Annotated in this window: 184 protein-coding genes (2 of these 184 cut by a window edge); 101 read left to right on the top strand and 83 right to left on the bottom strand. The window is 38.3% G+C overall.

What is annotated here, in order from left to right; translation table 11 throughout:
• From FFJ24_RS16025 to rlmF, 7 genes are all read left to right on the top strand, one after another.
• Positions 1-2354, top strand: the 3' portion of a protein-coding gene (locus FFJ24_RS16025) for a SusC/RagA family TonB-linked outer membrane protein (protein WP_138818164.1). The gene continues 955 nt to the left of window position 1, outside the view; only the last 2354 of its 3309 coding nucleotides appear in the window; its start codon lies off the left edge, out of view; its stop codon occupies positions 2352-2354.
• Positions 2355-2364: 10 nt separating this feature from the next.
• On the top strand, positions 2365-3753 hold the full coding sequence (locus FFJ24_RS16020) for a RagB/SusD family nutrient uptake outer membrane protein (RefSeq protein WP_138818163.1): 1389 nt from the start codon (positions 2365-2367) through the stop codon (positions 3751-3753).
• Between the two features lie 55 nt (positions 3754-3808).
• A complete protein-coding gene (locus FFJ24_RS16015; RefSeq protein ID WP_138818162.1) occupies positions 3809-4897 on the top strand; it encodes a cyanophycinase in 1089 nt (362 codons plus the stop codon).
• A 1-nt stretch (position 4898) separates the two neighbouring features.
• On the top strand, positions 4899-5924 hold the full coding sequence (locus FFJ24_RS16010; RefSeq protein ID WP_138818161.1) for an isoaspartyl peptidase/L-asparaginase family protein: 1026 nt from the start codon (positions 4899-4901) through the stop codon (positions 5922-5924).
• On the top strand, positions 5924-6766 hold the full coding sequence (locus FFJ24_RS16005; protein WP_138818160.1) for a cyanophycinase: 843 nt from the start codon (positions 5924-5926) through the stop codon (positions 6764-6766). Before FFJ24_RS16010 ends, FFJ24_RS16005 begins: the two co-directional genes overlap by 1 nt.
• A gap of 98 nt (positions 6767-6864) precedes the next feature.
• Positions 6865-8142 carry a C4-dicarboxylate transporter DctA gene (gene dctA / locus FFJ24_RS16000; protein WP_210419380.1) on the top strand — a complete coding sequence of 426 codons (1278 nt, stop codon included), beginning with the start codon at positions 6865-6867 and terminating at the stop codon, positions 8140-8142.
• A 289-nt stretch (positions 8143-8431) separates the two neighbouring features.
• Complete coding sequence (gene rlmF, locus FFJ24_RS15995; RefSeq protein WP_138818159.1) at positions 8432-9400, top strand: 23S rRNA (adenine(1618)-N(6))-methyltransferase RlmF; 969 nt, start codon at positions 8432-8434, stop codon at positions 9398-9400.
• Between the two features lie 340 nt (positions 9401-9740).
• On the opposite strand, the gene FFJ24_RS15990 is transcribed toward rlmF, so the two are convergent.
• Together FFJ24_RS15990 and FFJ24_RS15985 are read right to left on the bottom strand one after the other, a co-directional pair.
• Positions 9741-10430: a VIT family protein gene (locus FFJ24_RS15990; protein WP_138818158.1), complete on the bottom strand. Its 690-nt coding sequence runs from the start codon at positions 10428-10430 to the stop codon at positions 9741-9743.
• A 69-nt stretch (positions 10431-10499) separates the two neighbouring features.
• Positions 10500-10925: a cupin domain-containing protein gene (locus tag FFJ24_RS15985; protein WP_246862629.1), complete on the bottom strand. Its 426-nt coding sequence runs from the start codon at positions 10923-10925 to the stop codon at positions 10500-10502.
• Between the two features lie 820 nt (positions 10926-11745).
• Here FFJ24_RS15985 and sucD point away from each other — a divergent pair.
• From sucD to fabG, 15 genes are all read left to right on the top strand, one after another.
• Positions 11746-12618, top strand: a complete 873-nt coding sequence (sucD, locus tag FFJ24_RS15980; protein WP_090501663.1) for a succinate--CoA ligase subunit alpha — start codon at positions 11746-11748, stop codon at positions 12616-12618.
• Positions 12619-12962: 344 nt separating this feature from the next.
• Positions 12963-13466 carry a methionine-R-sulfoxide reductase gene (locus FFJ24_RS15975; RefSeq protein ID WP_138818156.1) on the top strand — a complete coding sequence of 168 codons (504 nt, stop codon included), beginning with the start codon at positions 12963-12965 and terminating at the stop codon, positions 13464-13466.
• A gap of 144 nt (positions 13467-13610) precedes the next feature.
• Positions 13611-13991, top strand: a complete 381-nt coding sequence (locus FFJ24_RS15970; RefSeq protein WP_138818155.1) for a septal ring lytic transglycosylase RlpA family protein — start codon at positions 13611-13613, stop codon at positions 13989-13991.
• A 453-nt stretch (positions 13992-14444) separates the two neighbouring features.
• The gene (locus FFJ24_RS15965) at positions 14445-15416 is read left to right on the top strand and encodes a ribonucleoside-diphosphate reductase small subunit (RefSeq protein WP_090501671.1); all 972 of its coding nucleotides are present in this window, start codon (positions 14445-14447) and stop codon (positions 15414-15416) included.
• A gap of 154 nt (positions 15417-15570) precedes the next feature.
• Positions 15571-17955: a ribonucleoside-diphosphate reductase subunit alpha gene (locus tag FFJ24_RS15960; RefSeq protein WP_138818154.1), complete on the top strand. Its 2385-nt coding sequence runs from the start codon at positions 15571-15573 to the stop codon at positions 17953-17955.
• Positions 17956-18102: 147 nt separating this feature from the next.
• Positions 18103-18324, top strand: coding sequence for a cysteine-rich CWC family protein (locus tag FFJ24_RS15955; protein ID WP_138818153.1), 222 nt, complete (start codon positions 18103-18105; stop codon positions 18322-18324).
• Between the two features lie 528 nt (positions 18325-18852).
• On the top strand, positions 18853-20820 hold the full coding sequence (locus tag FFJ24_RS15950; RefSeq protein WP_138818152.1) for an SPFH domain-containing protein: 1968 nt from the start codon (positions 18853-18855) through the stop codon (positions 20818-20820).
• Between the two features lie 232 nt (positions 20821-21052).
• Positions 21053-21433 (top strand): hypothetical protein, encoded by a 381-nt coding sequence (locus FFJ24_RS15945; protein ID WP_138818151.1) that lies wholly within the window; start codon positions 21053-21055, stop codon positions 21431-21433.
• Between the two features lie 75 nt (positions 21434-21508).
• Positions 21509-25873: a CusA/CzcA family heavy metal efflux RND transporter gene (locus tag FFJ24_RS15940; protein ID WP_138818150.1), complete on the top strand. Its 4365-nt coding sequence runs from the start codon at positions 21509-21511 to the stop codon at positions 25871-25873.
• A gap of 6 nt (positions 25874-25879) precedes the next feature.
• Positions 25880-27019 (top strand): efflux RND transporter periplasmic adaptor subunit, encoded by a 1140-nt coding sequence (locus FFJ24_RS15935; protein WP_138818149.1) that lies wholly within the window; start codon positions 25880-25882, stop codon positions 27017-27019.
• Positions 27020-27308: 289 nt separating this feature from the next.
• Positions 27309-28184, top strand: a complete 876-nt coding sequence (locus FFJ24_RS15930) for a carbon-nitrogen hydrolase (RefSeq protein WP_138818148.1) — start codon at positions 27309-27311, stop codon at positions 28182-28184.
• 187 nt (positions 28185-28371) lie between these two features.
• Entirely contained in the window at positions 28372-28725 is a 354-nt protein-coding gene (locus FFJ24_RS15925; protein ID WP_138818147.1) for a four helix bundle protein, read from the top strand.
• A 197-nt stretch (positions 28726-28922) separates the two neighbouring features.
• Complete coding sequence (locus FFJ24_RS15920; RefSeq protein WP_138818146.1) at positions 28923-29999, top strand: agmatine/peptidylarginine deiminase; 1077 nt, start codon at positions 28923-28925, stop codon at positions 29997-29999.
• Between the two features lie 9 nt (positions 30000-30008).
• Complete coding sequence (locus FFJ24_RS15915) at positions 30009-30377, top strand: VOC family protein (protein WP_138818145.1); 369 nt, start codon at positions 30009-30011, stop codon at positions 30375-30377.
• Positions 30378-30440: 63 nt separating this feature from the next.
• Positions 30441-31184, top strand: a complete 744-nt coding sequence (gene fabG, locus FFJ24_RS15910; RefSeq protein WP_138818144.1) for a 3-oxoacyl-[acyl-carrier-protein] reductase — start codon at positions 30441-30443, stop codon at positions 31182-31184.
• A gap of 112 nt (positions 31185-31296) precedes the next feature.
• Here the strand turns inward: fabG and FFJ24_RS15905 are convergent, their stop codons facing one another.
• Positions 31297-32031, bottom strand: coding sequence for a murein L,D-transpeptidase family protein (locus FFJ24_RS15905; protein ID WP_138818143.1), 735 nt, complete (start codon positions 32029-32031; stop codon positions 31297-31299).
• A gap of 203 nt (positions 32032-32234) precedes the next feature.
• Here FFJ24_RS15905 and FFJ24_RS15900 point away from each other — a divergent pair, with 203 nt between their 5' ends.
• Positions 32235-34319 (top strand): hypothetical protein, encoded by a 2085-nt coding sequence (locus FFJ24_RS15900; protein ID WP_138818142.1) that lies wholly within the window; start codon positions 32235-32237, stop codon positions 34317-34319.
• Positions 34320-34463: 144 nt separating this feature from the next.
• On the opposite strand, the gene FFJ24_RS15895 is transcribed toward FFJ24_RS15900, so the two are convergent.
• The 5 genes from FFJ24_RS15895 to FFJ24_RS15875 form a co-directional block, all read right to left on the bottom strand.
• Positions 34464-35078 (bottom strand): trimeric intracellular cation channel family protein, encoded by a 615-nt coding sequence (locus FFJ24_RS15895; protein ID WP_138818141.1) that lies wholly within the window; start codon positions 35076-35078, stop codon positions 34464-34466.
• A 151-nt stretch (positions 35079-35229) separates the two neighbouring features.
• Complete coding sequence (locus tag FFJ24_RS15890) at positions 35230-35529, bottom strand: septum formation initiator family protein (RefSeq protein ID WP_025145767.1); 300 nt, start codon at positions 35527-35529, stop codon at positions 35230-35232.
• A gap of 203 nt (positions 35530-35732) precedes the next feature.
• The gene (gene eno / locus FFJ24_RS15885; protein WP_025145766.1) at positions 35733-37028 is read right to left on the bottom strand and encodes a phosphopyruvate hydratase; all 1296 of its coding nucleotides are present in this window, start codon (positions 37026-37028) and stop codon (positions 35733-35735) included.
• 528 nt (positions 37029-37556) lie between these two features.
• Positions 37557-38441, bottom strand: coding sequence for a DUF2911 domain-containing protein (locus tag FFJ24_RS15880; protein ID WP_246862628.1), 885 nt, complete (start codon positions 38439-38441; stop codon positions 37557-37559).
• 36 nt (positions 38442-38477) lie between these two features.
• On the bottom strand, positions 38478-38987 hold the full coding sequence (locus FFJ24_RS15875) for a GNAT family N-acetyltransferase (protein ID WP_138818140.1): 510 nt from the start codon (positions 38985-38987) through the stop codon (positions 38478-38480).
• Positions 38988-39062: 75 nt separating this feature from the next.
• On the opposite strand from FFJ24_RS15875, the gene FFJ24_RS15870 reads away from it, so the two are divergent.
• Together FFJ24_RS15870 and FFJ24_RS15865 are read left to right on the top strand one after the other, a co-directional pair.
• The gene (locus FFJ24_RS15870) at positions 39063-39695 is read left to right on the top strand and encodes an ATP-binding cassette domain-containing protein (protein WP_138818139.1); all 633 of its coding nucleotides are present in this window, start codon (positions 39063-39065) and stop codon (positions 39693-39695) included.
• Positions 39695-40822, top strand: a complete 1128-nt coding sequence (locus FFJ24_RS15865; RefSeq protein ID WP_138818138.1) for a hypothetical protein — start codon at positions 39695-39697, stop codon at positions 40820-40822. The genes FFJ24_RS15870 and FFJ24_RS15865 overlap by 1 nt, the downstream gene beginning before the upstream one ends.
• A gap of 33 nt (positions 40823-40855) precedes the next feature.
• Here the strand turns inward: FFJ24_RS15865 and FFJ24_RS15860 are convergent, their stop codons facing one another.
• The 22 genes from FFJ24_RS15860 to FFJ24_RS15755 form a co-directional block, all read right to left on the bottom strand.
• Complete coding sequence (locus FFJ24_RS15860; RefSeq protein WP_210419379.1) at positions 40856-41107, bottom strand: type II toxin-antitoxin system VapC family toxin; 252 nt, start codon at positions 41105-41107, stop codon at positions 40856-40858.
• A gap of 183 nt (positions 41108-41290) precedes the next feature.
• Positions 41291-41470 (bottom strand): hypothetical protein, encoded by a 180-nt coding sequence (locus tag FFJ24_RS15855; protein WP_138818137.1) that lies wholly within the window; start codon positions 41468-41470, stop codon positions 41291-41293.
• A 91-nt stretch (positions 41471-41561) separates the two neighbouring features.
• On the bottom strand, positions 41562-41921 hold the full coding sequence (locus FFJ24_RS15850; RefSeq protein WP_138818136.1) for a hypothetical protein: 360 nt from the start codon (positions 41919-41921) through the stop codon (positions 41562-41564).
• A gap of 16 nt (positions 41922-41937) precedes the next feature.
• A complete protein-coding gene (gene dacB, locus FFJ24_RS15845) occupies positions 41938-43344 on the bottom strand; it encodes a D-alanyl-D-alanine carboxypeptidase/D-alanyl-D-alanine-endopeptidase (RefSeq protein WP_138818135.1) in 1407 nt (468 codons plus the stop codon).
• 21 nt (positions 43345-43365) lie between these two features.
• Positions 43366-44493, bottom strand: coding sequence for an ATP-binding protein (locus FFJ24_RS15840; protein WP_246862627.1), 1128 nt, complete (start codon positions 44491-44493; stop codon positions 43366-43368).
• A 139-nt stretch (positions 44494-44632) separates the two neighbouring features.
• Positions 44633-45235: a CDP-alcohol phosphatidyltransferase family protein gene (locus FFJ24_RS15835; RefSeq protein ID WP_138818134.1), complete on the bottom strand. Its 603-nt coding sequence runs from the start codon at positions 45233-45235 to the stop codon at positions 44633-44635.
• A 56-nt stretch (positions 45236-45291) separates the two neighbouring features.
• Positions 45292-46281 carry an aspartate-semialdehyde dehydrogenase gene (locus tag FFJ24_RS15830; protein WP_138818133.1) on the bottom strand — a complete coding sequence of 330 codons (990 nt, stop codon included), beginning with the start codon at positions 46279-46281 and terminating at the stop codon, positions 45292-45294.
• A gap of 570 nt (positions 46282-46851) precedes the next feature.
• Entirely contained in the window at positions 46852-47721 is an 870-nt protein-coding gene (locus FFJ24_RS15825) for a sugar phosphate isomerase/epimerase (protein ID WP_138818132.1), read from the bottom strand.
• An 11-nt stretch (positions 47722-47732) separates the two neighbouring features.
• Entirely contained in the window at positions 47733-48605 is an 873-nt protein-coding gene (locus FFJ24_RS15820; RefSeq protein WP_138818131.1) for a sugar phosphate isomerase/epimerase, read from the bottom strand.
• Between the two features lie 10 nt (positions 48606-48615).
• A complete protein-coding gene (locus FFJ24_RS15815; RefSeq protein ID WP_138818130.1) occupies positions 48616-49506 on the bottom strand; it encodes a hydroxypyruvate isomerase family protein in 891 nt (296 codons plus the stop codon).
• A gap of 1 nt (position 49507) precedes the next feature.
• A complete protein-coding gene (locus tag FFJ24_RS15810) occupies positions 49508-50746 on the bottom strand; it encodes a nucleoside permease (RefSeq protein ID WP_138818129.1) in 1239 nt (412 codons plus the stop codon).
• Positions 50747-50999: 253 nt separating this feature from the next.
• Positions 51000-51680 carry a DUF1080 domain-containing protein gene (locus FFJ24_RS15805; RefSeq protein WP_138818128.1) on the bottom strand — a complete coding sequence of 227 codons (681 nt, stop codon included), beginning with the start codon at positions 51678-51680 and terminating at the stop codon, positions 51000-51002.
• 51 nt (positions 51681-51731) lie between these two features.
• Positions 51732-53189, bottom strand: a complete 1458-nt coding sequence (locus tag FFJ24_RS15800) for a Gfo/Idh/MocA family protein (RefSeq protein ID WP_138818127.1) — start codon at positions 53187-53189, stop codon at positions 51732-51734.
• A gap of 30 nt (positions 53190-53219) precedes the next feature.
• Positions 53220-53606, bottom strand: a complete 387-nt coding sequence (locus tag FFJ24_RS15795; RefSeq protein ID WP_138818126.1) for a c-type cytochrome — start codon at positions 53604-53606, stop codon at positions 53220-53222.
• 93 nt (positions 53607-53699) lie between these two features.
• Positions 53700-54758, bottom strand: a complete 1059-nt coding sequence (locus tag FFJ24_RS15790; RefSeq protein WP_138818125.1) for a sugar phosphate isomerase/epimerase — start codon at positions 54756-54758, stop codon at positions 53700-53702.
• Positions 54759-54767: 9 nt separating this feature from the next.
• Complete coding sequence (locus FFJ24_RS15785) at positions 54768-55925, bottom strand: Gfo/Idh/MocA family protein (RefSeq protein ID WP_138818124.1); 1158 nt, start codon at positions 55923-55925, stop codon at positions 54768-54770.
• A gap of 85 nt (positions 55926-56010) precedes the next feature.
• A complete protein-coding gene (locus tag FFJ24_RS15780; RefSeq protein WP_210419378.1) occupies positions 56011-57711 on the bottom strand; it encodes a GMC oxidoreductase in 1701 nt (566 codons plus the stop codon).
• Positions 57712-57736: 25 nt separating this feature from the next.
• Positions 57737-58321, bottom strand: a complete 585-nt coding sequence (locus tag FFJ24_RS15775; protein ID WP_138818122.1) for a gluconate 2-dehydrogenase subunit 3 family protein — start codon at positions 58319-58321, stop codon at positions 57737-57739.
• Positions 58322-58600: 279 nt separating this feature from the next.
• Positions 58601-59506 carry a TIM barrel protein gene (locus FFJ24_RS15770; RefSeq protein ID WP_138818121.1) on the bottom strand — a complete coding sequence of 302 codons (906 nt, stop codon included), beginning with the start codon at positions 59504-59506 and terminating at the stop codon, positions 58601-58603.
• 48 nt (positions 59507-59554) lie between these two features.
• Positions 59555-62485, bottom strand: a complete 2931-nt coding sequence (locus FFJ24_RS15765; RefSeq protein WP_138818120.1) for a TonB-dependent receptor — start codon at positions 62483-62485, stop codon at positions 59555-59557.
• A 191-nt stretch (positions 62486-62676) separates the two neighbouring features.
• On the bottom strand, positions 62677-63696 hold the full coding sequence (locus FFJ24_RS15760) for a FecR family protein (RefSeq protein ID WP_138818119.1): 1020 nt from the start codon (positions 63694-63696) through the stop codon (positions 62677-62679).
• Between the two features lie 105 nt (positions 63697-63801).
• Positions 63802-64362: an RNA polymerase sigma-70 factor gene (locus FFJ24_RS15755; RefSeq protein ID WP_138818118.1), complete on the bottom strand. Its 561-nt coding sequence runs from the start codon at positions 64360-64362 to the stop codon at positions 63802-63804.
• A gap of 293 nt (positions 64363-64655) precedes the next feature.
• Here FFJ24_RS15755 and FFJ24_RS15750 point away from each other — a divergent pair, with 293 nt between their 5' ends.
• Positions 64656-65600 carry an NAD-dependent epimerase/dehydratase family protein gene (locus tag FFJ24_RS15750; RefSeq protein WP_138818117.1) on the top strand — a complete coding sequence of 315 codons (945 nt, stop codon included), beginning with the start codon at positions 64656-64658 and terminating at the stop codon, positions 65598-65600.
• Between the two features lie 74 nt (positions 65601-65674).
• The gene (locus FFJ24_RS15745) at positions 65675-66403 is read left to right on the top strand and encodes a YebC/PmpR family DNA-binding transcriptional regulator (RefSeq protein WP_025145740.1); all 729 of its coding nucleotides are present in this window, start codon (positions 65675-65677) and stop codon (positions 66401-66403) included.
• Between the two features lie 391 nt (positions 66404-66794).
• On the opposite strand, the gene FFJ24_RS15740 is transcribed toward FFJ24_RS15745, so the two are convergent.
• From FFJ24_RS15740 to FFJ24_RS15685, 12 genes are all read right to left on the bottom strand, one after another.
• Positions 66795-67574: a prolyl oligopeptidase family serine peptidase gene (locus tag FFJ24_RS15740; protein ID WP_138818116.1), complete on the bottom strand. Its 780-nt coding sequence runs from the start codon at positions 67572-67574 to the stop codon at positions 66795-66797.
• 151 nt (positions 67575-67725) lie between these two features.
• The gene (gene bglX, locus FFJ24_RS15735; protein ID WP_138818115.1) at positions 67726-70023 is read right to left on the bottom strand and encodes a beta-glucosidase BglX; all 2298 of its coding nucleotides are present in this window, start codon (positions 70021-70023) and stop codon (positions 67726-67728) included.
• Positions 70024-70170: 147 nt separating this feature from the next.
• A complete protein-coding gene (locus FFJ24_RS15730) occupies positions 70171-71925 on the bottom strand; it encodes a discoidin domain-containing protein (protein ID WP_246862626.1) in 1755 nt (584 codons plus the stop codon).
• Positions 71926-71938: 13 nt separating this feature from the next.
• Positions 71939-72340 carry a hypothetical protein gene (locus FFJ24_RS15725; protein WP_138818114.1) on the bottom strand — a complete coding sequence of 134 codons (402 nt, stop codon included), beginning with the start codon at positions 72338-72340 and terminating at the stop codon, positions 71939-71941.
• A gap of 58 nt (positions 72341-72398) precedes the next feature.
• The gene (locus FFJ24_RS15720) at positions 72399-73757 is read right to left on the bottom strand and encodes a glucoamylase family protein (RefSeq protein WP_138818113.1); all 1359 of its coding nucleotides are present in this window, start codon (positions 73755-73757) and stop codon (positions 72399-72401) included.
• 15 nt (positions 73758-73772) lie between these two features.
• A complete protein-coding gene (locus tag FFJ24_RS15715; RefSeq protein WP_138818112.1) occupies positions 73773-75437 on the bottom strand; it encodes a glucoamylase family protein in 1665 nt (554 codons plus the stop codon).
• Positions 75438-75513: 76 nt separating this feature from the next.
• Positions 75514-76338: a LamG domain-containing protein gene (locus tag FFJ24_RS15710; RefSeq protein ID WP_138818111.1), complete on the bottom strand. Its 825-nt coding sequence runs from the start codon at positions 76336-76338 to the stop codon at positions 75514-75516.
• Between the two features lie 23 nt (positions 76339-76361).
• A complete protein-coding gene (locus FFJ24_RS15705) occupies positions 76362-77846 on the bottom strand; it encodes a RagB/SusD family nutrient uptake outer membrane protein (protein ID WP_210419377.1) in 1485 nt (494 codons plus the stop codon).
• An 11-nt stretch (positions 77847-77857) separates the two neighbouring features.
• Entirely contained in the window at positions 77858-80872 is a 3015-nt protein-coding gene (locus FFJ24_RS15700; RefSeq protein WP_138818110.1) for a TonB-dependent receptor, read from the bottom strand.
• A gap of 363 nt (positions 80873-81235) precedes the next feature.
• Positions 81236-84115 carry a triple tyrosine motif-containing protein gene (locus tag FFJ24_RS15695; protein ID WP_138818109.1) on the bottom strand — a complete coding sequence of 960 codons (2880 nt, stop codon included), beginning with the start codon at positions 84113-84115 and terminating at the stop codon, positions 81236-81238.
• 231 nt (positions 84116-84346) lie between these two features.
• Entirely contained in the window at positions 84347-85282 is a 936-nt protein-coding gene (locus tag FFJ24_RS15690) for a rhodanese-related sulfurtransferase (protein WP_138818108.1), read from the bottom strand.
• A gap of 257 nt (positions 85283-85539) precedes the next feature.
• Positions 85540-87987: a DUF5686 and carboxypeptidase regulatory-like domain-containing protein gene (locus FFJ24_RS15685; protein WP_138818107.1), complete on the bottom strand. Its 2448-nt coding sequence runs from the start codon at positions 87985-87987 to the stop codon at positions 85540-85542.
• A 242-nt stretch (positions 87988-88229) separates the two neighbouring features.
• Here FFJ24_RS15685 and kbl point away from each other — a divergent pair, with 242 nt between their 5' ends.
• From kbl to FFJ24_RS15665, 4 genes are all read left to right on the top strand, one after another.
• Entirely contained in the window at positions 88230-89417 is a 1188-nt protein-coding gene (gene kbl, locus FFJ24_RS15680) for a glycine C-acetyltransferase (RefSeq protein ID WP_138818106.1), read from the top strand.
• A gap of 148 nt (positions 89418-89565) precedes the next feature.
• On the top strand, positions 89566-90606 hold the full coding sequence (gene pheS, locus FFJ24_RS15675; RefSeq protein WP_121283580.1) for a phenylalanine--tRNA ligase subunit alpha: 1041 nt from the start codon (positions 89566-89568) through the stop codon (positions 90604-90606).
• A complete protein-coding gene (locus FFJ24_RS15670) occupies positions 90606-91016 on the top strand; it encodes a hypothetical protein (RefSeq protein WP_138818105.1) in 411 nt (136 codons plus the stop codon). The genes pheS and FFJ24_RS15670 overlap by 1 nt, the downstream gene beginning before the upstream one ends.
• A gap of 1 nt (position 91017) precedes the next feature.
• Complete coding sequence (locus tag FFJ24_RS15665; protein ID WP_138818104.1) at positions 91018-91593, top strand: TetR/AcrR family transcriptional regulator; 576 nt, start codon at positions 91018-91020, stop codon at positions 91591-91593.
• Between the two features lie 90 nt (positions 91594-91683).
• Here FFJ24_RS15665 and FFJ24_RS15660 read toward each other — a convergent pair whose 3' ends face one another.
• The 5 genes from FFJ24_RS15660 to carA all read right to left on the bottom strand — a co-directional run bounded on the left by FFJ24_RS15660 (position 91684) and on the right by carA (position 96827).
• Positions 91684-92367 (bottom strand): hypothetical protein, encoded by a 684-nt coding sequence (locus tag FFJ24_RS15660; protein ID WP_138818103.1) that lies wholly within the window; start codon positions 92365-92367, stop codon positions 91684-91686.
• A 56-nt stretch (positions 92368-92423) separates the two neighbouring features.
• Positions 92424-93380: a Fic family protein gene (locus tag FFJ24_RS15655; RefSeq protein WP_138818102.1), complete on the bottom strand. Its 957-nt coding sequence runs from the start codon at positions 93378-93380 to the stop codon at positions 92424-92426.
• Positions 93381-93494: 114 nt separating this feature from the next.
• A complete protein-coding gene (locus FFJ24_RS15650) occupies positions 93495-94571 on the bottom strand; it encodes an ABC transporter permease (protein WP_138818101.1) in 1077 nt (358 codons plus the stop codon).
• Between the two features lie 177 nt (positions 94572-94748).
• A complete protein-coding gene (locus FFJ24_RS15645) occupies positions 94749-95510 on the bottom strand; it encodes an ABC transporter ATP-binding protein (protein ID WP_138818100.1) in 762 nt (253 codons plus the stop codon).
• 204 nt (positions 95511-95714) lie between these two features.
• Positions 95715-96827: a glutamine-hydrolyzing carbamoyl-phosphate synthase small subunit gene (carA, locus tag FFJ24_RS15640; RefSeq protein WP_138818099.1), complete on the bottom strand. Its 1113-nt coding sequence runs from the start codon at positions 96825-96827 to the stop codon at positions 95715-95717.
• A 318-nt stretch (positions 96828-97145) separates the two neighbouring features.
• Here carA and panB point away from each other — a divergent pair, with 318 nt between their 5' ends.
• The 3 genes from panB to FFJ24_RS15625 all read left to right on the top strand — a co-directional run bounded on the left by panB (position 97146) and on the right by FFJ24_RS15625 (position 99418).
• On the top strand, positions 97146-97961 hold the full coding sequence (panB, locus tag FFJ24_RS15635; RefSeq protein ID WP_138818098.1) for a 3-methyl-2-oxobutanoate hydroxymethyltransferase: 816 nt from the start codon (positions 97146-97148) through the stop codon (positions 97959-97961).
• A gap of 148 nt (positions 97962-98109) precedes the next feature.
• Positions 98110-98796, top strand: coding sequence for an RluA family pseudouridine synthase (locus tag FFJ24_RS15630; RefSeq protein ID WP_029274054.1), 687 nt, complete (start codon positions 98110-98112; stop codon positions 98794-98796).
• A 196-nt stretch (positions 98797-98992) separates the two neighbouring features.
• Complete coding sequence (locus FFJ24_RS15625) at positions 98993-99418, top strand: hypothetical protein (protein ID WP_138818097.1); 426 nt, start codon at positions 98993-98995, stop codon at positions 99416-99418.
• Positions 99419-99518: 100 nt separating this feature from the next.
• On the opposite strand, the gene FFJ24_RS15620 is transcribed toward FFJ24_RS15625, so the two are convergent.
• From FFJ24_RS15620 to FFJ24_RS15600, 5 genes are all read right to left on the bottom strand, one after another.
• The gene (locus FFJ24_RS15620) at positions 99519-99992 is read right to left on the bottom strand and encodes a hypothetical protein (protein WP_138818096.1); all 474 of its coding nucleotides are present in this window, start codon (positions 99990-99992) and stop codon (positions 99519-99521) included.
• Positions 99993-100371: 379 nt separating this feature from the next.
• A complete protein-coding gene (locus FFJ24_RS15615) occupies positions 100372-101676 on the bottom strand; it encodes a HAMP domain-containing sensor histidine kinase (protein ID WP_138818095.1) in 1305 nt (434 codons plus the stop codon).
• Positions 101677-101813: 137 nt separating this feature from the next.
• Entirely contained in the window at positions 101814-102491 is a 678-nt protein-coding gene (locus FFJ24_RS15610; RefSeq protein ID WP_138818094.1) for a response regulator transcription factor, read from the bottom strand.
• A gap of 58 nt (positions 102492-102549) precedes the next feature.
• Complete coding sequence (locus tag FFJ24_RS15605) at positions 102550-103740, bottom strand: aspartate aminotransferase family protein (RefSeq protein ID WP_168202491.1); 1191 nt, start codon at positions 103738-103740, stop codon at positions 102550-102552.
• Between the two features lie 17 nt (positions 103741-103757).
• Positions 103758-104480, bottom strand: a complete 723-nt coding sequence (locus FFJ24_RS15600) for a LytTR family DNA-binding domain-containing protein (RefSeq protein ID WP_168202490.1) — start codon at positions 104478-104480, stop codon at positions 103758-103760.
• A 232-nt stretch (positions 104481-104712) separates the two neighbouring features.
• Here FFJ24_RS15600 and FFJ24_RS15595 point away from each other — a divergent pair, with 232 nt between their 5' ends.
• The 4 genes from FFJ24_RS15595 to FFJ24_RS15580 all read left to right on the top strand — a co-directional run bounded on the left by FFJ24_RS15595 (position 104713) and on the right by FFJ24_RS15580 (position 109710).
• Positions 104713-104994, top strand: coding sequence for a hypothetical protein (locus FFJ24_RS15595; protein WP_138818092.1), 282 nt, complete (start codon positions 104713-104715; stop codon positions 104992-104994).
• Positions 104995-105092: 98 nt separating this feature from the next.
• Positions 105093-105845 (top strand): GLPGLI family protein, encoded by a 753-nt coding sequence (locus tag FFJ24_RS15590; RefSeq protein ID WP_138818091.1) that lies wholly within the window; start codon positions 105093-105095, stop codon positions 105843-105845.
• Positions 105846-106555: 710 nt separating this feature from the next.
• The gene (locus FFJ24_RS15585) at positions 106556-107068 is read left to right on the top strand and encodes a GLPGLI family protein (protein WP_371717074.1); all 513 of its coding nucleotides are present in this window, start codon (positions 106556-106558) and stop codon (positions 107066-107068) included.
• The gene (locus FFJ24_RS15580) at positions 107068-109710 is read left to right on the top strand and encodes a hypothetical protein (RefSeq protein WP_138818089.1); all 2643 of its coding nucleotides are present in this window, start codon (positions 107068-107070) and stop codon (positions 109708-109710) included. The genes FFJ24_RS15585 and FFJ24_RS15580 overlap by 1 nt, the downstream gene beginning before the upstream one ends.
• Before the next feature lie 52 nt (positions 109711-109762).
• Here the strand turns inward: FFJ24_RS15580 and FFJ24_RS15575 are convergent, their stop codons facing one another.
• From FFJ24_RS15575 to FFJ24_RS15535, 9 genes are all read right to left on the bottom strand, one after another.
• Positions 109763-110203, bottom strand: a complete 441-nt coding sequence (locus FFJ24_RS15575) for a hypothetical protein (RefSeq protein ID WP_138818088.1) — start codon at positions 110201-110203, stop codon at positions 109763-109765.
• A 7-nt stretch (positions 110204-110210) separates the two neighbouring features.
• A complete protein-coding gene (locus FFJ24_RS15570; RefSeq protein ID WP_138818087.1) occupies positions 110211-110867 on the bottom strand; it encodes a hypothetical protein in 657 nt (218 codons plus the stop codon).
• A 33-nt stretch (positions 110868-110900) separates the two neighbouring features.
• A complete protein-coding gene (locus FFJ24_RS15565; protein WP_132402533.1) occupies positions 110901-111461 on the bottom strand; it encodes an RNA polymerase sigma factor in 561 nt (186 codons plus the stop codon).
• A gap of 85 nt (positions 111462-111546) precedes the next feature.
• The gene (locus FFJ24_RS15560) at positions 111547-112503 is read right to left on the bottom strand and encodes a transketolase family protein (protein ID WP_029274068.1); all 957 of its coding nucleotides are present in this window, start codon (positions 112501-112503) and stop codon (positions 111547-111549) included.
• 128 nt (positions 112504-112631) lie between these two features.
• Positions 112632-113477: a transketolase gene (locus FFJ24_RS15555; RefSeq protein WP_138818086.1), complete on the bottom strand. Its 846-nt coding sequence runs from the start codon at positions 113475-113477 to the stop codon at positions 112632-112634.
• A gap of 57 nt (positions 113478-113534) precedes the next feature.
• Positions 113535-113999: a thioredoxin-dependent thiol peroxidase gene (gene bcp / locus FFJ24_RS15550; RefSeq protein ID WP_138818085.1), complete on the bottom strand. Its 465-nt coding sequence runs from the start codon at positions 113997-113999 to the stop codon at positions 113535-113537.
• Between the two features lie 165 nt (positions 114000-114164).
• Positions 114165-115898: a M23 family metallopeptidase gene (locus FFJ24_RS15545; protein ID WP_138818084.1), complete on the bottom strand. Its 1734-nt coding sequence runs from the start codon at positions 115896-115898 to the stop codon at positions 114165-114167.
• 3 nt (positions 115899-115901) lie between these two features.
• A complete protein-coding gene (locus FFJ24_RS15540; RefSeq protein ID WP_138818083.1) occupies positions 115902-116513 on the bottom strand; it encodes a fumarylacetoacetate hydrolase family protein in 612 nt (203 codons plus the stop codon).
• 75 nt (positions 116514-116588) lie between these two features.
• The gene (locus FFJ24_RS15535) at positions 116589-117119 is read right to left on the bottom strand and encodes a T9SS type A sorting domain-containing protein (protein ID WP_138818082.1); all 531 of its coding nucleotides are present in this window, start codon (positions 117117-117119) and stop codon (positions 116589-116591) included.
• Positions 117120-117299: 180 nt separating this feature from the next.
• On the opposite strand from FFJ24_RS15535, the gene FFJ24_RS15530 reads away from it, so the two are divergent.
• A complete protein-coding gene (locus FFJ24_RS15530) occupies positions 117300-119258 on the top strand; it encodes a KUP/HAK/KT family potassium transporter (RefSeq protein WP_138818081.1) in 1959 nt (652 codons plus the stop codon).
• 432 nt (positions 119259-119690) lie between these two features.
• Here FFJ24_RS15530 and FFJ24_RS15525 read toward each other — a convergent pair whose 3' ends face one another.
• From FFJ24_RS15525 to FFJ24_RS15515, 3 genes are all read right to left on the bottom strand, one after another.
• Positions 119691-120206, bottom strand: coding sequence for a transposase (locus FFJ24_RS15525; RefSeq protein ID WP_138818080.1), 516 nt, complete (start codon positions 120204-120206; stop codon positions 119691-119693).
• 139 nt (positions 120207-120345) lie between these two features.
• Positions 120346-120897, bottom strand: a complete 552-nt coding sequence (locus FFJ24_RS15520) for a hypothetical protein (protein ID WP_138818079.1) — start codon at positions 120895-120897, stop codon at positions 120346-120348.
• 16 nt (positions 120898-120913) lie between these two features.
• A complete protein-coding gene (locus FFJ24_RS15515; protein ID WP_138818078.1) occupies positions 120914-122863 on the bottom strand; it encodes an amino acid permease in 1950 nt (649 codons plus the stop codon).
• A gap of 292 nt (positions 122864-123155) precedes the next feature.
• Here FFJ24_RS15515 and FFJ24_RS15510 point away from each other — a divergent pair, with 292 nt between their 5' ends.
• Positions 123156-124373 carry an MFS transporter gene (locus FFJ24_RS15510; RefSeq protein ID WP_138818077.1) on the top strand — a complete coding sequence of 406 codons (1218 nt, stop codon included), beginning with the start codon at positions 123156-123158 and terminating at the stop codon, positions 124371-124373.
• 3 nt (positions 124374-124376) lie between these two features.
• On the opposite strand, the gene FFJ24_RS15505 is transcribed toward FFJ24_RS15510, so the two are convergent.
• The 4 genes from FFJ24_RS15505 to yihA all read right to left on the bottom strand — a co-directional run bounded on the left by FFJ24_RS15505 (position 124377) and on the right by yihA (position 131250).
• The gene (locus FFJ24_RS15505) at positions 124377-126803 is read right to left on the bottom strand and encodes an outer membrane beta-barrel family protein (protein ID WP_138818076.1); all 2427 of its coding nucleotides are present in this window, start codon (positions 126801-126803) and stop codon (positions 124377-124379) included.
• A 1056-nt stretch (positions 126804-127859) separates the two neighbouring features.
• Positions 127860-129563, bottom strand: a complete 1704-nt coding sequence (locus tag FFJ24_RS15500) for a M3 family oligoendopeptidase (RefSeq protein ID WP_138818075.1) — start codon at positions 129561-129563, stop codon at positions 127860-127862.
• A gap of 95 nt (positions 129564-129658) precedes the next feature.
• Positions 129659-130516, bottom strand: a complete 858-nt coding sequence (locus FFJ24_RS15495; protein ID WP_138818074.1) for a UbiA-like polyprenyltransferase — start codon at positions 130514-130516, stop codon at positions 129659-129661.
• A gap of 110 nt (positions 130517-130626) precedes the next feature.
• Entirely contained in the window at positions 130627-131250 is a 624-nt protein-coding gene (gene yihA, locus FFJ24_RS15490; protein ID WP_138818073.1) for a ribosome biogenesis GTP-binding protein YihA/YsxC, read from the bottom strand.
• Positions 131251-131507: 257 nt separating this feature from the next.
• Here yihA and ubiE point away from each other — a divergent pair, with 257 nt between their 5' ends.
• The 13 genes from ubiE to murI all read left to right on the top strand — a co-directional run bounded on the left by ubiE (position 131508) and on the right by murI (position 143690).
• Positions 131508-132239, top strand: a complete 732-nt coding sequence (gene ubiE / locus FFJ24_RS15485; RefSeq protein ID WP_210419376.1) for a bifunctional demethylmenaquinone methyltransferase/2-methoxy-6-polyprenyl-1,4-benzoquinol methylase UbiE — start codon at positions 131508-131510, stop codon at positions 132237-132239.
• Positions 132236-133033 (top strand): outer membrane beta-barrel protein, encoded by a 798-nt coding sequence (locus FFJ24_RS15480; RefSeq protein WP_138818072.1) that lies wholly within the window; start codon positions 132236-132238, stop codon positions 133031-133033. The genes ubiE and FFJ24_RS15480 overlap by 4 nt, the downstream gene beginning before the upstream one ends.
• Positions 133034-133121: 88 nt before the next feature.
• Positions 133122-133880 carry an SDR family oxidoreductase gene (locus FFJ24_RS15475; RefSeq protein ID WP_138818071.1) on the top strand — a complete coding sequence of 253 codons (759 nt, stop codon included), beginning with the start codon at positions 133122-133124 and terminating at the stop codon, positions 133878-133880.
• A gap of 128 nt (positions 133881-134008) precedes the next feature.
• On the top strand, positions 134009-134455 hold the full coding sequence (locus tag FFJ24_RS15470) for a GatB/YqeY domain-containing protein (RefSeq protein WP_138818070.1): 447 nt from the start codon (positions 134009-134011) through the stop codon (positions 134453-134455).
• Positions 134456-134637: 182 nt separating this feature from the next.
• Positions 134638-135402: an alpha/beta fold hydrolase gene (locus FFJ24_RS15465; protein ID WP_138818069.1), complete on the top strand. Its 765-nt coding sequence runs from the start codon at positions 134638-134640 to the stop codon at positions 135400-135402.
• The gene (locus FFJ24_RS15460) at positions 135403-136065 is read left to right on the top strand and encodes a CBS domain-containing protein (RefSeq protein ID WP_138818068.1); all 663 of its coding nucleotides are present in this window, start codon (positions 135403-135405) and stop codon (positions 136063-136065) included.
• A gap of 9 nt (positions 136066-136074) precedes the next feature.
• Positions 136075-136956, top strand: coding sequence for an NAD kinase (locus FFJ24_RS15455; RefSeq protein WP_138818067.1), 882 nt, complete (start codon positions 136075-136077; stop codon positions 136954-136956).
• A 2-nt stretch (positions 136957-136958) separates the two neighbouring features.
• Positions 136959-137771: a DUF6089 family protein gene (locus FFJ24_RS15450; RefSeq protein ID WP_138818066.1), complete on the top strand. Its 813-nt coding sequence runs from the start codon at positions 136959-136961 to the stop codon at positions 137769-137771.
• Between the two features lie 19 nt (positions 137772-137790).
• A complete protein-coding gene (locus FFJ24_RS15445; RefSeq protein ID WP_138818065.1) occupies positions 137791-138531 on the top strand; it encodes an isoprenyl transferase in 741 nt (246 codons plus the stop codon).
• 149 nt (positions 138532-138680) lie between these two features.
• Positions 138681-141224 carry an outer membrane protein assembly factor BamA gene (gene bamA, locus FFJ24_RS15440; protein WP_138818064.1) on the top strand — a complete coding sequence of 848 codons (2544 nt, stop codon included), beginning with the start codon at positions 138681-138683 and terminating at the stop codon, positions 141222-141224.
• 100 nt (positions 141225-141324) lie between these two features.
• Positions 141325-141855: an OmpH family outer membrane protein gene (locus FFJ24_RS15435; RefSeq protein ID WP_138818063.1), complete on the top strand. Its 531-nt coding sequence runs from the start codon at positions 141325-141327 to the stop codon at positions 141853-141855.
• Positions 141856-141917: 62 nt separating this feature from the next.
• A complete protein-coding gene (locus FFJ24_RS15430) occupies positions 141918-142496 on the top strand; it encodes an OmpH family outer membrane protein (RefSeq protein WP_138818062.1) in 579 nt (192 codons plus the stop codon).
• 378 nt (positions 142497-142874) lie between these two features.
• On the top strand, positions 142875-143690 hold the full coding sequence (murI, locus tag FFJ24_RS15425) for a glutamate racemase (RefSeq protein ID WP_138818061.1): 816 nt from the start codon (positions 142875-142877) through the stop codon (positions 143688-143690).
• A gap of 463 nt (positions 143691-144153) precedes the next feature.
• Here murI and FFJ24_RS15420 read toward each other — a convergent pair whose 3' ends face one another.
• From FFJ24_RS15420 to FFJ24_RS15405, 4 genes are read right to left on the bottom strand one after another with little or no spacing between them, the layout of a single operon-like run.
• On the bottom strand, positions 144154-145293 hold the full coding sequence (locus tag FFJ24_RS15420) for a cytochrome-c peroxidase (RefSeq protein WP_138818060.1): 1140 nt from the start codon (positions 145291-145293) through the stop codon (positions 144154-144156).
• A 3-nt stretch (positions 145294-145296) separates the two neighbouring features.
• A complete protein-coding gene (locus FFJ24_RS15415; protein WP_138818059.1) occupies positions 145297-146862 on the bottom strand; it encodes a DUF6850 family outer membrane beta-barrel protein in 1566 nt (521 codons plus the stop codon).
• A 48-nt stretch (positions 146863-146910) separates the two neighbouring features.
• The gene (locus tag FFJ24_RS15410; protein ID WP_138818058.1) at positions 146911-148236 is read right to left on the bottom strand and encodes a DUF4876 domain-containing protein; all 1326 of its coding nucleotides are present in this window, start codon (positions 148234-148236) and stop codon (positions 146911-146913) included.
• Between the two features lie 11 nt (positions 148237-148247).
• Positions 148248-151022, bottom strand: a complete 2775-nt coding sequence (locus FFJ24_RS15405; protein ID WP_138818057.1) for a TonB-dependent receptor domain-containing protein — start codon at positions 151020-151022, stop codon at positions 148248-148250.
• A 222-nt stretch (positions 151023-151244) separates the two neighbouring features.
• On the opposite strand from FFJ24_RS15405, the gene FFJ24_RS15400 reads away from it, so the two are divergent.
• Positions 151245-153146 (top strand): class II glutamine amidotransferase, encoded by a 1902-nt coding sequence (locus FFJ24_RS15400; protein ID WP_057932784.1) that lies wholly within the window; start codon positions 151245-151247, stop codon positions 153144-153146.
• A 500-nt stretch (positions 153147-153646) separates the two neighbouring features.
• Here FFJ24_RS15400 and FFJ24_RS15395 read toward each other — a convergent pair whose 3' ends face one another.
• Positions 153647-154273, bottom strand: coding sequence for a LysE family translocator (locus FFJ24_RS15395; RefSeq protein ID WP_138818056.1), 627 nt, complete (start codon positions 154271-154273; stop codon positions 153647-153649).
• A 143-nt stretch (positions 154274-154416) separates the two neighbouring features.
• Here FFJ24_RS15395 and FFJ24_RS15390 point away from each other — a divergent pair, with 143 nt between their 5' ends.
• From FFJ24_RS15390 to FFJ24_RS15360, 7 genes are all read left to right on the top strand, one after another.
• Complete coding sequence (locus tag FFJ24_RS15390; protein WP_138818055.1) at positions 154417-155853, top strand: MFS transporter; 1437 nt, start codon at positions 154417-154419, stop codon at positions 155851-155853.
• A 63-nt stretch (positions 155854-155916) separates the two neighbouring features.
• On the top strand, positions 155917-156375 hold the full coding sequence (locus tag FFJ24_RS15385; RefSeq protein ID WP_138818054.1) for a dCMP deaminase family protein: 459 nt from the start codon (positions 155917-155919) through the stop codon (positions 156373-156375).
• A 144-nt stretch (positions 156376-156519) separates the two neighbouring features.
• On the top strand, positions 156520-156756 hold the full coding sequence (locus tag FFJ24_RS15380) for a type II toxin-antitoxin system Phd/YefM family antitoxin (RefSeq protein WP_025145669.1): 237 nt from the start codon (positions 156520-156522) through the stop codon (positions 156754-156756).
• Positions 156753-157151 (top strand): type II toxin-antitoxin system VapC family toxin, encoded by a 399-nt coding sequence (locus FFJ24_RS15375; protein ID WP_138818053.1) that lies wholly within the window; start codon positions 156753-156755, stop codon positions 157149-157151. The genes FFJ24_RS15380 and FFJ24_RS15375 overlap by 4 nt, the downstream gene beginning before the upstream one ends.
• A 141-nt stretch (positions 157152-157292) precedes the next feature.
• Positions 157293-158822, top strand: coding sequence for a glutamine-hydrolyzing GMP synthase (guaA, locus tag FFJ24_RS15370; protein ID WP_138818052.1), 1530 nt, complete (start codon positions 157293-157295; stop codon positions 158820-158822).
• Between the two features lie 111 nt (positions 158823-158933).
• Positions 158934-160145 (top strand): amino acid ABC transporter substrate-binding protein, encoded by a 1212-nt coding sequence (locus FFJ24_RS15365; protein WP_138818051.1) that lies wholly within the window; start codon positions 158934-158936, stop codon positions 160143-160145.
• 30 nt (positions 160146-160175) lie between these two features.
• Entirely contained in the window at positions 160176-161345 is a 1170-nt protein-coding gene (locus FFJ24_RS15360) for an RsmB/NOP family class I SAM-dependent RNA methyltransferase (RefSeq protein ID WP_138818050.1), read from the top strand.
• Between the two features lie 425 nt (positions 161346-161770).
• Here FFJ24_RS15360 and FFJ24_RS15355 read toward each other — a convergent pair whose 3' ends face one another.
• The 4 genes from FFJ24_RS15355 to FFJ24_RS15340 all read right to left on the bottom strand — a co-directional run bounded on the left by FFJ24_RS15355 (position 161771) and on the right by FFJ24_RS15340 (position 167685).
• A complete protein-coding gene (locus FFJ24_RS15355; RefSeq protein ID WP_086549389.1) occupies positions 161771-162337 on the bottom strand; it encodes a MarC family protein in 567 nt (188 codons plus the stop codon).
• 79 nt (positions 162338-162416) lie between these two features.
• On the bottom strand, positions 162417-163766 hold the full coding sequence (locus FFJ24_RS15350) for a porin (RefSeq protein ID WP_246862625.1): 1350 nt from the start codon (positions 163764-163766) through the stop codon (positions 162417-162419).
• 81 nt (positions 163767-163847) lie between these two features.
• Positions 163848-165323 (bottom strand): amino acid permease, encoded by a 1476-nt coding sequence (locus FFJ24_RS15345; RefSeq protein WP_138818049.1) that lies wholly within the window; start codon positions 165321-165323, stop codon positions 163848-163850.
• A gap of 115 nt (positions 165324-165438) precedes the next feature.
• Positions 165439-167685, bottom strand: coding sequence for a sodium-translocating pyrophosphatase (locus FFJ24_RS15340; RefSeq protein WP_138818048.1), 2247 nt, complete (start codon positions 167683-167685; stop codon positions 165439-165441).
• A 297-nt stretch (positions 167686-167982) separates the two neighbouring features.
• Between FFJ24_RS15340 and FFJ24_RS15335 the strand changes: the two genes are divergently transcribed.
• From FFJ24_RS15335 to FFJ24_RS15270, 14 genes are all read left to right on the top strand, one after another.
• Positions 167983-169425: an APC family permease gene (locus FFJ24_RS15335; RefSeq protein WP_138818047.1), complete on the top strand. Its 1443-nt coding sequence runs from the start codon at positions 167983-167985 to the stop codon at positions 169423-169425.
• 1033 nt (positions 169426-170458) lie between these two features.
• A complete protein-coding gene (gene tssD, locus FFJ24_RS15330) occupies positions 170459-170854 on the top strand; it encodes a type VI secretion system tube protein TssD (protein WP_025141859.1) in 396 nt (131 codons plus the stop codon).
• Positions 170855-170954: 100 nt separating this feature from the next.
• Entirely contained in the window at positions 170955-171350 is a 396-nt protein-coding gene (tssD, locus tag FFJ24_RS15325) for a type VI secretion system tube protein TssD (RefSeq protein WP_025145659.1), read from the top strand.
• A gap of 252 nt (positions 171351-171602) precedes the next feature.
• Complete coding sequence (locus FFJ24_RS15320; protein WP_138818046.1) at positions 171603-172181, top strand: hypothetical protein; 579 nt, start codon at positions 171603-171605, stop codon at positions 172179-172181.
• A gap of 9 nt (positions 172182-172190) precedes the next feature.
• Positions 172191-172907, top strand: a complete 717-nt coding sequence (locus FFJ24_RS15315) for a hypothetical protein (RefSeq protein ID WP_138818045.1) — start codon at positions 172191-172193, stop codon at positions 172905-172907.
• A gap of 35 nt (positions 172908-172942) precedes the next feature.
• Positions 172943-174757 carry a type VI secretion system Vgr family protein gene (locus FFJ24_RS15310; RefSeq protein ID WP_138818044.1) on the top strand — a complete coding sequence of 605 codons (1815 nt, stop codon included), beginning with the start codon at positions 172943-172945 and terminating at the stop codon, positions 174755-174757.
• A gap of 3 nt (positions 174758-174760) precedes the next feature.
• The gene (locus tag FFJ24_RS15305; protein ID WP_138818043.1) at positions 174761-175699 is read left to right on the top strand and encodes a hypothetical protein; all 939 of its coding nucleotides are present in this window, start codon (positions 174761-174763) and stop codon (positions 175697-175699) included.
• Positions 175696-176826, top strand: a complete 1131-nt coding sequence (locus FFJ24_RS15300; protein WP_138818042.1) for a DUF4280 domain-containing protein — start codon at positions 175696-175698, stop codon at positions 176824-176826. Before FFJ24_RS15305 ends, FFJ24_RS15300 begins: the two co-directional genes overlap by 4 nt.
• Positions 176826-177404 (top strand): hypothetical protein, encoded by a 579-nt coding sequence (locus FFJ24_RS15295; protein WP_138818041.1) that lies wholly within the window; start codon positions 176826-176828, stop codon positions 177402-177404. The genes FFJ24_RS15300 and FFJ24_RS15295 overlap by 1 nt, the downstream gene beginning before the upstream one ends.
• A 16-nt stretch (positions 177405-177420) precedes the next feature.
• Positions 177421-177999 (top strand): hypothetical protein, encoded by a 579-nt coding sequence (locus FFJ24_RS15290; protein WP_138818040.1) that lies wholly within the window; start codon positions 177421-177423, stop codon positions 177997-177999.
• A 114-nt stretch (positions 178000-178113) separates the two neighbouring features.
• Complete coding sequence (locus FFJ24_RS15285) at positions 178114-179061, top strand: TIGR01212 family radical SAM protein (protein ID WP_138818039.1); 948 nt, start codon at positions 178114-178116, stop codon at positions 179059-179061.
• Positions 179062-179408: 347 nt separating this feature from the next.
• Positions 179409-180815 (top strand): ammonium transporter, encoded by a 1407-nt coding sequence (locus FFJ24_RS15280; protein ID WP_138818038.1) that lies wholly within the window; start codon positions 179409-179411, stop codon positions 180813-180815.
• Positions 180816-180851: 36 nt separating this feature from the next.
• Positions 180852-181880, top strand: a complete 1029-nt coding sequence (locus tag FFJ24_RS15275) for a porin (RefSeq protein ID WP_138818037.1) — start codon at positions 180852-180854, stop codon at positions 181878-181880.
• A 92-nt stretch (positions 181881-181972) separates the two neighbouring features.
• Positions 181973-182551 carry a DUF4468 domain-containing protein gene (locus FFJ24_RS15270; protein ID WP_138818036.1) on the top strand — a complete coding sequence of 193 codons (579 nt, stop codon included), beginning with the start codon at positions 181973-181975 and terminating at the stop codon, positions 182549-182551.
• A gap of 9 nt (positions 182552-182560) precedes the next feature.
• Here the strand turns inward: FFJ24_RS15270 and FFJ24_RS15265 are convergent, their stop codons facing one another.
• Both FFJ24_RS15265 and FFJ24_RS15260 read right to left on the bottom strand, forming a co-directional pair.
• Positions 182561-183028 (bottom strand): SRPBCC family protein, encoded by a 468-nt coding sequence (locus FFJ24_RS15265; protein ID WP_138818035.1) that lies wholly within the window; start codon positions 183026-183028, stop codon positions 182561-182563.
• Between the two features lie 479 nt (positions 183029-183507).
• Positions 183508-183981 (bottom strand): ribonuclease H-like YkuK family protein, encoded by a 474-nt coding sequence (locus FFJ24_RS15260; protein WP_138818034.1) that lies wholly within the window; start codon positions 183979-183981, stop codon positions 183508-183510.
• 213 nt (positions 183982-184194) lie between these two features.
• On the opposite strand from FFJ24_RS15260, the gene FFJ24_RS15255 reads away from it, so the two are divergent.
• The 7 genes from FFJ24_RS15255 (at position 184195) to FFJ24_RS15225 (ending at position 190731) form a co-directional block, all read left to right on the top strand.
• On the top strand, positions 184195-184413 hold the full coding sequence (locus FFJ24_RS15255; RefSeq protein ID WP_132402397.1) for a hypothetical protein: 219 nt from the start codon (positions 184195-184197) through the stop codon (positions 184411-184413).
• 50 nt (positions 184414-184463) lie between these two features.
• Positions 184464-185768, top strand: a complete 1305-nt coding sequence (locus FFJ24_RS15250; RefSeq protein WP_138818033.1) for a DEAD/DEAH box helicase — start codon at positions 184464-184466, stop codon at positions 185766-185768.
• A 113-nt stretch (positions 185769-185881) separates the two neighbouring features.
• On the top strand, positions 185882-186115 hold the full coding sequence (locus tag FFJ24_RS15245) for a DUF1456 family protein (protein WP_029274124.1): 234 nt from the start codon (positions 185882-185884) through the stop codon (positions 186113-186115).
• On the top strand, positions 186099-188789 hold the full coding sequence (locus FFJ24_RS15240; RefSeq protein ID WP_168202489.1) for an outer membrane beta-barrel protein: 2691 nt from the start codon (positions 186099-186101) through the stop codon (positions 188787-188789). Before FFJ24_RS15245 ends, FFJ24_RS15240 begins: the two co-directional genes overlap by 17 nt.
• A 57-nt stretch (positions 188790-188846) precedes the next feature.
• Complete coding sequence (locus tag FFJ24_RS15235) at positions 188847-189581, top strand: GDSL-type esterase/lipase family protein (RefSeq protein WP_138818031.1); 735 nt, start codon at positions 188847-188849, stop codon at positions 189579-189581.
• Positions 189582-189981: 400 nt separating this feature from the next.
• Complete coding sequence (locus FFJ24_RS15230; RefSeq protein ID WP_138818030.1) at positions 189982-190329, top strand: hypothetical protein; 348 nt, start codon at positions 189982-189984, stop codon at positions 190327-190329.
• 18 nt (positions 190330-190347) lie between these two features.
• On the top strand, positions 190348-190731 hold the full coding sequence (locus tag FFJ24_RS15225; protein ID WP_138818029.1) for a hypothetical protein: 384 nt from the start codon (positions 190348-190350) through the stop codon (positions 190729-190731).
• 147 nt (positions 190732-190878) lie between these two features.
• Here the strand turns inward: FFJ24_RS15225 and ettA are convergent, their stop codons facing one another.
• Entirely contained in the window at positions 190879-192558 is a 1680-nt protein-coding gene (gene ettA, locus FFJ24_RS15220) for an energy-dependent translational throttle protein EttA (RefSeq protein ID WP_138818028.1), read from the bottom strand.
• A 633-nt stretch (positions 192559-193191) separates the two neighbouring features.
• On the opposite strand from ettA, the gene FFJ24_RS15215 reads away from it, so the two are divergent.
• From FFJ24_RS15215 to FFJ24_RS15170, 10 genes are all read left to right on the top strand, one after another.
• Positions 193192-196437: a TonB-dependent receptor gene (locus FFJ24_RS15215; RefSeq protein WP_168202488.1), complete on the top strand. Its 3246-nt coding sequence runs from the start codon at positions 193192-193194 to the stop codon at positions 196435-196437.
• A gap of 20 nt (positions 196438-196457) precedes the next feature.
• Positions 196458-198443, top strand: a complete 1986-nt coding sequence (locus FFJ24_RS15210; RefSeq protein WP_246862624.1) for a RagB/SusD family nutrient uptake outer membrane protein — start codon at positions 196458-196460, stop codon at positions 198441-198443.
• 23 nt (positions 198444-198466) lie between these two features.
• Complete coding sequence (locus FFJ24_RS15205; protein WP_168202487.1) at positions 198467-199666, top strand: DUF5000 domain-containing lipoprotein; 1200 nt, start codon at positions 198467-198469, stop codon at positions 199664-199666.
• Between the two features lie 30 nt (positions 199667-199696).
• Entirely contained in the window at positions 199697-200908 is a 1212-nt protein-coding gene (locus FFJ24_RS15200; RefSeq protein WP_168202486.1) for a DUF4998 domain-containing protein, read from the top strand.
• Positions 200909-201043: 135 nt separating this feature from the next.
• Positions 201044-202282: a fibronectin type III domain-containing protein gene (locus tag FFJ24_RS15195; protein WP_138818025.1), complete on the top strand. Its 1239-nt coding sequence runs from the start codon at positions 201044-201046 to the stop codon at positions 202280-202282.
• Between the two features lie 203 nt (positions 202283-202485).
• On the top strand, positions 202486-202695 hold the full coding sequence (locus tag FFJ24_RS26795) for a LytTR family transcriptional regulator DNA-binding domain-containing protein (protein WP_138820717.1): 210 nt from the start codon (positions 202486-202488) through the stop codon (positions 202693-202695).
• A gap of 597 nt (positions 202696-203292) precedes the next feature.
• Positions 203293-203802 carry a hypothetical protein gene (locus tag FFJ24_RS15185; RefSeq protein WP_138818024.1) on the top strand — a complete coding sequence of 170 codons (510 nt, stop codon included), beginning with the start codon at positions 203293-203295 and terminating at the stop codon, positions 203800-203802.
• A gap of 92 nt (positions 203803-203894) precedes the next feature.
• Positions 203895-207050, top strand: coding sequence for a hypothetical protein (locus FFJ24_RS15180; RefSeq protein WP_138818023.1), 3156 nt, complete (start codon positions 203895-203897; stop codon positions 207048-207050).
• Entirely contained in the window at positions 207050-208909 is a 1860-nt protein-coding gene (locus tag FFJ24_RS15175) for a clostripain-related cysteine peptidase (protein ID WP_138818022.1), read from the top strand. The genes FFJ24_RS15180 and FFJ24_RS15175 overlap by 1 nt, the downstream gene beginning before the upstream one ends.
• Positions 208910-209012: 103 nt before the next feature.
• Positions 209013-209996: a class I SAM-dependent methyltransferase gene (locus FFJ24_RS15170; protein ID WP_138818021.1), complete on the top strand. Its 984-nt coding sequence runs from the start codon at positions 209013-209015 to the stop codon at positions 209994-209996.
• 78 nt (positions 209997-210074) lie between these two features.
• Here the strand turns inward: FFJ24_RS15170 and FFJ24_RS15165 are convergent, their stop codons facing one another.
• From FFJ24_RS15165 to FFJ24_RS15155, 3 genes are read right to left on the bottom strand one after another with little or no spacing between them, the layout of a single operon-like run.
• Positions 210075-211088: a phytanoyl-CoA dioxygenase family protein gene (locus FFJ24_RS15165; RefSeq protein WP_138818020.1), complete on the bottom strand. Its 1014-nt coding sequence runs from the start codon at positions 211086-211088 to the stop codon at positions 210075-210077.
• 2 nt (positions 211089-211090) lie between these two features.
• Positions 211091-212287 carry an aspartyl/asparaginyl beta-hydroxylase domain-containing protein gene (locus tag FFJ24_RS15160; protein WP_138818019.1) on the bottom strand — a complete coding sequence of 399 codons (1197 nt, stop codon included), beginning with the start codon at positions 212285-212287 and terminating at the stop codon, positions 211091-211093.
• Positions 212271-213974: a carbamoyltransferase C-terminal domain-containing protein gene (locus FFJ24_RS15155; protein ID WP_138818018.1), complete on the bottom strand. Its 1704-nt coding sequence runs from the start codon at positions 213972-213974 to the stop codon at positions 212271-212273. The genes FFJ24_RS15160 and FFJ24_RS15155 overlap by 17 nt, the downstream gene beginning before the upstream one ends.
• A 260-nt stretch (positions 213975-214234) precedes the next feature.
• Here FFJ24_RS15155 and FFJ24_RS15150 point away from each other — a divergent pair, with 260 nt between their 5' ends.
• From FFJ24_RS15150 to FFJ24_RS15110, 9 genes are all read left to right on the top strand, one after another.
• Entirely contained in the window at positions 214235-214891 is a 657-nt protein-coding gene (locus FFJ24_RS15150; protein ID WP_168202484.1) for a Fe2+-dependent dioxygenase, read from the top strand.
• 9 nt (positions 214892-214900) lie between these two features.
• Entirely contained in the window at positions 214901-216025 is a 1125-nt protein-coding gene (locus FFJ24_RS15145; RefSeq protein WP_138818016.1) for an ABC transporter substrate-binding protein, read from the top strand.
• On the top strand, positions 216025-216966 hold the full coding sequence (locus tag FFJ24_RS15140; protein ID WP_138818015.1) for a formyltransferase family protein: 942 nt from the start codon (positions 216025-216027) through the stop codon (positions 216964-216966). Before FFJ24_RS15145 ends, FFJ24_RS15140 begins: the two co-directional genes overlap by 1 nt.
• Positions 216967-216972: 6 nt before the next feature.
• Positions 216973-217581, top strand: coding sequence for a phage tail protein (locus tag FFJ24_RS15135; RefSeq protein WP_138818014.1), 609 nt, complete (start codon positions 216973-216975; stop codon positions 217579-217581).
• Positions 217582-217605: 24 nt separating this feature from the next.
• A complete protein-coding gene (locus FFJ24_RS15130) occupies positions 217606-218223 on the top strand; it encodes a phage tail protein (protein WP_138818013.1) in 618 nt (205 codons plus the stop codon).
• A gap of 31 nt (positions 218224-218254) precedes the next feature.
• Positions 218255-218875, top strand: coding sequence for a phage tail protein (locus tag FFJ24_RS15125; RefSeq protein WP_138818012.1), 621 nt, complete (start codon positions 218255-218257; stop codon positions 218873-218875).
• Positions 218876-218980: 105 nt separating this feature from the next.
• The gene (locus FFJ24_RS15120) at positions 218981-227461 is read left to right on the top strand and encodes an MBG domain-containing protein (protein WP_145315344.1); all 8481 of its coding nucleotides are present in this window, start codon (positions 218981-218983) and stop codon (positions 227459-227461) included.
• A gap of 14 nt (positions 227462-227475) precedes the next feature.
• Positions 227476-228336, top strand: coding sequence for a PorP/SprF family type IX secretion system membrane protein (locus FFJ24_RS15115; protein ID WP_138818010.1), 861 nt, complete (start codon positions 227476-227478; stop codon positions 228334-228336).
• 800 nt (positions 228337-229136) lie between these two features.
• On the top strand, positions 229137-230686 hold the 5' portion of the coding sequence (locus tag FFJ24_RS15110) for an ATP-dependent Clp protease ATP-binding subunit (protein ID WP_138818009.1). It continues 1003 nt past the right edge of the window; 1550 of the gene's 2553 nt are visible here — the first part of the coding sequence; its start codon is at positions 229137-229139; its stop codon lies beyond the right edge, outside the window.

Here is a 230686-nt window from a genome sequence, read left to right as displayed (position 1 = left end):
CTGTAAGCTATAATTCACAGTATGGTTTTTCTAATCTGAGCAGGCCAAACTTTGTAATGATGAATACCAGTGAGCGTTTACAGTTTGAAGAAGAAATTGGCTTAACAGGGGTGAACATTGGCCCGGGATGGACATATTCTCCGAAAAACCCATCTTACGCAGCAGGAACGGCAGCATCAAGAGGCCGCGCAGATTTTATTTTAGATAGTTTAAGGCAGATTAATACCGATTGGAGAGATATCTTTTTCAGAAAAGGTAAGTTTCAGGAACAACAGGTGAGTATTAGCGGTGGTAATGATAAACTGCGTTTTTATAACTCATTAAATTATTACAGCCAGGAAGGTGTCGCCGTAAATACAGGCCTTAACCGCTATGCACTCAGAAGTAATTTAGACTTTAATGATGATAAATTTAGTGGGGCCGTGAACGTATCATTAGGTTATTCTCAATCTACTTTTATTGATGGAGAAGGCGCTACTACGGCAGGCACACCAATGTCTGCAGTTTATTATGCATTGCCTTATGAGAAACCCTATGCCTTCGATGGTACGCTGGTGCATCCAGGTATTAGTAGTCTGCCTAAGTATAATATTTTGGATCAGCGTGAAGGAACCCTGGCCCTGGAACGTTTGCTAAATTCCAGTAATAAAACCGATCAGTTTAAAGCCATAGTTGGCGGTTCATTTGCTTATCAGATTTTACCATCATTAAAGGCAACTACCAGATTTGGTATCGATTATAGAAATTCATCAGATGAAAACTATGTTAATCCAAATTCTTATTACGGCTCTAGATCTGTTGCAAATACCCTGGGTGGAAAAGGCCGTTTAGATGAGATTAGCCGTAGAAATTTTGGCATAGTATCTACAAGTGGTTTAACCTTTGCTAAAACATTTGATAGTAAACACGATGTTGAATTTTCGGCATTGTACGAGTATATATACAATGACTATAAATCTTTCGGTTACAGAGGGTTTGGTATAGATGATCGCTTACCGGAAACACCTGCTGGCATAACCGTAAGCACGGTTTTCTTACCATCACTTTCCGGAAGTAAAACACGAAATGCCATGGCATCATTTATGGGCATTGGCCGTTATACCTACGATCGTAAATATACTTTAACCGGAAGCTACCGTTATGATGGTTCTACAACTGTTGTCGAAAAAAATAAATGGCATGGTTTCTATTCTGTAGGTGCCAATTGGAATGCTAAACAGGAAGATTATCTTAAAAATTTAGAAATTATCTCAGATCTGAGTGTTAGGGTAAGTTACGGAACTGCAGCAAGTCCATTTGGCGGCAATTTCGATTACCAGCAAGCCTACGGTAATACTACCTATGGCGGTAATGTTGGGATTAGGGCAACTGCCGCAGGTAATATAGATTACGACTGGGAGTACGTAAGTACATTTAATGCTGGTTTCGACCTGAGTTTGTTTAAAAGCAGCAGATTACGTTTGAGTGGCGATTTCTATAATAAAATTACCAGCAATATGTTCATCAATCAGCCTCCATCGGCCGTTGCAGGTTATGCAACTTTGCCTTTAAGTTCGGGTAAAATGAGAAACAGGGGTATCGAATTTGACGTTAGCGGAGATGTAATTAAAACCAAAGATTTTATATGGACAGTTGGCGCTAATGCAGGCTACAATAAAAACATGATTTTACGCGTGAGCGATGTAACTGATAATTTCCCTGATGGAGATTCGAGAATTATAAAAGTTGGATTGCCTTATGGAACTTATTTTGCGCCAGATTGGGCAGGTGTAAACCCGCAGACCGGAGAGGCTCAATATTATAACCTTGATGGCAGTATTACTACACTATACAATGCGAATACCCAAAGTACCACAAATTCTGGCAGCATGTACCCGACATTTACCGGTGGATTCAATACCTCATTAAGTTATAAAGGAATAACGGCTTCTGCGCTGTTTTCTTTTGTAAGCAATGTAATGCGTTGGAATAATGAAGATTTCTATAACGAAAACAGGACCTATCGTACCAGTAACCAATCGGTAAGGATGTTGTATAATCGTTGGCAAAACCCCGGCGATACCGGAGATGATGCCATTTTACAAAGATTTGATATCCCTAGAAATTTCACTTCGAAAGATATTCAGGATGCTTCTTATCTAAGATTAAGAAATGTAACTATTGGTTATACTTTACCTAAATCGATCTTGGAAAAAACTAAAATCATCAAAGGTGTTAAAGTATTTGTTCAGGGCCAGAATCTATTTACCTGGACCAGTTGGAGAGGTTTGGATCCTGAAAACAATGATGTTTTCGGACGTTTTCAATATCCAAATACCAGAACGTACACTGCAGGAATTAATGTTAACTTTTAATAAGTAAGTTATGATTAACAAAATATATACAAAATGCACTGTGTTATTGGCAGTAGTATTATTGGTAGCATCTTGTACCAAACTAGATTTTAAGCCAACAGATTTAATTTTACCTGAACAAGCATTCAGGAACATTACAGATGTTAATTTAGGAGTAATTGGCGCTTATGCACCAATTGATTATTCTACATTAAGCTATAGTTCAATCGTTTCTGACGAAGCCATATATCCGCAAGAAAATACAGTAGGAAACAGCGATGCATTCAGGTGGCTGTACAATGGGTCTAATGGTTCTGTTACCGGATTGTACTATACAAATTATACAGCTATTGATAGGGTTAACCGGGTTTTAGAAGCAATGGAAAAATTAACTTTTACGGGAACAGATATTGCTTTGGCCGATCGTTATAAAGGTGAGTTACTGGCGCTCCGGGCCTATTTGCATTTCGAATTGTTAAGGGCTTACGCATCTTCCTATCAAACAGGCGCCTTAGGGGTAACCTATATGCAAAAATCTGCTATCATTTATCCAGCCAGAGAAACTTTTGAGGCTGTAATTGCAAAAGCAAAAACAGATTTAATCGCAGCAAAAGCATTAATTCCGGCAACCTTTACCGATAAAACGAGGATTACGAAAACTGCAGTTTCGGCAATTCAGGCACGTGTTGCTTTGTACGAAAAAAACTGGGCTGATGCCATTACCTACTCAACTGAAGTAATTAATGCTTTACCTTTGGCTACCAAAGCACAGTTTCCTGGTATCTGGACCGATGCAAATGATGCTGAAGTAGTCTGGAAATTAAAACGGGTAACCGGTGATTCAAGAACCGGAGATTTCTTTTTCAGACAATCGGGTAGCTATGTTTTATATGCGCCTTCATTTAAATTAATTGCAACATTCGATCAGACAAATGACATCAGGTTTGTGCCTTACATTAAATTCGATAATACACGTACAGGCACAAAATCTAAATATCTGGTAAATAAATATATCGGTGGAACTTCATCTGCACCTGGTTTATCAGATGTAAAACAATTTAGAACCGGCGAAATGTACCTGATCAGGGCAGAAGCCAGGGCAGAAACTACAGGCGATGCGGCAGGAGATATTAATACCTTACGTGCAGCAAGAATTAATGGTTATGTTAATGCAGTATTTGCAGATAAAACGGCTTTAATTAGTGCTATTTATGATGAAAGATATAAAGAGTTAGCATTTGAAGGTCATCGTTTCTTTGATTTGAGACGTAGAAATATGGTAATCGAAAGAACTGCCGCCGATGTCGCCGCAACGCAAAGTGCACTCACTTTGTCTCCAACCCAGGCGCAATATGCATTGCCAATTCCTGCAACAGAAATATCTGTTAACAAAAATATTATCCAAAACCCTAAATACTAGGAAGTTTTTTTGCCGGGGGAACTTATTTCTCTCCCGGTATATTTAAATTTTTATTATGAAACAATCATTTCTTGTGCTTTTGATGGTTTTTTGCATCTCATCTATCGGCTGCGGTAAATCGGATGGTACAACAGCAATCGTTCCGGCAAATACTGGAGGGACAGTATCAAAGCCCAACAGGCCAGGTTCTATTGGTATAATTGGCGATAGTGCCAACGTTGTTAAACCAGTTACCGGAGGCATGGTACTAATGGGTGGTGGTGCAGATGTAGAAGCCGCATTTAAATGGATGATAGCAAGGAGTGGAGGAGGAGATGTGGTTATTCTCCGTTCCACAGGAACTGATGGCTATAATCCCTTTGTAAACGCGTTAGGAACTGTAAATTCTGTAGAAACATTATTAATCAATTCGAGGGAATTGGCTAATGATGATGGAGTTGCTTACATAATCCGCAACGCCGAAATGGTTTTTATTGCTGGTGGCGATCAGTCTGACTATATGAAATATTGGAAAGGAACTAAAACCGAGCTGGCTTTAAATTATCTGTTAAATGATAAAAAAGTACCCGTTGGTGGTACCAGTGCAGGTTGCGCCATTTTGGGTGGTTTTTATTACAGTGGCGAAACAGGCGGGGTAACCTCTGCCCAGGCGCTGGCAAATCCATACGATGCTAATGTTACTTTATACAATAACGATTTCCTGAAAGCGCCATACCTTCAAAATATAATTACCGATCAGCATTATTTAACGCGCGATCGGGAAGGAAGATCTGTTGTGTTTTTAGGCAGGATCAGCAAAGATTTTTCTGTACAGGCTAAATGTATCGCGGCAGACGAGCGGACAGCAGTTTGTATCGATGCAACTGGAAAAGCACAGGTTTTCGGCGATTATTCAGCCACCAGGCCATACAGTTATGCTTATTTCATTGTTCCGGATGCAGCTAAGCAACCAGAACAGTTCGAAACGAACAAGAAGGTAAATTGGAATAATGCAGAAAAAGCGGTTTCTGTTTATGAAATTCCTGCTTCGGTTAATGGTGGCGGAAACTTTAATGTTGCTAACTTTAAAGCAAACGAAGCCAGTGGTGGAAAATGGTACTGGTGGTGGATAGATAATGGTGTATTAAATAAAAAAGATCAATAAAATGAGAGCATTAAAATTAGTTGTGGTACTGATTATTTCAGTATTCGCATTAAATGTTGCTGCACAGCAGAAAAAATATGTAATGGTGATTCATGGTGGTGCAGGTACGATTCTGAAGAAAAACATGACACCAGAAAAAGAGGCGGCTTACGTGGCTGCCCTGACAAAGGCGCTAAATGCAGGTTATGCTGAAATTAAAGCAGGTAAATCAAGTTTAGATGCTGTCGAAGCCACCATCCACGTGCTCGAAAACGATCCGCATTTTAATGCGGGTAAAGGTGCTGTTTTTACCCATGATGGCAGAAATGAACTCGATGCAGCCATCATGGAAGGAAAAACCTTAATGGCTGGTGCAGTTGCTGGCGTTACCACAATCAAAAATCCGATTTCTGCTGCAAGGGCAGTGATGGAAAAATCGGAACATGTAATGATGTCTGGAGATGGAGCGGATAAATTTGCGAAAGAAGTAGGATTGGAAATCGTTGATCCTAAATACTTTTGGACAAAAGAACGTTGGGATGGTTTGCAGGAAGCCATTAAAGAAGATTCAACTAAAGCCGTTTTGGATCATGGTAGTAAAAAGTCTTCTCTTTTAGGGACAATTAATCACGATTACAAATTCGGAACAGTCGGTTGTGTGGCCTTAGATAAAGCCGGGAATCTGGCTGCAGGAACGTCAACAGGCGGGATGACCAATAAAAAATACGGACGCGTTGGCGATTCGCCAATTATCGGATCAGGAACCTATTGCAACAATGAAACAGCTGGTATTTCCTGTACAGGCTGGGGTGAGTTTTACATCCGTAATGTTGTGGCTAAAACCATTTCCGATTTAATGGAATACAAAAGTTTATCGGTTGCCGAAGCGTCTAAAATCGTATTGGATAAAGTAGGTAAAATGGGCGGAGACGGTGGTTTAATTGCGCTTGATAAAAAGGGCAACGTAGCCATGCCATTTAATACCGAAGGGATGTACAGAGGTACGGTAACTGCAGATGGAAAAATTGAAGTAAACATTTATAAATAATGAAGAAAATATTTTTAAGCTTGTTATTTGCCAGTTTTGCACTATTGGCAAATGCGCAAAATAATGCGGCTAAAGGTAACCTCTTTATTATTGGTGGTGGCAACCGTTCCGATGCATTAATGACGGAAATGCTGAACACCGCTGCTTTGAAAGCAAATGATTATATTGTTGTATTACCCATGGCGAGCGAAATTCCAGATGCTGGTTTTAATACCCTCGCTACCCAATTAAGAAAGCTTGATCAGAGATTGATCAGGAACTTCAATTTTAGCAAACACGATGTAAATGATAAAAAGTGGGTTGATTCTCTCGCTCGTGCAAAGTTGATTTATATTTTAGGAGGTGATCAGAACCGTTTCATGAAATCTGTACTGAATACCCCAGTTTATACCGCTATCCATAAAGCTTACCAGAGTGGTGCTACCATTGCCGGAACCAGTGCCGGTGCCGCTGTAATGAGCAAATATATGATTACGGGCCAACAGCTTTTGGATACGGTTTATAAAGAAACCTTTAATAAGCTGTGGGACAAAAATATCGAATTTTCCCCGGGAATGGGGTTATTGGAAAATACCATCATCGATCAGCATTTTCTAAAACGCAACCGTTACAACCGTTTAATCTCTGCCTTAGCTGCCCATCCGGATCTGATTTGCGTTGGTATTGATGAAAGTACCGCCATTATAGTTCATGGCAATAAGGCAACCGTTGCAGGCGAAAGTCAGGTAATCCGTTTGGCAAATCCGAAGGAACTTAAAAAGACGGATAAAGGTTTGTTAAAGTTTAAACAGGTCGATTTTGGCATTTTTACCGCCGGGGATGTAATCGACATTAAACCTTAAATTATCCACTCTGATAAATTGGAAGCGTGTTCTGAGCAGTCGGATCACGCTTTTTTATTTAAAAAATATCTTTATATTTCATTCTTCAAATCAAGTAGATGATTTTTATAAAGCGAATATTCTCCAATTTAACCTTTCAGGTTTTAGTGGCCATCATCATAGGGATTAGCGTGGGTACCTATTTTCCTGGTTTTGCGCCAACTGCTAAATTAATCAGTGAGGGTTTTATCAACCTGATTAGCATGTTAATTGCGCCAATTATATTCTTTACTATTGTTTTGGGAATCGCACACATGGGCGATATGAAAAAAGTAGGCAGGGTAGGTGGCAAAGCACTGTTGTATTTCGAAATTGTAAGCACAGTAGCCATTGCAATTGGTTTATTGGTCGCTAATGTTCTAAAGCCGGGTGCCGGAATGGTAGCTAAAGCGGGTGATGCCACAAAAATTACCCGTTATGCAGAACAGGCGAAGGATATGAACTGGGCCGAATTCTTCCTCCATATTATTCCACATAATGTGATTGCTGCTTTTGCAGAGGGTAACATTTTACAGATTTTGCTGTTTGCGATTCTTTTTGGTTATGGTCTGAATAAATTGGGCGAAGAGGGAACAAGCCTTTTAAACGCCTTCGATAAAATATCGAAAGTACTCTTTAAAATTATGAAAGTAATTATGCGTTTAGCGCCAATTGGGGCTTTTGGAGGGATGGCTTTCAGTATTGGTACGCATGGTTTGGAAAGTATAGTGGGCATGGCTAAACTAATGGGCTCAGTTTATTTAACCTGCATCCTGTTCATTTTTATTGTTTTAAATGGAATTTGTAAATACTATAAATTTAGTCTTTGGCAATACCTGAAGTATATCAGACAGGAAATTTTAATCGTGCTGGGTACTTCTTCTTCCGAATCAGCCCTGCCGAGCATGATGCAGAAAATGGAAGCCATCGGTTGCGATAAATCGGTTGTTGGTTTGGTTATTCCTACTGGCTATTCTTTTAATCTTGATGGAACGGCAATTTATCTGGCCATGGCAGTAATATTTCTTTGCCAGGTTTTTCATGTCGATTTATCCTTAGGTCAGCAGATTACGGTTTTAGGCGTGCTCATGGTTACTTCTAAAGGTGCCGCAGGCGTAACCGGAAGTGGTTTTATTGTATTGGTATCAACCCTTACTGCCTTAAAAATTATGCCTGTTGAACATATTTCCATATTAATTGGTGTAGACCGTTTTATGAGTGAAGCTAGGGCTATAACCAATGTAATTGGAAACGGAGTGGCCACCATCGTAATTGCTAAAAGTGAAAACCAGTTTGACCAGGAAAAATATTTGAAAGCGATTCAACCCATAACGATGGAAAAAGTAGAGGAAGGTTAGGCTGGAGTTGAGCGTTTGGCGTAAGGCGTTAAGGGAGTCGAAAGCAAATGGTTAGGTTGGAGTTATTCTCTCGAAGCGTCACCCTGAATTCAGGGTCTTAATAGCAAGAAAGATGCTGACCATGTAGTGGCTACAAGGCAATTTAAAATACTACTTCTGCTTGTAAAATAAATTCAGCATGACGAGCGCTCGATAAACCCTTCTACCCTCAACCTTCGTGCCTTCACCTTTTTTACCTATCTTTGCAGCAGAAACATGCACACAGCTTGTTTAATTAATCCATAGCACATTGGCTCAAGAAGAACAAAATAACCGCAAAGAAAAAAGCGAGTTACACCCACGCAACAAACACCGTTCGCGTTACAATTTCAAACAACTTATTGCAACTTCAAAAGAATTAAGACGTTTCGTTTTTAAAAACGAGCATAACGACGATTCGATCGATTTTGCTGATCAAAATGCTGTAAAAGCATTAAATAGGGCATTGCTGAAATACTTTTACGATATCCAGCAATGGGATATCCCTCTGGATTTTCTTTGTCCACCTATTCCGGGCAGGGCAGATTATATCCATTATATAGCTGATCTTTTGGGCTCGAGCAATAAAGGAAAAAATCCAAAAGGCGCTAAAATTAATGTACTTGATATTGGTGTAGGTGCCAACTGCATTTACCCGATCATTGGTCACCAAGAATATGGCTGGAACTTTGTAGGTTCAGAAATAGATCCGCTTTCGGTTGAATCGGCAAGACGCATTATCGAAGCCAACAAACCACTGCAAGGTGCGATAGAAATCCGTCAGCAATCATCAAAAATGGGTATTTTTAGAGGGATTGTGGGCAGAACAGAGCATTTTGATGCTGTTGTTTGTAATCCACCGTTCCATTCTTCTTTAAAAGAAGCTGAGCAAGGCACCCGCCAGAAATGGCGCAACCTGGGCGGAAACGAAAAAGAAGTAAAACATGTATTGAACTTTGGTGGAAACAAGGCCGAACTGTGGTGCCCGGGTGGAGAACGTGCCTTTGTAGAACAGATCATTATCCAGAGCGCGCAAATCAAAAATCAGGTTTTATGGTTCAGTTCACTGGTTTCTAAAAGTGCAAACCTAAAAAGTATTTACAATAATCTGGTTAAGGCAGATGCTTTTGAAGTACGTACCGTGCAAATGAGCCAGGGACAAAAAATAAGCCGTTTCGTAGCCTGGACTTTCCATGATGAAGCTGCACAGGCGGAGTGGGTTAAAGGATGGAAGGCCTAAGTTTGGAGTTTCCAGTTTGGAGTTTTTAGTTTTGAGCGCATAACCCAGGCAAATGATATAGTAATGCCGAGTGGATATTAATTCATTCGGCATTTTTGTTTAAAGTTGATTCGTTTGAACATTGGAATTTGGATATTGTTTATTATGATTAGAATCACTAGCTTATTTTTCGTTTAGTTAGTCGGATTTGCAATTCCGATTCGAGAGCTAAGGATTTATAATCCTTTAAGTTGTTTATAAAAGGCTGGTAATTAACTGCCGAAACTGTCAAGCTTTTTAAGAATGGGATTACTGAAACTATAGAACTGTTTACTGAAAATTGTAGACTGCCAACTGAAAACTAACTCGTCTTAGCCCCGAAAATATATCCAGCTAAAGCGGTTACCACCATTGCCACCGTTCCCCAGAAACAGATTCTAATTACTGCTTTAATTACATTTGATCCCCCTGCTTTAGCTGCAATTGTGCCAGATAAAGCTAAAAATACAATGGCGAAACCATATTGATAAAACACCATCGATTTTATCGGGGCAAAAAAAGCAACCAAAAAAGGTAAAATGCCGCCACTGATAAAAGATGCGCCAGATGCAAAAGCTGCCTGAAGCGGTTTTGGCTGCGTAATTTCGTTAATGCCTAGTTCATCTCTGGCATGCGCGGCCAAAGCATCTTTCCCGGTAAGCTGTACTGCTACCTGCATGGCTAAATCTTCATCCAATCCCTGGACCACATATATTTTCGCGAGCTCTTTAAGTTCCACTTCGGGCATGGTTTCGAGTTCCATTTTCTCCCGGGCCAGATCTGCTTTTTCAATATCGGCCTGAGAGCTTACCGAAACATATTCACCAGCAGCCATCGATAATGAGCCTGCCACTAAACCGGCCAAAGCCGCCAGTACAATGGGGCTTCTCGTATCACTCGCAGCAGCTATACCGATCACCAAACTGGTCGTAGAAATAATACCATCATTGGCGCCCAGTACAGCGGCCCTTAACCAGCCTGTTCTATTTGTATAATGCTTTTCTAGTTCCATTTTTGGTGATGTGTTATCTGTTTTTGTCAGGCTGAGCGGAGTCGAAGGACCCTTATTCTTCTAATATCATCATTTCTTTTCATAAACAATCAAAATGGTCAAGTCGTTGCCCGCATTGGGTGCAATGCCATGCGAGCTGCCCGGACGCGTTAAAATCGCATCGCCAGGCTTAACTGCAAAAATTTTTCCATTCATTTGCATGGTTCCGTTTCCGCTGATTACATAATAAATTTCATCTTCTTTTTGCAAATGGTAACCGATAGATGACCCCGGTTTTAAAGTTCGTTTTTTGAATACCGTTTTGAGGTTTTTAGCCTTATCGAAAAAATTGAAACCAATGGTTTTCCCTCCGCCATTGTGCGTGCCGGATTCTTCTTTCGCTACTTCGACATCGTTTTGGAGGATATATTTTGTAGTATCGCTATTTTGTGCAGATGCTTTAAACGAAATGAAGGTTGCAGTAACAACGATTACAACTAATATGGATTTTTTCATCTTGATATTATTTAGCTTTTTGCTTTAGTCTTTCCGCTTTGGTCTTTCAGCTTTAAAGGTAAATTTAAGTGTTTTCACCGGATGTTGCCAAAAGTGTATAACCTTTGTTATTAAACCTGGATCGCGGTTGTTTCTCCCGATTTTTACATCTGTATTCATCAGAAAGAACGGAGAGCGGTACTGAATCCCTCCAAAAGAACTGAAGTGTTCGTTTTCTAATCCTAATGTTGAGCTTTTGATTTGAAAACGAATGTTTCGTAGTGCTTAGGTCAGGTTCTGTCCCGCCATCCACTGTAGCTCCGATAGAAAAATCGGAGGCTGCCGTTCCTGTCGGGTTTATACCCAAGGGCTTGCTCCTGATATGGTGCCAGGAACGGCCAAACTTTGTTCCCTAAACCTGATCGCAGTGGTTCCAATTCTTCATTGGAGAGAACGGAGAGCGGGAGTGCAGCTCTCCAAAAGCGCTGAACTGCTCATTTCTTAATCCTTAATGTTGATATTTTAATTTGAAAACAAACATTCAGTTTTCTTGGCCTTGCAGTCCTGCCATCCGCTTTACTTTGTTGCACTACGTGTTCGCTGCTGCCAGTTTTATAACCGAATGGCTTGTTTTAAAAGCAGTAATTCTAAATTTGTTATTACGGTGGTTATTTCTCGCCTCGTGCTTTTAACTTTTTTCCGCTTTGGTCTTCCCACTTTGGTCTTTCTTCACTAAAGTAAAGAATCCTTACATTTTCCTGAAAAAACGGACTAAATAATATGGTTTTAGATTTGAATTCCAGTTCAATAATATTAGCTTTGCACAAAAAAATATTGATACATGAGCGTTTTAGTAAATAAAGATTCTAAGGTTATCGTTCAGGGTTTTACCGGAAACGAAGGAACTTACCATGCTGAGCAGATGCTGGCATACGGTACAAACGTAGTTGGTGGTGTAACACCTGGCAAAGGTGGGCAATTGCATTTAGAAAAGCCTGTTTTTAATACTGTTAAAGATGCCGTTGATCAAACGGGTGCAAATGTATCTATCATTTTTGTACCACCGGCTTTTGCTGCTGATGCAATTATGGAAGCTGCCGAAGGTGGCATTAAAGTTATTGTTTGTATTACCGAAGGTATCCCTACAAAGGATATGATTCAGGTTAAAGAATATATTGCTGACCGTGATGTTACGCTTATTGGCCCTAACTGTCCGGGTGTAATTACTGCTGATGAGGCTAAAATTGGTATCATGCCAGGTTTTATCTTCAAAAAAGGTCACGTTGGTGTGGTTTCTAAATCAGGAACTTTAACTTACGAAGCGGTAGACCAGGTGGTTAAAGCTGGTTTAGGTATCACTACAGCTATTGGTATCGGTGGTGACCCAATTATCGGAACACCAACTGTAGAAGCGGTAAAATTATTAATGAACGATCCTGAAACGCACGGTATCATCATGATTGGTGAAATTGGTGGTGGTATGGAAGCTGAAGCAGCCCGTTGGATCAAAGAACACGGTACTAAACCTGTTGTTGGTTTCATCGCTGGTCAAACTGCGCCTCCGGGACGTAGAATGGGCCACGCAGGTGCTATTGTTGGCGGTGCTGATGATACTGCAGCTGCTAAAATGAAAATCATGCGTGAGTGTGGTATCCGTGTAGTAGAAAGTCCTGCTGAAATCGGTGCTGCAATGGCAGAAGAATTAGCAAAATAAGATTTAAAAATCTTTTTATAGAAAAGCGTTTCGATTAATTTCGAGGCGCTTTTTGTTTTTAACGGCAAAATTCGCAAAGATTGGGTTTGACCACGAAGGCGCAAAGAGCACAAAGTAGGGGCTTTATTATTGTTTTTCGTTTCGTCATTCCTGCGCAGGCAGGAATCTTAATGCCTTTGGTTAAGCTTAACTTTGGGTTAAAGCCACTTCACTTTGTTTCCCACTCTTCTAGAAGCGAGACAGCACAAAGAGGATACTCATCAAACTTTGTCAGGGTGAAGTAAACAGTAATTAATTCTCTTAAACCATCAAACCAAAACAGAATCTATAGCGTATATTGAGATATGAAAACGATGTTAAATAAACTATTTTTGCTTTCTGCTGTTGTTTTAATAACAGGTCTTTCTGCTTGTGCACAAAAGCAAGATAAAGAAGCTGCAAAACAATCAAAGGAAACAGAACAAATCATACCAAAGAAGAAAATGAACTGGAATCCATTAACACCCGAAGAAGAAAGAGTAATCGTAAATAAAGGTACGGAATACCCTGGTACAGGTAAATACGAGCATACAACAGATAAAGGAACTTATACCTGTAAACGTTGTAATGCGGCCTTATACCGTTCGGAAAGTAAGTTTGATGCACATTGCGGATGGCCTGCTTTCGATGACGAAATTAAAGGCGCGGTAAAGCGTATTCCTGATGCAGATGGTTCGCGTACAGAAATAGTTTGCGCCAATTGCGGCGCGCATCTTGGTCACGTATTTTTAGGAGAAGGATTTACCAATAAAGACACCCGTCATTGTGTAAATTCCATCTCAATGAATTTTGTGCCGGATAAAAAATAAGGTGGATGTAGATGGGTTAGGTAGAGGCGTATGGCGACAAGCTGTACGCCTTTTTTAGTGCACAAAGCCGGGCTGTTTTTCCACAAATTATTGATTATAAACTAAATGCTTATATTTGCAGGCTCGATAAAGAAAATTTAGCCTATGAAGTATCTGTTGTTATTAAGTTTTTGTTTCCTGTTTTTACAAGGTAAAGCACAAAATTCTGATTCCTCAAACGAACCGGATAGCATCAAAAAAACAGTTCTCGCCACTTATTACCACAGAAAATTCGAAGGCCGCCGAACCACCAGTGGCGCTAAATACCGGTCAAAAAAACTAACGGCCGCCCATCGTACCCTGCCATTCGGTACCATGGTTACAGTAACCAATCCAGATAATGGAAAATCGGTTATAGTAAAGGTAAATGACCGTGGTCCTTTCTCTAAAAGATTAGCCATAGATTTATCTGAACGTGCTGCAAAACAGATTGGTATATACCGTAAAGGCATCGCTAAAGTAAGCCTCAGTTATACGGCTGAGTAATACTCCTTTTAGCTCTATTTTACCTTGGTTATACCCCTCAAATTTAAGTTATTAACACTCATTTTAGTTTGCTAAACCCTTGAAAAGAAACGATTAGGTTTTTTTTCGCTTGAAAATGATATTTGGCTGATCGTTTTTCCCCAGTAATTGGGTGGGGTGTTAACAACTTTGGTACACTAAAAAGGACCGGCGTATATATATTTGTTATAACAAAGTTCTTTAACTTCTTGCGTTTGGAAACAAATATAAAAGCTTAATTTTTAGTAGTTTATACATACAACATCCCGATTGTAATTTTAAATTTCCTTAACTAAAAATTCAGTTGTTCGCCAAGCAAAAGGGTTAGCACTTTCACAACAGCGTTTTGATAAAAGACATTACAATCATCATATAAAATTGATGGATGCGTGTCTTTGTCGGCTCTGTTAAAAATAGATTTAAAAACATCAGCGTATGGAACAGGAATTATTACTACAAGAAAACAAAGACAGATTTGTGCTTTTGCCGATCAAGTATCCGGCAATCTGGGAAATGTATAAAAAGACCGAAGCTAGTTTTTGGACAGCAGAAGAGATTGATCTTTCTGACGACCAGAAACACTGGGACAATTTAAATGATGGCGAAAGACATTTCATTTCGCATATCCTTGCTTTCTTTTCTGCTAGTGATGGTATTGTAAACGAAAACCTTGCCGTAAACTTCATGAGTGAGGTTCAATTGCCAGAAGCACGTTGTTTTTATGGTTTTCAGATTATGATGGAAAACATTCACGCCGAAACCTATGCTTTATTAATCGATACTTATATTAAAGATCCTGAAGAAAAAGACCGTTTGTTCCATGCGATTGATACCGTGCCTGCGGTAAAAAGAAAAGCAGAATGGGCTTTACGCTGGATTGAAAACGGAACTTTTGCCGAACGTTTAGTGGCTTTTGCTGCAGTTGAAGGTATTTTCTTCAGCGGAAGTTTCTGCTCTATCTTCTGGTTAAAAAAACGTGGCTTAATGCCTGGATTAACTTTCAGTAATGAGTTAATCTCAAGAGATGAAGGTTCTCACTGCGAGTTTGCATGCTTGTTATACAGCATGTTGAGCAATAAACTCAGCGAAGAACAAGTACATGGCATCATCAGCGATGCGGTTGAAATTGAAAAAGAATTTATTACCGATGCTCTGCCAGTTGCACTTATTGGTATGAATGCAAAATTAATGAGTCAATATATCGAGTTTGTGGCCGACAGGTGGTTACAGGAGCTGGGTTACAAAAAAATCTACAATGCAACCAATCCATTCGACTTTATGGAAATGATTTCATTACAGGGTAAAACTAATTTCTTCGAGAAACGTGTGGGCGATTATCAGAAAAGTGGTGTATTAACTGCTGCTGATAATAATAAACAGGCGTTTTCTTTAGACGAAGACTTCTAGGGTAGAGGGCTAAAAAGTAGAAGGCGGAAGGTTTTAATCTTGATACCTGATACTCACTACTTGATACTAATAAATAACAAAAAAATATAAAGCGGTCATTAAGTCTTGATACTTCATACTCGCTACTAAATATTAACTAAAAATCTCATAAAATATGTTCGTACTAAAAAGAGATGGCCGCAAAGAAGCGGTGCAATTTGACAAAATCACAGCGCGTATTCAAAAGTTGTGCTATAGTTTAAATTCAGACCTTGTAGACCCGATTGATGTGGCCAAAAAGGTAATCGAAGGCTTATATGATGGGGTTACTACATCAGAGCTGGATAACCTTGCTGCAGAAACTGCTGCCTCGTTAACGACAAAGCACCCTGATTATGCGCTGCTGGCATCGCGTATAGCGGTTTCGAACCTGCATAAAAATACCACTAAATCATTCTCGGGTACGATGAAAATGTTGTACGAATATTTCGACCCGAAAGCGCAGAAAGAGGCTCCTCTTATCGCTGATGATGTTTATGAGATCATAGAAAAAAACAAGGATATTTTAGATAGTTCTATTATTTACGACCGCGATTTTGGTTTCGACTATTTCGGTTTTAAAACTTTAGAAAAATCTTACCTTTTAAAAGTTAACGGTCAGATTGTAGAGCGCCCGCAACATTTGTTTATGCGCGTTTCTGTTGGTATCCATAAAGAAGATATCGAAAGCGCCATCAAAACTTATAACTTAATGAGCGAGCGTTGGTTTACACATGCTACACCAACTTTGTTCAATGCTGCTACACCAAAACCTCAAATGTCATCTTGTTTCTTGTTAACCATGCAGGATGATAGCATCGAAGGTATTTACGATACTTTAAAGCAAACCGCAAAAATTTCTCAAAGTGCTGGTGGTATTGGTTTAAGCATCCACAACATCCGCGCAACAGGTTCGTACATTGGTGGTACAAACGGTACAAGTAATGGTATCATCCCGATGTTACGTGTATTTAACGATACTGCCCGTTATGTAGATCAGGGTGGAGGTAAACGTAAAGGTGCTTTTGCCATCTATTTAGAGCCTTGGCATGCTGATGTTTTCGAATTCCTGGATCTTCGTAAAAACCACGGTAAAGAAGAAATGCGTGCCCGCGATTTGTTCTATGCCCTTTGGATTAACGATTTGTTTATGCAACGTGTTAAAGATAATGGCGACTGGACCTTATTCTGCCCACACGAAGCACCAGGCTTAGCAGATTGTTTCGGTAAGGAATTCGAAGATTTATATACTAAATATGAAGCTGAAAACCGTGGCCGTAAAACTATTAAAGCTCAGGAACTTTGGTTTGCCATCTTAGATTCGCAGATCGAAACCGGTACACCATACATGTTATTTAAAGATGCTGCAAACAGCAAATCTAACCAGCAGAATTTAGGAACCATTAAAAGTTCTAACCTGTGTACCGAAATTATCGAGTATACCTCTAAAGATGAAGTTGCCGTTTGTAACTTAGCTTCTTTGGCATTGCCTCGTTTCGTAATCAACGGTGCTTTCGATCACCAGAAATTATACGATGTAACTTATCAGGCTACTTTAAATCTGAATAAAATCATCGATCATAACTATTATCCTGTACAGGAAGCCGAAAATTCAAACATGCGTCACCGTCCGGTTGGTTTAGGTGTACAAGGTTTGGCTGATGCCTTTATCTTATTGCGTTTACCTTTCGAAAGTGATGAGGCTAAACGTTTAAATAAAGACATTTTCGAAACGATTTATTTTGCTTCAATGACGGCTTCGCATGATTTAGCTGTGAAAAATGGTCCTTACCAAACTTTTAAAGGTTCTCCGTTATCAAAAGGTAAATTCCAGTTCGATTTATGGAATGTAACACCAGATAGCGGCCGTTGGGATTGGGATGCGTTACGCAAAAAAGTAGTTAAAGATGGTGTGTACAACTCATTATTGGTTGCACCAATGCCAACTGCCTCTACTTCGCAGATTTTAGGTAATAACGAATGTTTCGAGCCATATACTTCAAACATTTATACCCGTCGTGTATTAAGTGGAGAGTTTGTCGTGGTAAACAAACACTTATTGAAAGATTTGGTTGCATTAGGTTTGTGGAACAACGACATGAAAAACCAAATCATATTGGCTAACGGTTCAATCCAGGCTATTGATACCATTCCTGATTACATCAAAGAATTATACAAAACCGTTTGGGAAATCAAAATGCGTAACATCATCGATATGGCAGCCGACCGTGGTGCTTATATCTGCCAATCGCAATCATTAAACTTGTTCGTAAACGCACCTAATACTTCAAAATTAACTTCGATGCATTTCTATGCATGGGAGAAAGGTTTAAAAACCGGTATGTATTACCTGCGTACACAAGCAGCTTCGCAAGCGGTTAAATTTACAGTAGAAAACCAGGGTGGTAAGGCAATTGAAGCGGTTATTCCTGCTCAAATGACACAAGATCAGGTGGCAGAAGAAATCGTTGACGGACCAGTTTGTTCAATGGAAGAAGGCTGTATCAGCTGCTCTGGATAAGGTAGAGGGTAGGAAGGCGGAAGGTTTAAGGCTTGCTTGCCGATTAAATATTCAAAATTAAGTAAGGTTTTGGGCAAACGCTCAAAACCTTATTTTTTGTTCTTACTTTTGCATCATAATAGGTTTCACCTTAAACCTTACCCCCTTATGCCTTCAACCTTGAAACATAGCAAGCACGAAATCATTCCTTGTGAGCGATGCAACAATGCTATAGAGTGCAAGGCAAATTCATATACCAAATGCCAGTGTAGCGTGGTGCAACTCAGCATTAACGAAGTACAGTACATCTCCGAACTTTATGATGGCTGCCTCTGCGCAAAATGCCTGTTCGAACTACAACTGGAATACAGAGAAGAAATAGGTATATAATCTTTCTTCCAAATTCTATGGTCTAAGTCCCTTGGTCTGTGTCGCACCGGCTAAAACCTGTCAATTTTTTATTGATTGAAGAAATCAGGCATTCATCCAATTGGGTTTAGTTAACCTGGGTTCCTGTCTTTCCTGGAAACACATTTATCTCAGCAGCTTTTTATATAAAATAACAAAAACTGATTTTTTGGTGTATCCCAATTCGGTCAATTGTATAGGTCCAAAAAAGGACATGTTTTTTACATTAATTGTAATATATACATTTAAAATTTCTGGTACCAGTTACATAAACCTAAATGGGTAGTTTTTGGCCTTTATAAGCGTTCAGTTAAGTTGTTCTGTAAAATGTCATCTGCAGATGATATTTTGCTTTTAATCGATCCTGAGTCATTTTTTAGGGCTTAAAATCAATAAAAAATAGTTTAAAAATAAGTGTTAAAAATAGTAACAAAGCATATCATTTGATATCTATATCGTGCTTGATAAATGGTTTATCAGGCTTTAAAAAAAAGAAAAATATAGAACATTATGGAAGCGCTCATTTCTAATTACTGGTGGGTTTTAGTGGCACTGTTGTGCATCGTTTTATACAAATATATTTTACGTTTCTTATTTGGGATGGTTATCGTACCTGAAGACAGGATCGGGTTGATTACCAAAAAATTCGTGCTCTTTGGATCTGCAAAAGAATTACCGGATGGAAGGATTATCGCCATTAAAGGCGAAGCGGGTTTTCAGGGTAAAACGCTGGCGCCCGGATTGTATTTCGGAATGTGGTTCTGGCAGTATAGTGTAACCATGGAACAATTTACCATCATCCCTGAAGGGAAAATCGGGCTGATAATGGCAAAAGATGGTTCGGAAATCCCAACAGGGAATATCCTCGGGCAAAAAGTAGAATCTGATAATTTTCAGGACGCCGTGAAATTCCTCGAAAATGGCGGTCAGAGAGGCCGGCAGACCTCTTATATCACTTCGGGTTCCTATCGTATCAATACCATGTTGTTTCAGGTTTCCGTTACTGATATGATCCGTATTCAGGAAAGTATGGTAGGTATTGTGACCACTTTAGATGGGCTGCCAATTGAGGCCAATCAGATCGCGGGTAAACTGGTAGAAGGACATAACAATTTTCAGGATTTTGATGCCTTTATTAAAATGGGCGGGAACCGTGGTTTGCAACCGCAGGTAATTCTGGCTGGTTCTTACAATTTAAACCCCTGGGCTATCCAGTTAGAAGAAATACCAATGACCGAAATTGCCATCGGTTATGTAGGTGTGGTGATTTCGTTTATTGGTAAAGAGGGTGATGATTTAACGGGTGTCGATTTCAAACATGGTAATATTGTTGCAAAAGGATCGAAAGGGGTTTGGTTAGAGCCGCTTGGTCCTGGTAAGTATCCGATTAACAAATACATTATGAAGGTAGAGCTGGTGCCGACAACCAACCTGGTGCTCAACTGGGCATCGGCACGTAGTGAGGCGCACAACCTGGATAAAAATCTGTCGACTATTACCGTACGTTCAAGAGATGGTTTCCCGTTTAATTTGGATGTTGCGCAGATTATCCATGTACCCACAACTGAGGCACCAAAAGTAATTGCCCGTTTTGGGAATATGGTGAATTTGGTTTCGCAGGTTTTAGAGCCTACTATTGGTAACTATTTCCGTAACTCAGCCCAGGGAAGCGACGTAATTGCTTTCCTGAGCACTCGTAAAGAACGTCAGGAATCGGCTAAAGAACATATCCGAAAAGTGCTTGATGAATATAATGTAAATGCGGTTGATACGCTGATTGGTGATATTGTTCCGCCAGAATCGTTAATGAAAACTTTAACCGACCGTAAAATTGCAGAAGAGCAAAAGGTGACTTACGAAACCCAAAAACAGGCACAGGAAACCCGTCAGGGGATGGAGAAAGAAACGGCCATCGCAGATATGCAGAAAGATATTGTGAAAGCTCAACAAAGTGTAGAGATTGCGGAACGTACCGCAAGTGCAACCGTGAAAAAATCGGAAGGTGATGCCGCTGGTGTAAAACTTGCTGTAGGAGCAGAGGCTGAGGCCACTAAAATGAGAGCGCATGCTGAGGCAGAAGCCACCAAAGCTAGAGCCCAAGCAGATTCAGAGGCGATTAAATTAAGGGCATCAGCAGAGGCTGAACAGATTTCGTTAACTGGTAGTGCAGAAGCAGGTAAAATCTTAGCCGTAGGTAAATCAACTGCCGAAGCTTACGAACTTGCTGTGAAAGCTTTGGGCGGTGAAAACTTTACCCGTTACAAAATTACTGAAGAGTTATCGAAAGGTAATGTGAAACTGATTCCTGATGTACTGATTGGCGGTAATGGTGGTAATCATGGAGGATCAGCGATGGATGGTCTGTTGGGCTTGAAACTGATGGAATTAATGGATCCTCAGGCACGTAAAGAAGTGGTAGCCGTTGCAGAAATTGTAGAAACAAAACCAAAACCTAAAAAGGATAATATTAATCCTTAAACTGTTTAAGTAATAGTAAGGGACTGGTGAAAACGGAGGTGTTGAAAATATAGACATACCTGTTTTATACACAGTAAGCGGATGAACAGATTTTAAAATGTTCATCCGCTTTCTTTTTTAAAGGGCTTTTTCGATATCCTCTTAAGTTAGCGCTTTTTTAGTGCTGGGTAAAGTAACAGATATAATAAACGCGAAGGTTTGAATTATTTTGATGCTTTACTATCTTTGCCGCGTGAATAAAGTTGTCCTTCTGCTACTTTTACCGGTACTCATTTTTAACACTTCCGTTCGTGAAGTTATAAAAGCGCCTCAACTTGTTCTTCACTTTTTGCAGCACCATCAGCTAAACGCCGAAATCAGTTTCATCGATTTTCTCGAAATGCATTATCTGGGCCAGGATTTAGATGACAATGATGATGAAGAAGATATGAAACTTCCCTTCAAAAAGATTGATGGTCACCATATTATTTCAGTAGGCGTTCCATCTGAAAAATTTATGTTACTGAAAGCAGTATGCTTAAATGTGTACACCAGAAAAACTTTCGATTACACAAATTGTTACAGCAATCCTGATTTCGGAAGCTTATTTCGCCCACCTATTTCAATAGCGTAAAATTTCTTTTTCAAATCTTTTCAGAACCATTTCTAATGGATTCTGAATATGTCTGTTATTTTAATTTAAGCTATTATGTTAAATAAAATTATTGGTTTTTCCATTCGGAATAAACTAATCATTGCTTTGTTCGTATGCTCACTTATTGGTTGGGGTGCTTACGAGGTTACAAAATTACCGATAGATGCACTTCCTGATATTACCGACAATCAGGTGCAGGTAATTACCGTTTCTCCATCTTTGGGTGCACCGGATATTGAGCGCCTAATTACGTTTCCCATTGAGCAAGCCTGTAGCAGTATCTCAGGGCTTAAGCAAATCCGGAGTTTTTCACGTTTCGGACTTTCCCTGGTTACCATTGTTTTTAATGAGGAAACCGATGTTTACTGGGCAAGGCAACAAATTGCCGAACGCTTACAGCAGGTACAGCAAGAAATTCCACAGGGTATTGGTTCTCCTGCAATGGCTCCTGTTTCCACTGGTCTGGGTGAAATATATCAATATGTAGTCCGGCCAAAAAAAGGCTATGAAGGAAAATTTAACGAACAGGAATTGCGTACCATTCAGGACTGGATTGTGAGAAGACAGCTTTTAGGCACTCCCGGAGTAGCCGAGGTATCAAGTTTTGGCGGCAGGTTAAAGCAATATGAAGTTGCTGTGAGGCAAGACCAGCTTAAAGCCTACGGAATTACCATTGCTGAAATATTCGATGCCCTCGAAAAAAACAATGAAAATACAGGTGGCGCATATATTGAAAAAGGACCAACTGTTTTATATATCCGAAGTGAGGGGTTAACAACCAATTTAGCCGATATCGAAAAGATTGTAGTGAAAACGCTTGATAACGGAATGCCTGTTTTAATGGGGCAGGTTGCCAGGGTTCAGTATGGTTCAGCAATACGTTATGGCGCCATGACCTACAATACGCAAGGCGAGGTGGCCGGTGCAGTTGTGATGATGCTAAAGGGTGAAAATTCTTCCGTTGTAGTAAAGCGTGTAAAAGATAAAATTGCAAAAATTCAAACAATGGTTCCTGATGGCGTTGTTATAGAACCCTTTCTCGATAGAACGAAAATGGTTGATAACGCTATCAGTACTGTAGAAACCAACTTACTGGAAGGTGCACTGATCGTAATTTTTGTACTTGTGTTTTTCTTAGGGAACCTTCGCGCAGGTTTAATTGTATCTTCAGTAATTCCACTATCAATGCTTTTCGCTATAATATTGATGAATAAGTTTGGGGTTGGTGGAAATCTGATGTCACTTGGGGCTATTGATTTCGGTTTAATTGTAGATGGTTCTGTAATTGTTGTAGAAGCAATTCTTCACCGCTTCTCGCATAGCAAGCACTTTAGGGCTATCGGTAAAATAGATCAAAACCAGATGGACAATGAAGTGGAAAAATCAACTGGATCGATGATTAAATCGGCGGTGTTTAGTCAGATTATTATTCTTATTGTTTATCTGCCAATTCTATCACTGGAAGGTATTGAAGGTAAGATGTTTAAGCCAATGGCCTGGACAATTGCTTTTGCCATTCTTGGAGCATTTCTCTTATCCATCACTTATGTTCCAATGATGTCGGCTTTATGCCTGAATAAAACCATCAGCCACAAGAAAAACTTAACCGATAAATTGATGGCATGGATAGAAAGAAAGTACCAGCCAACGCTGAGTAAAGTACTCCTTTTTCCTAAAACCATCTTAGCAGTTACGCTTTCATTATTCGCCATATCCATTTTTATTATGGGCACACTCGGCGGCGAATTTATTCCACAATTGGAGGAAGGGGATTTTGCAGTAGAAACCCGTTTACTTACGGGAAGTAACCTGAATAATACCATCGAAACTACTCAGAAAGCATCGAAAATTCTATTGGATAAGTTCCCTGAAGTACAAAAAATAGTAACCAAAATAGGTAGTGCTGAAGTGCCTACAGATCCCATGCCTTTTGAAGCAGGGGATATGATGGTGATTTTAAAACCTAAAAAGGAATGGACTTCTGCAGGATCATTTCCAGAGTTGAGTGCTAAAATGACCAAAGCAGTTGAAGTAATTCCCGGCATTACGGTAGGTTTTCAATTTCCGGTGCAAATGCGGTTTAACGAGCTGATGACCGGTGCAAGGCAAGATGTTGTTTGTAAAATATTTGGAGAAGATTTGGATTCGCTGGCTGGTTATGCAAAACGTTTAGGAGCTATAATTGGTACAGTTAAAGGTGCAATTAATGTTTACGAGGAACAAGTAACCGGAATGCCTCAGGTTGTAATCAAATACAACCGCGATGGAATGGCCAAATATGGCATAAATGTAGGCGATGTAAACCGGGTGGTTAATACCGCATTCGCAGGTCAGATAGCAGGTCAGGTTTATGAAGGAGAAAAACGTTTTGATATGGTAGTGCGCCTTGATGAAGCGGCAAGAAAAAATATTAACGATGTGGAAAATCTGATGGTTTTAACCAAGTCAGGCAACCAGGTACCTTTAAGTATGGTTGCAAATATCGAAGAAGTGGAGGGGGTTAACCAGATTCAAAGGGAAGATACTAAATGCAGGATAATAGTTGGTTTTAATGTTAAGGATAGAGATGTGCAGTCGATTGTAGAGGAATTGCAGCAAAAGGCAGGTGCAAAACTTAACTTATCTAAGGGTTATACCATTTCTTATGGCGGCTCTTTTGAAAACATGACGGCAGCAAAATCACGTTTGGCGATTGTAGTGCCAATTGCATTACTTCTAATTTTCTTACTCCTGTATTTTGCTTTCAGTTCTGTTAAACAAGGGCTTTTAATTTATACAGCCATTCCGCTTTCTGCAACAGGTGGCATATTTGCCTTATGGATCAGGGATCTGCCTTTTAGTATTTCTGCTGGTGTTGGTTTTATTGCCCTTTTTGGTGTGGCAGTATTAAACGGAATTTTACTTGTTTCAGAATTTAATCGGTTAAAAAAAGAGGGTTGGACGGATGTAAAACGAATTGTAATCCATGCAACAAAATCAAAACTTCGTGCTGTTTTAATGACAGCATTAGTTCCGTCGCTAGGTTTTATCCCAATGGCAATAAGTACTGGTGCAGGTGGGGCAGTTCAAAAGCCGCTTGCCACGGTAGTTATTGGTGGCTTATTAATTTCCACATTATTAACATTATTTGTTTTACCCATGTTATATATTTTATTTGAAAAAGGCTTCTCGTACTTCAAGCCAAAAAATAACTTAGCTGTCATTGCGATCATGGTACTTTTTGGAACTTTAAATGCCAGTGCTCAAAAGCCAATCGGTTTGAAAGCCGCATTGGATACTGCGGTTAAAAACAATATATCACTGCAGATTGCGAAAACCAACGTTCAATATTACCAGCAAATTACCAAAAGCAGTTTTGATGCACCAAAAACAGCAATCAGTTTCGACTATGGTAAATTCAACAGTCTGGAGAATGATAATAAATTTTCTGTAGTACAGACACTCGATTTCCCAACGGTATATGCAAGGCAATCTGCCACTCATAAAACAAGCCTGCGCATCAGTGAGATTGAAGTAGATGCCCGTCAACTAGATTTGAAAACCGAAGTAAAATCAGCATACTATAATCTGTTATTGATAAGAGAAAAACAGAAATTGTTACTTTGGGCCGATAGCGTTTATAGTGCATTTCTGGACAAATCGACACAGCGTTTTAAATCAGGTGATGTTGATCTACTTGAACTTCGTACCGCTGAAAATCAAAAGCAGCAAATTAGCAATCAGCTTGAACTACTGAGAACAGATGATATATTAATGCAAAACAGGTTTAAGTTCTTGTTAAATAGCAATGAGAACCTGCAGCCAAAGGCTGATAGCTTGCTTTACGCCTCTGAGCTTTTATTTAGTCAGGAACAAACTAACCATCCTTTGTTAAAATTGGGAGAAGAGCAATTGGTGTTGGCCAGACAACAAAAAGCACTCGAAAAAAGTAAATTGATGCCCTCTCTAAGTTTTGGCTACAATAACTCGAGTATTATTGGTTGGCAAACCAACAGTATTGGGACAGAGCAGTATTTTGATAGAAACAAAAGGTTCTCTTCGGTTAGTATTGGTGTTGGAATTCCAATTTTTTTCAGTGCACAAAATTCCCGTGTTAAAGCCAATAGTATCTTAATACAACAGCGTGAAAAAGAATTAGCGTTAACTAAAAAAACTCTAGATCATAACTTAACAAACGCCGTTGAACGTTATAACCGGCTTGAAAAACTTATTGGCTCTTACCAGAAAACCGCTTTAAGAAATGCTGGTGATATCATTAAAACAGCCTCTGATAAGCTTAACGCAGGAGAGATTGCATATCTGGATTGGGTGCTTCTGGTTAACCAATCTATACTACTCAAAGTAGAATATTATGATAAAGTGCAGCAATTTAACGAAGCTGCTTTTGAAATTGAACGTGTTACAGCCACAGATAAATAAGATAAAATGAAAATTCAAATATTAGCCGGATTAGTTTGCATGTCACTTTTGCTGGCTTGCAATGGTGCAGATGAAAAAGAAACTGTTCGGGCAGAGAAGCCCGCAACAACAAATACAGACGAGGTGCAGCTTACAGATGCACAAGCAAAAAATGCTGGAATTTTAATCGGTAAAATAGAGCAAAAGACTATGCATAGCATCATTAATGTAAATGGAGTGGTGGATGTGCCACCAGAAAACACCTATTCTGTCAGTGTGCCTATGGGAGGATATATTAAGAAAATGATTATTATGCCTGGAATGCTCGTTAAAAAAGGAGCCGTGTTAGCACTCGTTGAGGATCAACAATATATTCAACTCCAGCAAGATTATCTAACTTCTGGAAACAGATTGAAGTTTTTAGCAGCAGATTACACAAGGCAAAAAGGATTAAATCAAACAAAAGCAACAAGTGATAAAATCTTTCAGCAAATAGAGAGCGATTATAATAACCAAAAAGTTTTGGTAAAAGCGCTTGCGCAAAAACTGAGGTTAATCGGTGTTAATCCTGAAAATTTAAATGAAAATTCAATAACCCGTAATATCAAAATTTACGCTCCGATTAGTGGCTATGTTACAAAGGTTAATGTAAATACAGGTAAATTTGTTAATGCAACCGATATTTTATTTGAATTAATCAGCCCTGGAGAATTGCATGCAAACCTTACAGTATTTGAAAGGGATGCTGCCAGTTTAAAGACAGGACAGGAGGTGATCTGTAACACTACGGCAAATCCTGAAAAGAAATACATAGCGAAGATACATTTGATTACTCCTAATATTGAAGACGACCGAACCACTAGTGTTCACTGCGATATCCAAAATTCAGATAATAAGTTATTGCCTGGTACATTTCTAAACGCGGCAATTTCTATCGGAAAAGCAAAAGTTAATGTTTTATCAGAAGATGCTATTGTTAAATGGGAAAATAAATATTACATTTTTGAGGAAGTTGGCAATAAGTTATACAAAATGGTTCCCATAGAAATTGGGACAGCATTGAACGGATTTATAGAAATTAAAACCAATAAAAAGCTGGGGAATGTTGTAACAAAAAATGCTTATGCAATTTTAATGAAAATGAAAAACGGAGGAGAAGAAGGTTAATAATTTGGTGTAGTAATCAAATATTTAAATATGTTGCAAAGTGTTTCAGGATATAAAGGGAACACTTTGCAGCATTTTGTTGATTTTTGTAAGCTTTAATTTAAAACAAGCCCCTCACTTTAACCACAGGTAATGGAAGCTTATTAAAAATAACATTTACAATTTTATGCCGTTCTACTTTTAAACAAAATAGTAACTTTGCACCTAATTTTGAATGAATGAAATTTGAATGACTCAATGATGTGAAATTCACTCGTTTTATCATTCGCTCATCCAATAATTTTAAGAAATGAAGAAAGTAAAAGTTGGCTTAGTGCAAATGAGTTGTACTAAAGATAAGCAGGAAAATTTAGATAAAGCGATTGCTAAAGTAAAGGAAGCGGCTGCAAAAGGTGCGCAAATTGTGTGCTTGCAGGAGCTTTTTACTTCTTTATATTTCTGCGATGTTGAAGATTACGACAATTTTGACCTGGCTGAAGCTATTCCTGGTCCTTCTACGGATGCTTTGCAGGTGGTAGCCAAAGAATTGGGTGTGGTAATTATCGCTTCTTTGTTTGAAAAACGTGCTGAAGGTTTGTATCATAACACCACTGCTGTTTTAGATGCTGATGGCTCATATCTAGGTAAATACCGCAAAATGCATATTCCTGATGATCCTGCATTTTACGAAAAGTTCTACTTTACCCCAGGCGATTTAGGCTATAAGGTTTTCGAAACTAAGTTTGCTAAAATCGGTATCCTGATCTGTTGGGATCAATGGTATCCTGAAGCTTCTCGTATTACGGCCTTAATGGGTGCTGATATCATGTTCTATCCGACTGCCATTGGCTGGGCTACCGATCAGGATGAAGAAACCAATCAAGATCAATATAATGCTTGGCAGACCATTCAACGCTCACATGCAGTAGCAAACGGTGTGCCTGTGGTAAGCGTAAACCGTGTAGGCTTTGAACAAGATGGTGCCATGAAATTCTGGGGCGGAAGTTTCGCTACAAATGCACAGGGCAAATTGCTTTACTTAGGCTCGCACGATTTAGAGGAAACCGAAGTAGTTGAACTGGATTTATCAGAATCTGATTTCTTCCGTAAACATTGGCCTTTTTTAAGAGATAGAAGAATCGATTCTTATCAGCCGATTACAAAGAGGTATATTGATGGGGATTAAAAAAGTCGGGAGACCGAAGACGGAAGCCAAAGAGCATGCATGCCAAGATGGCTAGTTTGAAATCCATAAGCAAGTCTGGAAACGTAGATTATAAGTTTGGATTGCATTGTAAGAAATTGTAATTTGTTAGTATATTTCTAATAAATTATAACTTCAGACTTCAGACCTCCGACTTTCGGACTTAATTATGGCATTCAAATTTGAAAAACTCAAGGTTTGGCAAAAGGCTTTAGATTTAGCTGATGAAATCGATAAGATGATGAAAACTTTTCCAAAGGATGAAGTTTATGTTTTAACATCGCAAGTTAAGCGTGCTGCAGATTCTATTTCAATGAACATTGCTGAAGGGAGTACAGGTCAAAGTAACCCTGAATTTGGTAGATTTTTAAGATATTCTTTACGGTCTGATATCGAAGTCGTGAACTGTTTACACTTAGCAATAAGAAGAGGTTATATTACAGAGGAAATATTTCAGAAACATTATCAGTCTTGCGAAGAAATTTTGATCATGATTTCTGCTTTAATCAAATCGCTGAATTGAGTCGGAGGGCAGAAGACCGAAGTCCGGCGATACTGGCGATTTATGAATACACTAAATCATCTGGCCTCGGACGGCCACATTTCGAACTTTAAAAAACTAAAAGACAAAATCATCCGACCTCGGACATCCGACTTCGGACTTTATTAACACACTAAATCATCCGACTTCGGACACCCGACTTTCGGACTTTAAAAACTATGTCAAACTTTCCTCCTAAAAAAGATTTAAATATCAATCAATTCGATTATTCACCTAAACAACAAGGTTTTTCTTTCCCTGCCGAATGGGCAAAACATGAAGCAACCTGGTTAAGCTGGCCACATAAAGAGGCTTCGTGGCCAGATAAAATCGAAACCATTTATGAACCTTACTGTCAGTTTATTAAAGCTGTTGCTGAAGGCGAGAAAGTGCGTATCAATGTGAAAGACGAAGAAATGAAAGCTTTTGCTATTTCTGAATTAACAAAAGTAGAGGCCGATTTAAGTCAGGTTGAATTTTATTTCAATGAAACCAACGATGCCTGGTGCCGCGATCACGGTCCTGCATTTTTGCTAAAAGGAAATGAAAAGGCTGTTGTAGATTGGGGTTACAATGCCTGGGGTGGAAAATATCCTCCATTTGACCTGGATGATGTAATTCCGACAAAGATTGCCAAACATTTCAATCTCCCTTTATTTACGCCAGATATTGTAATGGAAGGTGGTTCGGTAGAGTTTAACGGCGCAGGTACGGTTTTAACCACCACAGCTTGTTTGTTGAATGAAAACCGCAATCCGCATTTAACAAAAGAGCAGATCGAAAAGTATTTGCTTGAATATTATGGTCAGGATCAGGTTTTATGGTTAGGCGATGGAATTGTAGGTGATGATACCGATGGACACATTGATGATATTACGCGTTTTGTGAACGAGGATACGGTTTTAACTGTTGTAGAAAGCAATCCGCTTGATGAAAATTATATCTTGCTACAAGAGAATCTGGAGACCTTAAAAGCGATGAAGCTGAAAGATGGCAGACCATTGAACATTGTTGAATTACCTATGCCATCACCGGTAATTCATGAAGATACCCGTTTACCTGCATCTTATGCGAACTTTTACATTGCTACTGCAGCGGTAATTGTGCCAATTTTTGATGATGTAAATGACCAGAAAGCTTTAGATATTATCCAGGGCTGTTTCCCTGATCGCAAAGTGATTGGAATCAACTCAGTCGATATTATTTGGGGATTGGGAAGTTTTCATTGTTTAAGTCAGCAGGAACCGGCGGTATAATTTATTGATATGAAACTGAGCAGAATAATTTTATTCGGTAATGATATTAGTGCCCTAAAGGTCTTTTATCAGTCCATTTTTAATTTTTCTTTAATAGAAGAAATTGAAAACGAGTGGCTGGTTTTCAACGCAGGAGTCATCGAAATTGCGTTTCATCGGATTGGGGAATCATTCCGAAATGAGGATTCTTTTCGTGCTGAAAGTAATGTGAAACTAGTTTTTAGTATTGAAGAAGATATTGAAGAGGTTCGAAAACGACTTATAGAAAGAGGTGCAAAAATGAAAGATATTAAATCTTTTGAAGGCATTGATTTTCTTTTTTGCGACGGGGAAGACATAGAGGGAAACATTTTTCAGCTTAGCCAGAAAAAAGCATAATCTTTTATTGCTTTAATTATAACTTTACAACATTAAAATATTTCAACTTTACAACATTTCATAATGAAATTATTAGAAGGAAAAACAGCCTTAGTTACAGGCGCATCTAAAGGAATTGGCCGTAAAATAGCGGAGAAATTTGCCGAGCAGGGCGCTAATGTAGCTTTTACCTATTTATCATCAGTAGAAAAAGGTGAGGCTTTAGAGCAGGAATTACAAAGCTTCGGAACAAAGGTTAAAGGTTACCGTTCTGATGCATCTAAATTTGCTGAAGCTGAACAATTGATCAATGATATCGTTGCTGAGTTTGGTACGATTGATATCGTAGTGAATAACGCTGGTATTACTAAAGATGGCTTATTGATGCGCATGAGCGAAAAAAACTGGGATGATGTGATTAATATCAACTTAAAATCAATCTTCAACATAACCAAGGCAGCTTCTAAAATAATGATGAAAGCCCGTAAAGGTGTTTTTATCAATATGGGTTCTATTGTGGGTACCACAGGTAACGCTGGTCAGGCAAATTATGCTGCTTCTAAAGCAGGAATCATCGGTTTTACCAAATCAATCGCCAAAGAATTAGGTTCGAGAAATATCCGTGCCAATGTTGTTGCACCAGGTTTTATCCGTACCGAAATGACGGATATTCTTGATCCGAAAGTAGTTGAAGGTTGGGAAAAAGATATTCCATTAAAACGTGCCGGCGAAACGGAAGATATTGCCAATGTTTGCGTGTTTTTAGCCTCTGATATGAGTGCTTACGTAACCGGACAAACATTGTCTGTTTGCGGCGGGATGCTTTAGAGAGGTTGAAGGCGTGAAGGTTTAAAGTGGAGGGTTTTCTTTCCAGTTTTATATAAATATAAAGAAGTCAAGTCTTAATGGCCATTGTGCTATGGAAACTTGACTTCTTTTGTTACTTTACTAGGTATCGTCCTTTAACCTCACTAACGTCCGGCTGGGTTTTATTCTTTTCAAAAGCTAAATATCCTGTTTGTAAAGATTTCCAGAAATTTGCCTGCGCAGGGAATTGAGCGACATATTTTTTCATGTTCCCATCGGTCATTTTGAAAGGATAGATGTTAACCGGAATCTTTTCCTGGCCCGCATTTCTGGCTTCAACCCCCAAAACATATACTTCTTTTATTTTTTCGTCTGTTAAAGGAATACAGCCTACCGTTACACAATTGCCATGGATGTAAATATCACTTCCGGGTTTTCTATCTTTTCCGGTTCTTGCATAATCAACTGTATTTGGATAGTTTACACCCAGTGATAGGTAGAAATTACTCATCGGGTTAAAAACATTGATGTAATAAAAACCTTCCGGCGTTTGACCGTCTCCTACAAATACTTTCGGACCAATGGTGCCAGAATGTGCACAAAAATCGTAAGTTCTGAATAAAGAATAGGTTTTAGCTGAATTATTCTTTAACCACACCTCAAGTTTGCCTTCCGTTTTATAAGCATTAATCACCATCGAGAATTTATCTCCATAACCACCAGCCTGAACAAATTTTTTCAGGGTTTCCCATTTTTCGCTGTACGCTTTTTCTACTCTTTCAAATTTGATTTGAGTGGCTTTAAAATTATTTTGGGCATTCACCATAAAGCTTAGAGATAGCAGAAATGTTAAATAGATTATTTTCATAAGGATTGATTTGGTTAAAACTAACGAATTTATCTTTTTTAACCGCAAAGGCCGCTGAGATTTCCTTATTACGATGGCGCAAAGGTCGCTAAGCTTAAAAAATGAAGGGTGCACATTATCTTTGCGATACTTTGCGTAAATTCTTTGCGCACTTTGCGGTTATAGCCTTGAAAATTTCCCTAAAATTACCATCTTTATGAATTATGAATGGTTTTTTTTCAGGTGCTTCTATTTTGTCTTTTCTGGGTTGCCTGGCTTGGGGCGTGCTGTATGCCTGGTTGCTTTATCGTGGTAACAAAAATCTGGATAAAAAACTTCAATATGGCTTAACAACATTGCGGATTGTAGTGGTTACCACCGTTGCATGGTTAATATTTGCTCCACTCATTAAAACCTTAAATTATACCTTAGATAAGCCTGTAATCATTATCGGACAGGATAATTCCCAATCTGTTGGTCAGGTTAAAGCAGCAGGTTTCGACCAAAAATTATACGAACAGAATCTTAAAGCTTTACAAGATAAACTATCAGACAAATACGAGGTGAAAACGCTTCACTTTGGTGATCAGGTTGCCGATGGTTTCGATTTTAAAAATCAGGGTAAATTAACCGATGCCTCCGCTTTTTTTCAAAAAGTTAGAGATGAATATACCAACAGAAATGTTGGTGCTGTAATTTTAGCCACTGATGGTATTTTTAACCATGGTGGAAATCCGCTTTACAGCATCGATCAGATCAATGCGCCGGTTTATACTATTGCCTTGGGAGATAGTGTCCCGAAGCGGGATGTACTAATTTCAAATGTGAATTACAATAACATCGCGTACCTGGATGACGATTTTACGATCGAAGTGCAGGTGCAGGCTTTTCAAAGCGATGGCGAAAATAGCTTTTTAACTGTTAGCCAGAATGGAGCAAAGCTTGAGCAGCAAAATATATCTATCAATAGCAATTCTTTTGTTAAAACGGTTCCTGTTAAGATTCATGCCGGTAAAATTGGTGTGCAGAAATATACTGTTCAATTGGGTGTTTTAAAAAATGAAATCACTAGCCGAAATAACGTTCAGACTTTTTATGTAGAGGTGATTGATGGCAGACAGAAAGTATTACTGGCTGCTGTTGCGCCACACCCCGATTTAGGGGTATTAAAAGAGGTTATATCGCTTAATAAACATTACGAAGCTAAACTTGCGCTGGCTGATGATTTAAACGCAACTGATCCATCCAAATTTGATTTAATTGTTTTGTATCAGTTGCCCGATGTTCAAAATATTTCATCAGTATTTTTAAAGAAGTTGGCCGGTTTGAAGAAGCCGGTCTGGTACATTTTGGGTGCTCAGAGCAATATTAATACTTTTAACCAGATCCAGAATCAGGTAAATCTGAGTTCAGCAAACGGTTCCATTCAGGAGGTATATGCTGATTTTGCCAATGGTTTTACCAGTTTTAATCTTACTGAAGAAGATAAAAAACAGTTTTCGGCTTTTGACCCTTTGCTTAGTCCGTTTGGAAGGTTAACCGTAAATACAGGCGCAATACCTGTTTTTAACCAGCGTATTGGCAAAGTAAGCACACAGCAGCCGTTACTGTTCTTCGCGAATGAGAATGGCTCAAAGGCCGGTTATTTGATGGGAGAGGGGCTTTGGAGATGGAAACTTTTAGAGGCTGAAAATGAAAGTAATCAATCGGTTTTAAACGACCTGATTTCAAAAACGGTTCAGTACTTATCTGTAAAAGATGATAAAAGAAGATTTAAGGTTTTTACCTCTAAATCGGCTTACGATGAAAATGAATCGATCCAGTTTAATGCTACACTTTATAATGATAGTTATCAACCTGTAAATGAGCCGGAAGTTAAACTTTTGGTAAAAAATGAGGCAGGCAAATTATTTAATTATATTTTTTCTAAAACGGAAAATGGCTATCAGTTAGATGCCGGAACCATGCCCGCTGGCAATTATTCTTACTTAGCAAATGCGGAACTGGGAGGAAAGAAATTCACAGCCTCGGGTAGTTTCTATGTAAACGCATTGATTGCAGAATACCAACAGACAACTGCCAACCACCAGCTTTTAAATACGATCTCTAAACAAAGCAATGGCAAGCTGTTTATGCCCGAAAATCTGCTTAAAATAGCGGATGAGATTGCCAAAAACGAAAATATTAAAACCATCAGCTATGAAGACCGGAAGTACGATGAACTCATCAATATAAAATGGTTATTTGGCTTAATGCTGATCTTATTGGGCACGGAGTGGTTTTTAAGGAAAAGGAACGGGGAATTGTAAATTTATAGTTAGATGTTACCATCTGACTGATAGATTGTTTTTTTCAAATAATTGATGATATTCAATTAATTCGAAACGTGTCAGGTGGTAACATCTGACACCACGAATAAACTCTCAATTCCAAACTGAAAACTCCCAACTGAATTAGTGCCATTCATCCCTATACACGAACTTCGGCATGTGCCATTCGAAACGGATGGAAAGTAATCGCAATGCTAATCCGATAACAGCAGCCGAAATGGTAGCTAACATTTCACTTCCATGAAAATGTTCTACACCGATATAAACAGCACCAGTTACAATCGCTGCACTCGCATAAATCTCTTTTCTAAAAAGGAATGGTACTTCATTGCAGAGTACGTCACGTAGTACACCGCCTGCACAACCAGTAATCATCCCGCTAAAGAGTACAATTAAATAAGGCAAATGGATTTGCTGCGCTACCTGACAACCAATGATCGTAAAGACCACTAAACCCAAAGCATCGAGGTAAAGAAAAAGCTTTTTGAGTTTAGTCATGATAGAGGCGATAAATGCCGCCAATAAAGCCGCTACCGCCGTAATCACTAAATATTCCGGATGTTCCACCCAGCTCATTGGGTAATGACCAAATAATACATTTCTAACCGTGCCGCCGCCCAGAGCTGTAACCCAGGCAATAATGCAAACACCTACCCAATCCATATCACGTCTGCCTGCAGAAAGTGCTGCCGTCATGGCTTCAGCTGTTATGGCGATAATGTAAAGAATGTGGAGCATTAGATAGGTTAACTGTTTAAATTGCTCAATCGGTTAATTGTTAAATGGTTAAACTGCAAATGGTCAATCAAAATTCTTTTGCTTTGGATCCAGAAACAAGTTCAGGAGAGCTAGACTAAGGGAAGAGAACTTAAACGCCAAACGCCCAGCGCTAATCCTTCTTCTCTTCCTGGATAATCACGAAAACATCTTCATTATCTTTTTTCATGAAATATTTTTCACGTGCAAATTTTTCAGCCGTATTCAGGTTGGTATTCAGTTCGTTAAGGTCTTTTTTTACCTGGGCGGTTTCTTTCTCGAAATATTCTTTTTCTTCCTGCAATTTATTGGCCTGACTGCGGTATTCGTACTGCGACATCATATCGTTTTTGTCGAAAAATAGCATCCACATCGCAAAAGCGACAGTAGCAAGGAAATATTTATTGCGGAAAAGATCTATTAAACGTTTCATAGTTGGAGATATGAGTATTGAGATATGTGATTTGAGATCATGCACATAACTCAGAACAAATATAGTATTAAAATAAAAACATCCGAAGATTTAAAATCTCCGGATGTTTCGCAAATAAGTTTTTCAACTTGTTAACACCTCTCTGCCTTACGGCATCTCTCCTTTAGGAGAGAAAAAGAAGTCCCCTTCAGGGGATTTAGGGGTTATTTCTTAGCATATTTGAATTTTGAACCTATGAAACGTGCGTTTTCACCTAATTCTTCTTCAATACGTAATAATTGATTGTATTTTGCAATCCTGTCAGAACGTGATGCAGAACCGGTTTTAATCTGTCCGCAGTTTAATGCAACAGCTAAATCAGCTATGGTCACATCTTCAGTTTCGCCAGAACGGTGACTCATTACCGAAGTATAACCACTGTTTTGTGCTAAAGTTACTGCATTGATGGTTTCAGTTAAAGAACCGATCTGATTTACTTTTACCAGGATGGAGTTAGCAGTAGCCTCGTCAATTCCACGTTGTAAACGCGTAACGTTGGTTACAAATAAATCATCACCAACTAATTGAACATGGTCGCCGATTTTATCGGTTAAGCTTTTCCAGCCAGTCCAGTCGTTTTCGTCCATACCATCTTCGATAGAGATAATTGGATATTTTGCAGAAAGATCAGCCAGATACTGTGCCTGCTCTTCACTAGAACGAATTACACCAGTAGCACCTTCAAATTTAGTATAGTCGTATTTACCATCTTTGTAGAACTCAGACGAAGCACAATCTAAAGCTAAACAGATTTGAGAACCAGGTTTGTAACCGGCAGTTTCGATTGCTTTTAATACCGTTTCTATTGCATCTTCAGTACCATCAAAAGTTGGTGCAAAACCACCTTCATCACCTACTGCAGTAGATAAACCTCTATCATGAAGAATTTTTTTCAAGCTATGGAAAACTTCAGTTCCCCAACGTAAAGCCTCAGAGAATGATGGAGCGCCAACCGGCATAATCATAAATTCCTGGAAAGCGATAGGCGCATCAGAGTGAGAACCTCCGTTAATGATGTTCATCATCGGAATTGGTAAAGTGTTTGCATTAACACCACCAATGTAACGGTATAATGGTTGACCAATTTCGTCAGCAGCAGCTTTAGCAGCAGCCAAAGAAACACCTAAAATAGCATTAGCACCTAAGTTACCTTTGTTTTCGGTACCATCAAGGTCTAACATAATTTTATCAATTGTATTTTGCTCAAAAACATCAATACCTCTTAATGCATCAGCAATTTTAGTATTTACATTTTCTACAGCTTTTAAAACACCTTTACCTAAATATGTAGATTTATCACCATCACGTAATTCAACAGCCTCATATTGTCCAGTAGATGCGCCGCTTGGTACAGCTGCACGGCCAAAAGCGCCTGCCTCTGTTACTACTTCTACTTCTACTGTTGGATTGCCTCTCGAATCGAGAATCTGTCTGGCATGGACATTAACGATTATGCTCATTTTTATTTAATTTTTTGTTGATTTTTTAACCTGCTTAGTGTACAAAGTACAATTACTAAGTGCAACACCAAAGTTAGTATAATTTTTAAATAAATAAAGCGTTTTAAGGGTTAATGTTACGATTGTGGTTTGAGTTAATCGATGGTTAATTTTAAGTTAATATTGGTTGAAACTCATGTTTAAGTTGGCATCTTAAGGTGCGTAAGAGCATTTATGTTAATTTGAAAAGCAGTTGGGGGAGTACTTCGGTTGGGGGTTGGTCCCGCTTTCATTACAAGTCCTCGCTGCGCTGTGGGCTTTCCATTACAATCGGGTTTAATTACTTAGGTTCGGTAATTTATAGGGAATTATTTCTAAAGATGCCGTCATCTCGACTGGGACGCAGTGGAATGGAGAGATCTATCTAGGCAGATTTTGCTTCGCAAAGCCTTCGGGTTCTCGGCTGCGTTGCACTCCGCTCGAAATGACGGCATCGAGGGGTTAGTTTCATCTATCGGTCGGTGTCTCACCGACCGAAATAGAATCTTTTTATTTTTTAGCTTCAGCCAGAAGTTCAGAATTGAGGCGTATATATTCATCTACCTTTTGAGCTGTTGCAGCGTCGATGCCTTGTTGTGCAGTAATTGCTGCAGCTGCTTTATCCCCCATTTTAAGTTGGATACGGCCTTTCCATAGTTTAAACCAAGGTGCTTTTGGGTCTGATTTTTCTGCTTCCGTCACCCATGCTAAAGCTTGTTTTAAATCTTTTCCATGTTGAAAATAATATTGTGCAGCGGCAAAATATGGTTTCTTTTCACCTTTCATCGCCTCAGCAATATTGGCCATTACTTTTTCATCAATAGAAGTTGTGATATTTATGCCATAAGCACTGTTCTCCCACATCATATTTAAAGTTGCCGAAGTTTCGCTAACAGCGGAGAATTGCATGGTTAAAGTTTCTACTTTATCCTTTAAAGCTATAGTTTTAACTTTTACACGAAGCACATCATCACTTTCCTTATATTCATAAGCTCCCCATTGATCGGCAATTTTGTTAAAAATAATGGTCCATTCGTTTTTACCCGGAATACTGAACAGGCCATATTCGCCAGCCGGTAAATCTTTGCCTTCAATTTTAACGGCCTCGGTAAATTTAATGCGTGTTGCAGCATTTGCTCCGTTGCGCCAAACTTTGCCCATGGGTTCCATTCCGCCAAAAATTTTTCGGCCTTTAACATTGGGGCGGGAGTAGCTTAACGTTATTTTGCCTAATCCAAAATCCTGAATGATGGTTTGGCCACTACTGGCTTGTGGAAATTTTACTTCCTGGGCACCTGCAAAATCTGCTGCACCCAAAAGTGCTACAAACAGCACGATTGATTTGATCGATAACTTCATTGCTTTGTTGTTTTTGGTTTGTGCGAATTTACGCAATAAGCTTTGGGTTTAACAAAAGTTTTAATGCAGCATTTAGATCAATTGATTTTTCCTGAAACCAAAAATCAGTTCGTCAAAATATGCTCCATTTTTAAAAATAGTACCCTTTAATTTCGCTTCGAAGATAAAACCTGATTTTTGTAAAACCCTTTGTGACGCCAGGTTGGTATGTGTTGTCCTTGCGAAAATTCTATCAATATCAAAGGTAGCGAAACCATATTGAAGCATTTCTTTTATGGCAAGCGGAATAATTCCTCTTCCCCAAAAGTCTTCAGCAATCCAATAACCCATTTCTGCACTTTTACTATAAATATCTGCGAGTTGATGCACACCTATCGATCCGATTACTTCGTCGTTTAACACAATGGCCTTGATCTGTAAAGGATCGTGACTTAAAGCCAGTTGAATAAAAGCCTTCCCATCTTTTTTTTCATAAGGAAATGGGAATTTATTGGTTAGGTATTTAGATATGTTGAAATTATTGGCGTGTTTAACCAGATTTTCGACGTCACTTGGTTGGTAAGGGCGTAAAATTAATTGCATTAGTTTAAAATTTTGTCGAGATGAGATAAGGCTGTAACTTTTTAATAAACATGAAGTCAGAAATGAAATATTTTTATGTTACACTTCAGTCAATTTGAAAAATCCTATTTCAATCATCTTGTTTTAAAGATAGATAATATTAAACTTCCTGGGGGCATTTTTTGGATAAAAGGGAGAAATGGTACAGGAAAAAGTACTTTTTTGAAAGCAATTGCAGGGATATTATCTTTTAAAGGCGAAATTGCAATAGGAACTGTTTATTTAAAAAATCATGGTGTAGCCTATAGAAAACTGGTCAATTTTGCTGCTGCGGAACCATTATTTCCTGAATTTTTAAGCGGGGTGGAGATGATTGCTCTTTTTGCAAAAGCGAAGGGTGCCGGAGCTGGTCAGGCGGAAATCCTGGTTACCGAAATGGAAATGCAGGGCTATATCAACAATCCGTTAGGATCCTATTCCAGTGGTATGCTCAAAAAACTTTCGCTGGTACTGGCTTTCCTTGGGAAACCAAAATTGATTTTGTTGGATGAACCTTTAAATACGATCGATGCCGAATCTCTTGAAGTATTATACCGTTGGATCAACGAAAAACATGAGAAAGACAAGATCAGTTTTCTTTTATCATCTCATCAACCTTTAGATGAGTTAAAATTACCCGGACTTAAACAGATTAATATCGTGGATAAAAAATTAACACTGAACTTTTAATGTTTCCACTTTCGAACATTGCCTTAAGAAAAATATTTGTTGATGGGTTTTACCGTACACATGCAGGTATGCTGGTATTCTTTTTCGTCATGTTGATCAGTTATTGTTTGTTCATCAATACTTTGGGTACAGTAATGCCTGATCAGATAGATTTTTGGCAGTTTTTCTTTACCATTAGTTTGGTGAGCAATCCGTTGATTATGGCTTTTTATCTGGTTGCAAGCGCATTATATGCCTATAAAGGCTTAAAATATGTGCTTAACCAGCTTCTTTTGCCTCAACATGAGTTTTTATATTACAGTTTTACCTCATCTTCCAAAAAACAACAAATTCTCAACTGGTATAGTGTGTTGGCTTATATATTTATCCCGGTTTGGTGTTATACTTTATATGCAATAGTTATTGGATTAATATTTGGTTATTATTTTATTTCTATTGGGATTTTGCTCTTTCAGCTGCTGTTGATTATCGCTGGTGCTTACATCATTCTAAAAGAAAGTAATCGTTTAATTGAAACCAATAAACCTACCTGGTTGATCCGGATTAGCAGAAAATGGAATAAACCTGTGTTTTTATTGTATAGCTTTCAGGTTTTTAACCGATCGAAACTGGCTTATTTATTAACCAAACTGCTTTCGTGGTTATTGATTTCTAGTGTTTTTATACTTTTCTCCGATATTAAAGATAATTCAAAGCTATTAATGCTCATTACTTCCTGTATTGTTGTGCCGCATATAGTACTTGTCTATCAGGAAAGGATTTTTAATGATCGGTATTTATCTTTTTTACCCAATTTTCCTTTTAGTAAGGCCAAGGTATTTTTTAGCTTCTGCTTAAACTATCTCATTTTATTATTACCCGAAATATGTTGGATGACTACCCGTTTTGGCTTGATAACATCACTCGAATTAGCTGCATTCGCTTTTTCCGCTATCCTCTTATTCAGAAGTTTGCTTTTACTGAATGGGATTCAGGTTAAAGGATTTTTGATAGGTGTTTTTTGTCTGTTTTTCCTTTTTTATGTGTGTATTATGTTTGGCCTAGGCTTAATGTTAATTCCGGTAAATATGGTTATGGCTTGGGTGATATTTAGGAGGAATTGTTTGAATGATCATGTTTTAAATTAATCGCCTTAACTTTGAGAGCATACAATATTCCAATTATGTCTCAATCAATTCAAGACCAGAAATTCTTTCAAAGTGCTTTTTATTAAGTGTGGCAATTTTTATTTTTCTGGCTAATGCTGTTGCTCCAATAAAAATGTCGGGGATTTCAATTAAATTATTTCTCTTTTTAAGTTCTTTTGTAATTTCTATGGCAATATCACTTGCTAATTTGTCGAAAGGAAGTATGGTTACCTGACCGAAAAAATCTTTCCAAAAATCGATCTCCTCTGCTTTTGCACCAATCATTAATCTCATATTCGGTAATAATAGAGACTGCAAAAAGATTATAAACTTTGGTTAACTGGTAGAATGTACTTTTCTCTTTTATTCGTTTTCGATAAAAATCAATTAAAATAGATGTATCCAAACAAACTATTTCGTTCTCCATGAATTGAAGTTTTTTCTTTGTGCCTGATGTTTTTTATACTGTTATTCACTCATTACAGGACCTTTGAGCAAAAAATCTTGAAAATCAGATAAGTCCTTCGATGCTTTTTGTTCAATAAACTCTTCGTTTAAAACTGATTTTAATTGTTTTATTTTTGCTGCAGGAAGTTTTTTTATTGCAGCTAACAATTGTTCATAGCCTATGTCGATTGTTATTTCCATATATCAAAAATACACAATTTTAAATTTAAAGCAAGGCAGTGATTTTTAGTTGTTTTAAATAAAAATCCTACCCTAATATTGAAATTGTTTCTTAAATATTCGAAAACAAAAAGTTTAACCTGGCAAGCTCTGTTTTGATCTGGTTCATGCCGATTAAACCACCTGACATACCACTCGACTGCTGAAAAACATTTACAGTAAGTTCATTTTCAGTATTTGGTAACATGGTTACACTAAATTTAAAATAGGTTGCAAATGCACCTAATAAAAGCCTTTTGGTTCGGCTTCCTTTCTCTAAAATTAAATTTCCATATTGATGGTCGAAGACTTTATAGCCTTGTTGTTCCATCAGATGGGTAATTTTGCCCGTCATTTCTTCTACCGAAACATCCTTGTATAAGTTAGATATCAGTCCATCAACAGTTTGAAGGTTTTTTACAAAAAGCGTCATAGTATTTAAATAAGGTTTATTTTAATTCATCTAATACTTTAAACAACTTTTTGTTGATACTGTTTCCGCTATAATTATTAATATTGATCACTACTACATATTTGTTACCGGCAGCATCGGTATGGTAACCTGCAAAGGCTGAAACATCGTTTATGGTTCCGCTTTTAATTTTCATGCCATTGTATTCTGGCAGGGCTTTATAATAATCAGGGAACCAGTTTTCTTTCTGAATTTGAAAAAGTATAGTTGCCATTGCAGAGGTTGTAATCCGGTCGCCTGGTGAGAGTCCGCTGCCGTCGATAATATTTAATGCTGTTCTATCAATGCCTTTATCAGCCCAAAAGTTAATCTCCGTTTGTGCACCTTTGCTTGTTGTACCCGCTTTGCCTGATTTTATCGCAATGGTTTTTAAAAGCGATTCGCCATATAAATTGATGCTTTTCTTTAAAAACCAATAGGTCATCTCGCTTAAACGAGGTGAACTGATGGTGCTTATTTTTTGTGTAACCGAAGGAATGACCTGATTGTTTAAAGTCATTAACCGGGCCGTTGTGGCCTGTTGACCGGTTGAAATCTCCAATCTCTTCAAAGTATCCTGTAAGCGGTAAGCGCAATCAAAAGCAGGATCGGGGAGGGCTACAGAAATGCCTGTTTTGGTAATGCCCATTCCCCAACTTCCGCGGAGGTAGGCAACATTACTGTAAGGAGGAAGAAAAGCATAACTTCTATCGCCCGTACCAGTTGCACCGGTTTTGAGTTCATTTACCAACTGCACATAGGGCGTAGCCGGAACAGTTTTTACAATTTTCACCTCATCCGCCGCGCTGCTCCCTGGTCTTAAATGGATATCGAACTGATTTTCCCGCCAGGCCAAACCCGAAGTACCAGCGCCATAATAATTGCCGATGTCCTGCCAAACCCAACCTTCAGGTGTGGTTTGTGTGCCAAAAATACGGTCATCACCAATTACTGAACCTTCAATTTTTTTTATGCCTGAGGCTTTTATGGCCGCCACCCATTGTGTTAAAACAGTATTTTCTTTGTTTTGATAACGCCACGAGCCCAAAGTAGGGTCGCCGCTACCGATAATGATGAGGTTTCCTTTTAAAGTTCCGTCTGTAGTAATGGTTCCGGTATAGGCCAGGGTAGTCTGAAACTGAAAATCTTTTCCTAAAATACTGAAAGCGGTAGCGGCGGTAATGGTTTTTAGTGTTGAAGCAGTGGGCAAACCAATCTGCTCGTTTTTAGCATAAAGTGTTTTGCCGGTATTGGCATCCAAAACGCAAAGAGATACCAGGGCATGTTTTGCCTGTTCGTCGTTTAATAGATTATTAAAAGCTTTTTCTAGGTTTTGGATTCTGTTTTGAGCATTTGCTGCGATTGTTAAACACAGCGATAGGGACAATATTTTGAAAAATTTCATTTTTTTTTGCTGGCGATTATTTTATACCAGGAAACTGGTATAGTTAGCTTTATTTATAACGTATGTTTCGTTGGTGGGGTATGCATCTAAAAATGTAGAAGGAAACTTTACTTTTTTATTCGCGTTCCATTTAATCTCTATGGCATTTATTTTTCCATCAACTTCTTCTATTAAATCAATTTCCTGTTGCTGAAAACTGCGCCAAAAATAATATCTGGCATGCTTTCTTTTATTATTACTGGCCTTTATGTATTCAGATATAATATAATTTTCAAACAACTGACCAGCATCCTGCCGTAAGCCGAGCATGCCGAAATTTTCGATTACCGCATTTCGGATTCCTGTATCATAGAAGTATATCTTTTTGCTCTTTTTAATTTCGTTCCGCAGGTTGCTGCTGTAAGCACCTAGTCTAAATACAACGAAACATTGTTCTAATAGATCGATGTAACGCTCAACAGTGAGTTTATCGGCCTCAATCATTTGTCCAAGTTCAGTATAAGAAACTTCGTTACCAATCTGTAGGGCCAATGCCTGTACCAGTTTTTCGAGTTGTAATGGTTTTCGGATACCCGTAAGGGATAAAATATCTTTAAAAAGATAACTGTTAGCTAAATTTAATAACAGCTCTTTTTCTTCCCCCGGATAATTGATGGCATCGGGATAAGTACCGTAAATTAATCTTTTTTCTAAAGCCTGTTCTTCAATAAGTACGTTCGTTTCGTCAACAAGTTCTGCAACTGAAAAAGGGAAGAGGTGATATTCAAATTTTCTTCCTGTTAACGATTCTTTGATGCCAATAGCCAGATCTAATGATGAAGAACCAGTAACCAATAACTGAACATCTGAAAAATTATCAACGATCAGTTTTAAGGTTAAGCCAATATTGGTAACGCGTTGTGCTTCGTCGATAAAAATGATTTTGTTAGCACCAATAATTGATTTCAGCCTTTCGATACTGATATCAGTTAAGGTGGTGCGTACGTTTGCCTCATCACAATTTAGAAAAACAAAAGGTAGCTCAGTCTTATTTACTAACTGCTTTAACATAGTAGTTTTACCCACTTGCCTTGCACCGGTAACAATAATGGCTTTTTGTTTAAAAAACTTCAATTCGATATGGTTTTGCAGATTTCTGATAATCATCATACAAATTTTGCTTCTCTCAAATATAACAAAATTTTAAATCTAATCACTAAATTATATATAATTTGGTGATTATGATCTCTTTTTTATATATAATTTAGTGATTACGATCGCTAAATTATATATCTTTAAATTTTTAACCTTAACCATTGAATAATTTATTGCGCTTAATTTCCTTTCCCTGCCTCAATCTCACTGCATGATAAACGGTGGGTACATCGTTCGTCCATTTTTTGAGGGTGAGAACAATTGCAAGTATTTCCAAGCGGGTGGCCATGCCGAGCCAAAAACAAATTTCAAAGAGCACGATCGATTCGTAATGCACCATAATTTCGACTAAAGTAGCAAATATTGTCAGCGTCCAGATTTTAGCGCCGATAGAATGGGTGGCAATTTCTTTTTTGAATTTGATATAGCTTAATGCATAGGTTGAAGCTTCGAAAGTACCAAGGACAATTAATTTGACAAGATTGGTTTTGAAGAAATCCGGACATTGAATATAAGTGGCAACTGCTACCGAAATAAAAAATACCTGATCGATACCAGAGTCCAGCCGCCTTAACTTTTCGGAAGAGATATTAAGCTTACGGGCGATGATCCCATCAAAAACATCGGTTAGCAAACCAATAGATAATAAGGTGATGGCTAAAAAAGAATAATGGCTAGCATGGAAAACACTTAACAGAATGATTCCAAAACCAATAAGCAATCTGGAATAAATTAAAGCAATTGGAAGTTGTTTCATTGTAGCGCATAAAAAAGCCCCGAATAAATCGAGGCTTTTCTTAAATTATTTATTGATTAAACCAATTCTTTCTGAATTAGATATTCGGCAATCTGAACAGCATTGGTTGCTGCACCTTTACGTAAGTTATCGGCAACAATCCAAAGGTTTAGTGCTTTGGGAGCTGATTCATCTCTACGGATACGGCCTACAAAGACCTCATCTTTTTCATGGGCATCTTTCGGCATAGGATATTTTAAGTTGGCCACATCATCCACAACGATTACGCCTGGTGCTTTTTCTAAAATGCTGCGCACTTCAGCTAAATCGAAATCATTTTCAAACTCGATATTTACCGACTCTGAGTGACCACCCATTACCGGGATACGAACCGTTGTCGCGGTAACTTTGATGCTATCGTCGCTCATAATTTTGTTCGTTTCCTTAACCATTTTCATCTCTTCTTTAGTATATCCGTTTTCAGTGAAAACATCAATATGAGGAAGAACGTTCAAGTCGATTTCATAAGGATAAGCTTTAGGACCATCAATGCCTTTACGCTCGTTCATTAATTGCTCAACCGCTTTAACACCAGTACCGGTAACCGATTGATAGGTAGAAACCACCACACGTTTTATTTTGTATTTATCGTGCAAAGGTTTTAAAACCACCACCATCTGGATGGTCGAACAGTTTGGGTTAGCGATAATTTTGTTATCGATAGAAAGTTCGTGTGCATTAACTTCCGGCACAATTAATTTAATTGCAGGATCCATTCTCCAGGCAGAAGAGTTATCGATAACAGTTGTTCCGGCCTCTTTAAAACGAGGTGCATGCTCTAATGAAGTGTTGCCACCCGCCGAAAACAAAGCGATATCTGGTTTCATACTGATTGCAGTATCCATGCTAACAATTGGGAACTTCTTACCCTTAAAAGTAATTTCCTTACCAACACTCTTTTCTGATGCTACGGGAATCAACTCTGTTAAAGGGAAATTTCTTTCCTCCAATACTTTTAACATGACAGTGCCAACCAATCCGGTTGCACCTACTACTGCTACTCTCATTTTAATTTTTTTTATATTATTAATTATTTGATATGAGCTCAAATATGCTAAAAATTAAGCTGATATCCCTATTGTTACCAATTAAATTTGCTTTTAATATTTGAAATTTTTGGTTTTCGATAGAAAATATGGTTGGAGAATAAAGTCTGAGCACAAACTTCCAAAGTTTCGCAGGGGGCGGGGCAGGGGGCAACTTCGGAAGTCAATGAATGTTTTTTTTGGAAAGCAGGTTCCATCGTTTATCGGTTACGAAAGTCCTGCTATCACTATAATCTTTTTAAACAACTATTGTCAATGCTGAGGTACGAAGCATCTGTTTCATCGGTTGCAGACAACAAGATTTATAGGTACTGCAATTAAAAAGTATTGCCGTTCTATCAGGTTTAGATAAACAGGGACAATTCTCCTAATGACAGTGAAATCTTTTAATGAGGTTTGGGTTGTTGAAGAAAGGAGAAGATTTTATTTACGAAGATAGATCTCTCCATTTCGCTACGCTTCAGTCGAGATGACTGACAAGCCAGTGTTAAACCCCACAGATTTTTTTAAAATCTGCGGGGTTTAATAAATTTAAATCAAACTGGCTTTGATATAATCGCAGCTTGTTTTGATCGAGCCAATTGGATCTGGTTGATAATTGGTTTCGTGCTCTACAAAGAAATGTTGCATGCCTGAAAGTTTTGCCTGGGCAAAAATGGTTTTAAAATCAATTGATCCCTTACCCACCTCGGTATTTAATTCAGGTTTGGCCTTGTCCATATCCTTCACGTGCCACATAGGGAAACGGCCGGGATATTTTTTAAATAATGCTAAAGGATCATTACCTGAGCGTACTACCCAGTATAAATCCAATTCAAAATTAACCAGGTTTTTATCGGTTTCAGTTAAGTAAACATCATAACCAGTAGTATCGCCCAAATTTTTAAACTCGAAATCGTGGTTATGATAAGCGAATTTTAATCCTGAAGCTTTAGCAATTTCTGCCACTTTGTTAAAATCGCTGGCGGTTTTTTTGAAACCATCAGAACCTTTACTCATATCAACATGTGCGCCGGCAATGGTGAAATATTTACCACCAATTGCAGCTGATGATTCGATATCTGCTTTTAATCTATCGGCATTTCCTGTTTTTACAAAATCATCCATGTGGTAATGACCACTTGGTGCTTTTAAACCATTGGCATCAAGTAAGGCTTTAAATTCTTTAGGCGTTAAGCCCCAAAATTTTCCATTGGCAAAACCATAGGTTTCAACTTCTTTGTATCCGGCCTTTGCTACTTTTTCGATAACGCCTTTTACATCTTTCGGCAACTCATCGCGCAGGGTGTATAATTGCAGGCCAACATTTTTACTTGCTTTATCAAAAGCAAATGATGGAATTAATAATGCCGCTCCGGCAGCTAATCCTGCCTGTTTTAAGAATGTCCTTCTTGAATTCATTACCTAAGATTTTAAATAATCTCCTTTTTAATATAAGCGCAGCTTGCTGCAACAGATTCCATTGGATTTGGTTTGTAATTGGTTTCGTGTTCTACAAAGAAATGTTTCATACCCGAAAGTTTTGCCTGGGCAAAAATAGGTTTGAAGTTGATAGAACCCGTTCCTACTTCAGCATTTAATGCCGGATTGGCTTTATCCATATCTTTAACGTGCCACATGGTAAAACGTCCTGGATTTTCTTTAAATAATTTAATCGGATCGTTACCAGAGCGTACTACCCAGTACAAATCAAGTTCGAAATCAACCAATTTTTTATCGGTTCCTTTCAAGAGGATTTCGTAACCGGTAGTATCACCTTGTTTTTCGAACTCGAAATTGTGGTTATGATAAGCTAATCTGATACCTGCTGCTTTCGTTAATTTTCCAGCTTCGTTAATCCTGGCTGCGATTTTTTTGTAATCGTCGGCATTTTTTCTGATACTTCCTTCCAACCAGGGAATGGTTACATATTCGCTGCCCAGTACTTTTGCTGCTGCAATTGCTGCTTTGAGTTCTGTGGTATTTCCATCAGCCAGATAAGTGCCCAAACCGTAATGGCCACTTGGTGCTTTTAAACCGTTAGCATCCAACAATGCTTTAAATTCTTTAGGCGTTAATCCCCAAAATTGATCTTTTATCGAAAAACCATAGGTTTCAACCTCTTTGAAGCCAGCTTTTGCCACCTTGGCAATGGTTCCTTTTACATCTTTAGGCAATTCATCCCTTAAAGAATATAATTGTAAGCCTACTGCTTTTTTATCGGCAGCAAAAGCGAACGATGGAGCCAAAAGTGCTGCCGCTGCAGCCATACTACTATTGAGTATAAAACTTCTTCTTGATATCATAGGTATATTTTTAAATGTCGCAAATTGAGATTGCCTTTTTTAAGGAGGCTATTTTATCAGCATTTTTGGGTATAAATTCTTGTGCAACGAAACCTTTAAAGCCGGTTTCGGCAATGGCTTTCATAATGGCAGGGTAATACAGTTCCTGTGTATCATCAATTTCGTTTCTGCCCGGAACACCGGCAGTGTGGTAATGTGCAATATACTGATGGTAATCTCTGATGTTCCTGATCACATCACCCTCATCAATCTGCATGTGGTAAATATCATATAACAACTTGAAGTTTTCAGATCCTAAGCGTTTGCAAAGCTCAGCTCCCCATGATGTTCTGTCGCATTGGTAATCTTTATGGTTAATTTTGCTGTTTAGCAACTCCATTACCAATACCACATTGTGCTTTTCGGCCAATGGAATTAACTGTTTTAATCCTTTAACGCAATTGTTCCAGCCTGTTTCATCATCTTTACCACGACGGTTTCCACTAAAGCAGATCAGATTTTTATAACCAGCTTCTGCAACAAGTGGAATCATTGCGGTATAATTCTGAATTAACTTTTCGTGGAATTTTTCGTCGTTAAAACCATCTACCAAATTAATTTCAGCACCATTACACATGGTTGATTCTAAACCATGTTTTTTTAAGGTAGGCCAATCTTGCGGACCCACCAAATCAATACCTTTAATACCTATTTTTTTTGCTTCAATGCAAAGTGTTTCTACATCAAAACTACTAAAACACCAGCGACATACAGCATGGTTGATATTTCCTTTTAGCCTTAGCGGCCGATCTGATTCTGGTTTCTCCATTGCTAGTGCTGAAAATCCTGAAGAAACACCAATTGCAGCAGTTCCTGCAATGATGTTCTTTAAAGCATTTCTTCTATTTACGTTTGAGCCCATGTTAAATTGCTTTAGCTTCTATTTCAGATTTAGTTTTATCATTGAACAACAGGGCGAATAATAAGAAAACGGCAGCTGCAATTCCTGCTGGAATAATCCAAACCATTTTCCAATCGGTTACCTCTCCGGTTTTATACATATCTGTAATTAAGCCCGCAACTTTAAAGCCGATCAACATACCAACGCCATAAGTTGCTAGGGTAATAATACCCTGCGCAGCACTTTTGAATTTTTCTCCAGCTTTTGAGTTGGTATAAATCTGACCAGAAACAAAAAAGAAATCGTAACAAACGCCATGTAGTGCAATTCCTATAATCAGCATAAAGCTTAAGTTGCCTGCATTGCCATAAGCAAACAGTACATAACGTACCGCCCATGCCAGCATACCAACTATAATTGTCTTCTTAAATCCGTACTTTGAAAAGAAAACAGGAATAGCCAATAAAAATAATGCTTCAGAAACCTGACCGATGGCCATTTTACCTGTTGGATTGGAAACTTTGATATCAGCCAGGAAAAGGCCTGCATTTTGATAATAAAAGGCTAATGGGATACAAATCAGGATCGAAGAAATAAAGAAAACAGCAAAATTTTTATCTTTTAATAATTTCAATGCGTCCAATCCTAAAATGTCACGTAATTTTATTTTTTCGTCTTTGGCAATCTTTGGAGGAGTTGCAGGTAAAGTAAAACTAAATAATCCCAACGCCAAAGAGGCAATGCCAGCCATTAAAAAGGTACTTTTCAATAATCCAGCTTGAATTCCTTCCGGAGAATCCCAGTGGAAAGCAAAACTGATTAATAAACCAGCGATGATCCAGCCGATTGTACCGAAGACCCTAATATTTGCGAATTCTTTTTCGGCATCTTTCATTTGGTTAAAAGAAACCGAATTTACCAGTGCAAGGGTAGGCATGAACAAAATCATGTAAGCTAAAACGTAAGGATAAAAAACACTTACATCTGGGGCACTATACATCTGGTACATTAAAATAGCACCAATAATATGTAAAACACCTAAAATTCGTTCAGCGTTAAAATATCTGTCGGCAATAAGGCCTATGATAAATGGAGCAATAATAGCGCCCCAGGATTGTGTTGAAAATACAGAACCAATTTCGGAATTGGTTGCCTTTAGGTTATTGTTTAAGAATGCCCCTAATGTTACAAACCATGCGCCCCAGATAAAAAATTCCAGGAACATCATGGCAGAAAGTTTAAAGCGAGTAGTGCTATTCATTTGGCTAGTAATTATGTAAAATGGTTAAGGTAAGAGGGATGATAGAAACGTATCCCCGTAACTCATCTACAATTTTATAATATTTTAACTGGATTGGCAGGAGGGATTTTGTAATTCACATTATACATTTTTCCCTCTTACATTTTCAATTTTTATAGTTCTTTTATGGAGATGTTTTATATCAACATCATCTGAATTTGTAAGAAGGATTTGTAATTCACATTATACATTTTCCCTCTTACATTTTCCATTTTTATAGTTCTTTTATAGAGATGTTTTTGTACCAAACTTCGTCTCCGTGATCTTGCAAGGCAATTCTGCCGGTTTTAAAGATTCCCCAGTTTTCCCATGTCGCAAATTTACTACCTGCAACAATTTTTTTCCAGTTATCATCCCAAAGGGTGGTTTTTACTACTTCAACACCATTTAAAATTAAGGTTAATTTACCCTTTTTGCTAATGATCTCTGCTTTGTTCCATTCGCCAACCGCTTTAACCGGTTCTGATGAACTTTTTACCAAGTCGTACAAATCGCCAGCACGGTGTTTCGTGATTTTTCCATCCGGGTGGCCATCGTTATCAATAACCTGCATTTCTAAACCTGTAGAATAGGTCGCATGGTATTTAGGTTCTTCGTGAACATAAAAAATCAGGCCACTATTTGCTTTCGGAGCTACTTTCCATTCATATTTTAAGTGGAAGTCGCCGTATTCTTTGTTTGTAACTAAATCGCCACCGCCATCAGCACCTTTTTTAACTAAATCTAAATGCAATGTACCATCCTGAACTTGCCAGGCACTACCAACTGTAGTTTTGTTGTAGGTATGCCAACCTGTTGTGGTTTTACCATCGAACAGTGGTTTAAAGCCTTTTTGTGCTTTTGATATTTGTGTAACTGCTAATATGATAAAAGCAGAAAGAAAGATTTTTTTCATTTTTTTTTAAATAAAACCTCGCAGGTTAAAAAACTGCGAGGTTTGTGATAGTTAAAGGGTTAAATTATTCCAGCCTTTACGGTATTCACGTTTTACAAACTGGTTGGCTTCATCAAAGTTGGTCACTTTCATATTATCATTATCCCATAACATTTTAGTGTACCTGCCTGGATAAGTAATCTTATCGTTTACCGTTTTCTGGATATCAAAACTTCTGATTGCCAGGTTTGCCATTAATAAAGCTTCCGTTAACGGACCAGCAATTTCAAAAGGCGAACTTACTTCCTGTTTGCCATAACCGGCAATTGCTGCTTCAACCCATTGTTTGTAGTGCCCATTTGCACCATCTGGTACGCGGGCATATTTTGGCGCAACTTTAATGTCTTTGTTTTTACTTAAAGGCAATAATTTTGGATTTGCACTATACGTCTCAGACATCATTTTACCTTTTGTTCCAATAAATAGGGTACCGTTACCACCATCTCCAAAAGTTTCGTTTGCTTCCAATTCTTCCGGGCGTTCTGGCTGGATACCACCATCCATCCAGTGTAAAGTAACATCGCCTTTAGTTTTATTCGTTTTAGGGAATTTTAAGGTAACATGACTTGATGGAGGACAGCTTTCTGGGAAATAACCGCGCTTAAATTCATCAACATAAACAGAACCTACACTTGCCTCAACTTCTTTAGCATATTTTAAATTTAATACACTAAAAGGAGCTTCAATTAGGTGACAACCCATATCGCCCAAAGCACCTGTTCCGTAATCCCACCAGCCACGCCAGTTAAATGGAACCAATTTATCAACAAAATCCTTTTCAGGAGCTGTTCCCAACCATAAATTCCAATCTAATTCTTTAGGGACTTCTGCTTTTTTGCTTGGCCAAGGAATGCCTTGAGGCCAAACCGGGCGGTTAGTCCAGGCATAAACTGTATGTACGTCGCCGATCAAACCAGCTTCGTACCATTCTTTCATCTGCCGTGGACCGTCGTTTGATGCACCTTGATTACCCATTTGTGTAACCACTTTATATTTTTTTGCAGCTGCGGTTAGAATACGCGCTTCATAAATATCGTGTGTTAAAGGTTTTTGAACGTAAACATGTTTGCCCAACTGCATGGCTGCTAAAGCCTGGATGGCATGGTTATGGTCTGGAGTAGAAACAGAGACAGCGTCGAAGTTTTTATGTTCTTTATCCAGCATCTCGCGCCAATCTTTATAGTATTTTGCTTTGGGGAAAGCTTTTACACTATTGGCTGCACGGCGATCGTCTACATCACATAGAAAGGCGATATCCGCTTTTCCACTTTTGTAGAACATATCTAAATCACTTTGACCTTTTCCGCCAACACCAATGCCGGCAACCAATAAGCGATCGCTCGGTGCTAAATAACCTGTTCCGCCTAAAACATGGCGTGGAACAATCATAAAGGCCGCGGCAGCAATTGCCGAAGTTTTAATAAAATCACGACGGTTACTCGTGTTTTTATTTTCTTGCTCTGTTTTCATATAGTAAATCGATTTGCTAACGGAATTCGACTATTTTTTCTTTAGAGATAAAATATACTTTACCATTAATTTTGCGTCATCTTTTTTAAGAGTAGCATGAGCGGTCATTGGCATATTGCCCCAAACTCCGGTTCCACCTTTAATAATCTTATCTGCTAACATATTGATGTTTTTATCTGTAGCCGGATATTTTTTTGCGATGTCTACGTAAGCAGGGCCAATAATTTTGTTGGTCTTGTTGTGGCAACCTAAACAATCTGATTTATTGATCAGTTTTTCTCCTGGATTTGATTGAAAAGTAGCATGGTTTGCTGTTGTTGCCGTTGCAACCACGGCTTTCTCTTTCGCTAAATCAGCTTTTGAAAACGACGCCATAAAAATGACTACAGCGCCTAAAATTAAAAATGTTTTTTTCATGTGTTGTGTGTTGTTTTTAATTGCATTCAAACTTGCATAAGCGTTAATATTTATTTGTTGTTGCTTATGCAGGTTTTCATGTTGTGTGTATTGTTATTCTTGTAATCCTAATATTCTTTTATTGAAAGCGCTATCACTACCTGATGCAGCAAAATCATCAAATGCTTTATCAGTTACGTTAATGATATTCTTTTTGATAAACTCTGCGCCTTCGCGGGCACCGTCTTGCTGGTTTTTGATACAGCATTCCCATTCCATAACGGCCCAACCTTTAAAATCATATTGGGCTAATTTACTAAAAATGGTTTTAAAATCAACTTGTCCGTCACCAGGTGAGCGGTAACGTCCGGCGCGGTTTGCCCAACTCTGGTATCCACCAAAAGTGCCTTGTTTGCCTGTAGGGTTAAATTCTGCATCTTTTACATGGAAGGCTTTGATGCGTTCGTGGTAAAAATCAATGTACTGAATGTAATCCAATTGTTGCAACACAAAGTGAGATGGGTCATACAATAAGCATGCCCGAGGGTGATTATTTACCGCAGCGAGGAACATTTCGTAAGTTTCGCCATCAAATAAATCTTCTCCAGGGTGTATTTCGTAGCAAACATCAACTCCGCACTGGTCAAATTCGTTCAAGATTGGCGTCCATCGTTTTGCCAATTCTGCAAAACCTTCCTCAACCAATCCAGCCGGACGTTGCGGCCAGGGGTGGAAATATTGCCACAATAATGAACCACTAAAAGTAGCATGCGCATTCAAACCCAGATTTTGTGATGCTTTTGCAGCATATTTCATCTGCTGCACTGCCCATTCTGTCCTGGCTTTTGGGTTTTTGTGTACTTCTTTTGGTGCAAAGGCATCAAACAAGTCATCATAAGCAGGGTGAACTGCCACCAATTGTCCTTGTAAGTGTGTAGAAAGCTCAGTAATTTCTAAACCGTAAGTTGCAATTTTGCCTTTTAATTCATCAGCATAGGTTTTGCTTTCTGCCGCTTGTTTAAGATCAATAAAGCGGGCATCGAGTGTTGGCATCTGGATACCTTTGAATCCTAAATCTGCTGCCCATTTGCAAATGTTATCAAGTGTATTAAATGGAGCTTCGTCGCTTATAAATTGTGCTAAAAATACTGCTGGTCCTTTTATCGTTGTCATGCCGGATTATTATATTTTATAGTCGAACCATTTTTGATCTGATTGGCTTGAAGCCACCACATTTTCGATAAATGCCATTCCTCTGATTCCGTCTGAAGTGCCAGGGAAATCGAGCATTTCTGCTGTAGGTTCCTCATTATTTAATTTTGCATTTACCGTAAGTGCAAAGTTTTTATAAATGTTGGCAAATGCTTCTAAATAACCTTCAGGATGACCGCCTGGTGTACGGGTATTGTGTTTTGCAAAACTACCCATATAGCCGTTACCTGTTCTGTAGATCTGGGCAGGAGCATTTAACCACCTTACAATTAGTGTATTTGGTTCCATCTGGTGCCATTCTAAACCACCTTTTTCGCCATAAACCCTGATTTTTAGTGCATTTTCTTCTCCGGCAGCAATTTGTGAGGCCACCAGTACGCCGTTAGCTCCATTATCGAACTTTAACAATACGTTACCGTCATCATCAATGGCTCTTCCAAGCACTACAATATTTAAATCAGCACAAATTTTAGTGATTTTTAGTCCCGAAATGTATTCGGCAAGGTGTGCTGCGTGTGTGCCAATATCGCCCATGCAACCGCTTTTCCCAGTTTTAGATGGGTCTGTACGCCAAGCCGCTTGTGCATTGCCTTCACGCTCAGAAAGTGTACTTAACCAGCCTTGAGGATATTCTACCACGATTTTACGGATAGCACCCAATTCGCCTTCGTTTACCATTTGCTTAGCCTGCTTAACCATCGGGTATCCTGAGTAAGTGTGTGTTAAACAAAGGGTTAGTCCGGTTTCTTCTACTTTAGCCTGCAGCTCTTTAGCTTCTTCTAATGTCAAGGTCATCGGTTTTTCAATCACGACGTTGAAACCCTTATCCAAGGCCATCATTGCAGGAGCAAAATGAGCAAAGTTTGGAGTAACAATGGTTACAAAATCGATTCTTTCGTCTGCTGGCAATTCACTTTCTTTGGTCAGCATTTCTTCGTAATTATTGTATATCCTGCTATCGGGAAGAAAAAGTATTTTTCCAGATTCATATCCAATTTCAGGATTTACACTTAAAGCTCCGGCAGATAATTCGATCAGGCCGTCCATATTGGCAGCCAAACGGTGTACGGCACCGATAAAGGCGTCTTTTCCGCCGCCTATCATGCCCATTCTTAATTTTCTTTTCATTTTTGAGGTATGGGGTATAGGGCTAAAGGTTTAGGGCATAGAGACACTGAGCCCTATACCTTAAACCTTTTTACCTTAAACCTTTCTAGATATTCTTTTTCTTTAGTTCTTTTACAGCATAATCTGCAGCGCGCGCAGTTAATGCCATAAATGTTAATGAAGGGTTTTGGCAAGCAATTGATGGCATGCACGATCCGTCAGTTACAAAAACATTGTTTACTTCGTGCATCTGGTTCCATTTATTCAGCACAGAAGTTTTTGGATCATTGCCCATTCTAGCGGTACCCATTTCGTGGATTGCCATACCTGGATAACAGCCTGCATCGTAGGTTTTAATGTTTTTGATACCTGCTTTTTCCAACATTTCTGCAGCATCGTTCATCATATCCACACGCATTTTTTTCTCATTTTCTTTATATTCGCAATCAATTGCCAATACGGGCTGCCCCCACTTATCTTTTTTGGTTTTATCAATGTAAACCTTGTTTTCATAGTAAGGTAACATTTCTCCGAAACCGCCTAATCCCATAGTCCATTTTCCTGGAGTGGTCATTTTTTGTTTCAGGTCAGCACCAAATGATAACTCTGCAACATCATTTTGCCAGTTGTTTCTGCTTGCGCCGCCCTGGTAACCGAATCCACGTAAGTAATCGCGTTTATCGTTACCGATGTTTTGATACCTTGGTACATAAATTCCATTTGCACGGCGGCCATAGGTATATTTATCGTCAAAGCCTTCAGCCTCTCCGGATGCGCCGCAACGAAAATGGTGATCCATTAAATTATGACCCAATTGACCACTACCGTTACCTAATCCGTTTGGATGTGCTTCTGATGTTGAATTTAGCAGAATGAATGTAGAAGCTAATGTAGAACCGTTTACAAAAACAATTTTCGCATAAAACTCCATTGTTTTGTTGGTTTGTGCGTCAATAACCATTACACCTTTGGCTTTCTTGGTATCTTTATCATAAATAATATGATTTACGATAGAATATGGCCTTAATGTTAAACGTTTGGTTGCCATTGCTGCAGGAAGGGTAGAAGACTGCGTACTGAAATAAGCACCAAATGGACAACCACGGCTACACAGGTTCCTGTATTGACAATTACCACGACCTTTATGTGGAACAGTAAGATTGGCAACACGGCCAATCATGATGATACGTTCTCTTTTATAATGTTCTTCAACACGGGCTTTTACTGATTTTTCTACAATGTTTAAATCCATCGGAGGTAAAAAATCACCATCCGGACAAGTAGGCCAGTTTTCTTTAGAACCACTGATGCCGGCAAAACGCTCTGCATAATCGTACCATGGCGAAAGTTCTGCATAACGAACCGGCCAATCGCTTCCATGACCATCTTTTGCATTATCTTCAAAATTATGGTCGCTTAAACGGTAGCTCTGACGGCCCCACATTAACGATTTACCTCCCACGTGGAAACCGCGGTACCAATCGAAACGTTTGTCTTCAGTATATGGACATTCTAAATCGTTTACCCACCATTTTTCATTTGCTTCCTGGTAGGGGTAATCTCTTTTTTGTACCGGGTGGGTACGTTTTTGCTCTTCGGTAAGTTTACCTGCATGTTTAAAATCCCAGGGATTTTTCATTGCATTTTCGTACCCGGTAATGTGCTCAATGTTCATCCCTCTTTCGAGCATCAGTACACGTAAGCCCTTTTCGGTAAGTTCTTTTGCAGCCCAGCCGCCACTAATCCCCGATCCTATAACAATAGCATCGTAAGTATTTTCTGCTTTTAAATTGGTATTTAAATTCATGATGTTTTGTAGTTGTGATTAGAAGTTAGGTTGCCCAGGATCTTTGGCCTGGCTTTAATGGCGCATTGCCATCATATCGGCCCGGAATAAGGACATATTCCCTTGCTTTGGTGCAACCAATTTCTGAAGAATAGTAACCGAGTAAGGTCAAATCTCTTGCCGTGATAAAAAAGTAAACTAAATCTTTGTTCTCTTCTGATTGGCCATCTTTTTGTGCAAGTGCGATTGCCCTCAAATCGATCATTAACTTTTTGCGGTCGGCCGGTGTTAAAGTGATATAGCTTTTCCCGAAATCTTTCATTGATTTTGCCTGAAGATCTTTAAATCCTTGTGCAAAGGAGGTTTGCATGGTTGCAGGGTAACAATCTTTCATCATCATCGGAATAAACTTACCTAAACCTGCGGCCTTGGCACCTGCAGAGGATTTGGTCGTCGGGACAATAATGTCAGCAAATTCTGCAAAGATCTTTTCGTCTTCAAGCGAATAGCTTACGAAGTTTTTTTCATTTTCGGGGAGCGTAAAACTTTCAAATAACACGCCCATTGTACTTGCCGAGATTGCTCCTCCCAGCAAAAATGCAACGTTTTTGAGTGCTTCTCTTCTGTGCATCGTCTTTATGATTTTATATTTTGGTTATTTATGTGTTGAATTAGTAATATTAGAAAAAATATAACGTAAACAATTAATTTTTTAAGTTAAATTATCAGTTTGCAATATCATTGTTACCTTATAGAATAATTCTAAATAATAGTTATTTTACTGCCTGATTGCTATTTAAACCCTGTTTTTATCTCAAATTTACTTGGTGTAAAAAGTACATTTAGTACGGGCTGACATATTATTTACTAATATATCCAAAAACATAGCCTTTTTAAGGCTAAAATCAGACTAAAGCAGATTTTTTCTGATGTAATTATAACTTTCTGTAATACTCTCGTAAGGTTCCTTTTTAATGATGTCCTGTTCTGTAAAAATATAATCTACACCAGCTAATTTTGATGCGGCGAAAATGCTTTTGAAATCGATCCTGCCGGAGCCTACTTCTACGAAAACGGCTTTATCTGCTTTGTCCATATCCTTAACATGAAACATTTTATAACGGCCTGGATTTTTCTTGAACATATCAACCGGGTTCAAACCTGCATTTACCGCCCAAAAGATATCGAGTTCAAAACCTACCATATTGGCGTCGGTTTCAGTAAGCAAGGTTTCATAACCTGTAACCCCATTTCCCTGATCTTTAAATTCGAAGTTATGGTTATGGTAAGCCAATTTTAAGCCTGATTTTTGGCAAAGTTCGGCTGCCTGGTTAAATTTGGCAGCCATGCGTTTATAATCATCTAATGTTCCATTGGCCCTGATATCAGTCGGTAAAGCAGGGATAACAAAATATTTCTGGTTAACAGTAGCTGCGGTTTCGATGTGCGATTTTAACACTTTATCATCGCCAGAGGATAAAAACTCCGTGACGTTGTAATGTCCGCTGGGAGAGGAGAGACCGTTGGCTTTTAATAATGCATTGAAATTTTTGGCTTCCAGTCCCCAGAATCCTTTCACTTCATATTTCCCCGGATAGCCGTAATAGGTTTCAACTTGTTTATAGCCGATTTTAGCTACCCGTTCAATAGTGGCCTTTACATCTGCCGTTAATTGTTCGCGTAGGGTGAAAAGACCAATTCCGATTTTTGAAACCTTCGCCGATTGTGCTAAAGCTGTTGTAATAATGGATGGACTTAAAAAAGCTGCTGCCCCGGCAACGCTTACTTTTTGTAAAAATGATCTTCTTGTTGTCATGATGTTTTAGAATAAAAAAACCGGAGCGTGAACTCCGGTTTTATTTGTTTAGAATGAATAAGCTAATGATCCCCAGAAGGTACGTTGTAGTAAAGTTCTGCCAATCATTAATGTGCCAGGTGTTACGGTTGAGAAATCTCTGAACTGATCTCCACGAACATCGCCCTCTGTCAACACTTTTGCATTTAACAAGTTGTCTGCCCAAAATCTTATTGAAATCTTTTTAGTAAAATTATATCCTGCTCCGGCTTTCATTACCACATAGGATGGAAGCTCGTAACTTCCGCTAGGTGAGGTAAAACGGCTGCCAACATAATTGGCTGCTACATACAGGTTAAAGTTTTTGTAATCGTAGTTGGCACCTAGCTCTGTATTCAATACAGGTACCCTTTCGGTTCTTTTGCCGGTAAAACTATATACACGGTCTCCAAATTCGGCTGCTACAGCGGCGTTTCCACTTGTATTTGCTTCATAATCGGTGTATTTAGAATCTTGCAGTGTTCCGGTTAAGCGTAAGCTTAGCGGTTTAAATATTTTGTAGGAAACTTCATACTCGGCACTCCAGGTACGTGTAGAGCCAAAGGCCACCAGTGCTTGTGTTCCAGCTGCTGTCGTAGGCACATTAATCGTTAACGAAACATTTTTAATGGCAGAATAACTTCCTGATGCAAAAATTGCCAGGTTGTTTTTTGCATATTTAAAACCTACTTCGCCTAAATAAACCGGGCGTTTTTTAATGTTTGCACCATTATATCCTGAAGCATTATAATCGCCTATATTTGGTGCGTTATAAGCTTTTGTAGCCCGTGCAAACATACTTGCAGTAGTGCTTATCTTATAATTTGCGCCTATTGATGCTGCCCAGTTGGTTAAGGTTTCATCATAGCTGGTATAACCCAGTATGGTTGGAGTGGCTGGCGCTGCAATATTTACAGTGCCATTCGAATTAAGTGCATAATAAGGTCTGTCTCCCTTAACATTCTGGTTATCAATTCTCGCTCCGATATCTAAACGCCATTTTTCGGATATTTTAATCTCATCACCAGCATAAGCTGATAATGTTCTGGTATCGCCAATAAAGGTGTTTTTGGTTTGAATTGTTCTTTCTGTTGCTGTTGGCGACTGTAAGATGATACTTGGGTGCTCCTTAAATTCTGTAAAAGATCTAAATGCATAGCGTAAATCGTCGCGATTGTATTGATGAATACCTGCGCCGATATTTAAACTATGATTTTTAAAAGTCTTTTTCAGATCCAGGTAATCAATAATTTGAACATCGCTGTTAATCTGTCCCTGTGCGTTTGATGTAATTACATAATCTCCGGTTACAAACGGTGCAACGGCACCTCCAGGGTAATAATAGGGTGTAGCCGCTGTTCTCGCTGTAATTCCTGCCGGAACGGTATAGGTTGAGTTTGTATGCGTATTTTGATAACGGAAATTGTTCACTATCTGCCAGCCGCTATCGGTTAGGTAATTGAACTGGAAACCTGCTGAACCCAATTTGGTATGGATACCATCTGTTAGACTAAAATTATGGTTTCCGGTTGAAGGATCGTTATAACTCCATTCGGTTTGAACCGGTAAGATTGATTGTGAAGCCATATTATAATCCCGGTAAGTGGTTGGTTTCCCGGTACCATCGTAAGGGTAATAACTCGTTAGTAAGAACTGGACTTTGTCATTAAGGTATTTACCATACACCCTGAAAAAGCCTTTATTGTTTTTGAAATTAAAAGTCATGTTGCCTTTAATCTGTCCACCCTGGTTGGCCGGGTTAAAGCCCTGTTCTACCACGCCGTTATCGGTACGGTAAAAACCACCAATGTTATATTTAATCTGATCGTTTATTTTTCCACCGGTATTCCCATCAAAACGGTATAAGCCTTGTGAAAAACCTGTGGTGAATTTAAACTGGCCATATTGTTTATCGGCGCCCGCGTAACTGATGTTGTTTACTACAGCACCTGGCGTATTGGCTTGAATAATCGAGGCATTTCCCCCTCTAATTGCTTCGATATTCTGTATGGTTAAGTCTGTTTTATAGTATTGATCTACTGATGGGTTGGTATTGAAACCTGTTGGTAAAAGCGGTAAACCATCTTCTTGTATGCCTAAGAAAATATAACCACCCTGTTGTGGAAAGCCCCTTACCCAAACGTTGCCCGGACCATCGCCACCCGTACTTTCTACGGTCAGGCCTGGTATAGCTTTTAATAAATCGGTACTGTTTAAGGGTGCCCTGTTGGTGATATCTTTATTACTCACCGAGGTTAAGGCCACACTGCTTTCTAATTTTTTCTTTGGATTACCACCGGTTACCATCACACTTTCTAACTGTAGGTTATCTTCTGATAGACTGATGTTCAGGTTTTCGTCGGAATTGCCTGGTGATAGGCTGACTTCTTTAGATATGAAGCCTACATATCTCACCACGAGTACGCGGCTATCAACCGTTAAGCCTTTTAAAGCAAAAGCCCCATTTTCGTCGGTTGTGGTTCCGATTGATTTCCCTTTTACGGTAACCGAAACTCCTGGAATGGCATTGCCCTTGCTATCGGTTACTTTTCCGGTTACAATGCCTTCGAAAGTTTTTAAGAGTTCGAGATTGTTATTGGCGGGGATAGAATAGAGCAAAATCTGATCTTTAACTATCCTATATCCCACGTCATAACGTTTTAGCGAATTCTCAAGAAAGTATTTAAGCTTTTGGTTAACTACATTAATAGAAACTTTACGGCCGGAGTTTATTAATTGCGGACTGTAAACAAATTTAACATTGGCTAATTGTTCTGTTTTTTCTATAATGGTTTTAATATCTGTTTGATCAGCTTTGATCGAAATTGATTTGTTGAGAAAGTCTTGGGCGTCGACATTTTTTGCAAAAGCACCACAAGTAAAAATTATTATTGCAAGTATTTGGTAAATCGAAATTCTCATTGCATATATCGCCAGCGAAATAAGTTGATTTTTTTTCATAAATTTGGTTATTGTTCATTAAATGATTGGATTTATTGGACATGGAAATACCATGAATACATTTCTAATGTATTTAACTCGCCGGCAATGCCCCACATTGTCGGCTTTGTTTTTTAGAAAAATATTATGGAAAATGGAGCCGCGCTATGGGCTGTTAGTGCTGTGGTTTTTCTTCATCATATTTTATTTGGTTAGTTTTTGGAAACCACAATGCTGGTTCCCTGGATGTAATATTTGCTTGAGATGGTTCCGCAGATCAGGTCGAGCTGCTCATATAGCCCTTTTTTGCTTAAATCACCGGTAAAAGTATAGGTCGAAATCTGCTCATTATCCGATTTTATCTCTATCCCGTAAGCTTCAGATAAGGTTTTGAAAATTTCTTTAATGCTTTCTTCTTTAAAATTATAGCTCAGGCTTGTGGGTAGATTATAAGCTTCGGCCAATGGAATAGGCTTGCTCACCAATGTTTTATTTAATTTGTGGTCAGCAAAAATGCCCTTTTGGTTGGGTGTTAGCAGAATTGGTTTAGCCAGTTTTTCTTTATCGAAAGTGAAGAGTGAGCTTTTCTGATTTTCGGATATCTGAACTTTTCCAGTTCTTACTGCAACCTGAGCCTGAAGTTTATCCGTTGATGATTTTACCCAGAAACTGGTACCTAAAACACGCACAACCAATTTTTGATTGTACACATAAAACGGGCGCTTAGGATTTTTACTTACCGAGAAAAATGCACTTCCTTTTAAGTAAACCGTTCTTTTGTTAGCCGCAAAAACCTTCGGGTAAATAATATTCGCCTGTGGTTTAAGTATTACTGTGCTTTCATCACTGAGTGATATCAACAGGCTGCTATCACTCTCATTCGTTTTGCTGATTAAGGTCAAGCCTTCATTTTCATCAATAAAAGATTGTTCAGCATGGTTGTAATTGCTTAAATATAAACCGGCAATAAAAAATGCAATAATAATAGATGCTGCAATAGCGAATTTTGGCCAACGTCTTCTAACTTTAAGCGCTGGTGTAGATTTGCTTTCAAGGTTATTGATGTTAAGCCAGGTATTCACCTGCATTTCTTCGAGCGCAGTTGATGATAAATCTTTAAAATTCTGGTTATTTAAGTTATGATACCATTTATCTACCCATAGCTTTTCAGCTTCAGTACAATTTCCGTTTTCATAACGGCTTAGTAAATCGTAAAATGATTTCTGGTTCATAAAAAGAATATTTGGCCTTATACTATACAAGTAACACAACTGGAGCGAAACCCTAAAGCTGTGCGTGATAAAAGTAGAAATAAATTTTAATGTACTGATAATCAGTTATAAAAAGATGTAAAAGTTTTTGATGTATTCTTTTATCCTCTTAATAGATTGGGTGATATGGTATTCTACAGTCTTTTCGGAGATGTTTAAACCAGTAGAAATATCTTTGGTAGATCGGTGTTGATAACGGCTCATTCTGAAGATCTCCTGTGTTTTTTCGGGTAGCGAATTAATGCCTTTTTCGATAATGGAAGAAAGATCATGAAGATCGACCAGATTCGCGGTATCCTGATGGTTTTCTGAATAGGTCAGGGTTTGGTACTCCATGTACTTATTCTGCATCACCAGGCTCCTGATGTGGTTGATTACACTTAACTTCAATGCACCAAACAAATAGGCCTGGAGATTATTGATCTGTGCTTCCTGCCGTTTTTCCCAAAGAGAGATGAAGATATTCTGTACCAGTTCTTCAGCGATTACCTTATCGCCTGTTTTTTTGTAGGCTGCCAATAACAGCTCGTTACTATAGGCGAAATATATTTTTTCGTAAGCCTGCTTGTCGCCCAGTTTTAGACGATTCATTAAATCTTCAGATTTTTCAGGCTCTGGGTGAGTCATTTATTATTTGGTTATTCGATAAGCGTGTAGTAAATGTATAAAATAATGTTGAAAGTTTCAGTCGGTAGTCCACAGGTTTCAGTTGGCAGTTTACAGTTCATAATTTAACAATTAATCCATGCTCAACATTTTCAGTTGGCAATTTGTGGCTAACAATTTAGCAATCCAATAGTTAAAAAACCTGGTCTGCAATTAACCAGTTCAAACAATTAACCGATTAACTCTTTCTTATCTATAAATATTTTATTGCCTTTTATCTCATTTTTTTACCTTTGCTCAATCTCAAAAAAAATATGCACGAAAAAATTGTTGTTTTAGGCTCTAACGGGCAAATTGGTACCGAGTTGGTCACCATGTTACGTAAAATATATGGTGATGATCATGTTGTTGCGTGCGATATACGCAGGCCGGATTATGATATCAAAAACTCTGCACCGTTTGAATTTGTGAATGTGCTGGATAAAGAAATGATCAATGGCATTTTTCATAAATACAGACCAACACAGGTTTACCTCTTAGCCGCTTTATTATCAGCTACAGGTGAGCAAAATCCAAAGCTGGCCTGGGATTTAAATATGAACGGCTTATTGAATGTTTTAGATTTAGCTTTAGAATATAAAACAGCAAAAGTATATTGGCCGAGTTCTATCGCTGTATTTGGACCGAATTCGCCAAAAGACAATACTTCACAATATTGTGTAATGGATCCAAACACCGTTTATGGAATCAGCAAGTTGGCAGGAGAGCGCTGGTGCGAATATTACAATCAAAAATATGGTTTGGATGTACGTAGTATCCGTTATCCGGGATTAATTAGCTGGAAAGCTGCTCCTGGAGGTGGTACAACAGATTATGCGATCCACATTTTCCACGATGCGTTGAAAAAGGGAAGTTACCAGAGTTTCTTAAATGCGGAAACAGAATTACCGATGATGTATATGGATGATGCTATCCGCGGAACAATTGAACTGATGGATGCACCTGCAGATCAGATTTCAGTGCGTAGTAGTTATAATTTTAGTGGGGTAAGTTTTACACCTGAAGTTTTAGCCGCTGAAATCAGAAAACATATTCCGGATTTTACGCTAACTTACAGCGCTAACGATCCCCGTCAGCAAATTGCAAATAGCTGGCCACGTTCTATCGATGATAATTATGCAGCAAAAGACTGGGGATGGAAACCAGAGTTCGATTTATCGAAACTGACAACAGACATGTTAAATAATTTAAAAAAATAATATAAAGGTAGAGGGTTTGAAGGTTGAGGGCTTAAGGCCTTAAATCTCATATCTCATATCTCAATACTAAAATAATGGGAAGAGCATTCGAATTTAGAAAAGAGAGAAAATTTAAGCGTTGGGCCAAAATGGCGGTTCAGTTTACGCGTATTGGTAAAGATATCGTAATGGCGGTAAAGGAATCGGGACCTCATCCGGAAACCAATTCCCGTTTACGTACAGCTATGCAAAATGCAAAAGCGGTAAACATGCCTAAAGATAGGGTAGAAGCGGCAATTAAGCGTGCTTCTGATAAATCGATGGCCAATTACGAGGAAATTGTATACGAAGGTTATGCGCCACACGGTGTTGCCGTTTTAATTGAAACAGCTACTGATAATACCAACCGTACTGTAGCAAACGTTCGTAGTTATTTTAACAAAACTGATGGTTCTTTGGGTAAAACCGGATCTTTAGATTTCGTTTTTAACCGCAAATCAATTTTCCGTTTTGTACCTGCTGAAGGTTTAGACCTGGAGGAATTAGAGTTCGAATTAATTGATGCTGGTTTAGAGGAACTTTATGTTGAGGCTGATGAAGAAGGAAATGATATTGCGGTAGCACAAGGTGCATTCGAAAACTTTGGTTCTTTACAAAAAGCTTTAGAAGAGAAAGGCATTGAGTTAAAAAGTTCAAAATTAGAGCGTATTGCTTTATCTCACCATGAGGTAACAGAAGAGCAGGCAGCTGATGTTTTGAAATTGATCGATAAGTTGGAGGAAGATGATGATGTGCAGGCGGTTTACCACAATATGGCGGAGTAATATCAATTAGAATATTTTACAAGAGCCTGAAGATTTTTTCTTCAGGCTTTTTTTGTAATTTTTGTTTTTTTGAAGAGCAAAACCTGTGCATTTATGGTACAGCAGTCCCGCCATCATTTCAAGTCCTCGGCTTCGTTCCTCAACCTCCGGGCTTTCCATTTTGTCGGGTCTAGGTTACTTAGGTTAACTCGGGTAAATTAAACCTGACAGGAGCGGGCACGAAGCTCCGATTTTTCAATCGGAGTGAGTAAAGCGGATGGCAGGACTGTTGGAACCTATAAGATATCGAACCCTGCTTTTCTAATTCTTTTACCTCTGATCGTCACCCTGAATTTATTTCAGGTCTTGAAAGATAGATACTGAAACGAGTTCAGTATGATGAACCGTTTTGCTATCTCTTATGAGAAAACAACCAGCTCAACAACTCTGGCTCGGCAAAGGCACTATCCCAGCTATTATGGTTTGCGTTAGGGTAAAGCGTAAATTTCACCTCGTCACCAACCGTTTTTAAACGTTCAGCAATCGCAATTGAGAATGCCGGATCCACAATGTCATCTTTTGCGCCATGAAAGATCCATAGTGGAATTTTCTGGTATTTTTTAATGTTGTTGGTATTGTCGCCACCGCAGATGGCGATAGCAGCGGCAAATTTACGGCGCTCTCTTCTTAACAGTTCGTAAGTACCCATTGCACCCATTGATAAACCACCAACATAAACCTGATTTTTATCTACATAAGGTTTTTTAAGGAAATTTTTAACCATTCCCTGTAGCGCATGCATTATTTTGGTGGGTTTACCACCTTCTACAAAACTGATTTTTCTTTTGCCTTTGGCATCTTGTTCAAAATTGGCATTGGCCCAAAAATCGTTCTGCGGACACTGAGGGAAAACTACAATGGCAGGGAAGTTCTTGCGGACATCATTTTTTAAAAACAATTTACCACCGTGTACCAGTTGACTGGCATTATCGTTACCTCTTTCTCCGCTTCCGTGCAAAAAGAAAACGATCGGATATTTTTGGTCGGGATTAAAATTCTCCGGGAAAAGTATCCTATAGTAGATAGAATCCTTTCCTTTTATATAGCTTCCCCTATCGTATTTTTTAAAATCCTGAGCGTTTAAAAAGAGTACAAAAAAAAGAATGCAGATGGTAAAAAAAATCTTTTTCATCCGTTTTATATTATTTTTAAAGGTGATGAAGCTTTCATGACTTGTTATTTCAAGGTGTGTTTTGGTAAATCATGATGGTTTCATTCGACAAAAATAGAAAACCCTGGCTACTTTACAATAGCTCAGGGTTTATAACCAAACCTAATTGTCTTTATTTCAAGGTGAAAGATGCTTCTTTTACATCGCGTGAATTTGTACCAATAAATACTTTGAAATCGCCGGGTTCAGCAACGAATTTCAGATCAGAATTGTAAAATTTAAGGTCATTCTCCGTAATATTAAAAGTAACGGTTTTACTTTCTCCGGCTTTTAAATTAATCTTTTGAAAACCTTTTAATTCTTTAACCGGGCGGGTAATACTTCCAATAAGATCTTGAATATATAATTGAACAACTTCTTTGCCCTCATATTTGCCTGTATTGTTTACAATAACAGATGCCATGATCGATTTTCCTTTGCTTAATGTATTGGCGCTTAGTTTAACATCACTATAATTAAATGAGGTATAGCTTAAACCAAAACCGAATGGATATAAGGGGTCATTGCTTACGTCTAAATAGTTGGAACGAAATTTTTCGAACCATTTACCCTCAGCCAATGGGCGGCCGGTATTTTTATGAGCATAATACAAAGGCACCTGACCCACATTCTGAGGAAAAGTTGCACTCAGTTTACCCGATGGATTAACATCGCCAAAAAGTACATCGGCAATTGCATTTCCTGCTTCACTACCCGGGAACCATACATTTAAAATGGCTGGAATATTTTGCTGTTCCCAATTTAATGCCAATGGACGGCCTGTAAACAGCACCAATACTACTGGTTTACCTGTTTTAGCCAGAGCTTTTAAAAGGTTTTTCTGTGTTTCAGGAATCTGGATATCGGTTACACTACTACTTTCGCCTGTAAATTCAGAACCTTCGCCAATAGTAGCCACAATCACATCTGATTTTTTCGCTACTTCTAAAGCTTCTTTAATCATTTCAGCTTCGGTACGTGGATCACGTTTGTATGTGGGGTTGTGGATGTTTACATAACGCTGCTCCATAGCAGAATCTGCCAGGAAATTGGCACCGCGAGCGGTTAATATTTTTGCATCATTACCCAAGGCATTTTTTAAACCTTGTAGTACTGTTACTGACTTGTCAAAAAGCGCAGCAACACTCCATGTACCGTACATATTTGCGGTATTATCTGCTAATGGACCGATCAAACCAATAGTTCCTGATTTTTTTAATGGAAGCAGGTTATTGTTATTTTTCAACAGCACAAAACTTTCTGCTGCAACTTCGCGTGCCACCTGGCGGTTAGCCGGACTAAAAACTTCTTTTTCTGCTCTTTCTGCATTGCAAAATTTATAAGGATCGGTAAATAAACCGAGTTTGTATTTTGCTTGAAGTACTAATCTACAGGCCCTATCGATCTGAGCGATACCTACTTTTTTCTCAGCTAAGGATTTTTTTAAAGTACCTAAAAAGCCTTCACCCACCATATCCATATCAACCCCTGCATTTAAAGCCAGGGCAGAAACAGTTTGCAAATCACCCATGCCGTGCGCAATCATTTCAGGGATACCTGTATAATCGGTTACCACGAAGCCTTTAAAACCCCATTGGTTACGCAAAACATCCGTCATCAACCATTTGCTTCCTGTAGCTGGAATGCCATCAACTTCGTTAAAAGAAGCCATAATGCTTGCTGCTCCGGCATCAACAGCAGCTTTGTATGGCGGGAAATATTCGTTGTACATGCGTACTTTACTCATATCGGTGGTATTGTAATCTCTACCGGCTTCTGCTGCGCCATATAAGGCATAGTGTTTTACACAGGCTAAAATCTCATTATTGGCCTGAAGTTTTCCCTGATAACCTTTTACCATTGCTGCAGCAATTTGTGAGCCTAAATAAGCATCTTCTCCACTTCCTTCAGAAATACGGCCCCATCGTGGATCTCTCGAAATGTCAACCATAGGAGAGAAAGTCCAGTTGATGCCACTTGCACTGGCTTCTATCGCAGCTATGCGGGCAGATTTTTGCACAGTTGCCATATCCCAGATACAGCTAACGCCTAAAGGGATTGGGAAAACGGTATTGTATCCATGGATAACATCCATTCCGAAAAGCAATGGAATTTTCATACGGCTGTTTTCCACCGCGATTTTTTGGACCGCTTTAATCTTATCTACACCTTTGATGTTGAATAAACCACCAACTTGTCCGGCTTTAATTTTTTTAGAAATGTCACTGCTGTTGGCCTGTCCCGTGGTAATATCTCCGGAACTTGGTAAATTCAGCTGGCCAATTTTTTCATCAACTGTCATTTTCGCCATCAGGTTGCTGATGAAGGTGTTCATCTTTGCCTCTTCTGCAGAAACAGGTTTTTTGGTCTGTGCCGATCCGTTCAGTACAAACAGGGTTAAAAAAACAACCAGGATATTCGCTCTCTTCATTATATATGTGTTTTATTCTTTTTATTAACTGGCGCTTGTTTCCAACGAGTGCCTAAACGGCTTTACGATTTTATTTTGTTTAAACATTAATCACTTAAAGCAATTCTTTATTTCCACACTCGTTACAAACGAGCATGAGCATTTATTTTAATCAACTTTCTTTACCTCGGTTTTTACCGATACGCCATTCTCGTTTATTGCTTCGATAGAAAAAAAATAAGCTTTCTGGCTGTCCATTGCTTTGAACCAGTACTCATTAAAATCATGGATCATAATGCAGTTATACAGTTTATCAGGCGCAGTACCGTAATAAAGGTTATAGGCAAAAGCATTATCAACAGGCTCCCATTTAATGTAGGCACTGCGTTTGTCTTTTTCTGTCCTTAAAACGATCAGATTTTTCACTTTTGTCGGTTTCTCACCATTTCCATTCCCAAAAACACGTAAACCACTAATGGCAAATTTTCCAGTAGGCATGTGGATGTTTACCATTTTAACAAACCTGGTTTTTACCGGTTTCCGGAGTTCTATATAATCATGCGGAACGTCTGTTTTGTTCTGGCTTTTATCAACCAAGACGCTCCACTTTTTTCCATCCGTTGAGGAAAGGATTTTATATTGGTGGTAAATTCCGTTCTGTTTTCCTAAGAATTCGGCATCCTGATCAGCATAGTTGATCTGTATGGCGTTAACGGTTGCTAGACTACCCAAATCAGTCTGGATCCATTCGCCATTATTGGCTGTTTTGGCACTCCAATAGGTTTTAATATTTTCGTCAATCGCATTATTGGCATTAAAGCTTCCCAGGGTAGAAGAAACGGTTACCGGTTTTTTATAATTAATGAGCATCCAGCCTGGCCCTGCAGGTCCGCCTTCTTTTCTTTCAGCCGGTAAATAAAGTGGGTAATCGCCGAAGGCAGTATTGGTCCACATCACATCATCTTTATCAAAACCGGTTGGCCAGATCCCCATTCGGCGTTCCCAGGTATTTTTTACGCAGATAATGCTGGTAGAAATGTGCCAGTAATTTTTGTTATTGTCCTGAAAGGTTGCACCGTGACCAGCACCGCGGGAAAATCCTCCACCTTTATAACTCAAAGGATCGGATTGTGGTGTTGTTGGTGTATCGTAAAACAGCGGTTTGGTGCCTACAACCACTCCATCCGAATAGCCGCTAAATTCGGTTCCGGGTGCGCCATATTGGAAATAATATTTACCATTATGTTTGGTCATCCAGGCACCTTCGGCAAAGGGATCGAGAAAGGTATTGTCCATATACTCGCCGAAACGTTGCCAGCCATAGCGCCAGCTTTCGAGCAAATACATTGGTGTACGGGTACCTTTTGGTTTAAAAGTTTTGCGGTCGAGCTCTACACCATACATCGGATAATTATTACTGCTGCCGTTATACATGTAAAATTTACCATCACCGTCGGTAAAAAAGGCTGGATCCCAGCCACCGATTTCTAATGAATCAACCAAAGGAAACCATTTGTTCCCTTTAGGATCGGTGCTGCCCCAAAGTGTGAAATTTTTGGTATAAGTACTGCCAAAAACCACCATGGTATCGCCAACAATACCCACACCAGGCGCACAGAGTTCATCTTTGGTTTTGTTCCATGGGCGAAGAAATTTTCTTTCATGGAATTTCCAGTTCAGCATATCGGCACTGTGCCAGTAACCCCATTGGTTCGTACTGAAGAGATAAAAATCGCCTTTATAATTTACGATTACCGGATCGGCTGTGGCACGGTGTTTACCCCATTCAGAAAAAGATTCGAAAGGCGTATAACCATAATCTACATTGATGGGGTTGCAATAGGTTTTCTGCTGCGCAGAAGCCGTGAACTTACCGCAAAGCAGAGGTATTATTAAAAATATTTTGAATAAATGTTTAGCCATTATTCGTTGGGAATTAATTAAAAATGTTTATTCTGGCGCAGCTCGAACATCCTATCGACATGCCGCTAACGCTTAGTCCGGTAACGTGAGATTGGTGCTCCCAATAAACCCACATATCATGTGCGCCACCAGTTGAGGTTAATTTTACGGTATAACTGTCGCCATTTTCTGGTATCTGTCCGATTACTGTTCCGTTTGGAGAATTGGGTTGGATAAAGAAAACATAGGCACCACCACTGGTATTATTTTCTAACCTTACGTACACACCATCACTGGTTGAGTTGGTGGCCGTTACATTTACAGTAGCAAATTTTGCTTTTACAGTTTTATGTTTAGCATTGGATATGGAAGTAAAACTTGAGTTTAGGATTACACATCCTATCATTGCTGTTAATATTAAAATTACTTTTTTCATGGTTCTGTAGATTTAATTTAAAATATATGATGGCTAAACATTTATACGCAACACTATACTATGGTTGAAACTGAAAATCCAGTTTCTTCAAACCATTTTGAACATCTTTATTTCCCATAAATAACTTCCAAAGCAGTCCTGATCTATAGTTTTCGATCATTACTACCATTGGACCCTGATCAATGCCCAGATATCTTTTCGGATACCAGTTATCCGTTTCAGAGAAAGCATCATAAAAACCGTATTTCCCCCAAACCTTATCGCCCAAATCCTCGTAAAGGTGTCTGATTACCTTCATCGATTCTTTTGGGGTATATGGGATAGAAGAAATGGCTGCTGTGGGCGAGATAACGCCATAATCTTCCTGAAGGCTATGGGCAGCATAACCTTTAACTGAGTAACTGGCAGTTAAACCCCAGCTATTTTTGCCATAACCTTTAAATTTCTTAGGGTTGGCTACACAGTAATCGTATATAGCCAGTGTGTGGTTTACATTGTTTTGCCAATAATCGGCATAGCGGTCTTTTAATCCCTTAGGATTTAAACCTAAATATGAATAATGTGCCCAAAATAATGGACCCACAGAATTTTTTGCACCTTGATAATCTAATGGAATATGATGTCCATAAAGATCGAAATCTGCTTTAATTGCTCCTCCTCTTGCCCAGCCTTCGTGATAGACTTTGGCGGGTATGGTATGAGTAGGGGAGGAAGCTGCCATAACATACATGATTAAACATTCGTTATAGCCTTTTACCGGGAAGTTCATTTCCCAGTTATACTCTGGCGACCAATGCCAATACAATACGTTTTGTCCGTTGCGGAACCAATTAAAATCGATTTCCTTCCAAAGGTCATCGGCCTTTTTTGCTAATGCTTTTTCGGGTTCAGAACCATTTTTATAATACTCGTTAATGCAGATTAAAGCCTGCGCAACAAATGAAGTCTCCACTAAATCACCTCCATTATCTTTTTGTCCGAATGGACGTACTTTTCCTGTTTCGCCGTTTATCCAATGCGACCACGCGCCATGAAATCGATCGGCTTTGGATAGGAAGTCCAATATTTTATTTAAGCGGTCTAATCCTTCTTTTTTGGTTACGTAATTCCTATCAATTCCGCTTAAAATGGCCATTAAACCAAAACCTGTTGCACCTGTAGCTACTGTGTTTTTATCATTTTCAGGATAAACGTTATCTACATGGAAACGCTCTCTGCCTGCACCAGAAATTGGCTCGGCACCATCCCAAAAATATTGGAAGGTTTGTTTTTGAACGAGATCCAATAATTCGATATCGGAAAGATTCTTTTTGATATTTAGATCTGGATTGTAGGCACTTTTTTTTCGCTGTGCACATGATGATAGCGTAAAAAGAGTAAATGATAATAAGAGGAAGTTTCGGAATATAAATTTCATTGCTGATGTATAATGTTAAAGATTGGGGCCACTAAAACCAAGATTTTTCATGCCCGCTTTAACTTCAGGTGCCGACATAAATAAGTTCCAGATTAATTTGGTTCTATAATTTTCGATCATCACCACAATCGGTCCCTGATCTATCGCCAGGGTAGAGGAAGCAAACCATTGATCTTTTAGGGAGAAAGCATCGTAAAAACCATAGTCTCCCCAGGTTTTATTGCCAAGTTTGTAATAAAAATATTTTAGCGCCTGCATCGATTCTGTTGGCGTATAAGGAAAAGACGATAAAGCTGCAGTTGGGGCAATTACCCCCACATCATTGCCTGGTGCACTTGCAGCATATCCGTTAGGGATATCACTCGCCGTTAAACCCCAGCAATTTTCGCCATAACCATAGTTACCGAGCGGATTAGCTTTACAATAGTTATAATTAATCTGCGTATGTGCCCTGGTTTGTATCTCATAATTGGCATAAGCATCACTTAAACCTGTTGGATTGATGCCCAGGAAAGAATAATGCGAAAAAAATAATGGTCCACCATTCGCTATACCCAAAGGAAGTTGGACGCCGTAATAGGTGTTCCCGTTTTTCATTGCTCCATTTTGAGCCCAGCCGCCATCATATACACTTTTAGGGATCGAAGAGGTAGGAGAGGCTGCGGCCATCACATAAGTGATCAAACACTCATTCCAGCCTTTAACGGGCAGGTTCATGTCCCAATTGTAATTAGGGCTCCAGTGCCAGTAAAGAGTACTACTGTTATCTTTTCTGTACCAGTTCCATTCGACCCCATTATAAATGGTATTAATATCGGCCCTTAACGTAGCTTCTGCTGCATCAGTACCGTTGAAGTATTGGCGGGCTGTAATTAGACCTGCCATTAGAAATGAAGTCTCTACAAGGTCACCACCATTATCTTTGGTGCTGAAGGGAATTACTTTTCCGGTATTTCCATCCAACCAATGTGGATAGGCACCATGAAAGCGGTCGGCAGTTTTTAAAAAGGATACCATCTTTTGGATCCTCGCCAATCCATCGGCCCTGCTGATGAAATTCCTGCTGATACCGGTAACCAAGGCCATGATCCCAAAACCCGATCCACCTGAAGTTACAGTATTACCCGATGTATTTCTTTCCCTGGCTAGGCCACTGATTGGATGTGCAAAATCCCAGAAATATTTAAAGGTTTGCTTTTGAACTAAAGTTAAAAGGTCATCGTCGCTGATGCGGGCAAATTTATCTGCATCATCTACAGCAGTGATCAGGTTTACAGCAACTGCCGATTGAAGTTTGCCACCGGTTTTTGATGATAAATTGTTATTAACGCTTAAAATATATTTAGTAATGGGCTGTAATGCCGTAGTAGTAATTACAACCGTATTATCGTTGTTCTCTAATTTGGAAGTGAATGCGGCCGGAGTTCCGGAGGCATCGGTAAGTGTGACATTGCCACTTATAGAAGTAGAATTAATAGGTGATGAGAATGTTATTTTGATAATTGGGCTATTGTTTACACCATAATAGGTAAAACCGCTGTAAGCATCGTTTACCTTTAAATCGCTAAAAGCAAAAGATGTTGGTGTAACAGGTGGATCAACCGGAGTAGGCGTATCACCTTTTTTGCAGGCTGTTGCAAAAAGAAAAAGAACTAAAAAATATGGGAAGATTTTTATCATTACAACATGGTTAAAAAGGGTTGCCATTACTGACAACCCTTTATTATTAATTGCCTTTCTCAGCGTTGGAAAACTATTATTTTCCTCTACCTTCTAAAATAGAAAGTGCGCTTACTTCTGCATCAGTTAAGGCTTTATCAAAAAGTCTAACTTCATCAATCTGTCCGGTTAAAAAGCTGGCCCAATCCTGTTTGGTATTTCCGGTAGTCTGACTTGGGGTAGTTTGGAATTGAACGGTACCAAAAACAAATTTTCCTGTATTGGTAAAGGCAAGCGGACCAGTTGCAGTTGAAGCAATTGCAGCAACCCTAGAACCATTGATATAAACCTTAACCATTGAGCTGGTCTGATCATAAGAAACCGCTAAGTTTACCCATTTTCCGAATAGGTTTTGAACACCATTTACCTGATATTCTTTATCTGAGCCACCCTGATTAAGGTGTATTCTTAATTTACCATCAGTTGCTGTACTTCCATTTTCGATAAAGATTTCAATATTACCCCAAAATTGAGTGGTATTGGCTAAGGTAAATAATCCGATAATGCCGGTGCTTGGCGCTGGGCTATTAAACCATTCACTTACTGTAAAACTTTTTAAAGCAGCAACCTTGTTTGATGGTGTTGCTAATACATAACTGTTTAAAGCACCCTGTAAGGATTGCTTTTTAATGCCCGTTCCAAATGTGGTACCCGTATTTACACCGGCAGTATTAGAAGCACTGTCAATCAAGCCTCCATCAAATGCAAAGTAGGAAACAAGATTACCTGATGCAATTTGTTTTGCGCTGGTATAGCCACCGATATTTAATGCTGGTGCATAACTTGATGGATCAAATTTTTTCTGGCAGGAGGATAACCCTAAAGTTATAGCTGCCATTAATAAAAAATATTTTGTTTTCATTTCTTTTCTATAAAAATTAGCAATTAATAACCAGGATTTTGTGTGATTGTACCTGCGCTTTTTTCAATCTCTTGAGAAGGAATTGGCCAAACCTCGTTTTTACCGGTTTTCCAGCCTTTAGGACCAAAAACTGTAGCAGCACGTCCTTGACGGATCACATCAAAATAACGATCAGATTCCATAGCCAATTCAACAAATCTTTCTTTCCAGATTGCTTGGCGTAAAGTCTCTTTGTCTGTTGTAGTTACATCGGGTACAACACCTGCTACACCACCTCTTGCACGCGCACGGACACGGTTTAACGAAGTTAGTGCTAAAGTTGTATTTCCCTGTTCGTTTGCTGCTTCAGCATTCATTAATAAAACCTCTGCAAAACGCATTACTCTTACGTTTTGATCAGCCCCCTGATTAAAACCAGTAACAATTTTATTAAATGGTACATAAGCTTTTTGATTATACATCGGATTATCTGCTGTATTGGAAATAGCATCACCTTCCGGAGTAGTTTCTCCCCTGTAAAGGATGGTTGCATCACGACGTACATCGCCAGCTTCGTAAGCCGATTCTAATGCAGCAGTTGGTACATTAAAGCCCCAGCCTGTATCCGGGGTGTTTCCTCTGGCACCCTGTACCTGGCTATATTGTGAGTTAGATGCATCTTTGTTGTTCAACAAAAGTTCGCATTGGATTTCGAAAATAGATTCAATATTGTTCTCATGATTTAAACGAAAACTCTGTTCGAAATTAGGGTATAAATCATATCCTAAAGTCATAACGGTATTGGTAAGTGATAATACTTGATCCCATTTTTTAAGATACATTGCCACTTTAGCATGAAGTGCTAAAGCTGCGCCTTTAGTTGCCCTGCCTAAATCAGCAGATGGATAAGATTGAGGCAATACTGCAGCTGCTTCGTCTAAATCTTTTTCAATTGCTGCATATACCTGTGCTTTAGGTGTTCTTGGAATGTTAAACTCAGATGGATCTTTAGGTACATTTAAGCGTAAAGGAATATCGCCAAATGCACGTACTAATCTGAAATAAGAATAGGCACGAACAAATTTTGCTTCAGCCAGATATCTGGATTTAAGACTGGCATCCATATTTATTCCCGGAACATTATCCAATACCTGGTTGCATAAATTGATATTCTGATACTGGCCTTCCCAAAAACCATTTAATTGGATTGTGGTAGAAGAAGCAGTAAACTGATCATATTCATTCATATAACTAGAATCGTTCGGGCTACTGCCTTTTTCTGCTTCATCACTTCCAATACTTTCGATTGCAAGGGCTGGAAACGCAGTGTTGGCCCAGTTTCTCAGGTTACCATAAATAGAATTTACTGCAGAGGTTGCATCATCGGCAGTTTTCCAAAAGGTTACTGCAGGTTGTTTTGCCTGTGGATCTACATCTAAAAAACTTTTTTTACATGCAGACATTACTAAAAGAGAGGAGCAGATGGTTAGCATCCCGATCTTTTGTATATAAGTATTTTTGTAATTCATTTTCGTTGTGATTAAAAAGTAACTTGAGCACCAAATCTGTATGTGGCCTGAAGCGGATAAACATTTGCATCAATACCTGCATTTGTAGGGGTACCACCAACCTCAGGAGTAAAACCTTTGTAACCAAAAAGCGTTACCGGGTTTTGTGCATCGAGGAAGAAACGGAGTCTTTGCATTTTCCACTTACTCACCAATAATGATGGAAGAGTGTAACCTAACTGTACATTTCTTAAACGGATATAAGATCCGTCTTCTACATAAAATGAATTAGGAGCTGAGTTGGCCGTTGTTCCTAAATTAACGGAAGGGTAGGTGGTAGAAGTGCCTTCGCCATGCCATCTGTTATCATAAAAATCTTTGGTGAAGTTTTCGTTACCAAAACGGGATGCGATATTTGCATTATAAACTTTAACACCAGCTAAACCCTGGATATCAACAGTAAGATCGAAATTTTTGTAAGCTAAATTTGCGCTTAAACCGTAAGAATAAGTTGGATTTGGATTGCCTAACACAATACGGTCATTACCATTAATAATTCCATTACCATCTGTATCTACGTATTTAAAATCGCCCGGTTTAGCTCCTTTTTGTGCTGAAGCAGCAATTTCAGCAGCATTTTGGAAAATACCGGCAACTTCGTAGCCATAAAATTCTCCTATTGCACCACCCTGGATGGTACGTGTAGCAAGGCCACCATTTGAAAGCCCTGCACCGCCTGCATAAATTGGGTTGTTACCGGTTACAACGGATAAAACCTTGTTTTTGTTATAACCAAGATTACCGCTAATTGAGTAAGCGAGGCCTGATTCGTTTGTATCTCTCCACGTTGCAGAAAATTCAAAACCACGGTTCTGAAAATCAGCCTGATTGCCGATCTGATTACCTGAACTGGTACCAATTGATGTTAAAACCGGGATTTCGAAAATGGCCTGCTCGGTTCTCTTATTGTAAAAACCGGCTTCGATGTTTAACCTGTTTTTTAAGAATGCAGCTTCAAAACCGATATCGGTTCCGGTAGTGCGCTCCCAGTTTAAAAAAGAAGGAACTAAAGTACTTACGTTTTTACCTGTATAAGCTACCCCGTTAAAAATTGATACATAGCCACCATTTTGCGTAACTGTTAATGTGGTTGGGTTTATTGGCACACCTGCATTACCTACCTTACCCCATGAAGCTTTTAACTTTAGATTGTTAAAGACTGTTTGGTCTTTCATAAAATCTTCCTGAGAAATTACCCAGCCGGCACCTACTGAAGGGAAATAACCCCAAAGATCTCCTCCACCGAAAAACTGTGAGGCAGCATCAGCACGAAGTGTTGCGTTTAACAGGTAACGATCTTTGAAAGAATAATTTATCCTTCCGAAATATGAAGCATAAGTTGTTAAAGCACCACCATCTGTAACCGAACGCTTATCTGCATTACCTAAGGTTAAGTAAAGATCGCCATCACTTGAGTATGGCACATCAAATGCTGTTGCGTTTAAGAAATAAGATTTTCTTCTTTGTGCAGTCTGACCTGCCAATACTGTTAAATTGTGGGCACCAAAAGTATTTTTGTATGTCAGGGTGTTTTCAATGATCCAGTTTCTGGTTTCTTCGCGATTAACATCAAGCTGGCTTTGTGTACTTTGCTGGCCTTGAGTAGCCTTATATACCGGAATATATGCCCTTACTTCATTTTGTCCAAAATCTCCACCTAAACTTGTTTTAAAGGTGAAATTTTTGGCAATTGTCAGTTCTGCATATACATTTCCATTAATCCTGTAATTTAAAGATTTTTGATTGAAAAAATCTATTGTTGCCTGAGGGTTAAAATTATTACCACCTCCCAAGCTGAAATCGTTGGCATCGCCATAAGTTCCATCAGCATAATATACCGGAACTACCGGACCTGCGGCATACAGTTGACGGAATATGGTTGAAGGAATATCATTTGATTTGATGGCTGTACCAGAAACAGTATAACCTATTTTTAAAGGGGCCAGTATTTGGAAATCGTTTGATAATTTTGCCGTATAACGCTGATAGTTTTGTTTTTTTACAATTCCATCTTCATTGGTATAACCCAAAGAGAAATTATATGTCGATTTATCACCTCCACCATTTACAGATAACTGATGATTGGTTTGTAATGCATTTCTAAATACCTGGTTATACCAATTTGTACCTTCTCCATAACTTGCCGGATTGGCAAATAAATTAGGTGCCCCGGTTGATGCAGATAATTCATTTATTAATGTTGCATATTCAGTTGCATTGGCCATTTTTATCTGATTGGTTACAGCCTTGTAACCCACAGATCCGTTATAGGTAATAGCCGCCTGACCTTTTGTTCCCCTTTTAGTGGTAATCAAAACTACGCCATTTGCTGCACGGATACCATAAATAGACTGCGAGGAAGCATCTTTCAAAATACTCAAATTTTCAATATCAGCAGGGTTTAGAAAGCTGATATCATCGTACCAAACGCCATCAACCACATATAAAACGCCTGTGTTTCCGTAAATTGTTCCTGTACCACGAATGGTGATTTGTGGAGATGAGCCCGGTGCACCATTATTCGTAATTGTTACACCCGCAACCTTGCCTTGTAAGGCACTGATTGCATTTACTGATGCCTGCTTAGAAATATCCTCGCCCTTTACCGTCCCAACCGATCCAGTAACATCAATTTTTCTTTGTGTACCATAACCCACAACCACAACTTGCTCTAATTGTTGTGTTGATGATGCTAATGATACATTAATTGTTGTTTGATTATTTACAGCCTGCTCAAGTGCTGTATAACCTACAAAGTTAAATACCAATGTGGCGTTGGCCGGCGCGCTAAGGGAGTAGTTGCCGTTCACATCTGTTTGTGTGCCAGTTTGTGTGCCTTTAATTAAAATAGATACGCCTGGTAATGGAGTTTTGTCACCCCCATCAATTACTTTACCTTTCACGGTAACGTTTTGCGCTAATGCTACGTTAATTGTTAGCAAACAAAATGCAGCGAGAACAGAAAGTCTTGTAAAGATTCTTTTCATGCTTTATTATAAATTTAGTTTAATTGTTAGTTAAATGTGAGGTTGTTTTTGCTGATGTGCAAGTGTTTTTACCTCTACATTAATACATCATCAGGTACTGTGAGGTATCTCAACTAAATAAACCAAATGCGATTTTAGGCTAAAAATGCATTTTTTTCGATTTTAACATAATATTAACATACGCACAAGTGTACAATTAACACTAAGTGTTTTGTGGGGTGATAAAAATAGCTGTGAGAGGTAATGATGTAGTGGTTATTTAATGATATAATATAAAAAAGCGTCAAAACCATTTTTTATGCAAACGTTCAAGAGGCTGGTTATTGAAGAAGTTTGACTTAAAATCTGTTTCTCGAGGTAATATTAAAGCTCCATCAGGAACTCAGTTAAGTTTTTATCATGGGGTACTTCCAGCTTCTTGCGTAAGCGGTACCTGCGGATTTCTACCCCACGTAAACTAATATTCAATAACGACGACATTTCTTTACTGCTCATATTCATCCTAAGGTAAGCGCAGAGCTTTAAGTCGTTCGGAACAAGGTCGGGATGCTGTGATTTTAATTTCTTGAAGAAACTTTCATGCGCCTCGTTAAAGCTATTTTCGAACAGGTGCCAATCGCGCTCATCGTTCATGCCGTCGTTGATAACTTTCTGAATTTTGCGGGTTTGATCGTCAGAAAGTTTCTTGCCATTTTCATCCTTTAACTTGGTGATCTCGTCGCTCAATTTTTGGAGTAGCTCATTTTTATAGACTAATGTCATGGCAGAATTGGCCAGTTCCCTGTTTTTTGAAGCCAGTTCTGCCTGAAGTTTCTCTGTTTGAAGCTTGATGATCTGTTTCTCATTCGTTTCTGCTTCCTGCCTTAATATTTCTTCCTGTTCCGCCTGCAAGCGCTCGCTGATTTTCTGACTATCCCTTTGCAGCTTCCTTTCATAAATTTTCTTCCCCACAATCAATACGGTCACAAAAAGAATGGCATAAAGTAGTATGGCCCAGTTATTCAGGTACCATGGGCGCAAAATGGTAAACTTATAAACGGTTTCTTCACTCACCGTACTGTCATCTATCTTTGCTCTAACCTTAAAAACATAGTTTCCAGCGCTTAAATTAGTGAAATCTTTTTCGGTGGCATAACTCCAGTCAGACCAGGTACGGGAGTAACCTTCAAGGTAAATCTGGTATTTAACCTTGGCCTGACGGTAATAGGGCAGTGCGTAAGAAATACGGATATTATTACGGTTGTTCTGAATCTCTGTTGCTTCTTCGCTGTTTCCGGCTTCGCTAATGAGCGAAAATTTATCGGTAATATCTTCTACACGCCTGATCAAAACGGCAGGAAGTTTTTGTTTCTGCTGGTTGAGTTGCGCAGTCGGGTTATAAATGACAAAGCCATCATCCACACTAATTAGGTAAATCGCGTTGCTGATGCGGCTGATGTTTTCATAATATTGTACCATGCGGCCATCCAGAATACTGAATTGATTGGAATCGATCTCTACCTTGCCCGGTTCACTAAAATTAACCAGGGCCGTTTTACCGTGGTTGATAAACCAATATTTTTTGCCGCCAGCATTGATAATTTTATTGGAGGATTGAAATGAACCGAGCTCTTTATTCAACGCTGCGTACTTGGTAAATTTATCACTTAACTCATCATAAGTATAAAAACCCGCATCAGAAGAAAACACAATTTTGTTCTCTAAATTGAATATATTGATGTTGTAATTGCCGGGCAGACCGTTCTTTTCGTCGAAATATTTAACGCTGGTAGCGTTGCTGTAATTTTGGCTTAAACTCAATTTGTATAAACCCTTATAGGCATGTGCTACCCAGATATCACCTTTATTATCTTGCTCTACGTATCTCGATGGCGCATCAAATCCTGCAATCTTTGTTACAAATTTTAATCCCGAACCCGGAGACTCTGTAAAGAGCGAAAGTCCGGTATAAGTACCTTGAACGAGGTAATTTGGGTTGGAGTTTAGCTTTTTGATTGTCCACCCGCCAGCAGATCTGGATAACCAGTTAATTTGATCACCATTTACTTTGAATGTACCGCTATTGTGGCCGCAAATCAGTTCGTTATCAATAATGGTCAGTTCCCACACCTGTCCCTGCGAATTTGGGATCAACCGAAAATTAAAAGGCAGTAAATTATCAGGCGACCACTCACTATAAAATAAGCCCTGATTGGTGCCAAGGTAAATTTTATTGTTAAAAATAATGCTGGAGTATACCGTTCCAAACTGGCCGGTTTTATCAAAATAGAAGTATAGGGGCGAATTTAATTCTATCCGGTCGATTCCATTGTCAAGCCCGGTCCATAGGTTTTGTTCATTATCGGCGTATAAACTCAAAACCGTATTGTTTTGTAAACCGCTCGATTTGTTGATCCGCTGAACAACCCTTCCATTTTCGTCGATAATAATCAACCCATTGAGGATAGTGCCATAAGCGAAATATTTGCCGAGTAAACTTACCCCGTTATTAAGCTGATAGGTTTTTAAATAGCTATTAGCTGAAGTGTTTAAGGGCGCAAAATCTTTCCCGTCGTAAGTAAATAAACCGTTTTTACTGGTGCCAATAATAAGTCCGTCAGTTTTATAGGGAAGAATGGACAGAATACCTTCTTTTCCCAGCTTTTCGCTATTGGGAATGTGGATTAATTTATTGCCCACCAGTTCGAATAAACCTTTTTCAAGCACTTCAATAATATACTTATTACGTACTTTATGTAAAAACAAAAAAGAAGACGGCGATTTTACCACTTCGATTTTATTGTTTTTATAAATAAATATTTTGGAGAAAGACTGAAAGATAACCCGGTCCTGATCTACATAAATTTTCCAAACCTCGTCATTTATTTTAATGCCTTTTGGTAATAAATTGATGAGCGAGTTGTAGCTTAATTTGTTGTTTTTAAACGCCCAGAAACCAAATTCGCCAAAACCGCCGGTATAAATCCTTCCTTTGTTATCTGTAGCTACCGCTCTAACAATCTGCCGGTTTGGCATCTGGTATTTCTGCCAGTAACGGCCATCAAAAGTTAATAAGCCTTCTGCGTTGCCAAAGTACATCACCCCTTTATTATCTTTTGCTATGCTCCAATTCTGGTTCCCTGATGAATAAACAGCTTTAGGGTAATTTTCGATATAGGGTACACCAATGCTTTTAATTTCTGATGCATAGGCACTTATTGTAAAACAGGAAAGCAGTAATAAAAAACGGAAATAGTTTAGCATAAAATGGTTACTCGATAAAGCCATTATTACACAAAGTAAGTGAAAAATTGTTTAATATAGGTGAGCGGTAGTAGATGTCAAGGAATCAGGCGCTAAAAGATCAAAATTTCAATAGTTCGTAAAATTGCCGTCATTTCGAGCGGAGTGCAACGAAGTCAAGAAATCTATTTCAATAAATCTCTCCATTTCACTGCGTTTCAGTCGAGATGACGACCCATCTATTTAATCACTTTAGCCTTTCACCGCTACCGGCTGCGGAACTTTTACATAATAACCCGTGCCATTGTAAGGGCGTTTACGCGGATTAGTAGTGCATGCTGTTGAGCAGCAGCCCTGAAGTTCTTCGCCACACTCATCGCATTGGGTAATGTGCTCGTTACATTCCGGATTGGCACAGTTGATCATTTTTGGTGTAGTTTTACCACAGTTATAGCAAACCGAAACAATGGTAGGGTTTACCTCGTTCACATCAACAGCAATGCGGTTATCGAAAACATAACATTTGCCTTCAAAATCCTTTCCACCGGCTTCCTTACCATACTTGATAATACCGCCATGCAACTGGTATACATCGTTAAAACCATGGTGCAATAATAGGGCAGATGCTTTTTCGCATTTAATACCTCCAGTGCAATAGGTTAATATTTTTTTGTCTTTATATTGGGCAAGCTGGTTAATCTGCTCAGGGAAATCGCGGAAATTTTCGATATCCAACGTTACTGCATTCTTAAATTTACCTAGATTATGTTCGTAATTAGAACGCACATCAAGGATTATGACATCCTCATCATCTTTCATTTTCATGAAATCTACCGGCTCCAAATGTTTACCCGTTTGTTTGTTCGGATCAATAATCGAAGTATCCCTTAAACCAGAATGTACAATTTCCGATTTGTAACGGCAGTGCATTTTCAGGAAAGAAGGTTCTTCTACATTATCGATTTTAAATTCTGTTTTGGCAAACCGCTCATCAGCATGTATCGCTTCCATATAGGCTTTGCATGCTTCAGCAGTACCGGAGACGGTACCATTTAAACCTTCGTCGGCAACGATAATACGCCCAACAAGATCTAAGGATTTACAAAATTTAAGATGATCGGCAGCAAATTGTTCTGCCTCCGCTATGTAACTATAGCAATAGTAAAGTAGTGTTTGATATTTTTTCATAACGCTGTTGATACCGTTGCAAACGGCGTTTAAAGCGGGGCAAAGATAATAAAAAAAGGTGGAAGGTAGAAGGCTTAAGGTAGAAGGTTTTTAACCCCTGTTTTCAGAATATAGGTTTTTTAACCACAAATTTGCACAGATAAACACGAATTTTTATATCTGTGTGCATCCTTTTTATCTGTGGTTAAATTATTTTCACCTGTGCCAATGGCTTAAACTTAATGACATTGACCTTACACCTTATACCCTACACCTTATCAGAAGCCATAAGATATCCTAAAACCCTGGGTTAACTTAGTTCCGCCATCATAAGCGAAACCATAACTTGCCCGCAGTACCAGGCGTTGAATACCAAAATAAAATTCTTTGTAATTTCTTTTTTCAGGTGAGGATAAATAACCACCACCGATAAATTCTTCCAGTTTAGCTTTGCGCAACAATGGAATTTTATTCATAAAGAAACCTGCGAAATTATGCTCCAAATGCGCTTCGAAATATTGTTGGTTGGTACTGAACTGATAAAAATCTAAATATTGAAATTTCCTTAAATTAGGAGGAAATATGGTGGAAATATTACCTGCGAAATGTTTGAAATCAGGGTAATACATGTTTTTGTTGTTCAGGAACTTGCCTACACCTGCCAAAAATGAAGTGTAACCCCATAATCCAAATCCGATCCTGTCCTGAGAAACCTCAAGCTTCACGAAATCGTAATCAACATCGCTGTTTAATACACCATTAAATCCTTTTTTATATAATACCGTAATTTTAGGAAATTTTGATTCTGTGTAAAACTTACCATCCGGACGGGTAATGTATTTCTGCCCAAAAGTATAGGTTAAACTTGCTGTTGCGCTGAAAGAATTGTAGGTTGGGAAAAGCGGTGTGTCTTCGGTTGGGTTAAAAGGGTTGTTTGATGTAAATTCGCGGTCTTTCGCATCTATAAATTTAAACGTTGAGTTATTGGTGAGGCTTTTATTCCGGTTGTAATCTACAGCCACACTTCCCTGAAGGCCCGAGGCCAGTTCGCGGGTGGTATTGATATTTATAAAACTCTTTTCGTAAAACTTGGCGAAATTTTTCTCATAAAATAATGAGTTAATAGTGTTGCCCAGCTGTGTCATAGAGCCCAGGTTGTTCAGGTCGAAGACTCCGTTTCCGAACGATGCACCTACACTGGCCCGTTTAAGCGGGTTGTAATAATAGCTTCCGGTTAAGCTTCCGGTAAGCCTCTGGTTAGCAAATCCGTATCTCAACTCAGGTCGGATAGAATAAGATCTTCTATTCTCAAAATCCTTTCGGTAGGTAACACCATATTTTATGGCAAATCCTTCAACAGTATTGTAGAATATAGCTTTTAATACGGGGTCGAAATTCCAATATTCCTTGTCATACCGATCATTAATACTTACCCCCCTGAGTAAAAGCTTACCAATACCAAATTTATTGTTTTCTCTTTCAAGAGAATCAAGATATTTTTTCGATTCTTTTAGCTTCGCTATGCTGTCTTTTTTTACATAATTGATTTTTTCATCTTCCGTTAAAGGGATAGGCCTGTTATTTTTCCAGTAAACGGAATCTTTTTTGTTCACCATTTCAGTAACTTTTAAGATTTCTCCACTGAAAAAGTTTTTTGGAAATTTAGGGTCCAGATTATAATTACTATAAATCCCCACATAATAACCGGCTATTTTAAATCCCAGCACATTACCTGCAAATTGAAAATTAATAGCCGTAGGCATGTAAACCTCATTGACTTTGGTAAACTGCTGGCTGATGTTCAGTGTATCGATAAAGTTGATACCTGCGTTTTTGGTCAGGTAAACATCTGTATTGTAAATTCTCCAGCTATCGTCAATAATATAGATAATCCCCCTAAAAACAGGATCGTTTTCACGGCGGGGAATCACTTCTATTTTATGGATGATTTCTCCGTTTTCTTTGCTTTCGCCCAGTAATTTATATTTATAATAGAAGAGTGCATTGTCTGCAATTGGAGAAATATATCCTCTTGAACTTAATTTATTTTCGAGCAGGTAGTTATCGTAAAAATTGATGATCAGATCAGATGCCTTGTTAAAACTGAATGAGTTGTTCCTGCCAGCAACTTTTGAGGAGATCATTTCTTCATGCACATCGTTTGGCCGTCTGAAATTAAACTTGCTTTGCGATTCTGATAGGTATATAATGCCTTTCCGGTTAGTATCCAGCTCTAAAATTTTCTGTATATCCTGTCCGAAGAATTTTTTTGGTGCACCTTTTAATCTTTGCACTCCTTTAATGTAAACATCACAACTGAAAACTTTAACCTCCTCTAAATGTGTTTTTCTTTGTTTAATGGCCTTACGGATAATGGCATAAGCCGGATCTTCGGCATTGGCCCTGATATTTACGTTTTCTAAAGTATAACTTTCTGCCGTTAGCGTTACATTAAGCACAAGATTTGCTGAGGCATTTACAATATGCTCTTGCTGTTTGTAACCTACAGCTCTAAAACTTAAGGTATGCTCACCGCTTTTCAGCTTAATCGAATATTTTCCGTCAATATTTGCAGAGGTTCCCGAAGTAGTGCTTTTTAAATAAACCGATGCAAATGGAACAGGTTGTCCGTTCGTATCTTTAATTGTGCCAGTAACTGTAAAATGTTGTGCAAATGCAAAATTGGTGAGGCCGCAAAAAAACAGGAGCGCGCAAATTCTTATCATACGTTAGATTAGTAAGCTATAAAGATCGAATAACTTTAAGACTATATACACATTGGTGTATGTTAAAGTTTGTTAAGATCGAAAAAAAATAATCTGGATAGATAGTTTTTAAAAATAATATCACGAAGATCCCCTGATCAGTCAAACGTTTATCTGCAAAATAATGGAGTAAAATTGCCTTTTTAGGTTATAAAATACTTTTTTTTATAACTTTGACGTCAAAACAACCATATAAAAAGGCCATGTATAAAACATTACAACCTGTTCTGCAAAAGGAACTTGAAGAAATCGAAAACGCTGGATTATTTAAACGCGAACGTATAATTATTACACCTCAGGGTGCCGACATTAAAGTAAGTGGTGGTGCTGAAGTAGTTAACTTTTGTGCAAATAATTATTTAGGACTTTCTTCTCATCCAAAAGTGATAGAAGCGGCAAAAAAAGCAATCGATGATCATGGTTATGGAATGTCTTCAGTACGTTTTATCTGTGGAACACAAGATGTGCACAAAGAACTGGAAGCTAAGATTTCCAAATTTTTAGGTACTGAAGATACCATTTTATATGCTGCTGCATTTGATGCAAACGGTGGAGTTTTTGAGCCATTGTTTAATGCTGAAGATGCTATTATTTCTGATGAGTTAAACCATGCATCAATTATAGATGGTGTTAGATTGTGTAAAGCACAGCGTTTCCGTTATAAAAATGCCGATATGGAAGATCTGGAAAAGCAGTTAATTGCAGCTAAAGATTGCAGACATAGGATTATTGTTACCGATGGCGCTTTCTCTATGGACGGATCTGTTGCTCCGCTAGATAAAATTGCAGATTTAGCAGATAAATATGAGGCATTGATCATGATTGATGAATCACACTGTACTGGTTTTATCGGTAAAAATGGTCGTGGAACACACGAGCATTTCAATGTGATCGACCGTATTGATATCATTACCGGTACTTTAGGTAAAGCTTTAGGTGGTGCATCAGGAGGTTTTACTTCTGGAAAAAAAGAAATTATCGACATGCTGCGTCAGCGTTCACGTCCTTACCTATTTTCTAATACTCTTGCTCCGGCTATTGCAGGTGCATCAATTGCGGTATTGGATATGTTGAGCGAAACCACCTCATTGAGAGATAAATTAGAAAACAATACCAAATATTTCCGTGAGAAAATGACCGAGGCCGGTTTTGATATTAAACCAGGTTTCCACCCCATTGTCCCTGTAATGTTATATGATGCCAAGACTGCCCAACAATTTGCTGCGAAAATGTTGGAAGAAGGCATTTATGTAATCGGTTTCTTTTACCCGGTGGTACCTCAAGGCAAAGCAAGGATCCGTGTACAGTTATCAGCCGGGCACGAGCAACATCACTTAGATAAAGCAATCGCTGCGTTTACCAAGGTGGGTAAAGAATTAGGCGTAATTTAAAACTTATAAATCTGCTATAATTACAAAAGCCGCATTAAGCGGCTTTTGTGCTTTATGGGTTCATTTTCTTTTATAATGGTATTGTAAACAGATTATTTGAACCCGTTTACCTTAAAAATATTAGATAATTTGCTGTATATTTGAAGCCATGTTACAGGACAAAATAACACAATATACCGATAAAATTAATGCTTTCGTAACTGAAAAAGCAGACGAGTTAGAGCAATTCCGCATTAAATATTTAGGAAGCAAAGGCATTATAAAAGAAATTTTCGACGAATTCAAATCTGTTTCTGTTGAAGAAAAAAGATCGTTGGGCAAGGTTTTAAATGAATTTAAACAGCTTGCAGAATCAAAATATCAGACTTTAAAAGAGTCAACCGAAAGCACTGATACTAAAAGTGAAAATTCGCAATTGGATTTAACTTTACCTGGCGAAGGTTTCGAGATTGGTTCACGCCATCCTTTAGCCTTAGTACGAAGAGAAATTGTCGAGATTTTTGCAAAACTTGGTTTTACGGTAGCAGAGGGTCCTGAAATTGAAGACGATTGGCATAATTTCTCGGCACTAAATTTCCCTGAAGAGCATCCTGCCAGAGATATGCAGGATACTTTCTTTATTAAAAAAGGTGGAGAGAAAGGCGATATTGCTTTACGTACGCATACATCTTCGGTACAGGTACGCATGATGGAGCAAGGTCAGCCACCATTCAGAGCAATTATGCCGGGCCGTGTTTACCGTAACGAAGCTATTTCTGCCCGTGCACACTGTTTTTTCCATCAGGTGGAAGGTTTGTATGTTGATGAAAATGTTTCATTTGCCGATTTAAAGCAGACTTTGTTTTATTTCGTTCAGGAATTATACGGAGAAGGTACCAAAGTACGTTTCCGTCCGTCATATTTCCCTTTTACCGAACCATCTGCAGAAATGGATATTTCTTGTACCATTTGTAAAGGTGCCGGCTGTCAGTTTTGTAAATACAGTGGTTGGGTAGAAATTCTGGGCTGTGGTATGGTAGATCCAAATGTTTTGGAAAACTGTGGAATTGATTCAAAAAAATACAGTGGTTTTGCATTCGGAATGGGAATAGAACGTATCGCCAATCTGAAATATGTAATTAAAGATTTGCGCTTATTCTCTGAGAATGATGCACGTTTCTTAAAGCAATTTAAATCTGCTTTAATTTAATGATGAAATATTTATTCAGTATATTGTTTGTACTGCTAATTGTTACAGGTTGTGGTAAAGATCAAGGTTACATTCCTGATGTGCCAGTAAATTATAATGTAACGATAACTGAATTTAGCTTAAAAGCAGTAAATAATGTCCTGGTAGTTTCGAACAACGGAGTAGGTGGATTACTAATCGTAAAAACACCACTTGGAGGATATGTCGCCTTCGATCGCTGTAGCACAGTAAATCCGGAGAAGATCTGCAAGGTAGCACCCGATGATAGTGGTGTAACAGCAACCGACCCTTGTTCCGGAGCTAAATTCTCACTGCTCGATGGAAGTCCACAAAAAGCACCTGCCGAAAGAAGTCTAAAAGCCTATAATATTTCTTTGCAAGGCAACACACTATTACACGTAAGCAATTAAAATGGAAGCTGAAAAAATAAAAGAAACAGTAAAAAAGGCTGCCAAAGAACTATTTAGAAAATACGGTTACCATAAAACCAGTGTAAACGAAATTGCAAAAAAGGCCCGTATCGCTAAAGCTACCATTTACAAATATTTTGAGAGCAAAGAGCAGGTTTTAGATAGTATTCTGATGGATTATCTGGATCAGAACCTTTACGAAATACTGCACAATAAAGTAAGTTACGCTTCAGAAGAAGAGCACTTAAAAGCACTGGTGATGAAAACAAGCCGCTTATCATTTACCGCGTGTAATGAATTTATCGGCTGGGATTTTGTTCGTGAAAACGCAAATTCGCAGGAGTTTTTAAAACATTTATCAGATCAGCTTGAAGCCTTACTTTTATCCGCTTATTTACAATTGGATAACTTTAAGAATAATCCTGCAAGAAGAGAAGGCTTAGCCTTTTTGCTAAAAGCAAGTAAAAGTATCGTGTTTTCATTTGCATTTACTTCAGTTAGCGATTCAGATGTGCGTAAGAACTTTGTAAGTTTCCAGAAAGAAATACTGCCATTTTTGGTAAAAGCAGCGCTTTAAAAAGCAATTAAGCTCTGTATAATTAACCACAGATAAAAAAGGATGAACACAGATAGAAATCCGTGTTTATCTGTGTGCATCTGTGGTCGGCTATTGATTATAATAATCTTTCATCTTAAATTTTTGCACGGTTCTTTTCATTTTGCCATCAACCAGTTTTTGGGTAATTACGGTAACATAGTCGGCAATGCTCGAATCTTCAATTACCGATGAGTCTTCGTATGGTGCCTTTTTAGCGTCAAATTTGTAGTTGATGGTTTTGTCAAAACAGCAACCGTCCTTTTGGTGGATTGATACCTGTCTTAATTTTTTATCTACATCAAACATACCTAAGTTTTCACTGGCCAGTTTGGTAAGTTCATTGTTCAATAGAAACTTGTTTTCAGCTGCTGCTAAATAAACGTCATAAGATGGACTCGAATAAGCACCTTTACTACCATTTCTGATGGCAAGGTCCTCAAGGCCGTCGAAATTAAAATCACCGAAAATTAAAGGGGTTTGATATTTGCCTAGTTCCAGCCATCCAAGTTTAGCATTCTGTGTTTCAGTTAAACCAAACTCCAGGCCATCTGAATGAAAAGTATCAATTTCACGGTCTCTCACCTTGTCGTAAACAATAATAGTGGCTTTTCCGCTACAAGCATTCCCTTCACATTTATCAACAAAAATTTTGGCCTTATATTGATCAGAACTGTTATTGGCTAAGAATTTAAACTGTGCTTTTAAAGTATTGGTTATCATTAAAATACCGCAAAAGATGATTAAACTTTTCATTAAATGTTTTTTCGGTAAAATTACATCAATATCATGCAACGAAAAGTTAAAAAAGGTTAACGTTTTCTTTTACGTGTTCTAATATAGCTTTGTACGGCAGATTTTGTGGTAAGCCAATCTTTGCCTTCTTTATAGGCATCAATTTTGCCTTGCCTTGCCAATAGGCTCACATACTCTTGGCCATAAGGAACATCAGGTTCTGAAACGATATGTGATATGGGTTCGTAATCTCCGTAAGTGTTTCCAGGCAATGCATTTATATAGATATTTAACGAACGTTCTAAAGCTTGTAACATCAATAAACAAAGTTTATGGTAATTGCCCTTGTTAGCCTGATTAAGGGCTTCGTAGTATTTCTTTCTGTCGTTCTTGAGGATGATAGCAGGGGGGAAGCCACTTCGCATAAGTAGTAAATTCATCGCAAGCCTTACAGTACGCCCATTCCCATCAAAAAATGGATGGATCCAAACCAGTTTATGGTGGAAAATAGTAGACAATACAATATCATTTAATCCCAGCGGATTATCGTTAATAAAAGTGATCAGCTGATCTATCAGATCAGAAACTTTACTGGCATTTGGCGGCGTAAAATTTGCACCTACAATACGTACTCCGCCATTTCTTAAGCGACCCGCGTAATCATCTTCAATGCTTCGCAATACCAGGCCATGCAGCGATAGGATATCAATGCTCCTTAACGTATAGTTTTTTTTGACTAAGCCATATAAGTAATCAATGGCTTTTTCGTGGTTATAGGCTTCGAAATGTTCCCTAAGTGATTTTCCCTTTACGGTCATGCCTTCCTGTAAAACCATCTGGGTTTCTTTCAGGCTTAAGGTATTTCCTTCTATACTGTTTGAGTTGTAAGTCCACTCGAGCGTGAGGTCTTCTTTAATACGGTGTAGGGCACTGTTAGGCAGGGGCCTCGAAGTTTCTAACCTGGCCTTTTTTTCGTATAACCTTTTTATTTGCGGTAACAGCTCTTCTAAATCGCTTAAATCAAAATCCCACATAATCAAATATACTAATTATCGGTTATACATAAAAGTAAACCTATCCGATATTAATTTTTTTAGCCAAAAAAAATGATAACGTTACATTATCATTTTAAAATGTTTTTAGGGTGCTTATTCCCACTTAAATACTTTTACCGCCACGGCATAAATGCCAATACCCCAAAGCAATAAGATCATGATCTGGAATTTAACATCCCACAGGCCAACGCCTTCAAAGGCTACTTTACGCATGGCGTCGTTTAAATAGGTAAGGGGTAAGGCCCGGCTAATCGGTTGTAACCAACTTGGAAAAGCCTCGATAGAAAAGAATGTTCCAGACAATAAAAACTGTGGCAGGGTAATAATATTTGATATTGGAGGCACCATACTTTCGCTTTTGGCAATGCCGGAGATAATAAAGCCAAAGCCCATAAAAACAATAATGCCCATTGTGGCCAGTATAAGCATGTTGGCTACTGTGATTACACCATGTACAAGGGTAAAGCCAAAAAAGAAATGGCCAATTAAAATGATAAATAACGCACCAATTAAGGCAAATCCAATGCGGGCAATTCCTTCGCCAATTACAATGCTCGAACGCTTTACGGGAGTAGCAAAAAAGCGTTTAATTACGAGGGTTTGACGGAGACTCAAGAATACAAATGCTGTACCGAAAACGCCTGTGCTTAATAGCGAAAAGCCCAATTGGCCCGGGAGGATAAAATCGATGGTTTTATATTCACGGCCTGTGATGGTACTTTCTTTTATTTCAGCTACAGTTGGTTTTAAAGTTTTGTCGTAAAAAATATTATTTAAAACCGATTTTAAAATCCCGCCTTTATCTCTCGATGCTGAGGTGTAAATCACATTAACTGAATAGGCGGCAGAATTTACTTTCCTGTGCACATCAATCATGGCATCAACATTGCCCTTTTCAAGTAATTTATCAAATTCGGCTTTAGATTTATCTTTAACCAGACGGATCATTCCTGTTTTTTCTAGCATTCCCATTACCGGGTTGTTCACATCAGAACCTGGTGTTACCCCAACATCGATATGGGTTCCGCCACCGCCCAAAAAGCCAAAAACAAGGATAAATATCAAAGGAAAAGCAAGCGTAAATACTACTGCCGATGGACTCCGCATAATCGATCGGAAACTCGCTTTGGCAAGGGCCAGGGTTGCTGTAAGGTTATTGTATTTTTTCATTTACTATTTGATTAATAGTTGTGCTGTTTATGTTCTTAAACCCGATTGTAGTGTAAATCCTTTTTGTTTTAGATGCTTTTATTTGGGCATAAGATTTACAAAAAGATTGTAACGAAAAGCGGGAGTAACCTTAACTGGAATGCTGCCCTTGCTTTTCAAGAGAAAGAATTTTAATTATTATCTCCATTCCTGACCGGTAAGGTTGATGAAAACATCTTCCAGATTGGCCTTTTTAACTTCTTTTTTGCGTTCAAAACCACTATTTACTAATTTGTCTATTAAGTTGTCAGGCGTATCCAGAGCTATAATTTGTCCTCGTTCTACAAAAGCAACGCGATCGCAAAGCTGTTCAGCCTCGTCCATATAGTGTGTGGTAATCACCACGGTTGTGCCTGCATCCCGGATTTCTGTAATCAGATCCCAAAGATTTCTGCGGGCCTGTGGATCCAGGCCTGTTGTAGGTTCGTCCAAAAAAATAATCTTTGGTTGGTTGATGAGCGTTGTCGCTATAGAGAAACGCTGCTTTTGTCCGCCAGAAAGTGCTTTGTATTTGGCTTTGGCCTTATCCTGAAGGTTCACTTTCTCTAGCATCTCCATGGGTTTAATGTTGGCGCCATATAACCCTGCAAAAAGTTCAATCAGTTCGATCAGGTTTAGATTTGGATAATAACCAGCTGCCTGTAGCTGTACACCAATAATCTGTTTAATATCCTGCGGATGTTTATCAACAGAAAAACCATTAACAATAATTTCACCTGATGTTTTAGCTCTCAATGTCTCGATAATTTCGAGGGTAGTGGTTTTTCCAGCGCCATTAGGGCCAAGCAGACCGAAAATCTCATGCTCATATACCTCAAAACTAAGCCCTTGAACGGCTACGAAATCATCATATTTTTTTACCAGGTCTTTAACACTGATAATGGCTTTTTTTGTTTCCATGTTGCGAATGTAAGGAGCTTTAAATGAATAGGAAATGAATTTTTAGACTCAGAGTCGAAAATGTCGGTAAAATGATGTTTTAAGCAGGCGAAAATAGGTTACAAAAGAAATCTGCGGATCGACAGCTTATTTTTGCCGCAAATCCGCAGATCTTTTTATTGTATTTTGGCCTTTAACCTTTAGCCTTTTACCTTAAACCTTACCTTACCAAGCCAGTTCGCCTTTCATTACTTCAACAAAATCATCGAATAAGTAACGCGAATCGTGTGGACCTGGAGAAGACTCTGGGTGATACTGAACTGAGAATGCTTTTTTGCCTTTAACACGGATTCCCTCGATTGATTTATCGTTTAGGTTAACATGTGTAATTTCTACTTTATCAGAGTTTCTAACCTCATCCGGAATTACACCAAAACCATGGTTCTGTGAGGTAACCTCGCAGTGGTTTTTGATAATGTTTTTAACCGGGTGGTTTAATCCGCGGTGACCGTTGAACATTTTCATGGTACCGATACCGTTAGCTTCGGCCAATAACTGGTGACCTAAGCAGATACCGAACAAGGGTTTATCTTCTGCTAATATATCTTTGATGGTTTCTACCGCATAAGGCATTACCGATGGATCGCCAGGACCGTTAGAAATGAAATAACCATCAGGACTGAATTTTTCCATTTCAGCAAAGGTCGTTTTAGCCGGGAAAACCTGAACATAGATGTCACGGTTTTCAAAACTGCGCAAAATGTTTTTCTTGATGCCTAAATCTAAAGCGGCAACTTTTAAGCTTGCCTCAGGGTTACCGTAAAAATATGGTTCGCTTGTACTAACTTTAGATGAAAGTTCTAAACCTTCCATGGAAGGTACTTCGGCCAATTTTTGTTTTAATTCCTCTAAGTCAGTTATTTCCGAAGAAATAATGGCGTTCATGGCACCTTTGTCGCGGATATGTCGAACCAATGCACGTGTATCAATATCAGAAATGGCAACTAAATTATCATTCTGGAAATAATCCTGGATTGATTCTGTTGCTTCTTTACGGCTATAAACGATGTTGTAATTTTTGCAGACTAAACCGGCAATTTTAATCGAACCCGATTCGATTTCATCTTTATGGATACCATAATTGCCAATATGTGCATTGGTGGTAACCATTATCTGTCCAAAATAACTTGGATCTGTGAAAATTTCCTGGTAACCTGTCATCCCGGTATTAAAACAAATTTCGCCAGTAGTAGTCCCAATTTTTCCGGCCGCTTTGCCGTAAAAAACTGTGCCATCGGCCAGTAATAAAATCGCAGGTAACTTGGTGTAGTTAGTCATGGTAATTACAATATGGATTTTGATTTAAAAAAGAGTTGAAAAAAGAATGGCTTTCGGCATTAAAGCCGTATTTGCAGGGTGCAAAAAAAGATGAATATATCCCTTCCATTTCGGGGTACAAAGATATGCTTTAAGATTGGCAATGTAAAGAGAAAAGTGAAATAAAGCATAAGCTGAAAGTTTAAAGACTAAAGCTGAAAGCAAGGGAACTGATTTGTATAAAAAATGATTTTAGCCTGAGATTGCTTTGGTCTTTTAACTTTGGTCTTTCGGCTTAATTAAAGAAAAAACAATACTTTTGGCAACAAAACAAATCTCATGTCGGTACATAAAGAAATCAAACGCATCACTACACACATTTTACAAGAAATGAAACAACGTAGTGAAAAAATATCGATGTTAACAGCCTACGATTATTCGATGGCGACCATTCTGGATGATGCAGGATTAGACGTTTTATTGGTTGGTGATTCTGCATCGAATGTAATGGCTGGTCATGAAACAACTTTACCTATAACCCTGGATCAGATGATTTATCACGCTGCATCTGTAATCAGAGCAGTTAAACGTGCTTTTGTTGTAGTTGATTTACCTTTCGGTTCCTATCAGGGAAACTCGAAAGAAGCTTTGAACTCAGCGATCAGGATTATGAAAGAATCAGGAGCACACGGTGTTAAATTAGAGGGCGGCGAAGAAATTATTGAATCGGTTCAACGTATCATTACAGCAGGAATTCCGGTAATGGGACACCTGGGTTTAACACCTCAGTCGATTTATAAATTTGGAACCTATACCGTTCGTGCAAAGGAAGAAGAAGAAGCAAATAAGTTAAAAACAGATGTTTTAGCCTTACAGGCTGCTGGTTGTTTTGCAATCGTATTAGAGAAAATTCCTGCCGCTCTAGGCAAAGAAGTTACAGAAAGTCTGCATATTCCAACTATTGGCATTGGTGCCGGACCAAACTGTGATGGACAGGTTTTGGTAGTAAATGATATGATTGGTTTAACCAAAGGATTTAAACCACGCTTTTTACGCCAGTATATCAATCTGTATGACGAAATTTTAGGCGCGGCGCAATCTTATATCCGGGATGTGAAAGGAAACGATTTCCCGAACGAGAAAGAACAATACTAAGTTTGGAGCTGGGCGTTTTGAGTTTGGAGTTTTTTCAAGCGCAGATAAACTATCCAGCTTAAACAACTAACAAATTAACCAATAGATTCGCAATAGACGATTTGCTTGGTCAAATGAACTAATAACGAATGAACCAATAAACTAACCGATGCCAATTACCGATAACGACATCCTTTTTGAAGACAATCATTTAATCGCTATTAATAAAAGGGCGGGTGATATCGTACAGGTTGATGAAACTGGGGATGAACCTTTGGATGAACAGGTAAAAAAATATATCGCTAAAAAATACAACAAACCTAATGGTGCTTTTTTAGGGGTAGTACACCGTTTAGACAGGCCCGTAAGTGGTGTAATCTTATTTGCTAAAACCAGTAAGGCTTTAGAACGGATGAATGCTGCTTTCAAAAACAGGGAAGTAAAGAAAACCTATTGGGCGGTAGTCAAGAATAAACCTGAAAAGGAATCAGCTACTTTGATCCATTGGCTGGTTAAAAACCCACAAAAAAATGTGGTTTCTTATTATAATACGGAAGTTACCGGCAGCCAGCGGGCTGAGCTTTCTTATAAAGTGAAAGCAAAAGTAGGCGATTACTACCTGTTGGAGGTAGATCCTTTAACGGGCCGTTCGCACCAGATCAGGGTTCAGCTATCCTCAATGGGCTGTCCGATTATGGGTGATAATAAATATGGTTATCCGCGAGGAAGCAGAAAAGGAAGTATTTGCCTGCATGCCCGTCGCTTACAGTTTATACATCCGGTAAAAAAAGAACCTGTAAACATATTCGCCAAATTACCAGTTGACGGTTTTTGGGAACGGTTTGAAGATTTATAGGTAGTAATCACCATACAATAAGTATTAAAGGAGACCCGGTTGAGTATTTAACCGGGTTTTTTATGATTTGGCACAATATTTAGTCATCTTCAGGCTAAAACCAAATCAAAAAATGAAACCATCATGATTTTTCAAAACCGACAGGGAAAATACAAAATGATGATAGCTTCATCACCTCTAAATAAAATATAAAACAATGAAAAATACTATTTTATCTATTGCAACGGTTGGCCTGTTGGCTACTACATTAGTTTCTTGCGACAGCACAAAAAAAACAGAAACGACAAAAGATTCGAGCAAAATTGCCGTAAACGGCGATACTGTTACCAAAGTTACTACGACGACCACTGAAACCGTTAAAACTGAAGTTCCGACTTTCTCGAGCGAAGAGGTAAATAAAGGTTTGGCTGAGTATAGCAAATTAAAAGACGAATACGTTGCAGCTGTAAAAAGTAAAAATGCAGCAGAAATTAACGCCATAAGCGATAAATACACTGCATGGGCAAATCAGGCAACAGGTTGGGCCGCCAAATTAAAACCTGATGAAATTCAAAAGTATTCTGAATATATGATTAAGGCAAGCGAGGAGTGGGCAGAAGCTGCGAAAAATGTTGTAAGATAAACAACACTCCAACTACTAGGAGATCGTCATTTCGAGCGGAGTCAAGAAATCTATGATACTAGACAACAGATTTCTCCACTTCGGTCGAAATGATGAAATTTTATTTACAATCAATTTTACCAAAAGCCATTGATCCATCAAACTTTAGCTTGCTGATATCTTTGTACCTGGTTTCGCCTTTAACTTCCTGCACATCGCCAAAACCTTCAATTAACTGAGCGCCCTGTTTTAAAAAGGCTACTTCCCTAACAGAGGTTTGTCCTTCAGACTGAAAAGTATAATTGGCTACAATGGTATCGCCTTTAACAATCCCGGCTATAGTACCTGCATTTTTATCTTTTTCGTATAAATTATAGCCTAAAGTGCCTGTTACTTTGTTATTCTCACTTTTTAGCGAAAGAGTAGCCGTATCGCGGTTTTTAATGTATTGATAACATTGAACCGAATCTGTTGCGGTTTCGGCGTTAGTTACAATGGTAGAGTCTATTTTTGCCTGTGTTTTTTTAGCGGTACCGCCCTGGCATGCAGCCATTAATAAAGTGGCAATGCCTAATACTGGGATCATGTTTTTCATTTTCTTATCGGATTGATTTTGTATTATGGAGCAAAGCGCCTGCCAAAAAGAATAAGTTTCGTTATAGAAAGTATTATAGCCGAAGAAGAGGTTGTATCATAAAGGCAATTTCTCCTCAGATTTTGTCATGTTGAGCCTGTCGAAACACATAAAAGTTATTTAACTAAGTCCTTCGGACAGGCTCAGGACGACAATTCGGAATTTATGAGACGGTCTCTTCGGGATAACTTTGGATTTTCTAAAAAAACTGATCAGTTATATGCTTTCAATAACCGAACTCAGGTAAGTAGGTACGCTAAATATGAGGTAGTTGATGGAGGTTTTAGTAAGAAAGATCAAAAGCGATGTATATGTGAATATTTGAAAAGGAAAATTAGATTTAGAAAATTAACGAAATGCTTGTTCCTTCGTTTTCTGTGGACTTAATATCAACCTTGATTTTATGGAACCTGGCTATACTTTGCACAATGGCTAAACCTAAACCGAAACCGTTTTCTTCGCTGTTTCCACGTTTAAAGCGGTCGAAGGCATTTTCGACAAGCTCAGCGCTCATACCCGATCCGGTATCGCTGATGGTGAGTATGTAGTTTTCAGCCTCTGTTTTATCTGTAATGGTTATCGAACCGCCGTCAACATTGTATTTGATCGCATTATTGATAATGTTGATCAGAAGTGTGTGGATTAAGGCTTTATTGCCCGTAAAATGGAAATCGTTGGTAAGATTGGCCTGATAAATAATGTTTTTATCGATGATGCGGTCTTCCAGGTCTTCGTGAATATCTGTTATTTCCTGCTTGAGGCTAATTTCTTCAGTTTTTAAATATTGATTGTTCTCCACTTTTGAAATCAGTAGTAAGCTGTTGATAATCAGTTTTAAACGGTTTAATGTTTTTAACGAAGCATAAATTTTATTCTCATGCTCTACCGGAATATCGGGAGTATTCAGCATATTCTCAAACCGTGTACTTAAAATGGAGATAGGGGTAAGCAATTCGTGCGAAACATTGGCAATAAACTGTTTTTCTAAGGCGAAAAGGGTGTTTATTTTTCGCATTAATGAATTGATGCTGTTATCAAGGATTTTAAAATCGTTGGTGCTGGTTGGGATATTCTGATAATTGTAATGGGATGGATCATCAACCAGGTTGATTTTTTTATCAATAATGAGGTAAAATGGTTTCAGTAAGAAATTGGAAAAGGTAAAGTCGGCAACCAAGGTAATGAGTAGGGCGGCTACCAACACGATCAGCATGTAAAAACGGATTGAATTTTTAATCGACTGGAGGGTAGTCATGGTCTCTCCAATTTCTAGGTTGTACCAGTTGGTATGATACGAGAATTTATAGTTAAGGATCCTGTAGACTTCTATATCACCTTCAATCTCTCTTTTTTCGGTAAAAACCTTGGCAGAGGAATCCTGTTGATTATCGGGAATGTCGGTTAAAACAATAAATTCTTCTTTTAAAATGTTATAATCGGTAAATGATTGTTGTTTATTTAAAAGACTATCGATCTCGTCATCATTTAAATGCTCAATAATTTTATTTTTCTTTTTAATTAAACGGTTGTCGAGCTGGTTATAAGCTAATCTATCTAACGAAAACAAAATGATTAAACCCAAAACGAGGATAATCGCAATTTTGGTTACTGCATTATATAAAGAAAACTTTACCTGTAACTTCATGCAAATGGATGATGTTTGATGTAAGATGGATAAAGGTTCATTCGTTCGTTAGTCATTTGTTCATTGGTTGGTTAATCTGGTAATTATTGAATCCGGTTAAATGGAGGCCAGCCGCCAAACGCCCAACCCTAAACGCACTAGCAATTAATTCTGTATCCAATACTTCTCACCGTTTCAAACCAATCAGTAGGGCTTAATGCCGCCAGTTTTTTACGTAAGTTTTTAACGTGCACATCAACAAAGTTCGAATCGGAGTTTACTTCTAAGATATCGCCCCAAACGTGTTCTGTTAAGCTCATGCGAGATACCACGCGGTTTTTATTCAGCACCAGGTAGTTGAAGATCTCGAATTCCTTTTTGGTTAAGTTTAATCTTTCTTCGCCAAAAGCAACGGTTCTGTTCTGTATGTTAAGCAGAAAATCGTGAACATTGATCTCGTTTTTCTCCAGCTTATGTTTCCTGCGTGTAATGGCATGCATACGCGCTAAAAGTTCGTTTAGCGAAAATGGTTTTGGTAAATAATCATCTGCTCCCTCATCAAGGCCTTTAATCCGGTCATCAACAGCGCTACGCGCAGTTAAAATGATTACGGCATCATCGCGGTCTTTCATGGCTTTCAGCTGTTTCAAAATATCAAAACCATCACCATCAGGTAAGCCCAGATCGAGTAAAATGAAATCGTAACTGTTAACAAATATCTTTTCTTCTGCAGAAGATTTTTTCCATGCATGTTCAACAATAAATCCTTCTTTACTTAAGAATTCATCCATTTCGAGCGCCAGGCTCTTTTCATCTTCAACTATGAGTACGTTCATTCTGCTAACTGTGTCTTAATGTTTAACCGCCATGCGCTTTGCGTTCAACGCTATGCTTTTACCCTGCAACTAAGTTAATGTTTTTTATAATGATCGTACAGGCTTCTTCAATTTCTTCTTTGGTTATAATTAGCGGAGGAGCAATGCGCATAGAATTGCTGCAATGTAAAAACCAGTCTGACAATACACCATCTAAAATACAGGCATCGATGATTTTTTTATTGATCCCGAAATTCTCAAACTCAACGGCGAGCATTAAACCTTTGCCTCTGATTTCTTTAATTGCGGGATGTTTTAAAAGCTGTTTAAACAACTGACCTTTTTCTTCAACTTCATCCACAATATGACCATCAACCAAGGTTCTTAAAGTGGCTAAACCAGCTGCACAACAAACCGGATGACCGCCAAAGGTAGTCATGTGGCCCAAAATAGGTGTGTGCGATAATACCGACATCATTTCCAGTGAACTGATAAAAGCACCGATTGGCATTCCACCACCAATTCCCTTAGCTAAAAGCAGTACATCAGGTGCCACATTATAATGCTCGAAAGCAAACATTTTACCACTGCGGCCAAAACCTGATTGTATTTCATCGAAAACTAATAATGTACCTGTTTCCGTGCATTTAGTCCTTAAAGCCCGCATGTAATTTAAATCAGCAACCCTTATTCCGGCTTCGCCTTGTATAGGCTCAATAAAAACAGCAGCGATTTCTGTAGTGATTTTTTCGAGATCAGCAAGGTTGTTATGCTCAATAAAACTTACATGTGGCAAGAAAGGACCGTAGCCAGAAGAATAAGAATCACTTTCCATTAAACTTTCTGCACCTTGCGTACTACCATGGTAAGCATTTTTGCATGCAATAAATCCTTTCCGGCCAGTATAGCGTTTAGCCAGTTTCATGGCACCTTCCACAGCCTCGGTTCCAGAGTTTAAAAAGTAGGTGCAGCTTAAGCTTTCGGGTAAAATTTCGGCAAGTGCCCTGGCAAAATTTACCTGCGGCGTTTGTACATATTCGCCATAAACCATCAGGTGCATATAGGTTTCGGCCTGGTCCTGGATGGCTTTAACCACGGCTGGGTGGCAGTGGCCCACATTGCTTACGCCGATACCGGCAATAAGATCTAAATGTTTTTTATCAGCAGCATCGTATATATAAACGCCCTTTGCTCTTACAAATTCGAGCATTAAAGGTTCAGGAGAGGTTTGCGCATTGTGTTGTAAAAACAACTGACGTTGGGTAAGCATGGCACAAAAGTACGGATTTACGCAAGATTCTTTTTCTTCTTCGACATCTTATGATAAAAATCCAGATACTTCCTGCCGATAGAGATCCTGATACCATTGTTCAGAATGATATAGGATCTTTCTAACGTTTTAATCTGGTTTTCTGCAATAATAAATGACCGGTGCACCTGCGAAAAACCTTTTTCAGGATGTAATAAAACCAGAGCATCAGCAAAACTTGAATTGGAGAGGATGGTTTCCTGCTCTAAATGAACTTTGATTACTCGTTCTTGTGCTTCCACTGCATAAATTTTGTCCAGTTTAATTTTGATAAATCTGTTTCTTTGTTCGGTACTTTTTAACAGAACGAAATCTTCAGTTTTATTGGTTTGTGTATTTGCTGATGGTGAAAATAATTTTTTTACTATCTGGTCAAATTTTGCTTGTGAAAAGGGCTTTAATAAAAAAGCATCTGCTTCCAGTTCATAAGCATTGATGGCATAAGTTGAATGAGCCGTTGTAAACACCAATTTATTGGTTTTGTGTTTGATTAGTTTGGCCAGTTCGAGGCCGTTCATATTTGGCATTTCAATATCCATAAAGATTACATCAACCGGTTTTTTAAGGTTTTCGATTTCTTTGAGTGCAGTTTCAGCAATGCTATATGATTTTAGCAATTTAAACTGAGGCAGTGCGGCAACATAATCGGTAATGATTTCTATAGCTGAAGATTCATCGTCAATAGCGAGACAAGTATACATTTTCTTAAATATTAGAGCGTTAGTTATTTTGAGATAATTTAAACCTAAAGTAATAGTTATGTTACGTAGTTCCAAATGATAATACATAAAATATAAAAATGGTCGTTCATGTCGCCTTGATGGTTGTTGATGTCAACTAGATGGTTATTGATTTAAAAAATTTTATTTTAAATTTTAATAAATGAAGTTTGAGGATAATTAATCAAATAAATTAACCTTAAATCTTAAAAAAATGAAGAAAATTTTAGTTGTAATTATGATGTGCTTGATGAGCGCAAGTGTTTTTGCTAGTATAATCTTGAAAATGAGAAATTGTACAGCAACCTATTATTTAAAAGTTTTTAATAATGCCGGAGTTAATTATAGAACAATAGTTATAATTAATTCAGCTAGTACATGTCAGCTAGCTATGTCCCAGGCAAAGGATATGGCAAAGGCTGAACTATTACCTGTACAAGATGACACTGCGGAAGGAACTGAGGATGTACCAGTTCCGGTAGCAGATACCCCATAGTGGATTTAAGCTTCTAATCAGTCATTTTAATTATGCAAATTAAAATGACTGATTAAGATATTAATAATTCAGATCTTTTAATGTTATTAACATAATTCATGAATTTAACTAATAAAATATTTTCTTGTGTTTTTTTAACGCTCATAGCTATAGTTACAAAAGCACAAACAAAGGGCGCAATAACCTATAGATATACTGTTAATGACAATTTAATGCCAAGTATGGCAAATTATATTGTTTATTTTAATGATTTTAAATCAATAGAATTGGGAGTTAAGTCCAATCTTAAGTCTGGTGAAGTTAATGATAATACCGGAATGTTAATTGTAGAGGGTAAGGAACCATTTGTTTATAAGGATTTTAATGAAAAAAAACTAGTTACAGCAGATTATTTAGGTGCTAAAACAAAACTAATAATGGATACTTTATTGAATTTTAAGTGGACTATTACGAGGGAAAAAAAGAAGATTATGAAATTCAATTGTACGAAAGCTCAAGTGCAATTTAGGGGTAGAAATTATATTGCATGGTTTACTGAAGACATTCCTATTCAAAATGGCCCATGGAAGTTTTGTGGTTTACCTGGATTGATCGTTAAAGTTGATGATAGCATGTCGATTTTTAGCTGGGAATTAACGGGAATAACTTTAAAAGCAAAATTTGATAAAAGTACAGTTGCTATCCCTAGAGAGTATAACGAAGATAAAGGAATTTCTCACAAGCAATTTATCGCATTATATAACAGAATGGTTGCAAATAATAAAAAAATGGCAAAAGTGGTTGAAACTGGAAAAGATGGGGGATGGGTCTCAAGAGGGATAATGCTGCCACCTAAAATGGAGTTATTTTAATGAGAATACTTCGAGGCTTGCCTCGGGGTCAAAACAAAAAGTATGAAAACGAAGAGTTTTCATAAAACTAAAAATGTACTATTTGCCAACGATATCTCAGGGTCACTAATTTTTTTATCCCTGGTTTATTATTGGTCTGAGTAATGGACTAATTAATTGTAGTTGATAAAATTTCCGCGTAAATAAGAAATTATCTTTTGTCTAGAGAGTTGGAATTGAAGTGATTGTTAGTAGTTAAATTTATTGGGGTGTAGAAAATTTTTGATAACATATATTCTCAATAACTTTAGGTGGAAAATGATAGGAGAGTAAAAGAATTAAGTGTATTCATAATGTTATTTATCTTGCAAACTTCTTGGAAAGATAGGAGTTTAGAATTCTTAAATTTTCCAAAAGTTATGTTTAGCTTTATTTTTCGGATAGGTTTATTATTAAAGCCAATTTACATGTCATTTAAAAAGTTTAATTTATTATCAGCTTTTTTTGCATTTTCCCTTTTTTGTTGATGGCACAATTCTCATGAACTCTGAATTATAAGTTAACTGAAAGCCTAGCTAAAAGTACAGATGAGGTCAACTTTATAACTTATTTTACAGCGAAAAAGTCAATTGTATTTGGTATTCCCAAATACAAAGCGAATTATAGAGATACCATAATTCAAAATGAAACATAAGGAAAGTTAAAGCTGTTAAGTTTACCAATTCAAAAAGATTGCCATTTATTTCAAAGATATAGCAGACAATAAGATGATTCTTGCAGATAATATATTATTTAAATTGTATTTAATTAGTGACAATTTAAATAACTTAAGATGGAATGTAACAACAGAACATCAAAAAATATCAAATTATAATTGTACCAAAGCCACTTTGAATTTTAGAGGCAGAAATTATACCGCCTGGTTTGCTGAGTCAATACCTTTGCCATTAGGGCCTTTGAAATTTGGTGGTTTACCTGGCCTAATTATTAAAGTGAGCGACTGCGAAAATAAATATGTTTATGAACGTGGTGTGATTGCTTTAAAAGCAAAATTTGATGAAAGACTTGTAGACACTCCTCAAATTTATAATTTTGATAAACCTTTATCACATAAAGGATTTATAGATATCTATAATACTAAGATAGAGAGCTATAAAAAAATGAGTCGAGTAGTAGTTACTGAAGCTAACGAGGCTTATGGTATAAACAGCATCAGCCTGCCGGAAAAACAAGAGAAATTTTAATGAATAAATATTTTCTATTTCTCTTCTCTATATTTATTTATCACTTATCTTTTGCTCAATCTGTACAATTAAAAGGAACAGTAAGTGCTGGGAATTTACAATTAGCATCAGCATCTATTCAGCTTAAAACCTTTAAACAACAAGATTTACTTATTTATGGCTTTTCTGATAGTAACGGTCATTTCAATATCGGTGGACAGATAGATCAATCTGATAAATTCTTATTGATTTCTGCCTACATTGGTTACAAAAGGGATACTGTGATTATCACCCGTAACGATCTTCTCAAACAACCAATATTTCTGCATAATTTCTCATTAATAGAAGATAAAAAACAACTTAGTGAGATTTATATAAAAGCGCCTAATGCTGTACAGGTAAATAATGACACTACTAAATATAATGTTTTACGCTTTACAAGTCCTGAAGATCGAAACCTGGAAAGTGTGATAAAAAAGATGCCCGGTATGGAAGTAAATAAGGATGGTACAATCTTTTTTAAGGGCAAAAAAATTAGCCGGGTATTATTGGAAGGTGATGATTTGACCGGGGAAGGTTATAAAGCTATTACCAAAAACCTTAAACCCGAATTTGTTGAAGAAGTACAGGCATTGGAGCATTATGTTGAGGATAATTTACTTAAAGGCATTATTAATAGTGATGATATCGTTCTTAACCTGAAAGTCAAGAATAAAAAAGCAAAGAAAATCATTGGAAGTGTGGATGTCGGACTTGGAACGATCGAGAGACGACAAATTTCCACTAATCTTATTTCATTTATAGATAAAACCAAAGCATTTGCTTTCGTAAATCACAGTAACTTAAATGGGGAATTGAACAGTAATATTTTGAATTTAGTGGATGAGAATAGAAAATTTACTGGCAATAACCAAATTATCAAACATGAAATTGGTACTTATAATCCTTTTGATGCAACCCTTTACACTATAAATAATACAACTCAAGGGAGTTTAAATGCAATAACCAGGATAACAGATAGATTTAAAATTAATTATTCGCTTTTTTATTCTTGGAGTAAATTGTTTGGACAAACATCAGTACAGAATACCTATTTCCCACCAAATTCTATCTATACAGAAGATAACGATAATCGAACGAGTTTAAATAAAACATTTAAGGGTGATTTTAGTGTGGATTATCTTGTTAAAAAAAATGCTCGTTTCTGGGCTAAATTGGTCTATAAACAAGAACCAAAACAATTTAATAGTACTGCCTTTTCTATTTTTAACGAAATGATGGGCGATAGTGTTATTCAAAATCAATCAGATTTGAACCGAAACTTTAATGGCCAGTTAAGATATACAATTAAGGCAAATCAAAAAACTGCTTGTCTTTTCTCTGCAAGGATTTTAGCTGATGATGTAAGTCAAATTTACAATGCAAGCTCTCAACTTTACAAGAGTATACCAGTATTTAGTGGTGCTCAAAATCTAATTCAAATGGTTAATAATCAAAACTTTAAACTGAAATTGGATTTTGAAGGATTAAAAAGGTATAACAAGAACTTTCTTTACCTAAATATTGGCAATGAGATAAATCACTTTAAAATAAACTCCAATTTATTTAAGATAAATGAGGGTAATCAGGTTTTGATGGGTTGGGATTTTATAAACAATAACCTATTTAAAGTTAATCAAAGTTATATTGATGGAAAATACGTGTATGATAATCAGCCTATAAAAGTTACAGCTCAATTAAAATCAACATTACAGTTTTTGCAAAACATGGGTAAGGATAGTACCTATTTAATTTTAGAACCAAGTTTATCATTATCATACAGACCTAACCAGGTCCAAAATATATCATTAACGTATAATTATAAAAATAATAATCCACAGCCTATCGAGTACTACGAAAATTATATTCTTACCGACATTAGAAATTTTAATAGTGGTTTAACCAATTTTTATAACTATAATACTCATTCAGCAGGTTTAAGTTATGGTTATAATGATTTTTTTAATAGTTATTTCATTATAAATATTGCTTTAAATGGAAGTTACAGTAGAAACGGATTTTTGTATACCAATTTCTTCCAAAACACTTTGAATTACTCTGAAAAACAACCATATAAAGGAATTAAAGCTTTTAATGCCAATATTAATACTAAAAAATTCATTCCATTACTTTATATTACATTAACAGGAAGTTATGCGCCTTCTATTACAAATTATTATAGTCAATTTGGTAGTGGTGTGAAAAAATATACTTCTATTAATCACTCGCTAAACGCTAAAATTAATACAGGTTTTGATCTGCCGGTTAATTTTGGAATTGGTACGGAATTGATGTTAAATAGAACAAAAAATGAGGGTATTAAAATTGCAGCAAGTAACGCTTATAAATATAGTTTAGAATATAGGTGTAAAATCAGTGATCAGATTTTTAATTTTTCATCATATAATATGTATAGAATGAATGGTCAGAACTTTAACCTGATTGATACGGAATTTCAATATAATCCTTCAAAAGGAAGTTTTAAATATTGTATTCAAGGGAAAAATCTGGCGAATCTTAAAGCTTTCAACAATTTGAATATTAGTGAGGTATCTTCTTCAAATTATTCATCATCGATTTTGGGCAGGTACATTATGCTTAATGTGTCGATGTCTATAAAGTAGTTCACTTGCTTTTAAAACAAAAAAAGACCTACATTACTGTAAGTCTTTTTATTTATTGCTTTTGGCCGCCTTTAAACCGGTTGAGTAACTCTCGTTTAAAACCTTCCTGAGCCCGGTAAAACTTTCCAACAACTTTTATGGGCAATACTGCTTTAAGTTTGTTGTAATATTTTTTATCGAGATTAAGATCTCTTTGTTTAAAATCAAATTCGCTGGTAATTAAGCTCTGTACCTGTGCATCTGTTAAATTATCAATTTCAGTCGTTTTTCTGAAAGAGATCATTTTTTGCATGCGCTCTTTGCGCAGGGCATTTTGCTCTTCCTGCATATCGTTATAAATCGGCCAGAAAATTTTGGCCTCTTCAGGTGATAAATCCAGTTTTTGTGTAAAAAAAGCTATTTTAAGTGATTCTATTTCTTCTGCCTTTGGTCTTTGGGCCAAAAGGGTAGTAGGTAATAAAAACATTAAAGCGACAAAAAGTAAATTCTTCATTTCTTTATTAATTATTTAATTCCTGAGATAAATCATTTGATGAGAAATTGCTCAGGATGTAGTTTTCCATTTCTGTATCTGAGGCAGAAGTAGCTTTGATATTTGATGATGTGGTATTCTGAGATTCTAAATGATCAATGATGGTACTTTCATCAATATCATACAATAGCTGCTCGTTCACGGCCTCTGCCGATTGTGCTTGCTGAACGGTAGCAGATGATCCATTCTGATAAAAATACACACCAAATGAAGCCATTAAAACAAAACATGCAGCACTTGCATATTTAACAATGTTGCGTCGCCATAAAGGAACAATCTTTGCCTCTTTTTTAGGCCCTGATGTTGCAATCCTGTTCGTAATTCTACTTTGTAAATTATCAAAGTAATTTTCGGGCACCGCAAAAGTATTTTCTGCCTTAGGCATTTCTGTAAGGGCAATCTGGGTTTGTATTCGTTCCGTTAAATCTTCAAAGTAATGCTGCGGAACTTCAAAATTATTGTTATTGGTTTTCTGTTTCAATCCATCCAGGAATATGGCAGAAAAAATGGCCTCATCACTATTTTCGAAATATTCATCAGGAACGGAGAAAGGATTACGTTTCCCCATAGCCGCAAGTACAGGAGCCTCGTTCATCCAATCATTGTTTTCTATATTTTCGTTCATCACAGATATATGATACAATTAAAGTGAAAAGGTTTAATAGTCTACTTCATCATTTGTAATAAAAGCTTCAATTTTTTTTGCAGCAATATGAAATGATGCTTTTAGTGCGCCTACTGAGGTTCCCAGTACCTCCGAAATCTCTTCATATTTCATATCATCAAAATATTTCATATTAAAGATAATCCGTTGTTTCTCAGGTAAGGTAAGAATTGCTTTTTGTAATTTAAGCTCGAGCTTATCGCCGTTAAAATATGATGATGCCACCAGATTATCGGCAAGTTCGGATGATACCTCATCCAAAGGTGTATTGTTACGCTGCTTTTGCTTATTTAAGAAGGTAATCGATTCGTTGGTCGCAATACGGTAAATCCACGTATAGAGCTGAGAATCGCTTCTAAATTTATCGAGATTTTTCCAAACTTTAACAAATACTTCCTGCAAAAGATCATCGCAGTCATCATGGTTTAAAACCAGCCTGCGGATGTGCCAATATATTTTTTGCTGGTATTTTTTTAGTAACAGGTTAAAGGCTTCATTACGCGTATGCTCGACAGCAAACATGGCAAGAATTTCTGAATCTTCAACTTGTTTCATTATTTTTTTGATGTGAGATACGAGGTATGAGATGTGAGATTCGCTTAGACACAATGTCTCAAATCTCACATCTCATTTCTCACATCTATTTCTTTCTGCCAATTACTTTTTGAACCGCTTCAACAATGTTTACAGCATCTAAGCCATATTTAGACATTAATTGATCTGGTGTTCCGCTTTCGCCAAAAGTATCGTTGGTGGCAACAAACTCTTGTGGAGTTGGTAGTTCAGTAGTTAACAAACGTGCTACGCTTTCGCCCAAGCCGCCAAATTTATTGTGCTCTTCACAAGTAACCACGCATCCGGTTTTCTTAACTGATTTTAAGATGGCCTCATCATCCAAAGGTTTAATGGTATGGATGTTAATAATTTCGGCATCTATGCCCAATTCAGCTAATTTCTCGCCAGCCTCAATCGCTTTCCAAACCATGTGGCCCGTAGCAATAATGGTAACATCAGTTCCTTCGTTAACCATCCACGCTTTACCGATCTCGAATTTTTGATCTGGATCTGTAAACACAGGGATTACCGGACGGCCAAAACGTAAATAAACCGGACCTTCATATTCTGCAATAGCCATCGTTGCTGCTTTAGTCTGATTGTAATCGCAAGGATTGATTACGACCATTCCCGGCAACATTTTCATTAAGCCGATATCTTCTAAAATCTGGTGTGTTGCTCCGTCTTCTCCCAAAGTTAATCCGGCGTGAGATGCACAAATTTTAACGTTTTTGTTTGAATAAGCTACCGATTGACGGATCTGATCGTAAACACGGCCAGTAGAGAAGTTTGCAAAAGTACCTGTAAAAGGAATTTTACCACCAATGGTCATGCCCGCTGCAATACCGATCATATTTGCTTCTGCAATACCAACCTGTGTAAAACGCTCCGGAAAATCTTTAATAAAAGCATCCATTTTAAGTGATCCAACTAAATCGGCACATAAGGCAACCACATTTTCGTTTTTCTTTCCAGCTTCATGTAAGCCAGCTCCAAAACCCGAACGTGTATCTTTTTTTTCTGTATATGTATATTTTTTCACGAGCCTATATTTTTTATTTAAAGGTGTTCAAGCTTGCTTCGCAGGTTTTCATACCCCAAACCCCTAGAGGGGCTTTATTTGTAGTTAAAATTAAAAGTTATTTACTCCCCCCTTTAGGGGGTAGGGGGCTAGTAATCCCCTAAAGTTTCTGGTAACTGCGCTAGTGCAGCTGCTAATTGCTCATCATTTGGTGCTGTACCATGCCATTTGTGTGAACCCATCATATAATCTACACCGGCACCCATCTGTGTGCTCATTAAATTCATAATTGGTTTACCTTTTCCCGTTAAGGTTTTAGCATAATGTAAACCTTCAACTATGGCTTGCATATCATTACCATCAGTATTAATTACATGCCATCCGAAAGCCTCAAACTTAGCTTGTAAATCATCTAAGGCGAGAACTTTACTCGTAGGGCCATCAATTTGCTGTCCGTTATAATCAACCGATGCAATTAAATGGTCAACTTTATTGAAAGGGGCAAACATCGCTGCTTCCCAGTTTTGTCCTTCCTGTAATTCTCCGTCACCCATTAAGGCAAAAACGTGAGATTTATCACCGTTTAACTTTTTAGCCAATGCTGCACCAATGGCAACTGATAAGCCCTGGCCTAATGAGCCTGAAGCAATACGGATACCTGGTAAATGCTCGTGGGTAGTTGGGTGACCTTGTAATCTAGAATCCAGTTTGCGGAAAGTTGCCAGTTCGCTTTTATCGAAATAACCAGCATGAGCCAAAGTACTGTACCAAACCGGAGAAATATGTCCATTCGAAAGGAAGAAAAGATCTTCGCCTGCGCCTTCCATCGTGAAATCTGTCTTGTGGTTCAATACTTCAAAATATAAAGCGGTAAAAAAATCAGCGCATCCAAGCGAAGCGCCCGGGTGGCCAGATTGGCATCCATGAACCATTCTTACGATATCTCTTCTGATTTGAGAGGCAATATCTTCTAGCTCTTTAATTGTATGTTTCATTAAAATAAGAGGTTGTTGTTACATAGCAAAGTTAATATTTTAACCGCTATATTATAATTAGTTATTGATTAAATTGAGTACTTGTTGTGTTGAGTTTTTTGTGTCAACTTTTTTGATGATATGGATGATTTTTCCATCGCCATCTATAATAAAAGTGGTGCGAACGGTTCCCATGTATTTTTTGCCATACATGTTTTTTTCTGCCCAAACGCCATAGTCATTTACAATTTTCTGATCAGTATCTGCCAATAGGGTAAATGGTAAATTGTGTTTGGTTACAAATTTTTGGTGCGATCTTTCATCGTCAACACTAACGCCTAAAACTACAATACCTTTGGCCTGTAAACCTTGGTAGTTATCTCTGAAATCGCAAGCTTCGGCGGTGCAACCAGGAGTATCATCTTTTGGATAAAAATAAAGTACAACTGTTTTGCCTTTATAATCGCTTAACGAAACTTCAGTTCCATTCTGATCTTTTGATGTAATTGCCGGTGCCTGATCACCTTCTTTTAGCTCTGCCATATTTATAATGATTGAATTTTGAATGATAACATGTTTAAATCATGCCTGCAATTTAAACAGTTTAACCTATTATACTGTTGCATATATGTTAAAAGATTACATTTGTTAGTTTAAATTGTGAAAAGTTGATATCATTACGGTCACGAAATCCAATATATCGTGTCCCTATCTAATAAATGTCACCGTGTATTTTCGGGTATTCTCTTTCATATCTACCACAACCAGTTCAAGTGTATGTTTTCCCAAAGCTGTTCTTTCATCGAAACTGTGCCATAGTGTAGCCGTTTTCGTGTCGAATTCCATCAAAGTCCACTTACCATCTATATAGCCATTAAAACTTTTTATTCCGGATAGATTATCGCTGATCTTAAAAAAGATTTTAGATAAACCGGACATATTTTTCCCTTCCGAGATATTTACTGGTATTATCCTCGGTGCAATCGTATCGATGGCAATATAAAAGCTGCCGAAGTTTTTTGGCGTGGCCTTGATATAGCCATTTTCAAAAAAACCACCCTGGGATGAGCCATTCGAATTTACAATCAGTGCTTTACTCCTGAGGTTTTCGGGAAGTTGATCAGCCTTGATTGAAATATCGAAACCGATGTGTAATGGCGTATATCTATTATGAATCTGATGTACAGCCGACCAGGCATTACCTGCTGGTTTAGGCAATTTTTTATAAGTGAAATTTAAATCGCTGTACAATGTCCCGAATGGGAAAACCACTTTAATATCATCGGTATTAAATTCATTCACTTTATTATATGGATAAATTATTCCGGCTGGAATAACTGACGCTGCAACAGGTGCAGTACCTGCATTTACGGTAAAAGGCAAAACAGAGTAATTTCCTTTCGAGTCGGTAATGATGTAACGAAGCTGGTGTGAAGCTCCATCATTGAAATTAATCTTACCACTGTTTACCAAACCGCTATAAATTTTTAAAGGGTTGCCAGGTTCGACAAAACTTTTCTGGATACTTCTTTTCGTATTTAAATAGGTAGGATAATCGATATGCGAATTAATTGCTTTACTATCTTCGAAAGCAAAACGTTCAAGGGCAGAAGTGTATACTTTCTTTCCATCTACCTCTAGCTGAATGGAATATACGCCATTGGTACCTGATAAACCATTGTGCCTGTCGGTTACCACTATTCCGAAGCCAACCTCACCGGTTAAGCTGATGGGTGCAACGGTTTTATAACTACCATTTGCTCCGCTAATGCCAATGGCCTGTTTTGGTGTATTTTCGTTGAAGGTTTTGCCATTTAAACGGTATACATACAATCCATGTATAACAGGCGGAATATTATCTGGAATAATGATCCCGAAAAATTGCGGATTTATGGTCTCTTCAGTTTTAGTATCTCTGATTTCGAAATGCAAATGTGGTCCGCCTGAACTGCCACGGTTACCAGACCAGGCAATAATTTCGCCTTTATGTACCGGAATTAATGTGACATCAGGAAATTCATCAATCTCAAATGATTTCTTTTCGTACTCAAGATTTTTAACAATGGTTGCAATTTTTGGAGCGAAACGTTGTAGGTGGCCGTAAACCGTAGTAAAACCATTGGGGTGATTGATGTACAAGGCCTGTCCAAAACCACTGTTCTGAACCCTTAATCTCGAAATATAACCATCGGCGACTGCATAAACAGGATAACCTTCCCGCTGATTAGTTCTGAAATCGATCCCGGAATGAAAGTGATTGCCTCTGATTTCGCCAAATGAGCCCGCCAGTGCAGGGGGAGTGATATCTAAAGGTTGTCTGAAATCTGTAATCGGATATTTATTCGTACTAAAAATTTGTTGGGCCTGAACAAAAGTTGAAGCAAATAAAAGGCAAACTGAAATTGAAAATTTAAACTTATGTCGGATCGGGTTTTTAATCATTCGTTACTTTACATCAAAATTTAAAAGTTGCTTTTCTTCTAACCAGGCTTCAAGTTTATCGCCTTTATTTATTTTTCCAACTCCCTGAGGCGTTCCGGTAAAAATTAAATCTCCTTTTTTTAAAGTAATATATTGAGAAACAAAGCTGATTATCTTCTCGAACGAGAATAACAAATCTTTAGTATGGCCAATCTGACGGCGCTCACCATTTATCTTTAACTCAAAATTTAAATTATAAAGATCTTCGTAATCACTTTTAGGTAAAAAATTACTAATTGGTGCTGAGTTATCAAAAGCTTTGGCCAATTCCCAGGGTAATCCTTTCTCTTTATGTTTGCTCTGAATGTCACGTGCAGTGAAATCAATTCCCAATGCCACTTCATCATAGTAATTTGCAGCAAATTTTTCGGCAATATGTTTTCCTTCCTTACAGATTTTTAATACCACTTCCAGTTCATAGTGAATATCATCAGAAAAATCAGGCAGGTAAAATGGTTTGTTGTCTTTTAAAACAGCTGTATCAGGTTTCAGGAAAATTACTGGTGTGGTTGGAACTGGATTGTTCAGCTCTTTTGCATGTTCGGCATAATTTCGGCCAATGGCGATGATCTTCATTCTTAAGAATATGAAATATGATAAAATAGACGGTAATTAATTCCGCATCAATCAAAAATAGAAAAGAAAATGGTGTTATAAAACAGAGATCCGTTTTACCTGGCTTTCTGAACCTGCAATAACCCTTAAAAAGTAAATGCCTGGGTTAATTCTGTTAGGAATGACAAAGTTTTTGGTATGTTCACCGGCATTTAAACGTTCGTTCAAAAGCGTTGCAACTTCATTTCCCAACAAATCGATAATTTTAATCGTCGTTTGGGTACCATCTTTTCCAATAGATACAATAATATTTAACTGATCTTCTACTGGATTAGGATATATTTTTAAGATACTTAACAATTTGTCTTTTGCTACAACTGTTGCATTTTTAGGAACTGTAGAAGAAGTATTGAACATTCCGGAACCACCAACTGTCATAAAAAACGGCTTGTAAGGTGTAATATTTGCTTTAATTTCAGGAATCCGGCTTGTTTTTTTTGTTCTGTTTTTTAAGCTGATGTGAATGCTATCACTCTGTTGCGACCAGGAATTTACGCTGCATAACAAAACAATGCACAATGTGCAGGCGAGTTTTGTGAGTAACGTTATCTTAGTGTAGAGTTTCATCAAATTGGTATAGCAAATGTATTAATTTAAAACAAAGAAATTAAACATTTTGTTTAAAACCGATAATTTAACACAATTTAACAATAAAATTTAATTTTCATAGTGTTGAAAATACACAATAATTTGGTTGTTAAATTGTTATAGTTAGTTTACTTTTGCCGCACTTAAATAATCAACAAAGTGTCAAATCATAAAAATGTCAACGCGTTAACCGCCGGCGGTGTTCTAATTAGTTTAGGAATTGTATTTGGTGATATTGGTACATCACCCTTGTATACCTTAAATGCAATTTTTACAACAATTCTAGGGGGGAAGCAAGATATCAATCCAACAAACGTTTTAGGCGTTTTATCTTGTATCATTTGGACATTAACTTTACAAACCACCATTAAGTATGTTATTATTACCCTTAGAGCTGATAATAAAGGTGAGGGTGGTATTTTCTCTTTATTTTCCCTGGTGCGCAAAAAGGCTAAGTGGTTAGTGGTACCAGCCGTTGTAGGTGGCTGTGCACTACTTGCAGATGGTATTATCACGCCCAGTATTACGGTAACATCAGCCATTGAAGGGCTTACCAGCAAATTTGATGTGCCGGTTATTCCAATTGTAATCACCATTTTAACCATCCTGTTTATTATCCAGCAGTTCGGTACCAATATGGTAGGCAAGCTATTTGGCCCCGTAATGTTTGTTTGGTTTGCTGTACTGGGTGTTTTGGGCGTGTCTTTTGTGATTAAAGATTTCAGCATCCTTAAGGCATTTAACCCTTACTATGCCATTCATTTATTGGTTACCAATAAACTCGCATTTTTAATTCTGGGCGGTGTATTTTTATGTACAACCGGGGCAGAGGCTTTATATTCTGACTTAGGTCACTGCGGTAGAAATAACATTAGGATCAGTTGGATCTTTGTTAAACTGACACTTATTCTAAACTATTTGGGGCAGGGTGTTTGGATTTTGCAGAACAGCGGCAGTTATGTTCCAGGGGCAAAAATGAATCCTTTTTTCCAGATCGTTCCAGATCAGTTTCAAATTCCAATGGTTATACTCGCTACTATGGCCGCAGTAATCGCCAGTCAGGCTTTAATTAGTGGCTCGTTTACCTTAATTGCTGAGGCAGTACGCTTAAACCTTTGGCCAAAAATTAAAATTGTTTACCCATCAGTTTCTAAAGGCCAGTTATATGTGCCTTCTATTAATTGGATGTTATGGATTGGCTGCTGTGGTATTGTATTCTTGTTTCAAAAAGCAGAGAAAATGGACGCCGCCTATGGTTTATCTATAACCATAGCCATGTTAATGACCACCATCCTGGTGAGTTTTTATTTGAGAAGCAGACGTTTTCCGAGATATCTGATAGCGTTATTCTTTTTTACCTACGTCATTATTGAGGGTACATTTTTGATCAGTAATTTAACCAAATTCTTACATGGTGGTTGGGTAACCGTATTAATCGGTTCCTTATTATTTACGGTGATGTGGAGTTGGTTTGTAGCCCGGAAAATCAAAAATCGCTTTGTTAAATATGTCGAAATTGAAGATTATTATGAGATTTTAACTGAATTGAGCAGCGATGAATCGGTCCCGAAATACTCTTCTCAGTTGGTTTATTTAACCAGTGCCAACTTTAAAACTGAGATCGAATCCAAAATTATCTATTCCATTATTCAAAAAGAGCCAAAACGCGCTGATGTATACTGGTTGGTGCATGTTGACGTAATGGATGAGCCATATACTTTAGATTATAAAGTTGAATTCCTGATTCCGGGCAAGTTAATCAGGATCGATTTTAGGTTAGGTTTCAGGATTGAACAGCGTGTTAACCTGCTTTACCGTAAAGTGGTTGAAGAGTTGGTGAAAAATGGAGAGATCGATATTACCAGCCAGTACACCTCGTTAAACAAACATAAAATTGCTGGCGATTTCAGATTTGTTCTTTTAGAAAAACATTTATCTAAGTTTACCAAGTTAAGTTTTTACGAAAGACAGATTATGGATTACTATTTTATCCTTAAAAAACTAAGTTTGTCTGAGGAGCGAAGTTTTGGTTTGGATAGCAGTTATGTTGATGTAGAGAAAGTTCCGTTAATTTTCGTTACGCCAGATGATATTGAATTACACAGATTGCCAGTTTAATTAAATGAGGACTGCACTTTTGATTTTGGGCATTGTGCTATTTATAGCAGGTCCCGCAGCCAAAATATACCATCTGGATCATGCGAATAATTATATGATCGCATCTGGATTAGGCCTCGTGATGATTACCGCAATGGCATTTATCAAGAAAAAATAAATACAATCCTCTTTCTCTTAAAGAAAGGGGATTTTTGTTTTTATAAATGGAATTTATCCTCGCTCCATTTTCCTATCGGTTGGTGTCTCACCGACCGAAACATCTAAATTCAGTCGATCGAGATTCTCACCGACTTAAACATTTAATCTCTGAAATGTGTAAGAATCCCAAATTCATCAATCCCTGTTTCGTAAAAAATTGCGCTACTCCATTTATAATCTTCTGGTTGAGTACATAGATTTTTCCTATCGTTGGTGTCTCACCGACCTAAATGATTAATCTCTAAAATGTGTGAGGATCTTGAATTGATCAATCCCTGTTTCATAAAAGTTTGCGCTACTCCATTTATAATCTTCAGGATGAGCACATAAATTCCATTTCTCTTTAATTGGGTTATCATGGATATAATCTAATTTTTGTATTATAATACTTTCCTTACTTAATGGAATAGCTAGCGGATCTCTTTTCCAAAATTGAAAAATCCTATCATTCTTTTGAGAACGGTATTGATTTATAAGTATAGGATTATTAACCAAAAGATGCTTTCTAAATTCATGTGCTGTGAATTTAGTAAAGCTGGCTGCTGGAGATTCCTTTCCATTTAATTTGAGCATATTCCAGATCAAATGGATGTGATTGGGCATGATCACGTAGCCATATACTTCAATAAGTTTTTCATTGACTAAAAATTTCAGCGAATTTACGATGATCATTTTTAGGTTATCATCATTTAATAAATGTGCAAAATTACAGATGGTATCTGTATAAAAATATGGATAGTTATAATCCATTTGTCCCTGTCTTTTGTGGAAGATATGCATTATTCAGATTAGTGTTTAAGTTGCAGGGATAACTTAAACACAAGATACAAAAAATGATAATAATTGCTATGAAATTTGTTTCGGTCGGTGAGACACCAACCGATAGAAATTACTTCCTTATCCTTAAGTATTTACTCATGGTATTAGTGTAATTATCATCAAAGCTAACAGATGAAATTTCTTTATATTTAATCTTTGTCGGTTCACCATCTAGATAACCTGCAGGATCGAAGTTCAGAATTTTTAAACTTCTTCGTTTTACTTTTACAATCTCACCGATTTTAAAAAAGAAGCGCTCATTGTTTTCGTTTTCTACCACACAATTTAAGTTTGTATTTTTAATAGAATTAAATATACTTTTCCAGCTCTCTAAATCAATATTATAAGGAATCTCTATCAGTTTTTTCTGTCCCTCACGCTCCATGATGGAATCGAAAAATTGATCATAGTTGTTGTGTCTGATCTTGGTAATAGAAGATATTGGAAAAATGGTAAATCCGTTAAACAGAAAATCATCGTTATTTTTAAGGAAAACGAAATCAAATGAGTGATCTAAGATATAACCGTGAGAAAGTATGTAAGATTTGTTACCCACGTCTCTTTTAATTTTGACATAGTTTTTCTCTGCCTGATGTTTCTCTATTTTCTCAAAAATTGTCATATCATTCATCAATAGCTTAAACCTCCGGATTTGCCAGTTTACTATGTCTGTAACCATAGGCAAAATAAACCACAAGCCCAACTACCAGCCAGATGCCGAAACCGATCCAGTTTGAAATTCCAAGTTCGCACATCATGTATAAACAGCTGATCAATCCTAAAACAGGAATTAAGGATAAGTTTTTGGTAATACAATAGTAGGTGATGACCACGCAGATAATCATGAAAATCCACATTGGGATTTTGTGCTTAAATAAACCCCAGCCACTTTCGTACTTCTTCTCTACAGGTACTTTTGACGCTGAAATAAATTGCTCATAACGATCAGCAGGTAATGCACTTAGATAAGATTCTGCATCTACTTTTTCTGTCAATAAAATTTGTGGCGCAGCATTTTTAACAATTTCTTCTTTGACAATTTTTAGTTCATCGCCACTTAGCGAAGTAACAAAAGTTACGGTCTGGATGGTTTTAGGCGAATTGAAAAAGAAAGCTTTCGTCTCTTTTCCATATTGTGTGAACGCGAAAATAATCGTGGCAATTAAGGCGATTGGAATAATAAATTTACTGTTTACATAAGGTATCTTGAATTTTCCTCGTTGAACGTCAGGCCTGTTCTGTAATACTAAAACCCCTGCACAAACCAATACAAAAGCGAAAAGTGTTCCGATAGAACAAAGATCAGTAACTATGGTTAGATTCATAAATAATGATGGTACAGCTACTACAAAGCCTACTACAATAGTTGCAAATGAAGGTGTTTTATATTTCGGATGAATTTTAGAAAAAGATTTTGGTAATAGCCCGTCTCTGCTCATACTCATCCAGATCCGGGGTTGACCCATCTGAAAAACCAAAAGTACACTTGCCATAGCAAATACCGCACTTACGGCAATAATACCGCTCATTAATTTTAAGTTAATCTGATCAAAAACAAATGCTAAGGGATCGCCAACGGCTAAGGTGTCTGATTTAACTATACCGGTTAAAACCAATGCAATAGCCACATAAAGGATGGTACAGATAATAATGGCCCACATCATTCCACGGGGTAAATCGCGTTGCGGGTTTTTACATTCTTCAGCTGTCGTAGAAATGGCATCGAAACCGATATAAGCAAAGAATACTGCCGAGACGCCCTTTAGAACTCCTGCAACGCCATTAGGTGCAAATGGATCCCAGTTTTTTGTGTCTACATAAAATATGCCTACCGCCAATACCAAAAGAATTACCGCAAGCTTAACCACCACCATGGCGTTGCTGGCATTGCGACTCTCTTTCATGCCACGATAAATTAACCAGGTAATTAAAATGATGATGCCTAAGGCAGGAATATCTGCAACGAGGTGAAAGCTACCGATTTTCGGAGCGGTGAGCCATGCATTATTAGCCAAAGCTGTAGCCGGATCTAAATCTGCGAGGTTTTTGCCGGCGGCTAATAGCGCTTCAGCATGTTGATGTCCGTTATAAGCACTTAAATAGTCCATTGTCATCCAATCGGGTACATGGATACCATCTATGCCTAGCGGCGGTATTTTTATGGTAGAAAGTAGTCCGGTAAAATAATCAGACCAAGATATAGCAACTGTTATATTACCGATGGAATACTCCATAATGAGCGACCAGCCAATAATCCAGGCCACCAGTTCGCCAAAGGCTACGTAAGAATAAGTATAAGCACTACCAGAAACTGGTACCATTGAAGCAAACTCTGCGTAAGCAAAGGCTGCAAAACTACAGGCTACTGCCGTAAAAATAAATAAAAAGATTACCGCCGGACCGCCATCTGCACTTGCTTTGCCAATCGTACTAAAAATTCCCGCTCCAATAATCGCTGCAATTCCAAAAGCTGTTAAATCGCGAACACCAAGTGTTTTATGTAATGTATTTTCGTGGTCGCCATAGCCTTTTGCCGCATCTTGTAATATCTTGGAAATAGATTTCTTTCTGAATAGCTTTTCGAACATCTTTTGTTTGCTTGTTTCTTCAAACTTATAAAAAGTTTGGCTAAAAACGTTTAAAGCAGGATATAATTTTCAAGGCACTTTATTTTGGGAAGCAAAATGCAGCCGAAAAGAATGGGATTTATTAGATTAAAGTAAAAATTTGAAATTATTTGGCTTGAATAATCCTTTGTTTGATTGGCATAATTTTACGCTGAGTGAAAGTCCTAATTTTGTTGTCAATATTCAATCAGGTAAATAAGTGCTCTTAAATTAATGTTTGATTGGAATATTTTTAACGATTACAGTAATGAATATGAATTCAAACACAGTACAAATAAAATATATCAAAGAAGGTAACCAGGGTTTAGCTACCATACTGGCCTTTGCTTTAATTCCATTGTCGGGTTTTGCTACCGATATTTATATCCCCTCTTTACCAACAATGGCCGGCGAAATGCAGGTAAGCAGTGTTCAGGTTCAACTCACATTAAGTATCTTTTTAATTAGCTATGGTGTTTCGCAACTTTTTATCGGGAGCGTGCTCGATAGCTTTGGCAGGTATAAGATTTGCCTGTATGCGTTATTGATTTTTGCTGGGGCTAGTATTGTTATTGCCACAACACATAACATTTACCTCATTTATTTAATGCGCGTTATTCATGGACTTACTGTTGGTGCAATTGTGGTAGCGAAAAGGGCATACTTTGTCGATCTCTTCGAAGGCGACCAGTTAAAACACTACCTCAGTCTGTTTTCCATCATCTGGTCTACCGGGCCAATCGTAGCGCCTTTTATTGGTGGTTATCTTCAAACAGCATTTGGATGGGAATCTAATTTTTATTTTTTGGCAGGTTTTGCACTGGTTTTTGCGGTACTGGAGTTGTTGTTCAGTGGCGAAACTTTAAAACATTTTACCGATTTTCAGTTGAAGAAAATAACAGGCATTTATATCGAAATGATTAAAACAACGAGTTTTACATTGGGTATTGTAATGTTGGGTTTAGCCTATTGTATGGTGATGGTTTACAATATGACCGGTCCGTTTATTATTGAGCATCACTTTAATTTTTCGCCGGTTATTGCAGGTTACAGCTCATTGTTTTTAGGTTTTGCATGGATGGTTGGAGGCTTTATTGGGAAGGCTACCATTAACAGACCTTTCTTTAAAAGATTAATGATCAACTCGCTGTTTCAGGTAGCATTTGTAATTATGATGATTATAAGCTTAAATTTTGTTTCTAACATCTGGTCGTTAATTTTCTTTGCCTTTTTAATCCATGTAGGAGCAGGCTTTACTTTTAATAATTACTTCACTTTCTGTTTGAGCAAGTTCCCTAAGAATGCAGGTATTGCAGGTGGATTAACGGGAGGGATTACCTACGTAATTGTTTCATTTTTAAGCTACGGAGTGGTAAACCTGATTCCTGCGAAAGATGAACGTAACTTGAGCTACAGTTATCTGATCATGATCTTAATATCAGTTTTAGTGATGTTTGTTATTTTGAAACTCAGAAGAAAAGAAGAGGTATAACTATTATTTAATTCTACCTTCCTCGTCTGCTACACTTGTTTTCCGTTCGCGGGTTCCCTTAATACTGCTGCTGCCGAAAATATAATTGAAGCTTAACCTGTAAACCCTGCTCTCTTGTTTTTGCGTGAGGTTATAGTCTAAACCCGCAAGTGCACTGCTGATTCTTGCTTTTCTGGAGTCGAAAACATCGTTGGCAGCAAATCTAACATTGAGTTTCTTATCGAAGAACGATTTCTTGATTCCAAAATCTATTCCATAATAAGGTTTTATGGCATAAGTGCCATAAATCTGCGAAGAGGCATATTCTCCTGAAAGTTCTGCAGATGTTGACGGACTGAGCGTAAAACTGTGACTACTGTTGATCATAAAATTTACTTTCTTTCTGTCGTATACACCATCACCTAGGTTAGCGGTTTTGATCTGGTTATAGGTGCTGGTAAGTGTATTGTCCATGCTCCAGAATTTGGTAATGGTTGTAGGGTAGCCAATCGTTACATCGTAGGCATATTGTTTATCGAGGTTTTGAACGGTTTGATACAGTGTTTTCTTTTCGTTTTCTGGTAGCAAAACATCAATAATTAAGTTGTTGTTGATACTGTATCCCAATGAAATATTTAATGTTTTTTTATAATTGTATGCCAGTTGAAAAGAATTGGTATACTGCGGGTTAAGAAAAGGATTTCCCTGACTAAAAGTATATAGATCAACAAAGTAAACAAAGGGATTGAGTGATTTGTAATCAGGCCGGTCTATCCTTCTGCTGTATGAAAAACCGATTTCATGATTAGGATTTAAACTTTGGTTGATGTTAAAACTTGGGAAAAAATCAAAATAACTGCGCTTTACAGTCTTATTGTCGCTAATGGAATTGCCTTTAGAGTTGGTTTGCTCCGTTCGTAAACCAATTTCTACACTGGTCGACTTAAATTCGTGCTTTAGGGTGGCATAAGCAGCATTTATATTTTCCTCGTAAATAAAATGGTTGCTTCTGCCCGCATCATTCTTCCAAGCTGTTCCGGTTAGGTTTTCAAACCGAAAATCATTATCTGTACTTACCCAACTGCTTTTTAAACCTATGGCTAGTTTAGTAGTGGTGTTAAGCGGAAGTGCATAATCAATTTTCGCAGCTTTGATTGTGATAAGAGAAGGGGTGGCATTTCGAAAGATGGCAGGTGATTTATACATCGAAGCACTTTGGTCGAAAAAGGAGTTTTGGTAAATGGTATTTTCTTCACTATGGTATTTCGCATAATCTAAATCGATCGATAATTCCTGACCTGAGGTATCGATCACACTTTTGTAATTGAGGTTGTAAGCCTGGTTACGGTATTTATTCTTTGCGGGATTATCAGCAACAATTGATGAATCAATCTGTGTAAAACTTCGGCCTATAGCAGTTAGGCCATTAGACGCATCGTGACCATTGTTAAAATAACCTGTAGTGAGGAAACCTAAAGTGTTTTTCTCGTTGACGAAATAGTCAATCCCAGCTTTGTAATTGTTGTTATGTGTGGATCTGGTCTGTGTATTAGATTGATGGAAATAAGTATTTTGATCACTGCCATTTACTACCCTCAAAATGTCCAGGTTTTCGGTGGCTTTATTATTGTTGTTAGCGAAGTTCCCAAAAATGTTAAGATTCTTGTTTCGATGGTTAATGGATATCGCCGCATCGCTTTTTGGATTCTTGCCATAGCCTAAACCTAAATCTATGTTTCCGTTTGTACCATAGTTCGCATTCTTTTTTAGCTTGATATTGAGCAGGCCTGCATTTCCTTCAGCATCATATTTAGAAGATGGGCTGGTAATCAGTTCGATCGTTTTTATTTCGTTACTATTTAATGAACGCAATCTGGTAGCCAATTGTTCGGCCGATAAATAAGTCGTTTTTCCATCAATAAGCACATTGACACCAGATCTACCTCTGATACTGATTATTCCATCCTGATTAACCGCTACGCCGGGCATTTTAGCAAGCACTTCGAGTGCAGTATTTCCGGTTGAAATAATACTGCTCTCTACGTTCATCACCGTTTTATCGCTATGGCGTTCTATTAAAGGCTTGCGGCCAGCAATAACGACACTTTCCAGTTCATTTATATCTGATTGTAGCGTAAAACTTAAATTGATATTGGTTTTGTTCGGTTTCAGCTCCAGCGTTTCTAAAAGAGTTTTATAACCAAGTGATTTAACTTCTAGTGTACACTTGCCTGATGGGAAATTATCCAATATAAAATTCCCTTGTTCGTCGGTTGTCACGGTTTTGATAAAGGAAGAGTCTGTTGCATTTTTAAATATGAGCGTAGCCAAAATTTTTGTGTTGCTTTTAGAGATAACCGTTCCAGTAACATGGATTTTTACGGTTTGGGCATAAAGCAGATTGGCACAAAATAAATTAAGTATTAAAAAGAATGGAGCGAATAGTTTCATTGTTAATTAGGATCTGATGATTGGTTTTTCCTTTTATCTGATTAGGAATTAAACGAAACTAGATCATCAGTTACATTAATCGGTAGATTTTAACAATGTTTAACCTAATTAACATTTTTTTACATGCTATAGTCCATGAGTATTGGTACATAACAGAAGTTCAGCATTTGCTGTAATAGCCTCTTTTTAAATAATCTTAGTTTCTGTGTCCTCTGTGTTTCCATGGCAAAAAAAGTTAAGCGAGATGCTAAGGCCAGTTGATAATTCTCCTTCGGGCTGTCACGCTGAGTGGAGTCGAAGAGCCTATTACAAAAACTGTATTTTATGTTTCCCTGGAAAGAACTAAGACGCCAGGACCAGATAAGATGCGGTTATGGTGATTGGTACTAAAGACTCTTTTTTGGAGAGCAGCGTCTGTATTTCATAGCCAGGGTTCTGTCCTGCTGTACGCTACAATCCTTTTGGGAAATAGTTGGTAAAAATAATTTTCCAATACCCAAAAGGGATTTTCACTTCCATCAGGTCTGTTATTTAGGTACTGCAGATGAAACATCAGTTTTGATTACAAAAAAAAATATTTTAGTGTATTAAGGTTCTTCATTCTTACTTAATTTCGGTGCCTTCTATGTTTCAGTGGCAAAAAAAGTTTAGCGAGATGCCAAGGTTAATTGAGGCGTAAACACTCACTATGATTCAAATATTAATCGAACTCAGGTTTTTAGTACGTTAAGGTTTTGTATTCTTTCTTAGCTTCTGTGCCCTCTGTATTTCCGTGGCAAAAAGTTTAGCGAGATGCTAATGCGAATTGACAATTCTCCCTCGGTTTGTCACGCTGAGCGGAGTCGAAGCGTCTTTACAACATCCCTACGCCACGATAAAAGAATTAAACTTCAGTCTCTTAGCGAGACGCTAAGACCAGAACTAGGGTAAATCAGATATAATCTGTGTTCATCCTTTTTATCTGTGGTTATTAAACAAAAGAGTCGTGGCATTTACCACGACTCTTATTAATAATCCTTTGAGGGGAAAAAGCCTTATATCTCAAAAATTTCTGCCTTATCCCAGTTTCTCCAGTTCTGTTTTAACAAAACCTGCCAGTTCTTTTACATATTCTGCGCTGAAATCAAATTTGATGCCCGCGGTTTCATATATCTCGTTCATCGGCTTGGTATAACCTAATGCAAGTGCAGCCAGGTATTGTTCTAAAGCCTTTTCAGGGTTTTCTTTATAATTTTTCCAAACGGCAATGGCACCTAGCTGGGCAATTGCATATTCGATGTAATAAAAAGGAACTTCAAACAAATGCAGTTGTTTTTGCCAGCCATTTCCAAATTGTTGTTCTAAATCCGTCCAATCGGCAAAACCAGCACCAAAACGGTTAAAAATCTGTTTAAAGGTTTCTTCGCGGTCAGCGGCTGTATGGTTAGGGTTGGTATAAATCCAGTGCTGAAACTGATCAATTACCGCCACCCATGGTAAAGTTTTTAAAACATCGGCCAACTGCTCTTTTTTAGCACGGTTTAAATCTTCAGCGTTATCAAAATAAACATCCCAATTATCCATAGAAATCAATTCCATGCTCATTGAAGCCAGCTCAGCAACTTCAGATGGACAATGTTTAAAGTCGTTTAGCTCTAAATTTGCTGTTAAAAAGGTATGTACCGCATGACCACCTTCGTGAACCATGGTAGTTAAATCGCGCAACGAGTTTGCCGAATTCATGAAAATAAAAGGTGCTCCGGTTTCGGCTAACGGGTAATTGTAACCGCCGGGCGCTTTACCTTTTCTGCTCTCCACATCAAAAAGGTTATTGGCTTTCATGGTCGCCAATTTTGAACCTAATTTTTCATCTATGGCATTAAAACAGGCAATACTTTTATCAATCAGTTCTTCACCGTTGTTAAAAGGTTTTAAAGCTGGTTTGCCACTGATGCTCACTTCCAGGTCCCAGGGTTTTAATACTTCCAGACCTAATGCTTCGCGGCGTTTTTCAGCCTGTTCTTTTAAAATCGGAACAATTTCCTTTTCAATCGCGCTGGCAAAATCATAACAATCCTGTGGGGTATAATCGAAACGGCCTAAGGCCTGGAACATATAATCGCGATAGTTTTCAAAGCCAGCATTTAAAGCTACCTGATTGCGTAGCCTGATGAGCTCATCAAATAAAATGTTTAAATCATCTTTATCAACCAAACGGCGTTGTTGGATCGTTTTCCAGGCATTTTCACGTACCTCTCGGTTTAAATCTTTAATAAAGATCGAGGCTTGCTCCAAGGTATATTCCTGCCCATTCAGCTCAACGCTCATGGCGCCTGTAGTGCTTTGGTATTTTTGTTGTTTTACCTGAAGTTCAGTGAAGAGTTCAATGTTTTCGTCACGGTAAAGCTCCAATGCTTTTTTAATGGCGCGACTGTACACGAAATATTTTTCTTTGTCCAAATCATCCATAAACGGACTTTCGACAAATTTTTTGTTCAATTCATTGGCTAACGGAGAAATTTTTGGCTCTATTTCGGTCGCGAAGTATTGAAAATTTTTAACCAGTTCTTCATTTGCGGTATCGCAGCTCATTTTAATATATCTCCAGGCGAAATCTTCTTCCAAAGCCGCCTCCAGCTCAGAACGGTCTTTTAACCATTGCTCTAACTCAGCTGTGCTGTTAATCTCACGGTTTTGCAGTTCAGTAAAAAGTGGTGCTAAATTTTCCCAGGTAATGGTTAATTCCTGAGGGATATATGTTCTGGGTTTCTTTGTTATCATAATAGTTAATTATTAAAATTAGAGAATGATTAAAGGAGTGAATGGTTATGGCGCAATGGTATATTCTCTCATTCAAAATTCAATCATTCACTTATTTATTTATGTCTCAAATATGCATCTATTAAAAAACATACAGCAAATACCACCGATGCATAACCGTTTAAGGTTTGAAAAGCCCGGTTTACTTTGCTGATGTCGTTCGGTTTTACCAATAAATGCTGATAAATCAACATCGAACAGAAAAACACAATACCTACGTAATACACCCAACTAAAAGATGTAAAAAATACCGGCAATATTACGCAAGTAGCTGAAAGTATGTGCAACAGCACTGAAACATTCAGAGCATTTTTAATGCCAAGTGCCGATGGAATGGAATGTAATTTTTCTTCGCGATCAAATTCTTCGTCCTGTAAGGCATATATAATATCAAATCCACTTACCCAGAATAACACTGTTAGAGAGTAGAGCACAGGAACCAGTGCAAAATGCCCGGTAACGGCAATGTAAGCACCAATAGGAGCAAGCGCCAGGCCTAAGCCCAATACCAAATGGCAAAGCGCAGTGAAACGTTTGGTGTAGCTATAGAACAAAACCACGAACAAAGCCACTGGCGATAAATAGAAACAAAGCGGGTTAATAAAGTAGGTGGTAATGGCGAAAAGAACACAATTGGCGATAACGAAAATCAATGCTTCATTTGCTGAAACTTTACCTGCAGGGATATCGCGCATTTTGGTACGCGGGTTCTTTGCATCAATGTTTCTGTCGAGATAACGGTTAAAAGCCATGGCCGAGTTTCTGGCAAAAACCATACACAGCAAAACTAAAATTAGTTTATACCAGGAAAATGGATTTTCTGTTGTAGTTACGCCCAAAAAGAAACCAATCATAGCAAATGGTAGCGCAAAAACGGAGTGAGCGAATAATACGAGTGAAAAGTATTTTTTCATTTTTTTTAGAACTGATTAATTTCCCATCGGGGACGATTACACATATTATTTGATTGCACAGATTTTTTTAATATTAAACTGAAAATTGTGCACTGCGAACTGAAAACTGGTTAAAACTTTTTATAATCTGTCGGAACCACGAAATCTTTATTCACCTCATAAATGAAATTTAAAACTTCATCTTTTCCGGTTCCTTTTTCAGCAGAAGAAATAAAGGTGGAAGGAATCTCTTCGAAAAACTCACCTAATTTTTTCTTAAAAGCGGCTACATTTTTCTGTGTGGTGGTCATGCCCTGTTTATCAGCTTTGGTAAAAATTAACGAAAACGGGATCTGTTTTTCACCTAACCAATAGCAAAATTCTATATCAATTCCCTGAGGTTCTAAACGGCTGTCTATCAAAACAAAAACACATTGTAAACTTTCTCTTTTGGTGATATAGGCGCGGATAAATTTCTCCCATTTCTCTCTGCTGGTTTTAGAAACCTTGGCATAACCATAACCCGGTAAATCGACAATGTACCAGGCTTCGTTAATTAAAAAGTGATTAATCAACTGTGTTTTTCCAGGACGTTGCGAGGTTTTGGCCAACCCATGTTGATTAACCAGCATATTGATTAATGAAGATTTACCCACATTAGAGCGACCAATAAATGCATATTCGGGCATAGTTGGTACCGGTAGTGCCGAAACCTGGGTGTTGCTGCAAACAAATGTTGCCGTTTTGATAATCATAGTACAAAGGTAACAATTAGTTTTGAGTTGGGCGTTTGGAGTTGGGAGGGGAATAGCCACCGCCGTTTGCAATTCGTAAAGTTTAATACAATCGTTATACTCAAAACTCTCAACTCCCAATTGCAAACTAATGCTAATGTTTACTTTGATCGATAAATACCTCTGTCGTCAGCGATTCGTAAAGTTTAAGGCAATCGCTAAACTGCAAACTCTAAACTCCCAACTGCAAACTCTTTTCTATATCTTTGCTCCATATCATGAATCAGAATATTACTCCATACCAGGTAGAAGATGCAACTAAAAAAGAGCAGGTTGCAACCATGTTTAACAACATTTCTGGCACTTACGATTTTTTAAACCATTTTCTTTCTTTAGGCATTGATGTATTATGGCGTAAAAAAGCCATTAAAGAATTAATTTCTATCCAACCCAGGATTATGCTTGATGTAGCTACTGGAACTGGCGATTTTGCTTTTGAAGCCATTAAAAAACTTCATCCGGAAAAGGTTATTGGTGTTGATATTTCTGAAGGCATGTTAGAAGTAGCTAAAAAGAAAATTAACGAACGTAGTTTAAACGAAGTTTTTACCGTTCAGGTAGGCGATTCTGAAGGCCTGCATTTCGAAAATGATACGTTTGATGCCATTACCTGCGCTTATGGAGTGCGTAACTTCGAAAATCTCGAAAAAGGATTAACCGATATGTACCGGGTATTAAAACCCAATGGGAAAATGGTGATACTCGAATTTTCAAAACCAAAGGTTTTTCCTGTAAAACAATTGTATAGCTTTTATTTTAAACAGGTAACGCCGTTTTTTGGAAAACTATTTTCTAAAGACCATAGAGCCTATACTTATTTGCCAGAATCGGTAGCAGCTTTTCCAGACGGGAAAGATTTTACTAATCTGATGGAAAAAGTTGGCTTTAAAAGTACCAAACAAAGAATTTTAACGTTTGGAATAAGTTCGATATATGTAGGAACCAAATGATCAGAAAATTAAGCCTCATTCTTTCACTTTTTATGGTTTCTACAACCACCTTTGCACAAAATTGGGGTGGCGGAATAGATGATGAAGATTGGAGTTTTGGTTTTAATTTTCAGTATATCTCGGCCGAATACAAAATCCTAAAAAAGCCAAATTGGCGATCGCCTTTTTATGAAGTGCCAAATTCTCTGGATCCATCTTACGATCCAAATTCAGGCATTCCGGTTACCTCAACATTAAATGCTATTTCCAGCTCGCCATCTCAAGGTTTTGGATTGGGTTTTGTAATGAATAGAATGATCTCTGATAACTTTGATATCAGGGCAACACCCTCGCTAATTTTTAGCGATAGGGTAGTTACTTACGAGTATGAGCCAATGGCGCCGATTGACGTAGGCAACGGGCAAACAAAAAACTTCCAAACCGTGGTAGACAGAAAAGTTCAGGCTACGATGTTCGAATTTCCATTAGGCATAAAGGTAAAATCGAACCGGCTGAATAATTTTAGGGTATATTGGTTAGGTGGTGCTAAATATTCTATAGATATAGCTTCGAAAAAGAAAACCTTCGATGAAGGAGAAACAGCCGTAAATAAGTTTTTAAAGAATAAAAGAAATTACCTGTCATACGAAACAGGTATTGGTTTCGATATTTATTTCGAGTATTTTAAAATGTCGCCCGAAATAAAACTTTCGTATTCGGCCAACGATTTGCTTCAGCATGATAATACTGTTTACGCCAATCCGATAGATAAGTTGAAATTACGTCAATTAACGTTCAGTTTGATTTTTCAATAGTCCTGCAATCCAAAAAAACTTACCTTTGTTGTTATAGGTAAATCAAGACCTTATTTTAAAGGATTACCTGGACCTAAAATTCATAAAAATGTCTAAAATCGCATTAATTACAGGTGCAACTTCTGGTATTGGCGAAGCTTGTGCACATACATTTGCCCAACAAGGTTATAACCTGGTATTATTGGCCCGCAGAGAAGACCGCCTGGCTAAAATTGCACATCATTTAGAAGACAAATATGCCATTACGATTAAACAGGTTTTTGCAGATGTTCGCGAAAAAGAAAGTCTTACCAATGCATTAGAAGTTTTGCCTGCAGAGTGGAAAAAGGTTGATGTTTTAATTAACAATGCAGGCTTGAGCCAGGGTTTAGATCCCATTGATAAAGGTGATACCAACGATTGGGACACCATGATTGATACCAATGTGAAAGGCTTGCTTTACGTAACCAAAATTATTTCCAACTGGATGATCCCAAATCAATCGGGCCATATTATTAACATTGGTTCTATCGCAGGAAAAGAAGTTTATCCAAATGGAAACGTATATTGTGCCAGCAAACATGCTGTAGATGCTTTGAGTAAAGGCATGCGTATCGATTTATTACCCCACGGCATTAAGGTTACAGAAATTAATCCGGGTATGGTAGAAACCGAATTTTCGGTGGTACGTTTTAAAGGTGATGAGGATCGGGCGAAAAAGGTGTACGAAAACCTGGAGCCGCTAATTGCCGACGATATTGCAGATGCCATTTGGTATGTTGTGAGCAGGCCAAAGCATGTTAACATTAACGATATGCTGATTATGCCTACCGCACAGGCTACCGCAACAATTATAAATAGGGTATAAAGTTTTCAGTTGGCAATTTGCAGTTAACAATTTAGCAATCCTGCGATTAAACAATTAACTTAACTGAACAGTTAACCAATTTAAACGATTAACCAGTTAACCCAGCAACGATTAACCGATTAAAAGAAATGATATCAAACACAATAGATCAGGAAATAAAAAAAGCCATGCTGGCTAAAAACAATGCACAGTTAAGAGGTTTAAGAGCAATAAAAGCTGCCTTACTTTTAGCAAAAACAGAGAAAGGATCTTCAGAAGAAATTACGGAAGAAGCTGAACTCAAAATCCTTCAGAAACTGATTAAACAACGACGCGAATCTGCTGATATTTACAAGCAACAAAATCGCGAAGATTTGTATCAGGTAGAAGAAGAAGAAATTGAGGTGATTAATCAATTTTTACCAAAACAGTTAGATAGGGCAGAGGTTGCCTCAATTATTGAGGAGGTAATCAAACAATCTGGCGCTACATCGGTTAAGGATATGGGTAAGGTAATGGGCATGGCAAACAAAGAACTGGCTGGTAAAGCAGATGGTAAATTAATTGCGGAGATTGTTAAAGAAAAACTGGCTTAATTGAGGTAGAGGGAATAAAGGCGTAAGGCAGAAGGTTAATAATCGCTGGCCACTTATCGCTCTACGCAATGCAAATGACGTTTTTATACCGTTTTTGGTTTTATTTCAGAAAAATGGGATATAAATGCATAAATTTAATTTTACTCTACTAACTTAGTAGCACAATACCATCTAGAATATATATGACTTACCCGATAATAGAAGAGGACGGATTTAAATACATTGAAGCTGGAACAGGCGAGACACTGGTATTGCTACATGGCCTGATGGGCGAACTAAGCAATTGGGAACTGGTTATCGAACAGTTTAAAGATCGCTATCGTGTAATTATTCCAATTTTACCAATTTACGATCTGCCAATTTTAACATTGGGCGTAAAAGCATTGTCGAGATATCTTCATCGCTTTTTAAAATATAAAAATTTAAACCAGGTAGTGCTTGTGGGTAATTCGCTTGGTGGCCATGTAGGTTTAGTATTTACCGTTGCTCATCAGGAATTTGTTAAAGCGCTGGTACTTACAGGTAGTTCTGGTTTATATGAAAATGCTTTTGGAGGATCTTTCCCACGTAGAGAGAGCTACGATTATATTAAGGAAAAAGTTGAATTTACTTTTTACGATCCGGCAACGGCAACCAAAGAACTGGTAGATGATGTTTTTAAAACAGTTAACGACAGATCAAGGGTTATTCGTATTTTAACCATGGCAAAATCGGCAATACGCCACAATATGGCTAAAGAACTTTCGAAAATTACCATACCGGTTTCTTTAATCTGGGGCAAAAATGATAAGGTTACTCCGCCGGAAGTGGCAGAAGAATTCCACCAGTTATTGCCGAACTCAGAATTAAATTGGGTTGATAAGTGTGGGCATGCGCCTATGATGGAACACCCACAGATATTTAATGCATTTTTAGAGAAATTTTTAGATAGAATATTGTTAAAATAAATGTTTGCTGCAGAAATCATATCAGATGCAATTCCGTCACTAAGAACTGATGACACGGTGCAGAAAGCTTTAGATCGTATGAACGACTTTAAACTGAAGCATTTACCGGTTGTTAACGAGGTAACTTTATTGGGTTTGGTTTCTGAAGATGATTTATTAAATATTGACAATCACGATACACTTTTAAGCGATAGTGCTGTAAACACCCTTAATGTTTTCGTGTTGAATAATGCACATACCTATGATGTAATCAGGTTATTCAGCCAGTTAAAATTAACAGTTGTTCCGGTTTTAGATCAGCAGAAAAATTATGCTGGTTTAATTCCAATCAATAGTATGGTAAATGCTATTGCCGAACAGTATGCGGTAAATGAACCTGGTGGCATTATAGTTTTGGAGATTAGTAACCGTGATAATTCTCTGGCACATATTGCGCAGATTGTTGAAGCTGATAATGCTCAGGTACTCTCTTCTTATGTGAATTCTTTCGAAGACTCTACACGTCTGGAAGTAACGCTCAAAGTAAATAAAACAGAAATTACTTCATTGGTAGCCTCTTTCGAAAGGTATGATTACTTGGTGAAAGAAGTATATAATAATACCCAGATTGATGATGGGTCGCAGGAGCGTTACGATTCTTTCATGAATTATTTAAATGTATAAACCTACTTTATGAGGATTGCAATTTACGGGAGAGATTTTAATGATACGGTATTGCCCTATGTTCAGGAGGTTTTCGATCATTTGGCCGAGCAAAGTATCCAGCCCGTTTTATATTCTAAATTTAAAACATCTCTTCACGGCAAAATTAAACTGCCTTCAAATACAATCATTTTTCACAACCATGCCGAACTTAAAGACCATGCTGATGTACTGTTGAGTTTGGGGGGTGATGGAACTTTACTGGATACCTTATCGTTGATCCGCAATTCTGGCATACCCGTAATCGGGATCAATTTTGGCCGTTTAGGGTTTCTGGCCAGTATCAATAAAAATGAAATCGGACAGGCATTAAAGGCTTTAAGCAATGGAGAATATACATTAGATTCCCGTTCGCTGTTAACTTTAGAATCGGATAACCATTTGTTTGGCGAAGAAAACTTTGCATTAAACGATATCACCATTCACCGTCGCGATAATTCGGCCATGATGATTATCCACGCCTCTATGAACGGAGAGTTTATCAACTCCTACTGGGCAGATGGATTGATTATTGCCACCCCGACAGGATCTACAGCTTATTCATTGAGTTGCGGAGGGCCGATTATCTATCCCGACTCGAAAAATTTTGTAATTACGCCCATTGCACCACATAATTTAAATGTTAGGCCAGTAGTGGTTCCTGATGGCAATACCCTCTCTTTTGAGGTAGAAGCCAGGGAATCAAAATTCCTCGTTTCCTGCGATAGCCGCACGGTAACAGTAGAGCGTTCGGTTAAAATCAGCATAAAAAAGGCAGATTTTTGCATAAATCTGATCCGCCTTAATAATGAAACCTACTTGAATACGTTAAGGAATAAATTATTATGGGGCATTGATACCCGTAACTACTAAGCATGACGCCAGGCAAACAGCTATTAATTATCTTCTTTCTCATCTTTAGTGGGCAGTTTGTTCGTGCGCAGCGTGCAGTGATAGGTGAACCCTCCTGGGAACTTGGTGTAATGGCTGGCGGTGCCGGTTATATGGGTGATCTTAATCAGAATAATCCATTGTATATCAGTGGTTTGTCTGGTGGAATTTATGCAAAGCGCAACTTTAACCAGTACCTGGGGGTCCGTTTAAATTATACTTATGGGCAGGTAAAAGCGGATGATTCCTATTCCGGCAATGAGCAGTTACGGGAAAGAAATCTGCGTTTTAAAACATCACTGAGTGAATTCAGCGCGCTGGTGGATTTTAATTTTTTTAATTTTAACCTTGGCGGCGGAACGCGGCAATTTACGCCATACCTGTTTACGGGAGTGGGGTTACTTGTATTTAAACCAACTGTAAAAGTAAATGGCGAGCGTTATCGGTTAGATCGCCTGGCCACCGAAGGACAGGAAAATGGATATAAAAATGCCGTTTTAACCATTCCTTATGGCCTGGGCTTAAGGTATAATTACAGAGATACCTGGAGCATTTTTACCGAACTGGGCTATAGAACACCTTCTACCGATTATATTGATGATGTAAGCGGCCGTTATCCGGTTAACCAGGTAATTGTTGGAGATGGCCAGAATCAGGTTAATTTATCCGATCCTTCACGCTATAAAATTGGACAGCCGGGAACCCAAAGAGGCGATTTTCGAAAAAGGGACACTTATCTATTTGTTAGTGTTGGCATATCTTTTACCTTTGTATCCTCAAAATGCTATTCCTTTTAAGCTGATTTTGACATAATTAATGGGATTTAAAGAACAAATAGACTATAGCCGCCTGCCAAAGCACATTGCCGTAATCATGGATGGTAATGGAAGATGGGCAAAAGGCCAGGGCAAAGTGCGGGTTTTTGGACATGAACAAGGTGTAATTTCTGTAAAAGACATTGTTGAAGGTTGTGTTGAAGTAGGTATTGAGTACCTCACTTTATATGCTTTTTCTACCGAAAACTGGAACAGACCCAAAGAAGAGGTAGATGCTTTGATGCAGATTCTGATTTCTACCATCAACAAAGAAACCGAAACACTTAATAAAAAAAATATTAAGCTGAATGCCATTGGCAATATTGCGTCCTTACCTCAGGAGTGTATTGATGATTTAAAAGAAGCCATGGAAAAAACAGCCCATAACGAAAAATGTACTTTAACACTGGCATTAAGTTATAGTGCGAAATGGGAAATTTTGGAAGCCGCTAAAAAAATTGCATCAGCGGTAAAAGATAATACCATTTCTTTGGATGATATTAACGAAGACCTGTTTTCGTCGAAACTAACAACCGTAAATATACCAGATCCTGAACTTATGATCAGGACCAGTGGCGAACACCGTATCAGCAATTATCTGCTTTGGCAAATGGCTTATACCGAGTTTTATTTTACTGATGTTTTATGGCCGGATTTCAGAAGTGAAGATCTTTTCGAGGCCATTGTAGACTATCAAAAACGCGAACGCCGTTTTGGTAAAATTAGCGAGCAATTAAACTAATTTTTCTTTTAACACTTTTTAACAAGCGTTTAAGCTAACTTAGCACCACTTTTATACGATAAATGAAACCATAATAAGGGAACAACATAAAGTAATTTTGCTTTATAAAATATCGTTACCTTTTGGCCATTACTGAACAAATAATTTTAATGAAAAGAATATTTCAAGTTTTAATCCTACTAGTTTTAGCCGCTCCGGCCTTCGCTCAAGTACGTCCACAAGGTCAGGCTCCGGTAACCCCTTCTTTAAAGGTTGGTGGCTTAGATCTCGATTATTTTAGTCCAAAAGAATATATTATTGGAGGTACAACAGTAACCGGAACCCAATATTTAGATAAAGAAGTATTAATCACCTTGTCTAAATTAACTAAAGGCGATAAAATCGTTCTTCCAGGGGAAGCAACTTCTGATGCAATTAAAACGTTGTGGGCACAGGGCTTGTTTGATGATGTTAAACTTAACATCGAAAAATTTGTTCAGGATTCTGTTTATTTTGAAATTGAAGTAGTAGAACGTCCGCGTTTAAGTTCTATAGATTTAAAAGGTATCCGTAAATCTGAAAAAACTGCCATTCAGGAAAAGTTAAATGATAAAACGGGTAAAATCGTAAACGATAACTTATACAATACCACATCTGCCATTGTTAAGAAATACTTATTGGATAAAGGCTTTTTCTTTACCAAGATCGATTACAAAACGCGTAAAGATCCGAATGCAGAAAATAGTGTGGTATTAGAAGCTTATATTGATAAAGGTCACCGTGTTAAAGTGCAACATATCGATTTTACAGGGAATAAAGATTTCAAATCAGCAAAACTTAGAAAATTCCTTAAAAGCCCTAAACAATTTGCGTGGTGGCGTTTTTGGGGTTCCGGAAAATTCGCAAAAGAGAAATACGAAGAGAATAAGGTTAAAATGATTGCTAAAATGCACGAGAAAGGTTATCGTGATGCGGAATTATTAAAAGATACCATTTACCAGTATAACAATAAAAAAGTTAATATTAGAATGGACCTTTACGAAGGTAAAAAGTATTATTTCGGTAATATTACCTGGGCAGGTAATGCCATTTATCCGGATAGTATTCTGAAAAAAGTATTAACCATTGAAAAAGGTGATGTTTTCAGCGAAGAAAAATTAAATAAAAAATTAAATGGTGGTGGCGAAAACGGTGGCGACATTAACAGCATGTACACCGATAATGGATATTTAACTTTTAATATTGATCCGGTACAGACCAAAATTTATGGCGATACTGTTGATGTGGAATTACGCATGTACGAAGGACCACAATATACCAACAACCGCATTACTATAAAAGGTAATACCATTACAAATGATAAGGTTGTTTTACGTGAGATCCGTACCAAACCAGGACAGAAATTTAACAAAAGTGATTTAATCCGTACCATTCGTGAAATTGGTCAATTGGGTAACTTTGACGAGTCTAAAACTGTACCTACACCTCGGCCTAACCCTGCAGACGGTACTGTAGATATTGAATATGCAGTAGAAGAGAAACCTTCAGATCAGATTGAACTATCAGGTGGTTTTGGTGGTGGCCGTATCATTGGTACATTAGGTCTAACTTTCAATAACTTTTCGTTACGTAACTTATTTAATTTAAAGGCTTATAAACCATTGCCAAAAGGTGACGGACAGAAATTAAGCTTACGTGGGCAAACCAACGGTAAATATTATCAATCGTATAGCTTCTCATTCTCACAACCTTGGTTTGGTGGCGAGAAACCGGTAAGCTTCGGAGTGAGTGCATTTACCTCATTACAATCGAACGGTTTAAGCAATGGAGATGCTTTATTTCAAAAAATCCGTTTAAATGGGGTAACCGTTAGTTTAGGTAGAAGATTAAACTGGCCAGATAACTATTTCCAGTTAACCCACGCGGTGAGTTTACAACAGTATATCTTAAATAACTATACAGGGTATTTATTTAGTTCAGGTACATCTTATAACTTAAGTTTATCACAAGAAATCAGCCGCGATTCAAGAGATTCGCCAATCTTCCCTAAATCAGGATCATTCATCCGTTTCACTGTTCAGGCAACGCCACCATACTCACTGTTCAACAAAGTGAATTATGCAACGGCATCTGATAAAGAAAAATACCGTTTTACCGAATACCATAAATGGAAGTTCGATTCGCAGTGGTACCAACGTGTTGCAGGTAACTTAGTAGTTAAAGCGCAGGCACAATTTGGTTTCTTAGGGCAGTATAGCCAGGCAGTAGGTCAATCCGCATTTGAGCGTTTCAAACTGGGTGGTGATGGTATGCAGGGATTCGATTTCTTACAGGGATCTGAGCTAATCGCAATGCGTGGTTATGCAAACAATACCGTTATCCCAAATGGTTCTGATCCAAGAATTGCTCAACAATCTGGTAGCCCTATTTATACAAAATATGTACTTGAGGCGCGTTATCCGGTTATTGCAAGTCAGCAAGCTACAGCCTTTGTCTTAGCCTTCGCAGAGGCCGGTAACACCTGGAACAGGTTTGGTGATTTTAATCCGTTCAACGTGAGAAGATCAGTTGGTGTAGGCGCACGTATCTTCCTACCTATATTTGGTTTATTGGGTATCGATTACGGACATGCATTTGACAGGATTCCTGGAGTAGCAGATGGCGGTAAGCAAAACTTTACTTTTAGTATCGCACAACAATTAGGTGGATTTTAATTGATAAAGAATAAAAATTTAACTAATTATGCAATAAATCATTGCAATAGGAGTTTAAAGAAAGCTTAGGTTATTAACTATATCATTAACACACACACAAATGAAGAAGTATCTTTTTATCGCATTCCTGCTTTGCATCTCTATTGGTGCTTTTGCACAGAAGTTTGCTTATGTAGACACGGAGTATATTTTGAAACATTTACCAGAATATAAATCGGCACTCAGTCAGTTAGATGTAGCGTCTAAACAATGGCAGCAACAGGTTGATCAGAATTTTTCTGAAATTGACAGGATGTACAAGGCTTATCAGGCCGATCAGGTTTTATTAACTGATGATATGCGCAAACGACGTGAAAACGAGATTATAGAAAAAGAAAAACAAGCTAAAGAATTTCAACGTTCTAAGTTTGGACCGGATGGAGATCTTTTTCAAAGCAGGATAAAATTAATTAAGCCTATTCAGGATAAAGTAGCTGAGGCTATTAAACAGATTGCAAAATCAAAATATTTAGACTTCATTTTTGACAAAAGCAGTGAAGCAACAATGATGATTTATGCAAGTAGCAGTTACGATGTTAGTAATGATGTAATTGTAAAATTAGGATATAAACCAGGGACTGTAAATAATTAGTATATTCGCCCTGATTTTTGAAGGAAAACAATTAGAAAAAAATAAAAAAGTAAAATAAAACGATGAGAAAGTTAATTAACGTATTCTTTGTAGCAGCAGGGTTATTGTTTACAGCGAATATGGCAAGTGCACAACAAAAATTGGGTCACATTAATTCAGAGGAGGTTTTTGCAAATTTACCTGAAGCTAAAACAGCTCAAACTACTTTAGAAACCTTAGGTAAACAGAAGCAAGCCGATATTGATGCAATGATCAAAGAATATCAAAGCAAAATGGCTGCTGCAGAAGCGAAACAAAAAACTTTAAGTGAGGCTAACAAAGAAACAGTGGGTAAAGAATTACAGGCTGCAGGTCAGGAATTACAGGATTTAGAAAAAAGAATTACTGATGCACGTACTAAAGCATCACAAGATATAGGCACTAAACAAGGTGAATTATTCCAACCAATCCAGGCTAAAGTAGCAACAGCCATTTCTGCTGTAGCTAAAGAAAAAGGTTTAGCTTATGTTTTCGATATCGCAAACGGACAAGGTGGTAACAATTTAGTATTCTGGGATGGTGGTGATGATATTACTGCTGCAGTTAAATCTAAATTAGGTATTACAGCAACCGCTGCAAAACCAGCTGCACCTAAGAAATAGTCATGAGTCGTGAGTTCGGAGTCGAGAGTCTCCTGACCAGTTCAAGATATATGGCGGAATTAAGTTTAACTTAGTTCCGCTTTTTTGTTTTTAGGATTTATCTAAACTGTCGTCATCTCGATCCGATAGCTATCGTACGAAGCGCAGTGAAATGGAGAGATCTATATTCGATAGACTTCGCTGAGCATTCGGGTTCTCGACTGCGTTACCGATGTAAAATCGGTACAGGTAGCACTCCGCCTGAAATGACGATTTTCTTGTTGGACGTTTTGTTCAGAAATGCTAAGCATTTTAATTTTACAACATGCGAACTATCACTAAAACATTCCAATTTTCAACTAACTTTACAACGGTTTCAATATTTAACTTTCCAACATAATGCAGGTTTCGCCGATAGGTATTTTCGATTCAGGTTACGGTGGATTAACGGTATTCCGTTCCATTGCCGATAAATTGCCCGATTATAATTATATATACCTGGGCGATAATGCCCGTTCGCCCTACGGCGATCATTCTTTCGATACCATTTATAAATATACTTTAGAATGCGTAGAATGGCTTTTTGCAAAAGGATGCCATTTGGTTATTCTGGCCTGTAATACGGCATCGGCAAAAGCACTCAGAACCATTCAGCAGATAGATCTTCCTGCTAAATATCCAGATAGGCGGGTGCTTGGGGTAATAAGGCCCACTGCAGAGGTAATTAATGATTATACGAGTACCAAATCGGTAGGGGTAATGGGTACAAGAGGTACGGTTAATTCTCAATCCTATCTTTTAGAGATCAGTAAATTTTTTCCAGAGGTTAAGGTTTATCAGCAAAGTTGCCCCATGTGGGTTCCGCTGATCGAAAACAACGAACACTTAGCGCCCGGAGCAGATTTTTTTATCCATGAATATTGTGATCAGTTATTGAGCCAATCGACAGCTATCGATTGTATATTATTGGCCTGTACGCATTACCCTTTATTAATGCCTAAACTGAAGAAAGTATTTCCGGATCATATCAATATTTTAACGCAGGGTGAGATTGTAGCTGAACGTTTGCTCGATTATTTAGAAAGACATCCGGAGATTGAAGAAAAACTGGCTAAGCAAAAAGAAAGACATTTTTATACCAGTGGCGATCCTGCTGTATTTGATGCACATGCTTCTATATTTTTCGGCGAAGCGCTGAAGTCTGGTAAGATGTGATGGATATGAATTGTTGAATGGCCAGATTGTTTGATTGCTGACAGCCAATCGCCGGCTAAAACCGGTTAACAGTTAACTGCAGATTACTAACAGGTAACCGATGTCTGGTTAGTACTTTTCGCTAAGATGAAATGTTAACAAATTGTGGATGTTCTGTGGCAAATCTATGCTCCTTTTTAAGCAGTTAGGAACGTGTTTAAACTATTCTTCAACAAGGGCTCTTCGTACCTGCTGGCGGTCAGCATCGGCCCTGGCTTACCTAAGAAAGTCCCAAAGCAGAGCCTGGCTTTACCTTTTAGGTAACCAAAAGGTAAAGAATAGGTAACCAAAGGGTTAACCTGGGGTTAACTTGGTGTAGAGAAAGGGTAAACAAAAGGTAAAGAAAGGGTAAGCAATTTTTTGTTGTCTTATACTGAATCTAGTTTAATTGCTTCCAAACTCCCAATTCAACACTCCAAACTAATTACTGTGGCAATTGCGCTACCCTGGTCAGCACTGTAGGCGAAGATAATGCTTCTAAAAAGGCAACAACTGCATCTTTTTCTGCTATACTCAATTTTAATCCCTTTAATAACTTATCGTTTTTAGGTAGTAAAGGATCATTTACCTGTTCCGGTTTCACACGCTGTACCGGCATGCCCACATTGTACATGTTCATCACGCCATCCATATCAGGGAATAAACCATTATGAAACCAGGGAGCCGTTTTCATCACGTTTCTCAGTCCGGGAGTTTTGAACTTGCCCACGTCTTCTGGTTTCTTGGTTACATTGTATAACCCTAGGTCTTCATATTTACGGCCATAATAGGTTAGACCATCATTATGAAATTCGTTATCAGTAAAAAATGGTCCGTTATGACAATTGATACAGCGGGCTTTTGTGCGGAATAAGTGTAAGCCCATTAATTGTTGATCTGTTAAGGCTTTTTTATCTTTCGCCAGGAAACGGTCGAAAGGGGTTCTTCTGCTTACAATGCTGCGCTGAAAAGTAGCCAGACTTTCGAAAATTCTTTTATTGGTAATTTCTTTTGAACCAAATGCAGCCGTGAAAAAAGGTTGATAACCTTTAATTTTACTAAGCTTTTTGGGTAAAACTTTCATGTCCTGGTGCATCTCATTATGTGCCGCTACAGGACTGCCGGCCTGCTCTTCTAAACTGTTTGCCCTGCCATCCCAAAACAGGCGTTTGTAAAACCAGACATTCTCCAGTGAAGGTGCATTTCTGATATTGGTCAAATGATCATGACCGATTGAAACCTGACGGCCATCTGTCCAGTGTAAATCTGGTGCATGGCAGCTCGAACACGAAATCTGGTTCGAACCCGACAAACGCGGATCAAAAAACAAAATTTTACCCAGCTCCACTACATTTTTTACCGAGTCGTTTTTTAAATCAACAGGAGAGGGTGGAAGTTCGCCCAATTCCTGAAAAACGGCATCTTTATCAACCGTAGGTTTTGGCCATTGATCGGTAGGTTTTGAATAAACTTTGCGCAGGCTATCTATGCTCAGTTCATCGTCGTCATTAAAGTCGGCTGATTGAAAAGAAAATAAGATGAGTCCGGTAAGGGCTAAAGCAAGAAGGGCAAAAATTTTATTCATGGGTTAAAAATACAGGTTTAGGCTAATATTAGAAGAAAAACGGTCTTTACCGGGGGTTGTGACAATTGTTCTATTTAAGCTTTTTTGGTTAAGCTTTTGTGTATAAAAGGCATTTATTTTAATGCTCGACAGCATCATTTTAAATAGTGGAAATCCGTATTCTGCTGTTACTCCGCCTCCTGCAGCAGAAGAAGTATTAAACAGATAGTCGTGATAGATCACATATCTCGTAAAATAAGCTTCATTGGCAGGCGCCACTGTAAAATGATCGCTCAGTGAAAACTGATGATGTGCAGAAAAACCAATGCCGATATAACCGTTGTTTTCTTTGATCCACCTTTTACTTGAACCTACCATCAGCATTAAGTGGTTAAAATAAACATCATTTGCCCTAATGCCATCAATCCTCTCTTCGTCAAAATAATTGGCTTTTATAAAATGGTTATATATACTTTTAGCAGATTGGGTAGTTAGAAATACTTTTGCCCCTAAGCTACTGGATAAATACTTGTAGTTGTTGGCACCAAAATCAATGTTATAATCAGCACCATCAACTGATTGATATTGTGCCTGCGTGCCAATGGTACCATGTGAAAGTTTTTTATTCCAAAGCAGGTTAACGTCAGTTCTTTTGAGTTTATATTTTGAATAATCAGTAAAACCAGAACCATTAGCAAAAAAATAACGCTGATTTTCTTCAATATAATTTCCAAACAAATAAAAACTGCCAAAGTTGCCGGCATTTATGTCAAAATATATATCCAAACCATTGCGTTGTTGATCGTCATTATATCTTCTGTCGTTTAGTATTGGTTTCGTTTCTCCATAGCCATTTACCAGATGGTTATAATACATTGGAAAGCTTGAGCTTTCATAGTACCGGGGATTTTTGTATCCAATGGTTATTTTTTCCTGACCATAACCTTTTCGATAACCGAATCCCAATCTAACAAATGGCGATAATTTGTAGCCTAAAGCTGCATTCAAATTGAACTGGTATTCGCCTATTGATCCCCTCGGATCATTTGTTGAGAAATGATCTCCTACTTTATAATCAGTTCCAATACTCAGACTTAATTTTTCATTAAGGAAATTCTTATTGGCCATAGCCTGAAAACTGTAAACACTTCTTTCATAATGAACATAAGCTGGAGAACCAAAATAATATGGAGAAGAAGTATTGTTTCTGGTTTGATGTGAAAAACGTGTACTATCCTCAAAGGTTTTAGCATAAGAGAAACTCCCAAATAATTTAATACTGCCGAGTTTAACCGTACCTTCTGTTGATAATTTACCCGCATTAATTTTTGTGGCTCCTTGTGAAGGAATATAGGTGCCTTTATCAAAATTGTAGGTAAGGCTGATTTTGCTAAACCTTTCGGGCATCATCGTACTGAGGTAATAACTGCTCAATTTAGCAAATTTGAGCAGTTCCTGGCTAGCCGAATCTGCATAAAACTGATTGGTAGCCAATGCCTGCTGAAACTCTTTGTCAGTAACTGTTTTTTGAGCCAGGGCAGATGATGGGAGCACTAGCAAAAACAAATATTTTAGAATTTTTCTATTCATAGAAGGTTTAAAAAGCCGGTCGGATGAATCCGACCAGCAATTAACTTTTTATTTAAATCCTCTCGGATTGGCAACGTTGAAGTAATCGAAATCTTCAGTACTGTTATTGGTGTCTTTCAGGATAATCCTACCATTTATCGTTTTTTCTGTTTTCCTGACTACAGATTGTGAAGTATATGAACCAAGTGGTACAAAGGTAAAACCAGCATCAAGGGTTGCTCCAAATTTTTTCGGGATACGGTCAGTTGCTTCATTAGGTTGCACTTCTACAGCATCAATGATCCATTTTGCTGGTATTTGATAGTATTTTCCCGCTGATGATGATGGCGTGGCTTTGGTAGGATAGTTATATTGCGGCCAGTTTTTCGGCTTTTGCGTACCATCAACTTTCACTAATACATACCCATACCTCCCGGGATTATCAAATATCATATCAGTACCGAAGTATGACAGTACTTCAAGATTTGGCACACTGGCATTGTCGATGTCAGAAGCTAAGGGTTTGCTCAAAAATGGTGCATAATAAGCTTCGAAATCAGCTTTACTTAAATCAACGGTTAAACTAGGATTTAATACCGTAATTGCTTTTCCATCTACTCCAGTAAACGGACTTTTGTGGTTAACTGCGGTTTGGGCAACCACAATACTCTTACCTGGCTCAACAGGGTGCTGTTTTCCGGTTCCAGGGATCATGAATAATGCACGTGCATATACATAATCATTATTAGCGTCAATATCAGTAGGCATATTTTGTGATTTATTCCAGTCTAATTGCCCGCTTGGCAACAAATTATATGATCCGGATGTGCTTTTAGTGATTAATCCGGTCGTTTCTGCAAAGTATAAACTGTCGGCATAAAGTGTTTTATCACTATTGTTGTAAAACTCAATAAATTGATCCCTGTAAAGCGCTCCATTTACACGATCTGATCCTGCAAAATAGATCTGTTTGATCACCCAGTCGCCAAGACTGCCCGCAATCAGGTTTAAGTTGATGGTTTCAGAGAAGCCTACAGTAATCTGCTTATTTTTTAAGGAAGCATTAAATGTAACTGCTTTTTCCGTAACTGTTCCTGTGATAGTGGAATACTCAGCTGCGCTAAAGTTGGAGGAAGCGTCGATGTCGTAAAATCCAGGTGATAACTTAGAAATCAGAATAACACCTTTATCATTTACAGTAAATTCCTGCACAGTTCTGGTCTCAATATTGGTAATTTTAAGTTTAGCAATATTAAGCGGTAGCGTATAGCCACTGGTTGCCAGTTTGTAATTAATTTTGATATTTAAATCAACAGGCTCAATCTCGGTTGAGTTGTTTTTTTTACATGCCGCGAAGGGAAAGATAACTAGAAACAGGTAAAGGTACTTTTTCATGACTTTGAAAATTAGAGTTTTAAGGATATTTCTGCGCCAAATGATGGAGCAGAATTGGGATAAGTATATGTGCCGGATGAGCTGATGTAATAAGGCTGATAATTGAAAACATTAAATACATTAAAAGAGAACCTCAGCCTTTTCTTGATTTCTTTTGAAAGAGATAAGTGGAAGTTCGGAACAATTTTAGGCATATTGTCTTTATTAACTTCTGATAACGGTTTAAATAATTGCCCGTAATCTGGGTTTGAAGCATCAAAGTTGGTGATGGTAACATACTTGCCATTATTGGTGATGTAGGCAAATGGAATACCCGAATTAGGCGATTCAATTGATTTTTGGGCAATTGAAAAATCTGCAATAAAGCTAATCACAAGGCTAATCTTCGGAATGTGTGTAGCAGAACTGATACGGCCGTTACTTAAGTAAGAAATTCTTTTAAGTGGTTCATAAAAGCCAACTTTTGCATAATCATCTCGTGTGATGGTTTGATCGGAGGTGTTACCCAATCGTGGACTATTGGTTTGATAATTCGTTCTGAAAATACCACCACTGATGTTAAAGGATGTGGAAATGGCTTTAATTTGAGGTGTATTTAAGATCAGTTCTAGACCCTGGTTGTCAGAGCTTAGGTCGTTATCAAACCTATGGTACACAAAATAATAATTCTTGGTTCCGTTTGTGGTAATTAGTGGTTTCTGACCGGGTTGCGGAACCACGTTGTATGTGGGTAATGTTACAATAACAGGTGTAGCAATAGTACCAATTCCATTTCTCGAAAGTTTGCTAAACAAACTGAGTGAAAGATTGAAATCTTTAATTTTAACCTGTGAGCTTAATTCAATGGTTTGGCTATATGCTGATTTCAGATTTTCTGAATGATGATCGTAACGGTTTACGTATACTAAGTAAGTGCTTTCTAAGGCACTGCTATTGTTGTATGAATTGACTAAAGGAATTTCGTAATAAGTTGGCCCCGGAAAGCGTTGCGCAAGCGCCGGCGATTTAAACGAAAGCCCGTATGCCAAACCAATCTTTACCGACTTACTGAGAGCGTAATTTAAGTTAAGCCTTGGCGAAAATGATGGTAAGGCATTTTGAAGATCGTACCTTAAGCCCGCCCTTACATTCAATTCTTTTTTAAATAGCGGGAGTTTAAACATGTCTTCGGCGTATAAACCAATATTGTTTTGTGGAACCGCCAGGTTAAAATCGTAGTACCTTTCAGAACGAGATGGGCTTAACGAGGTTGTAGTAATGGCCGTCCCAAATCTTGGTCTATTTGGGTCGAGTACCTGTCCTAAACCATTATTAGCGCCATAATCGTAACTCGCACCAAAATTTAAAAAATGGGTAACACTTCTTGTTCTAAAATCTGCATTCAAATCAAGTTTTGCTGAAGCATTAACAGGCCTGCCATCAATCAGGGTTTGGGCTGTATAAATTCCCCTTACATAAGCACCCTCGAATATGCCCGTTGAAGTCGCATCGGAGATAATTACATAAGGCTCGTTTTTAAATTCTTCTTTATAGGTTACCTGATGGCCTTCTGAATAGCGTAAATTAATCGAAATGTTTTTCAGAAAATTATGGTTCACACGGTATGAACTTCTGTTGCTTACACTGAAATTCCAGCTGTCGAACCTCATCAGTGCTTTTTTAATATCATCTGGGTCGCTTTTTACCCCATCCAGATTTTTTCCGTAATCAAGGCTTAGGGTGTTCTTTAATCTGGCTTCCCGGCCAAAAGTATTAGAATACATTAAATTGCTGTTAATCCGCTTATAAGCTTTTAGCCTATCACGGTTGTCAGCATAAGAATTTACATAGTTTAGTCCAACATTTATAGCACCAGCCTTAGGGGAGATTTTAAAACCTTGAGAATAGCCGTAAGATGTGGCATCATTTCGGAGTTGCATGCGAAGATATCCTGGTGCTTTTCCTGCCTGCCTTTCCACAATAACTGCTCCGTCACTTAAATCTCCATATTTGGCGGGTGCAACTCCCGAAATCACCTCAATACTTTCAATATTATCTACAGGGACCTGCCTTAAATCGGTTCCTCCAAAAGCATAATCACCTGAGTAAGCTGTTCCTCTAGAACCATTTAACCCGTAACCTTCTGATGATAATAATGAATTGCCGGCCCCAAGCATACCTGGATTGTAACTCTGCATATTCATATTGTTGCTAATGGCATTACCATCAACAATAATGGCTACACCGAAAGCATTGCTAAGTTCAAATTGGCCTCTTTGATCGGTGGTGGGTTCGAATGAAGATCGCAGGTTTATGGTTTGCACGCGCTGTAGAGAGGGGGCTACAATTTTTCTGTTCGGTATCTGGTTCAGTAAATCGCTTATACTCAAAGCTGGGGTTTGCTCAATAACATCTCTTGACATAATTAAAGAAGAGTTTGACTGCCCTTCATAATTGCGTTTTGCATTAATATCGATGGTTTCCAGACTTAAATTCAGTTCTTTTAAAACAATATTGCCCACATTAACATCACCAGCAAAAATTTTAATGTCTTTTGTTAAACGCTGATAACTAATAAAAGAAAATTCAAAAGTTAAAGTCGTATTGGTTAAATTGCTTAGGTTGAATTTAAAAGTCCCATCTTCAGTAGTGGTTCCATATTGATTAGTTTCGATAATTTTGATATTTGCAGAGGGGATAGGCCGGTTGTTTACGTCAACCACTTTTCCGGTAACAACGCTCTTGATTTGCGCCAGCGCACTGCCACAGATCGATAAGAATAATAAGGATATGTAAATTTGTTTCAATTTAGACTAAATCATAATAATGCTGCAAAAGTGTTAATTTTAACTCTGGTTTGCAAGTTATTTAGAATTATTCTAATTAATCATACAGGTTTTTAACTCGGGAAATGCAGTGATAGTCTATTTGTATCATCTGTCAGATAAAACTCATCATCACAAAAGAAAACACTTTTGTTTAGGTTGTAATGGTTTAAAAGGATAACTTTGCGGCTTCAAACCCACACAATGAGTGATCAGATAAAACACGAATGCGGAATCGCTTTTATTCGCCTGTTAAAACCACTTTCTTACTACCAGCAAAAGTACGGTACAGCACTTTACGGCCTTAACAAATTATACCTTTTAATGGAGAAACAGCATAACCGGGGCCAGGATGGCGCAGGTATTGCCACCATTAAGCTGGATATGAAACCGGGCAGTAGGTACATTAGCCGATACCGGAGCATGGCATCAAATGCGGTAGCTGATATCTTCGAATATGTACAGAACAAATTTGTTGATATACAGGAAAATACCCCTGAATTAATGCAGGATACAGAATGGCTCAAAAACAACGTAAGCTTTATCGGCGAGGTGTTAATGGGCCATTTGCGTTATGGTACACATGGTAAAAACAGCATCGAAAATTGTCACCCTTTTTTAAGGCAAAACAACTGGATGACGCGTAACCTCGTAATTGCGGGTAACTTCAACATGACGAATGTAGATGAGTTATTGGAGCAATTGTACGAGTTAGGTCAGCACCCAAAAGAAAAAGCAGATACTGTTACGGTATTGGAAAAAATCGGTCACTTTTTAGATGATGAAAACCAGGAACTTTTCGATCAGTATAAAAAAGAAGGGCACGATAACGTTGCGATTACACACAAAATATCTGATAACTTAGATATTGCCAATATCCTTCGCCGTTCGGCCAAAACATGGGATGGAGGTTATTCGATCTGTGGTATGGTAGGTAATGGCGATTCGTTCATTATGCGCGATCCGGCAGGTATCCGTCCGGCGTATTACTATTATGATGATGAGATTGTTGTAGCGGCATCTGAAAGGCCAGCTTTACAAACTGCATTTAATATTCAGTTTAAAGATGTTAAAGAGATCGATCCTGGTCATGCTTTAATAATTAAGAAAAATGGCGAGGTGAGCATGGAGCAATTCCGTGAGCCTACCGAAAGGTTATCTTGCTCATTCGAGCGTATCTATTTCTCAAAAGGAAGTGATGTAGAAATTTACCGTGAGCGTAAACAGTTGGGCCGTTTATTGAGTGATAAAATTCTTCAGGCAGTTAATTACGATTTAAAAAATACAGTATTTTCATTTATTCCGAATACGGCTGAAGTTGCCTTTTTTGGAATGGTTGATGGCGTTCAGCAATATGTGCGCAGGCACCAGAAAGATATACTTTTACATAAGAAAGAAACACTAACAGATCAGCAGCTTGAAGACTTACTGTCTTTAGCACCTCGCGTAGAAAAGCTGGCCGTTAAGGATGTAAAGCTAAGAACGTTCATTACCCAGGATGCTGACCGTAGTGAAATGGTGGCGCACGTTTACGATACTACTTATGGTATTATCAATAACCACCAGGATACTTTAGTCGCACTTGATGACTCGATTGTACGTGGTACTACCTTAAAGCAGAGTATCATTAAAATTGTGGACCGTTTGCACCCTAAGAAAATCATTATTGTTTCTTCAGCACCTCAGATCCGTTACCCTGATTGTTATGGTATCGATATGAGCAGGATGGGACAGTTTGTAGCTTTCGATGCGGCTATTCAACTGTTAACGGAGCGTGGTATGTGGCAGGTGATAGAAGATGTTTACACGAAATGTAAGGCTTCGTTACTTTTACCTAAAGAGGAAATTGTAAACCACGTTAAGGAAATTTATAAACCCTTCACGCCTGAAGAAATTTCAGCTAAAATTGCACAGATCATTACCCCAAAAGGTACTGTTGCTGAGGTTGAAGTCATTTACCAAAGTTTAGAGAACCTGCATGAAGCTTGTCCGAAAAACAAAGGTGACTGGTATTTCTCAGGAAATTACCCTACACCAGGCGGTAATAAAGTGGTTAATAAAGCTTTTGTTAACTGGAAAGAAGGAAATAACCAAAGGGCTTATTAGTCCCTGAATCCCCTGTGGGGGACTTAAATAACAGATAGCTCATAGTAATATGGGCTATTTTTTTTGCGCATACATTTCACCACAAATGCAGGAAGGCATAAAGAAGGTTTGTGCATTTTTTTCCGCTCCGTGGTTCATGTCCCCGCGAACCACTAACATAGGTTCATCCTCCATGCCATCAATCGTAATCTTTGATTTAGATATCTTATCTGGTCAAAATGATAACTCTATTTTTTGTTCCCGCAGATTAAACAGATTAAAACGCAGATTTTTATATATAGTTCGTACCCTCATTGATCGCTCATGTTACATTCTTTTTGGCGTTGTTGCTCTTGCCTCCTAAACCTGACATTCGCGGAAAGCCCGGAGGCAAATTCTTCATTTGCCGAGGACTTGCAGCATTGGCAGGACTAACAACAATAGTTATACTGCACCTGCTTTTCTAAAAATATTTAACCACCTAAGACATGTAAGCGCATCTAAGTTGGGGAAGCAATATATTATGCGTAAAACTTCAGATAGGTTTTAATAATAAGCCAGAAGGCAAAAAAGATAATCACTACACCTGCAATTTTATTCAGTTTCTTAAGCGCATCTTCTTTTATTTTATACCGGAGCTTGCTCGAGTAAAAACTCTTAGCGCCATCAATACTGAGTTGTGTGGCCATGGCAATAAAAAAGCAGACTAATTTCTCATTAAGCATATTGTTGAGCTTAACGGAAATAATACCGCTCACAATAATCCAGAACATGAGGGTAGAAGGAGTGAGGATGCACATTAAAAAACCTTTAAGCACATAACCCCGTTTACTCACTTTTTGTAGTGTGGTACTATCATAATGCACGGTGATTTTAGAAACCAGGTAATAAATACCAACGGCAAGTAAAAATATACCGCCAATACTGCCTACGTATTTATCAAATTCGGCTTTATAATCGACAAACTGACTACCAAAAAGAACCAGACCTATCAAGATCACATCACTAATAATTACACCAACAGCTAAAGAAAAACCAGCTTTGAAACCCCTTTCTATGCTGGTTTTAATCATTGCAAAAAAAACCGGCCCTGTTAAAAACGACGAAATAATCCCTGCTCCTATACCTAGTAATATGGCTTCAAACATGCATTGTGTTGTTTAGAATATGCGAATATGCAATTTTATACCTAAACATATAACATTTATTTTTGTTGCATAGGTTGCATAAAAATACTGATTATTAGCTTTTTTTTATTTATGTTTAGCCCCAATAAAACTAGATTTATAATATGAATTCAGAACAAACGCAAACCAAGTGGGCGCAGTTTATCCCACTGGTCACTGTATTCTTCTTTTGGGGCTTTGTAGCCGCCAGTAATGACATTCTCATCCCGGTATTTAAAAAGGCTTTTGATTTATCGCAGGCCGAAAGTCAGCTGGTTTCGCTGGCATTTTACATTGCTTACACGGTGGGTGCTTTAATTTATAATGGTATTTCTGTTTTAATAGGACAAGATATTGTAAACAAACTGGGCTATAAAAATTCGTTGGCACTGGGTTTGGTTATTTCCGCACTTGGGACCTTGTTATTTTATCCGGCGGCAAACCTGCACTCATTTCCTTTAATGCTTTCGGGTTTATTTATTGTGGCACTGGGTTTCTCGTTACAACAAACGGTAGCTAATCCTTTAGCAATTGCCCTGGGCCCGATTAAAACCGGTTCGCAGCGTTTAACACTTGCCGGAGGTATTAATAACTTTGGTACAACCATTGGGCCGCTTATTGTAAGTTTCGCCATTTTTGGTTCTGCTGCAAACGCCAATACCAACATCAGCGTAGAAAGCGTTAAAATTCCTTATTTAATATTGGGAGTAGCTTTTATTGCAGTAGCAATTTTCTTAAAAATGTCATCTTTACCTGATAGACCTGCTTTGGTGGAAGCGTCAGCAGATGATACTAAATCGATTAAGGGATCAGCTTTGCAATATCCACAATTGGTTTTGGGTATGATTGCTATTTTTGTTTACGTAGGTGTTGAGGTATCAACCGCGAGTAATTTGCCTGCTTACATGGAAAAAGATCTTGGTTTTGCCATTAAAGATATTGCTCCTTATATCTCGTTATACTGGGCTAGTATGATGATTGGGCGTTGGACAGGTGCTGTTGAAGCTTTTACTGATAATATCAGCACACAAAAAGTATTGCGTTTTATTGCACCATATTTAGCTTTTGGTATTTTCTTAGCTGTTAACGCCATTGCGAAACATGATTTGGCTCCATTTTATGTATATGCATTGATTATTCTGGTATTAATTGCTGCTGATATGGCGAGTAAAGGTAATCCTGCCAGAATGTTATTGATTTTTTCGGCAATTGGTATTACTGCATTGTTAATCGGAATGTTTACTAAAGGAATGGTAAGTGTTTATGCTATTACCAGTGTAGGTTTATTCTGTAGTACATTATGGCCTTGTATTTTTACTTTAGCTGTAAGTGGCTTGGGTAAGCACACCAGTCAGGGAAGTAGTTTCCTGATCATGATGATTATGGGCGGTGGTATCATTAGCTGGGCGCAGGGTGCAGTATCAGAGTTTACAGGTATTCAACACAGTTACATCGTAGGAATCATTTGTTTTGCTTACCTGGCATTTTATGCCTGGAAAGTGGCATCAATATTAAGATCACAAGGAATTAACTTCGACCAGAAAATTTCTGGCGGACATTAATTTTTAATAAAGTAATTTAGCAGCCACAAAGATGAATTTCTTTGTGGCTTTTTTGATTTTTATATGGCAGATAAACCAAGTTTCGATTCGATATTTATGAACCTTGCCACCGATCTGGCAGCCCGTTCGCATTGCGTACGTGCCCATGTTGGTGCAGTGTTAACAAAAGATACCCGCATTATTTCTATTGGCTATAATGGACCACCGGCCGGCACGCACAATTGCGATGAGGAATGGCCAGAGCATGGTTGCGCACGCGATAGTAAGGGAAGCTGTTCATTGGCGTTACATGCAGAAGAAAATGCAATCCTCTATGCCTCAAAAAATGGATCTAAAATAGAAGGTTGTACTTTATATACAACGCTATCTCCCTGTATTGCCTGCGCAAGGTTGATTTTATCTTCAGGAATTAAATTGGTGTATTATTCTAAATCGTATGCAGCTTATAAAGGTTTGCCTAGCGACGAGGGTGTAGATTTTTTACGGAAGTTTGGTGTTGAGGTCGTTTTGATCGAATCGTAGAGGTTTATTGGTTCATGAGTCATTAGTTCATTAGTTGCTGCAAATCGTATATCAGCAAACGAAGTTTAGATCTAAAAACATAAGTCAATTTCAACTTGACAACTTGACAAGTTTTGTTTATATTTGATTATAAATCTATTAGCTATGAAAACAATGTCGGTTGGGGAATTTAAAGCTCACTTTTCTGAAGTACTTGAAGATGTTAAGGCAGGTATTGGTATTGCCGTAACTTATGGTAGAAAGAAAGAAGTTATTGGTTATTTTCTTCCGGAATCTGGCAAAAATAAAGGTAAAAGAAAATTAGGCCCTTTAGAAGGAAAAGCTCAGGTGATTTTCAATGACGATTTTGCCATGACAGATGAAGAACTTTTAGGGTTATGATTTATTTGTTAGATACTCATGTGTTTTTATGGGCAATAATTGATACAAAAAGACTTTCAAACGAAGCAATATCTATTATTGAAAATAATGAAAATACAATTCTTGTAAGCGCCATCAGCCTTTGGGAAATATCTTTAAAATATGCACTTGGTAAACTTAATCTTATAGGGTTAGAGCCTAATGAATTGTCGAGCCAAGCAAAAGATTTGGGCTTTGACTTAATGCCGGTTTCACCAGAGTTGGCAGCAAGTCATTATAAATTAAATGCCATCTGGCATAAAGATCCATTTGACAGGATGTTAATATGGCAGGCCATTCAGAATGATATTACTTTAATCAGCAAAGATGAAAATATTAATAAATACCAATCAGCAGGTTTAAAGATTATCTGGTAATTTTCTACTTTGTTTTTGTTCTGTTAATTTTTTAAAAAAGATTAATTAACGCCAAACACTATGCGCTAAGCGTCAAACTTTTTCCTTCAAAAATCTCAAATCTCCCCTCTCAAATCTCATATCTAATTGGTACCTTTGCGGATGCAAGAAAAAATCATTATCGTCGATTTTGGTTCGCAATTTACACAACTCATCGCTCGTAGGGTTCGCGAACTAAATATTTACTGTGAAATATATCCATACAACAATCTTCCTGAGATTACAGATGACGTAAAAGGTGTTATCTTTTCGGGTAGCCCATACTCTGTTCGCCAGGAAGATGCGCCTCAAATTGATTTATCAAAATACCACTTAAAATATCCTTTACTGGCGGTTTGTTATGGCGCACAATATATTGCACAACATTCCGGTGGTGCAGTTCAGCCATCTTCAACACGCGAATATGGCCGTGCTAACCTGAATTTTGTAAACCAGGAGAATAAATTATTTAAAGGCATCAACATCGATTCGCAAGTTTGGATGAGCCATGGCGATACCATTACCGATATTCCTGAAAATTTTGAACTGATTGCCAGTACAGACAGTGTTAAAGTTGCGGCTTACCACATTAAAGATTCTGATACTTATGCCATTCAGTTTCACCCTGAGGTAACGCATAGTATTGATGGGAAAATCCTTTTGGAAAATTTCTTAGTTGATATTTGCGGTTGCAGTCAGGATTGGACTTCAGCTGCATTTGTTGAAACTACAATTGCCGATATTAAAGCTACTGTAGGTAACGATAAAGTTGTTCTGGCACTTTCTGGTGGTGTTGACAGCAGTGTTGCTGCGGTACTTTTGCATAAAGCTATCGGCACAAACCTACACTGTATATTTGTTGATAATGGCTTATTACGTAAAAATGAATATGAAAGTGTTTTAGAGCAGTATAAAGATTTTGGCCTGAACATTAAAGGCGTTGATGCTAAAGATAAATTCTTAAGCCAGTTGGCCGGGGTAGAAGATCCTGAGCAAAAACGTAAAATCATTGGTCGTGTTTTTATCGAAGTTTTCGATGAAGAATCTCACCTTATTCAGGATGTTAAATGGCTGGCCCAAGGTACCATTTATCCTGACATCATCGAATCGGTTTCGGTTAAAGGTCCGTCGGCTACCATTAAATCGCACCACAACGTGGGTGGTTTGCCAGACTTTATGAAACTTAAAGTAGTAGAACCACTTAAAACTTTGTTTAAAGATGAAGTGAGAAGAGTAGGTACTGCCTTAGGCTTAGAATCGTTTATTTTAGGCCGTCACCCTTTCCCTGGACCAGGTTTAGGTATTCGCATTATTGGTGAGGTTACTGCAGAAAAAGTAGCTATCTTACAGGATGCTGATAAAATTTATATCGACAATTTAAAAGAAGCAGGTTTATATGATCAGGTATGGCAGGCAGGAGCCATCTTTTTGCCGGTTAGGTCTGTTGGTGTAATGGGTGATGAGCGTACCTATGAAAATGTAATTGCATTAAGAGCGGTTGAATCATTGGATGGAATGACTGCAGATTGGTGTCATTTGCCTTATCCGGTGTTGGCTAAAATCTCTAACGAAATCATCAATAAAGTTAAAGGGATTAACAGAGTGGTATATGATATCAGCTCTAAACCGCCAGCAACTATTGAGTGGGAATAATTCAGTTATAAGTTTTCGGTTTGGAGTTTTCAGTCCAAACTGCATAAAATAAGTGTGATGCTAGCAAGGTGGAATAAACTTTGCTAGCATATTTTGTTAAAAACGATAGGTATGAATGTTAAGAAGGTTTACGGATTGCTGGTTTTGTTTATGATAGTTTTGAGTGCTTGTTCGCCTAAAATCAGGACACCTAAGCCCGAAACGAATAAACCGGTTGAAAAAGAGAAACCTGCAGATAAAAAGCCTGTCAAAAAGTTTTCGCAGGCAAATGTTTCCCTGCTTGTTCCATTTAAATTGGATGAGCTGAATTTAAAAGCAGCTACAAAAGCCGATATCGAGAAGTATGCGATGCCTATTGATTTTTATCAGGGTTTTAAATTGGGGCTGGATTCTGCTGCCGCGCAAGGTTTAAATTTTAAACTTAATGTTTTTGATACGGAGGATGACAATGCACATATATCACTCTTGTACAAGAATGATCGTTTCAAACAAAGCAATTTAATCATTGGCCCCGTTTTTCCTGACGGATTAAAGTTTATCTCCAGTTATTCCAAAGAAAATAATGCAATCATTGTATCTCCATTGGCCGCCTCCGAACCTGCTGAGTTTAACAATCCAAATCTGGTATCGATTGTAAATAATATTGGCTTACATGGAAAAAAGATAGCCACATACATTGCTAAAAATTACAATCCAGCTAATACGATAGTGGTATTGATTAACCCTAAAAAAACAGAAGACGAGCAATTTGCAGCACCAATAAGGAACTATTTTCAAACCAATACCAAATTTATTGTGCAGGAGTATGCTTCGGCTTATGCCTTTGAAACAAGGATGATCAAAGGCAAACAATATGCGGTAGTGCTTACCTCCGCCGACCGGCCTTTTGTGCTCCCGACTATCGAAAAACTGTATAAATTAAAACATCTTCCGTCAGGTGGATATAACCTCTCGCTTTTTGGTCACCCGAACTGGGTTAAACAGAATTATCCTACCGATAAATTGCAAGATCTGAATACCATCATTAGTTCATCCTACAAAATAGACTATAAAAGTAGTGCCGTAATTACTTTTATCAAAAAATACCGCTATAAATATGGCTTTGAGCCTGGAGAATATGCTTTTAAAGGATTCGATGTTGGCTATTATTTTGGCAAACTACTGGTAACTTACGGCGAAGATTATAAAGATTATATTGTAAAGGATAAGTACAAAGGGCTGCATAATAATTTTTCATTTATCCATGATGAAAAATTAGGCTATATTAACACCAGTTTAATGCTGTTGAAGTTTAAAAACTTCGCTTTAAGCCCAGTTGAGTAATCTAAAATTTTTCTTCCATTTTAATATTGCATGAGAGCAGATCATCAGTTAAGAGCCTTTGAACAGATTTTAAATAGTTATGATGGAAGTTTGCCTTTACATCGCTTTCTGCCCGCTTATTTTAAACAGCATAAGCAAATGGGGTCGTCAGACAGGAGGTGGGCTACCCGCCATATTTACAGCTTTTTTAGATTAGGAAAAGCTTTACCAACGCTTCACAATGAAGTCCGTTTGAGTATTGCAGATTTTCTGTGCCACGATACTTTAAGCTTGCTGGTGGAGAAGAATTTACCAGATTTAAAGGAAAATATCACTTTGCCGCTCGGGGAAAAATTAGCGCTGATTAAAGTTAAATATCCTGACTTTAATATAGAAGAAGTTTATCCTTTCCATACAACGCTTTCTGACGACATTGATAAAGAAGCATTTTTTACTTCGTTCTTTAAACAACCCGATCTGTTTATCCGCGTGAAAACCGAAGATTCTGCAGCAATTATCTCTAAATTGGAAGGTGAAAGTATTGTAGTGAAAATGATTACTGATACTGCCCTGGCTTTACCCAATGGAACCAAGCTTGAAACCATTTTAAATGAGGGAAGTTATCAGGTTCAGGATTTATCTTCACAGCATACAGGTGAATATTTCAAACCAAATAAATGGGATAAATGGTGGGATTGCTGTGCCGCATCGGGTGGGAAAACCCTGCTTTTACATAGTTTGGAGCCAATTATCGAACTTTTGGTTTCTGATTTGCGCGAAAGTGTATTGTTAAACCTGGATGAGCGTTTCCGTTTAGCGGGAATCAGGAAATATCATAAAAAGGAAATCGATCTGTTGCAGAACAACGATCAGGTTTTGCACCATTATCAATTTGATGGCATTATCCTGGATGCACCTTGTACTGGTTCAGGAACCTGGGGAAGAACGCCTGAAATGCTTACTTTTTTCGAAGAACGTAAAATCAATCAGTTTGCAGGTATCCAAAAAATAATTGTGCAAAACGTGGTGAAATACTTAAAACCAGGTAAGCCATTAATTTACATTACCTGTTCTGCTTTTGCGCAAGAAAATGAAGCGGTTGTGCAGCATATACTTGATACACTTCCGTTAGAACTGGAAAAAATGGAACTGATAAAAGGTTATGAAAATAATGCGGATACGATGTTTGTAGCCAGGTTGATTAAGAAGAGTCAGGATTAACAGGATTAAAGGATTTTAAGATCTGTGAATATCTTCCCAGACCGTTATTCCCGTGCGGGCGGGAATCCTAATGCTTTAAGATTTCCAATCAAGTTGGAAATGACGAATCTATTTAAAAAATAGAAATCGATTCAATGCGTACTAAGTATGTTCAAACCAGGATCTGAAATTCCTTTTGACGTATTTCACCGCCTCGACTAAAACGGCGATGGCTCCAATAATTAAGGTATATTCTTCAAAGCTGTTCATGATGTAAGCTTTATGTTTAGATGAATATACGAAATTATTGTTACAAATTGATTGGAAGGGTTGTTATTTTGACAAGTACTTTCCTCCGTTCGTCGTCTTGCTGAACTTGTTTCAGCATCTTTTTTACTTATTGGACCCTGAAATAAATTCAGGGTGACGAATCTTTGAAATGATCCCTAAAGCCCTGTATTATTCCTGAACAATTTAATCGCAATGGCCAATAAAATTACGCCAAAAGCCTTACGTAAGATGTTTAAGCCTGATTTTCCGAAAAGTTTTTCCAGCCTGTTGGTGTTCTTTAGTACGAAATAAACAAATAACATGTTGAGTATTATGCCGACCAGGATATTCTGGGTATGGTATTCTGTTTTTAACGAAAGTAGGGTGGTCATGGTTCCAGCTCCGGCAATTAACGGGAAAGCCAATGGAACAATGGATACCGTTTCGGGTGCTTCTTCCTTAAAAATGGTTAATCCCAATACCATCTCCATTGCGATAAAAAAGATTACGAATGAGCCTGCAATAGCGAAAGATTCTACATCTAACCCGATTACCTTTAACAGCGATTCGCCAACAAATAGAAAGAGGATCATTAAACCTGCTGCCACTAGTGATGCTTTTTCCGATTCGATATGACCTGCTTTTCTACGTAATTCGATTACAACCGGAATGGCGCCTAAAATATCGATAATCGCAAAGAGCACCATCGTTGTTGATAGGATCTGGCTTAAGTTGAACGTCATAAAATCGAATTTCATAGCGGGACAATTTTAAGCAAAGGTAGCGGAATTTGTATCAATTCCTCAATTGTGTGATTATTTATTAGAAATAGAACTGTGTTCTTAAAGTGAGCACATTGTCCTTCCTGTCAGCCGTATAATCTTTAATCTGCGTTGATTCGTTTTTAATAATATCGTAATAAATTACCGCCTTAAAGTGTGGATTAAAGTGATGTAAAAAGCCAAAACCAAAAGTATCAAAGCGAACATCTGCGGCAGAAAGTCCTCTGTCGCCTGAAACATCAAGTCCTTTCACCTTTGCATTCGGATCGTACCAATCATACTTTAAAATAAGCTGGTTATCGGTACTGTTTAATGTCTGCACAAAGGTAAGGTAGGCTCCGTTAAAATTTCTGGTATAATAAGGCAAGGCCAGCGATTTATTATCAACAGGATAGGAGCCTGGTGTGGTTGAGGTAGTTGAAGTGCCTGTTTGTAGCCCTGATACCACTTCGGCCCTTAATTCTGATTTCCAGCTTTTGGTTTTTGTAGCCAACTGAATATCGGCACCATAATATCTCCTTGGAGCTACCTTATTAATTGTTGAAGCGGATGAATCCTTAACCATTCTCCATTGATCGCTACTCCTGTCCATTTTATAGCTGAGTGGTAAACGATGGTTTAAACCGCCTTGTAGTGTGCTGATACCGCCCGCGATAGTAAATTTATTAAATGAATAAGTTTTATGGCTTAACCTGAAGATGAAATCCTTGCTGTTATCAAACTCACCCGGGCCGGCCAAACCCTGCCCATTGTAAATGCCGAAATCGAATACAAAGTTTTTAAGTGTAGCATCTTTCCAACGTGGATTTAGGGTAAAAGTAACCCCCAGATCGCGTTCTGTTTTCATTAAAATCTGTGACATCCGTCCACGTTCTGGTGCTTCTCTGACAGAAGAAGACAATTGCAGTTCGTTCCCAAACGGACGGCCCGAAAGACCAAGGGTTACTGCCAGTATCTTCCATTTGTTTTCGTAATAACGTCCCCAGAAATCGCGGATAGCCACACCTTGTTCCGTACCATCAAACTGAAGTACAAAATAGGTAGAAGGACTGCCATCTTCTGTTAACATCATGTAATCGGCCCTTAAACGACCTCTCCTCAATCTAAACCGATTATTGGTGAATTCGCCAAAATTCCCTCCCTGGTATTCTGCCTGTGTGCCGTTTGATTGTGCAACCTGAAATTGTGGCTGTAAATATCCACTAAACGATAATGAGCCATATTTCTTTGATATAATAAGCAAATGGTTTACCGTTGTAGAATCCATTACATCGTTAATTGTTCTTTGTGCATACCCTAATGTGGAAATAAAGAGTAAAACAACAGTTAAAGAGAAATAAACGCTTTTAATTTTAGCAGAATTGCGGTACATCTTATCAATTTTCTGCAAAGGTAGTTTTATTAACAATTATTTAACATAAAAAAAGCCCCGACTTTAAATCGGGGCTTTAATTTTTTTGAAAAATATGGCTTATTTAGCGTCTTTCAAATGTGAATTCTTTTTGCTGTATCCGAAATAAATGATAAAGCCTAAAGCTAACCAGCCAAATAATCTTAACCAGTTTGTCCAGCCTAAGCCAAGAATCATTAATCCACAGGCAACTACACCAAGAATTGGAATTAATGGTACCCAAGGTGTTCTGAACTGACGCGGAAGATCAGGATCAGTTTTTCTTAAGATAATTACCGCTATACAAACCAGCATAAAGGCAAATAAGGTACCAATACTGGTCATATCGCCTACCACATCACCAGGAATGAATGCTGCAAAAAGACCTACAATTACTAAAATTACCAGGTTGGCTTTGTAAGGTGTTTTGAATTTTGGGTGTAAATCGCTGAACATTTTTGGCAATAAACCATCTTTACTCATTGAATAAAATACACGACTCTGACCCAATAACATCACCAGGATTACAGAAGAAAAACCTGCCAGGATAGCTACTGTAACCAATTTGGCTAACCAGCTATAGCCTGTCATATATTCACTGATCGCAGCCACAACTGATGCCTCACCACCCTTAGTTCTGAAGAACTCAACTGGAGCAATACCGGTTAAAACGTGTGCAAATAAGATGTATAAAACTGTACATACTGCTAATGAACCTAAGATACCGATTGGCATTGCGGTTTTAGGGTTTTTAGTCTCTTGCGCTGCAGTACTTACGGCATCAAAGCCGATAAACGCGAAAAACACTGTTCCTGCAGCACCAATAACTCCCCAGAAACCACCAAAACTATGGCTGATACCTGCATGATCTACATAGGTAGTCGCTTTTGGAATATATGGATGGTGGTTCGCTTCGTGTATAAAGCCCCAACCTAATACAATGATCAGGATTACAATACCTACTTTTGTGATTACGATCACTCCGTTTACAAAAGCAGATTCTGATGTTCCTTTAATTAAAAGTAAACTCAATAAGGCTACAATAAATAATGCCGGAAGATTGATTATACCATTTACGGTTCCATCAGGGTGCGACTGGAAAGGAGAGTGGCACCACTCATACGGTATGGGCGAAGTATGCAACACTTCTACCAGTAATTTATTTAAGTATTCGCTCCAGGCAATACCTACTGTGGCAGCTCCAACGGCGTATTCCAACACCAAATCCCAGCCAATTACCCAGGCCATAAGCTCGCCCATGGTGGCATAAGTGTAAGTGTAGGCACTACCTGAAATCGGAATAGATGATGATAATTCTGCGTAGCATAAACCGGCTAATGCACAACCAATTGCAGCTATAATAAAGCCAATGGTAACAGATGGCCCGGCATTTTGTGCTGCTGCTGCTGCTGTTCTAACAAACAGACCAGCACCAATAATTGCGCCCACACCTAATGCCACTAATGCACCGGCGCTAAGTGTACGCTTTAAGCCTTTGGCTGAATCTCCCGCTTCTTCTAGCAGCAAATGCATTGGCTTCTTAGTAAATAAACCCATATTTTAGTTTTTGTTTAGATTATTTCAGCTCCAAACCTAAATAAAAATTACGAAAATGTGAAAGGGATTTAAGTTAAAAATCCCTTTTATACTTTTTCTATCTAGGTTTTTACAACTAATGCGCTAAAGTATCGGTTGTATTGATTAAAGTATCGGTTTTTGTGTTGCCCAAACCATCGGTTTTTTGCTCAATTCTGATTTCTTTGCGAACTTCTGTACGGTGTTCGCCTGCAATTGCCTTGACTGCGATGTAAGGAGCAATAACTAGTGAAACGATAGACATTAATTTGATCAAAATGTTCATCGAAGGGCCAGAAGTATCTTTAAAAGGGTCACCTACAGTATCTCCGGTTACAGAAGCTTTATGTGGTTCTGATTTTTTATAGTGCATTTCACCATTAATCATTACACCCTGTTCGAAAGATTTTTTAGCATTATCCCACGCACCTCCGGCATTACTCTGGAAAATTCCCATCAATACACCAGTTACGGTAACACCGGCCAATAAACCGCCTAAAACTTCTGGTCCAAAGGTAAAGCCCACAATTACGGGAGTTATTAAAGCAATAGCGCCAGGCATCATCATTTCACGGATAGAGGCTTTGGTGGAAATGGCCACACACTTTTCGTATTCAGGTTTAGCTTTGTATTCCATAATACCTGGGATTTCCCTAAACTGGCGACGCACTTCCTGCACCATATCCATCGCAGCTTTACCCACTGCCTGAATACATAAAGCAGAGAAAATAAAGGGGATCATTCCGCCAACAAATAAACCCGCCAGAACAGGTGCTTTATAAATATCAATAGCAGTAATGCCTGCAATACCAACAAAGGCAGCAAATAAAGCCAAAGAGGTTAAAGCAGCTGATGCGATGGCAAAACCTTTTCCGGTTGCTGCGGTGGTGTTACCCACTGCATCTAAATTATCGGTACGTTCACGTACTTCCGGAGGTAACTGGCTCATTTCGGCAATGCCACCGGCATTATCCGCTATCGGCCCGAAAGCATCTATTGCCAATTGCATAGCTGTAGTGGCCATCATGCCCGCTGCAGCAATAGCCACACCATATAAACCTGCAAAATGGTAAGAAGCCATAATTCCTCCGGCAAGTACCAGAATAGGGATTACAGTAGATTTCATGCCTACTGATAAACCAGCAATAATATTGGTGGCATGCCCGGTTGAAGATTGTTGAATAATCGAATTTACAGGGCCCTTGCCCATTGCAGTGAAATATTCGGTTACGATACTCATAATGGTACCCACTACCAAACCCACTATAATGGCATAAAATACATTGATGTTTGAGAATTCATATCCACGAAGCCTAAGCGTTTCTGGTAACATCCATTTTACGATAAAGAATGAAGCCACCGCTGTAATCACAATTGACGACCAGTTACCCAGGTTCAACGCATTTTGAACATTCGATTTTTCATCTTTAATGGTGACGAACCAGGTTCCGATGATTGAAAATATAATGCCTAATCCACAGATTACCATAGGTAAAAGGATAGGTGACATTCCTCCAAAATTATCTTTCACGTCAATCTCCTGTCCTAAAACCATTGTAGCCAAAATAGTGGCTACGTAAGAGCCAAATAAATCGGCACCCATACCGGCAACATCACCCACGTTATCGCCCACGTTATCGGCAATGGTAGCCGGGTTGCGCACATCATCTTCAGGAATACCAGCTTCAACTTTTCCAACTAAATCGGCACCAACATCAGCGGCTTTGGTATAGATACCACCACCAACACGGGCAAATAAGGCAATAGATTCTGCTCCCAGTGAAAACCCGGTTAATACCTCAATGGCGGTTTTCATCTCTACACTATTTACTGATACTACGTTAAAATGCTTTAAGAATATAATAAATAAGCCACCTAAACCTAAAACGGCTAGTCCGGCAACACCCAAGCCCATCACCGTACCTCCGGTAAAGGAGACTTTTAAGGCTTGTTTTAAACTCGTTCTGGCGGCCTGCGTGGTTCTTACATTGGCTTTAGTGGCTGATTTCATGCCGATATAACCTGCGGTTGCAGAAAATACAGCTCCAATAATGAAAGAAATGGAGATAATCCAGCTCGAATGCATCGGGATACCATTTATTTCCGTAATTGTTCCCGAATAGGCCAGGAGTGCAGCCGTAAACACAGCAAAAATACTCAATACCCTCCATTCAGCTTTTAAAAAGGCCATAGCACCATCGGCTATGTAGCCCGCAAGTTCCTGCATGTTTTTATCACCTGCATCTTGCTTGTTTACCCAGGCGCTTTTAATCATCATAACTATAATCCCAACAAGGCCCAGTGCCGGGATACAGTAAATTAAATTGTTTTGTAAAAAATCCATAGTTAATAAGTGGTTTTATATTTGGTTAGTTGTTATTGCTTAACTGTTTAAATCGGTCAATGGTTTAAGTTGTTTTATCGACTTCAAGCGCCCGCTCCAAACTCCGAACTTAGCTAATCCGTTAATTTACTGCGGACTTCGGACTTATAAGTAGCAAGTTAATAAAATATTCTTCTTGTGATTAAAAATTTCATTACCGTGTTAAATAAAATTTTGTTCAATTAAAATAATACAGGCGAAGCGCTCCTATTTTCTTTTTTTTAAATAAATTAGCCACAAACTAAACCAAACTGAAAAATGAAAATTGAAAAAGAAGATGAACCTTCCAAAAGAAAGTTAAGCCTTTTCGATGCCACAATGTTGGTAATGGGCTCAATGATCGGAAGCGGTATCTTTATTGTTAGTGCCGATATCATGAGGAATTTAGGTTCTGGTTATTGGTTAATAGTAGTGTGGATAATAACTGGAGTAATGACAGTTGCAGCCGCAATTTCTTATGGAGAGCTTTCTTCTATGTTTCCTAAAGCTGGTGGGCAATACACCTATCTGAAAGAGATTTTTGGTAAAATGATGGGGTTTCTTTATGGTTGGGGCTTGTTTACCGTAATTCAAACGGGTACTATTGCGGCCGTTGCTGTTGCTTTTGGTAAATTTACAGCCTATCTGATACCCGCTTTAAACGATGCTGCTCCAATTTTTCAAAGCGGCGGTTATAAAATTACCTGGATCCAGATTTTGGCTATCGGCGTGATTCTGCTTTTAACTTATATCAATACAAAAGGTGTAGAGGGCGGCAAAATTTTGCAGAATATTTTTACAGGGTCTAAAATTGTTGCTTTAATCGGCTTAATTATTTTGGGCTTTCTTTTGGTGAAAAACAGTTTTTGGACAGGTAATATGAGTTTTGGCTGGAGCGCTTTCAATAATCTTAAAACAGACCCGAGCGGCAATTTTATGAAATCGGGATGGGAATCTATCTCCGGAATGACAATAATGGGAGGGATTGCAGCTGCAATGGTAGGTTCTGTATTTTCGAGCGTTGCCTGGGAAAACGTAACTTTCGTTTCAGGAGAAATTGAAAATCCTAAAAAAAATGTAGTGCGTTCTATGGTTTTGGGCACCTCGGCCGTAATGGTTCTTTATTTATTGGTTAATTTTATCTATCTCAATACCTTGAACCGGGATAGTATTGCTTTTGCCCTTAATGATCGGGTTGCTGTTGCAGCCTCAGAGCAAATTTTTGGTAGTGGGGCTGGCACCATCATAATTGCTTTGCTGGTAATGATTTCTACTTTTGGTTGTGTTAATGGAATCGTATTGGCAGGGGCAAGGGTATTTCAAACCATGGCAAAAGATGGAATGTTTTTTAAAGCAGCGCTTAAAAACAATAAAAACGGGGTTCCGGAAAAATCACTTTGGATGCAGGGCATCTGGGCTTCTGTTTTATGTTTAAGCGGGCAGTATGGTAACCTTTTAGATATGATCTCTTTTGTTATTGTGCTCTTTTATATGATTACTGTTTTTGGTGTGATTTATTTAAGAATAAAAAAACCTGATATAGAAAGGCCTTACAAAACCTGGTTATATCCGGTTACGCCAATTATTTACCTATTAATAGGGGCAGCGTTTTGCATTTTGTTACTCATTTATAAACAACAATATACCTGGCCTGGACTTGTGATTGTCTTGCTCGGGGTTCCTGTTTACTTTTTGATCAATAAAAAAGAGGAAGAGGTTTAGCCGTCTCATAAATATTGAATTGTCAATCCTGAGGGCTAATTTATTTTATAAAAATCAATATTAATGGACAGAAGAATTTTTAATGAGCTGTAGACTGTGAGGAATCGTCATTGCGAGAAGGCTTTTTCAGCCGACTAAGCAATCTTACAATGATCGCTACTAGCGTTCGCATTAAGATTGCTTCGTTCCTCGCAATGACGGTTTTACTATTGGCGTCTGTCAATGGTATCTTGTCGAAGGACGTTTTTTAAATGTCTTACAAGGCGGTTCGATACTTCGTCAAGCACAGTACAGGCTAAGCTCAACGTGACAATTCGATTGAATACAATTTATGATACAGCCTTCTTTACACTAAAGGATAATGGCTGTCAACCGGCTTTTAGGTTTCAAATCTCATATCAACCTCACCAATCTCATTTTTAAATTTTGAAAATCAGGGTTCTGTTTCAATCGGTTCCGAAAGTCCCGTTATACGCTTTACTCACCCGATAGAAAAAATCGGGTTCGTGTTCGCTGCTACCGGGTTTATTAACTTAAATCTGTGCATTAAACTCAATTTCTAAACCAGACACAGCGGATACCGGCCATGCGCCTAAGGCCTGAAGGCGTATGAGCATGTGGCGGGACTGACACAAAAAAGAGCCACAGGCTTTGCTTTTCTAAAAAAGAGAACTCAATTTTTAAACTCTGAAAGCAGTAGGGTGTTTTCCCTAAACCCTATGCTTAATCATTCATACCTTTTCTCAAAAATTTAAACTTTCTGCCTAAATTTTGTATCAGTTTTTATACTTATTTCCTACATTGTTGTATGCTTATAACTTCGTTGTAAATAGTTTTTCCACATTTATATAAAACCTAAAATATTAGTTCTAGCGTATTTTTAGGCTATTTTTTTTATAATTTTTGTTCTTTGATTAAAGGTTTATGGATTGTTAATGAATGGTATAGTGCATTATTGGCCTGATATTTGGTTTAGGGAAAGCGGTAGCTGCAGCAACCTTAACCAAATTTTTAACCTTTAAATTTTAAAACTATGGCTTTCAAAGCTAGATTAAACTTTTCAGGCAAGGAGTACGATGTGCTTCACTGTGCCTATGCGTTAAACCGAGATGTAGATGCTAAAGGAAGACCTTCTTCCGGAGTTTACGGCGGTACCATCGATATTGAGATCGAATCAACCGAAGACACTTCAATTATCGAAGCGATGGTAAATAACCAGTACAAACCTATTACAGGAACCCTTCTGATCAAGAAAACAGAGGAAGATGCCAAAATGAAAGAAGTTAACTTCGAGGATGGCTACATTGTTAAATATTCCGAAGGAATAAACATTGTGGGCGATCACCCGATGACGCTCAAGTTCCAGATTTCAGCCCGCAAGCTTAAATTAGGTAACGCAGAGCACCTTAATGATTGGCCAAAAGCTTAGTTAGGTTTAAGGCGTAAGGTTTAGGGCAAATATATACTCCATGCTCTTCGCTAACCGCTTTCCGCAATTCATTCATCTTTCACATTAAAATTTTACTACAATGGCATTCAAAACCCGTTTAAACTTAGGATCAAAAGAATTTGATGTACTACAGTGCAGCTTTTCATTAAATAGAGATGTTGACGCAAAAGGCCGTCCATCCTCAGGTGTTTATGGTGGTACCATCCACATCGAAATCGAATCAACTGAAGATACTTCAGTGATCGAATCAATGGTTAACAACCAGTATAAGCCGCTTTCCGGAACATTGGTTTTCAAAAAGGGCGAAGAAGATTCCAAAATGAAAGAACTGTCTTTCGAAGATGGTTATATCATCCAGTATAACGAGGGTATTGCGGTAAACGACAATACACCTATGACTTTAAGTTTCGTAGTATCTGCCCGTAAGCTAAAACTGGGTAACGCGGAACATGAAAACGATTGGCCAAAAGCTTAATAGATACTGGTGGTATAAGGTAAATTAACCAGCCCCCCTTAAAAGGCGAAGGTAAGCCATAGCTTGCTTTCGCTTTTTATAGTATTACAAATTCGGAAAAAGATAAGCTGAGGCAAACTGTTTGTTTTAAGGTCATTATCATCTCTGTGATGACTACGGGGTTTAGACTTATAGTAAAGTGTTAGAAGCAGTCTGAGATGAATAGGGAACTTTAAGATAATCACCTTTCTCGTAATTTTAAAACTAATGTAAATGCTACGCTCAATTTCTAAGGTTAAAGTACTTTCAGTTGCTTTTTTTGCGGTTATGCTTTGTTTTTTAAGCTGTAATGAAAATCGTGTTCAGCAGGATCAAAAAGACGATAAGTCACTAAAAACTGTTCATCAGGAAAAGGATAGTAAACATTTATTCCTTACTTACATAGATTCGGTTTCAAAAATACCTTTGTCAAAACTCAGCGAGACCGGGCTGATCTCGTTAAATAAAGCATTTTCCGGTAAATTACCATTAGCCATACATAAGAGTGCGGAAGACAATGCGGATAAAAATATCATTGCACAGGTTTATAAAAATAAAGATACAATCAATAAGATAAAAGCAGGGGTTATATTCCTAGTGCCAAAATCCATTACGGATTCTTTGTACATCGGAGATTTTACGCGCTATTTCGGGAGCCTCAAAAAGGAAAAACCTACGATTGGTGTAACCGAGCAACCACTTCCGGTGCAGATTAATGTTTCTACCAGCACTTCAATTAAATTAACCTTCAACAATAATGAAAAACTAGATCAGGCACGGGTAATAATGGTAGAGGTTTTAAAATACAATTAATTTAACAAAATGAATACGCTCGTAAAGATTAAAGAATTTGATGCCCACGGTGGGCCTTCGAACGTTAAAATGGGGGGAGATGGGCACGCGCAGACTTCTACAACAGCTGGAAGGTTTGTTATAAAAAGTATTGAGAAACACGTGAGTTATGGAAAATATGCTGAATGGTCGGGAATAGCATGGGGTACAGAAGTTAAAATAAGTGGAAACATTGTAATGGTAAAACATCTGGGTACCTGGAAAAAATTAACCGATGTAAATGCACAATGGGGAAAATATAAAAACGATCAGAATGGCGTTACAAATGCGGTGCTAAAATATCAGCGCGATCTTTATCCTAATACTCCTATACCAACAAAATGGTTGTTTAATGATTTTGGACATGTTTCTGTTAAATATTTCAAAGACACTAACAACGATCGTAAAATGAATGGGAAGGAATATATCATGGGAGATTTTATACATACCACTCCACCCGATGAAGCTGCAACATCAATGGGGAAAATCTTTCAGCTGGCAGAATCACATGGATGTATCCATGTAAAGCCTAATGATATTGATACAATGATTGGGAATGGCTATTTAAAAAAAGGAAATACCATAGAAGTGCATCCCTATAATAAGAAAGTTATAGATGCCTCGTACAAACGAAATACAGCAAGTGTATCATTTGAAGTACATTTCTATCCGGGGCTTTATAAAATTGCAGTGTATAGATCAATGTAGCCTAAAACGCTGCTCCCACAATAAATTATAATATTATGGAAAACAAACTTATCGTAGAAATTAGTATAGAAGATACGACAATTGCTCATTTTTCTTCTTTTAGTTTACTACAAGCCTTTAATCAACACCATTATTTTGAACTGCACTGTAATCATGATCAGCTGGGTACACCAGGTTTAATCAATTTAGATGACAGTCGCGACTTTGTAGGTAAAACCTTAACGGCTGCTTTTGGGCACTCCATAGAGGGTATGCAACATTTTACCGGCCTGGTTACCAAGGTAGAGCTCTCGCAGAGCCATGGCTATCATGGTGTTTTAATTATAAGTGGTTATAGCCCTACTATATTAATCGACCGCGGACCGGATCTGGGTTCTTATCTCGATAAAGATCTCGATACCATTGTAAAACTTGCTACAAAAGATACACCGGCCAACGATTTAACAATAGTGGCCAATGCATCCAGAAAAACGCCGATAGATTATCTGATTCAATACCGGGAAAGTGATTTCGCATTCCTAAACCGGCTATCGGGCGAATACCACGAGTGGTTTTATTATGATGGCAGGCAGCTTAATTTTGGCAAGCCCGACGAACAGAAAGAAATAGCACTCTTTTATGGTCGCGATGTGCATAACCTGCAATACGCCATGGAAGTTTCGCCGATAAAATACAAGCGTTTTGCCTATAATCCTAAACAGGATGAAATGCTGCATAGTGAAAGTACGGGGAAAGCAGACGGAAATCCAGATTTGGCGCATGCCATTAAGGCCTCCAATTCGATGTACAGCAAAACCTTTAACCAGCCTTCATTAATCAGGGTTGATAATGGCAATGATATTAAAAGCCATGTAGAAAATGAAGAAAAGGCTCACATCAGTGAATTGTTAAAGATTAATGCCGGTGGTGATAATGCCGCACTCAGTATTGGCAGCATTGCCGAAATCACCATGAGTGTAAGAAAGGAACTGGCTTTTGCAACCGAAAGCCTGGGAAAATTTCTGATCACTAGTATCAACCATCAGATAGATGGAACAGGTAAATATAGCAACACTTTCGAAGGCCTGGTGGCTACAACGGAACGTTTAATGGTCAGAAATTACGAAAAACCACATTCGGATATGCAGCTTGCCGATGTGATCGATAATGATGATCCACAGGGACAGGGCCGGATTAAGGTTAAATTTAAATGGGAATGCCAAACCAACGACCCAACTGAATGGTTAAGGGTTGTTAGCCCCAATGCCGGCAGTGGCGATACCGGGAAAAACAGGGGTTTCCATGTCATCCCTGAAAAGGGCGATCAGGTGGTCGTTGCTTTTGAAGAAGGCAACGTGGCCAGGCCAGTAGTAATGGGTAGCGTGTACCATGGCAAAAGTGGTGATAGCAGTGGATTTAAAAACAGTAATACAAAGGGCTTAACTTCAAGAAAAGGGAGTTGCCTAAGTTTTGATGATTTAAACCATGCTTTAAACTTGGGTACTAATGCTGCTAATTTTGTGAAGATTGAAAATGGTCCAGGATTTATTACTGAGCAGGCTGACACCAAAATAACATTAAGTACAGGCGGCAAGGATGGAAGTAGCATTACACTAAATAGCAATGGGACTATTGATATTGTTGGCAAGATCATTAATATTCGGGGTACAGATGAGATTAATGCGAATGCGGGTAAAATGCCAGGTGCCAAGGTGAATATTGGTACAGTTGGAACAACTGCAGTAAACTTAGGTAGTAAAACTTATAATTTGGAATCGCAGGGAACGATTGTAGTGTGCTCGGATGCCACTATTTCTCAAACTTCAGGAGGTGAACAAAAAATAACAGGTAGTCCAGTTAAAATTAATTAATATATGAGCAGATTTAAATTTTTCGATGAGGATGAGCCTGTCCACGTAGAAAATAAAATTGATACAAAGATTGATAAGGTAATTGATACTGAAAGGACAGAACCCATTCTCTTGAAGTATCGTTGCGAGCAAACTGTTGCGACTAAATTTAATAGCGTGATTACTAACCATGCAACCACAAAGCGCGAGTTTCATGTTAAAAATAAAATTGATAATGGGAATTTGATTGTAGAGGTTTTGCTTTTTGATAATATTATTCAGATAAATCCTTCTAATCTCTCTGAAGCAATGGACTTGTTTTCGTCTCTGGACATGATTAAATGTAATATAACTGTACAGGTTGACAGTGAGACAGGGAAAATAAACAAGATATTGAACTACAAGGAAGTGCTAAAAAATTGGGAAAGCTTTAAAAACAATATAAAAGAGAGATATTCTTTTTTGAGATCAAGTAATGCTGAGATTGAACTTCAAAAATTTATTTATTTGGCAGAAGCGCAGATTAAAGATGAAAAACTTCTCATTGAAGATATACAAACGAAGTTATTTTTTGATCTTTTTTTTGATCGGTATTTAGTGAATCTATCAGAAGTTTATAAGCATTACACTTTAAATTACAATTCTCAGCTTTTTGAAGACGTTTCGGTTCCTTTACACGTTTCTTCAGAAATTGTTTTTGAAAAACCTGAGTTTGTCGAAATTAAAAAGCAAAGTAAAATTGACCTTAAAGAAATAGATATCAGCTCTATAAAAAAGCAGTATGATCAAAAATTTCAGCCCATTGTTGGATATAAGTTTTCTAGTTACGACTTTCAATACCAGGTAAGGCAAGTTATCAATACAGATTTGTCATTGATTGAAGAGACTGACGTTTTTTTAGCTGAAGAAGTTAAAAACAATGTCGAAGTAGTTGTAGACTATAAATTAAGGAGGATAGAATGAGTTATTCTTATGTACATGAGGGTGCTAATGTTATTTGTACCAATATGACTAATGGTAAACCTCTTCAGATAGGTATCACGAGGGTTTCCACAGTAATATTATCAAGCAAAAAAGCGCCCTTGTTAAATACCGATGATAAAAAAATCAGTGATACTTTTTTATGTAAAGTTGCAGGTAAATTTTGGGGAGGCCTGCAGATTTTAACAGCAGTAATTGCTGTAGCTGCGCTTGCCGTTGCAACAGTTGCAACCGGTGGGTTAGCATTGGTAGCAGCAGGGGTAATGCTTGCGGCTGCGGCAACGAGTATTGGTGCTGGGGTAACAGGTTTGTATAAGATAGCGCACGATTGTGATGCTACTTTAGAGGGGAAGTGGATGTTGTCGCATGGAGGGGTCGAAATTGATAAAAAACAAGCTTTACTTAGTCAATCATTGATGAACTGCCCAAAAGGAGGCGTGGTTTCTATTATCATAGATCCGGTCATTGCAATGGCTGCCGCAAAAGAAATTACCAGCAATAACAATGCTGAAATTGCCGCCCATTTTACATCTCAGGCAATAATTGGTGTAATTACTGCTGCTACAGCTTTTACACCTATAGGTTTACTGGTGGCAGCTCCTATTGCAGTTTATGGCTATGTAGATGGCGAAAATAGTAAGGAAGAAGCAGCAAAAAAAAATCTTCCTATATGGAGATGGAGCGATGTTGGAGAGAGTGCAAAGACAGAAGGATTAGTAAATCAGCCTATAGGGGCTGTTGGAGCTGTTGTTGAAAATGGAATAAACCTAACACGTACTAATCAACAAATTACCCGCGAAATGATGGAATTTAATACCCAAGCCGCTATGAGAGAAGCAGCTGGTGACGCAGCTGGTGCTGCTAACTCCAGATTGGCAGCCGATATTGCATCAAGATCTTATCCTTCAACACGTTCATCACTAGTAGGTAAGGATTTTTTTAAAGGCTTGGCAAAAGGGATTGCTGGTGCCATTGCGAACTATTTGATTGATAGAGGATCGGATAGTTATGAAGAAGCTAGGCTAAATGAGTCTAATGATATTTATGTAAACTCAAATAAAAAAGATAATAGTAACAATATAGGTGTTGTAGCAATAAATCCCAGATAATGAACAAACAGATTTCACAGGCCATTGGTTGGGCACTTGGTGTATTAATTATTTTTCCTTTATTAATTTATGGGATAAATTATTTTTTTAAGAATAGATCTAATGATAGCAGATGTGCGATTCATGATTACATTAATAATTCTTCTGAATATAAGATTTTTATCCCGCATAATACTGAAGTAAAAACATTTAGCTATAGAACATCGTTTTCTGCACCTCAATCAAATTATTATACGTTGAGGTTTAGAGATGCTAAGAAGGGTAAATGGATTTCTTTTATTTTTTTTAATTATCCTATGGATAGACGACTGGCTTTCGACGCAGTAATGGATGAAAAAGAAGCTCTTTTAACAATTAACAAGGATGATTTAAATAATCCAAATTATGGAACCAAAGAAAATCCTATACCTGTTTTTAAGGTCAGGGAGAACCTGCCAGATTCGGTTAGTATGAAAAAAGGTGAAGAAAATGGATGGAATGTTGATATTACGGATAAACAATTTAAATATAATGTTGAACAGTATTTAACTTACATCATGCCGAAAGAAGAATTTCAAGAGAGGTTTGAAAAGAAATAATAGTTTCAGGCTGTAAATGAACAAACAAATATCACAAGCAATTGGCTGGGCTTTAGGTGTATTAGTCATATTTCCTTTAATACTTTATGGCGTTAACTATCTTTTCAAAAAAAAAGATAATAATTCAAAAACTGCGATTCCTATGTATATAGATGATTGTGTAGAACTAAGGATTTTATTTCCTGATCAACTAGATTTTAGAGATACTCAATATAAAACATCTTTATTATCTCCAGAAGAAAGTATTTACAAAATTTTTTTTAGGGAAAAATCGATAAACAAGTACCTAGAGATTACATTTTTTAATTATCCTGATGATAAAGGACTTGCTTTTCCTACTTCTTTACGGGGGAAGAAAATAATAATAACAATCAATAGAGATGAAGTAAATAATAATAATTATGGTACCGCTAACAATCCAATACCTGTTTTTAGAGTAAGAGAAGATCTTCCTGATTCAATCAGTAAAACAAGGGGACAAGAGGATGGATGGAATGTTGATATTACTGAAAATCAATTTAAATATAATGTTGAACAGTATTTAACTTATATTATGCCGAAAGATGAGTTTAAAAAGCGGTTTGAAAAAAAATAGACCTTTATCAGGCAGTTTCCGCTGCCGCTAAAATGTTTGCCCAATCTCACATCTCACCTCTAATATCTCAAATCTCGTCTTACCTCTCAAACAAAAACCGTATTTTTGCAGCAAATGGGAACACTCGTAGATTCAGGTATAAAGGGATATAAAAATTACGGAACGCATTTGCGCGAAAAGTATAAAGGGCAGCGCGTATTTAAAGTAATTGTAGATGGTGGTTTTACCTGCCCCAATCGTGATGGGAGCAAAGGCTTTGGTGGATGTACATATTGTAATGTGGATTCTTTTACACCCGAACCATCGCGTAAAAATCCAAATATTAAAGATCAGCTTGCCGAAGGCATGTTAAGGGCTAAAACTTCTTATAAAGCTGATAAGTATATTGTTTATTTTCAGCCGAATACCAATACTTACGCGCCGGTACATTATTTAAAGATGATGTATGATGAAGCGCTATCGATTAATACAGAAGATATTGTTGGTTTTGCAGTAGGCACACGTCCTGATTGCATTGATGCCGAAAAGGTTGCGCTATTGGAAAGCTATACCGATCGTTTCGATGTGGATTTAGAGATGGGAATGGAATCCATTTATGACGAAACCCTTGATCAGATCAACAGAGGTTGCAGTCATGGTGAATTTGTTGCTGCGGTGGAACTTTTAAAAGACAGTAAACTCGATCTGTGTGTGCATACTATATTTGGTTTCCCATGGGAAACCAGGGAGCAGATGCATGGTTATATTCACGAAATTAACCGTTTCCCGCAGATCAAGTTTGTTAAGTTCCATCATCTTCATGTGGTAGAAGGCTCGATAATGGGCGCTAAATATAAAAAAGAACCTTTTAAATTGTTTTCCCTCGAAGAATATACTGATTTACTTTGTGAGTTAATCCCTTTATTGCGCCCGGATATTGTTATTCAGCGGCTTTTTGGTATTTCAGATTGGGATTTGTTGATTGCACCCAATTGGGGGCTTAATAAATCGGCAATTCAGACCTATATGGATAAAGAAATAGAAAAGAGAGGGGTTGTTCAGGGATCTGCTTATTTTTATTAGAAATTTAAATTATCTGTTTATTTTTTTAAAAAACTCATGAATTTTCATGGGTTTTCTCGTTTTTGGACAATTTTTCGTGGTATTCTTCATTAATTTTTGCTAAAATAATGCAAATACTGGATAATATGTGATTTTGTTTTTGTCAAAAACTTGCATTAAAATAACCAGTATTTTTTGTTATTTTTATTTTTATGGTTAATTTTTGTTTTGTTTTATAAAAATTTATCGTTTTTATTAAAAAATTTCGATTAAATAGTGTTAAAAATGTAATAAGTCGTATTTTTATAGAAATAAATCAAACATATTTTAAATTATTTAAACGTTACAAACAAATTAAGCTAAAAACTATGGGTAAATTCTCCTTTAAACAGTACGCGCCTTTTGCGATATTGATGATTGTCGCAATTTTCGCTCTATTTATTCCACTTCTTCCTAATTTTGATGAAGGCAAATATAGTGGACCAGACATTGCGTTTATATTAATCGCAGCTGCACTAGTGTTTTTAATGACTCCAGGTCTTGCATTCTTTTATGGTGGAATGGTTCATCGTAAAAATGTATTGTCTACCATGATTAAAAGTGTGGTAGCAGCAGGAGTAATTACGGTTTTATGGACAGTAGTAGGTTTTAGTTTAGCCTTCGGAGATACTATCGGCGGTTTCATCGGAAACCCATCAACGTTTTTGTTCTTTAAAGGCGTAAATTCCGGAGCACCACATCTTCAGGGAGGATCAGACTTAACCATCCCGCTATCTTTATTTGCTGTATTTCAGTTAATGTTTGCCATCATTACACCAGGTTTAGTAGTTGGAGCAGTTGCAGAGCGGATCCGTTTTACTTCTTATATTTTGTTTATTGTTTTATTCGCCATTTTTGTTTACTCACCGTTAGCACACTGGACATGGCACCCACAAGGTTTCCTGTTTAAAATGGGCGTGTTAGACTTTGCAGGAGGTACCGTAGTGCACATCTCTGCAGGTATGGCTGCATTAGCAGGAGCATTGGTGCTAAAGCGTAGAAAATCTCACTTAGAGCATAAAGAAGTTCCGCCAGCTAATATCCCTTATGTATTAATCGGTACTGGTTTATTATGGTTCGGTTGGTTCGGTTTTAATGCCGGTTCTGCATTAAGCGCAGGTAGTTTAGCTGTTTCTGCATTTTTAACTACAAATACCGCTGCAGGTGCTGCCGGTTTATCTTGGATGTTCTTTGATGTTGCAAGAGGTAAAAAACCTTCAGTATTGGGCTTTTGTATCGGGGCGGTAGTTGGTTTAGTAGCCATTACACCAGGTGCAGGTTTTGTAAGTATTTCATCAAGTATATTTATTGGGGCTATTGCCGCAGTTATCTCCAATCTTGTGGTTTCATGGAAACAAAAAACCAGTTTAGATGATACATTGGATGTTTTCCCTTGCCACGGTGTAGGTGGTATCGTTGGTATGTTGTTAACTGGTGTTTTTGCTACAAAAACGGTAAATGCTGCTGGTGCTGATGGCTTATTTTATGGCAACCCGGCTTTCTTTATCACACAATTAAAAGGTGCGGTGATTGTAATCATATTCAGTTTTGTTGTATCATTCGTAATTTTCAAACTGGTAAATCTGATCAATCCAATCAGGGTTTCTGAAGAAGAAGAAGAACTAGGTCTCGATGCTTCTCAACATGATGAGAAATACTCTCAAGGTACCTTGTTAGTTGAGGAGAGAGCGATCTATATCGAAAAAAACAGTCCACTAACAGAACCAATATCTTAAGGATTTTATATATCTAAACTCAAATCAAGCTCAAACATGAAGAAACTTTTAACCGCTATTTTTGCAATGGCCAGCACGACGTGTGCCCTGGCTCAGGAGACCACAACAACATCACCACTTGAAATTTCAGGGTCGGTAGATACGTATTTTAAATATGACTTTGCTAAAAATCCTTTAAATGCAAAAACATCTTTTGTAACAGATCACAACTCGGTATCATTAGGTATGATTGATATTGCTTTGAAGAAAAAAACAGGTAAGGCCTCATTTGTAGGAGAGCTTTCTTTTGGTCCAAGAGGACAATCGCAATCTATCCCTGATGCTGCGGCTAACGGTTCATCATTCAATATTCAGAACTTATATGTAAATTATGATTTTACCGATAAATTTTCAATGACAGCAGGTTATATGGGTACATTTATTGGATACGAGGTAATCTCACCAGTTGGAAACTTCAACTATTCTACTTCGTACTTATTTACCAACGGTCCATTCCAGAATGCGGGTATTAAAGCCACTTATAAATTCAGCGATAAAGTAAGTTTAATGGCTGGTTTATTTAACGATTGGAATGTTTATAGTGCATCACGAGGTGTTTCGGCTATTGGTGGGCAGTTAATGATTGCTCCGGTTGAAGGCTGGACAGCTTACATCAATGCTTTATCTGGCGCTGGTTTTGGTGGATACGGAACTATTGTGGATTTAACTACTTCATATCAAATTACAGAGAAATTTAAATTGGGTTTAAATGCAGCTAATTATGATATTAAAGATAGTTCGGTACAGGGAAGTTATGCAGGTGCTGCATTATATCCTCAGTACGCCGTAGCTGATGCCGTTACGATAGGTTTAAGGGGAGAGTATTTTAAAGCTAAAGCTTTCGGTACTACTGCTGCTACATCAACTACAGCGTTAACGCTTACTGCTAATGTTAAATCGGGCGGTTTAACTTTTATCCCTGAGGTAAGATTAGATCACAATAGCGATAAACCTTTCTTTAACAAGAGTGGTGCTTTAGCTCCAAATGCAGGGCAGTTCTCTTTAGCCGCAGTTTACGCTTTCTAAGGAATAAAATTTTAATATTAAGCCGTTCCGGTATACAATCGGGGCGGCTTTTTAGTATCTTTAATATTCAGTTCGTACATTAATCCATTCTGATGAAATACATTATCCTGTTTTTTTTAGTCGCCTTTTCAATTGATCTTTCTGCACAGCAAAAACAGTTTGCTAAAGATGATAACGGTAAATTTATTTACTATAGAGTGGTAGATTCTCAATCGTTGAGTAAAGATACATTGTTGCAAAGGGCTAAATCTTTTGTTAATGTGACCTATAAAAAATCGATGAAAGCTGAGCACATTACTGATACCTCTATTTTGGCCAAAGGAACTATGGTGATCGACAAGACCATCTTAGTCGCCGGCCATCCAAGTGGAGAAATCAGCTACAATTTTGTTTTTGAAGCCCGTAATGGAAAATACCGGTTTTGGTTAACTGATCTGTTGTATATCCCATACCAGCGCGACCGTTACGGAAATTTTGTTGCCGCAACTAAAATAGGTACCCCATTAGAGCGAAACCCGGGTAAACTTAATGCGGGTGCGTGGAAGGATATGGTTAACAGCGCTTATAATAAAATAGATAAATTTGCAGATGACTTTAAAAAGTATTTAGCAACCAATAGGGTAGAGAAAGCCAAAAAGAAAACTGAAACCATTTCTACCAAAAAATGGTAAAGCTTTAGGTTAAAACTTACCGAAAAGTTCTTCAACTTTCTGATAACGGAACTTAAAAATTTCGTTAATTTTATTATTCACGATTACCGCATTTGCGATGGTGCCAATCGGTCCCCAACCTATGCTATAGTGTAAAGTATCGTGCATTAAAACGCCTCCGTCTATTTTTTCGAAATGGTGTTGATGGTGCCAGAAAGCAAATGGGCCGAAACGCTGTTCGTCAATAAAATATTCTTTATCCTTAACATGTGTAATTTCGGTTACCCAACTTAACTTAATTCCAAAAAGAGGAGAGACTTTGTAAGTAATAATTAAACCCGGATACATTTTGGTGTTGGCCATATTTGGCGAGGTAACATCAAAAGTCATATCTTTTGGGGTAATTTCTGCCAGGTTTAAGGGAGAAGAGAAAAAGTCCCATGCGGTATCTAACCCTATCGGAAGTTTCTGCGTAAATTCTAATCTATAAGTTTTCAAGTGCTTGTTTTAAATTACAACAACAGAGATGCGGTTTTGTTGGGTTTAACCGCAAAGTTTGCAAGGAAAAGCCGCTATAGATTCGTCATTCCCGAGAAGATTGGAATCCAGAAACAATTCATTTTATAAAAATGAATATAAATGACAGTAATAAATCTACTCGTAAAAATTCTTTCAAATTATTATTTCGAGCATAGTGCAACGCAATTGAGTACCTGAAGGCTCTGCGCAGCAAAATCTGCCTAGATAGATCTCTCCATTGCGCTGCGCTTCAGTCCAGATGACTGACCATTCTTTTGGAGTCTGTCAATAGTAGTTTGTCGAAGGACAAGTTGTTTTTTTTCAACCATAAAAAGTTTTCGACAGGTTCAGACTGACAATAACTGATGTTTAGCTCCACGATGTTGGGGAATGAATGTGCTTGGCTTCGGACCTCTGACCTCGGACTTCCGGACTAACTCCATCCCAAATCTTCCATCCTAATGCACCATCTTATCCGCACAGGTTGAACTGGCAAATGCTTCCGGTTTAGCCTTAAAAATAAAGCCCATGCTTAAGATATACCCCATGGCATCATTTAGCGCTTTGTTCGACTTAAAGGATGGACTGGTATTGATATCAGCATGTACTTCTAAAGCCACATCGTAAATGTCAAGTAAATCGCAAATGGAATAAGCAGTTTCGATTGATTTCTGTACTTCCATTAACATTCTTTCTTTGATGCTTACCTGCTGTGTACTCTTTTCCTGATGGATGTACATAAAACCGCCATGATGCTCTCTTAACAGCACAATTACGGTCGCAAAATCGGTTACTGAACCTTTTACCTGCGAATCTGTACCAATGCAAACTTTAAGTTTAAAGCCGTTTTCACTTTCTCTGATAATCGCATTTTCTACTTCTTCCAGAATTGAAGATTGAATAATTTCACCACTAAATTTTTTCCATGTCATACACTGTATTTTTTGAGGTTAACGAATGGTAATCAGGTTTTTATAAAAATAAGCGCTAAAAATTAAATATGTGTTAAGCCAAGATTGTTTATTTGCTAACAAAAAGTTAGTTATCAACAAGTTACTAATAATAGTTTGAATGAACTTCTAATTTGTTGAAACAAATTATTATTCGGTCCGTTAATATTAATACATTCATTAAAATTCTTAATTATGAGAGCAGAGTTAATTCAAGAGCTTCAGTTATTACAAAATAGCAGAGCGAATAAATTTGTAGATGAACTGGCAGACAAAATATTATCTTCGGTTGATGCCGTCAATGAAAAGGTATTATCTTCAATGTCTAAACGCGGCAGCATGTTAATGTTGCTTGACAAAAGACTCAACTTTTCTACTCTTCGGAAGCTGCGGAGCAGATTTTTAAAATCCTAACTAAGGCTACCGTTTTCGCCCTGAAGAGAAATGATTACCTTTATGGCGGAATGATGGAAAATGCCTTAAAAAAATTAAACATTTCTGCACTTAATGAGATGCAGGAGTCTTCTGTAAAAGCAGCTAAGACTGGTAAAGATGTAATATTAATAGCGCCAACGGGTTCGGGGAAAACGTTGGCCTTTTTATTGCCATTACTTTCTAATTTAAAAACCGGAGTGAAAGGCGTACAGGCTTTGATTCTGGTCCCTTCAAGAGAACTTGCACTTCAAATTGAGCAGGTTTTTAAACAAATGGGCACTTCGTTTAAGGTAAACTGCTGTTATGGAGGCCATGCGGTAAGAATCGAAAAAAATAACCTTGCCCATCCTCCTGCGGTTTTGATCGGCACGCCAGGCAGGATCGCTTATCATCTGGAACATCAGAACTTTGACGAATCTTTTATCGAAACTTTGGTTTTGGATGAATTTGATAAGGCGCTGGAGTTCGGCTTTGAAAATGATATGTCTTATATCATCGGGTCGTTACTTTCTTTAAAGCAACGGATATTAACTTCAGCAACCAAAATGGAAGAGATTCCTGGTTTTGTTAAAATCAAGACGCCGGTTGAAGTCGATTTTTCGAAGAATATCGAAGCAAAACCAGATCTAAAGCTCAAAAAAATAACAGTACCTGCAGCCGACAAGTTAGATTACCTATTCAGATTATTGAGTAAAATAGGCAATAAAAATACATTGGTATTCTGTAACCACAGGGAAACGGTAGACCGGATAAGTGATTTACTATTCGAGAATGGTTTAGGTCACGATGTTTTTCATGGTGGAATGGAGCAATTTGATCGGGAAAAGGCATTGCTTAAATTTAGAAATGGTAGCCATCGGATTTTAATTACAACAGATCTGGCAGCACGTGGTCTCGATATCCCGGAAGTGGAACATATTGTGCACTATCAATTACCCTACACCGAAGACGCTTATATTCACCGCAATGGTCGCACGGCACGCATGCATGCAAAAGGGACAGCCTACGCCATTTTAACCAGCGAAGAAAACTACAAATACCTGCCTGATGATATCGACGAGGAAGTTTTGGAAGACCAATATGTTTTACCACAAGAGAGTGATTGGGTAACCTTATACCTGGCGCATGGTAAGAAAGATAAAATTAATAAAATTGACATTGTGGGTCTGTTTTTACAAAAAGGAGATTTGGTAAAAGATGATTTAGGACTGATAGAAGTTAAAGATACAACCAGTTATGTAGCTGTAAAAAGAAGTAAGATAACTCAATTGTTAAAAAAACTAAACGGCGAAAAAATTAAAGGAAAGAAACTTAAATTAGAGATAGCAAGTTAGAAGATAAGTCTGAAGTCCGGAGTCCGCAGTCGGAAGTCTGGATAGCAAAATCAAAAATTTTAAGCATTTTGCAACATTAAAATATTCCAACATTATAATTCTTACAATTAGCAATGAGCAACAACGATATATTAAAAAAACTGAGAGTAGCCTTATCATTAAAAACAGAAGATATTATTACCATCTGCGATTTAGTTGGGTTTAAAGTGACAAAGGCAGAGCTGGGCGATATTTTCAGAAACGAAGACCACGAGAATTTTAAACCTTGCGGCGATCAGATCCTGCGTAATTTTTTAAATGGTCTTGTTATTTATAAAAGAGGTCCGAGGGATGAGAAAAAGCAATAATTTATGCTTTTTATTATTTTTTATACTGATCACATTTTCCTTTAACGCTCTCGCTCAGTCTCAGTTTAAAATAAGTGGTAATGTAATCGATTCTTTGAAGAAGCCTGTTGAAGGCGCAAATATCAGATTGATTACCGATCAGGATACCCTCCGCTCAAATTCTGATGCGAAGGGAAACTTTGTGTTTACAAAGGTAATCCGAAATAAGTTCTATCTTTCTATTACTGCGTTAGGCTACAAGCCTTACGCATCATTCTACAAGATCGAATCTTCGAAAAAAAGTTCCGATCTGGATCCGATTATGCTCAAAACGGAAAGTATCCGCCTCAATGATGTAGAGGTTAAAGTAAAGGTTGATCCCATTAAAATTAAAAAAGATACTATAGAATACAATGCAGGAGCCTATACCATTAGGGAAAACGACAAGGTTGAAGATCTTTTAAAGCAGTTACAGGGCATTGAGGTTGATGATAAAGGCGCTGTTACGGCAATGGGGAAAAAAATGACCAAGCTGCGGGTTAACGGCGAAGATTTTTTTACCAGCAATGTAGAAGATTACATCAGGCAGTTACCGGCAGATATTATTGCCAAGCTACAGGTAATTGATGATTATGGTGATGAAGCTAATTTTACCGGGATTAAAACCGGTACTCCTCAAAAAATGCTGAACCTGGTTACCAAGCCTGGTATGGATAAGGGCGTTTTTGGGGGAATGAGTGTGAATTCTGCCACCAATAATGCGCATAACCTGGGAACCAACGGTAGTATATGGAAAAAAACAAAACAGATTGGTTTTGGCGGTCGCTACGGCATTACCAATAATGAGTTTGCTCAATTGAATAATGGAGCCTTAAAAGGTAATATCAGAGATAAAATATCGAAAGAATTTAGTGTTAATGGCAGTTATGATTTCAGTAACGGAACCAGTAAATCTATTCAGAGTAATTACGTTGAAACATTTAATCCGCAGGGAACCATCAACGACTTAAGGGAAAGTGCCAATAACTCCAAATCGCTGACCAATAACATTAACCTGGGGTTAAACGGCGCTACAAAAAAGAATTATTTTAATGCTTCTTTGGCTGGCTCTTTGGCTGATACCAGGAACGATGCTTTTTCTACCTCTAATAAAACAGGCTATATCAAGCAGGACCTTAATTCCAATTCAGGTTCCCGCAATAGCAATCCAGATCTTAACGGAAGCATCAACTGGTCGCGGCGTTTGGCTAATAACAAGCGGTCGCTTTCTATGGGTTTCAATTTTGGCAGCAGTGCCGGAAACAGTAACAGTACCATTAACGATATCATCCGTTACTACAACGAAACCACTAATGTATTGGTTAAAGATTCATTATTAAACCGTTTGGTAGATAACAATACCTCAAATTCTAACTTCGGCGGAAATATCCAGTTTTCAAACTCCTTAAAAAAGACAGATGATAGTAGTGGATACAGTTTTATCAATTTTTCCTACCGCTTTTCAGTAAGCAGAAGCCGCAACTTGCAAACTACAACGGTTACCAATCCTTTGGGAAATAGTTTTGTGGTCGATTCGCTGGGACAGGATTATGTATCCAATTTCATAAACCAGAACATCAGCATCGGTTATAATACCAACAGCAACCGGATCAGCTATAATTTTGGGCTAAATTTTTCGCCGAGTATCATCATTGGAAAGTACCAGAATACGGGACAAGAACTTAAAAACTATCAGTTAAATTTTTCTCCTTCGGCCAATTTGAGCTATCAGATTAAAGATAACGGAAACCTGACTTTTGGTTACAATGGCTATACCGCCTCACCCGATTTTAACAAACTGCAGCCTGTGAGGAACAATAACGATGTGCAAAACCTGATTATCGGCAACCCGGATCTTAAAGCAACATCAAGTCACACCGCTGATTTAAGCTATAATAAATTTGGGCTTAAATCGGGCCTGAGCATTATGGCAGGCTTATCGGGCAGTTTTGCCATCAACAGTGTGGTAAGCAATACGGTTTTTCTTCGGGATACGCTAAACAGTTTGAAACAGCAAACCACTTACGAGAATGTAAATGGCATCTATAATATCGGTGCTAATTATTCTTTGAACAAAAGGATGCTGGATAATAAACTTTCCCTATCCATAAATGGGATTGTTGCCTACAGCCACAATGTTTTTTATACCGATAATGTGCTGAACCGCAGTAGTGGCATTAATGTTTCTAATGCTTTTAAATTTAACCTCAACCAGAAAAAATATGCTTTCAATACCAGTGCATCTTATAGTTTCAGTTCCAATACCTATTCGGTAATGAACCAGAACATTAAAAATGTGCAGGTTGTGGCCTTGAGTGGAAGTGCAAGCTGGATCCCCGGTAAACGTTTTAGGATAAACGCATCGGCTTCCAAAAGTTTAAATTTCGGATATAGTTTATATGCCGGAAATCCTTTATTGGTAAATATGGGATTGAATACTTCTTTCCTGAAAGGTAATAAATTACTTTTCTCTGTCCAGGCGAATGATTTATTTAATCAGGGCGCACTATTCAGCACAAGTATTACCAACAATTCCATTTCTGAGAACAGAACAAGGTTTATCAGCCGTTTTATACAGGCAACATTGAGTTATAACCTCAGTCAGTTTGGGGGAAAAAAAGGCAGATTGGACAGTAACATTAATGCTGAAGAATAAATACTTAAACCCAGATTATTTAGTTTTAGTGTTTCGTTTTATTATGCAATTTACCTTATGAATAAAATCCTGTTTTTTATTTTACTGATTTCTGGCCATGCTTTATTCGCACAGGATCAGAAAGTAGATTCGTTAAACAATAAACCCCAAAAAGAAAATTTTGCAGACGATTGGGCCGCGTTAACGAAGTATCAGAAAGAAAATGAACACTTGCAGTTACCGAAGCGGAAAGAGAAAAGAGTAGTTTTTCTGGGAAGTTCTATTTTCGAATTCTGGAAACAGAAAGATCCTGAATATTTTAGGCGGAATACTTACGTAGATAGGGGAATAAGCGGACAGATTTCGCCACAGCTGCTGATCCGTTTTCGGCAGGATGTGATTAACCTTAAGCCAAAAGCGGTGATTATTTTGGCAGGTAGTAATGACATTGCAGGTAATACAGGCCATGTGACTATAGATAAGATTATGGATAATATTAAATCGATGGCAGAACTGGCGAGGTTACACCGTATTAAAGTAATACTTTGTAAATATTTGCCTGTTTATGAATATCCATGGAATAAGCAGATTAAGGCAGCCGATATTGTTGTTGATTTAAACGAAAAGATTGGTACCTATGCCAAAGAGGGAAATTATACGATTTTGGATTATTGGACACCTTTGGTTGATGAACGTAAAGGCCAACGACCGGAATTAACGGTTGACGGTGTTCACCCTAACCTCGCCGGTTATAAGATTATGGAAAGGGTAACTGATGTGGCGATCAAAAAAGCTTTGAAAAACAGGCACTAATCGATAAATGCCATTCGACTCCGCTACCATCGGCAGACCCTATCAGTACGATCGTCATTCTCGCGCAGGCGGGAATCCTAAAGCGCTTGCATTACGATTCCCAATCAAGTTGGGAATGACGATTCCTCGCAGCCTATAATCTGCTAAAAATCTGTCATTCTGAACGCAGTGAAGAATCTTTAATAAATCGATGAGATCCTTCATTGCCATTCATAATGACTAGGGACTTATTTTTAATTAATTTTCAGTAATATTTGAAAGTTTAATAAATTTAATTTACTTTTACACTGTGAAAGGAAAATAGAGCATAAAACATTTTAAAGAATGCCACTAACGGGGCTTATTTTTTTAGTTTATATTTTCATTTTTTCCTGAAAGTTTTATAATTAAATCTTTTGCTATGGATTACAATATACTCGGATATGCCATCTTTATAGCGGTTATCGTATTCATCATCGTAGTGGTAGGGAAGATATGTTACCGAAATGGAAATATTTTTGTAGCTGAACTCATTCCCGATCATTTGGATCTTTGTCATCAGATTAATAAATCGCTTTTGGTTTCTTATTACCTGGTTAATATTGGCTATTGTGCCATGACATTGGTAGGATGGGAGACGATTGCCTCATCGCAGCAGCTTGTAGAAGTGATGGCCGTAAAAGTGGCGACTATTGTTTGCATCCTGTCGATTCTTCATTATTTAAATATCTATTTGCTTACCAAAACCATTCATAAATTAATAAAATAACACCTTAAACTTTTCATTATGGAAACGACAAAAATTTTAATCGGCTATGCAGTTTATTTACCAATTGCACTTTTTCTGACTTTTTATGTTTCAAAAACGCTGTTCAAAAACAGTAAGATATATATGTTGGATATTTTTAAGGGAAGGGAAGAGATTGCCAACGCGACGAACAAACTTTTCGAAACAGGCTTTTACCTGCTCAATATCGGTTTCGCACTGTTGATTATGAAGATTACGATTGGCGCAAACGATTACCGCAGTTTGGTTGAAGCACTAAGTTCTAAAATAGGTGGTTTTGCCATTTACCTGGGCATTATGCTGTTCATTAACCTGTATTTTTTCTTCAGGGGCAAACGCAAAGCGAAAGAAAACCAAAGGCCAAATCCTTTTCAGCCTGCATAAATTGTAAGAAAAATTTTCATCCTGAGCCTGTCGAAGGACCTATTCAGGTCGCTAGTAAGCGTTTCGACAAGCTCAACGTTACAGATACAGAAAGCTTTCAAAATTACGCCTCAAACAAAAAAGTCCCGATTTTACCGGGACTTTTTATTAATCTAGTTTTTTATACCTAATGCGTTTCGGTGTAACATCACCCAAACGTTTTTTGCGGTTTTCCTCATAATCTGAGTAATTACCTTCAAAGAAATAAACTTCAGAGTTACCTTCGAAAGCGAGGATGTGCGTACAGATCCTGTCTAAGAACCATCTGTCGTGACTGATTACCACGGCACAACCACCAAAGTTTTCTAAAGCTTCTTCCAATGCACGTAAGGTATTCACGTCGATATCGTTGGTAGGCTCATCCAGTAGCAATACATTGGCCCCTTTTTTCAAGGTAATGGCCAGGTGCACGCGGTTACGCTCACCACCAGATAGAATGCCAACTTTTTTCTGTTGATCGCCACCATTAAAGTTGAACTTTGAAACATAAGCACGTCCGTTAACCGCTTTAGTACCCAATTGTATGTTATCTAAACCATCCGTAATATTTTCGTACACCGTTTTATCGGCATCCAGGTCATTGTGCATCTGATCCACATAACCCAGTTCAACCGTTTCGCCTACGCGGAAAGTACCGGCATCAGCTTCTTCCTGTCCGGTAATTAAACGAAACAGAGTGGTTTTACCCGCACCATTTGGTCCGATGATACCCACAATACCTGCCGGAGGTAGTGAAAAGTTTAAATTATCGAATAATATTTTGTCGCCATAAGCTTTGGTAACGTTCGTGGCTTCAATAACCACATTCCCCAAGCGTGGGCCTGCAGGGATGAACAGCTCTAATTTATCTTCTCTTTCTCTGCCATCTTCTGAAGCTAATTTATCGTAATTGGCTAAACGTGCTTTAGATTTTGCATGACGTGCTTTTGGTGCCATACGTACCCATTCTAATTCACGTTCTAATGTTTTCTGGCGTTTGCTTTCTGTTTTCTCTTCCTGTGATAAACGTTTTGCTTTCTGATCTAACCAGCTGCTGTAATTCCCTTTCCAAGGAATTCCTTCGCCACGGTCTAATTCTAAAATCCATCCGGCAACATTATCCAGGAAATACCTATCGTGGGTAACTGCAATAACGGTTCCTTCGTAATTTTGTAAGAATTGCTCTAACCAATCGATACTTTCGGCATCCAGGTGGTTGGTAGGCTCATCCAATAATAATACATCAGGATGTTGAAGCAATAAACGGCACATGGCCACCCGGCGGCGCTCACCACCTGATAGTACACCGATTTTAGTATCCGGATCAGGACAACGTAAGGCATCCATGGCCCTTTCTAATTTCGAATCAATTTCCCAGGCACCTAAAGAATCGATTTTATCCTGAAGCTCGCCTTGTCTGGCCATTAACTTATCCATTTTTTCTGGATCAGAATAGTTTTCTTCCAAACCAAAGGCTTCATTCACTTCTTCATATTCTTTTAAAATGGCAGTAACTTCAGCAACGCCTTCTTCAACTACCTCGCGAACCGTTTTTTCCGGATCTAAGATTGGCTCCTGCGCTAAATAACCCACCGAATAACCAGGCGAGAAAACGACTTCGCCTTGATAAGATTTATCTAAACCGGCAATAATTTTTAAAAGGGATGACTTACCAGAGCCATTTAAACCTATAACTCCGATTTTGGCTCCGTAAAAGAAAGAAAGGTAAATATTTTTTAAAACCTGTTTTTGTGGCGGGTAAATTTTATTTACTCCTGCCATTGAAAAGATTATTTTCTCGTCAGACATGTTAGTTTCTTATGTTAGAATGTTTAAGGGCAATTTGTTTCGAAACGGGGATTTTTATACTATACATCTGCTTTTTTAAAATTCGCCCCAAGTCCCGAAAGCGGCAATGCTAAGACCGGGTACAAAGATAGAAACAACAAGCCCATTACAAAATGGTTTGTAAAGTATATCATAAATTTGATGATGAATGGATCACGTTTTGATTAATAATATCCAATTGAGGGGTTGGTTCATTTTTCAAAAAAAATAAGCGTTATTCCAACGTTTTAATTTGGTAGTATTCGCTTAATACAGCGTTTGACAGGCGTTCGTATTAATTTGGCCCCTAAAATTTACCATATTGCCCCTCACTCGGATAGGTATTTTAGTAGTTAATTTGTCATAACCAAATATAACAATGAAGATATGAAGAAAAACAAACTATCCTAAACATTCGAATAACGCCTATTTATAGTTATCTCTATATATAGATGATTTTGCCTAATTATCATTAAGCTCTTTCACTAACTAGAAAAGCTTTCAGCTGAGTTTTGCAAAGTAAGCATATCTGCCATCATAAGGACTCGACCGTATGATGATTGGTAGGCCCATGAATAAACTAATCAACAAACTATATCAAACTAAAATCAAACAATGAGAAAAATCTACAAAAAGAAGGCTCAAAATTCGGGCTGTTTATTTTTCCGTGAAAGCGTATTCCGAACGCTTGTGGGCATAATGATGTTCATGGGCTTTTGTTTTTCTGCTTCTGCACAAAATGAAGTAACCGTTAAGGGGGTGGTGAAGGACACTGTAGGCGGTTTACCTGGAGTAAATGTTAAGGTAGCTGGATCAAGCCGTGGTATATCCACAGATGATCAGGGGCGCTATACCATTAAGGTTGCAAGATCGGGTAAATTGCTTTTTAGCCTGGTGGGCTACAAAGCAGTAACCAAAAATGTGGCTGACTATGAACGTGATGGTGTATATAATATTAGCGTCGTATTAAAACCTGATGCCAATACGCTGAATGATGTTGCGGTAGTTGGTTTTGGAACACAGAAAAAGACCAGTGTGATCAGTTCCATTACCTCTATTAATCCAAAAGAGTTAAAGGGGCCAACCAGTAACCTGACGACAATGCTGGCCGGACGAGTAGCTGGTATGATTGCCTATCAGCGTAGCGGTGAGCCGGGTGCAGATAATGCATCTTTTTTTATCCGTGGATTAGGAAGTTTTGGTGCGGGTAAGCAGGATCCTTTAATTTTGATTGATGGTGTTGAATCTACTCAAAATGATATGGCCCGTTTACAACCTGATGATATCTCATCATTTAACGTTTTAAAGGATGCAACTGCTTCAGCAGTTTATGGGGCCAGGGGTGCAAACGGTGTCCTTTTAATTATCACTAAATCTGGACAGGCTGGTGAAACCAAATATTTTTTCCGTGCTGAAACTTCGTTATCAGGCAATACGAGAAATTTCAAATTTGCAGATAATATTACCTATATGAAACAGGCTAATGAAGCAGCTTTAACCAGAAGCAGATTAGCTATATTACCATACCTGCAGACTAAAATTGATGCTACTGCGGCGGGTGATAACCCACTTTTATACCCAAATAATAACTGGATAAAAGAGTTGATTAAGGATTATACGTTTAATCAACGTTATAATATGAACGTAACAGGTGGTGGAAGTAAAGCCAGTTATTATATTTCGGGTACTTATAATATTGATAACGGGGTATTGAAAGTGGCAGATCTTAATAATTTTAATAGTAATATCAAACTCAGAAATTATTCATTGAGATCTACGGTTAATATTAACCTAACCAACACCACGGAAGCTATTATCAGGGTTTATGGTCAGTTTGACGATTACAGAGGCCCAGTTGGTGGATATGATAGTAACGGAAACAAGATCAATGGTGGTCAGAAAATTTTTAATCAGGCACTTTGGTCAAATCCGGTAATGTTTCCTGCAGTTTATCCAGCAAGTTATCAACCTTATGCCAAACATCCTTTATTTGGTAATGCAATTTCGCCTAGCGGGTCACTTTATGTTAATCCTTATGCCGAAATGGTAAAAGGATATCAGGATAATAATTCCTCGACCTTACAAACACAAATTGAACTAAAACAAGATTTAAAAGGGATACTGCCAGGTTTAAGTGCACGACTGATGTCTTATGTAATCAGGTATTCCTACTTTGATATTGCGCGTAATTATAATCCTTTTTATTATTCAGCTATTCCTAATCCAGCAGGTGGGGATTTTATGCTAAACTTATTAAATAGTGGTGCACCTCCAACCTACGGACTTACCGGAACGGAATATCTTAATTATTCAGAAGGAACTAAAAGTTTAAACTCTACTTTTTATACAGAAGTAGCTGTAAATTACAATCATACTTTTAAAGAGAAACATGCGGTAACCGGAATGTTGATTACCAATATGAGGAATTATCTGGCTGCAAACGCAGGAAGTCTTCAGTTGTCATTGCCATCCCGTAATCAGGGTGTGTCTGGACGTGCAACTTATGGATATGATAATCGCTATCTTGCTGAATTTAACTTTGGTTATAACGGATCGGAGCGTTTTGCTGCAAACAATCGTTTTGGTTTCTTCCCTTCATTTGGTTTGGGTTATCTGATTTCCAATGAAAAATTCTTCAAACCATTAAGCAAAGTATTAAGCAATGTGAAATTAAGAGCGACTTATGGTATCACCGGTAATGATCAGATTGGAAGGGCTCAGGATCGTTTCTTCTATCTTTCGGAGGTGAACATGAATGATGCAGGTTATGGCGGAACATTTGGAGAGAATAACTTCTATTATAAAGATGGTATCTCTATTTCACGTTATGCAAATCCTTTAATTACGTGGGAAAAATCTAAACAACTCAATCTTGGTTTGGACATGACCCTGTTTGATGCGTTAAGTCTTAATATTGATGTATATAAACAAAACCGTTCTAACATTTTAACAGACAGGGTATATGTGCCGAGTACAATGGGGCTTCAGGCTGCAGTTAAGGCAAATACGAATGAAATGGAGAGCAGGGGAGTTGACTTTTCGGCTAATTATAATAAATCTTTTGGAAACAGCATGTATTTGCAGTTAAGAGGTAACCTTACCTATGCAACTAACAAAGTTTTAATTAATGATGAGCCTGCTTATAATGCAAATGAGGCATATCGAACCCATGTAGGATTGCCAAGTACACAAACTTTTGGATATATCGCAGAAAGGCTATTTGTTGATGATGCTGAAGCTAAAAATTCACCTGTACAATTTGCCGGTAAACCCGGACTTGATTATGGCGGTGGTGATATCAAATACAGAGATGTAAATGGTGATGGTGTAATATCGGCAGCAGATGCTGTACCTATCGGATTACCACAGGCACCAGAAATTATTTATGGTTTTGGAGGAACATTTGGCTTTAAGGGTTTTGATATCTCTGCCTTTTTCCAGGGTTCTGCCCGTTCATCTTTCTTCATCAATCCGCAGAATATTTCCCCGTTTGTTTTTAATGGCGGTTCACAAAATGGTCTGCTCGACGTAATTGCTAATAGTCACTGGAGTGAAGAAAATCGTGATATATATGCATTCTGGCCGCGATTGAGCGATAAATTTATTGCCAATAATAATCAGACATCAACCTGGTGGATGCGCAATGGATCATTTTTAAGATTAAAATCGGTAGAACTTGGTTATAATCTTCCAACCAGAATCCAAAACAAACTAGGAATCAGGGCTACCCGCTTTTATTTAAATGCCAGTAACCTTGCCGCATTTAGCTCATTTAAATTATGGGATGTGGAAATGGGAGGAAACGGTTTAGGTTACCCTGTACAAACGGTATACAATTTAGGTGTGAGTTTAAGTTTTTAAAGATTGTTAAAGAAAATACAATGAAAAATACCGAAATATTATTTCAAAATAAAAAGAAGCCTGGTTTAATGGGGTTTGCCTCCATTCTAATGCTGAGTTTAGTTTTATTGGGCTCATGTAAAAAATATCTGGACATTGTTCCTGATAACGTGGCCACAATAGATAATGCATTTACCTTAAGGAGTGAGGCAGAAAAGTATTTATTTACCTGTTATTCCTTTTTGCCTAAAGATGGTGACCCTTTAAACAATATGGGTTTTATGGCCGGAGATGAAATATGGTCAAATATAGAAGAACGGGAGTTTATTTCTTATGGTTGGCGTATAGCCAGAGGTAGCCAGAATGCCGATAATCCGTTAATGGATGCATGGAACGGACGTTATCAGGGAGGAGGATATAATGATAATTATGGTTTATACAAAGCGATCAGAACCTGTAATATTTTTCTAGACAATGTACAGGATCAGACTAAAGTTCCGGATCTCAAATTGGATGAAAGACAGCGCTGGATTGCAGAAGTAAAATTTTTAAAAGCATATTACAACTTTTTACTGCTTCGTATGTATGGCCCGATTCCAATAGTAGATAAAAACCTGGATCTTGACGCATCTGTTGACGAAGTAAGAATTAAAAGGATGCCTTTTGATGATTGTGTGAATTATGTGAATAATTTGTTGGATGAGGCAATTACTAATCTACCGATGATTATTACGGACAGGAGCAATGAACTGGGGCGTATTACCAAACCGATTGCACTTGCCATTAAGGCTAGATTACTACTAACCGCTGCAAGTCCTTTGTTTAATGGAAACACAGATTATGCGGGATTTAGTGATAAAGATGGGGTTGCACTTTTTAATACTACATACGATGCCAATAAATGGATAAAAGCCAGGGATGCGGCAAAAGCCGCCGTTGATGCAGCTGAAGGTGCAGGATTTAAATTATATCAATTCCCTGGATCACAGTTTAAACTGTCTGACAGTACCTTGAGGCAGCTTACCATAAGAGGTGCTTTGACGGAGAGAGTTGCTCAAAATTCTGAGCATGTTTGGGCTAACCCAAATAGTCTTTCATTATTTATGCAACAGGTAGCGATGCCACGTTTGATGAAAGGTTCAGACCCAATCCCGGTAGGATTAGCCAGACAACAGTTAGCGCCTCCTATTAAAATTGCAGAAATGTTCTACACCCGGAACGGTGTGCCGATCAATGAAGATAAAACGCTTGATTTCAGTAATCGCTATACTATTAGGAAAGCCGTAAAAGCAGAACGTTTTTATATAAAAGAAGGATATAATACTGCGAGATTAAACTTTGACAGAGAGCCACGTTTCTATGCTGATTTAGCATTTGACGGTGCTACCTGGTACAAATATGATAGTCCTTCAAGCTCTGATGAAAATACTTACACTGTAGAAGCCAAATCTACGCAATTGGCCGGCGCAAACAATTTTGGCTGGTATAATGAAACAGGCTATTTTGTTAAGAAAGTGGTGGATTGGAATATGTCGCAAAGCAACAGCGGGGCAACCTATAGAACCTATGCATGGCCTGAAGTCCGTTTGGCAGATTTATATCTGATGTATGCGGAAGCGCTGAATGAGACTTTATCGAGCCCTTCTTCGGATGTATATAATTATATCAATAAAATCAGAACCAGAGCAGGTTTGCAAAGTGTAGAATCATCATGGATGAACTATTCAACTAATCCATCAAAATATACCACTAAAGACGGTATGCGAGAGATTATTCAGCAGGAACGCTTAATTGAAATGGCATTTGAAGGCAGTCGCTATTGGGATATCAGAAGATGGAAACGCGCAGCCGAAATGTTTAACCAGCCGATTACTGCTTGGAGTGTAAATCAGCCTGATGAGCAGTCTTATTATCGTGTAAGGACGGTATTGAATCAGAATTTTATCGCACCGCGTGATTATTTGTGGCCAATTAGAACATACGATTTGACGGTTAATCCTAAACTGGTACAAAACCCTGGATGGTAAAATTATCATTAATCAATAAAAATATGAAAAAGATTAATCAACTATTTTCTTTGGTGCTATCGATGATGATAGTGTCATTTATAGGATGTAAGCAAGATGAACTTAAACCACTCGAAAAGAATGAAACGCCACCTGGGCAGGTTTCTAATATTTCAGTAGAGAATGGTCCGGCAAATGCAAAAATTAGCTATGTATTGCCTACAGATAAAGATTTGCTTTATGTTAAAGCGGTATACAAGTTAGCAAATGGTACCGAGGCTGAAGTTAAATCATCTTATTATAATAACAGCCTCTTAGTAGAAGGCTTTGGCGATACCAATGAGCACGAGGTTATGGTCTATGCAGTGAACAGGAGTGAGGTTGCTTCGGCACCAAAAATTGTCAAAATCAAACCTTTGGAAAATCCGATTAGAGGAGTATTCAGAAACTTAAAGGTAATACCTGATTTCGCTGGCATTAACTTTACCTCAAGTAATCCGGCTAAAGCCGATTTATCAATTGAAGTCATGATCTTTAAAAATGGCAAATACGAATCGCTGGGTAAAAACATATATACGTCTGCGGCAGATATTAACCAGTCAATTCGTGGTCTGGATACACTTAGCAGTAAATTCGCCATTACTATTCGCGACAGGTGGTTAAATTACAGCGATACCTTATATACTACATTAAAGCCTTTGTATGAAACAGCGCTTTCTAAATCACTATATAAAGCATTAAAACTTCCAACAGATGCTGTTCAGACTTACACAGCAACTGCATTAGAGAATATGTGGGATAATAATTTTATTGATTGGCCAAGGTGTTCACTTACTGATGTTACACAGGTAACGCCACAATGGGTAACTTTTGATCTTGGAAAACCCGCTATCCTAAGCAGAATTGTAGTGTGGAACTATCCTGAATATCTAAACGCGGGAAGGATGTATTATTATGGAGGAAATTTAAAGGATTTTGAAATATGGGCATCTGATAACCCTCCAGCAGATGGCAGCTTTAATAATTGGGTAATGATTGGATCATATAAGTCTACTAAACCATCTGGCAGTGCTTATGGTGTTCAAACATCAGAAGATTATTCCTTTGCCAATGCCGGCATCAGTTATACTTTTGGAGCTGTTGCTAAGAAATTCCGTTATCTACGCATTAAATCCAATAAAAACTGGCAGGGCACAACTTTTCAGTCCATTTCTGAAATTCAATGTTATGGAGATCCGCGATAGCGATTTAAGTTTCATTTAAAAATGATAAAGATGAATAATTATAAATTAAAAAAATATAGAAAGTTAACTGTGGCTGCCTTGCTTATATTAGTTGCAGGGGTTTACAGTGCCTGTACCAAACAGGATGACTTTAAGAAATTTGTAGCAGGTGGCGAAATTTCTTATACTGGTAAGCTGGATTCTGTTAAAATGTATTCGGGTGATTCAAGAGTATTACTAAAAGGACTTTTTCTGGCAGATCCTAAGGTTGTAAGTTGTAAAATATTTTGGAATAACATGAAAGATTCATTGGTAATCCCGGTTGTTAAGAAAAATGTTATAGATACACTTAATTACTCTATTCCAATCAAAACAGAAGGTTTACAGAATTTTATTATATACACTTATGATAAGATGGGTAATAAATCTATTCCGGTTTATGCCAATGCCAGATCTTATGGAGATCGTTACAAAGCTTCATTAAGTAACAGAGCGGTTAGTGGTGGAGAGCGCGCTTCTGATGGGACAGCTACTATACAATGGTTAGGTATGGATAAATTAACCGGAGTTTTTGCTACGGAAATTCAATACACTAATACAAGTGATAACTTAGTAACTGTACGTACACCTATTGACTCGACCAGATCAGTACTTAAAAATTATAAAAGTGGTTCAACTTATAAATATCGTACCTTATTTCTTCCAGATACGAACTGTGTTGACACATTTAAGGTTGACTATATCACAAATTTATCTGTGGATGAAGACATGACTAGCCTATTGTCTAACGCAGGGCCATTTGTAAGAGATACCTGGGATGGATCCAGATGGGGTACATTGGCTGGATGGATAACGAGTGCCGGTGCGAAAAATATTAATAATAACCTTTATGGTGGATATGAATTAAGGAGTGGAGTTGGTGTATTATCTTTCGAATCTGGCTGGGGTATCAATACTCCTGTTACTAACGGATTGATTTATCAAACAATTACATTGCCAGCCGGAAAATATACTTTCAGGTTATCTGGTCTTGATCAGAATAGTGGAGGATCCAGGTATATTGCTGTTGCTGCTGGTAATACTTTGCCTAATGTGACCAATATTCCAACTGCTGCTATTGCTTATTCGAATATCTCCAGCGGAGAACTAAACTTCTCATTATCTCAGCAAACAACAGTTTCAATAGGTTTCGCCGTATCAATAGATAATTCTGGCCAATACTTAAAAATTAAAAGTGTCAAATTATTGAAGTGGGCTAAATAGATTCGATACCTCCCTAAGTTAATTTCTTAGGGAGGTATTATTATTTGTATATCAAGGTATAAGAAACAAAGCGTTTAATTCTTGATCTGATTTGCTGTTATCTAAACCTATTTCATCACTAAATAACGAAACCAAATGAAGACTCAATCAAAAAAATATCTTATTGTAGCCTGTTTAATGTTTGCTATGTTCGGCGGATGTAAGAAGGGTGGAAACGTACCAGAAACATCCGGAACAAAAACTGAAGCTAATGTTCAGGTTGCAAGTTTAACGACTACTGCATTTACTAATATTACAACCACTGGTGCAATGAGCGGAGGAACCATCACCGATAAGGGAAGTTCTGCAGTTACTGACCAGGGGATTTGCTGGAGTACTTCTCCCAAACCAACAATAGATAACAATAAATCAGGCGTAGTCAGTGTGAGTGGTTCAGGTACATTTACAAGTGAAATTAAAGGCCTAACCGCTTCCACTAAATATTACGTAAGAGCCTTTGCCGTGAATAAAGCTGGTATTGCTTATGGGAATGAAATCGAACTCACCACAGCCAATATTGTCAGCGCAACATTTGGTTTTTCACCCATGTATATTATAGGTTCAACCGTAGCAGCAGCAGATATTGAGGTGTTAACAGATGGTGGTGATGCTGTAACAGAACGAGGAATTGTTTATGCTTCCTCCCCAAATCCTACAATCAGCAGTAGCAAAGTGAAGCATAAGAACGCCGGACTTGGTAAGTTTAGGGTGAGCTTAAAAGACCTTACACCAAAAACAACCTATTACGCCAGGGCTTATGCCGTTAATGCTAAAGGGACTAGTTATAGTAATGAAGTTACCTTTAAAACCATTGCAAAAGGTAATTTTACCTATACCTTTAACAAATCTCAAAACCCTGGATCCGAAGAGCTCGCTGCGTATGGCAGACTACAGATTGCTATAGATAGTGCAGTATGGTATTTTAATAACTATACTTCTGTTACTAAACATGTATATCTAAATTATGTTGATGGTGTACCAACAGCCGATGCCAACAATCAGGGCTGGATGCAGTTTGGAACCAATTCGTCCTATCAAAATCTCAGAACGATGCTTCATGAAGGTTCACACACTTTAGGTACCGGAACTTCTTCATGGTGGTGGAGTACACTTGTTAATGGTAAACTGCAGGCACCAAGTGTAACCGCAATATTGAGGTTGATTACAAATGACAATACCGCCCAACTTAGTGGTGATAGCCAACATTACTGGCCTTATGGACTTAATCAGAATTCGGAGGTTACTTCAAGCTGGGATTTTACCTATACCTGCTTAATTATCGAAGCCATGCGTAAAGATGGTTTAACGGAATTCAGTGGTGCCTATACACCATAATGATTACATTTGGATGTGATAGCTTAGCTGCCAATTTTCATTAACAAATGAAAAAGAGGCTATATCATAAATAGTAAACCCCAAAAGCATTAGTTTAGCTTTTGGGGTTTTTTACTTTAAGAGAAGTTTCTGAAAGGATTTTGTGTTGAGCTAACTTGTATCGACTTAAACAATTATCGACACGCATAAAAGTATTATAGCAAATCTTTAAACAGGCTCAAGACCACAATCCTATATTTCCATTACTTTTCTTTCGGCTCAACAGGCAGTATATTGTGTATATAAATGCTATAGACAAGGTCTACAATCATTTCAATTCAAAACTCAAAGTTACTTTTCTTCATTATCCCTTGCAGGAAGCATTTGTAAGCCGGGAACGGGCACCACTATTTAAAGCCTGGTTAAACCAATAATAGCTAATTTATGAAGCAATAGGCTTACCCGCTAAACTTCATCAGCTCATCTTATGGGTGACATTTTAATGCTTATTTTTTTGCTCAGAATTTTACTTGGAATGATAAAAATATTATATTCGTAACAGTTAATTGCTAACGATGCATTAACTGTTACGAATTATCACACGGTAATTCTGAAGGAACAATCCGGATATGCAACGCTCTCAAGTCACAACTCTTTCTCGTTGCAGCTGTATTGCCTAAAGACCAATTTTTTTGTTAGCCATCAAATGGCTGATGTTTAGTTGTGTCTAAAAAATGGATTTAATGACCATAGCTATAGTTGATATGCAAAAAATAATAATCCCAATGTGTGCTTTGAGAAGCTTAGCCAAATACAGACCAAATTGTAAGCCAGCTTTTGTAGGTTAATTTAACTGTTGCACTATTAATTATTGAAAACATTAATGGGGTTGGTGATTGATGGCTTAAGCAAGCTACACCGATCTGCTAAATAACCTTATTATAACCAAAAGTGGAGACCAGAGACCACAGCGCAAACGGGGCATCATCCGAAAAGCCAAAAGAGTAGGAAATTAAGAAATTTTTTAAAAAATGAGTGAAATGAGTCTTCAATTGGGCGTACAGTTCCAATTACTTAAAACTAATTTAGTAGCAGTTTATGAAAAAAATGGGAACGATTCTTCTTTTCTTTTAGTTCCAGCAAAGTTGGACGATGTGGGTAGTACCACCTTAAGCGATATGCTGAAAGATTTGCAGGAGGCCTTTGGTAACCAAGTAAATCAAAAAAAGATCGAAGATGGCCTAGAGTCGTTAAATACTGGAAATAAACCCGAATCTAAGTTTAAGTTAGAAGATCTTAAGTTTAGCTTGAAAACCGCTTATATCTACAAAAAAGGAGCCGAAAAAGAGTATGCCTTTGCCATTGAAGTGGACTTGGGAGGAGCTATTCCTGATCTAGGCTTTGTAAAGGTAGAGAAATTAGCCTTCAAAATCTGGAATACTAAAAGAAATCAAATCTTACAGCAACTGAATCTAGATACCATTGAAAATTTGGTTAAGAAACTTGATGCACCTGAAAAACAATTGGCCCAAGCGGGATAACGAGCTGATACGATTTTAAAATCATTAGTATCAGCTAAGTTGATCTATTTTCTGTTAAGCACAGCCGCTAGATTATAATTTTTGATTTCAAAATGAGTAACCACACCAACTTCGCTTTTTCGGCTACCGGGAAGATTTTTGAGTTAGATGCGTCAATAGCCATTATTGTAAATGATAATAAAAAATTGATTTTCGGAGAGCTCGATACTAGTCGAGCTGAAATCAAAGATTTATTAAATAACAATGAATTAGGCGTTAATGGACTGTCTAGCCAATTTACGCTGTTTAATAACTTACCCGGGACTTTTAAAGCACAGGTGCTTAAATCTGCCGATATCTGGTCTGTGGTTATTCTGTATAATAAAAATATATCAGGTGGTAAAGCTTCGCTTTATGCCAATGTGGTTGTGCTTGCGGATGTTAAACAGTTGGCTTTAAGCATAGATACCGCTTTTTTTCAGGATGGAAATGTATTAGAGCAGTTCATTTACGACACAATGACTTTTTTTAGTATAAAAAAAGTAGCATTAATTGTTAGAAACAAAGCCTCTCTTGCCATTAACCAATATTTAAACCGAAGCGCATCAGATTATTTTCCCGAGATGGTCTTGTCAGATCGCTATGGTAATCACCAATTGGTTGCCAACTCATTATTTGATTTGAAAAATAGTGAAAGTGCATTTGGAAAGGGGCTTTATCAATTAACTGGTCTGGATCATATCGATCTGATTATAGGAGCAGCGCTGAACACTTCAAAATTTGAAGCGATGCTCATCAGCGCCGATATCAAAAAGGATGGTTATGAGATTGAAAATTTATATTTCGGGATTAAAAAGGATAATGGTTTCTACTTAGAGGCAGGAGGAAAGCTCAATTTTCCTTTAAAAGAAGATGTGCTAACCTTTGTTCTTGCTGGGAACCTCTCCGTCTCCTCATTTACCTTGTCTGCTTCTTCAAACTATAGGATACCATTAAACACCAAGATCTGCCTGAGCGATTTAGGCTTGATGATTGGCGTAGGGGCCACAGGGCTTACTTTTGGGATGACTGGTCGGGTAACGACCAATAATATTTCCATTTTTGCTGGGTTTATTGTAAGCCAGGCCAATATTGGATTAATTACGGCGGCAATCACCTCTACCAAGGGAAGGACTTCCTTAAAGGACATTATTGTAGATATTGCGGAAGTTGATTTTCCTGGCATAGAATTTCTTGATGTGGTGGCTTTAGCCGATTTTGAAATTAATAATGCTAAAATGCCCCAATGGGAGTATCCATCTTATACGGATAAGGCCAATAAAGCGGAAATCTTGAAGAACTTTAATTCAAGCCTGCCCACTGAACTCGCCATACCTGACGCAGAAAATCTTCAGGTTTCTGCGTTGGGAGCCAGCCGCCAATCCATCTTTACCGATACTTCAACCATGCGGCATTACCGTGTCGACTCATCCGGAGCCATTTCTTTAAACTGCCAGTTGTTTATATGTTCCCAGCCTACCAAAATAGGAAACTATCAGATGAATGTCGGTTTTTTTCTGTGCGGCACCATCGAAATCTTTAATGTAAAAGCCAGAGGGCTTTTTCTTATAGAGCCTGGTAATGCTATCCTGACATTGATTGAAATTTCAAAAATTGAAATCAAGGGAATATTTGAATTGACAAGATCCCGAAAGGCTATGCCTATGGAACCCGTACAAGGAGGTTTGGCTGGCGCTTTAATAAAGGCAGATGCTCAAGGCCCTGTACTGTATTTAAACATCAACCGTGCATCAAAAAAACTCGAATTCTATTTAAGTGCTTATGTTAATATCTTAAATATCTTTCAATTAGATGCCTTGATTCTTCTTAAAGACAGAAAGGTATACATTGATCTTGAACTGCAATATGTTGGCTTTAAAATTTTATTTCATTTGGATGGAAACTATGCAGATTTTTCGAGTAGTGGGTTTAGTTCACGTTTGGTATTCGATACCAGTGGATTTATCAAACTTTTGGAAGAAGCGCAGAATGCTGTGCGTGATGCGGCCAGGAGCGTTCAAAACTCTATAGAAAATGCAAACCGGAAATTGACCGAAGCGCAACAGCAGATTTTAAATCTGAACAACACGATCAATGAATACAACAATTACATCAGAGATTATGTGAATAGAAGAGAAGATGCTTCCTGGTGGCGCTTGGATGATAAAATTTATTATTCAGCTCAGATTTTATATTATGAAACCTTAAAGGTGGGTGTTAATGTGGCTATTGGCGTAGCCTATGGTGCTTTGGAAATAGCAAAGGCCGCACTAACCCTTGGAGGAAAGGTCGCATCAGGAGCCTTAGAGGCAGTAGCTAATATATTAAGCGCCATTACCAGGTTACTTTGGATCAAATCTTTCGTATTAAGTATGGAATTTACATCTAATGCCAAGAAAATAGAAGCGGAACTTGAGTTAACTGTTTTTGGAAATGATATCAAGTTAAAAGGTTCGTTAGATGTGGATAAAGCAATGAATGATATTAGTGCTTTGATCACCGGTTTTGTAAAGGATAAATTATCTGCTAAAACGAAGGAAGTGACCTCAAATATCAATAACGGCATTTTTAGAACTTTAAGTTCAGAAACGGATTATAATTTATTAACGCCTAAGTTGCAAAGCATTGCGCAAAATAAAAAAGACTATTACGACTTGCTGGAATTTCATGAAATGATAGAAGATTTCTTGTTCGAATCGAATAAGAAATACCTGGATGAATATGAAAAGCAACCTGATGATTGGCAACAAAACATTTGCGAAATAGAAGAGGTGAAACTCAAAAATGAAGTGATACAGCGCCAATGTGTAGAAGCCTTTGATGATGAGTTTGTAAGTTCATTGGATGAGGTGATTACATTGGTACGCGATAACCAGGCCAGGGCCAACATTTCAAGTGAAATGGACCAGCAGATGACCGATCTCTTAGGCCTTGTTAGGGAAATTAACGATCAGAAAACAGTTGCAAGAAGTTTAAGAAACGAAAGGCGTTCGTTGTTTTTAAGAGTGGATAATGTTATTGAAAACAATAATGAAGTTAAAAGATCATTTAAGGCCAACAGCGATTTTAATATAGATCAAGCCAATGAGAATTATGCAGATGGATTATCAGAATTGTTAAAGAAAACATTCCCGGATAATAAGAATGAATATGGTGAGGAATTTAAAGATGCTGTGGCCGCAGCCATTTATCAATTTAGAAATCCTCCACAAGTTAATCCAAGAAGATAATGGGCTTCATTAGAAAAAATCGCCATTTACTATTAACATTGGCTGTACTCATATTTTACGCTAGTACAAGCCATGCTCAAAACCTGGAGCCTAAACGCCGTTTTGTACTGCTGATCTATATGAATGGCTCAGACCTGGAAAGCAAACATCAGTTGGCGAGTGAAGACATTAATGAAATTACTCATTCCTATAAAAACGTTGATGATAATTTTGCAACAGTGATTTTGCATGGCGGGACTAAAAAATGGCATCTTTCTGCGCCGATTTCCAGTGATAGCCTTACCTATAGCAAGGTTACTAAAGACGGTTTTGAAAAAGTAAAAGTTACGGCAAACAAAAGTATAGGAAACTCATCAACCCTGATTGATTTTATCACTTATAGTAAAAAGAACTTTCCAGCAGAAAGATACGGCTTGATTTTTTGGAATCACGGAAGAGGCAGTGTACACGGTTTTGGATATGATGAATTATTTCCTGAAGATATTTCCCTGTCGCTGCATGAAATGGGAGAGGCTTTTGCTGATTTGAAACGTAGCCAGAATGATTTGAACCTGGATTTTATAGGTTTTGATGCCTGTTTAATGGCAACCATTGAAACCGCCACTGTACTGGCACCCTATGCTGAATACATGGTGGCCTCACAAGAGCTCGAACCTGGCAACGGTTGGAATTATCAATATATCATCAACTCCTTATCTACCAATCCAAACCTAAAAACAGCTCAACTTCTGGAGGGAATTGCAAAATCGTATATTGATACTTATTCGTCTCAACCTTATCTCCAGGCAACATTGTCTGTAATAGCGCTTAATAAAGTAGATGCTTTAAATATAAGTGTAGGAAAATTAATCAGTAACATTTCTGCAAATCTAAATTCAACGTACCCCGCAAAGGAAGCTTTTAAACAGAAGTCAAATTACCGGGCCAAGTCCAAATCATTCGGATTACCATCTTTTTCGTTCGCGGCTGAAGATATGATTGATATTTTTAGCTTTTTTAAGCTAGCAGCTAAGAGTACAGACACATTGTTTAGTGATTTCGAGAAAAAGATGCGGGATGCAGTTTTATTCAATGTTTATTCAAAAAATTTAGATAAAGATGCCATTTCGGGGCTTTCGGTATATTTCCCTTATTACAATAGAAAAACGGCCAGTCAATTAAAGGATTATTTGAAAACGCCTTTCAATATAGCGTTCGAAAAATTTATCGAAAATTATGTAGCTGAATTAATTGGTGGCGGTGCTGATAGCGTTTTTGTTAGTGATTCGGGAAGAAAGTTAAACGCTGCCATGTTGGTTAACACCAATAAGATTTACTTAAATATCAGAAAATTAACAGGAGATAATACGCTGCTGTCCTATGGATTGGATGCCTATGATACAAATGTTGATCACCGTGGATATATTACCTTGTATGGGGGGAATAAAAAATGGGATTCCAGGTGGATCAGCATTAACGGTATCAATGTTTGTGTATTTATGGGACTTTCCAATCAATCGGGTGTATCTTACAATATACCTGTGCTTTGGAATGGAAAACAAGCAGAACTGATTATGAAATATTTTAATGTTGATGGGGAAAATCTGGCTAAAGTGATCGGATTTCGGGAGATTTCTGCTGATGGTATTACCGATAAGATTAAAGACCTGCAAGCTCATGATGAAATTGTTTTTCTGGGTCAAAATGCCCTGGATGAATCAATGAGTATTGAATTGGGTAAACTTACTATTATTGATCCCTTCGCTTTAGACATTAAACTTTTAACGCTGCCAAAAGGAAATTATCAGGTAGGATTTTGTATGGTTGATTTCTACGGAAATAAACACTATACCAAATTCGAAGATTATATAATAAATTAAAATGCCGTAATACGCTCAAATAAATTAATAATTAAGGATCGATCTGAGCTAAATTTAATCTTTTAGTTTGGTATTAAACTTTTAGCATTAGGTATAAATATACATGGAATTAACGACTCAACAACGCAACGAAAGCATTTCTGAAGCAACTAATGCCTTACTTTTTGAAGAGGACTATTTGCATATTAAAAATGCGATAGATCAGCTCCACTTGCTTTTTGCTGGCGTAACTGGAGTGAAGGCAGGCAATATTACAGATAAAGATATCAAATTAACCTATGGCACTGCGGTGTCAACTATTAAAGCTGCGCATTGTCTTAAAGAGCTAGAGCGCACACGTAGATTTATCAGAGGTATTAATCAGGCAGTTAATCATTTATTAAATACAATGCCCGGACATACAATTAATATATTGTATGCCGGTTGTGGTCCTTACGCTGCATTGTTAACACCTTTAACGTCCAAATTTACCTCGGCGCAGATCAATTTCATTTTATTGGATATCAATACAGATTCGTTGGATGCGGCAAAAATGCTCTATGAGCGATTAGGCCTGTCAGACTATGTGATCGACTATGTTTGCACTGATGCTACTACTTATAAATTTCCTGATACTATCCGTATTGATATGGCAATTTCTGAAACCATGTTAAATGCTTTACGGAAAGAGCCTCAATTGGCCATTATGAACAATTTAATTCCGCAAATGCATTCAGAGGCTATTTTTATTCCGGAAAACATAACCGTTGAAGCAATATTAACCCGGTGGGAAGAAGAATATAACCATTTTGTAATACCAGACTACCAGCCAAAAAGGATAAAAGCAGGACTGGTGTATAGTACCAGTCGGGAATTCCTGCTTCCGCAGCCAGTGGTTTTACAGGTACCTACTTCTGAAACCCATAACCGGCTTGATTTATTTACCGAAATAACCATATTTGGTAAAGAGGTATTGACAACTTATAATTGCAGTCTGACGATGCCATTAGCTGTGTGTAAATTAGAAAACCACAAGAAGGATGTGGCGGTAACATTTGAATATGTAATGTCTGATAAACCTGGCTTCACTTATGAATTAGGACTATAGCGGATTCAATTGTCTGCTGAAGAGTGAACCCAGGTTGATAAATCAGTTCCGTTGTCAAGAGGTATTACATTATTATCATCACAACCAGTGTTTTTGATGAGATAAATCAGCAGGCTGATAGTTTATATATTGCACAAACCGGGGTTTTGATGAAGTATTTGGACGGCTGCCATGAGGTAAAGCCTGATGCCAGATAATAAAATCTCCTGCCTGGGCAGCAATAGGTAAACTGCCAAGCGCATGCAGGTTTTCTGTTCTTGGGTTGGTGCCATCAGGAAGGGAGCCGAGCCACTCTGATATGCGATTATGAAATCCCGGAACCAGGGTAAAGGCACCCTGATTAGGTGCTGTATCAGCAAGGTACAGTAAACCCTGAAGGTTAAATGGAATAGGAAGGTCGAGGCTGCAATCCCAGTGTAAATCAGGCCCGGGAAATTTCCATTTATCACTCTCTGGAGGATTAAAACCTACACGGTCTGTTGTTACCCAGATATCGGTACGCTGCCACAGCTGCTCATAAGCCATCCTGATCTTTTCTGATTGCCTGTTTTTTTGCAATAATGGGTGCTGAAACAACTGTACCATAATACCCTGTCTTGAATGATGTAATCCATACCAGGTGTCAGCATCATCCAGTTTTATATCCAGGAAATCACAAATAACATCGATAGTTGCCTGGCAATCTTCTTTAGAAATAACGTTTCTAAGAATAAGATAGCCATTTTCTGTCCAAAATGCCATTTCTTCATCACTAAGCGCTGGTGGTATAGGCTGGCTAGGCGTTTGAATTTCATCAAACAAGCGATTAAATTTACGGATCTGCTCACCTGTCGGGGTACCTGAAGTAAGCAAGATCCAGTGTTCAAATTCTTGAAATGCAGGAGCATACTGAAAAACATAAGTGAGCGTTTGTTCAAGACCAAGCCCAAGTACACTCAGTAATGTTTTATCCAGCTGCCATTCTTTTTTCCACAGTTCTTCATCTAGCAGGTTCGCTCTTCTAAGCATTACCTTGCCCCAAAAACGCTTTATATGCATGAGGCCCAAAGGGCTGAGTTCTGTCGATTGTGGTAAAGTAAAATCTGATGTCATCTTTATTCCTGTGCTGTATGGTTGATATACATATTTTGTTTACATGTCCAGTTCATCATTTGCGGGAAAGACAGACTACCTTCCTGACCTGAAGGATAGGCCATTCCGTTCCATTGCAATAAAGGAACGCCGAAAAAATGGCCCTGGGTAAAGTTATCCACAAGGCTTTGTCCTCCACCTTTATATCCTTTATCATGGAATACGATATGAGGATCAATATCCAAATGTACAGCTGCAGCATACGACCAGGCTATAGCCATCATCTCGCCACCGTTGTTGAGGTCGTTGCTTGGTAGTGAATCGCTCATATCCATGCGTATTTCAGCCGGCATACAGGCCAGGTGTCCGGCTTCATGTAAAATATCGCCCGGGTACAATAGTTTTTCCGTATCTACAATCAATACCCCGCCTCTAAGTTTAAGGCCCGGCAAAAACGTTTCTTCAGTTATGGGTTCCAATTGATAGTGTAAACCAATTTCGGAAATAAAATTTAGCAGTCTGGCAGTCAATTGATTCGTATTCAGTTCCTTTTCCATTTGATCGGCCAGATGATTTGAATGTATTGTGTTTGCCATTCTCAGGCTTTCAATCACTTGCTGTGCGGTTTCGGGGTCTTTTTTTAAAAAAACTGTTTTTTTTATACCTGAAGTAATCAGTTTGGTAAGCCAATCATTTACCTTACAGTCTATGACCAGGTGTACCCTGTCAGCAGTGCCATTGTTTGCTACACAATGTTTTATGTTCGCATTAATGTACCAGCAGTCGCCTTCGTTCATCATAATGCGCTCTTCATCTACATAAAACTCAACACCTGGATTAGTGAATATGGGCACGTGCAAACGTGCTTCTCCATGTTCAAAGGCCAGTTCAATATCTCTATGTGCTTTAATGACAGATCCCGCCCGAAGATTTAAGAGCCGCACAGAAAGCTTTTCACACTCCAGTTTCTCTAAAAAACGATTAGTTTCAGGTAGTTTATTTAATAACGCTGTATTTTCAAAATATTTCTGGTTAAAAAGATCAGCAAAAGGATTGTCGCTATTTCCGCCGGGCGTACGCAAAGGTAAAACATGCCAGTTACCTACATAATCGGCAGTGTTGTAGTGTGGCATCCAATTATTGCCGGTTAATAAACCGTTCAATTCATGCCGTAGCGAATGAATGTCAATGTTGAGGTTTAATTTAGAGAAGCAAATCATGGTTCTTACAAATTATGAAATTATTTAATGTCAATACATCTATTGCGCCGGATAAAAAAAGTGATAAAGCTTCGGCAGGTGTTTCCACTATGGGCATCCCTTTACGATTGAGGGACGTGTTTAATAAAACGCCGATACCTGTTTTTGCTTCAAAATCACCAATGAGCTGATAGAAATCAGGATTGAAAGCATTGGTTACGGTCTGTACCCTGCAGGTACCGTCTTGATGAACAATACCATCAAGCTGATTTTTCCATTCAGGTTTTATCTCATCAATCAATATCATGTATGGGCTTTCCCAGCCATGTATAAAGTATTTTTGTACATCATCAATTCTCACCGACGGAGCAAAAGGCCTGAAATCTTCCCTGAATTTGATTTTACTGTTAATGTGGTTTTTTATACCATTAATACGCGGATCGGCCAATATACTCCGATGCCCTAATGCTCTAGGTCCGAATTCGGCTCCACCCTGAAACCAGCCTACCACTTTGCCACGCGCAAGTTCGGCAGCTGTAAGTGAAACAAAATCTGGCGTTTGTTTGATCAAAAATGCTGGATTATCACTAATTCCGGCATTTGCTATGGCTCGTTCTACCTCATCATTGGAGCATTCGCGTCCGAAGAAAATGTTGTCAGGAATAGCCGATTTGGGTTGGCCTAGGATCTTGTGCCAGCCATAATAGGCACAGCCAATGGCCAGTCCGTTGTCTCCTGCTGCGGGTTGGGTGTATAAATTTTTTACAATACCCAAACGGCGTAATTTATAATTGGCCACAGCATTTAATGCCACTCCACCGGCATAAGCAACATTGGCATGCGGCTGAAGTTTAGATCGTTCCTGAAAGAGATAAATAATTGCCTTTTCAGTTTCGTCCTGTACCCAGCGCGCAATATCGGCATAGTGGGTAAAATCTTTTTTAAAAGCATCATATCCTGATGACGGCTTGTTGAAATACAAGTTAACATTTTCATAAATTACTTCAATTAACCCAGCCTCTAGCTTAAATAGTGGTGGTTTCCCCTTCAAAATACCGTAGGGCGCCAAACCCATCAGCTTTCCAACATCATTCAGATTGCCAAAACAATAATGACTGGCTGCATCATAAAGTCCGCCAATGGAATGATAATTGGTTGGTAATTTTAATGAAGCCGTGTTCTGATATAACTTAAGCTCAGAAAAATCTTTAAATAGTGGAGTCAAATCCTTCCCGTCGAAATAGTAAAAACTGTCTTTTTCGCAATACATGCCACTACTGAATAAATAGGATGGAACCAACGCACCTTTTAGATCATGGCATTGATTTTGAGGGCTACCCGCACCATCAACTACCATTACGTTACATTCTTTGAACGGAGACATGCCTACTGCGCTCCAGGCATGTGCCAGATGGTGAGACAGGGTGATCACAGGCGTTTGAATATGCTTATTGAAATACCGCCGTCCGGCATATTGGCTTGGTGAGATCTTATCTTCAAAGTTTGAGGCTTGTACAATTAATGTTAAATCACTGGCCTCAATCCCTGCAAAATCAAGGCAATATCGGACAGTATCAAAATCATTACCTCCGTCATGCTTTATCCTGCTAAGCCTTTCCTTTTCAATAGCCACTATGATCTTGCCGTTTTTTAACAAAACTGTTGATCCATCGTGTGATAAGCCTGTTCCCAGAATATAGGTGTCCATTGATACTTATTATTATTAAATGTGGGAAATCCCGGCATAAACATATAAAGAATTTGAAATGATTTTGAGATTTGTGTCTATTAAAGTAGATGATCAATTTAATAAAGTTGTTGATTTATGTCAAATTATTTTTACGTATGTGACATCGAAATATAAAAAGTTCTTGATAGATTTACACTTGTCTAACCAAAGCACTCTTAATGAACTCTCAATCCGCAAACATATATGCGAAAAATAATTGTATTTTAAATGATACATATTTGCATATTCCAAATTTACTTAGTGAAGCTGAAGTTAATGATATCCGTTTTCTTTTTAAATCTGGAGCATTTGATGACGGTAGGTTAACCGCATACAGTGCTGCAAAAGAAGTAAAAAGCAATTTACAGCTTAATCAACAAACACAGGAGCATGCTGCCATTCAACAAAATATTTTAGCTGCACTCAACCGCAATGCTTTATTCAGAAATGCGGTCTTACCACACAGTATTCACCCCTTTGTTATTAGTAATTATAAGCCTGGTATGCATTACGGCTGGCATGTGGATAGTCCGGTTATGGGCAATATGATTCGCACTGATGTGGCTCTAACCATTTTTCTGAATGATCCAGAAGAATATGATGGAGGTGAACTGGAACTCCAGACTGCGAATGGCAATATATTATATAAGCTAAATAAAGGAGATGCCATTTGCTATCCATGCACCCAGGTTCATCGCGTACGGGAAGTTACCCGTGGCGAGCGAAACGTTGCGGTAAGCTGGGTGCAGTCACTGGTTAAAGAAACAGTATACAGAAAAATGTTATTTGAAATTTTCCAGATCACAGAAAATCTCCGTAGCAAAGCACTTGTTGAAGAAGAATATCTTGTATTACAGCAACACTATAGTAATCTTTTGAGAATGTGGGCAAATTAATCAGAATCAATGGCAATTAAAAAATTAACGGTGGGCGTTTTGCTTCCCAATTCAAGTATCCTTCCTATGGCTAAGCACTTTAGCACAGGGTTAAAAAATGGACTTAAGGAGCTAAACCAGGAGCTTGAGTTAGAAATTGTGCCTGAATTTATCGGACAAGGTTCCCGTGAACTGGCTGAGGCTGCTATTACCAAATTGGTTGGTTTTGATGATGCTGACGTAATTACCGGTATAGTTTCCAATAAAGTAGGTATTGATCTTTCAGAAAAGATAGCAAATATTAAAAGGCCGTTCATCATGAATAACATAGGTGAGCATTTACCAGATCCTGAAAAGTTTAACGATTACATGTTTCTTAATTCCATTCATACCTGGCAGCAGTTATGGTCTATTGGCCAATGGGGAGTTCAGACTTTTGGTAAAAAAGGAATGTATGTATCTGGTTTGTACGACTGCGGGTATTCATTTCAAAGCATGTTAAGTGCTGGTATGGAATCGGCAACTGACGGGGTAACTATGCCATTTGCTATTGCGCCGACACCAAATCCCAAAGAAACAGGTGATATTGCCGCTGTATTTGAACATATACACATCTACAAACCTGATTTTATTCTAGCTACTTTTTGCGGAAAAGAAGCTGAAATTTTCTTAACACAATATGTAGTGCAGGGCTTGCATAAAACAACCCCGCTAATTGGTTTGCCGTTTTTGCTGGAGCCGTTTACAACAGCGGAGCCAGTAGAGGTTTATACTACATTATCATTAAACCGTGAACTAAAACAGGATCAGCTTGATGAGGTAAGTCAGGTAATGGCAAATCCTTTTACGCAGTTTGGCTTTGAAACAGGTTTGCTAATTGCTCAGGCGGTTAAAGGCCAGAGTGGAAAATCTTTACAAAAAGCCCTTGCCGAAGCAGCCATTGAAACAGCACGTGGACGTGTTGAAATTGCACCAGAATTTAATGCCTTGCAAAGCAGGGTTTACCTGGTTAAAAATACTTTCAATGGTATTAAAGGACAAATATCCAGGCAGCTGATCGGTGAACTGGAAACCATTGATATTCATCATGAAGATGTGCAACGTATTAACAGCCAAACTTCTTCATTTTGGATGAACCCTTATCTCGGAATATAATGAAGAAAATAGCAGTTATTTGCAATTCAGATTCGCTTGCATTTCCAACAGTCCAGGCATTGGCCTCAAAAGGACTTTTAGGTGGTGTGGCTATGCTGAAGCGAAGCAACAAAATATTGCTGGGGCCGCTGCTGGCTATGGGTTTGTCTGTTGATCAGGTATTGCAGTTGAATAAAATATCGTGGCAACGGGAAATGCAACAGTGGTTAACAGCATCAGATGTAGATGCGGTTTGGGTATTCGGTTTTCCCTGGGTAATTCCTGATGATATGCTTCAAATGGTACGTAATGGTTATTACAACTTTCATTTTGGTGAATTACCGAAGTATAGCGGAGCTGATCCTATATTCTGGCAACTTAGAAACAATGAACGTTTTGCAAGCCTTACTGTACATCAAATGACGGCAGATGTCGATGCAGGCCCGGTTTTGTGGTCAAAGCAACTACCGATTATGAAAGGCGAAAATTATGGGTTGCTTTGCCAGCGTTTAGGGTTTATGGCCATAGATGCAATACCTGCCTTGGTGAATAACAGTAGCCATCTGCCTGTTAAAAATGAAAATACTGAAGATAAGGCTAGGTATGAAAAAAGACCTGATCATCAGGAACTTGCGATCAATTGGAAGCAGCACTCTGCAGATGAAATAGAGTGTCTGATCAATGCTGCGAATCCAAAATATGACGGCGCTACAGCCTGGATTAAAGATACAGAAGTGCGCATACTGGAAGGATCACCAGCGGAAATTCAGTTACCGGAAGGGGCGAAGCCAGAACCCGGCACTATAGTTTATGCTGATACACTCTATGGATTGATTGTAGCATGTCGTGAAAATCGTTTTTTAAAGATCAATATTTTGCACATGCGCGAAGGCTATTTTTCAGGAGGTAAGCTCTTTCAGATGGGCATACAAGCAGGAGAAAAATTTATAAACCTAAATTAATATTATATGGAAGGAACAATTGCTGAAGTCCGGATTTTTGCCGGCGATTTTGCGCCTAGAAACTGGGCGTTTTGCCAGGGCCAGTTGTTAAACGTGAACACTAACCAGGCAGTTTTTGCCATAGTGGGTACTTTGTACGGTGGTGACGGGCGCTCCACTTTCGGGTTGCCAGATTTGCGCAGCAGAACAGTAGTAGGTGTAGGTGCAGGTGCGGGCTTGTCCGTTTATACACCAGGAGAAAAAGTAGGGGTAGAAGCGGTACCGCTTACTGTAAATCAAATACCTGCGCATACGCATACCGCCGCAGTTACTCCTGGTACGGGTAATGGTATAGGTAATGCTACATTTTATGGAAATCCTAACGGAGGTACACAAGATAACGGGCTAAATGCTTTTGTCAGCAAGGACGGATCCACCCAAATGGCCAGTTTCGCTACTGGCGGTACTTTGAGTGCCTTAAATAATAGCTCTTTAGAGGTTACAAATGTTAACATTCCCAATCCGACTGTTGCATTACAACCCGCAGGAGTCGGTGTTGGGCATAATAACATCATGCCAAGCATTGCACTCAATTACATTATCTGTATACAAGGATATTTTCCATCAAGAAATTAATTACTAAACCTCAATAAAATAATTATGGAAGGAACAGTTGGCGAAATCCGTGCATTTGCAGGCAATTTCGCACCAAGAACCTGGATGTTTTGCCAAGGGCAACAAATGTCCTTATCTCAATATCAAGTTTTATATGCAATTATCGGCACCATTTATGGTGGAGACGGCGTGAACACTTTCAATTTACCCAACATTGCCAGTCGCATAGTAGTAGGAGCGGGTCAAGGCGCTGGCCTGAGCGCTTATCCATTAGGGCAGGTAAACGGACAGGAAAATCATACGCTGACTTCATCAGAGCTGCCAGCCCATACGCATCAAATTACCCCTACTTACAGTACAACTGCAGCATCAGTAAATATTTCATTAAATGCAGTCGCTTCTTCTGGTGCTGAAAATAGTCCGGTAGGTAATTATTTGGCGCAAGACTCATCGGGTACTGACAATGTTTATGCAAATCCAGCTAATTCTCCAAATCTGGTTAACCTTAATAGTAATGCTGCACAGCTTAGTAATCTCTCACCGCCAATACCAGGTGTAACCATCGGTGTAGCAGGTAGTAGCTTGCCGCACAACAATATACAGCCATTACTGGCTGTAAACTACATCATTTGTATAGAAGGACTTTTCCCTTCAAGAAACTAAATAAATTGATTCACACTAAATCTTATCAAAAATGGAAGGAACTATAGGAGAGGTAAGGATGTTCGCAGGAACGTTTGCACCGATGAGCTGGTCAATTTGTGGCGGGCAAACTTTAGGAATACGTACCTATACTGCATTATATGCTATAATTGGTATTAATTATGGTGGCGATGGTACAACCACATTTAAATTACCTGATTTACAGGGAAGGACTATTGTAGGTGCAGGTCAGGGGCCTGGGCTTTCAGCATATAACATAGGTGACTCAGACGGCACAGAATCAGTAACAATCGGTCTGCCGGAAATGTCGGCTCATATACATGGTTTAACATATATACCTGCGGCAGGTACAGCAACTGTAACCGTTAAAGCATCTGCTGATCAATACGATGAGCCCAGCCCTACAGGCAATCTTTTAGGTGCGCCAAGTGGATTGGGGGAAATGCTATATGGCGTAGCGCAAGCGCCGGCACAACAAGCGCCAATGGCTAATGGTACGCTGAGTATACAAAGTGTAAGCGGACCGCAGTTAACCAGTCTGGCTATAGCAACTTCTGGCTCAACAGCACCTGCCGTCCATGAGAACAGGCAACCTTCAATGGCACTTAATTATGTGATTTGTATAGAAGGACTTTTTCCTGCAAGAGACTAAAAACCCAGCTTATCCACAATCATTTATTAGTATAACCGGTAAACTTCAATCCCGGTTATACCTTTATTTCTACCGCAAGTATTGAAGATTTAGAAAAGTAATTATATGAGAAAATTTTACAAAAAGGTATTTCATTTTTTATTCATTATCCCGGTGCTTTTAATCAATGTATTAAGTGCCAGGGCCGCTTTATCTAAAGGGGATCTTGCGGTGATTGGAATGAATAGTGACGTAGATGCCGGAACAACTATACGTAGTTTTGCGGTCGTGGCGCTTAATAATATTGCTGCGAATGAGGTGATTTATATTACCGACCGGGGGTGGGTAAATGCCTATGGCTCAACTGCAGGACATTTTGTAGGTGCAATAACAACACCACAACCATCAATTGTTACAACCAATGAGGGAACTTTGCAATGGCAGCCTTCAGTAACGATACCAGCAGGTACAGTGATTATCTTCAAGATTGACTTAGCTACTAGGACCGCATCGGGCCTAAAAGGGGATGGTAGTGTGCTTCCAGCTGCAGATTTTTCAATACTCCCGGGCACATGGACCAATACTACTCTTTCTGCCAATCCATGGCCTTCTGCAACGGGTGATCAGTTAATCATCTACCAGGGAAGTGAAAGCAATCCTTCATTTATCTTTGCGTTTAATAATATCAGATTAAATGCTACTAATGTTTCGAACGGATGGCATACAAATCCCACCAGTGCTGAGCCCGTTAATCAACTTCAGGCTTATAGCGAATTGCCATCTGACCTAGGTACAACTTATTCTACTGCCTTTTTTACGAATACAGCTAATTCACGTTATCCCAATGAAAAATATAATCCTAGCTTATCAAGTGGGTCAAAAGCTACAATTTTAGCGGATATTACCAATACGGCTAACTGGGTTAATCCGTCTACATCTGGCACAGCGTATAACTTTAGTCTGGGCTTTGGCTCTACTAATATAAAACAATTTAACCTGGGCAGCTCAACAGCGCCAACAGTCACTGCCGCCAAGATCAGCATTAGCGGCGCAAGTGGCACAGGTGGTGCATTCAAGATAGGAGATGTTGCAACCGCAACCTGGGACAATACAGCCAGCGGAGATAACAATTCAGGTATCACAGCAGTAACTGTTGACTTTAGTCAGTTTGGAGGCGGTGCTGCAGTTTCAGCTACCAACAGTAGCGGCACTTGGACAGCCACTTATACGATCACACCCGGTGCTATTGATGCCACAGGCAGAAATATTTCAATAACCGCAACAAATTCAGTCGGGCCTACAACTACGGCCGATGACGCTAATGCTACCGTGGATAACCAGGCACCAACAGTTACCGATGCGAGGATCAGCATCAGCGGCGCTAGCGGAACAGGTGGCGTTTTTAAGATTGGTGATCTGGTAGCAGCTACCTGGAACAATACTGGAGGAGGCGATAATAATACGGATGTCATCTCGACCGTTACTGTTGATTTCAGCCAGTTTGGCGGCGGAAACGCCGTTGCTGCCGCGAACAGCAGTGGTACCTGGACTGCTTTCTATACCATTACGGCTGGTAATATCAATCGTGTAATCAATAGAAATTTGGCAGTAACCGCTACGGACAATGCCGGAAACAATACCACCACAACTGATGGTACCAATGCTACTGTTGATAATCAGGCACCGGCTACACCGGTTGTTGTTGCGCCTGCAAATTCATCAAGCACGAGTTCTACAACCCCAACCTATACAGGCACAGCCGAACTAAACAGTATCGTTACAGTATACGTAGATAATACATCTATAGGTACTACTACAACTGATGGGAGTGGTAACTGGAGTAAAGTACAATCGCCGGCACTCACTTATGCTTCACATAGCGTAGAAGCAACGGCAACTGATGCCGCTGGTAATGTAAGTATAGCCAGCAACAGCAATACTTTTACAGTATTTGCTGCTAACCAGGCGCCTGTAGTTACCACATCAGGAGGAATCACTTCATTTTTAGGGTCACAAATTGTTGTAGATAATGGGTTAACGATTTCTGACACGGATAATACTACGCTCGCCAGTGCAACAGTAACAATTACAGGAAATTTTCAAACTGCACAGGATGTTTTAGCTTTTACCAATACCGGCAGTGCTATTTATGGAAATATTATGGGCAGCTATACTGCCGGAAGCGGTACATTAACGTTAACTTCGGCTGGTGCTACCGCTACATTAGCGCAATGGCAATCGGCTTTGAGGGCAGTTACTTACAATAACACAGCAAGTTCACCTAATACAGCAAGCAGGACTATCTCCTTTATCGTGAGTGATGGGCCAAATAATAGTAATGCCGCTACTAAAACATTAACTGTAACTAATCAGGTTTCGGTGATATCAATTGTTCGTGCGGCTTCAAATCCAACTAATTCCACTTCGATAAGTTATACCATTACTTTTGATAAAGCGGTAACCGGTATTAACACTTTTAATTTCTCTGTAACCACGGCTGGTATTACCAGTGCCGGTGTATCATCCGTTTCGGGCTCAGGCACTACTTATACAGTTACTTTGAACACAGGCACAGGCTCTGGAACGATCACTTTAAATCTGGCTAATTCAGCAGGTATTTCTCCTGGTGTGGGTACAACATTACCCTATATAGGAGAAACCTATAACATTGATAAAACTACACCATCAGTTTCATCGGTAGCTGTTCCAGCTAATGGTACTTACACTACTGCTCAAAATCTTGATTTTACAGTTAATTTTTCGGAAGCTGTTACAGTTGACGTCACAGGTGGTATACCATATATAGCTGTCACTCTAAATACAGGTGGCACCGTACGTGCAAATTATATTTCGGGAAGCGGTACCTCTTCACTTTCATATCGATATACAGTTGCGAGCACCGATAGAGATTTGGATGGTATTGCTTTAGGAGGGTTAAATATTGATGGAGCTACTATCAGAGACGCAGTAGGTAATAATGCAAATACAACTTTAAACAATGTGGGCAGTACCGCCGGTGTACTGGTCGATGGAACTCCAAACACTTCCCAAACCATTACATTCAATACATTGCCAACAAAAACTTATGGCGATGCAGATTTTGACCCGGGAGCTACAAGTGATAATTCAGGCATTCCGGTTACATATACCAGTAGCAATACCAATGTGGCAACCATTGTGAATGGTAAAATCCACATCATTGCTGTAGGTACATCAACAATTACTGCCAGTCAGGCAGGAGATGCAACACATAGTGCAGCGACAGATGTGCAGCAGGCGTTAACAGTAAACAAGAAAACCATTATGGTAACCGCGGCAGCGAAAAGCAAAACTTATGGTGATGCTGATCCTGTACTGACTTATACTTTTGCTCCGGCATTGGTAACAGGTGACAGTTTCAGCGGAACATTGACCAGATTACCTGGCGAGAACGTAGGCACTTATGCGATCAACCAGGGCACACTGGCCTTGAGCAGCAACTATACCTTAACTTATGTTGGTGCTGATTTAACGATCGGAGCAAAAACAGTTACGGTAACGGCCGCAGCGAAAAGCAAAACCTACGGCGATGCTGATCCTGCACTGACTTATACCTTTGCTCCGGCATTGGTAACGGGTGACAGTTTCAGCGGAAGTCTGACCAGGTTACCTGGCGAGAATGTAGGAACTTATGCGATCAACCAGGGCACACTGGCCTTGAGCAGCAATTATAGCTTAACCTATGTTGGTACTGATTTAACAATCAGTGCAAAAACGGTAACGGTAACTGCGGCAACGAAAAGCAAAACTTATGGAGATGCTGATCCTGTACTGACTTATACTTTTGCTCCTGCATTGGTAACAGGTGACAGTTTCAGCGGAACTTTGACCAGATTGCCTGGAGAAAACGTAGGTACTTATGCGATCAATCAAGGTACACTGGCCTTGAACGGCAATTATACCTTAACTTATGTTGGTGCTGATTTAGCAATCGGTGCAAAAACGGTAACGGTAACTGCGGCAGCGAAAAGCAAAACCTACGGCGATGCTGATCCTGTATTGACTTATACCTCTGCATCTTCACTGGTAACAGGTGATAGCTTCAGCGGAAGTCTAAGCAGATCACCTGGCGAAAATGTGGGTACTTATGCCATCAACCAGGGTACACTGGCCTTGAACAGCAATTATACCTTAACCTATGTTGGTGCTGATTTAACGATCGGAGCAAAAACGGTAACGGTAACAGCGGCAGCGAAAAGCAAAACTTATGGAGATGCTGATCCTGCACTAACTTATACCTTTGCTCCGGCATTGGTAGGAACAGATGCTTTCAGCGGAACATTGACCCGATCACCTGGCGAAAATGTGGGCACTTATGCCATCAACCAGGGAACATTAGCCCTGAACAGCAATTATACCTTAACTTATGTTGGTGCTGATTTAACGATCGGAGCAAAAACGGTAACGGTAACAGCAGCAGCGAAAAGCAAAACCTACGGCGATGCTGATCCTGCACTGACTTATACCTTTGCTCCGGCATTGGTAACAGGTGACAGTTTCAGCGGAAGTCTGACCAGATCACCTGGAGAAAATGTAGGTACGTATGCCATCAACCAGGGCACACTGGCCTTGAACAGCAATTATACCTTAACTTATGTTGGTGCTGATTTAACGATCGGAGCAAAAACGGTAACGGTAACAGCAGCAGCGAAAAGCAAAACCTACGGCGATGCTGATCCTGCACTGACTTATACCTTTGCTCCGGCATTGGTAACAGGTGACAGTTTCAGCGGAAGTCTGACCAGATCACCTGGAGAAAATGTAGGTACGTATGCCATCAACCAGGGCACACTGGCCTTGAACGGCAATTATACCTTAGCTTATGTTGGTGCTGATTTAACGATCGGAGCAAAAACGGTAACGGTAACAGCGGCAGCGAAAAGCAAAACTTATGGAGATGCTGATCCTGCACTGACTTATACCTTTGCTCCGGCATTGGTAACAGGTGACAGTTTCAGCGGAACATTGACCAGATTACCTGGCGAGAATGTGGGAACTTATGCCATCAACCAGGGTACACTAGCTCTAAGCAGCAATTATAGCTTAACCTATGTTGGTGCTGATTTAACAATCAGTGCAAAAACAGTTACGGTAACAGCGGCAGTGAAAAGCAAAACTTATGGAGATGCTGATCCTGCACTGACTTATACCTTTGCTCCGGCATTGGTAACGGGTGACAGTTTTAGCGGAAGTCTGACCAGGTTACCTGGCGAGAATGTAGGAACTTATGCCATCAACCAGGGTACATTAGCCTTGAACAGCAATTATACCTTGACTTATGTTGGTGCTGATTTAACAATCGGAGCAAAAACAGTTACGGTAACGGCCGCAGCAAAAAGCAAAACCTACGGCGATGCTGATCCTGCACTGACTTATACCTTTGCTCCGGCATTGGTAACAGGTGACAGTTTCAGCGGAAGTTTGACCAGGTTATCTGGCGAGAACGTGGGTACTTATGCGATCAATCAAGGTACATTGGCCTTGAACAGCAATTATACCTTAACCTATGTTGGTGCTGATTTAACAATCGGAGCAAAAACAGTTACGGTAACGGCCGCAGCAAAAAGCAAAACCTACGGCGATGCTGATCCTGCACTGACTTATACCTTTGCTCCGGCATTGGTAACAGGTGACAGTTTCAGCGGAAGTTTGACCAGGTTATCTGGCGAGAACGTGGGTACTTATGCGATCAATCAAGGTACATTGGCCTTGAACAGCAATTATACCTTAACCTATGTTGGTACTGATTTAACGATCGGAGCAAAAACAGTTACGGTAACGGCCACAGCGAAAAGCAAAACTTATGGAGATGCCGATCCTGTACTAACTTATACCTTTGCTCCGGCATTGGTAGGAACAGATACTTTCAGCGGAACATTGACCAGATCACCTGGCGAAAACGTGGGTACTTATGCCATCAACCAAGGTACATTAGCCCTGAACGGCAATTATAGCTTAACTTATGTTGGTGCTGATTTAACGATCGGAGCAAAAACAGTTACGGTAGCGGCCGCAGCGAAAAGCAAAACTTATGGAGATGCTGATCCTGTACTGACTTATACTTTTGCTCCGGCATTGGTAGGAACAGATACTTTCAGCGGAACTTTGACCAGATTGACTGGAGAAAACGTAGGTACTTATGCGATCAATCAAGGTACACTGGCCTTGAACGGCAATTATACCTTAACTTATGTTGGTGCTGATTTAACAATCGGTGCAAAAACGGTAACGGTAACAGCGGCAGCGAAAAGCAAAACTTATGGAGATGCTGATCCTGCACTGACTTATACTTTTGCTCCGGCATTGGTGGGCACAGATGCTTTCAGCGGAACATTGACCCGATCACCTGGCGAAAATGTGGGTACCTATGCGATCAACCAGGGAACATTAGCCTTGAACAGCAATTATACCTTAACTTATGTTGGTGCTGATTTAACAATCAGTGCAAAAACGGTAACGGTAACAGCGGCAGCGAAAAGCAAAACTTATGGAGATGCTGATCCTGTACTGACTTATACTTTTGCTCCGGCATTGGTAACAGGTGACAGTTTCAGCGGAACATTGACCAGATCACCTGGCGAAAACGTGGGTACTTATGCGATCAACCAGGGTACATTAGCCTTGAACAGCAATTATACCTTGACTTATGTTGGTGCTGATTTAACAATCAGTGCAAAAACGGTAACGGTAACTGCGGCAGCGAAAAGCAAAACTTATGGCGATGCTGATCCTGCATTGACTTATACCTCTGCACCTTCATTGGTAACAGGTGACAGTTTCAGCGGAACATTGACCAGATTAACTGGCGAGAATGTGGGAACTTATGCAATTAACCAGGGTACACTAGCTTTAAGCAGCAATTATACCTTAACCTATGTTGGCGCTAATTTAACGATCGCTGCAAAAACGGTAACGGTAACTGCGGCAGCGAAAAGCAAAACCTACGGCGATGCTGATCCTGCACTGACTTATACCTTTGCTCCTTCATTAGTAGGGACAGATACTTTCAGCGGAACATTGACCAGATTAACTGGCGAGAATGTGGGAACTTATGCCATCAACCAGGGTACACTATCTTTAAGCAGCAATTATACCTTGACTTATGTTGGTGCTGATTTAACAATCGGTTCAAAAACAGTTACGGTAACCGCCGCAGCGAAAAGCAAAACTTATGGTGATGCTGATCCTGCACTGACCTATACCTTTGCTCCGGCATTGGTAACGGGTGACAGTTTCACAGGAAGTCTTACCAGGTTACCTGGCGAAAATGTGGGCACTTATGCGATCAACCAGGGCACACTGGCCTTGAACAGCAATTATAGCTTAACTTATGTTGGTGCTGATTTAACAATCGGTGCAAAAACGGTAACGGTAACAGCAGCAGCGAAAAGCAAAACCTATGGCGATGCTGATCCTGCATTGACTTATACCTTTGCTCCGGCATTGGTGGGCACAGATGCTTTCAGCGGAAGTTTGACCAGATCACCTGGCGAAAATGTGGGCACTTATGCCATCAACCAGGGTACATTAGCCCTGAACGGCAATTATAGCTTAACTTATGTTGGTGCTGATTTAACGATCGGAGCAAAAACGGTAACGGTAACAGCGGCAGCAAAAAGCAAAACCTACGGCGATGCTGATCCTGCACTAACTTATACTTTTGCTCCTTCACTGGTAGGAACAGATGCTTTCAGCGGAACATTGACCAGATCACCTGGCGAAAATGTGGGTACTTATGCCATCAACCAGGGTACATTAGCCTTGAACGGCAATTATACCTTAACCTATGTTGGTGCTAACCTGACCATTACTAAATCTGCACTTACTGTTACGGCAACCAATGCAGTAATGTGCCAGTCAGACGGTTTCCCAACGTTTGGCGTAACTTATACTGGTTTTAAAGCAGGTGATACTGAAAATTCATTGAGCACAAAACCAACTGTCAGTACTACTGCCAATAGAAATGTAGCAGGCAATTATGTATTGGTACCGTCTGGTGGTGTGTCAAACAATTACAGTTTTGTATATGTAAACGGTACGTTAACAATCAATGCAGTTCCATTGGTAAGTATTTTAAGCAATAAAGGCACTGAAATTAGTAAGGGTGAAACAACGGTATTAACCGCCAGTGGAGGCACAGCTTATAGCTGGTCTACAGCAAGCGGCATTGTCAGCGGACAGAATACCGCATCCCTCAGCGTTCGTCCGGCACAAACTACAACTTATACGGTTCGTGTAACCAATGCCAGCGGTTGCGTTAGCTCCGCGTCGATCACAATTAAGATAAATGAGGACTATAAGTTGGTTGCGAATAATATCTTAACCCCAAATGGAGACGGTATAAATGATACCTGGATTGTACAGAACATTGATATGTATCCAAATAACGAAGTTCGGATATTTGATCGCAACGGCAGGGAAATGTACAGCAAAAAATCGTATGATAACAGCTGGAATGGAACTATCGGAGGAAACGATCTTGCGGAAGGAACTTATTATTACATCATTACTTATGGCCCAAATAAATTGGTTCAAAAAGGATTTATCACGATTATCAGAAACCGCTAAGAAAAATGAAAAGGATGAAAACAATAATATTAATACTGGCTACTCTTATCGGTGTTTCAAAGGTAAAAGCTCAGACTAATCCATTATTAAATCAATATTTTAACAACACTTATCTTGCTAACCCGGCCATGGCAGGGTTGGCAGGAGGTGCAACTGCAGACCTGACCTTCCGTTCACAATGGAATAATATTCCCGGTGCACCTATGGTACAAAACCTGAGTGCCACTTACGGATGGGAAAGAGTAGGGGTAGGATTAAACATGAATCTGGATAAAGCCGGTTTACAAAGGCAAACGAGAATTCTGGCAAGTTATGCCTATCATCTTCCGCTTAATGAATCTGCAAAATTGCATTTTGGTTTGTCTGCTGGTTTTATGAATCAGCGGGTGGATATGCAAGACCTTATAGGAAATCCAAATGACCCACAGGTTGGCACCTATAACAGCGACCACAGGACGTATTTCGACGGTGATTTTGGAGTTGGACTAACCTCAAAGCGCTTTAATGCAGATTTTGCATTAGTGAACCTTAAAAATTATTTTAATAGAGACAACTTAAAACTAATTAATACCCCTGCTGTATATGCATCTGCAGGTTACAGAATTGATATTGGAGAAAGCTTGTTTCAACCTAAAGTAGCTTACCGTTCTTTTACGGGAATCGCTGATATTGTTGATATCGGCGGACAACTTGGAGTTGCCAATCAACAGTTATTATTTACAGCCATGTATCATACCAGTAAGGCTGCAAGTTTTGGTGTTGGGTTGCATTATAAGAAAAAATATATGATTAATACCGCGTATACCACACAAACTGGTAATTTAAGTGGTTACACGGCAGGAAACTTTGAGATTAACCTCGGTATCAATTGGTAGCTTTAATGAATATCTGGACAGATAACTATTGAATATACTTTTTGCTTAATTTAATTAAAAACAAAAAATGCTGACCATTATATTGGTACAGCAGTATTTTAGTAGTTAAATAATGACATTAAGTTAAAATGGCTGCAGCATTAACTGTGGCCATTTTAATTTTAATCAATCCCTTTAGAACCTGTTTAATATAAAATTATTCGTTATTTCGGTCTGAGCGTAGCCGAAGACCATCTCAACGTATTAATAAAGGTAATAGACTACGCTCTTGTGATAGCAAAAGGCTATTTATATTTGTTATAAAAATTTAAACAGCCTCTAGTTTAACTATGTTAAAAACAAAAACAACTTATTTACGGTTAATTTCTTATTAAGGTTATTATATATTATTAGACTGGATTTGACGAATTTGTTAATTTCTATCTGATAAAATTGTTAAATGATGTCATGTTCTTTTTGTTTTTCTGTCAAAACTTGTAAATTGCCTAAGTAAAAAGATACAAATTGTCAGTTTTTAATGGCTGAAAAATCCTTACAATAAACCGACAATAAGATGTTTGTTACCGGATGTTTTTGGCAAATGTCCCTTTAAAACCTTTAGAACACTTATTACGTAGATAGATATAAATAAAATAATATTTATCGAAACAATAATCTTACATTGAATTTTGGGTTCTCAGGCATTCAAAAGCCTCTTTATCCACCCGTATGGCGCAATTGTTGATAAAATAAAGAAAACAGCAGGTTCATTTTTATAAAGTTATTTATAGTTTAGGGACGTAGCTGTTAAGAAAGGTATTATGGAAGCAAAATTTTCACCACAGGTTAAAGATGTAATCTCTTTTAGTAGGGAGGAAGCGCTCCGCTTAGGGCACGATTACATCGGAACCGAGCATTTATTATTGGGCCTCATCCGCGAAGGCGATGGCATGGCTATAAAAATTTTACGATCGTTAGGGGTTGATACAGGTAAATTGCGCCGCTCAATTGAAGATGCCGTTCGCGGTACTTCGAGTGTTACAGTAAACTTAGGCAATATTCCATTAACAAAACAGGCAGAAAAAGTTTTAAAAATTACTTACTTAGAAGCTAAAATATTTAAGAGCGATTTAATTGGTACCGAACATCTGCTGTTATCGGTTTTGAGAGATGATGATAATATCGCCTCACAAATCTTATTGCAGTATGGCGTTACTTACGATGTTTTTAAACAGGAGGTAGAAGTGAATAAAAATGGTTTCAGAGATGATATCTCAAATAGCGCTTCTACAGGAGGCGATGATGATTATCGCGAAGAGGAAAGCTTTAGTACACCTAAAAAGGTTTCAGATATAAAATCTAAGACCCCTGTTCTGGATAATTTCGGTCGGGATTTGACAAAAGCTGCAGAAGAAGGTCGTCTAGACCCAATTGTAGGTCGCGAGAAAGAAATTGAACGCGTATCGCAGATTTTATCCCGTAGAAAAAAGAATAACCCGATTTTGATTGGAGAGCCAGGTGTTGGTAAATCGGCAATTGCTGAAGGTTTGGCCTTACGCATTGTACAACGTAAAGTTTCGCGTGTGCTTTTTGGCAAACGTGTGGTTACGTTAGATTTGGCATCGCTGGTGGCCGGTACAAAATACCGTGGCCAGTTCGAAGAGCGTATGAAAGCGGTGATGAACGAGCTTGAAAAATCTACAGATGTAATTCTGTTTATTGATGAGATCCACACCATTGTTGGTGCTGGTGGCGCATCAGGTTCTTTAGATGCATCGAATATGTTCAAACCTGCTTTGGCAAGGGGAGAAATTCAATGTATCGGTGCTACAACATTAGACGAATACCGTCAGTACATTGAAAAAGATGGTGCTTTAGACCGTCGTTTTCAAAAAGTGATGGTTGAGCCTGCTACACCGGATGAAACTGTGGAGATTTTAACCCGTATTAAAGATAAATACGAAGAACACCATGGTGTAACGTATACCGACGAAGCTATTTTAGCTTGTGTTACTTTAACATCGCGCTATATTTCAGATCGTTTCTTGCCAGATAAAGCCATTGATGCTTTAGATGAGGCAGGTTCGCGTGTTCACTTAACCAACATCCACGTTCCGCAGAATATTATTGATATCGAAGCTAAAATTGAAGATATCAAATTAGAAAAAAACAAGGTTGTACGTAGCCAGAAGTATGAAGAAGCTGCAAAACTGCGCGATACAGAGAAAAATTTAATTGAAGAATTGGATAAAGCTAAAGCGGAGTGGGAAGCGGAAACCAAAACCAAGCGCTACGAAGTATCAGAAGATAATGTAGCCGAAGTGGTTTCGATGATGACGGGGATTCCGGTACAGCGTGTAGGGCAAACGGA

Source organism: Pedobacter sp. KBS0701 (genome assembly GCF_005938645.2).
GTDB lineage: Bacteria > Bacteroidota > Bacteroidia > Sphingobacteriales > Sphingobacteriaceae > Pedobacter.
This window is presented reverse-complemented; position numbering and strand designations above follow the sequence as displayed.

Excerpts from the sequence above, each read along its gene's own strand:
- FFJ24_RS15795 (WP_138818126.1), bottom strand. The coding sequence starts at position 53,606 with ATGAAAAAAACATTTTTAATTTTAGGCGCTGTAGTCATTTTTATGGCG.
- FFJ24_RS15385 (WP_138818054.1), top strand. The coding sequence starts at position 155,917 with ATGGCAGATAAACCAAGTTTCGATTCGATATTTATGAACCTTGCCACC.
- FFJ24_RS15835 (WP_138818134.1), bottom strand. The coding sequence starts at position 45,235 with ATGAAACAACTTCCAATTGCTTTAATTTATTCCAGATTGCTTATTGGT.
- FFJ24_RS15540 (WP_138818083.1), bottom strand. The coding sequence starts at position 116,513 with ATGAAGATCATCGCCATTGGCCGAAATTATGCCGAACATGCAAAAGAG.
- FFJ24_RS15615 (WP_138818095.1), bottom strand. The coding sequence starts at position 101,676 with ATGAAGTTACAGGTAAAGTTTTCTTTATATAATGCAGTAACCAAAATT.
- FFJ24_RS15245 (WP_029274124.1), top strand. The coding sequence starts at position 185,882 with ATGAGCAACAACGATATATTAAAAAAACTGAGAGTAGCCTTATCATTA.
- FFJ24_RS15890 (WP_025145767.1), bottom strand. The coding sequence starts at position 35,529 with ATGAAACGTTTAATAGATCTTTTCCGCAATAAATATTTCCTTGCTACT.
- FFJ24_RS15390 (WP_138818055.1), top strand. The coding sequence starts at position 154,417 with ATGAATTCAGAACAAACGCAAACCAAGTGGGCGCAGTTTATCCCACTG.
- FFJ24_RS15925 (WP_138818147.1), top strand. The coding sequence starts at position 28,372 with ATGGCATTCAAATTTGAAAAACTCAAGGTTTGGCAAAAGGCTTTAGAT.
- pheS (WP_121283580.1), top strand. The coding sequence starts at position 89,566 with ATGTTACAGGACAAAATAACACAATATACCGATAAAATTAATGCTTTC.
- FFJ24_RS15130 (WP_138818013.1), top strand. The coding sequence starts at position 217,606 with ATGGAAGGAACAGTTGGCGAAATCCGTGCATTTGCAGGCAATTTCGCA.
- FFJ24_RS15120 (WP_145315344.1), top strand. The coding sequence starts at position 218,981 with ATGAGAAAATTTTACAAAAAGGTATTTCATTTTTTATTCATTATCCCG.
- FFJ24_RS15510 (WP_138818077.1), top strand. The coding sequence starts at position 123,156 with ATGAATTCAAACACAGTACAAATAAAATATATCAAAGAAGGTAACCAG.
- FFJ24_RS15525 (WP_138818080.1), bottom strand. The coding sequence starts at position 120,206 with ATGGATTATAACTATCCATATTTTTATACAGATACCATCTGTAATTTT.
- FFJ24_RS15335 (WP_138818047.1), top strand. The coding sequence starts at position 167,983 with ATGAAAATTGAAAAAGAAGATGAACCTTCCAAAAGAAAGTTAAGCCTT.
- FFJ24_RS15595 (WP_138818092.1), top strand. The coding sequence starts at position 104,713 with ATGAAGAAAATTTTAGTTGTAATTATGATGTGCTTGATGAGCGCAAGT.
- FFJ24_RS15475 (WP_138818071.1), top strand. The coding sequence starts at position 133,122 with ATGTCTAAAATCGCATTAATTACAGGTGCAACTTCTGGTATTGGCGAA.
- FFJ24_RS15450 (WP_138818066.1), top strand. The coding sequence starts at position 136,959 with ATGACGCCAGGCAAACAGCTATTAATTATCTTCTTTCTCATCTTTAGT.
- FFJ24_RS15700 (WP_138818110.1), bottom strand. The coding sequence starts at position 80,872 with ATGAAAAGAATCTTTACAAGACTTTCTGTTCTCGCTGCATTTTGTTTG.
- FFJ24_RS15170 (WP_138818021.1), top strand. The coding sequence starts at position 209,013 with ATGGAATTAACGACTCAACAACGCAACGAAAGCATTTCTGAAGCAACT.
- FFJ24_RS15215 (WP_168202488.1), top strand. The coding sequence starts at position 193,192 with ATGAGAAAAATCTACAAAAAGAAGGCTCAAAATTCGGGCTGTTTATTT.
- FFJ24_RS15235 (WP_138818031.1), top strand. The coding sequence starts at position 188,847 with ATGAATAAAATCCTGTTTTTTATTTTACTGATTTCTGGCCATGCTTTA.
- FFJ24_RS15420 (WP_138818060.1), bottom strand. The coding sequence starts at position 145,293 with ATGAATAAAATTTTTGCCCTTCTTGCTTTAGCCCTTACCGGACTCATC.
- FFJ24_RS15180 (WP_138818023.1), top strand. The coding sequence starts at position 203,895 with ATGAGTAACCACACCAACTTCGCTTTTTCGGCTACCGGGAAGATTTTT.
- FFJ24_RS15865 (WP_138818138.1), top strand. The coding sequence starts at position 39,695 with ATGTTTCCACTTTCGAACATTGCCTTAAGAAAAATATTTGTTGATGGG.
- tssD (WP_025145659.1), top strand. The coding sequence starts at position 170,955 with ATGGCATTCAAAACCCGTTTAAACTTAGGATCAAAAGAATTTGATGTA.
- FFJ24_RS15320 (WP_138818046.1), top strand. The coding sequence starts at position 171,603 with ATGCTACGCTCAATTTCTAAGGTTAAAGTACTTTCAGTTGCTTTTTTT.
- FFJ24_RS15625 (WP_138818097.1), top strand. The coding sequence starts at position 98,993 with ATGAAAAATACTATTTTATCTATTGCAACGGTTGGCCTGTTGGCTACT.
- FFJ24_RS15695 (WP_138818109.1), bottom strand. The coding sequence starts at position 84,115 with ATGCTAAACTATTTCCGTTTTTTATTACTGCTTTCCTGTTTTACAATA.
- FFJ24_RS15860 (WP_210419379.1), bottom strand. The coding sequence starts at position 41,107 with ATGATTGGTGCAAAAGCAGAGGAGATCGATTTTTGGAAAGATTTTTTC.
- dctA (WP_210419380.1), top strand. The coding sequence starts at position 6,865 with ATGATTTTTATAAAGCGAATATTCTCCAATTTAACCTTTCAGGTTTTA.
- FFJ24_RS15975 (WP_138818156.1), top strand. The coding sequence starts at position 12,963 with ATGAAAACGATGTTAAATAAACTATTTTTGCTTTCTGCTGTTGTTTTA.
- FFJ24_RS15480 (WP_138818072.1), top strand. The coding sequence starts at position 132,236 with ATGATCAGAAAATTAAGCCTCATTCTTTCACTTTTTATGGTTTCTACA.
- FFJ24_RS15850 (WP_138818136.1), bottom strand. The coding sequence starts at position 41,921 with ATGACGCTTTTTGTAAAAAACCTTCAAACTGTTGATGGACTGATATCT.
- FFJ24_RS15940 (WP_138818150.1), top strand. The coding sequence starts at position 21,509 with ATGTTAAATAAAATTATTGGTTTTTCCATTCGGAATAAACTAATCATT.
- panB (WP_138818098.1), top strand. The coding sequence starts at position 97,146 with ATGTCGGTACATAAAGAAATCAAACGCATCACTACACACATTTTACAA.
- FFJ24_RS15410 (WP_138818058.1), bottom strand. The coding sequence starts at position 148,236 with ATGAAAAAGTACCTTTACCTGTTTCTAGTTATCTTTCCCTTCGCGGCA.
- FFJ24_RS15400 (WP_057932784.1), top strand. The coding sequence starts at position 151,245 with ATGAGTGATCAGATAAAACACGAATGCGGAATCGCTTTTATTCGCCTG.
- FFJ24_RS15505 (WP_138818076.1), bottom strand. The coding sequence starts at position 126,803 with ATGAAACTATTCGCTCCATTCTTTTTAATACTTAATTTATTTTGTGCC.
- FFJ24_RS15445 (WP_138818065.1), top strand. The coding sequence starts at position 137,791 with ATGGGATTTAAAGAACAAATAGACTATAGCCGCCTGCCAAAGCACATT.
- FFJ24_RS15250 (WP_138818033.1), top strand. The coding sequence starts at position 184,464 with ATGATGGAAAATGCCTTAAAAAAATTAAACATTTCTGCACTTAATGAG.
- FFJ24_RS15755 (WP_138818118.1), bottom strand. The coding sequence starts at position 64,362 with ATGACTCACCCAGAGCCTGAAAAATCTGAAGATTTAATGAATCGTCTA.
- FFJ24_RS15255 (WP_132402397.1), top strand. The coding sequence starts at position 184,195 with ATGAGAGCAGAGTTAATTCAAGAGCTTCAGTTATTACAAAATAGCAGA.
- ubiE (WP_210419376.1), top strand. The coding sequence starts at position 131,508 with ATGAATCAGAATATTACTCCATACCAGGTAGAAGATGCAACTAAAAAA.
- FFJ24_RS15380 (WP_025145669.1), top strand. The coding sequence starts at position 156,520 with ATGAAAACAATGTCGGTTGGGGAATTTAAAGCTCACTTTTCTGAAGTA.
- FFJ24_RS15990 (WP_138818158.1), bottom strand. The coding sequence starts at position 10,430 with ATGGAACTAGAAAAGCATTATACAAATAGAACAGGCTGGTTAAGGGCC.
- FFJ24_RS15605 (WP_168202491.1), bottom strand. The coding sequence starts at position 103,740 with ATGCTTACCCAACGTCAGTTGTTTTTACAACACAATGCGCAAACCTCT.
- guaA (WP_138818052.1), top strand. The coding sequence starts at position 157,293 with ATGCAAGAAAAAATCATTATCGTCGATTTTGGTTCGCAATTTACACAA.
- FFJ24_RS15115 (WP_138818010.1), top strand. The coding sequence starts at position 227,476 with ATGAAAACAATAATATTAATACTGGCTACTCTTATCGGTGTTTCAAAG.
- FFJ24_RS15315 (WP_138818045.1), top strand. The coding sequence starts at position 172,191 with ATGAATACGCTCGTAAAGATTAAAGAATTTGATGCCCACGGTGGGCCT.
- FFJ24_RS15765 (WP_138818120.1), bottom strand. The coding sequence starts at position 62,485 with ATGAAAAAAAATCAACTTATTTCGCTGGCGATATATGCAATGAGAATT.
- FFJ24_RS15800 (WP_138818127.1), bottom strand. The coding sequence starts at position 53,189 with ATGAAAACAGAGCAAGAAAATAAAAACACGAGTAACCGTCGTGATTTT.
- FFJ24_RS15730 (WP_246862626.1), bottom strand. The coding sequence starts at position 71,925 with ATGGCTAAACATTTATTCAAAATATTTTTAATAATACCTCTGCTTTGC.
- FFJ24_RS15590 (WP_138818091.1), top strand. The coding sequence starts at position 105,093 with ATGAATTTAACTAATAAAATATTTTCTTGTGTTTTTTTAACGCTCATA.
- FFJ24_RS15565 (WP_132402533.1), bottom strand. The coding sequence starts at position 111,461 with ATGAAACAAGTTGAAGATTCAGAAATTCTTGCCATGTTTGCTGTCGAG.
- FFJ24_RS15295 (WP_138818041.1), top strand. The coding sequence starts at position 176,826 with ATGAACAAACAGATTTCACAGGCCATTGGTTGGGCACTTGGTGTATTA.
- FFJ24_RS15285 (WP_138818039.1), top strand. The coding sequence starts at position 178,114 with ATGGGAACACTCGTAGATTCAGGTATAAAGGGATATAAAAATTACGGA.
- eno (WP_025145766.1), bottom strand. The coding sequence starts at position 37,028 with ATGAGCATAATCGTTAATGTCCATGCCAGACAGATTCTCGATTCGAGA.
- FFJ24_RS15895 (WP_138818141.1), bottom strand. The coding sequence starts at position 35,078 with ATGCTCCACATTCTTTACATTATCGCCATAACAGCTGAAGCCATGACG.
- FFJ24_RS15515 (WP_138818078.1), bottom strand. The coding sequence starts at position 122,863 with ATGTTCGAAAAGCTATTCAGAAAGAAATCTATTTCCAAGATATTACAA.
- FFJ24_RS15460 (WP_138818068.1), top strand. The coding sequence starts at position 135,403 with ATGTTTGCTGCAGAAATCATATCAGATGCAATTCCGTCACTAAGAACT.
- FFJ24_RS15820 (WP_138818131.1), bottom strand. The coding sequence starts at position 48,605 with ATGATATCAAGAAGAAGTTTTATACTCAATAGTAGTATGGCTGCAGCG.
- FFJ24_RS15375 (WP_138818053.1), top strand. The coding sequence starts at position 156,753 with ATGATTTATTTGTTAGATACTCATGTGTTTTTATGGGCAATAATTGAT.
- FFJ24_RS15135 (WP_138818014.1), top strand. The coding sequence starts at position 216,973 with ATGGAAGGAACAATTGCTGAAGTCCGGATTTTTGCCGGCGATTTTGCG.
- FFJ24_RS15240 (WP_168202489.1), top strand. The coding sequence starts at position 186,099 with ATGAGAAAAAGCAATAATTTATGCTTTTTATTATTTTTTATACTGATC.
- FFJ24_RS15815 (WP_138818130.1), bottom strand. The coding sequence starts at position 49,506 with ATGGGCTCAAACGTAAATAGAAGAAATGCTTTAAAGAACATCATTGCA.
- FFJ24_RS15195 (WP_138818025.1), top strand. The coding sequence starts at position 201,044 with ATGAAGACTCAATCAAAAAAATATCTTATTGTAGCCTGTTTAATGTTT.
- FFJ24_RS15415 (WP_138818059.1), bottom strand. The coding sequence starts at position 146,862 with ATGAATAGAAAAATTCTAAAATATTTGTTTTTGCTAGTGCTCCCATCA.
- FFJ24_RS15305 (WP_138818043.1), top strand. The coding sequence starts at position 174,761 with ATGAGCAGATTTAAATTTTTCGATGAGGATGAGCCTGTCCACGTAGAA.
- carA (WP_138818099.1), bottom strand. The coding sequence starts at position 96,827 with ATGACTAACTACACCAAGTTACCTGCGATTTTATTACTGGCCGATGGC.
- FFJ24_RS15810 (WP_138818129.1), bottom strand. The coding sequence starts at position 50,746 with ATGAATAGCACTACTCGCTTTAAACTTTCTGCCATGATGTTCCTGGAA.
- FFJ24_RS15870 (WP_138818139.1), top strand. The coding sequence starts at position 39,063 with ATGTTACACTTCAGTCAATTTGAAAAATCCTATTTCAATCATCTTGTT.
- FFJ24_RS15185 (WP_138818024.1), top strand. The coding sequence starts at position 203,293 with ATGAGTGAAATGAGTCTTCAATTGGGCGTACAGTTCCAATTACTTAAA.
- FFJ24_RS15655 (WP_138818102.1), bottom strand. The coding sequence starts at position 93,380 with ATGTGGGATTTTGATTTAAGCGATTTAGAAGAGCTGTTACCGCAAATA.
- FFJ24_RS15745 (WP_025145740.1), top strand. The coding sequence starts at position 65,675 with ATGGGAAGAGCATTCGAATTTAGAAAAGAGAGAAAATTTAAGCGTTGG.
- FFJ24_RS15670 (WP_138818105.1), top strand. The coding sequence starts at position 90,606 with ATGATGAAATATTTATTCAGTATATTGTTTGTACTGCTAATTGTTACA.
- FFJ24_RS15280 (WP_138818038.1), top strand. The coding sequence starts at position 179,409 with ATGGGTAAATTCTCCTTTAAACAGTACGCGCCTTTTGCGATATTGATG.
- FFJ24_RS15760 (WP_138818119.1), bottom strand. The coding sequence starts at position 63,696 with ATGAACCAGAAATCATTTTACGATTTACTAAGCCGTTATGAAAACGGA.
- FFJ24_RS15395 (WP_138818056.1), bottom strand. The coding sequence starts at position 154,273 with ATGTTTGAAGCCATATTACTAGGTATAGGAGCAGGGATTATTTCGTCG.
- FFJ24_RS15620 (WP_138818096.1), bottom strand. The coding sequence starts at position 99,992 with ATGAAAAACATGATCCCAGTATTAGGCATTGCCACTTTATTAATGGCT.
- FFJ24_RS15465 (WP_138818069.1), top strand. The coding sequence starts at position 134,638 with ATGACTTACCCGATAATAGAAGAGGACGGATTTAAATACATTGAAGCT.
- FFJ24_RS15225 (WP_138818029.1), top strand. The coding sequence starts at position 190,348 with ATGGAAACGACAAAAATTTTAATCGGCTATGCAGTTTATTTACCAATT.
- FFJ24_RS15710 (WP_138818111.1), bottom strand. The coding sequence starts at position 76,338 with ATGAAAACAAAATATTTTTTATTAATGGCAGCTATAACTTTAGGGTTA.
- FFJ24_RS15825 (WP_138818132.1), bottom strand. The coding sequence starts at position 47,721 with ATGAATTCAAGAAGGACATTCTTAAAACAGGCAGGATTAGCTGCCGGA.
- FFJ24_RS15500 (WP_138818075.1), bottom strand. The coding sequence starts at position 129,563 with ATGATAACAAAGAAACCCAGAACATATATCCCTCAGGAATTAACCATT.
- FFJ24_RS15145 (WP_138818016.1), top strand. The coding sequence starts at position 214,901 with ATGGCAATTAAAAAATTAACGGTGGGCGTTTTGCTTCCCAATTCAAGT.
- FFJ24_RS16010 (WP_138818161.1), top strand. The coding sequence starts at position 4,899 with ATGAGAGCATTAAAATTAGTTGTGGTACTGATTATTTCAGTATTCGCA.
- FFJ24_RS16020 (WP_138818163.1), top strand. The coding sequence starts at position 2,365 with ATGATTAACAAAATATATACAAAATGCACTGTGTTATTGGCAGTAGTA.
- FFJ24_RS15660 (WP_138818103.1), bottom strand. The coding sequence starts at position 92,367 with ATGAAAAGTTTAATCATCTTTTGCGGTATTTTAATGATAACCAATACT.
- FFJ24_RS15275 (WP_138818037.1), top strand. The coding sequence starts at position 180,852 with ATGAAGAAACTTTTAACCGCTATTTTTGCAATGGCCAGCACGACGTGT.
- FFJ24_RS15365 (WP_138818051.1), top strand. The coding sequence starts at position 158,934 with ATGAATGTTAAGAAGGTTTACGGATTGCTGGTTTTGTTTATGATAGTT.
- bcp (WP_138818085.1), bottom strand. The coding sequence starts at position 113,999 with ATGGCAGAGCTAAAAGAAGGTGATCAGGCACCGGCAATTACATCAAAA.
- FFJ24_RS15570 (WP_138818087.1), bottom strand. The coding sequence starts at position 110,867 with ATGAACGAAAATATAGAAAACAATGATTGGATGAACGAGGCTCCTGTA.
- FFJ24_RS15740 (WP_138818116.1), bottom strand. The coding sequence starts at position 67,574 with ATGAAAAAGATTTTTTTTACCATCTGCATTCTTTTTTTTGTACTCTTT.
- FFJ24_RS15650 (WP_138818101.1), bottom strand. The coding sequence starts at position 94,571 with ATGAAAAAATACAATAACCTTACAGCAACCCTGGCCCTTGCCAAAGCG.
- FFJ24_RS15955 (WP_138818153.1), top strand. The coding sequence starts at position 18,103 with ATGCCTTCAACCTTGAAACATAGCAAGCACGAAATCATTCCTTGTGAG.
- FFJ24_RS15455 (WP_138818067.1), top strand. The coding sequence starts at position 136,075 with ATGAGGATTGCAATTTACGGGAGAGATTTTAATGATACGGTATTGCCC.
- yihA (WP_138818073.1), bottom strand. The coding sequence starts at position 131,250 with ATGATTATCAAAACGGCAACATTTGTTTGCAGCAACACCCAGGTTTCG.
- fabG (WP_138818144.1), top strand. The coding sequence starts at position 30,441 with ATGAAATTATTAGAAGGAAAAACAGCCTTAGTTACAGGCGCATCTAAA.
- murI (WP_138818061.1), top strand. The coding sequence starts at position 142,875 with ATGCAGGTTTCGCCGATAGGTATTTTCGATTCAGGTTACGGTGGATTA.
- FFJ24_RS15610 (WP_138818094.1), bottom strand. The coding sequence starts at position 102,491 with ATGAACGTACTCATAGTTGAAGATGAAAAGAGCCTGGCGCTCGAAATG.
- FFJ24_RS16015 (WP_138818162.1), top strand. The coding sequence starts at position 3,809 with ATGAAACAATCATTTCTTGTGCTTTTGATGGTTTTTTGCATCTCATCT.
- FFJ24_RS15930 (WP_138818148.1), top strand. The coding sequence starts at position 27,309 with ATGAAGAAAGTAAAAGTTGGCTTAGTGCAAATGAGTTGTACTAAAGAT.
- FFJ24_RS15935 (WP_138818149.1), top strand. The coding sequence starts at position 25,880 with ATGAAAATTCAAATATTAGCCGGATTAGTTTGCATGTCACTTTTGCTG.
- dacB (WP_138818135.1), bottom strand. The coding sequence starts at position 43,344 with ATGAAATTTTTCAAAATATTGTCCCTATCGCTGTGTTTAACAATCGCA.
- bamA (WP_138818064.1), top strand. The coding sequence starts at position 138,681 with ATGAAAAGAATATTTCAAGTTTTAATCCTACTAGTTTTAGCCGCTCCG.
- FFJ24_RS15600 (WP_168202490.1), bottom strand. The coding sequence starts at position 104,480 with ATGTATACTTGTCTCGCTATTGACGATGAATCTTCAGCTATAGAAATC.
- FFJ24_RS15230 (WP_138818030.1), top strand. The coding sequence starts at position 189,982 with ATGGATTACAATATACTCGGATATGCCATCTTTATAGCGGTTATCGTA.
- FFJ24_RS15580 (WP_138818089.1), top strand. The coding sequence starts at position 107,068 with ATGAATAAATATTTTCTATTTCTCTTCTCTATATTTATTTATCACTTA.
- kbl (WP_138818106.1), top strand. The coding sequence starts at position 88,230 with ATGTATAAAACATTACAACCTGTTCTGCAAAAGGAACTTGAAGAAATC.
- FFJ24_RS15805 (WP_138818128.1), bottom strand. The coding sequence starts at position 51,680 with ATGAAAAAAATCTTTCTTTCTGCTTTTATCATATTAGCAGTTACACAA.
- FFJ24_RS15360 (WP_138818050.1), top strand. The coding sequence starts at position 160,176 with ATGAGAGCAGATCATCAGTTAAGAGCCTTTGAACAGATTTTAAATAGT.
- FFJ24_RS15205 (WP_168202487.1), top strand. The coding sequence starts at position 198,467 with ATGAAAAAGATTAATCAACTATTTTCTTTGGTGCTATCGATGATGATA.
- FFJ24_RS15270 (WP_138818036.1), top strand. The coding sequence starts at position 181,973 with ATGAAATACATTATCCTGTTTTTTTTAGTCGCCTTTTCAATTGATCTT.
- FFJ24_RS15125 (WP_138818012.1), top strand. The coding sequence starts at position 218,255 with ATGGAAGGAACTATAGGAGAGGTAAGGATGTTCGCAGGAACGTTTGCA.
- FFJ24_RS15210 (WP_246862624.1), top strand. The coding sequence starts at position 196,458 with ATGAAAAATACCGAAATATTATTTCAAAATAAAAAGAAGCCTGGTTTA.
- FFJ24_RS15840 (WP_246862627.1), bottom strand. The coding sequence starts at position 44,493 with ATGATGATTATCAGAAATCTGCAAAACCATATCGAATTGAAGTTTTTT.
- FFJ24_RS15750 (WP_138818117.1), top strand. The coding sequence starts at position 64,656 with ATGCACGAAAAAATTGTTGTTTTAGGCTCTAACGGGCAAATTGGTACC.
- FFJ24_RS15165 (WP_138818020.1), bottom strand. The coding sequence starts at position 211,088 with ATGACATCAGATTTTACTTTACCACAATCGACAGAACTCAGCCCTTTG.
- FFJ24_RS15665 (WP_138818104.1), top strand. The coding sequence starts at position 91,018 with ATGGAAGCTGAAAAAATAAAAGAAACAGTAAAAAAGGCTGCCAAAGAA.
- FFJ24_RS15155 (WP_138818018.1), bottom strand. The coding sequence starts at position 213,974 with ATGGACACCTATATTCTGGGAACAGGCTTATCACACGATGGATCAACA.
- FFJ24_RS15985 (WP_246862629.1), bottom strand. The coding sequence starts at position 10,925 with ATGAAAAAATCCATATTAGTTGTAATCGTTGTTACTGCAACCTTCATT.
- FFJ24_RS15535 (WP_138818082.1), bottom strand. The coding sequence starts at position 117,119 with ATGAAACTCTACACTAAGATAACGTTACTCACAAAACTCGCCTGCACA.
- FFJ24_RS15430 (WP_138818062.1), top strand. The coding sequence starts at position 141,918 with ATGAGAAAGTTAATTAACGTATTCTTTGTAGCAGCAGGGTTATTGTTT.
- FFJ24_RS15915 (WP_138818145.1), top strand. The coding sequence starts at position 30,009 with ATGAAACTGAGCAGAATAATTTTATTCGGTAATGATATTAGTGCCCTA.
- FFJ24_RS15775 (WP_138818122.1), bottom strand. The coding sequence starts at position 58,321 with ATGCACAGAAGAGAAGCACTCAAAAACGTTGCATTTTTGCTGGGAGGA.
- FFJ24_RS15970 (WP_138818155.1), top strand. The coding sequence starts at position 13,611 with ATGAAGTATCTGTTGTTATTAAGTTTTTGTTTCCTGTTTTTACAAGGT.
- sucD (WP_090501663.1), top strand. The coding sequence starts at position 11,746 with ATGAGCGTTTTAGTAAATAAAGATTCTAAGGTTATCGTTCAGGGTTTT.
- FFJ24_RS15555 (WP_138818086.1), bottom strand. The coding sequence starts at position 113,477 with ATGAAACATACAATTAAAGAGCTAGAAGATATTGCCTCTCAAATCAGA.
- FFJ24_RS15300 (WP_138818042.1), top strand. The coding sequence starts at position 175,696 with ATGAGTTATTCTTATGTACATGAGGGTGCTAATGTTATTTGTACCAAT.
- FFJ24_RS15310 (WP_138818044.1), top strand. The coding sequence starts at position 172,943 with ATGGAAAACAAACTTATCGTAGAAATTAGTATAGAAGATACGACAATT.
- FFJ24_RS15785 (WP_138818124.1), bottom strand. The coding sequence starts at position 55,925 with ATGAAAAGAAAATTAAGAATGGGCATGATAGGCGGCGGAAAAGACGCC.
- FFJ24_RS15575 (WP_138818088.1), bottom strand. The coding sequence starts at position 110,203 with ATGAAGAATTTACTTTTTGTCGCTTTAATGTTTTTATTACCTACTACC.
- FFJ24_RS15725 (WP_138818114.1), bottom strand. The coding sequence starts at position 72,340 with ATGAAAAAAGTAATTTTAATATTAACAGCAATGATAGGATGTGTAATC.
- FFJ24_RS15770 (WP_138818121.1), bottom strand. The coding sequence starts at position 59,506 with ATGACAACAAGAAGATCATTTTTACAAAAAGTAAGCGTTGCCGGGGCA.
- FFJ24_RS15900 (WP_138818142.1), top strand. The coding sequence starts at position 32,235 with ATGAATGGTTTTTTTTCAGGTGCTTCTATTTTGTCTTTTCTGGGTTGC.
- FFJ24_RS15290 (WP_138818040.1), top strand. The coding sequence starts at position 177,421 with ATGAACAAACAAATATCACAAGCAATTGGCTGGGCTTTAGGTGTATTA.
- FFJ24_RS15720 (WP_138818113.1), bottom strand. The coding sequence starts at position 73,757 with ATGAAATTTATATTCCGAAACTTCCTCTTATTATCATTTACTCTTTTT.
- FFJ24_RS15435 (WP_138818063.1), top strand. The coding sequence starts at position 141,325 with ATGAAGAAGTATCTTTTTATCGCATTCCTGCTTTGCATCTCTATTGGT.
- FFJ24_RS15875 (WP_138818140.1), bottom strand. The coding sequence starts at position 38,987 with ATGCAATTAATTTTACGCCCTTACCAACCAAGTGACGTCGAAAATCTG.
- FFJ24_RS15545 (WP_138818084.1), bottom strand. The coding sequence starts at position 115,898 with ATGATTAAAAACCCGATCCGACATAAGTTTAAATTTTCAATTTCAGTT.
- FFJ24_RS15965 (WP_090501671.1), top strand. The coding sequence starts at position 14,445 with ATGGAACAGGAATTATTACTACAAGAAAACAAAGACAGATTTGTGCTT.
- FFJ24_RS15520 (WP_138818079.1), bottom strand. The coding sequence starts at position 120,897 with ATGACAATTTTTGAGAAAATAGAGAAACATCAGGCAGAGAAAAACTAT.
- bglX (WP_138818115.1), bottom strand. The coding sequence starts at position 70,023 with ATGAAGAGAGCGAATATCCTGGTTGTTTTTTTAACCCTGTTTGTACTG.
- FFJ24_RS15790 (WP_138818125.1), bottom strand. The coding sequence starts at position 54,758 with ATGACAACGATAAAAGGACCAGCAGTATTTTTAGCACAATTTATAAGC.
- FFJ24_RS15920 (WP_138818146.1), top strand. The coding sequence starts at position 28,923 with ATGTCAAACTTTCCTCCTAAAAAAGATTTAAATATCAATCAATTCGAT.
- FFJ24_RS15200 (WP_168202486.1), top strand. The coding sequence starts at position 199,697 with ATGAATAATTATAAATTAAAAAAATATAGAAAGTTAACTGTGGCTGCC.
- FFJ24_RS15780 (WP_210419378.1), bottom strand. The coding sequence starts at position 57,711 with ATGAATTTAAATACCAATTTAAAAGCAGAAAATACTTACGATGCTATT.
- FFJ24_RS15905 (WP_138818143.1), bottom strand. The coding sequence starts at position 32,031 with ATGAAAATAATCTATTTAACATTTCTGCTATCTCTAAGCTTTATGGTG.
- FFJ24_RS15855 (WP_138818137.1), bottom strand. The coding sequence starts at position 41,470 with ATGGAAATAACAATCGACATAGGCTATGAACAATTGTTAGCTGCAATA.
- FFJ24_RS15830 (WP_138818133.1), bottom strand. The coding sequence starts at position 46,281 with ATGAGAGTAGCAGTAGTAGGTGCAACCGGATTGGTTGGCACTGTCATG.
- FFJ24_RS15645 (WP_138818100.1), bottom strand. The coding sequence starts at position 95,510 with ATGGAAACAAAAAAAGCCATTATCAGTGTTAAAGACCTGGTAAAAAAA.
- FFJ24_RS15355 (WP_086549389.1), bottom strand. The coding sequence starts at position 162,337 with ATGACGTTCAACTTAAGCCAGATCCTATCAACAACGATGGTGCTCTTT.
- tssD (WP_025141859.1), top strand. The coding sequence starts at position 170,459 with ATGGCTTTCAAAGCTAGATTAAACTTTTCAGGCAAGGAGTACGATGTG.
- ettA (WP_138818028.1), bottom strand. The coding sequence starts at position 192,558 with ATGTCTGACGAGAAAATAATCTTTTCAATGGCAGGAGTAAATAAAATT.
- FFJ24_RS15630 (WP_029274054.1), top strand. The coding sequence starts at position 98,110 with ATGCCAATTACCGATAACGACATCCTTTTTGAAGACAATCATTTAATC.
- FFJ24_RS15705 (WP_210419377.1), bottom strand. The coding sequence starts at position 77,846 with ATGAATTACAAAAATACTTATATACAAAAGATCGGGATGCTAACCATC.
- FFJ24_RS15140 (WP_138818015.1), top strand. The coding sequence starts at position 216,025 with ATGAAGAAAATAGCAGTTATTTGCAATTCAGATTCGCTTGCATTTCCA.
- FFJ24_RS15950 (WP_138818152.1), top strand. The coding sequence starts at position 18,853 with ATGGAAGCGCTCATTTCTAATTACTGGTGGGTTTTAGTGGCACTGTTG.
- FFJ24_RS15495 (WP_138818074.1), bottom strand. The coding sequence starts at position 130,516 with ATGAAAAAATACTTTTCACTCGTATTATTCGCTCACTCCGTTTTTGCG.
- FFJ24_RS15345 (WP_138818049.1), bottom strand. The coding sequence starts at position 165,323 with ATGGGTTTATTTACTAAGAAGCCAATGCATTTGCTGCTAGAAGAAGCG.
- FFJ24_RS15260 (WP_138818034.1), bottom strand. The coding sequence starts at position 183,981 with ATGACATGGAAAAAATTTAGTGGTGAAATTATTCAATCTTCAATTCTG.
- FFJ24_RS15690 (WP_138818108.1), bottom strand. The coding sequence starts at position 85,282 with ATGAAAAAATATCAAACACTACTTTACTATTGCTATAGTTACATAGCG.
- FFJ24_RS15160 (WP_138818019.1), bottom strand. The coding sequence starts at position 212,287 with ATGATTTGCTTCTCTAAATTAAACCTCAACATTGACATTCATTCGCTA.
- FFJ24_RS15470 (WP_138818070.1), top strand. The coding sequence starts at position 134,009 with ATGATATCAAACACAATAGATCAGGAAATAAAAAAAGCCATGCTGGCT.
- FFJ24_RS15175 (WP_138818022.1), top strand. The coding sequence starts at position 207,050 with ATGGGCTTCATTAGAAAAAATCGCCATTTACTATTAACATTGGCTGTA.
- FFJ24_RS15685 (WP_138818107.1), bottom strand. The coding sequence starts at position 87,987 with ATGATAAGAATTTGCGCGCTCCTGTTTTTTTGCGGCCTCACCAATTTT.
- FFJ24_RS15340 (WP_138818048.1), bottom strand. The coding sequence starts at position 167,685 with ATGGATTTTTTACAAAACAATTTAATTTACTGTATCCCGGCACTGGGC.
- FFJ24_RS15715 (WP_138818112.1), bottom strand. The coding sequence starts at position 75,437 with ATGATAAAAATCTTCCCATATTTTTTAGTTCTTTTTCTTTTTGCAACA.
- FFJ24_RS16005 (WP_138818160.1), top strand. The coding sequence starts at position 5,924 with ATGAAGAAAATATTTTTAAGCTTGTTATTTGCCAGTTTTGCACTATTG.
- FFJ24_RS15960 (WP_138818154.1), top strand. The coding sequence starts at position 15,571 with ATGTTCGTACTAAAAAGAGATGGCCGCAAAGAAGCGGTGCAATTTGAC.